Annotated in this window: 216 protein-coding genes, 1 tRNA gene and 2 pseudogenes (2 of these 219 cut by a window edge); 126 read left to right on the top strand and 93 right to left on the bottom strand. The window is 50.8% G+C overall.

Annotated elements, in window-relative coordinates; all coding sequences use genetic code 11:
* From imuA to BQ6873_RS01905, 4 genes are all read right to left on the bottom strand, one after another.
* On the bottom strand, positions 1–111 hold the 5' end (the start) of the coding sequence (gene imuA, locus BQ6873_RS01890; protein ID WP_076591146.1) for a translesion DNA synthesis-associated protein ImuA. Its footprint begins 669 nt before the window's first position; the window shows 111 of its 780 coding nt (coding positions 1–111); it begins with the start codon at positions 109–111; the stop codon falls past the left edge of the window.
* Between the two features lie 131 nt (positions 112–242).
* On the bottom strand, positions 243–914 hold the full coding sequence (locus BQ6873_RS01895) for a hypothetical protein (protein ID WP_076591147.1): 672 nt from the start codon (positions 912–914) through the stop codon (positions 243–245).
* Positions 911–1,891 carry an MlaD family protein gene (locus tag BQ6873_RS01900; RefSeq protein ID WP_076591148.1) on the bottom strand — a complete coding sequence of 327 codons (981 nt, stop codon included), beginning with the start codon at positions 1,889–1,891 and terminating at the stop codon, positions 911–913. Before BQ6873_RS01900 ends, BQ6873_RS01895 begins: the two co-directional genes overlap by 4 nt.
* Positions 1,892–1,918: 27 nt before the next feature.
* Positions 1,919–2,734 carry an MlaE family ABC transporter permease gene (locus BQ6873_RS01905; protein ID WP_076591149.1) on the bottom strand — a complete coding sequence of 272 codons (816 nt, stop codon included), beginning with the start codon at positions 2,732–2,734 and terminating at the stop codon, positions 1,919–1,921.
* Positions 2,735–2,869: 135 nt separating this feature from the next.
* Here BQ6873_RS01905 and BQ6873_RS01910 point away from each other — a divergent pair, with 135 nt between their 5' ends.
* The 4 genes from BQ6873_RS01910 (at position 2,870) to BQ6873_RS01920 (ending at position 14,116) form a co-directional block, all read left to right on the top strand.
* Positions 2,870–3,685 (top strand): fused MFS/spermidine synthase, encoded by an 816-nt coding sequence (locus BQ6873_RS01910; protein ID WP_231949203.1) that lies wholly within the window; start codon positions 2,870–2,872, stop codon positions 3,683–3,685.
* Between the two features lie 338 nt (positions 3,686–4,023).
* The gene (locus BQ6873_RS18195) at positions 4,024–4,188 is read left to right on the top strand and encodes a hypothetical protein (RefSeq protein WP_231949204.1); all 165 of its coding nucleotides are present in this window, start codon (positions 4,024–4,026) and stop codon (positions 4,186–4,188) included.
* Complete coding sequence (locus BQ6873_RS01915; RefSeq protein WP_076593893.1) at positions 4,181–12,964, top strand: GH36-type glycosyl hydrolase domain-containing protein; 8,784 nt, start codon at positions 4,181–4,183, stop codon at positions 12,962–12,964. Before BQ6873_RS18195 ends, BQ6873_RS01915 begins: the two co-directional genes overlap by 8 nt.
* 219 nt (positions 12,965–13,183) lie before the next feature.
* Entirely contained in the window at positions 13,184–14,116 is a 933-nt protein-coding gene (locus BQ6873_RS01920; RefSeq protein WP_076591150.1) for a methyltransferase domain-containing protein, read from the top strand.
* A 72-nt stretch (positions 14,117–14,188) separates the two neighbouring features.
* Here BQ6873_RS01920 and BQ6873_RS01925 read toward each other — a convergent pair.
* A pseudogene (locus BQ6873_RS01925) lies at positions 14,189–14,870 on the bottom strand (response regulator).
* 251 nt (positions 14,871–15,121) lie between these two features.
* Here BQ6873_RS01925 and BQ6873_RS01930 point away from each other — a divergent pair.
* The gene (locus BQ6873_RS01930; protein ID WP_076591151.1) at positions 15,122–18,130 is read left to right on the top strand and encodes a hybrid sensor histidine kinase/response regulator; all 3,009 of its coding nucleotides are present in this window, start codon (positions 15,122–15,124) and stop codon (positions 18,128–18,130) included.
* A 124-nt stretch (positions 18,131–18,254) separates the two neighbouring features.
* Positions 18,255–18,791 (top strand): GlcG/HbpS family heme-binding protein, encoded by a 537-nt coding sequence (locus BQ6873_RS01935; protein ID WP_197685165.1) that lies wholly within the window; start codon positions 18,255–18,257, stop codon positions 18,789–18,791.
* A gap of 79 nt (positions 18,792–18,870) precedes the next feature.
* Here BQ6873_RS01935 and BQ6873_RS01940 read toward each other — a convergent pair whose 3' ends face one another.
* From BQ6873_RS01940 to hisC, 3 genes are all read right to left on the bottom strand, one after another.
* Positions 18,871–21,789: an autotransporter outer membrane beta-barrel domain-containing protein gene (locus BQ6873_RS01940; RefSeq protein WP_076591152.1), complete on the bottom strand. Its 2,919-nt coding sequence runs from the start codon at positions 21,787–21,789 to the stop codon at positions 18,871–18,873.
* Positions 21,790–22,129: 340 nt separating this feature from the next.
* On the bottom strand, positions 22,130–22,342 hold the full coding sequence (locus BQ6873_RS01945; protein ID WP_076591153.1) for a DUF2970 domain-containing protein: 213 nt from the start codon (positions 22,340–22,342) through the stop codon (positions 22,130–22,132).
* 111 nt (positions 22,343–22,453) lie between these two features.
* Complete coding sequence (gene hisC, locus BQ6873_RS01950) at positions 22,454–23,521, bottom strand: histidinol-phosphate transaminase (protein ID WP_076591154.1); 1,068 nt, start codon at positions 23,519–23,521, stop codon at positions 22,454–22,456.
* Between the two features lie 189 nt (positions 23,522–23,710).
* Between hisC and BQ6873_RS01955 the strand changes: the two genes are divergently transcribed.
* Positions 23,711–24,430 carry a pseudouridine synthase gene (locus BQ6873_RS01955; protein ID WP_076591155.1) on the top strand — a complete coding sequence of 240 codons (720 nt, stop codon included), beginning with the start codon at positions 23,711–23,713 and terminating at the stop codon, positions 24,428–24,430.
* A 359-nt stretch (positions 24,431–24,789) separates the two neighbouring features.
* A complete protein-coding gene (locus BQ6873_RS01960) occupies positions 24,790–27,165 on the top strand; it encodes a DUF1631 family protein (protein WP_076591156.1) in 2,376 nt (791 codons plus the stop codon).
* A gap of 8 nt (positions 27,166–27,173) precedes the next feature.
* On the opposite strand, the gene ppnN is transcribed toward BQ6873_RS01960, so the two are convergent.
* Positions 27,174–28,544, bottom strand: coding sequence for a nucleotide 5'-monophosphate nucleosidase PpnN (gene ppnN / locus BQ6873_RS01965; protein ID WP_076591157.1), 1,371 nt, complete (start codon positions 28,542–28,544; stop codon positions 27,174–27,176).
* 282 nt (positions 28,545–28,826) lie between these two features.
* Here ppnN and BQ6873_RS01970 point away from each other — a divergent pair, with 282 nt between their 5' ends.
* Positions 28,827–30,350, top strand: coding sequence for an ArnT family glycosyltransferase (locus tag BQ6873_RS01970; protein ID WP_083664356.1), 1,524 nt, complete (start codon positions 28,827–28,829; stop codon positions 30,348–30,350).
* Positions 30,351–30,408: 58 nt separating this feature from the next.
* Here the strand turns inward: BQ6873_RS01970 and BQ6873_RS01975 are convergent, their stop codons facing one another.
* Entirely contained in the window at positions 30,409–31,359 is a 951-nt protein-coding gene (locus BQ6873_RS01975) for a DnaJ C-terminal domain-containing protein (protein ID WP_076591159.1), read from the bottom strand.
* A 310-nt stretch (positions 31,360–31,669) separates the two neighbouring features.
* Between BQ6873_RS01975 and BQ6873_RS01980 the strand changes: the two genes are divergently transcribed.
* The 3 genes from BQ6873_RS01980 (at position 31,670) to BQ6873_RS01990 (ending at position 33,473) form a co-directional block, all read left to right on the top strand.
* Positions 31,670–31,894 carry a hypothetical protein gene (locus tag BQ6873_RS01980; RefSeq protein WP_076591160.1) on the top strand — a complete coding sequence of 75 codons (225 nt, stop codon included), beginning with the start codon at positions 31,670–31,672 and terminating at the stop codon, positions 31,892–31,894.
* A 165-nt stretch (positions 31,895–32,059) separates the two neighbouring features.
* Positions 32,060–33,184 carry a methyltransferase gene (locus tag BQ6873_RS01985; RefSeq protein WP_076593895.1) on the top strand — a complete coding sequence of 375 codons (1,125 nt, stop codon included), beginning with the start codon at positions 32,060–32,062 and terminating at the stop codon, positions 33,182–33,184.
* Positions 33,185–33,254: 70 nt separating this feature from the next.
* Positions 33,255–33,473 carry a hypothetical protein gene (locus BQ6873_RS01990; RefSeq protein WP_041296516.1) on the top strand — a complete coding sequence of 73 codons (219 nt, stop codon included), beginning with the start codon at positions 33,255–33,257 and terminating at the stop codon, positions 33,471–33,473.
* 24 nt (positions 33,474–33,497) lie between these two features.
* On the opposite strand, the gene dbpA is transcribed toward BQ6873_RS01990, so the two are convergent.
* Positions 33,498–34,892, bottom strand: a complete 1,395-nt coding sequence (gene dbpA / locus BQ6873_RS01995; RefSeq protein ID WP_076591161.1) for an ATP-dependent RNA helicase DbpA — start codon at positions 34,890–34,892, stop codon at positions 33,498–33,500.
* A 507-nt stretch (positions 34,893–35,399) separates the two neighbouring features.
* Here dbpA and aceA point away from each other — a divergent pair.
* The 6 genes from aceA (at position 35,400) to BQ6873_RS02025 (ending at position 41,081) form a co-directional block, all read left to right on the top strand.
* A complete protein-coding gene (gene aceA / locus BQ6873_RS02000) occupies positions 35,400–36,728 on the top strand; it encodes an isocitrate lyase (RefSeq protein ID WP_076591162.1) in 1,329 nt (442 codons plus the stop codon).
* A gap of 95 nt (positions 36,729–36,823) precedes the next feature.
* Positions 36,824–38,422: a malate synthase A gene (aceB, locus tag BQ6873_RS02005; protein ID WP_076591163.1), complete on the top strand. Its 1,599-nt coding sequence runs from the start codon at positions 36,824–36,826 to the stop codon at positions 38,420–38,422.
* 211 nt (positions 38,423–38,633) lie between these two features.
* Positions 38,634–39,050, top strand: coding sequence for a MarR family winged helix-turn-helix transcriptional regulator (locus BQ6873_RS02010; protein WP_076591164.1), 417 nt, complete (start codon positions 38,634–38,636; stop codon positions 39,048–39,050).
* Positions 39,051–39,098: 48 nt separating this feature from the next.
* A complete protein-coding gene (locus BQ6873_RS02015) occupies positions 39,099–39,488 on the top strand; it encodes a tautomerase family protein (RefSeq protein WP_076591165.1) in 390 nt (129 codons plus the stop codon).
* 100 nt (positions 39,489–39,588) lie between these two features.
* Positions 39,589–39,975, top strand: a complete 387-nt coding sequence (locus tag BQ6873_RS02020; protein ID WP_076591166.1) for a VOC family protein — start codon at positions 39,589–39,591, stop codon at positions 39,973–39,975.
* 200 nt (positions 39,976–40,175) lie between these two features.
* The gene (locus tag BQ6873_RS02025; RefSeq protein ID WP_076591167.1) at positions 40,176–41,081 is read left to right on the top strand and encodes a DMT family transporter; all 906 of its coding nucleotides are present in this window, start codon (positions 40,176–40,178) and stop codon (positions 41,079–41,081) included.
* A 9-nt stretch (positions 41,082–41,090) separates the two neighbouring features.
* Here the strand turns inward: BQ6873_RS02025 and BQ6873_RS02030 are convergent, their stop codons facing one another.
* Positions 41,091–41,957, bottom strand: coding sequence for a LysR family transcriptional regulator (locus BQ6873_RS02030; protein ID WP_076591168.1), 867 nt, complete (start codon positions 41,955–41,957; stop codon positions 41,091–41,093).
* A 127-nt stretch (positions 41,958–42,084) separates the two neighbouring features.
* On the opposite strand from BQ6873_RS02030, the gene BQ6873_RS02035 reads away from it, so the two are divergent.
* The 6 genes from BQ6873_RS02035 (at position 42,085) to BQ6873_RS02060 (ending at position 49,035) form a co-directional block, all read left to right on the top strand.
* Positions 42,085–43,482, top strand: a complete 1,398-nt coding sequence (locus BQ6873_RS02035; protein WP_076593896.1) for an MFS transporter — start codon at positions 42,085–42,087, stop codon at positions 43,480–43,482.
* Positions 43,483–43,751: 269 nt separating this feature from the next.
* Positions 43,752–45,242, top strand: a complete 1,491-nt coding sequence (locus BQ6873_RS02040) for an efflux transporter outer membrane subunit (RefSeq protein WP_331712974.1) — start codon at positions 43,752–43,754, stop codon at positions 45,240–45,242.
* A complete protein-coding gene (locus BQ6873_RS02045; RefSeq protein ID WP_076591169.1) occupies positions 45,239–45,742 on the top strand; it encodes a MarR family winged helix-turn-helix transcriptional regulator in 504 nt (167 codons plus the stop codon). The genes BQ6873_RS02040 and BQ6873_RS02045 overlap by 4 nt, the downstream gene beginning before the upstream one ends.
* On the top strand, positions 45,739–47,961 hold the full coding sequence (locus BQ6873_RS02050; RefSeq protein ID WP_076591170.1) for an FUSC family protein: 2,223 nt from the start codon (positions 45,739–45,741) through the stop codon (positions 47,959–47,961). Before BQ6873_RS02045 ends, BQ6873_RS02050 begins: the two co-directional genes overlap by 4 nt.
* On the top strand, positions 47,951–48,148 hold the full coding sequence (locus tag BQ6873_RS02055) for a DUF1656 domain-containing protein (protein WP_076591171.1): 198 nt from the start codon (positions 47,951–47,953) through the stop codon (positions 48,146–48,148). Before BQ6873_RS02050 ends, BQ6873_RS02055 begins: the two co-directional genes overlap by 11 nt.
* 17 nt (positions 48,149–48,165) lie before the next feature.
* Positions 48,166–49,035: an efflux RND transporter periplasmic adaptor subunit gene (locus tag BQ6873_RS02060; RefSeq protein ID WP_076591172.1), complete on the top strand. Its 870-nt coding sequence runs from the start codon at positions 48,166–48,168 to the stop codon at positions 49,033–49,035.
* 43 nt (positions 49,036–49,078) lie between these two features.
* Here BQ6873_RS02060 and BQ6873_RS02065 read toward each other — a convergent pair whose 3' ends face one another.
* Entirely contained in the window at positions 49,079–49,702 is a 624-nt protein-coding gene (locus BQ6873_RS02065) for an NADPH-dependent FMN reductase (RefSeq protein WP_197685166.1), read from the bottom strand.
* A gap of 188 nt (positions 49,703–49,890) precedes the next feature.
* On the opposite strand from BQ6873_RS02065, the gene soxR reads away from it, so the two are divergent.
* Together soxR and BQ6873_RS02075 are read left to right on the top strand one after the other, a co-directional pair.
* Positions 49,891–50,352: a redox-sensitive transcriptional activator SoxR gene (gene soxR / locus BQ6873_RS02070; RefSeq protein WP_076591174.1), complete on the top strand. Its 462-nt coding sequence runs from the start codon at positions 49,891–49,893 to the stop codon at positions 50,350–50,352.
* Between the two features lie 371 nt (positions 50,353–50,723).
* On the top strand, positions 50,724–51,323 hold the full coding sequence (locus BQ6873_RS02075) for a GNAT family N-acetyltransferase (RefSeq protein WP_076591175.1): 600 nt from the start codon (positions 50,724–50,726) through the stop codon (positions 51,321–51,323).
* Positions 51,324–51,328: 5 nt separating this feature from the next.
* On the opposite strand, the gene BQ6873_RS02080 is transcribed toward BQ6873_RS02075, so the two are convergent.
* Entirely contained in the window at positions 51,329–52,075 is a 747-nt protein-coding gene (locus tag BQ6873_RS02080; protein ID WP_076591176.1) for a sulfite exporter TauE/SafE family protein, read from the bottom strand.
* Between the two features lie 292 nt (positions 52,076–52,367).
* Between BQ6873_RS02080 and BQ6873_RS02085 the strand changes: the two genes are divergently transcribed.
* The 5 genes from BQ6873_RS02085 to BQ6873_RS02105 all read left to right on the top strand — a co-directional run bounded on the left by BQ6873_RS02085 (position 52,368) and on the right by BQ6873_RS02105 (position 60,513).
* Positions 52,368–53,354, top strand: coding sequence for a formylglycine-generating enzyme family protein (locus BQ6873_RS02085; protein WP_076591177.1), 987 nt, complete (start codon positions 52,368–52,370; stop codon positions 53,352–53,354).
* Positions 53,355–53,610: 256 nt separating this feature from the next.
* The gene (locus BQ6873_RS02090) at positions 53,611–54,315 is read left to right on the top strand and encodes a PAS domain S-box protein (protein WP_076591178.1); all 705 of its coding nucleotides are present in this window, start codon (positions 53,611–53,613) and stop codon (positions 54,313–54,315) included.
* A 236-nt stretch (positions 54,316–54,551) separates the two neighbouring features.
* Complete coding sequence (locus BQ6873_RS02095; RefSeq protein ID WP_231949205.1) at positions 54,552–57,404, top strand: jacalin-like lectin; 2,853 nt, start codon at positions 54,552–54,554, stop codon at positions 57,402–57,404.
* 89 nt (positions 57,405–57,493) lie between these two features.
* The gene (locus BQ6873_RS02100; protein WP_076591179.1) at positions 57,494–59,467 is read left to right on the top strand and encodes a secretion protein; all 1,974 of its coding nucleotides are present in this window, start codon (positions 57,494–57,496) and stop codon (positions 59,465–59,467) included.
* 92 nt (positions 59,468–59,559) lie between these two features.
* A complete protein-coding gene (locus tag BQ6873_RS02105) occupies positions 59,560–60,513 on the top strand; it encodes a TAXI family TRAP transporter solute-binding subunit (RefSeq protein WP_076591180.1) in 954 nt (317 codons plus the stop codon).
* Between the two features lie 54 nt (positions 60,514–60,567).
* Here BQ6873_RS02105 and BQ6873_RS17940 read toward each other — a convergent pair whose 3' ends face one another.
* From BQ6873_RS17940 to BQ6873_RS02120, 4 genes are read right to left on the bottom strand one after another with little or no spacing between them, the layout of a single operon-like run.
* On the bottom strand, positions 60,568–60,768 hold the full coding sequence (locus BQ6873_RS17940; RefSeq protein ID WP_157889093.1) for a hypothetical protein: 201 nt from the start codon (positions 60,766–60,768) through the stop codon (positions 60,568–60,570).
* Between the two features lie 23 nt (positions 60,769–60,791).
* The gene (locus tag BQ6873_RS02110; protein WP_076591181.1) at positions 60,792–61,100 is read right to left on the bottom strand and encodes a chaperone modulator CbpM; all 309 of its coding nucleotides are present in this window, start codon (positions 61,098–61,100) and stop codon (positions 60,792–60,794) included.
* Positions 61,101–61,112: 12 nt separating this feature from the next.
* Complete coding sequence (locus BQ6873_RS02115) at positions 61,113–62,057, bottom strand: DnaJ C-terminal domain-containing protein (RefSeq protein ID WP_076591182.1); 945 nt, start codon at positions 62,055–62,057, stop codon at positions 61,113–61,115.
* Between the two features lie 43 nt (positions 62,058–62,100).
* Positions 62,101–62,796, bottom strand: a complete 696-nt coding sequence (locus tag BQ6873_RS02120; RefSeq protein WP_076591183.1) for a VIT1/CCC1 transporter family protein — start codon at positions 62,794–62,796, stop codon at positions 62,101–62,103.
* Between the two features lie 196 nt (positions 62,797–62,992).
* Here BQ6873_RS02120 and BQ6873_RS02125 point away from each other — a divergent pair, with 196 nt between their 5' ends.
* The 4 genes from BQ6873_RS02125 to asd all read left to right on the top strand — a co-directional run bounded on the left by BQ6873_RS02125 (position 62,993) and on the right by asd (position 67,464).
* Positions 62,993–64,159, top strand: coding sequence for an NAD(P)H-dependent flavin oxidoreductase (locus tag BQ6873_RS02125; protein ID WP_076591184.1), 1,167 nt, complete (start codon positions 62,993–62,995; stop codon positions 64,157–64,159).
* A 136-nt stretch (positions 64,160–64,295) separates the two neighbouring features.
* Positions 64,296–66,224: an AsmA family protein gene (locus tag BQ6873_RS02130; RefSeq protein ID WP_076591185.1), complete on the top strand. Its 1,929-nt coding sequence runs from the start codon at positions 64,296–64,298 to the stop codon at positions 66,222–66,224.
* 44 nt (positions 66,225–66,268) lie between these two features.
* The gene (locus BQ6873_RS02135; RefSeq protein WP_331712975.1) at positions 66,269–66,562 is read left to right on the top strand and encodes a hypothetical protein; all 294 of its coding nucleotides are present in this window, start codon (positions 66,269–66,271) and stop codon (positions 66,560–66,562) included.
* A 50-nt stretch (positions 66,563–66,612) separates the two neighbouring features.
* Positions 66,613–67,464: an archaetidylserine decarboxylase gene (gene asd / locus BQ6873_RS02140; protein ID WP_076591186.1), complete on the top strand. Its 852-nt coding sequence runs from the start codon at positions 66,613–66,615 to the stop codon at positions 67,462–67,464.
* A 31-nt stretch (positions 67,465–67,495) separates the two neighbouring features.
* Here the strand turns inward: asd and BQ6873_RS02145 are convergent, their stop codons facing one another.
* Positions 67,496–67,693, bottom strand: coding sequence for a hypothetical protein (locus BQ6873_RS02145; protein ID WP_076591187.1), 198 nt, complete (start codon positions 67,691–67,693; stop codon positions 67,496–67,498).
* Positions 67,694–67,841: 148 nt separating this feature from the next.
* On the opposite strand from BQ6873_RS02145, the gene BQ6873_RS02150 reads away from it, so the two are divergent.
* Positions 67,842–68,774: a DedA family protein/thiosulfate sulfurtransferase GlpE gene (locus BQ6873_RS02150; protein ID WP_076591188.1), complete on the top strand. Its 933-nt coding sequence runs from the start codon at positions 67,842–67,844 to the stop codon at positions 68,772–68,774.
* 20 nt (positions 68,775–68,794) lie between these two features.
* A complete protein-coding gene (locus BQ6873_RS02155) occupies positions 68,795–69,475 on the top strand; it encodes a MarC family protein (protein WP_076591189.1) in 681 nt (226 codons plus the stop codon).
* Between the two features lie 68 nt (positions 69,476–69,543).
* Here the strand turns inward: BQ6873_RS02155 and BQ6873_RS02160 are convergent, their stop codons facing one another.
* From BQ6873_RS02160 to fmdA, 5 genes are all read right to left on the bottom strand, one after another.
* Positions 69,544–70,080 (bottom strand): SRPBCC family protein, encoded by a 537-nt coding sequence (locus tag BQ6873_RS02160; RefSeq protein WP_076591190.1) that lies wholly within the window; start codon positions 70,078–70,080, stop codon positions 69,544–69,546.
* Positions 70,080–70,424 carry an ArsR/SmtB family transcription factor gene (locus BQ6873_RS02165; RefSeq protein WP_076591191.1) on the bottom strand — a complete coding sequence of 115 codons (345 nt, stop codon included), beginning with the start codon at positions 70,422–70,424 and terminating at the stop codon, positions 70,080–70,082. Before BQ6873_RS02165 ends, BQ6873_RS02160 begins: the two co-directional genes overlap by 1 nt.
* Before the next feature lie 137 nt (positions 70,425–70,561).
* Complete coding sequence (locus tag BQ6873_RS02170; RefSeq protein ID WP_076591192.1) at positions 70,562–71,077, bottom strand: AmiS/UreI family transporter; 516 nt, start codon at positions 71,075–71,077, stop codon at positions 70,562–70,564.
* Between the two features lie 166 nt (positions 71,078–71,243).
* The gene (locus BQ6873_RS02175) at positions 71,244–71,591 is read right to left on the bottom strand and encodes a zinc ribbon domain-containing protein (protein WP_076591193.1); all 348 of its coding nucleotides are present in this window, start codon (positions 71,589–71,591) and stop codon (positions 71,244–71,246) included.
* Between the two features lie 12 nt (positions 71,592–71,603).
* Positions 71,604–72,836, bottom strand: coding sequence for a formamidase (gene fmdA / locus BQ6873_RS02180; protein ID WP_076591194.1), 1,233 nt, complete (start codon positions 72,834–72,836; stop codon positions 71,604–71,606).
* A 357-nt stretch (positions 72,837–73,193) separates the two neighbouring features.
* Between fmdA and BQ6873_RS02185 the strand changes: the two genes are divergently transcribed.
* Together BQ6873_RS02185 and BQ6873_RS02190 are read left to right on the top strand one after the other, a co-directional pair.
* Positions 73,194–76,568 carry a hybrid sensor histidine kinase/response regulator gene (locus BQ6873_RS02185; protein WP_076591195.1) on the top strand — a complete coding sequence of 1,125 codons (3,375 nt, stop codon included), beginning with the start codon at positions 73,194–73,196 and terminating at the stop codon, positions 76,566–76,568.
* Complete coding sequence (locus tag BQ6873_RS02190) at positions 76,543–77,490, top strand: response regulator transcription factor (protein ID WP_076591196.1); 948 nt, start codon at positions 76,543–76,545, stop codon at positions 77,488–77,490. The genes BQ6873_RS02185 and BQ6873_RS02190 overlap by 26 nt, the downstream gene beginning before the upstream one ends.
* An 85-nt stretch (positions 77,491–77,575) precedes the next feature.
* Here BQ6873_RS02190 and BQ6873_RS17945 read toward each other — a convergent pair whose 3' ends face one another.
* The 3 genes from BQ6873_RS17945 to BQ6873_RS02200 form a co-directional block, all read right to left on the bottom strand.
* Complete coding sequence (locus BQ6873_RS17945) at positions 77,576–77,716, bottom strand: hypothetical protein (protein ID WP_157889094.1); 141 nt, start codon at positions 77,714–77,716, stop codon at positions 77,576–77,578.
* Positions 77,713–78,135 (bottom strand): GreA/GreB family elongation factor, encoded by a 423-nt coding sequence (locus tag BQ6873_RS02195; RefSeq protein ID WP_076591197.1) that lies wholly within the window; start codon positions 78,133–78,135, stop codon positions 77,713–77,715. Before BQ6873_RS02195 ends, BQ6873_RS17945 begins: the two co-directional genes overlap by 4 nt.
* A 450-nt stretch (positions 78,136–78,585) precedes the next feature.
* Positions 78,586–79,311, bottom strand: coding sequence for a sulfite exporter TauE/SafE family protein (locus BQ6873_RS02200; RefSeq protein WP_076591198.1), 726 nt, complete (start codon positions 79,309–79,311; stop codon positions 78,586–78,588).
* Between the two features lie 150 nt (positions 79,312–79,461).
* Here BQ6873_RS02200 and smpB point away from each other — a divergent pair, with 150 nt between their 5' ends.
* A complete protein-coding gene (gene smpB, locus BQ6873_RS02205) occupies positions 79,462–79,911 on the top strand; it encodes an SsrA-binding protein SmpB (RefSeq protein WP_076591199.1) in 450 nt (149 codons plus the stop codon).
* 93 nt (positions 79,912–80,004) lie between these two features.
* Here smpB and BQ6873_RS17850 read toward each other — a convergent pair whose 3' ends face one another.
* Positions 80,005–83,628, bottom strand: a complete 3,624-nt coding sequence (locus BQ6873_RS17850; RefSeq protein ID WP_197685167.1) for an autotransporter outer membrane beta-barrel domain-containing protein — start codon at positions 83,626–83,628, stop codon at positions 80,005–80,007.
* A 341-nt stretch (positions 83,629–83,969) separates the two neighbouring features.
* On the opposite strand from BQ6873_RS17850, the gene BQ6873_RS02260 reads away from it, so the two are divergent.
* Together BQ6873_RS02260 and BQ6873_RS02265 are read left to right on the top strand one after the other, a co-directional pair.
* Positions 83,970–84,524 (top strand): YdeI/OmpD-associated family protein, encoded by a 555-nt coding sequence (locus BQ6873_RS02260; RefSeq protein WP_076591200.1) that lies wholly within the window; start codon positions 83,970–83,972, stop codon positions 84,522–84,524.
* A 56-nt stretch (positions 84,525–84,580) separates the two neighbouring features.
* Positions 84,581–85,213, top strand: coding sequence for a class I SAM-dependent methyltransferase (locus BQ6873_RS02265; RefSeq protein WP_076591201.1), 633 nt, complete (start codon positions 84,581–84,583; stop codon positions 85,211–85,213).
* Positions 85,214–85,224: 11 nt separating this feature from the next.
* Here BQ6873_RS02265 and BQ6873_RS02270 read toward each other — a convergent pair whose 3' ends face one another.
* The 6 genes from BQ6873_RS02270 to BQ6873_RS02295 form a co-directional block, all read right to left on the bottom strand.
* Positions 85,225–86,502, bottom strand: coding sequence for an MFS transporter (locus BQ6873_RS02270; protein ID WP_076591202.1), 1,278 nt, complete (start codon positions 86,500–86,502; stop codon positions 85,225–85,227).
* Between the two features lie 42 nt (positions 86,503–86,544).
* Positions 86,545–87,138, bottom strand: a complete 594-nt coding sequence (locus BQ6873_RS02275) for a TetR/AcrR family transcriptional regulator (RefSeq protein WP_076591203.1) — start codon at positions 87,136–87,138, stop codon at positions 86,545–86,547.
* Between the two features lie 362 nt (positions 87,139–87,500).
* Positions 87,501–87,746 (bottom strand): hypothetical protein, encoded by a 246-nt coding sequence (locus BQ6873_RS02280; protein WP_076591204.1) that lies wholly within the window; start codon positions 87,744–87,746, stop codon positions 87,501–87,503.
* Positions 87,747–88,000: 254 nt separating this feature from the next.
* Positions 88,001–88,510, bottom strand: a complete 510-nt coding sequence (locus tag BQ6873_RS02285) for a DUF1993 domain-containing protein (protein WP_076591205.1) — start codon at positions 88,508–88,510, stop codon at positions 88,001–88,003.
* A 57-nt stretch (positions 88,511–88,567) separates the two neighbouring features.
* On the bottom strand, positions 88,568–89,233 hold the full coding sequence (locus BQ6873_RS02290; protein ID WP_076591206.1) for a tRNA-uridine aminocarboxypropyltransferase: 666 nt from the start codon (positions 89,231–89,233) through the stop codon (positions 88,568–88,570).
* A gap of 1 nt (position 89,234) precedes the next feature.
* Positions 89,235–90,158: a LysR family transcriptional regulator gene (locus BQ6873_RS02295; RefSeq protein WP_076591207.1), complete on the bottom strand. Its 924-nt coding sequence runs from the start codon at positions 90,156–90,158 to the stop codon at positions 89,235–89,237.
* 123 nt (positions 90,159–90,281) lie between these two features.
* On the opposite strand from BQ6873_RS02295, the gene BQ6873_RS02300 reads away from it, so the two are divergent.
* Entirely contained in the window at positions 90,282–91,037 is a 756-nt protein-coding gene (locus BQ6873_RS02300; RefSeq protein WP_076591208.1) for a 3-oxoacyl-ACP reductase family protein, read from the top strand.
* A gap of 84 nt (positions 91,038–91,121) precedes the next feature.
* On the opposite strand, the gene BQ6873_RS02305 is transcribed toward BQ6873_RS02300, so the two are convergent.
* From BQ6873_RS02305 to folE, 3 genes are all read right to left on the bottom strand, one after another.
* Positions 91,122–91,703 carry a phospholipase D family nuclease gene (locus BQ6873_RS02305; RefSeq protein WP_076591209.1) on the bottom strand — a complete coding sequence of 194 codons (582 nt, stop codon included), beginning with the start codon at positions 91,701–91,703 and terminating at the stop codon, positions 91,122–91,124.
* 165 nt (positions 91,704–91,868) lie between these two features.
* Positions 91,869–94,046: a TonB-dependent siderophore receptor gene (locus BQ6873_RS02310; protein ID WP_076591210.1), complete on the bottom strand. Its 2,178-nt coding sequence runs from the start codon at positions 94,044–94,046 to the stop codon at positions 91,869–91,871.
* Positions 94,047–94,290: 244 nt separating this feature from the next.
* Entirely contained in the window at positions 94,291–94,860 is a 570-nt protein-coding gene (gene folE, locus BQ6873_RS02315; RefSeq protein WP_076593900.1) for a GTP cyclohydrolase I FolE, read from the bottom strand.
* A 358-nt stretch (positions 94,861–95,218) separates the two neighbouring features.
* On the opposite strand from folE, the gene BQ6873_RS02320 reads away from it, so the two are divergent.
* Positions 95,219–95,719 carry a DUF1269 domain-containing protein gene (locus BQ6873_RS02320; protein ID WP_076591211.1) on the top strand — a complete coding sequence of 167 codons (501 nt, stop codon included), beginning with the start codon at positions 95,219–95,221 and terminating at the stop codon, positions 95,717–95,719.
* Positions 95,720–95,872: 153 nt separating this feature from the next.
* Positions 95,873–96,370 (top strand): hypothetical protein, encoded by a 498-nt coding sequence (locus BQ6873_RS02325; RefSeq protein ID WP_076591212.1) that lies wholly within the window; start codon positions 95,873–95,875, stop codon positions 96,368–96,370.
* Positions 96,371–96,469: 99 nt separating this feature from the next.
* Here the strand turns inward: BQ6873_RS02325 and BQ6873_RS02330 are convergent, their stop codons facing one another.
* Positions 96,470–97,084, bottom strand: a complete 615-nt coding sequence (locus tag BQ6873_RS02330) for an NAD(P)-dependent oxidoreductase (protein WP_076591213.1) — start codon at positions 97,082–97,084, stop codon at positions 96,470–96,472.
* Between the two features lie 103 nt (positions 97,085–97,187).
* Between BQ6873_RS02330 and BQ6873_RS02335 the strand changes: the two genes are divergently transcribed.
* Both BQ6873_RS02335 and BQ6873_RS02340 read left to right on the top strand, forming a co-directional pair.
* Positions 97,188–98,090: a LysR family transcriptional regulator gene (locus BQ6873_RS02335; protein ID WP_076591214.1), complete on the top strand. Its 903-nt coding sequence runs from the start codon at positions 97,188–97,190 to the stop codon at positions 98,088–98,090.
* Positions 98,091–98,419: 329 nt separating this feature from the next.
* Entirely contained in the window at positions 98,420–99,730 is a 1,311-nt protein-coding gene (locus BQ6873_RS02340; protein WP_076591215.1) for an MFS transporter, read from the top strand.
* A 246-nt stretch (positions 99,731–99,976) separates the two neighbouring features.
* On the opposite strand, the gene BQ6873_RS02345 is transcribed toward BQ6873_RS02340, so the two are convergent.
* Genes BQ6873_RS02345 through BQ6873_RS02370 form a run of 6 tightly spaced genes read right to left on the bottom strand, consistent with a single transcriptional unit; the run spans position 99,977 to position 106,328 of the window.
* Complete coding sequence (locus BQ6873_RS02345; protein WP_076591216.1) at positions 99,977–100,588, bottom strand: hypothetical protein; 612 nt, start codon at positions 100,586–100,588, stop codon at positions 99,977–99,979.
* A 26-nt stretch (positions 100,589–100,614) separates the two neighbouring features.
* A complete protein-coding gene (locus tag BQ6873_RS02350) occupies positions 100,615–101,235 on the bottom strand; it encodes a hypothetical protein (RefSeq protein ID WP_157889096.1) in 621 nt (206 codons plus the stop codon).
* Between the two features lie 47 nt (positions 101,236–101,282).
* Positions 101,283–103,688: a hypothetical protein gene (locus BQ6873_RS02355; protein WP_076591218.1), complete on the bottom strand. Its 2,406-nt coding sequence runs from the start codon at positions 103,686–103,688 to the stop codon at positions 101,283–101,285.
* Positions 103,689–103,735: 47 nt separating this feature from the next.
* Complete coding sequence (locus BQ6873_RS02360; RefSeq protein ID WP_076591219.1) at positions 103,736–104,491, bottom strand: ABC transporter permease; 756 nt, start codon at positions 104,489–104,491, stop codon at positions 103,736–103,738.
* A gap of 8 nt (positions 104,492–104,499) precedes the next feature.
* Entirely contained in the window at positions 104,500–105,513 is a 1,014-nt protein-coding gene (locus tag BQ6873_RS02365) for an ABC transporter substrate-binding protein (protein WP_076591220.1), read from the bottom strand.
* Positions 105,510–106,328, bottom strand: coding sequence for an ABC transporter ATP-binding protein (locus BQ6873_RS02370; protein ID WP_231949206.1), 819 nt, complete (start codon positions 106,326–106,328; stop codon positions 105,510–105,512). Before BQ6873_RS02370 ends, BQ6873_RS02365 begins: the two co-directional genes overlap by 4 nt.
* Before the next feature lie 230 nt (positions 106,329–106,558).
* Here BQ6873_RS02370 and BQ6873_RS02375 point away from each other — a divergent pair, with 230 nt between their 5' ends.
* Positions 106,559–107,305, top strand: coding sequence for a GntR family transcriptional regulator (locus BQ6873_RS02375; RefSeq protein WP_076591222.1), 747 nt, complete (start codon positions 106,559–106,561; stop codon positions 107,303–107,305).
* A gap of 62 nt (positions 107,306–107,367) precedes the next feature.
* Here BQ6873_RS02375 and BQ6873_RS02380 read toward each other — a convergent pair whose 3' ends face one another.
* Complete coding sequence (locus BQ6873_RS02380) at positions 107,368–107,910, bottom strand: DinB family protein (protein WP_231949207.1); 543 nt, start codon at positions 107,908–107,910, stop codon at positions 107,368–107,370.
* Between the two features lie 150 nt (positions 107,911–108,060).
* Here BQ6873_RS02380 and alkB point away from each other — a divergent pair, with 150 nt between their 5' ends.
* Positions 108,061–108,726 (top strand): DNA oxidative demethylase AlkB, encoded by a 666-nt coding sequence (alkB, locus tag BQ6873_RS02385; RefSeq protein WP_083664361.1) that lies wholly within the window; start codon positions 108,061–108,063, stop codon positions 108,724–108,726.
* 187 nt (positions 108,727–108,913) lie between these two features.
* A complete protein-coding gene (locus BQ6873_RS02390; protein WP_076591225.1) occupies positions 108,914–110,134 on the top strand; it encodes a serine hydrolase domain-containing protein in 1,221 nt (406 codons plus the stop codon).
* 109 nt (positions 110,135–110,243) lie between these two features.
* Here the strand turns inward: BQ6873_RS02390 and BQ6873_RS02395 are convergent, their stop codons facing one another.
* From BQ6873_RS02395 to BQ6873_RS02415, 5 genes are read right to left on the bottom strand one after another with little or no spacing between them, the layout of a single operon-like run.
* Positions 110,244–110,771 carry an SRPBCC family protein gene (locus BQ6873_RS02395; protein ID WP_076591226.1) on the bottom strand — a complete coding sequence of 176 codons (528 nt, stop codon included), beginning with the start codon at positions 110,769–110,771 and terminating at the stop codon, positions 110,244–110,246.
* A 40-nt stretch (positions 110,772–110,811) separates the two neighbouring features.
* Complete coding sequence (locus tag BQ6873_RS02400) at positions 110,812–111,240, bottom strand: YciI family protein (RefSeq protein WP_076591227.1); 429 nt, start codon at positions 111,238–111,240, stop codon at positions 110,812–110,814.
* A gap of 44 nt (positions 111,241–111,284) precedes the next feature.
* Positions 111,285–111,758 (bottom strand): VOC family protein, encoded by a 474-nt coding sequence (locus BQ6873_RS02405; protein ID WP_076591228.1) that lies wholly within the window; start codon positions 111,756–111,758, stop codon positions 111,285–111,287.
* A gap of 38 nt (positions 111,759–111,796) precedes the next feature.
* Entirely contained in the window at positions 111,797–112,048 is a 252-nt protein-coding gene (locus tag BQ6873_RS02410) for a hypothetical protein (protein ID WP_157889097.1), read from the bottom strand.
* Between the two features lie 34 nt (positions 112,049–112,082).
* A complete protein-coding gene (locus BQ6873_RS02415) occupies positions 112,083–112,526 on the bottom strand; it encodes a YybH family protein (RefSeq protein WP_076591230.1) in 444 nt (147 codons plus the stop codon).
* Positions 112,527–112,612: 86 nt separating this feature from the next.
* Here BQ6873_RS02415 and BQ6873_RS02420 point away from each other — a divergent pair, with 86 nt between their 5' ends.
* Complete coding sequence (locus BQ6873_RS02420) at positions 112,613–113,275, top strand: TetR/AcrR family transcriptional regulator (RefSeq protein ID WP_076591231.1); 663 nt, start codon at positions 112,613–112,615, stop codon at positions 113,273–113,275.
* Between the two features lie 34 nt (positions 113,276–113,309).
* Here the strand turns inward: BQ6873_RS02420 and BQ6873_RS02425 are convergent, their stop codons facing one another.
* Positions 113,310–113,528 carry a DUF3820 family protein gene (locus BQ6873_RS02425; protein WP_076591232.1) on the bottom strand — a complete coding sequence of 73 codons (219 nt, stop codon included), beginning with the start codon at positions 113,526–113,528 and terminating at the stop codon, positions 113,310–113,312.
* A gap of 249 nt (positions 113,529–113,777) precedes the next feature.
* Between BQ6873_RS02425 and BQ6873_RS02435 the strand changes: the two genes are divergently transcribed.
* From BQ6873_RS02435 to BQ6873_RS02445, 3 genes are read left to right on the top strand one after another with little or no spacing between them, the layout of a single operon-like run.
* Positions 113,778–114,017, top strand: a complete 240-nt coding sequence (locus tag BQ6873_RS02435; RefSeq protein ID WP_076591234.1) for a FeoA family protein — start codon at positions 113,778–113,780, stop codon at positions 114,015–114,017.
* A gap of 12 nt (positions 114,018–114,029) precedes the next feature.
* Positions 114,030–115,865 (top strand): ferrous iron transport protein B, encoded by a 1,836-nt coding sequence (gene feoB, locus BQ6873_RS02440; protein WP_076591235.1) that lies wholly within the window; start codon positions 114,030–114,032, stop codon positions 115,863–115,865.
* The gene (locus BQ6873_RS02445) at positions 115,862–116,158 is read left to right on the top strand and encodes a DUF6587 family protein (protein WP_076591236.1); all 297 of its coding nucleotides are present in this window, start codon (positions 115,862–115,864) and stop codon (positions 116,156–116,158) included. Before feoB ends, BQ6873_RS02445 begins: the two co-directional genes overlap by 4 nt.
* Positions 116,159–116,204: 46 nt before the next feature.
* Here BQ6873_RS02445 and BQ6873_RS02450 read toward each other — a convergent pair whose 3' ends face one another.
* Both BQ6873_RS02450 and BQ6873_RS02455 read right to left on the bottom strand, forming a co-directional pair.
* Complete coding sequence (locus BQ6873_RS02450; protein WP_076591237.1) at positions 116,205–117,029, bottom strand: D-alanyl-D-alanine carboxypeptidase family protein; 825 nt, start codon at positions 117,027–117,029, stop codon at positions 116,205–116,207.
* Positions 117,030–117,250: 221 nt separating this feature from the next.
* Positions 117,251–117,490 carry a hypothetical protein gene (locus BQ6873_RS02455; RefSeq protein ID WP_076591238.1) on the bottom strand — a complete coding sequence of 80 codons (240 nt, stop codon included), beginning with the start codon at positions 117,488–117,490 and terminating at the stop codon, positions 117,251–117,253.
* Positions 117,491–117,905: 415 nt separating this feature from the next.
* On the opposite strand from BQ6873_RS02455, the gene BQ6873_RS02460 reads away from it, so the two are divergent.
* From BQ6873_RS02460 to BQ6873_RS02475, 4 genes are all read left to right on the top strand, one after another.
* Entirely contained in the window at positions 117,906–119,489 is a 1,584-nt protein-coding gene (locus tag BQ6873_RS02460) for a glucan biosynthesis protein (RefSeq protein WP_076591239.1), read from the top strand.
* Positions 119,490–119,612: 123 nt separating this feature from the next.
* Complete coding sequence (locus BQ6873_RS02465; RefSeq protein ID WP_076591240.1) at positions 119,613–120,794, top strand: GGDEF domain-containing protein; 1,182 nt, start codon at positions 119,613–119,615, stop codon at positions 120,792–120,794.
* Positions 120,795–120,848: 54 nt separating this feature from the next.
* The gene (locus BQ6873_RS02470) at positions 120,849–121,526 is read left to right on the top strand and encodes an alpha/beta hydrolase (RefSeq protein WP_076591241.1); all 678 of its coding nucleotides are present in this window, start codon (positions 120,849–120,851) and stop codon (positions 121,524–121,526) included.
* A gap of 300 nt (positions 121,527–121,826) precedes the next feature.
* Positions 121,827–122,300 (top strand): Dps family protein, encoded by a 474-nt coding sequence (locus BQ6873_RS02475; RefSeq protein ID WP_231949413.1) that lies wholly within the window; start codon positions 121,827–121,829, stop codon positions 122,298–122,300.
* A 69-nt stretch (positions 122,301–122,369) separates the two neighbouring features.
* Here BQ6873_RS02475 and dmeF read toward each other — a convergent pair whose 3' ends face one another.
* Positions 122,370–123,305, bottom strand: coding sequence for a CDF family Co(II)/Ni(II) efflux transporter DmeF (dmeF, locus tag BQ6873_RS02480; protein ID WP_076591242.1), 936 nt, complete (start codon positions 123,303–123,305; stop codon positions 122,370–122,372).
* 72 nt (positions 123,306–123,377) lie between these two features.
* Here dmeF and BQ6873_RS02485 point away from each other — a divergent pair, with 72 nt between their 5' ends.
* The 7 genes from BQ6873_RS02485 to BQ6873_RS02515 all read left to right on the top strand — a co-directional run bounded on the left by BQ6873_RS02485 (position 123,378) and on the right by BQ6873_RS02515 (position 128,200).
* Positions 123,378–123,650 (top strand): metal/formaldehyde-sensitive transcriptional repressor, encoded by a 273-nt coding sequence (locus tag BQ6873_RS02485; RefSeq protein ID WP_076591243.1) that lies wholly within the window; start codon positions 123,378–123,380, stop codon positions 123,648–123,650.
* A 67-nt stretch (positions 123,651–123,717) separates the two neighbouring features.
* Positions 123,718–124,128, top strand: a complete 411-nt coding sequence (locus BQ6873_RS02490) for a hypothetical protein (protein ID WP_076591244.1) — start codon at positions 123,718–123,720, stop codon at positions 124,126–124,128.
* A gap of 101 nt (positions 124,129–124,229) precedes the next feature.
* Positions 124,230–124,562, top strand: coding sequence for a hypothetical protein (locus BQ6873_RS02495; RefSeq protein WP_076591245.1), 333 nt, complete (start codon positions 124,230–124,232; stop codon positions 124,560–124,562).
* The gene (locus tag BQ6873_RS02500; RefSeq protein ID WP_231949208.1) at positions 124,559–125,980 is read left to right on the top strand and encodes a TolC family protein; all 1,422 of its coding nucleotides are present in this window, start codon (positions 124,559–124,561) and stop codon (positions 125,978–125,980) included. Before BQ6873_RS02495 ends, BQ6873_RS02500 begins: the two co-directional genes overlap by 4 nt.
* A gap of 12 nt (positions 125,981–125,992) precedes the next feature.
* Positions 125,993–127,270, top strand: coding sequence for a multicopper oxidase family protein (locus BQ6873_RS02505; RefSeq protein WP_083664363.1), 1,278 nt, complete (start codon positions 125,993–125,995; stop codon positions 127,268–127,270).
* A 28-nt stretch (positions 127,271–127,298) separates the two neighbouring features.
* On the top strand, positions 127,299–127,805 hold the full coding sequence (locus BQ6873_RS02510) for a cupredoxin domain-containing protein (protein ID WP_076591246.1): 507 nt from the start codon (positions 127,299–127,301) through the stop codon (positions 127,803–127,805).
* 35 nt (positions 127,806–127,840) lie between these two features.
* Positions 127,841–128,200, top strand: a complete 360-nt coding sequence (locus tag BQ6873_RS02515) for a copper-binding protein (RefSeq protein ID WP_076591247.1) — start codon at positions 127,841–127,843, stop codon at positions 128,198–128,200.
* 121 nt (positions 128,201–128,321) lie between these two features.
* On the opposite strand, the gene BQ6873_RS02520 is transcribed toward BQ6873_RS02515, so the two are convergent.
* A complete protein-coding gene (locus BQ6873_RS02520) occupies positions 128,322–128,780 on the bottom strand; it encodes a nucleoside deaminase (protein WP_076591248.1) in 459 nt (152 codons plus the stop codon).
* A 336-nt stretch (positions 128,781–129,116) separates the two neighbouring features.
* Between BQ6873_RS02520 and kdpF the strand changes: the two genes are divergently transcribed.
* The 6 genes from kdpF (at position 129,117) to kdpE (ending at position 137,349) form a co-directional block, all read left to right on the top strand.
* Positions 129,117–129,206 carry a K(+)-transporting ATPase subunit F gene (kdpF, locus tag BQ6873_RS17950; RefSeq protein ID WP_076591249.1) on the top strand — a complete coding sequence of 30 codons (90 nt, stop codon included), beginning with the start codon at positions 129,117–129,119 and terminating at the stop codon, positions 129,204–129,206.
* Positions 129,207–131,009, top strand: coding sequence for a potassium-transporting ATPase subunit KdpA (gene kdpA / locus BQ6873_RS02530; protein ID WP_076591250.1), 1,803 nt, complete (start codon positions 129,207–129,209; stop codon positions 131,007–131,009).
* Between the two features lie 58 nt (positions 131,010–131,067).
* Positions 131,068–133,164, top strand: a complete 2,097-nt coding sequence (gene kdpB, locus BQ6873_RS02535) for a potassium-transporting ATPase subunit KdpB (RefSeq protein WP_407928003.1) — start codon at positions 131,068–131,070, stop codon at positions 133,162–133,164.
* A gap of 65 nt (positions 133,165–133,229) precedes the next feature.
* Positions 133,230–133,802, top strand: coding sequence for a potassium-transporting ATPase subunit KdpC (kdpC, locus tag BQ6873_RS02540; protein WP_076591251.1), 573 nt, complete (start codon positions 133,230–133,232; stop codon positions 133,800–133,802).
* A 104-nt stretch (positions 133,803–133,906) separates the two neighbouring features.
* Positions 133,907–136,654: a two-component system sensor histidine kinase KdpD gene (gene kdpD / locus BQ6873_RS02545; protein ID WP_076591252.1), complete on the top strand. Its 2,748-nt coding sequence runs from the start codon at positions 133,907–133,909 to the stop codon at positions 136,652–136,654.
* On the top strand, positions 136,651–137,349 hold the full coding sequence (gene kdpE, locus BQ6873_RS02550; protein ID WP_076591253.1) for a two-component system response regulator KdpE: 699 nt from the start codon (positions 136,651–136,653) through the stop codon (positions 137,347–137,349). The genes kdpD and kdpE overlap by 4 nt, the downstream gene beginning before the upstream one ends.
* Positions 137,350–137,421: 72 nt before the next feature.
* On the opposite strand, the gene BQ6873_RS02555 is transcribed toward kdpE, so the two are convergent.
* From BQ6873_RS02555 to BQ6873_RS18200, 17 genes are all read right to left on the bottom strand, one after another.
* Complete coding sequence (locus BQ6873_RS02555) at positions 137,422–138,036, bottom strand: HupE/UreJ family protein (protein WP_076591254.1); 615 nt, start codon at positions 138,034–138,036, stop codon at positions 137,422–137,424.
* Between the two features lie 63 nt (positions 138,037–138,099).
* Positions 138,100–138,735: an urease accessory protein UreG gene (gene ureG, locus BQ6873_RS02560; protein ID WP_076591255.1), complete on the bottom strand. Its 636-nt coding sequence runs from the start codon at positions 138,733–138,735 to the stop codon at positions 138,100–138,102.
* A 48-nt stretch (positions 138,736–138,783) separates the two neighbouring features.
* On the bottom strand, positions 138,784–139,464 hold the full coding sequence (locus BQ6873_RS02565; protein ID WP_076591256.1) for an urease accessory protein UreF: 681 nt from the start codon (positions 139,462–139,464) through the stop codon (positions 138,784–138,786).
* Positions 139,465–139,467: 3 nt separating this feature from the next.
* Positions 139,468–139,992, bottom strand: a complete 525-nt coding sequence (ureE, locus tag BQ6873_RS02570; protein ID WP_076591257.1) for an urease accessory protein UreE — start codon at positions 139,990–139,992, stop codon at positions 139,468–139,470.
* A gap of 8 nt (positions 139,993–140,000) precedes the next feature.
* Positions 140,001–141,701, bottom strand: a complete 1,701-nt coding sequence (gene ureC / locus BQ6873_RS02575; protein WP_076591258.1) for an urease subunit alpha — start codon at positions 141,699–141,701, stop codon at positions 140,001–140,003.
* Entirely contained in the window at positions 141,701–142,024 is a 324-nt protein-coding gene (locus tag BQ6873_RS02580; RefSeq protein WP_076591259.1) for an urease subunit beta, read from the bottom strand. The genes ureC and BQ6873_RS02580 overlap by 1 nt, the downstream gene beginning before the upstream one ends.
* Positions 142,025–142,034: 10 nt before the next feature.
* Positions 142,035–142,337, bottom strand: a complete 303-nt coding sequence (locus BQ6873_RS02585; protein WP_076591260.1) for an urease subunit gamma — start codon at positions 142,335–142,337, stop codon at positions 142,035–142,037.
* Positions 142,338–142,355: 18 nt separating this feature from the next.
* A complete protein-coding gene (locus tag BQ6873_RS02590) occupies positions 142,356–143,243 on the bottom strand; it encodes an urease accessory protein UreD (protein ID WP_076591261.1) in 888 nt (295 codons plus the stop codon).
* A 109-nt stretch (positions 143,244–143,352) separates the two neighbouring features.
* Positions 143,353–144,051: an urea ABC transporter ATP-binding subunit UrtE gene (gene urtE / locus BQ6873_RS02595; RefSeq protein WP_076591262.1), complete on the bottom strand. Its 699-nt coding sequence runs from the start codon at positions 144,049–144,051 to the stop codon at positions 143,353–143,355.
* 4 nt (positions 144,052–144,055) lie between these two features.
* Entirely contained in the window at positions 144,056–144,910 is an 855-nt protein-coding gene (gene urtD / locus BQ6873_RS02600) for an urea ABC transporter ATP-binding protein UrtD (protein WP_076591263.1), read from the bottom strand.
* Positions 144,907–146,013, bottom strand: a complete 1,107-nt coding sequence (urtC, locus tag BQ6873_RS02605; protein ID WP_076591264.1) for an urea ABC transporter permease subunit UrtC — start codon at positions 146,011–146,013, stop codon at positions 144,907–144,909. The genes urtD and urtC overlap by 4 nt, the downstream gene beginning before the upstream one ends.
* Positions 146,010–147,626, bottom strand: a complete 1,617-nt coding sequence (gene urtB / locus BQ6873_RS02610) for an urea ABC transporter permease subunit UrtB (RefSeq protein WP_076591265.1) — start codon at positions 147,624–147,626, stop codon at positions 146,010–146,012. The genes urtC and urtB overlap by 4 nt, the downstream gene beginning before the upstream one ends.
* A 159-nt stretch (positions 147,627–147,785) precedes the next feature.
* Entirely contained in the window at positions 147,786–149,039 is a 1,254-nt protein-coding gene (urtA, locus tag BQ6873_RS02615) for an urea ABC transporter substrate-binding protein (RefSeq protein ID WP_076591266.1), read from the bottom strand.
* A gap of 409 nt (positions 149,040–149,448) precedes the next feature.
* Positions 149,449–150,102 carry an HD domain-containing protein gene (locus BQ6873_RS02620; protein ID WP_076591267.1) on the bottom strand — a complete coding sequence of 218 codons (654 nt, stop codon included), beginning with the start codon at positions 150,100–150,102 and terminating at the stop codon, positions 149,449–149,451.
* Positions 150,103–150,345: 243 nt separating this feature from the next.
* Positions 150,346–152,046, bottom strand: a complete 1,701-nt coding sequence (locus BQ6873_RS02625) for a DUF3300 domain-containing protein (protein ID WP_076591268.1) — start codon at positions 152,044–152,046, stop codon at positions 150,346–150,348.
* Positions 152,047–152,296: 250 nt separating this feature from the next.
* A complete protein-coding gene (dapA, locus tag BQ6873_RS02630; RefSeq protein WP_076591269.1) occupies positions 152,297–153,175 on the bottom strand; it encodes a 4-hydroxy-tetrahydrodipicolinate synthase in 879 nt (292 codons plus the stop codon).
* A gap of 36 nt (positions 153,176–153,211) precedes the next feature.
* Entirely contained in the window at positions 153,212–153,559 is a 348-nt protein-coding gene (locus tag BQ6873_RS18200) for a hypothetical protein (protein ID WP_231949209.1), read from the bottom strand.
* On the opposite strand from BQ6873_RS18200, the gene BQ6873_RS18205 reads away from it, so the two are divergent.
* Complete coding sequence (locus BQ6873_RS18205; RefSeq protein ID WP_076591270.1) at positions 153,558–153,779, top strand: hypothetical protein; 222 nt, start codon at positions 153,558–153,560, stop codon at positions 153,777–153,779. The two genes, BQ6873_RS18200 and BQ6873_RS18205, sit on opposite strands and share 2 nt — an antisense overlap.
* Before the next feature lie 146 nt (positions 153,780–153,925).
* Here the strand turns inward: BQ6873_RS18205 and mctP are convergent, their stop codons facing one another.
* The 3 genes from mctP to BQ6873_RS02655 all read right to left on the bottom strand — a co-directional run bounded on the left by mctP (position 153,926) and on the right by BQ6873_RS02655 (position 156,793).
* Positions 153,926–155,431 carry a monocarboxylate uptake permease MctP gene (gene mctP, locus BQ6873_RS02645; protein ID WP_076591271.1) on the bottom strand — a complete coding sequence of 502 codons (1,506 nt, stop codon included), beginning with the start codon at positions 155,429–155,431 and terminating at the stop codon, positions 153,926–153,928.
* Positions 155,431–155,610 (bottom strand): DUF3311 domain-containing protein, encoded by a 180-nt coding sequence (locus tag BQ6873_RS02650; RefSeq protein ID WP_076591272.1) that lies wholly within the window; start codon positions 155,608–155,610, stop codon positions 155,431–155,433. The genes mctP and BQ6873_RS02650 overlap by 1 nt, the downstream gene beginning before the upstream one ends.
* A gap of 292 nt (positions 155,611–155,902) precedes the next feature.
* Positions 155,903–156,793: an AraC family transcriptional regulator gene (locus BQ6873_RS02655; protein ID WP_157889099.1), complete on the bottom strand. Its 891-nt coding sequence runs from the start codon at positions 156,791–156,793 to the stop codon at positions 155,903–155,905.
* 221 nt (positions 156,794–157,014) lie between these two features.
* Here BQ6873_RS02655 and BQ6873_RS02660 point away from each other — a divergent pair, with 221 nt between their 5' ends.
* The 4 genes from BQ6873_RS02660 (at position 157,015) to BQ6873_RS02675 (ending at position 161,525) form a co-directional block, all read left to right on the top strand.
* Positions 157,015–157,665 carry an NAD(P)H-dependent oxidoreductase gene (locus tag BQ6873_RS02660; RefSeq protein ID WP_076593905.1) on the top strand — a complete coding sequence of 217 codons (651 nt, stop codon included), beginning with the start codon at positions 157,015–157,017 and terminating at the stop codon, positions 157,663–157,665.
* Positions 157,666–157,746: 81 nt separating this feature from the next.
* Positions 157,747–158,220, top strand: coding sequence for a (2Fe-2S)-binding protein (locus BQ6873_RS02665; protein WP_076591274.1), 474 nt, complete (start codon positions 157,747–157,749; stop codon positions 158,218–158,220).
* A gap of 17 nt (positions 158,221–158,237) precedes the next feature.
* Positions 158,238–160,469 (top strand): xanthine dehydrogenase family protein molybdopterin-binding subunit, encoded by a 2,232-nt coding sequence (locus tag BQ6873_RS02670; RefSeq protein ID WP_076591275.1) that lies wholly within the window; start codon positions 158,238–158,240, stop codon positions 160,467–160,469.
* A 9-nt stretch (positions 160,470–160,478) separates the two neighbouring features.
* Positions 160,479–161,525, top strand: coding sequence for an XdhC family protein (locus BQ6873_RS02675; RefSeq protein WP_076591276.1), 1,047 nt, complete (start codon positions 160,479–160,481; stop codon positions 161,523–161,525).
* 56 nt (positions 161,526–161,581) lie between these two features.
* On the opposite strand, the gene BQ6873_RS02680 is transcribed toward BQ6873_RS02675, so the two are convergent.
* Complete coding sequence (locus BQ6873_RS02680) at positions 161,582–162,334, bottom strand: TorF family putative porin (RefSeq protein WP_076591277.1); 753 nt, start codon at positions 162,332–162,334, stop codon at positions 161,582–161,584.
* Positions 162,335–162,679: 345 nt separating this feature from the next.
* Positions 162,680–163,135, bottom strand: coding sequence for a Cd(II)/Pb(II)-responsive transcriptional regulator (gene cadR, locus BQ6873_RS02685; protein WP_076591278.1), 456 nt, complete (start codon positions 163,133–163,135; stop codon positions 162,680–162,682).
* Between the two features lie 108 nt (positions 163,136–163,243).
* Here cadR and BQ6873_RS02690 point away from each other — a divergent pair, with 108 nt between their 5' ends.
* The 17 genes from BQ6873_RS02690 to BQ6873_RS02775 all read left to right on the top strand — a co-directional run bounded on the left by BQ6873_RS02690 (position 163,244) and on the right by BQ6873_RS02775 (position 184,107).
* Positions 163,244–165,463 carry a heavy metal translocating P-type ATPase gene (locus BQ6873_RS02690; RefSeq protein WP_076591279.1) on the top strand — a complete coding sequence of 740 codons (2,220 nt, stop codon included), beginning with the start codon at positions 163,244–163,246 and terminating at the stop codon, positions 165,461–165,463.
* Positions 165,464–165,512: 49 nt separating this feature from the next.
* The gene (gene czcI, locus BQ6873_RS02695) at positions 165,513–165,860 is read left to right on the top strand and encodes a cation efflux protein, CzcI family (protein ID WP_076593906.1); all 348 of its coding nucleotides are present in this window, start codon (positions 165,513–165,515) and stop codon (positions 165,858–165,860) included.
* 82 nt (positions 165,861–165,942) lie between these two features.
* The gene (locus BQ6873_RS02700; protein WP_076591280.1) at positions 165,943–167,226 is read left to right on the top strand and encodes a TolC family protein; all 1,284 of its coding nucleotides are present in this window, start codon (positions 165,943–165,945) and stop codon (positions 167,224–167,226) included.
* A gap of 9 nt (positions 167,227–167,235) precedes the next feature.
* Positions 167,236–168,525 (top strand): efflux RND transporter periplasmic adaptor subunit, encoded by a 1,290-nt coding sequence (locus BQ6873_RS02705; protein WP_076591281.1) that lies wholly within the window; start codon positions 167,236–167,238, stop codon positions 168,523–168,525.
* A gap of 18 nt (positions 168,526–168,543) precedes the next feature.
* Entirely contained in the window at positions 168,544–171,699 is a 3,156-nt protein-coding gene (locus BQ6873_RS02710; protein WP_076591282.1) for a CusA/CzcA family heavy metal efflux RND transporter, read from the top strand.
* Between the two features lie 143 nt (positions 171,700–171,842).
* Entirely contained in the window at positions 171,843–172,418 is a 576-nt protein-coding gene (locus BQ6873_RS18135) for an SEC-C metal-binding domain-containing protein (protein WP_197685169.1), read from the top strand.
* 418 nt (positions 172,419–172,836) lie between these two features.
* Positions 172,837–173,520 (top strand): phosphatase PAP2 family protein, encoded by a 684-nt coding sequence (locus BQ6873_RS02725; RefSeq protein ID WP_076591283.1) that lies wholly within the window; start codon positions 172,837–172,839, stop codon positions 173,518–173,520.
* Between the two features lie 134 nt (positions 173,521–173,654).
* Positions 173,655–174,272 (top strand): hypothetical protein, encoded by a 618-nt coding sequence (locus BQ6873_RS02730; protein WP_076591284.1) that lies wholly within the window; start codon positions 173,655–173,657, stop codon positions 174,270–174,272.
* A gap of 211 nt (positions 174,273–174,483) precedes the next feature.
* Entirely contained in the window at positions 174,484–174,798 is a 315-nt protein-coding gene (locus BQ6873_RS17955) for a hypothetical protein (RefSeq protein ID WP_157889100.1), read from the top strand.
* Between the two features lie 123 nt (positions 174,799–174,921).
* Complete coding sequence (gene fdnG / locus BQ6873_RS02745; protein ID WP_157889101.1) at positions 174,922–177,993, top strand: formate dehydrogenase-N subunit alpha; 3,072 nt, start codon at positions 174,922–174,924, stop codon at positions 177,991–177,993.
* Between the two features lie 10 nt (positions 177,994–178,003).
* A complete protein-coding gene (gene fdxH, locus BQ6873_RS02750; RefSeq protein ID WP_076591288.1) occupies positions 178,004–178,957 on the top strand; it encodes a formate dehydrogenase subunit beta in 954 nt (317 codons plus the stop codon).
* An 11-nt stretch (positions 178,958–178,968) separates the two neighbouring features.
* A complete protein-coding gene (locus BQ6873_RS02755) occupies positions 178,969–179,589 on the top strand; it encodes a formate dehydrogenase subunit gamma (protein WP_076591289.1) in 621 nt (206 codons plus the stop codon).
* A gap of 22 nt (positions 179,590–179,611) precedes the next feature.
* Positions 179,612–180,625: a formate dehydrogenase accessory protein FdhE gene (gene fdhE / locus BQ6873_RS02760; RefSeq protein ID WP_076591290.1), complete on the top strand. Its 1,014-nt coding sequence runs from the start codon at positions 179,612–179,614 to the stop codon at positions 180,623–180,625.
* Positions 180,625–182,073, top strand: a complete 1,449-nt coding sequence (gene selA / locus BQ6873_RS02765; protein ID WP_076591291.1) for an L-seryl-tRNA(Sec) selenium transferase — start codon at positions 180,625–180,627, stop codon at positions 182,071–182,073. Before fdhE ends, selA begins: the two co-directional genes overlap by 1 nt.
* Before the next feature lie 19 nt (positions 182,074–182,092).
* Entirely contained in the window at positions 182,093–182,335 is a 243-nt protein-coding gene (locus BQ6873_RS18315) for a GTP-binding protein (protein ID WP_269457219.1), read from the top strand.
* Entirely contained in the window at positions 182,293–184,002 is a 1,710-nt protein-coding gene (gene selB, locus BQ6873_RS02770) for a selenocysteine-specific translation elongation factor (protein ID WP_269457220.1), read from the top strand. Before BQ6873_RS18315 ends, selB begins: the two co-directional genes overlap by 43 nt.
* A gap of 9 nt (positions 184,003–184,011) precedes the next feature.
* A tRNA-Sec gene (locus BQ6873_RS02775) sits at positions 184,012–184,107 on the top strand.
* Between the two features lie 44 nt (positions 184,108–184,151).
* Here the strand turns inward: BQ6873_RS02775 and phnE are convergent.
* The 6 genes from phnE to BQ6873_RS02810 all read right to left on the bottom strand — a co-directional run bounded on the left by phnE (position 184,152) and on the right by BQ6873_RS02810 (position 189,929).
* The gene (gene phnE, locus BQ6873_RS02780; RefSeq protein WP_076591292.1) at positions 184,152–184,955 is read right to left on the bottom strand and encodes a phosphonate ABC transporter, permease protein PhnE; all 804 of its coding nucleotides are present in this window, start codon (positions 184,953–184,955) and stop codon (positions 184,152–184,154) included.
* Positions 184,952–185,791 carry a PhnE/PtxC family ABC transporter permease gene (locus BQ6873_RS02785; RefSeq protein ID WP_076591293.1) on the bottom strand — a complete coding sequence of 280 codons (840 nt, stop codon included), beginning with the start codon at positions 185,789–185,791 and terminating at the stop codon, positions 184,952–184,954. The genes phnE and BQ6873_RS02785 overlap by 4 nt, the downstream gene beginning before the upstream one ends.
* Positions 185,792–185,825: 34 nt before the next feature.
* Positions 185,826–186,638 (bottom strand): phosphonate ABC transporter ATP-binding protein, encoded by an 813-nt coding sequence (locus BQ6873_RS02790; protein ID WP_076591294.1) that lies wholly within the window; start codon positions 186,636–186,638, stop codon positions 185,826–185,828.
* A gap of 68 nt (positions 186,639–186,706) precedes the next feature.
* Positions 186,707–187,582: a putative selenate ABC transporter substrate-binding protein gene (locus BQ6873_RS02795; RefSeq protein WP_083664365.1), complete on the bottom strand. Its 876-nt coding sequence runs from the start codon at positions 187,580–187,582 to the stop codon at positions 186,707–186,709.
* 376 nt (positions 187,583–187,958) lie between these two features.
* Positions 187,959–188,780 carry a hypothetical protein gene (locus tag BQ6873_RS02800; RefSeq protein WP_076591296.1) on the bottom strand — a complete coding sequence of 274 codons (822 nt, stop codon included), beginning with the start codon at positions 188,778–188,780 and terminating at the stop codon, positions 187,959–187,961.
* A 255-nt stretch (positions 188,781–189,035) separates the two neighbouring features.
* A complete protein-coding gene (locus BQ6873_RS02810) occupies positions 189,036–189,929 on the bottom strand; it encodes an oxidoreductase (RefSeq protein ID WP_076591297.1) in 894 nt (297 codons plus the stop codon).
* A gap of 518 nt (positions 189,930–190,447) precedes the next feature.
* Between BQ6873_RS02810 and BQ6873_RS02815 the strand changes: the two genes are divergently transcribed.
* The 15 genes from BQ6873_RS02815 to flgB all read left to right on the top strand — a co-directional run bounded on the left by BQ6873_RS02815 (position 190,448) and on the right by flgB (position 208,627).
* Positions 190,448–191,047, top strand: coding sequence for a CRISPR-associated protein Cas4 (locus BQ6873_RS02815; protein ID WP_231949210.1), 600 nt, complete (start codon positions 190,448–190,450; stop codon positions 191,045–191,047).
* Complete coding sequence (locus BQ6873_RS02820; protein WP_076591299.1) at positions 191,034–193,016, top strand: hypothetical protein; 1,983 nt, start codon at positions 191,034–191,036, stop codon at positions 193,014–193,016. The genes BQ6873_RS02815 and BQ6873_RS02820 overlap by 14 nt, the downstream gene beginning before the upstream one ends.
* Positions 193,017–193,024: 8 nt before the next feature.
* Entirely contained in the window at positions 193,025–194,065 is a 1,041-nt protein-coding gene (locus tag BQ6873_RS02825) for an ATP-binding protein (RefSeq protein ID WP_076591300.1), read from the top strand.
* Positions 194,053–195,582 carry a hypothetical protein gene (locus BQ6873_RS02830; protein ID WP_076591301.1) on the top strand — a complete coding sequence of 510 codons (1,530 nt, stop codon included), beginning with the start codon at positions 194,053–194,055 and terminating at the stop codon, positions 195,580–195,582. The genes BQ6873_RS02825 and BQ6873_RS02830 overlap by 13 nt, the downstream gene beginning before the upstream one ends.
* Positions 195,583–195,780: 198 nt before the next feature.
* Entirely contained in the window at positions 195,781–196,116 is a 336-nt protein-coding gene (locus BQ6873_RS02835; RefSeq protein ID WP_231949211.1) for a cobalt-zinc-cadmium resistance protein, read from the top strand.
* A 93-nt stretch (positions 196,117–196,209) separates the two neighbouring features.
* Positions 196,210–197,499 (top strand): TolC family protein, encoded by a 1,290-nt coding sequence (locus BQ6873_RS02840; protein WP_012079625.1) that lies wholly within the window; start codon positions 196,210–196,212, stop codon positions 197,497–197,499.
* A gap of 8 nt (positions 197,500–197,507) precedes the next feature.
* Positions 197,508–199,088 carry an efflux RND transporter periplasmic adaptor subunit gene (locus BQ6873_RS02845; protein ID WP_012079624.1) on the top strand — a complete coding sequence of 527 codons (1,581 nt, stop codon included), beginning with the start codon at positions 197,508–197,510 and terminating at the stop codon, positions 199,086–199,088.
* 10 nt (positions 199,089–199,098) lie between these two features.
* Positions 199,099–199,440, top strand: coding sequence for a P-II family nitrogen regulator (locus BQ6873_RS02850; protein WP_076591302.1), 342 nt, complete (start codon positions 199,099–199,101; stop codon positions 199,438–199,440).
* Positions 199,441–199,454: 14 nt separating this feature from the next.
* Positions 199,455–202,679: an efflux RND transporter permease subunit gene (locus tag BQ6873_RS02855; protein WP_076591303.1), complete on the top strand. Its 3,225-nt coding sequence runs from the start codon at positions 199,455–199,457 to the stop codon at positions 202,677–202,679.
* Positions 202,680–202,774: 95 nt separating this feature from the next.
* Positions 202,775–203,221 (top strand): MgtC/SapB family protein, encoded by a 447-nt coding sequence (locus BQ6873_RS02860; RefSeq protein WP_012079621.1) that lies wholly within the window; start codon positions 202,775–202,777, stop codon positions 203,219–203,221.
* Positions 203,222–203,282: 61 nt separating this feature from the next.
* Positions 203,283–203,573: a double zinc ribbon domain-containing protein gene (locus tag BQ6873_RS18415; RefSeq protein WP_083664366.1), complete on the top strand. Its 291-nt coding sequence runs from the start codon at positions 203,283–203,285 to the stop codon at positions 203,571–203,573.
* Between the two features lie 70 nt (positions 203,574–203,643).
* Positions 203,644–204,594 (top strand): cation diffusion facilitator family transporter, encoded by a 951-nt coding sequence (locus BQ6873_RS02870; protein WP_076591305.1) that lies wholly within the window; start codon positions 203,644–203,646, stop codon positions 204,592–204,594.
* Positions 204,595–205,502: 908 nt separating this feature from the next.
* Positions 205,503–206,549 carry a glycosyltransferase family 2 protein gene (locus BQ6873_RS02885; RefSeq protein WP_012079618.1) on the top strand — a complete coding sequence of 349 codons (1,047 nt, stop codon included), beginning with the start codon at positions 205,503–205,505 and terminating at the stop codon, positions 206,547–206,549.
* A gap of 15 nt (positions 206,550–206,564) precedes the next feature.
* On the top strand, positions 206,565–208,190 hold the full coding sequence (locus BQ6873_RS02890; protein ID WP_041296492.1) for a phosphoethanolamine transferase: 1,626 nt from the start codon (positions 206,565–206,567) through the stop codon (positions 208,188–208,190).
* Between the two features lie 11 nt (positions 208,191–208,201).
* Positions 208,202–208,627 (top strand): flagellar basal body rod protein FlgB, encoded by a 426-nt coding sequence (gene flgB, locus BQ6873_RS02895; protein WP_012079616.1) that lies wholly within the window; start codon positions 208,202–208,204, stop codon positions 208,625–208,627.
* Positions 208,628–208,722: 95 nt separating this feature from the next.
* On the opposite strand, the gene BQ6873_RS02900 is transcribed toward flgB, so the two are convergent.
* Positions 208,723–209,037 (bottom strand): DUF4148 domain-containing protein, encoded by a 315-nt coding sequence (locus BQ6873_RS02900; protein ID WP_012079615.1) that lies wholly within the window; start codon positions 209,035–209,037, stop codon positions 208,723–208,725.
* Between the two features lie 201 nt (positions 209,038–209,238).
* On the opposite strand from BQ6873_RS02900, the gene BQ6873_RS02905 reads away from it, so the two are divergent.
* Positions 209,239–209,910, top strand: a complete 672-nt coding sequence (locus BQ6873_RS02905; protein WP_076591306.1) for a winged helix-turn-helix domain-containing protein — start codon at positions 209,239–209,241, stop codon at positions 209,908–209,910.
* Entirely contained in the window at positions 209,907–210,521 is a 615-nt protein-coding gene (locus BQ6873_RS02910) for a hypothetical protein (protein ID WP_012079613.1), read from the top strand. The genes BQ6873_RS02905 and BQ6873_RS02910 overlap by 4 nt, the downstream gene beginning before the upstream one ends.
* Before the next feature lies 1 nt (position 210,522).
* Here the strand turns inward: BQ6873_RS02910 and BQ6873_RS02915 are convergent, their stop codons facing one another.
* Positions 210,523–211,536 (bottom strand): DNA-binding protein, encoded by a 1,014-nt coding sequence (locus BQ6873_RS02915; RefSeq protein ID WP_076591307.1) that lies wholly within the window; start codon positions 211,534–211,536, stop codon positions 210,523–210,525.
* A gap of 246 nt (positions 211,537–211,782) precedes the next feature.
* On the opposite strand from BQ6873_RS02915, the gene BQ6873_RS02920 reads away from it, so the two are divergent.
* From BQ6873_RS02920 to BQ6873_RS02965, 10 genes are all read left to right on the top strand, one after another.
* On the top strand, positions 211,783–212,895 hold the full coding sequence (locus tag BQ6873_RS02920; RefSeq protein WP_076591308.1) for a hypothetical protein: 1,113 nt from the start codon (positions 211,783–211,785) through the stop codon (positions 212,893–212,895).
* A gap of 73 nt (positions 212,896–212,968) precedes the next feature.
* Positions 212,969–213,901: a site-specific integrase gene (locus BQ6873_RS02925; RefSeq protein ID WP_076591309.1), complete on the top strand. Its 933-nt coding sequence runs from the start codon at positions 212,969–212,971 to the stop codon at positions 213,899–213,901.
* Positions 213,902–214,658: 757 nt separating this feature from the next.
* A complete protein-coding gene (locus BQ6873_RS02930; RefSeq protein WP_157889102.1) occupies positions 214,659–216,269 on the top strand; it encodes an SAVED domain-containing protein in 1,611 nt (536 codons plus the stop codon).
* A gap of 15 nt (positions 216,270–216,284) precedes the next feature.
* Entirely contained in the window at positions 216,285–216,839 is a 555-nt protein-coding gene (locus BQ6873_RS02935; protein ID WP_076591311.1) for a 3'-5' exonuclease, read from the top strand.
* Positions 216,840–216,912: 73 nt separating this feature from the next.
* A complete protein-coding gene (locus tag BQ6873_RS02940; protein WP_076591312.1) occupies positions 216,913–218,184 on the top strand; it encodes a nucleotidyltransferase domain-containing protein in 1,272 nt (423 codons plus the stop codon).
* Complete coding sequence (locus BQ6873_RS02945; protein ID WP_076591313.1) at positions 218,177–219,961, top strand: ThiF family adenylyltransferase; 1,785 nt, start codon at positions 218,177–218,179, stop codon at positions 219,959–219,961. The genes BQ6873_RS02940 and BQ6873_RS02945 overlap by 8 nt, the downstream gene beginning before the upstream one ends.
* Complete coding sequence (locus BQ6873_RS02950) at positions 219,958–220,467, top strand: Mov34/MPN/PAD-1 family protein (protein ID WP_076591314.1); 510 nt, start codon at positions 219,958–219,960, stop codon at positions 220,465–220,467. Before BQ6873_RS02945 ends, BQ6873_RS02950 begins: the two co-directional genes overlap by 4 nt.
* Positions 220,468–220,523: 56 nt before the next feature.
* The gene (locus BQ6873_RS02955; protein WP_076591315.1) at positions 220,524–220,853 is read left to right on the top strand and encodes a hypothetical protein; all 330 of its coding nucleotides are present in this window, start codon (positions 220,524–220,526) and stop codon (positions 220,851–220,853) included.
* Between the two features lie 17 nt (positions 220,854–220,870).
* Positions 220,871–221,092 carry a TA system antitoxin ParD family protein gene (locus BQ6873_RS02960; protein ID WP_076591316.1) on the top strand — a complete coding sequence of 74 codons (222 nt, stop codon included), beginning with the start codon at positions 220,871–220,873 and terminating at the stop codon, positions 221,090–221,092.
* 423 nt (positions 221,093–221,515) lie between these two features.
* Complete coding sequence (locus BQ6873_RS02965) at positions 221,516–221,992, top strand: 3'-5' exonuclease family protein (protein WP_076591317.1); 477 nt, start codon at positions 221,516–221,518, stop codon at positions 221,990–221,992.
* Positions 221,993–222,169: 177 nt separating this feature from the next.
* Here BQ6873_RS02965 and BQ6873_RS02970 read toward each other — a convergent pair whose 3' ends face one another.
* On the bottom strand, positions 222,170–222,499 hold the full coding sequence (locus BQ6873_RS02970) for a hypothetical protein (RefSeq protein ID WP_076591318.1): 330 nt from the start codon (positions 222,497–222,499) through the stop codon (positions 222,170–222,172).
* A 470-nt stretch (positions 222,500–222,969) separates the two neighbouring features.
* On the opposite strand from BQ6873_RS02970, the gene BQ6873_RS02975 reads away from it, so the two are divergent.
* The 3 genes from BQ6873_RS02975 to BQ6873_RS02980 all read left to right on the top strand — a co-directional run bounded on the left by BQ6873_RS02975 (position 222,970) and on the right by BQ6873_RS02980 (position 224,130).
* Positions 222,970–223,215, top strand: coding sequence for a hypothetical protein (locus BQ6873_RS02975; RefSeq protein WP_076591319.1), 246 nt, complete (start codon positions 222,970–222,972; stop codon positions 223,213–223,215).
* Between the two features lie 67 nt (positions 223,216–223,282).
* Positions 223,283–223,444, top strand: coding sequence for a hypothetical protein (locus BQ6873_RS17960; RefSeq protein ID WP_157889103.1), 162 nt, complete (start codon positions 223,283–223,285; stop codon positions 223,442–223,444).
* Positions 223,445–223,452: 8 nt separating this feature from the next.
* On the top strand, positions 223,453–224,130 hold the full coding sequence (locus tag BQ6873_RS02980) for a hypothetical protein (protein ID WP_076591320.1): 678 nt from the start codon (positions 223,453–223,455) through the stop codon (positions 224,128–224,130).
* A gap of 8 nt (positions 224,131–224,138) precedes the next feature.
* Here the strand turns inward: BQ6873_RS02980 and BQ6873_RS02985 are convergent, their stop codons facing one another.
* Positions 224,139–225,071: a tyrosine-type recombinase/integrase gene (locus BQ6873_RS02985; protein WP_076591321.1), complete on the bottom strand. Its 933-nt coding sequence runs from the start codon at positions 225,069–225,071 to the stop codon at positions 224,139–224,141.
* Between the two features lie 192 nt (positions 225,072–225,263).
* Here BQ6873_RS02985 and BQ6873_RS02990 point away from each other — a divergent pair, with 192 nt between their 5' ends.
* A complete protein-coding gene (locus BQ6873_RS02990; RefSeq protein ID WP_076591322.1) occupies positions 225,264–226,265 on the top strand; it encodes a DNA-binding protein in 1,002 nt (333 codons plus the stop codon).
* A gap of 245 nt (positions 226,266–226,510) precedes the next feature.
* On the opposite strand, the pseudogene BQ6873_RS02995 reads toward BQ6873_RS02990, so the two are convergent.
* A pseudogene (locus tag BQ6873_RS02995) lies at positions 226,511–226,831 on the bottom strand (SMR family transporter); the annotation flags it as partial.
* A 1-nt stretch (position 226,832) separates the two neighbouring features.
* Complete coding sequence (locus tag BQ6873_RS03000; RefSeq protein ID WP_076591324.1) at positions 226,833–227,378, bottom strand: TetR/AcrR family transcriptional regulator; 546 nt, start codon at positions 227,376–227,378, stop codon at positions 226,833–226,835.
* A 374-nt stretch (positions 227,379–227,752) separates the two neighbouring features.
* On the opposite strand from BQ6873_RS03000, the gene BQ6873_RS18395 reads away from it, so the two are divergent.
* Positions 227,753–227,923 carry an SDR family oxidoreductase gene (locus tag BQ6873_RS18395; protein WP_331712976.1) on the top strand — a complete coding sequence of 57 codons (171 nt, stop codon included), beginning with the start codon at positions 227,753–227,755 and terminating at the stop codon, positions 227,921–227,923.
* The gene (locus BQ6873_RS18400; RefSeq protein WP_076591325.1) at positions 227,868–228,122 is read left to right on the top strand and encodes a Rossmann-fold NAD(P)-binding domain-containing protein; all 255 of its coding nucleotides are present in this window, start codon (positions 227,868–227,870) and stop codon (positions 228,120–228,122) included. The genes BQ6873_RS18395 and BQ6873_RS18400 overlap by 56 nt, the downstream gene beginning before the upstream one ends.
* 249 nt (positions 228,123–228,371) lie before the next feature.
* Here BQ6873_RS18400 and BQ6873_RS03010 read toward each other — a convergent pair whose 3' ends face one another.
* From BQ6873_RS03010 to BQ6873_RS03025, 4 genes are all read right to left on the bottom strand, one after another.
* Positions 228,372–228,692: a Rossmann-fold NAD(P)-binding domain-containing protein gene (locus tag BQ6873_RS03010; RefSeq protein ID WP_162274194.1), complete on the bottom strand. Its 321-nt coding sequence runs from the start codon at positions 228,690–228,692 to the stop codon at positions 228,372–228,374.
* A complete protein-coding gene (locus tag BQ6873_RS03015; RefSeq protein WP_076591327.1) occupies positions 228,673–228,903 on the bottom strand; it encodes a Rossmann-fold NAD(P)-binding domain-containing protein in 231 nt (76 codons plus the stop codon). The genes BQ6873_RS03010 and BQ6873_RS03015 overlap by 20 nt, the downstream gene beginning before the upstream one ends.
* Before the next feature lie 126 nt (positions 228,904–229,029).
* Positions 229,030–230,430, bottom strand: a complete 1,401-nt coding sequence (locus BQ6873_RS03020) for a heavy metal sensor histidine kinase (RefSeq protein WP_076591328.1) — start codon at positions 230,428–230,430, stop codon at positions 229,030–229,032.
* Positions 230,427–230,686, bottom strand: the end of a protein-coding gene (locus BQ6873_RS03025) for a heavy metal response regulator transcription factor (protein WP_076591329.1). 412 nt of this gene lie beyond the right edge of the window; 260 of the gene's 672 nt are visible here — the last part of the coding sequence; its start codon lies beyond the right edge, outside the window; it ends in the stop codon at positions 230,427–230,429. Before BQ6873_RS03025 ends, BQ6873_RS03020 begins: the two co-directional genes overlap by 4 nt.

Consider the following 230,686-nt stretch of genomic DNA (forward strand, 5'->3'; position numbering starts at 1 on the left):
GATAGGTTTGGCGCGACGCGTTTCATTGCGGTCGTCGTGCCAGAGTGCCTCGGGCAATGAAGCGAAAATGGACTGTGCTGAAGCGGGAAGAGCGGATGCCAGTGCGACCATAAAACCTCCAAATACTGATTGGGATAAGGCGTCAGCGAGTCGACGCATTACCAATATACTGTATATGCATACAGTATAAAAGGTTTTTTTGAGAATTCAGCTATTTGTAGCCAGATTGAAACTGGCTGGGATTATTTGTCCGTTCCTTGAACTAGTGCCATACGCCTGCGCAGCCGTTCCGCTTCAACACTATCTCCAGCTTGCTGCGCACGCATGGCTTGTATGCCCAGCCAAGCCAGCAAAGGACGACGCCATCCCTGAGCGGATGCGGTATCTACTGCCAGTGTCAGTACGGCCGGTGTGGCACGGTTGGTGCGGAACAATACGCCGGCCGCGACCAGACGGGAAAGTGGGTCATCTATGCTTTGCAAAGCAACTGCAGCGGCTGTATCTGATGTTGCGCCGGCTACTGCGCGATGCTGCGATGGCAGTGATGCGACATCCTGAGGTTGTATGCGTCCGGTCAGATAATCGGCATAGGCACGTTCCGATACTGGGGCATCCTGCCGCAATTTTTCGAAGCCGCTGCATTCTTCCAGCACCAGGCTGGCTACGCGACTGGCGCAACGCGTGAGTTCTACGCGCGCGAGTAGATCGATGCGGCCGGTGCGTGCTACTTCATTGCGGGCGTAAGCAAATTCCTGCTCTTCAGCGCGTGTATTGCCTGCCAGATAGGCGTTGGTAGCCAGATCGGTCGCGCTCTTGGCATTCATTTGCCAGTCAGGTAGAGGTGTTCCGGCGCAGGCTGCCAACAGTCCGACGAGACTGGCAGCTAGCAGCGTATTTAAAAGGCGAGATGTCATGGCAGGGTCAACTCCGTGTCGCGTGCAAATGGCCATTTGCGATTGATCTCGTTGACCAGTTGTTCAACCTTGCGCAAGCTGCGATCAACTTCTGCGCGCAGCGAGCCGAGGTCGTTGGTTGCCGATTTGGCGTTGCCGCTGATGACTTGCGCGTCGTTTAATACTGCATCGACCTTTTTCAAGCTGGCTCTGGCTTCACCCAACATGGCATTGAGCTGGACGATGGTGGCCTGGCTGTTGCCGTCTTTGCCGAATACCTGATTGTCGGTCTTGAGCAGCAAGCCATCGACCTTGGCCAAGACAGCGTTGGCGCGATCCAGCGTCGCCACCATTTTTTGAGCATCTTTTTCGTTGCCGAACAGTGCGCCCAAGGCACCGTTAGGGCCGTTGAGTTTTGCTGTCATGCCTTGCAAATTCGTCAGGCTGGCATTGAGTGCCGAGTCGGCTGAAGTGAGATTGTTGATGTTTTCAATCAATTGCTTGGCAGAGGAAACCAGGATCGGGATTTCCGCCGAAACATCGCCGACCAGCAAGGTGCGTTCGGCTCCGGCTTCCAGCGGTGGATCGGTTGGAACGCCGGTGTAAGCACGTATGCGTGTGCTGCCGACGATGGCGCGCTCCATCGTAAAGACGCTGGATGTACGTAACCAGTGCGCGTCTTTCTTGGCGACAGCGACTATCATGCGTGCCTTGCCATCTTTACCTAATTCAATACGGCTGACACGTCCTACAGGGAAGCCGGAAAACGTCAGGTCCATGCCCACCGACACGCCTTCAGAATCGTCCGCCAGCAGCACCAGTTCTTGCGTGGCTTCGAATGCGCCTCTGGCATACATCAAGTAAGCCGCTGAGCTGCAAATCAACACAATCAGGAAGATGAGCAGGATGGCTGCCTTGAACTCCAGATTGCTGGGCGCGAGGCCGGGCAGCTGCGTTTTTGGCGGTGGCGGAATGGATGAGTCTGGTTGTTCTTGCATGGCAATCAGGCGCAGTCGCTATAAGAGTTAATAATAATTGCCCATCAGGGAAGCAATCTCAATCAGCAAAATGACGAAGAACAGGCGAACCATGGCAGCCAGCTCATTGGCCGCCTTCGAACGGCTGTGTAGCGATGTTTGGGATGTATCGTAAAGCGAGGAAGCCATCGGGATCAAGGACACGGCCAGACTGAAGAACAAGGTCTTGAGCATGAAAATCATCGACACCGCAGGATTGAAAATCTGGCCAACGACGCGCGTATAACCGGCCAGTGCCCATTGCGTGAAGCCATAAACGGAAAGATAAGCCAGGATCAAGGTCAGCACGCAGCTTACTGCTGCCAGCATCCAGACGGAAAATATGCCTGCTACGGCACGGGGGAAGAATTCTCTGCGTATCGGATCGATACCTTGACGTTGCAACGCGTGCAAATCGCCGCGTGCGCGCATTTCTGCCAGCTCTACGCCATCCGGCAATGTGCGTCGCAGTGCGATAAACAAGGCCGCTGACAGTGGAATGAGTTCCAGCACTAATACGCGGACGACCATCTCCAACGCATATTTTGACAGGCCATAACTCAGTGCGGTAACGACTACGATGCGTATCAGGATGACGCTGGCCAGCGCAGACAAGACGGAAAACCAGATCAGATTTGCCGTGGTGCCCAATACGATTTGATAGGCGATGGCATGACGATTCTCACGTTTGTACGTGGTGGGGGACAAGGCCAGAGACAGCACTACGACGCCAAACAGTACTATGCGCCAGCCACCCAGCAGCCAGCGCAAGGTGGCACCGCCCATCTGTAGCAGTGTATCTGGAAGGGATACTTTTGCAGTCATGCGAGCATGGTAGCAGTGAATCGGCCTGTCATTTCATTGTCCGGAAGGAAAGTTGCAGTTCAGATGTAGAGGAAATTGCAGATATAAAGTGAGCGAACTGATTTGAATAAGACCGTTTGCACGGCATAGCGTACTTTGACTTCATTGCAGGATCGCTCCACACTGGAGCTCTTGTACTTTACCGCATTGCCTATGAACTTCTTTACGCCGGATCGCCTGGAAAAAATCAAGGCGCTTGTCCATGGAGATAAGCCTTTCATCTTCGACGATGGCGATATCCGCACTTTGCATTTTGATGAACGTGTCGTGCAAAGCGCCATGCGACTATCGGCTCCGGATGAATTGGTGATTCCCTATACGCAAGCGATGACGGGATTTTTACTATTCAATCCTGCTCCTATACATATTCTGGTTATCGGTTTGGGTGGTGGCTCATTGGTCAAATATTGCTACCGACATTTACCATCGGCACGGATGACTGTGCTGGAGTCGAACGCAGATGTGATTGCCTTGCGTGACAAGTTCATGATTCCAGCAGACGACGAGCGCTTGCAAGTACTGCACAAGGATGCGGCTTTGTATTTGAAGGAGATGGCGGCAGATTCAGTCGATGTGATTTTGCTGGATGGCTTTGATGCAAATGGCGCATCGACAGAATTATGTTCTTTCACCTTTCTTCAAGATTGCCAACGCGTTCTGCACAATCAAGGTGCGTTGGTGATGAATATGGCTGATGACGGTGACACGATCACGTCCATGTTGACGCAAGGGCAGATATTGTTTGGTGGTCGTCATATATGGTGGCTTAAGACCAAGGACGGTAACAGTCATATCGCAGTAGCCGTCAAAACAGGTGAAGATAATTCTAATGATGCACTGTTGCGAGAGCAGGCTGTAAGCATGTGCGAGAAATTTGCACTTGATCTGGTTTATCCAAAAAGTATCGAATAAAGAATAAGACCGCCATCGATTGCAAATAATGCCGGCATTTTTTACATGCCACGCACTATGCCAGGTATTTCATGGCTTTTTATGGTGCAACACCGATTAGTTCTTTTGTGCGTGGTAATCTCTTCTACAAGATATTCTTCATAGTCTTTCATTAAGTCTATTGTTTTCCTGCGGTGAGAGGATCAACATATAGCGAGGCGTGCTGCAGTACTCGTTTGCCTCTTCAATCTTGCTGCATGTCATAAAGTTGGGAACTCTTGTTCGTTCTGCATCTCCAACTGAGCAAAATATGGACCACCATGTCAATCTAAAAACCGCACTAGCGGGGAGGAAGAAATATGGTCAGTACTACTTATGCGCATGCAGATTTCCCATGCGGGATTCGTTTTTCTTTTATCAATAAAGTCCAGTTTGCTCAAGACAATACACACGGCCATCGTGTGAATCTGTCTGTTATCTCGGAGAATTTTTCCCGTGAGCAAAGTGAGGCCGATCTTGTTTAAGAAATTTTTCCGTCAAGATCAGCATTTTTCATTTACAGAAGATGCATCAAGTTCTTCTGATGAACCTATACGCGTAGAAATATTCAGCGCCGAGCGTTTAGAGGCGCATGCAGCGCATCTTGCTTCAATTCAAAAAATAGGTGCGGCGCCGAGTCGCGTCAATCTCTCCATCGCTGCACGTGAAAATGGCAAGGTGCTGGTTGCTGCGCATGCGGCTATAGAGCAGGCTACTGCTGAGCGTAGAGCGATTACTTCTGCCGCCGAGTGGTTACTCGATAACTTGCACGTGGTGGAAGAGAGCGTAGTCGGTGTAGAAGAGAATTTGCCGCGTCGTCTGTACAAGGCACTACCCAAATTATCCAGCGGTGATCATGCTGGCCATCCAAGAATTTATGGTTTGTGTTGGGAGTTCGCGGCACATACGGATAATCATTTCGACGTTGATGTGTTCTTGCGCTTTGTGCGTGCTTATCAAAGTGTGCAACAGTTGACGATGGCAGAGCTATGGGCCTTGCCTATTATCATGCGCGCTGTCTTGCTGGAACATTTGCGTCGTGTTGCAGTACGCGTCGTGAAGGCACAGGCTGCACGTCAGGCTGCGGATGACTTTGCAAATGAGCTGATTGCGATTGCGCAGAAAATGCCGGAGAACGAACAGCCGGGTATCGTCTTACCACCGGGACGTTTGTTACAACCGTTTGTCGTGCAGCTAGTGCAACGCTTGCGCTATCAGCAACCTGGATTTACACCGCTGCTTGATGCTTTGGGTGCTCGTCTTGTTGATCAAGGTCCGACGATAGACGATATTGTGTTGAGTGAGCATACAACGCAAGTCGCATCCAATCAGACGATACGCAACATCATCACTAGCATGCGCACGATTTCTGCCTACGATTGGCGCGTCTTTTTTGAATCGGTGAGTCTGGTCGAACAGAAATTACTGACCCTACCGAATTATGCTGAACTGGATTTTTTGACGCGAGATCGCTATCGCAAGATCATTCAGCAAATCGCATTGAATGCGCGCTATTCAGAACAACAGATCGCTGATGCGTTGGTACGAAAAATAGAATTCCATCGCAGCCAAATGTCACACGATGACATTGTTGCTGATGAGCGTGCGCTTGATCCTGGGCATTATCTGCTGGGCGGTGGCAGAACCGATCTGGAAGCAGAGCTGGGTTATCAGCCACATTTTTCACAAAAACTCAGACGACATTACATCGCCCATGCCAGCTTGTATTACCCACTGACGATACTGCCGGTAGCGCTGATTATTCTGGCATTCCCTTTATGGACTACGCATGGAAAAGGGATACATACGCTTGCATTAACGATCCTGATTGTTGCAGGCCTTTTCCCCGCGATTGATATTGCAATCACGCTCGTTAATAAAATATTGATGCGCCTATTCTGGCCGCGCCATTTACCGCGGCTGGAGTTGGTCGATATCTCGGAGAACGTACGCACTTTCGTCGCTGTGCCTGTGATGTTGACCAACGAAGAAGGCATAGAGGAAGAGCTGCAGCAGCTGGAGACGCATTATCTTGCCAATCCGGATGGCGAAGTTTATTTCACCTTGTTGTCCGATTGGGCCGATGCCAAGCATGAGCACATGCCACAGGATTTGCCTTTGCTGGAAAAGGCACGACGTGGCATTGCAGAGCTGAATGCGCGTTATGGACCGAGCAAGACTGATCAAGTACGTTTCTATATCCTGCATCGCCGTCGTTTGTGGAATGAGGCGGAAGGCAAGTGGATGGGTTGGGAACGCAAGCGCGGCAAGCTGCATGAATTCAACCGATTACTACGCAATGCGCTCGATACCTCGTTCTTACTGGATGAGATTCCTGTGCCGCATAACGTGCGTTATGTGATTACGCTGGATGCCGATACCCGTTTGCCGATAGGTGCTTTACGCGCGCTGGTTGGTGTCGCTGCGCATCCTTTGAATCAGCCGCGCCACGATCCAGAAACACTACAAGTGGTCGAAGGCTACGGCATCTTGCAGCCGCGCATCACGCCGACCTTGCCCATGCAGCAGGAACGCACTTTATATAGACGTTTCTTTTCTGCTCGCGGCGGTATCGATCCCTACGGCGGTGCAGTATCGGATGTGTATCAGGATGTGTTTGGCTGGGGCAGTTATTCCGGCAAAGGTTTATACGACGTTGATGCATTCGAATTAGCTCTCTCCGGCAAGGTGCCGGAAAACACCATGCTCAGCCACGATTTATTTGAAGGTGCGCTGGCACGTTGCGCACTCGTGAACGACGTGGAGTTGTTTGAAGACTTTCCTTCCCATGTTGAAGAAGCGGCTGCGCGTCAGCATCGCTGGACGCGTGGCGATTGGCAATTGCTGCCGTGGCTGTTGCATAGCGGGCGTGTGTCTATGTCGATGATCGATCGGATGAAAATTGCCGATAACATGCGACGTTCGTTGACTGCGCCTGCGATTCTGATCACGCTGGTGACGGCGTTTTGTCTCGGGCATATACAAGCCTGGCCGTGGTTGTTGCTAGCCTTGATTGGTTTAGCACCGCCGGCGGTATTCCGCTTTCTCTCCGATTTGTTACCGCACCGAGATGATCTCAGTTTCAAGGCGCACTGGCGGCGCGGCCTTGCGGTATTGCCGGATGCGCTGGCGGTGATCTTCATTTCGCTGGCAGTGTTGGTGCAGTATTCGTGGCTGATGCTCGATGCAATAGCGCGGACGCTGGTGCGTTTGATATTCACACGTAAAAAATTACTGGAATGGGTGACCTCGGCACAAGTCCGGCGTGCGAAAAAATATTCGATCTCCAGCTTCTTGTGGCGTGGCCGCATGGGCATGTTGATCACATTAGTGATAGCCGTGATGGTGTATTTCTTCAATCCGGGCGGCTGGTGGCTGGCTTTGCCGTTTTGCCTGTTGTGGCTGCTTAGTCCTTTCATCGCACGTGCGATCAGTTTGCCGCCAGTCGATACCAATGTGGAAGAGCTGGATGTTGATGAGGAAACAGAACTGCGCTTGATTGCGCGACGTACCTGGCGTTTCTTTACGACCTTTGTGGTGGCGCAAGACCATCATTTGCCACCAGATAATTTCCAGGAAGATCCGCAACCGGTGATTGCACATCGTACTTCGCCGACCAATTTTGGCTTGTATCTGTTGTCGGTGGTGACGGCACGCGATTTTGGCTGGATCGGTTTGAACGAGATGATGCGTCGGTTGGAAGCGACGATGGAAACGCTGCAAAAACTGCCGCGTTATCACGGTCACTTTTATAACTGGTATGAGACCGAGCGGCTGGAAATATTATCTCCTCGTTATATTTCAACTGTCGATAGCGGCAATCTCGCCGGCCATTTGTTTGCCTTGGCGCAGGCGTGCAAAGATGCGCGCGAACAGAATGTGCTGCGGCCGACGACTGTGGCAGGTATGCGTGATTCGGTCTTGCTACTTCGCTTGGCGATTGACGGTATCGGACGCGAACTGCGTACGCAAACAGTCACTATCAATGAATTGCGCAAGAGTGCCGAACAGTTCAGCGACTTCTTGTTGGCAACAAGTACAGCGCCACCAGCTTATGCATTCTGGAAAAGAATGGCTGAACGTTCAGAGAACCTGTTCGATTTGGCGCAGGCATTTTCGGCAGAGATTCAGACTCCTGATAATGAAGTGCTGACCTGGGCCAATGAGTTGCGGGAAGCCGTGCATACACACTGCAACGATTTCATCGTCATCATTCCGTGGGCACATCTGGAAGCAGAGGATGCGGAAAACAAACAGAATGCCGAGTTGTGGCAGCTGGTCAATGATCAGGTGAACATGAATGTCGCGCTGGAGGATTTGCCGCAATGTTATCTGTCGGCGCGACGCGATATTGCACGTTTGTTTGCTTCACAGAATCGACTTGATCCAAATGTCATTCCGCAAGCGTTATTCGATATGCTGGATGGTGCGTTGATGCAGGCTGCGGTGCTTGCTGTGCAGTGGCTGGAGCGTTTGGACGCGATAGAAAAAGTTGCGCGTCAGATGGCGATTGATATGGATTTCCGCTTCCTGATGTCGCCGGAGCGCAAACTGTTTTCCATCGGCTATAACGTCGATGAAGCTCGTCTTGATGATAGCTATTACGACTTGTTGGCATCCGAAGCACGTCTTGCCAGTATGGTGGCGATTGCCGAGCGGCAGGCACCGCCATCGCATTGGTTCCGCCTTGGTCGACGCATGTTGCCGGGCTTGCACGGTCCAGTATTGGCTTCATGGTCAGGATCGATGTTTGAATACTTGATGCCGTCGCTGGTGATTTCGATGCCACGCGGCAGCATGCTGGATCAAACCTGTCGCAATATCGTGGCGCGCCAGATTGAATATGGCAAGGAACGCAAGGTGCCATGGGGCATATCCGAATCGGCGCTTAATTTGCGTGATCGTGCCTTCACTTATCAATATTCAGCCTTTGGTGTCCCTGGGCTGGGATTGAAGCGTGGCTTGGAAAAAGACATAGTCATCGCACCGTATGCAACCGGTTTGGCGGCGATGTATATGCCTAAGAGTGCGGTTGCCAATTTCCGGCGCTTGGCAGAAATGGGCGCACTTGGGCGTTACGGTTTTTATGAAGCGCTAGATTTCACACCCGGCCGCCGTACGGAAAACCAGACCATGGCCATCGTGCGTGCCTACATGGCGCATCACCAGGGCATGTTGCTGGTCTCACTTGGCAACGTGATTAATCGCAATGTGATGCGACATCGTTTTCATCATGAACCGATTATTCGTTCTGCCGAATTGCTGTTGCATGAATCGCAGCCGCGCTGGGTGCAACCTGCATCGTTGACGCTACGTGAAGAGCGAGAGCGCCCAACTGTCGTCATGCCTGAGTCTGGTGTGGCGCGGGAATTTAATAGCGCGATGACGGCAACGCCGGAAACGCAATTGCTTTCCAACGGACATTACGCCGTCATGATGACGGCGGCAGGTTCCGGTTACAGTTTGTGGAACAAGCTCGGCATTACACGTTGGCGTGAAGATGCAACGCGTGATCATTGGGGCAGTCATCTGTATCTGCGCGATTCGGAAAGTAGTGTCTTCTGGTCGGCCGGTTATCAACCAACTGCAGTCGAGCCGGATTTCTATCAAGTCAAATTTGCCGAAGACCGCGTGCGTATTGCACGTGCTGATGGTTCGATTTCCAGCATGCTGGAAGTGATCGTATCGCCGGAAGATGATGCTGAATTGCGTCGTCTGACACTGACCAATACGGGGTCACGTGCACGTTATATTGAAGTGACTTCCTATATGGAGGTGTTGCTGGCACCAGTGAATGCCGATATTGCGCATCCGGCTTTCTCCAATCTGTTTGTCGAAACTGAATACTTGCATGAAGTACGCGGGCTGCTGGCATCACGTCGTCCACGTAAAGATGGCGAACCACGTCCATGGGCGGCACATGTGGTGGCACGTGGCGAGGGTAGTGATAGCGCCCTTGGTATTGAATATGAAACTGACCGTGCACGCTTTATCGGACGTGGTCAGGGAGTGAGTAATCCGATCTCCATCAGTGATGGTCGTCCTTTGTCGAATACGGTGGGCGCGGTGCTTGATCCGATTTTCAGTCTGCGGGTTCGGGTACGAATAGAACCGGATGAAGTTGTTCATTTGGTGTTTACCACGATGGCGGCTAATTCTCGCGAAGAGATACTCAGTCTGGCGGATAAATACCATGATGGTTCGGCGTTCTCGCGGATTTCCGCATTGGTGTGGACACATGCGCAAGTGCAATTACATTACCTGCGCATAGAACATTACGAGGCGGAGCTGTTCCAGCATCTGGCAAGCCGGATTCTGTTCTCCGATTTGTCGTCGCGCGCCAGTGGGCGTGTGATACGTGCAATGCGTTTGAGTCATGCCGGATTATGGGGACAGGGCATTTCCGGCGACAGGCCGATATTGTTGTTGCGTATGGCGAAGCAGGAAGATTTGCGCTTGGTGTCGCAACTCCTCCGTGCGCATGAATACTGGCGCATGAAGCAGTTGCCGGTTGATCTGGTGATCCTGAATGAAAAAGGCGCATCGTATGCGCAAGAGTTGCAGGCCTCGATGGAAGGCATGGTACGTGCAGCACAGGCATTCTCTGCTCAGCAGGAGCAGGCGGAGCGTGGTGGTGCTTTTATCGTGCGTGCCGACTTGATCACTGATGATGAGCGTACCTTGTTGCTGGCTTCGGCCCGTGTTGTACTGGAAGGTGGACAAGGCAGCTTGGCCGAGCAGATGCAAGTACAGCCGGATGTGGAAGAGAGTGCGCCATTCTCGTGGTTGAAACGCGAGACGCATGCGCCCATCGGTGCGCCACCGGGTGTACCGCCGCAACTGGCTTTGTTTAACGGGCTTGGCGGATTCGATAAGGATGGCCGTGAGTATGTGATCGTGCTGGGACCAGATCAAATTCCACCTGCACCGTGGATCAATGTGATTGCCAATCCGGTTTTCGGTTTTACCGTATCGGAACGCGGAGCTGGTTACTCGTGGAGTTTGAACAGTCGAGAGAACAAATTGACGCCGTGGTCTAACGATCCAGTATCGGATCCTTCCGGCGAGGCTTTCTACATTCGTGATGAAGAAAGCGGCGCACTGTGGAGCCCAACTATCTCGCCTATACGCGTGCCGGATGCGACCTACATGACACGGCACGGGCAGGGCTACAGTCGCTTCGAATTGAATTGCAGTGGCATTGTCAGCGACTTGTTGCAGTTTGTGAGTTGGGACGATCCCGTCAAGATTTGTCGCTTGCGCCTGAAAAACATTACACGCAGTACGCGTCGCTTATCGCTTACTTCCTACGTGGAATGGGTATTGGGCGCAACACGCGCGGACAATGTGCCCTTCATCGCGACAGAAAGGGATGCAGAAACTGGCGCACTCTTTGCGCGTAATCCGTGGAATATCGAATTCGGCCATCGCGTTGCCTTCATCGATTTATGCGGCAAGCAAACCGCTTGGACAGGTGATCGCAAGGAATTCATCGGCCGTAATGGTAATTTCCAAAAACCGTCTGGTCTGGCTGCGGGCAATATTTTGTCTAATCGTGTGGGCGCTGGTTTCGATCCTTGTGGCGTGTTGCAGACAGTAGTTGAAATCCCTGCCGATACAGAAGTGGAAATAGTGTTCTTGATGGGACAGGCAGACAGTGCCGAAGCCGCACGCGAGTTGGTCCAGCGTTACCGCGCGTCGGATATCACCGCCGTATTCGATGCCAGCCAACGTAACTGGCACAACATCCTGCACAAGATACAGGTCGAGACGCCAGATCGTTCTATGGATTATCTGCTCAATGGTTGGCTCTTGTATCAAACGCTGAGTTGCCGTTTCTGGGCGCGCACCGCGTTTTATCAGGCAGGTGGTGCTTACGGTTTCCGCGATCAATTGCAGGATACGCAAGCCTTGGTGATGGCCGCGCCGGCTTTGGCACGCGAGCAAATATTGCGAGCATCGTCGCGTCAGTTCAAGGAAGGCGATGTGCAACATTGGTGGCATCCACCAAGTGGACGTGGTGTGCGCACGCATATTTCGGATGATCTGATCTGGTTGCCGTATTGCGTCGCGCATTATGTGGACGTCAGCGGCGACGCGCAGATTTACGATGAGATGGTGCCTTTCCTCGAGGGCGATCCGCTACCGCTGGAAAAAGAAGATGCCTATTTTGAAGCGCATATCTCGGACGAGCATGTCAGCGTCTACGAGCATTGCGCGCGTGCGCTGGATCACAGCATGACTGCAGGACCACACGGCTTGCCGTTGATGGGCGGCGGCGATTGGAACGACGGCATGAATCGCGTCGGCCATGAAGGTAAGGGTGAAAGCGTCTGGCTGGCCTGGTTCCTGTATGCGACCTTATTGCGTTTTGCGCCAGTGGCGGAAGCACGCAAGGACAAGGCGCGTGCCACGCGCTGGCGCAAACATGCAGAGAAGCTGAAAAAAGCGACCGAACAGCATGCCTGGGATGGTGCATGGTATCGCCGCGCTTACTTTGACGATGGCACGCCGCTGGGTTCTGCCAGTAATGCGGAATGTCGTATCGATTCGATTGCACAAAGCTGGTCGGTTATTTCTGGCGCGGGTGAGCCGGAACGTTCACAACGTGCAATGGACTCCGTCGATCAATATCTGATTCGCCCGGGCGACGATTTGATTCTGTTATTCACACCGCCATTCGACAAGACGCCGCTTGATCCAGGTTACATCAAGGGATATTTACCCGGTGTACGTGAAAACGGCGGGCAATACACGCATGCCGCGGTGTGGTGTCTGATTGCCTATTCGATGATGGGCAAAGGCGGACAGGCGCACGATCTGTTCAAGATGATCAATCCGGCCAATCGCACCAGTTCACGCACCGGTATGGCTGCGTACAAGGTAGAACCGTATGCGGTGGCGGCTGATATCTATGCCGAATCACCACATGTACGACGTGGCGGCTGGACCTGGTACACCGGTGCGGCTGGCTGGTTGTATCGCGCGGGCGTGGAATCGATACTGGGCTTGCGCATACAGGCTGATCGTCTCAGCTTTGATCCCTGTCTGCCGGCAGAATGGCGTAGTACCAAGCTGCATTATCGCTACGGCGGTGCCATCTATAACATCACGATTCAGAATCCGCATGGCGTCTGCAAAGGCGTAGTACGCGTAGAACTTGATGGTCTTGCTGTGCCGGAGCAGGTCATTGTGATGCTGGATGACGGTGCCACGCATATGGTGACTGTAGTGATGGGCAACGTTAGTCCGACGAAGTGAAGTCATGCGATATGCGTTGGGTGACCAACCATATCGCATTTCATCTGTACTCCACCTGAAATTCTTTAGGAACAACTGATTTTTCAATCAGCGAACAGTCGCGTAAAACCTTAGCATATCAAGGCTTTGCTTTATCCCGTCGGTCACCATAATGGCGAATCACGTTACCAGTTTCATGATGAAAATGGTGCGCCATCGACACTCCACAAGGATGAACACATGCTGACCGAACGCGAACTTGAAAGCTGTTATCTGGGCCAATTCATCCCTGTGCATTACCACCACAATATGTTGATGGATAACCGACGCATGTCGGGCTTCAAGGCAGCGATCGATCATTTGGTCGCGCCGGGTGCCAAGGTGCTGGAACTAGGTGGTGGTACCGGCGTGTTGTCGTGGTTTGCGGCTGCCAAGGCAGAAAAAGTCTGGTGCGTTGAATACAACCCAGATCTGGTCGTCGAAGCAAAACGCTTCCTTGCGCACAATGTGAACGGCGACAAAGTCGAAGTCATACAAGGCGATGCATTTGAATACCTGCCGCCGGAGCCGGTCGATGTTGTCATCTGCGAAATGATTCATGTCGCAATGCTGCGCGAGAAGCAAGTGCAGGTGATTGAATCCTTCAAGCAGCGTTATCTGGAAAAATTCGGTGGCCCGCTGCCTATCTTCATTCCTGAAGCAATGATCATGGCAGTACAGCCTTTACAACAGGATTACTGCTTTGAAGGCTATAACGCACCTATCGTGCAGTTCCAGGAGCCAACCTTCATTCAACAAAACAGCGTTGAGCTGGCGCAGCCTTCTGTTTATTCAATCCTGGATTTTACGCAGCCTGTAAATGCGCAGATTGCCTGGGAAGGCGTGTTCGCGATTGAGCATGCAGGTACCGTGAATGCCTTGCGTTTCGTGACGAAAAACATACTGGCCGTTGTCATGCAGCAGTCGACCACTGTCGATTGGTTGAATCATTATCTGGTCTTGCCATTGGCCGAGCCAGTTGCCGTCAAGGCTGGTGATCAGTTGTATGTGAGCTTTGTTTACAACGCGGGCGGATCGATTCCATCCTTGCAGGCATCTATCCGTGCGAATCACCTGCATGTGGTGGAAGCCGAGTGGGCGATGCAAACACAGCATGCAGCAGCGTATGCGTAAAACTTGTTAGGGATGTAATCCCTGTGGTGAACGGAATAATTGAATAGCGAGCGCCATGCGTCTCGCTATTTTTTATTGAGCCTGGACGGGAGGTATTGATGCGGACAACAGGCCGGTTTCCATCGCGTACTTGATTAAATCTGCATCGCGTTCCAGATTCAGTTTTCTCATGGCGCTGTTTTTTTTGCGTGCTCACGGTTTGCTTGCTGCGATGTAGTCGCTCCGCAATTTCATTGACCGTCAATCCTGATACATACAAGCGCACGACTTCCAGTTCGCGTGTGGAGAGTTCTTTGCCGACAGTAGAGCCGGGTTCATCTACACCTAACGCAGGCATTATTTCCAAGATGCTGGGAGAAAAATATGTCCCGCCTGAGTATGCGACATGCACAGCCGGGATCAGGTGTGAGGCATCGTCGGATTTGCTGATGATGCAGCTAACGCCATGCGATGTCAGTGTGCGTAGCAGGGCAGGATTATCCATCATCGTCATGACTATGATTTTCAGTTTGGGATAACGTCGATTGATGAATTCAAACAAGGTAATTCCATCGCCATGTTCGCCGCCTGGCATTGCATAGTCAGTCACCAATACATCGCAAGGCTGACTATCCAGCAAGCGGATCAATTCGGTAGAGTTCCTCACTGAACCGAGGATGGACACGGTGCTGACGGTTTCGAGCACATGCTTGCTACCAACCAGTACCGCAGGATGGTCATCAGCGATGATCAGACGTATTGAAAATTCCTTCATGCTTACCCCCGTTATTTGTCCATCATCAAGCCGGCTAGTAATTTTCTTGTACTAGTAGTTGTTTTATCGTCTGGCAATATGCTCTCAACTATATCGTTTGTTCACCTGTCAGGTAATAATACAAGTACGAAAACGATCAAGATACTATGGTACTAGTACGAATTTGAGGGTATTTCTCTCAGACTCAGGATGAGATGGATGAAGATGCTCATCTCCGTTCGCAGCGATCAATTCTGCCTAAAGCATAGCGTATGACATCTTTCGATCAAGGTTCAGCTTCGCCAGCAAGAAAAAACAAGGTCGTCGCCACGCTGAAGAAATTCAGTGAAATCACGCTATTGGGCCGTTACCAACGCAGCGTCCTGTGGGGCGGCGGCGTTGTACTGACGCTGGCCTTGCTGGCCGCCAGCGCTTTGGCGGTCTGGACCAATATCCAGAACTATATTGCCGATGGACGTTCTGTCTATCTGACCAACAAGACCTTGTTATTGCTGGAAATAGAAACCAAGCAGGCCGCGATGCGGCGTGGCGTTATCAATGCCGAAATGATTTGGCGTACACCCTTCATGCCGGCCAGCAAACTGATCGATGAATTTGAAAAGAATCATGGTCGCCTCGTTGTGCAAGCCAGTGACAAGGTGAATGCACAATTGGTTTTCGGCGCCATTTCACCTAGTCATCCGGCACAGTCTTTTGCGGAAATGCTGTCCTTCACCGAGGCGCAAGCTTATACAGTGACGGCCAGCGCACAGCAAAGGGGGCGCCCGTTCTCCGGTTATTTTCTCGATGTGGAACATAATTTCCTATCCATCATGCCGCCGCCGAAAACCGGCGATCCGTTTGCCACGATGAAGGTGAGCGATACACGCGAGCTGATAGACAAGGTCGCACCGAATATCGGCAATCTGCAGGATACGGAGCGTCTCAATTTTCTGCGTACTACACGTGCCATCACCTGGCTGCCTGCAGCGTATGATCCATTCACAGGAGAAGAAGTCTACAAGCTGGTACAGCCGGCTTTTGATGGCGAGAAGCCCTTCGTCATCTTTGTCAGCGATCTGCCATCCCGCATCTTGCTGAAAAGATTGCATGAAGACCCCTATGACGGCAATTTCATGATCATCGATCGTCAAGGCAATCTGGTCCTGAATACCTGGTACAAGAAACCGACTGATCCCGGGCTCACGCAAAAAGTGCTTGAGAGCAGAGCGTGGGAAGCGAATCTGGATTCTTCCGATTATAGCTATCGCGATGGCACGTTTACCATCAGCGAGCCATTGTCTGATACCGGCTGGATACTGGCGTATGCCTATTCATGGCGCACCATTCTTGCTGCGCAAGGACCTTTTATCATGGCGTATGCTGGCGGCACCTTGCTGTTGCTGGCGCTGTTATGGTTCTTGATCTTTTTCTTTGATCGGAAAATTTTCACGCCTATTCTGCAACGCTCGGAACGTGTGTTTGAAAGTGAAAAGGCCGCACGCGCAGCCGCTGATGCTGCCAATCATGCCAAGTCCGCATTCCTGGCTGTCATGAGCCATGAAATCCGCACGCCGCTTAACGGCATACTCGGCAATCTGGAATTGCTCGCACGCACGTCCTTGACCGAGCGTCAGCAAGATCGTCTGAACATCGTCAATAGTTCTTCGCATGCCTTGCTGGAAATCATCAACGACATACTTGATTTCTCCAAGGTGGAAGCAGGGCAGATGACGCTGGAGACGATACGCTTCGATCTGCTTGATGTGGTTGAGCAAACTCTTGCCATCTTCATTCCGCTTGCCGATGCCAAGGATATTCATCTGTTTTATGTAATCCCGCCGACGCTGCCGCGTTACTACGATGGCGATCCGACCCGCATACGACAGATACTAGTCAATCTGCTCAGCAATGCGATCAAGTTTACCGAGCAGGGGCAGATCAAGATTGAAGTCAGTGCGCAAGATGGCATGCTGCATATTGCTGTCAGCGATACCGGCATAGGCATTTCCACTGCAAGGCAGACTGAGTTATTCCAGCCATTTACGCAGGCGGAAGTATCGACTACGCGTCTATTCGGCGGCACCGGCCTTGGTCTGGCCTTGTGCAAGCGCTTGACGGATTTGATGCAGGGGACGATCACCATTGATAGTCGTCCAGGTTCCGGCAGTCGCTTCACCGTCAGCTTGCCGCTGGCGGTGAATCAGGATTTGTCAGTACAAGATATCGTCTTGCCACAGACAGAAGTGGTGCTGCTTTGCCCGAGGCCGGAGTGGCAGTCATTGATCGTTCCGCACTTGCAGGCCTGGGGCATCAAGACCAGGCTGATTACCGATCCGAAAGAATTTCCTGCGGCGACGATGCCATTGATACTGTTTGGCAGTCCGCGGATGTGGGGCCTGGCCGATGAAGACAGAATACGCGCGCAGGCCAGCTGGGTGATCGATGCGCTGGAAGATGGTCCGCGTTCACCGGTGATAGAAGAGCATCGCACGATCGTCTCCTGCTATGCGCTCGACAGTTTGCGCAAGGCACTTGAACTGGCGCTGCTACCGCAAGAGTTTACCAGCAAGGAGGAGCCGACAATATTGAGCCAGCAGCAAGCGCAAGAAAACGTGCGCGTGCTGGTGGTAGAGGATCATCCTGTTAATCTGGCCTTGATACGCGACCAACTGGAAATGCTCGGTTACAGCATGAGCCTGGCGCAGCAGGCGAGCGACGGTTTGAAGCTCTTTGCAGAAAATACCTACGACATCGTATTGACCGATCTGGGTATGCCGGGCATGGATGGTTATACTTTTGCGATGGCGTTGCGCAGCCAGGGTGCGACACTGCCCATCATTGCGATTACTGCACATGCCTCACGCGATGAATATCAGCGTTGTAAGGATGCCGGTATCAACGATATTTTGCTCAAGCCCATGTCGCTGGATGAAATAGAACGAACAGTGCGCAAGTATCTATTCTTGCAGTCGGCAACAGCGGAGCCACGTAACGTAGACGCCAAGCCTTTGTCGGAAGAATTGCGCAAAGCCTTGCAAGACAGTAGCCAGGCATCGTTGGCCATGATGCAAGACGCGATTGCCAGTCATGACGCCGTTACCGTGTCGGAGCAATTGCATTCCATCAAAGGTGCGTTTGCGATGCAGCGGCAACAGCACATAGTCGATGCGTGTGCAGAGTTGGAAGCCAAGGCTAAAGCGGATGATCTTGCATCCATACACACCGCGCTGCCATTGTTGGAGAAGCTGATTCGACAAGCTTTGCAAAAGATCGCCTGAGGATTATATGGTTGCTTAATCAGGAAGATAAACAGCGAGTGTAGATGGTGTTGAAGCGGGTTTAATATAATAGAGACGTTCTTGGTTGGTAGGTCATCGCGTTATTTACTTCACAGGAGATTGCATGAAATACCTTTTTTCTTTGATAGGACTGGGGCTTGTTTTTAACATTGCAGCAGCAGCGGACGGTAACGCTACATCCAACATACCGACGAAGCCGTCTGACAAATCACCTCATGTACAGCGTGTGAATCACGGAAAAAATACCATCACCATAGACATGGCTGAAAAAATGGCTGATGCAGCAGAGGCAGCGGCACGCAGCAAGAATTTTTCAATAGTCATCAGCATCTTTGATCAGCATGGAAACTTGAAATATTTTCGACGCATGGACAATACAAGTGTCGGCAGTATTCAGGTATCTCAGCTTAAAGCTTCGACGGCAGCACAATTTCCTGTGTCAACCAAGGTTTTGGCTGAAAGAAACGTCAAGCTTCCAGGCCAGCCCTACAGCTCCATCCCGGGATTCCTATTGCTTGAAGGTGGATTGCCGGTTATGACCAAGGATGGCGTCCATGTTGGTGGCATCGGCATCAGCGGAGCTACACCGGAGTTGGACGCCGTGTTTGCACAGGCTGGGCTGGATGCTTTCCTGAACTAGCGCTGTTGCGGGCAGGCGTTAAAGCGGAAGTTATAGCCTTGAACACCTGCGCGATATTGAAGAAACCTTAGATGATTTCTTACCAGCTTGCACGCAAACCAACCAACAATCCGAGGTTGGTTTGACGTGAATTGAATTCACCCTGTACATCTGCAAACAGCGACAAGCGTTTGCTTGCTTTGCCAGAGACGGTCAAACCGGTCACCAGAGAGTCGCGCGGCAGATCGACACCACGCACCGTGAATACAGTAGCGGAACCTTGCATTTGCGCTGACAGCGGTACATTGGCATTGCCGTATTCATGCGCCCAGATCAGGCGTGGTTGCCATTGAATCTTGCCGGTATCTATCGTCGCCTTTGCACCTAGCAATGACTTGAAGGAGTTGACGGTTTCGCTGGCGACTTGCAGATTCAGCGCGTCAGCCCCCGTTTCCGTAAAGCCATCGGTCTTGTTATTGCTGGCCGAGAATCCTGCCAACGGTTGCAAGGTCCAGGTCGCCATCGGCATGTCGTAGCTGACTTCGCCATACAGCGATGCCGTACGGCTGTCGAATTTGGACTGTGCCGTGCGGTCTATGCTGCCGAAGTTGATACCGCGGCGCATGCTGTTGTTGTTATATGCGAGAACCGCAGAACCGGTGGCATTCCACGGGCCGTTGGCGTAGCTTGCATACACAGCAACTGCATTACCGTTCGACTTGCCGCGTTCATTATTGGTGGTCGAGATGTCGGAACGGCCATGCGTCAACGCGCCACCAAGCACCAGACCTTCTGCTACTTGCGTATCAAAACCGACACTCATACCGGCTTCTTTGTTGTGCGTGCTCGCGGCATTGCCATCGCTATCTGTCGATTGATCATTACCATAAGCGCGCAACCAGAAGCCGCGGCCATCTGTCGATGCAGCCGCCGGCATGCCGCCGTCCAATGAGTACTTGTGCGGTGCCAGTGCCGGCAGCAAATCTGCTACCTGATCGTTGGCTGCGAGCATGACAGGTGTATTGAGTACAGCCTGCTGATCGGACGATGCGCCGACGGCAGCCATACGCGCACGTAACTGATTATTGAAGTTGGACGCAAAGGTTGGACCGGCACGACGCAGCGCGACCAGACCGGCACCGCCGATGGCATCGTAGGCTGCACGTGCTTGTTCTTCAGACAGCGCAGTCACAGCATTGATGACGGTAGCGGTATCGCCAGTCGCATCAACTGCGACGTCCTGCAACATCGTCGCGGCTGAAATCTGGTTGTACGTGCCGGCAACATCGCTATAGCTGGTGGCATTGCGCGCAAGATTAAGCACAACTTCATTTGCGCTGTAATCCAGCGTTGATGTCAGGAAGGCGAGGTTGCTGGTGACGCCAGCGAAGGTGCCAGTCTGAGTACCGTTGTTGGTGAGAATAACGACGCTTCTTTCTGTCTCGTAGTTACCGGCAGCAGCGCGTACATCCACGGTGCCATCCAGCGTGAGATTGCCATTGACGTTCACACGATTCGCATTGCCATCTTCATCGGTATGCACGCGATAGATAGAGCCGGCACTGAAATCGAGATTGCCGACGACAGCCAAATTGCCGAGTGAATTGGACAGCACGCCGCCATTGGCAACGGTCACACTATTAACCATGCCGCTACCACCGAGGATGCCACCATTGTTGATAGTGACTGCCGAATTGATGATGGAGCCGTTGACCGCCAGCGTACCGTTATTAACTGTCGTTGCACCGCTATAGGAATTGTTGGCGGCGAGTACGAGGGTGCCGTTGCCTTCCTTGGTTAGTGTTCCGGCCGCGCCGGCAGCATTGCTCATGACGGCATTGACTGTGGCAACTGCATCGACGCCATTGACTTGAAATGCGTGCGTACCGGTACCAGCCAATCTGATTTGAACGCCGGATATGGTCATGTCCTGGCCATCGGCGTAGTTGCCGATGATGCCATCGTTCCAGTTGATGATGCGTGTAGCCGTGCCTGCGCCAGCCTGGATTTCTTGCGCGAGTAGCGCGCCACCGTTCAAATTGACGGTACCAGTTGCCGAGCCGGTAGTGCCGATGCGGTCGCCAACAATCAGGTTTTGTGTCAACACCGTACCGCCGTTGACGGTTAGTGTGCCGTTTGCACCGCCACCACCAGTCGTGCTGTTACGCTGGCCGAGAGTAATCGTGTTGGCATCCAGCACGCCATCAGCCAGGATCAAGGTGCCAGAGCCTGTCTGCGTACCAAAAATTGCCGAGCCAATCAGCAAGTTATCGATCTTCGCATCCAGCGTGCCACCAGTGAGATTCACAGTGCTGCTAGCGCTGCCGTAATTGCTGTTTGTTCCGGTACCGATGTTCCAGTTGCTGACTCGGCTGCTGCCATCCAGGCCGCGCAGAACCAGAGTGCCGTCAGTGATGCCACTCTGGAATGCCAGCGTGCCATTTGCTTGGCTGGCGCCGATCGTGATTTGGTTGGTGTTGATCGTGTTGTTTTGTCCGAGCAGCACGGTGCCAGAGTTGGTCGCACCGCCAGATAGCGCGCGGCTGACATCGGCAACGCCGAACGAGGACGTGGTGATGACATTGTTTTGCGCCAGGCTCAAGGTGCCGTTGGTGACACCGGTTACCACGGCACCAGCGGACATTTGTCCACCGACACTGAATACTTGCGTGGCATTGTCGAACACGAAGTTGTCGAGGCCGGACATATCCAGGGTCTTTTGCGTGCCGTTCGCCGTGCCACCAAGACGGAAAGCGCCCGTCGCGTCGCTATAGACGAGCGTGCCGCCAGCACCTGTAATGGTGCCGCTGACGTTGTTGGTAACAGTCAAGTTATCTATCGTCACCGTCGTATTGCCGATATCGACAGGCGTGGCGTTTGGAATATTCATGCCGGCAGCTTGTGCCGCGTTGATCGCGAACATGCACAAAACAGACAGCGTTAACGGACGGATATACCAAGACGCAGGTAAGGTGGATAGCACAGCAAGCGTCACAGATTTTTTTGGAATCGAGTTCATGCGTCACTCCTTTGAAGTGATGGTCCAATGGGTTAGGGCCACATGATTTCAAAGTTTCCACAGAGAAAATATGGGAGCAGTACTAAATGCCGACGCGTGAAGATAGGACGAGTACTAAATACGAGATGAGCAGCTGATCCGACGGTATTCTTGTGACGGATTCGTCAAGAACGCTATGGAATGAGAGATATGTTTATCCACATTTTCTGTGGATAAGTCTGTGGGGAAACATCTTTGATGGCGCTGCAGGCTATACGTACATTGGGCCGGGAATAAATTGATGATATTCCGCGCTTGATGCGGGATATGTTTGCACAAACCCGCTTTTATAGATGGTTACTTACTTCAAAACCAGCGACACGACCGTCAACAAGATAGCGATAAAGATGGCGACGCCGATAAGAGCGGCTATGACGACGTAAAAAGGATTGAGGCCGGTCACGTCTTTTTCATAATCAGAACGGCGACGCAATCCGATGAACGACCAGAAAATAGCGCCCATGGTTGCGAAGAAAGACATTTTTTCAGGTTCTTGCTTGATCGGTTCTGACATGATTACTCCTTCAGGTTCTGTCCAAGCATACACCTTGCATACGATTGCTCACAGCATCAGATGCGGGGATATTTCCCGTACCAGATGTGCCGGTACGGGAAAATTTATGACTTAATGTTTTGACGTCAGCAAGGTCAAGGTCTGGATCAGCGCTTTGCATTCATCAGGATTGCCGATGCTGATGCGCAGATACTGATTGATACGCGGATGGTTGAAGTGACGCACAATGATTGCCCGTTCACGCAAACCGGCAGCAAGCTGGCTGGCTGCATACGATTCATGGCGCGCGAAGATGAAGTTGGCGCTGGATGGCAACACGGAGAAACCAAGTTTTTCCAAGGCTTGCGTCATTTGCTCGCGACTATCGATGATCGCTTTGCGCGTTTGCTGGAAGTACGCTTCGTCGCCGTAACTGGCAACCGCACCCGCCAAAGCCATGCGATCCATAGGATAGGAGTTGAAGCTGTTCTTGACGCGTTCCAGCGCTTCGATCAACTTAGGATGGCCGACGGCAAAGCCGACGCGCAAGCCTGCCAGTGAGCGCGACTTGGAGAAGGTGCGGATCACCAGCAGATTCGGATATTTATGTATCAGTGGCAGCGCGCTTTCGCCACCGAAGTCGATATAGGCTTCATCGACAGCAACGACTGCGTTCGGCTGCTTGATCAGCAATTCTTCGATCTTCGCCAACGATAATGCGATGCCGGTTGGTGCATTCGGATTCGGGAAGATGATGCCGCCGCAAGACTGATTGACGTAATCGGCAGTGTCTATCTCCATGGCTGGCGTCAGCGGGACTTCCTGATAGTCGATGCCGAACAGCTTGCAGTAAACCGGATAGAAGCTGTAAGTGATGTCAGGGAACAGCAGCGGTGCTTCATGTTTGAGCAAAGCCATGAAGACGAAAGCCAGCACTTCATCCGAGCCGTTGCCGACGAAAATCTGATTCGGCTGTACATCGTGATAAGTCGACAATGCTTCTTTCAGCGCGCTGGAGTCCGGATCTGGATACAGACGCAGCGTATCGGCAGGCACGGCCTGCAATGCAGTTGCGACGGCAGGTGATGGCGGGTAAGGGTTTTCGTTGGTGTTCAGCTTGATCAAGCCCGGCAATTTCGGTTGCTCACCCGGTACGTATGGCGTGAGTGTTTGCACAATAGGGCTCCAGAACTGGCTCATGACTGCTTTCCTTTTTGAATAGATACACGCATTTTATCGTGAGCGGCCTGTGAATAGAAAATCGCTGCATGCTGAAACAGACGGTAAGTCGCTTATTGTTCTGACAAGGCGAGCCGCCAGTTGCTTGTGTTTTACGCATTTTCTCGTCTCGCGGCTGATAATTTCCGCCTGTTCTGGTACAGTGCCGCCATGAGTAAATTGACCCTAGACCGCATCCTGCAATCGCAGGGATACGGCACCAGAAAATACTGCCGCGGCTTGATTGAAGACGGTGAAGTCAGCATCAACGGCGAAGTCGTGGACGATTACCGCGCTGCTTTTGATACCGCCGATCTGGAATTCACGATTTTTGAAGAAGTGTGGCGCTATCGCGAGCACGTTTATATCGTGTTGAACAAGCCAGCCAATTTTGAATGTTCACGTAAGCCTAGCCATCATCCGGGCGTGCTGACCTTGTTGCCGGAGCAATTCACCTGGCGCGACTTGCAGCCGGTTGGGCGACTCGATCACGATACGACCGGCATGTTGTTGATGTCAGATGATGGTCCCTTCATCCATGCACAATCGTCGCCTAAGCGTCATATCCCTAAGGTGTATGTCGCCACCACGCACGATCCGGTCACGCCAGAATTGATAGAGCAGTTGCTGGGCGGCGTGCAATTGCACGACGAACCTGCTCCTTTGGCTGCGCAAACTTGCCGCATGCTCAGTGACAACGAGCTTGAGATCGTGCTGGAGCAAGGTAAATATCATCAAGTCAAACGCATGCTGGCTGCCGCCGGCAATCACTGCTCGGCTTTGCGTCGTGTAGCGATAGGTTCATTGACGCTGGAGTCACTGGGCTTGGAAGAGGGCGAATGGGCGTATCTGTCAGAAGCGCAATTGGCCTTGCTGAAGCCAACAAGCTGATAACTCTATCCTGCGTTTGAATTGCTAGCGGTTCCATCGCTGGCTGTCTATTTGAAACAAGGCGCAATTGACATGCTTGCGCCTTGTTCTCTTCTCGCTTTATCTCTGATTACTTCCCGTCGTACTAGCAAGCTGCATTTTGTTGAGGCGGGAATGGAATTTGCTGAATCAAACGAGTTTGTTACTTTGTTCGTTGGATTTGTTAATTTGAGTTAAATGTGTGCGAAGAGAGACAAATGTCGTGTTAAATCATACATTTAGAGCGCACGACCTACTGTAATCTCGTTATCTAACTAGCCTTGCGTTATGATCGAAAAATTCTTGTTGCTAGAAAATCATCGTCGGAGACGGCCACTGTAATGCATGCGATTAAACCTGTAATTCAGCTGGCCAAGGAACGTGCCTTATTCCGCTTCTCCGCTCTTGCTGCGCGCATGCTGCAAGACGCCAATAGCAGCATTACGCAATTGATTCCCACCGCCAGTTCTGCGTCCGAACAAAAAACGATCTCTTTGTCGAAAGAATTTCTGCTGATACATGGGCAGGAATTCCTTAAGCGTTTGAACGTCAGTTACTTTGGCTATGTCGAGCGTGCGATGCAGACGATGTATCGCGATCTGCGCCAGGGCTTGCACGGTGTCTCTGCCGATACTTTATCGCTGGTGGATGACGATACGATCACGCGTCAGATCGAAGTGGAGCGCCGCGTCTTGCGCCTGCGTGATGCAGATCAGCAAAGTCTGGGTCGCTTGAATTTGATGATTGCGCAGTTGCACGACGAACATGATGTGCGTGAGCGTGAGAATCCATTTCGTCCCTATTTGATGGCGCGTGCTTTGCATGATGTGTTGTGCGAGATGACGACTAACAGCAATGTCTGCGCGATGTTGTTCGATCACATGTCAGGTGCGCTGGCGGAACAGTTACCGGAATACTTTGCGGCGATTCGCGACGTGTTTGAATCGAATGGTGTGAATGCACGTTTGCTGGCGCGACCAAGCACATTGACGAAGCGTGATCGGGAAGTATTGGCGGCATCGAATCAAAGTCAATATCGGATGACGCATGCTGTGGCTAATTCTCAGAACATTGCTCAGCACTCCGACAGAGTGCACGCATCGCCGGCATTGGAGCGTGTGTTGGCGCAGTTGCAGAAGAAGGATAGCGATATCAATGTCGGCAATGTCATGCCGGCAACGCCTTCGGATGGGCAAACTGTCTTGCAGGACTTCGTCTGGAAAATATTCAATCAATCTGCTCCGGGAAGAATTCCACCTAATCCGCGTTATCCGGATGGTGCTGCAAATACACGCCATAGAAAAAATATCGAAGATGAACTGAAGGCAAGTTCGCATCCATTGGTCGGTCAATTACAGCAGTTGCAGCAGGAGGCGGCAGTTGGCGCTGGTGAGGGTGATGTCGCTGTAGAGGCAGAAGCTGACTTGAATGACGTTCTCGATTTGGAGCAAGTCAGTGACATGGACAAGATGGCGATGGATGTCGTTGCCATGTTATTCGACTACATTGCGAGTGAAGAGGCGATTGCCCCTGCATTCCGTAGCGTAATTGCGCAATTGCATATCCCTTTCCTGAAGGCGACGATGCTGGATCCGGATGTATTGCAGCAGCCGGATCATTCAGCTCGACGATTTTTGAATCGCACCACGTCGATGGCGAGCGGATTGAATGTAGAGACTAGGCCGGGAAAAGAAATTCATGCAGGAATGGCGCTGGCTGTAGAGCGCGTACTCAAGGATTTTAAAGAAAATACAAACGTCTTCGATGAGGCTTTGGCGCAATTCAATGCGGTTGTGGAAGAGGTTTTGTCTGCGTCAGATGCGGATGTCTCGCACGCAATCGACGCGTTGGAGAATGCGCAAAAGAATCCGCAGCAGCACGACGTCCTTGTGGTGCAAACCGTCAATGCCTTGCGCGAACGTTTGGCTACGATAGAGACGGATCAGCGCGCAGTTGATTTCCTTATCAAGGTATGGAGTCGCGTGCTGGTTTGCGTCAGTGAAAATGATGCCATCGATATCCAGCCGTATCGCGATGTTATTCCCGATCTGATCTGGAGTGTGCAGGCAGAGCTGGATGCGAGTGAGCGCAGCACCTTGATGCGATTGCTGCCTAAGCTGGTGCAGAGAGTCAAGACAGGTTTGCAATTGCTGCTGATGTCGGAGATCGAAGTCAAACAGGTGATGGATGAATTGGTCGCGATGCACGCCGAGGTGTTGCGCACGATACAGACTAATCCGATGAAACGATCAATCGGGCTGGCCAGCTTGCAACAGCATTTTGCTAGTTTGCATATCGGTAGTGTACCGGTGGCGGTAATGGAAATTCATGCGCCAACCGTGCCGCATGAACGTTTGCAAGCAGCTTTGCTGCAATTCCATGTATTGGCACATCTGCATCTTGATAGTGATCTGGGTACTTTACTCAGTTCAGATGCCAAGTGGCTGGGTGGGATGCAAGTGGGAACAGCTGTGGAATGGTGGACGAATGGGACCTATCTGCCAGCCACCTTGATGTGGGTAGATGCGCAGCAATCGTTCTATCTATTCAAATTGAACGAGGGTGAAGAAGCGCCTCGCTTGTTGATCTATTCATCGATCGCGTTGATCAAGGCTTTGCGCGAAGGATCGGTTGGCATGATGGAGTTTGCTCCGATATTCGATAGAGCGATGGAGTCGCTGCTGAACGCCAATGACGTCCAGCAGCTTGCGACTTAAACGCAGTCTTACTTGATGACGCGATAGCAGGGCGTATAAGCTTTACCCGGCAATTTCATTCGGCCTTGCGCAACGAATGCAGCGAGCAAGGCATCCATCGGTTCCATGATGCTGAGGTCACCGCTGATTTCAAAATGACCGTATTTTTCAATCGCACGTATCCCCGTGTCCTTGACGTTGCCGGCGACTACACCGGAAAACGCGCGACGCAGATTCGCCGCCAGCAAATGACGCTCCTGATTCTGATGCAGTGACAGATTGCGCATGTTTTCATGCGTAGGTGCAAATGGTTGCTGGAAGGCGTGATCGATTTTCAAGCCCCAGTTGAAGTAATACGCATCACCTTTGCTCTTGCGGAATTCGCGCACTTCCTTGATACCTTCCTGCATTTCCTGCGCGACCAAGGCAGGATTATCGACGATGATTTTATAAAGCTTCTGCGCTTCTGCACCGAGTGTCACTTCGATGAAGTGGTCGATCTGCTTGAAGTAGTCGGCAGAGTTGGCCGGGCCGGTAAAGATCAACGGGAAGGGCAGCCCTGCATTATCCGGATGCAGCAGGATGCCGAGGATGTACAGAATCTCTTCCGCAGTCCCAGCGCCGCCAGGGAATACCACGATGCCATGACCGGTACGCACGAATGCTTCCAGACGCTTCTCGATGTCAGGCAGGATGACTAGATCGTTGACGATAGGATTAGGCGCTTCGGCTGCGATGATGCCCGGTTCGGAGACGCCGAGATAACGTCCTGTCGTAATACGTTGTTTTGCGTGACCGATGGTGGCACCTTTCATCGGTCCCTTCATCGCACCTGGACCGCAGCCGGTACAGATATCCATGTCGCGCAGGCCAATTTCGTAGCCTACCTTTTTCGTGTAATCGTATTCGTCGCGCGAGATCGAGTGACCACCCCAGCACACCACCATCTTTGGATTGAGTAATGGGTGCAGCACGTTGGCATTGCGCAGGATATGGAAGACAGAGTCGGTGATGCCGCTTGACGATTCCAGATCGAAGGTCGGGTTCGAGATCACTTCATCGTGGGTGAACAGAATGTCGCGCAAGACGGAAAACAAATGCTCGTGTATGCCCTTGATCATCTTGCCATCGACGAAGGCGCTGGCCGGCGCGCTCTTGATGTCGAGTTTGATACCGCGCTCGCGCTGGATGATGCTGATTTCGAAATCGCGATAGCGATCCAGCAATTCTTTGGCGTCATCGGTGTCATTACCGCAATTGAGTACCGCAAGGGCGCAATTACGGAACAGTTGGTACAAGCCGCCATTGCGGGTATCGAGCAGTCTGTGTACTTCGGCTTTGGACAAGATATCCAGGCGACCTTCTGGGGAGAGCTGTGTATCGACTACTTCGTATGTCATAAGTACTTAACTTCCGAATGGTGAGGGTGGGCTTGCGTGTTCTTTAATTGATTGGCAAGTATAACGCGCGCGCTGGGATGGAGAAAGATTACATGCTCAGCATAGATATACAGCATGTATGCATTTGGTTGCGTGCTGTGACGGCGGTCAGGTATATCGATCATTCAAGCTTGCATATCAAACTTAAGCGTATTTTAAGTATTTCTTAAGAACCACTAGGCATAGTCGGCACCATTGAAAACGAACGGGCGTGAAAACCGGTTCAGCTTAATAGGGTGCGATATGCAAGGATCAATGTCGAACGAGAGTTTGCAAACCAAAATAGTGGTTGATGGCAGTACGACGCTTTCCGCTGAGGCTGTGCTGGGATTTGACTCTGGCCTCAGATCATCGTTACGTGCATATATGCAGTCAACGACATTTTGGCTGGTAGTCGGTCTGACGGTATTGTTTGCATTCCGAGTTGCTCTGATGATGTTTCTGCCATTGGCTGATACGACGGAAGCACGTTATGGAGAAATTGCACGGCAGATGGTGAGCAACGGTTTATGGCTGATGGATCACATGGACCCGGCCACGCCTTTTTTTGCCAAGCCACCTTTATCGACTTGGGTCAGCGCAGTGTCCATGACGCTATTCGGCATCAGTGAATTTACTGCACGTTTGCCGGCACTGTTGGTATCTATTGCTTCGTTGGCGATCGGTGTGCAATTTGCCCAAGCCTTGGGCGTGCGGAATAAACTGCTGCCGATTGCGGTTGCTGCGGTATGCCCACTTTTCTTCATCAGTGCAGGCGCAGTCATGACGGATGCGGTGCAGATGACGGTTGTATTGGCTGCGCAATTTGCTGCCTGGAAAACATGGAATGCAATCGCGCAGGGACAGTCTGCGCGTCGCTGGCGTATTGTTTTTTGGGTTTTGATCGGTGTCGGTGCGCTCAGTAAAGGCTTGGCTACCTGGGCACTGATAGGCATGCCTTTGATTGCTTATGGCGTCGTGCAACGTCGTCCTGTGCAAATTTTGTGGCAACTGTTTGATGGCGTGGGTGTTTTGTTATGCATACTGATCTTCCTGCCTTGGTATGTGGCGGCAGAGTACTACTATCCGGGCTTTATTAATTACTTCATTGTGGGCGAGCACTTCTCACGCTTTCTGGTCCCAGGTTGGACCGGGGACAGATACGGTAATGCGCATCGCGAGGCAATCGGGATGATCTGGGCGTACTGGATGGCAGCAGTACTTCCGTGGATAGGTGTGTTTGTCGCAGAGGGATTGCGCTATCTGCGCAAGCCGCGCGAACAAGTTGCACCCGTGGAATCGTTTCTATGGTGTGCGACGCTGGTGCCGCTGGTGTTCTTTACGTTCAGCAGAAATATTATCTGGACGTACGGCTTGACTGCAGTGATTCCATTTTCTGTGCTGGTGGCGCGATGGATAGAGAGTAAATCCGAGTTGTTTCAGCGCCGTATCAGTATTGCCTTCGCTGGTCTGGCATGTGTGCTGGCATGTATTGCGCCTGTGATTTATTCCAATGTGAATGGCAATTCGGATAGAGATCTGGTCGCTGCCTTTGAAAAAACAGCAGATCACAATGCAGTCTTGCTGTATGCGATCAAGCCGTCATTCTCAACTAGCTTTTATGCGCATGAGAGATTGCACTACGATCCTCAGGCAGCATTGGCTGTCGAGGGCGGTATGCGTTATATCGTGGTTGGGAATGACAGTGTTGCGCATGAGCTTGCGCTGGCGCCGAAGAATGAAGTGTTATTTGCAGGTACGCGTCATACCTTGCTGAGGATCGTTTAATCAAATGAAGCGATGGCAGTGCCTAGGACCAGGCTGCTGCCCATCGTTTTAAGATAATTTATCGATCAGAATTAACGCGCGGGGAAAAGTCGAAAGCGGCTTTCAGTGCGCGATATGCTTTTTGCGCAACCACGGTATGCACTGGTGGTGCGACTTTGGTGATAACGGCGTACAGATCGCCTGCGGGATCACCAGGGATGCCACGTCCTTTAAGACGCAATTTACGCCCCGCAGTTGATCCAGCCGGAATGGCCAACTGGATAGAGCCATCCGGTGTCGGTACATTGACGACCGTGCCGTGCTCCGCCAGATGCGCGGTTAAAGGAACATCGAAATAGATGTCGCGGCCATCGACCCGATAGCGGCGATGCGGACGGATGACGACTTCCAAATATAAATCACCAGCCTTGCCTTCACCCGTACCGGGGAAACCTTGTCCTGCCAAACGCAAAGTCTGACCTGCGCGCATACCTTTAGGGATGCTGACCTTTAACGTGCGTTTGGAGACGATAGGCATGCCGTAGTCGTCAGTTGTATAGGTAGGCATCGATACATTGCATGCGGTCCCGTGATACGTGTCTTCCAGATCAATTTGTACCTTGGCATGCTGATCGCTGCCATGTATATGGATGCCACGATTTTTAGGCGGCGCAGCGTTGGGGCGGCCCATCATTTCATCCAGAATATTGCTGAAATGCTCTTCTGTGCGTTTGGCCGCCGGCGGCGCTTCCCTGGAGTCGAAGCCGTAATCACGATTTGCCTGCGGTGGTGGCGGTGCTTCGCGACGGGTGAACGGCGGGCGATACTCGTGATCGTAAGCCTGACGTTTTGAAGAATCTTTCAAGATGGCATAAGCCTCGCCGACTTCCTTGAAGCGGATTTCGGCGTACATCTCCCTGCTCACATCGGGGTGATATTTACGCGCGAGCTTGCGATACGCATTTTTAATCGCTTCTTGCGTGGCATTGCGCGGTACGCCTAGCGTCTCGTAATGATCCTTGAATTTCATTGTCAGTTTCGTTGCTCGCAATCGTGGTGCTTCAATTTTTCCGAAAATTTAGCCTGTTACGCATAAAGGCGGTTTTTTACAGAGTCATTCTGACATGATCGCCATCCGGCTTAATGGACGAATAGGGCGATTATTGTTTGTCAATTTGCCATAACGGTATAAAAGCCTCCAATTCTTTCAATATAGTCACTATTTGCCATTTGTGTTGCCTAAATTGAAACGAATGAAAGTCGATTCAGCTATGTAGAGAGCCGTTTGAAGGGCATACTCTCTACTTCGTTCAATAAACAGCATTTTTAAGATGAAAAGCATGACCTACGAAGAATATCTCGACGAAGTGACGACGCTCATGACGGAAAGATTTGATGTAACCGAAGCCGCCGCGATCAAGTATGTGATGCGCGCGCAAGCGAGTGATTTCTTTACCTTGCATGACGATGATCCTGCGATGCGTACGCAAGAGCGTGCCGAGAAGGATGCGAAAACGATTTTCGAGCAGCGTAACAAGTCCAAGCCTGAGCTATACAAGAAGTAATTCACGCTATCACCGGCTGCGGCCATCTTTTACAACCATGCAAAGGCGAGTTGACGCACAATTCCGTCTTTGAAAAATCGGAATCAGCATGCCTTTGAATGTCCTCGCCATATCGGCCGTTATACCTATGCCCATCATGTTTTCGCAGCTAGCGGTGCAATTGTCGTGAGCGACCATCCCGTAATTACATGGAATGAAGCGGGCGAAGATCGCTCTGCGCGCTGGCAGTCGGAGAGTGGCGTTACTGCACCTAAACGTGTCGTTGTTGCCGATGACAAGATGACGGCTGATTCGGCATTTCGTCTGGCGAGTGAAGGTACGGCTTTGTTGTGGCACGGCGATTATCAGAATGCGCGTCAGCTGTTGCAGGCTTTGGCGCGTCGTATCGAACGCAAGCCACGCAAAGCGGCAACCACGCCCATCGATGCTTTCAACTTCCATAGACAGGCGCAATCACAACGCGCCCGCACGCTAGGCATGGTGCTGATCGCAGTGGATGCCGATTACACGATTCCTCTGCGTCGTGCGCCCGATATCAAGCTCGCCTGTAATGAGGCTTATGGTGCAAGTGCAGGCCCGTTTGTCGTTTCTCTGCGGGAAATACTGGGTTTGATCGGTGCGCATGAATGGCGCAAGAATGGTGTGGAGATCGAGGCGCTGGATGGTGCGCGTATTCATCCTTACTACGGCGTGTTTTCACCTGTGCGTGGTGAATATCTGAACCTGATTGCAGAAGCGCCGCTGCCATCCAAAAAGCTGGCTTTCGATATCGGTACTGGTACGGGTGTGATTGCAGCCTTGTTGGCGCAGCGTGGCGTAGCGAAGATAGTGGCGACCGATCAGGATGCGCGTGCTTTGGCGTGCGCCAAAGAGAATCTGGCTCGGTTGGATGTAAGCGATAAAGTGAAGGTGCTGGAGGCGGATTTATTCCCGGAAGGCAAGGCTCCTTTGATCGTTTGTAATCCGCCGTGGATTCCGGCGCGTCCAAGTTCTGCTATTGAATATGCAATCTACGATCCGGACAGCCGCATGTTGCGTGGCTTTCTCAACGGTTTGGCGGAGCATCTGGAAGCCAAGGGCGAGGGGTGGCTGATCCTGTCGGATCTGGCTGAGCATCTGGGCTTGCGTACGCGTGAAGAATTGCTGCAGATGATAGAAGCGGCAGGGCTGAAAGTGATCGCACGCATGGACACCAAGCCTACTCATCCGCGCGCAACGGATGAAACCGATCCCTTGCACAAGGCACGCTCGGCGGAAACGACATCGCTGTGGCGCCTCGCTGCACGCTGATCTTTTATAATCACGGGTTTGCTAGATTTGCTTTCTTGCAGACCCGCATTCAATTTATTCAGGAATAAACATGGCTAACAAACCAGCCCGCATACTGACCTTCAAGTGCAAAAAATGCACAAAATCAGTCCAGGTGTTTTTGCAGAAAGTCTCTGCCTGCTCGCACATTCAACCGTATCAGGGGATTTGCACCTGCGGTGAAATCACGCGTTACGCGACTGGCCAGAAAGATGCAGTCGAGTCGTTCATGAATTCGGAAGATGGCAACTGGTCGCACCATCATCATTGATGCGCCATGGTCGATACCGCTGGCTTAGTTGCTATCGGTATTGATAAAACGCATCTTGAAGTTGCGTCCCTTGATATTGCCTTCGCTTAAACGCGCATACGCCTTGTCCGCAACCTTGCGATCCAGCGCGACATAGGTCATGAATTCAAAGACATTGATTTTGCCGACCTGATCCTTGGTCAAGCCAGCATCGCCAGTCAACGCGCCCAGCAAATCGCCTGGGCGCAATTTATCCCTCTTGCCGCCCATGATGCACAGCGTCACCATAGGCGCGTGCAAGTCGCCGCCTTCGGCTACTTCCAGCTCATTCAAGTTGAACCATTGCACAGGCTTGTGCTGATACTCCTCAATCAGCTTGACCCATTTTTTCTCATTCGGTGCACACAAACTTAGCGCCAGACCTTTTTCCTGACCGCGGCCGGTGCGACCGATGCGGTGGATATGCACTTCAGTGTCTTTCGATACATCGACGTTGATGACTGCACCCAAGGATTGAATGTCCAATCCACGTGCGGCGACATCGGTTGCGACCAGTACGGAACAACTTTGATTGGCAAACAGCACCAGAATTTCATCGCGTTCGCGTTGTTCCAGTTCGCCGTATAAGGCGAGGGCGCTGAAACTTTGCGCGCGCAATTCGGCGGCTAGTTCGCGGCAATGGATTTTGGTATTGCAGAATGCCAGCGTTGACACTGGTCGGTAGTGCTTTAACAGTGTTGCGACTGCCGCATTGCGTTCGTCGTAGCCAACTTCGTAAAAACGCTGCTCGATCTGACTGTCGTCGTGTTGCGCTTCAACTTTGACTTCGACTGGATCGCGCAGGAATTCTGCGCTGGCACGGCGGATATCGTCCGGGTAAGTCGCAGAAAACAGCAAAGTCTGGCGGCGTGTCGGGCAGGCACTGACGATGCCGGCAATCTCTTCATAAAAACCCATGTCGACCATGCGATCAGCTTCATCCAGCACCAGTGTCTGTACTTTGGATAGATTGATGGTTTCGCGCGAGATGTGATCGCGGATACGGCCAGGTGTACCAACCACAATGTGCGCGCCGTGTTCGAGCGATGCGATTTGCGGACGCATCGGTGCGCCACCACACAAGGTTAATACCTTGATGTTGTCGGTGAAGCGCGCCAGACGGCGCAACTCATTCGATACCTGATCGGCCAGCTCGCGCGTAGGGCAGATCACTAACGCTTGCACTGCAAACCAGGTTGGATTCAGCTTCTGCAGCAAGCCGATGCCGAAGGCTGCTGTCTTGCCGCTGCCAGTCTTCGCCTGCGCAATCAAATCACGCTGCTCCAGTATCACCGGCAGGCTTTGCGCCTGGATGGGCGTCATCTCGTGATAGCCGAGCGTATCGAGATTGCTCAGCATGGCAGGTGAGAGGGCGAGATTGGAGAAGGAACTAGTGGTCATGAGCGGCTTGCGTGATGCGGAAAAGGACTCGCAGTCTAACAGGCATGGACTGATAGATGAAAAATCCGGTACCTGCAAAGCATAAATAATTCGCTCTTACGCGTAAGTCTTCTTCATAAATTGTCAGATTGGCTGCGCATACACCGTCACAACCATGCTTGTTACGTGATTTGTTTTACCGATGCGGTGACAGGTCGATCATTGTTACAAGCCTGGATTGCATCAAGGCAACAAAAAACAGGCGGAAAAGAACACATTTTTCACGACCAAATATATCGTTTCATAATATGGAATATTAATATCGCACTGCATCAATAAAAAATTCCAAAGGGTAGAATATCGTTTCACATACAGAAAAATACAATATAACTTATTGATAAATAAGGTAAAAAAATAATTAAAATATCTTATATAAGACATTGTTGCTATGCGCAATATCGCCTATGATTAATCCAATGTTTTTTCCAGTTTCGGTTTTTTATAAGCACTTAACTAAGGAGATTCATCATGGCAACTCGCGAACAGCAAATTCAGGCATTAAACAAGGATTGGACTGACAATCCACGCTGGACAGGTATCAAGCGTAACTACTCTGTGGAAGATGTTGTTCGTCTACGCGGCTCCGTGCAGATAGAGCACACGCTGGCTCAGCGTGGCGCCGAGAAGCTGTGGGAGATGTGTAATAACGAGCCTTTCGTGAATGCGCTCGGTGCATTGACTGGCAATCAGGCGATGCAGCAGGTCAAGGCTGGCTTGAAGGCGATCTACCTGTCGGGTTGGCAGGTTGCCGGTGATGCCAATGTGGCCGGCGAGATGTATCCGGATCAATCGTTGTATCCGGCCAATTCGGTACCGCTGGTGGTCAAGCGCATCAACAACACCTTCCAGCGCGCCGATCAGATTCAATGGTCGGAAGGCTCGGGCGATATCGATTTCTTTGCGCCTATCGTGGCCGATGCAGAAGCCGGTTTTGGCGGCGTCTTAAATGCCTATGAGTTGATGAAATCCATGATCGAGGCTGGCGCTGCTGGTGTGCACTTCGAAGATCAACTGGCATCGGTCAAGAAATGCGGCCACATGGGCGGCAAGGTTCTGGTGCCGACGCGTGAAGCAGTCGAGAAGTTGAATGCTGCACGCTTGGCTGCCGATGTATCCGGTACAACGACCTTGGTCATTGCACGTACCGATGCAGAAGCCGCTGACTTGTTGACCTCTGATGTCGATGAAAATGACCAGCCGTTCCTTACTGGCGAACGCACGGTCGAGGGTTTCTATAAAACCCGTTCCGGTTTCGATCAGGCGGTATCACGCGGTCTGGCGTATGCGCCGTATGTCGATATGTTGTGGTGTGAAACCGGCAAGCCGGATCTGCAATTTGCCAAGCAATTCGCAGAGGCTATCCACGCCAAATTCCCCGGCAAGATGCTGTCTTATAACTGCTCGCCATCCTTCAACTGGAGAAAGAATCTGGACGATGCAACCATCGCCAAATTCCAGAAAGAGTTGGGCGCGATGGGCTACAAATTCCAGTTCATCACATTGGCCGGTTTCCATTCACTGAACTATTCGATGTTTAACCTGGCGCACGGTTACGCACGTAACCAGATGTCGGCCTTCGTCGAGTTGCAGGAAGCCGAATTCGCTGCTGCGGATAAAGGCTTCACTGCGGTCAAGCATCAGCGTGAAGTAGGCACCGGTTATTTCGATGCCATCACTCAGGTCATCCAGCAAGGCAAGTCATCCACTACGGCGCTGCATGGCTCGACTGAGGATGAGCAATTTTTTGACAGCAAGGTAGCAAAGGTTTGTATCGCAGGACACAAGAACGCTGCATAAAAAGCGTCTTGTTAGGAGGAGGCCGCACCCATTCGGGTGCGGTTTAAACAGAAGGGTAGTAATTACATTACTGATTCACTTATACGGAGACAAGCATGACAACGAGCACGATAGAGTTCCCAGCAGGTATCGAGATTGAAGGCGAATTCAAAGCAGATTATGACCAGATATTGACGCCGGAGGCATTGGCCTTGGTCGCCAAATTAAGCCGTAGCTTTGAGGCACGCCGTCAGGAACTGCTGGCAATTCGAGTCCAACGTGCCCAGCGTATTGATGCCGGCGAACGTCCTGATTTTTTGCCGGAGACTGCAGCGATACGCGCTGCTGATTGGCGTATTGCACCGATTCCGGCAGATCTGCAATGTCGTCGTGTTGAAATCACAGGTCCAGTCGATCGCAAGATGGTGATCAATGCACTCAATTCAGGTGCCGATATTTACATGGCAGACTTTGAGGATGCGAATACGCCTAACTGGGATAACCAGATCAGTGGCCAGATCAATTTGATTGATGCAATACGGAAAACCATTTCGTTCGAGACGACGGCCAAGAGCTACAAACTGAACGACAAGCTCGCTACCTTGCTGGTACGTCCACGTGGCTGGCATCTGGATGAGAAGCACATGCTGGTGGACGGCAAGCGTGTGTCAGGCGGCATCTTCGACTTTGCGCTATTCATGTTCCATAACGCGCATGAATTGCTGAAGCGCGGTTCCGGTCCTTACTTTTATTTGCCAAAGCTGGAATCGCATCTGGAAGCGCGCTTGTGGAACGATATTTTCGTCATGACGCAACGTGAGCTTGGCCTGCCGCAAGGCACGATCAAGGCAACTGTCTTGATCGAAACCATACTTGCCGCATTCGAGATGGATGAAATTCTGTATGAACTGAAAGACCATAGCGCTGGCTTGAATGCAGGGCGCTGGGATTACATTTTCTCGTGCATCAAGAAGTTCAAGCTGGACAAGGATTTTTGCCTGGCTGATCGCGCCAAGGTGACGATGACGGTGCCTTTCATGCGCTCCTATGCTTTGTTGCTGCTGAAAACTTGCCATCATCGCGGTGCACATGCGATGGGCGGTATGGCAGCGCTGATTCCTATCAAAAACGACCCAGTCAAGAATGAGCTGGCGATGAATGCCGTGCGTATCGACAAAGAGCGCGATGCGATCGACGGTTACGACGGCGGTTGGGTCGCGCATCCGGGATTGGTTGATTTAGCGATGACGGAGTTCAAGAAGGTTCTGGGCGACAAGCCTAACCAGATAGGCAAGTTGCGCGATGATGTGCATGCGACGGCTGCAGATCTGCTGAACTTCCAGCCAGAGACACCGATCACGGAAGCTGGTTTGCGCTACAACATCAATGTCGGGATTCATTATCTGGGTAGCTGGCTGGACGGCAACGGTTGTGTGCCGATTCATAACTTGATGGAAGACGCAGCTACCGCCGAGATCAGCCGCTCGCAAGTGTGGCAATGGATACGCTCGAACAAAGGCGTGCTGGATGATGGTCGCAAAATTACAGCGGCGATGGTGCGTCCCATGATTCAGGAAGAATTGTTGAAAGTGAAGCAGGATGCTCCAAACGGGAGCAGTCCTAGCTATATACGTGCGGCGAAAATTTTTGAAGAAATGTCGACGGCCGCAACGTTTGCGGAATTCTTGACCTTGCCGCTATACGAAGAAATTTAAGTTGCAGGGTAGTGTGGCGATCTGCTGCACTACTCAATTCCATCAAGCTTGAATTCAATTACAAGCAAGTGCGATAGTCACGGCGCTTGCTTATTCTTTGCCTTGGCGACAGATAGATCGCTATTCCAGATTAAGCTGAGGTAATCATATTTTTTAAGGTGTTTGTAAAAATATAGTTGCATAGCGAATTAAATTATCCTAATATTCAGTCATGTTTGATCATTGCCTCTACTTCAATACGACTGCTTTGGCACGCGTTCTCGAGCGTGAATGGGCCAAGGCATTCAAGCCGTTCGGAATGACGCCATCGCAAGCGTTCATGCTCCGCGCGGTGTTGGCTAATCCTGGCATGTTGCAGAGTGAGTTGGCGGCGACATTGGCTATCTCTCGTTCTACAGCGACGCGCACTTTGGATGGTTTGCAGCAGATGCAATTGCTGGTGCGCACGGCGACGGAGCGTGACGGTCGAGAATCAGCGATAGCGCCAACCGAATTGGCTATCGCAATGAAGGAGCAGTTAGATGCTGCCAGTGGAGAGGTAACGAAGCGTCTGAAAAAGGAATTGGGCGCTGTGCAGTTTGATGAAACCGTAAACAAAGTAAAAAAAGTTCGCTCAGTCATCGCCTGAATTTTTTTGATTAAGTAGTTGTATAGCAAACTAAAAAAGGAGTTTCAAATGCCTATCCTGAATGTGAAAGTAAGCGCAGAAAAATCACCAGAACTGACGAAGCAGATTGCCGAGCTTCTACTGGATTTAACAACGTGCATCCTGAAAAAGAAACGCGAAGTCACGGCCATTGCCATCGATTTTGTGGCACACGATAGCTGGGTCGTTGGCGGGCATCTTTTGAGCGAGCAAAAGAAGAACAGCTTCTACTTCGACATCAAGATCACAGACGAAACCAATACCAAGGATGAGAAGGCGCTTTACATCAAGGAAGCTTTCGCAGGATTTGAGCGCATATTGGGCAATCTGCACGAGGAGAGTTATATCTATGTGCAGGATGTCAGGGCGGCTTCGTATGGTTACGGTGGTTATACGCAAGAGTATCGCTATCACCATTGATTGAACTTGGTGATGAAGGACCTAGGCAAGATGTTCAATTTTTCCATTGTGCTGTTTTGGCACATAATGGAGACCCATCAACCATAGTTCGACTATCGCTATGAAACTGGATCACCTTGATCATCTTGTTCTGACTGTAAAAGACATCGAACTGGCTTCTGCCTTTTATCAGCGTGTGCTGGGCATGGAAGTTGTGACTTTCGGAGCAGGGCGGAAAGCACTTTCGTTCGGCTTCCAGAAAATCAACTTGCATGAACATGGCAAAGAGTTCGAGCCGAAAGCGGAGCATCCAACTCCCGGTTCGGCTGATCTTTGCTTCATCACTTCCGTTCCTTTGGATGAGGTGCTGGAACATTTCAATGCCTGCGACGTCACGGTGCTGGAAGGGCCGATTCGACGTACTGGTGCAACTGGCCCGATCCTGTCGCTTTATCTGCGCGATCCGGATTTCAATTTGATTGAAGTATCGAATCAGCTTGAAAGCTGAGAAGCTGGTTCAATCGAACGATCCTTAAATAATCAGCAAAAATCATTCGCACGTTGTTCGTGCGTTTGATTGCGCGTATGGCTCTTCTGCGCATTGTCAGACGGATGTCAGACATATCAAGTATCCTCTCGGATCGCCTTGCCCATTTTTCCGCAATTGCATACTTCTGGTTTGCAATTGCTTAATCCATTTGTTTGCTCATGACTCAGAAAATAACGCCATCTACTGCATTGCTGCTTACGATCGCTCCCTTGATGTGGGCGGGGAATGCGATTGTTGGTCGCTCAGTCAATGGTTTGGTGCCGCCGGTCACGCTGAATTTTTTTCGCTGGTCTATAGCTATGTTGATTCTGTTGCCGTTGGCGAGCTGGATATTCCGTCGTGACAGTGGGTTCTGGCAGCATTGGAAGCGTTTTTCCTTGCTGGGCTTGTTGGGTGTTGGTCTCTACAACACCTTGCAATATCTGGCTCTGCAAACGTCTTCGCCTATCAATGTGACCTTGGTTGCTGCCAGCATGCCGGTCTGGATGCTGTTGATCGGTACACTGTTCTTTGGTGTCAAGGTGTCGCACAAGCAGACGCTGGGTGCGGTCATGTCTATCGTTGGTGTGTTGATAGTGTTGAGCCGCGGCGAATTGCGTCAATTGCTGGCTTTGCGTTTGGTGGCTGGTGATATCTTCATGATCATCGCGGCGATCGTCTGGTCTTTTTATAGTTGGTTGTTGACCCTGCCGAAAGATCCGCAAGAAATTCGCAGTAACTGGGCGGCATTTCTGTTGGCGCAAGTTGCGTTCGGCGTTGCCTGGTCAGGATTGTTTGTCGCTGGCGAATGGGCGGTAAGTGATCTACAGATCACTTGGGGCTGGCCTTTGGCAGCGGCATTGTTGTTCGTGGCGATCGGGCCTGCGATTATTGCGCTGCGCTGCTGGGGTGTAGGCGTGCAGCGGGTAGGGCCGACGATAGCGGGATTTTTCAGTAATTTGACTCCGCTTTTTGCGGCAGTAATGTCCTCAGCATTTCTGGGTGAAATGCCGCATTTTTATCACGGCATTGCATTCGTCCTGATTGTGGGTGGGATCGTGGTCTCATCTCGCCACTCTAAATAAGAAACTTCTTCAAGATTCTTCGTAGGTTTCTACTATGGCATCGGCTACCGCACGTACGCGTGCGGTGCGATTCAAGTCGCTATGCAGCACCAGCCAGAGATCGTAAGGCTCAAAGCGCTCCGGCCATAAGCGTACGAGTTGCGCACCTGCATCGCCGATATGTGTTGGCAATTCTCCAATTCCCAAACCGGCATTAACCGCTTCGAATAGCATCATGCCGGAGCTGACCTCCATGGTGACGCGGGCATTGGCGATGGATTCGCCACATAGTGCTTCGCTTTGGCTGGGATAAATCGCTCGTTGATAGATGACGACATCATGTCCAGCCAGCGCGGTGCCTGGTTGCGGCATTCCTAGTTTTTTCAGATAAGCCTTGGATGCGTACAAGCCAACGGCCAAGCGCTTCAAATGGCGAGAAATCAGGTCCGGGCTGGTTGGTCGCACACTACGCACGGCAAGATCAGCTTCGCGTCGGGTGATGTTGGAAACCTGATTGGACGTAGTCAGGACGACGCGGATGTCTGGATGCTTTACATGAAGCTTCTGCATGGCGGGCATCAAAACATGTTTGGCCATCGTATCGGTTGCTGCCACGCGCACGACACCACACAAGCGCTCATCTGTACCTTGCATTTGCCGCTGCAATTGATCTGCCGCCTGTTCCATTTTCTCTATCGTGGTGACTGCCAGCTCGCCAGCTGGCGTGGCGACATAGCCGGCTGGTGTACGCAAGAACAGCCGTGTACCCAAGGATTTTTCCATCGCTGCCAGGCGGCGTCCGACGGTGGCTTGATCGATCTGCAATTGTTCGGCCGCTCCGCGCAGTGTGCCTACGCGCTGAATGGCAAGAAAAATTCTGGCGTTATCCCAATCCATGATCATTTCCTGTTTGTTTTGTGATGCAAATTTGCATCATAGTAATGAGATTATGCTTATTTATTGCATCGCACAAGAGGTCTAAAATGCTGCTCTGATCACGCAGTACAGAAAGCACATCATGACGATGCAAGCCCCCAAACTCAGTCCTTCCACGCTGGCTGCTCCAACGCACGCTGGTTATTTGCCGCTGGTCGCGCTGGCGATCGGATTTGTGATGGCGATGCTGGATGTCACGGTAGTCAACGTCGGTTTATCTTCGATAGAAGAGAGCTTGTCAGCGCCGCTGTCCATGCTGGTCTGGATCGTCGATGGTTATACGCTGACCTTTGCTGCGATGCTGATGGTGGGCGGTGCCTTGGCAGATCGTTATGGCGCCAAGAAAATCTATATGTTCGGCTTGACGATTTTTGTCGTGGCGTCCTTGCTGTGCGGTATCGCGCCCAATGGCGTGACGCTGGTGGCTGCGCGTTTGTTGCAGGGCGTGGGTGCCGCGTTCTTTATGCCTAGTTCTTTAAGCTTGATGACGCATGTATATGAAGACGACCATACGCGCGCCAAGATGCTGGGCATCTGGTCTGCAGCGGTTGGCGCAGCAGGTGCGATCGGTCCTTTGGTCGGTGGTGTATTGATTCACTGGTTTGGCTGGCGCAGTATTTTTCTGATCAATGTGCCGGTGGGTTTGTTGGGTTTAATGTTGGCGAACAAAGTGATTCCCAATGTTGCACGCCATTGGCGTCCCTTGACTATTCTTAGTCATTTAACCGGCGTTTTGATGCTGGCAGCATTAAGTTTTGTGCTGATTGAAGGTCCGGTTTTCGGCTGGGGTTCAGCTCCGATTATGGCTGGAATTGTTATTACCTTGATAGCCGGTTTCTTCCTGGTACGGCATGAGCGTCGTGGTGCTGCGCCTTTGATTCCACGCGAATTGTTTGCGACCTCGCATTTTGCCGCGGCGAATGGGATTGGTTTCCTGATTAATTTTGGTGTGTATGGATTACTGTTTTTCCTGAGTCTGTTCTTGCAGCAGGCTCGGGGTGCAGATGCTTTGCAAACAGGTTTGCAGTTGCTGCCGACGATGGCGGTAATTTTTATCGGTAACTTTATGTCTGGCCGTATCACGGCGCAGTGGGGGCCACGCTTGCCGATGTTGCTTGGTCTAGGCTTGGCGGCTGTGTTGGCAGGATTGTTGACTGGTTTGACGCCGCAAACGTCGTACTGGGTGTTTGCGTTAGCGGTTGGCACTTGCAACTTCGGTGTGAGTATTGCCATTCCTGCGATGACGACGGCCGTGTTGCAAATGGCAGGGCGTTTGCACGCGAATAGCGCTGCCGCAGCGCTGAATGCGAATCGTCAGATTGGCGCTTTGGTCGGGGTGGCGATCATGGGGACGATATTGCATATGGCGCCGGATTGGCACTGGCGCGTGATCTTTGCGCTTGCTGCGGTTGGTGTGGCGTATGGCGGGGCTTGGTTGTTGGTGCTGCGTTTTATACGTTTGAATGCGCCCGTAAGGAAGCATTGATCATAGTTGTAGCTGGATCCATTTCGTGAATCTGTAGGTGTTCCATACGCTTGATTAATAATTAACTCTATTGATCAAGCGTATCGGCATGGTCGCTCTGGCCGAATTATTTCCCGACAACTTCTTAATGCTTTGTCTATATTGATAAGGTAGTTCATATCTTTGATGCAAGAACGCTTGTGATATTTCGTAAAAATATACTTCATTAGTAAAATATATTGGAGTAAAATAAAAAATCCATCACTATCTTGATTGGCTTTTGCATCATGATGAAAAAAATTACTTATCTGAGTCTGGTCTGCTTGACGGCGTTGCTTGGCGCTTGCGCCGACATGGGCAATATCAAGCCGCAGGCGAAACAGATGGATGCGAATAGTCTGGATGGTGGTTCCAATATTGCTCTTTCAGCAAAAAATGCCGCTGCACAATGGCCGCAGGTTCAATGGTGGCAGGCTTATGGCGATACGCAACTGAATGGTTTGATAGCTGCAGCACTGAGCGACAATCCAAACATGCATATTGCCGAGGCGCGCGTACGTCAGGCGCAGGCTTATGCCGGCTTGGCGAAGTCGGCGACCTTGCCGAATGTGGAAGCATCGACTTCCATGACGCGCCAGTTATTTTCCGCACATGATTTCATTCCGCCGCCAGAAGCGGGTAATTACGCCTGGTACAACCGTGTTGCCGTGGAAGCGACTTACGATCTGGATTTGTGGGGTAAACAGCGTCAGGCTTTGGCTGCCGCAGTAGATGAAGTCAAGGTCGCCGCTGCCGAATCGCAGATCGCTCAGCTTGCGCTGGAAAACAATATCGTACGCAGCTATGTGCAACTGTCATTGCAGTTCGCCTTGAAAGATATCGCTGAAGATACCTTGGCGCATCGCGAGAAAGCCTTGCATGTGATGCGTCAGCGATTGGCAGCAGGATTGGCTACTGAAATGGATGTCACGCAACTGGAAGCCGCTGTACCACCGCTGCATATACAAATAGAGCAATACGAAGAATCCATCACGCTGTTACGCAATCAGCTCGCCGCTTTCAGTGGTAAAGGCCCAGCCGCTGGTGAAAAAATTACGCGTCCTACCTTGTCTCTCGATAATAGTGCCTGGCTGCAATTGCCTTCGGCCTTGCCTGCTGATTTGGTCGGTCGCCGTCCGGATGTGGCTGCGCGTCGTTGGGAAGTAGAAGCTGCGGCCAAACAGATAGACGTGGCCAAGGCTGCCTTCTATCCGAATATCAATTTGATGGCGTTCATTGGTTTTCAGGGCATAGGTTTTAGTAATTTCCTCACTGGTTCGTCAGCGATACGCGGAATTGGCCCGGCTATTTCATTGCCGATTTTCGACGGTGGTCGTCTGCGCAGCAACCTGGGCGCGCATACAGCAGCGTATGACATCGCGGTAGAAACTTATAACGGCACGATCATTCATGCGCTGGAAAGCGTAGCCAATAGTTTGGTTGCAGCACAATCATTGCAGCAACAGAAAACTCTCAATGACGGAGCACTGGCAACAGCGACCAAGGCGCGCGTTCTGGCTAGCAAGGGATTTGCGGCCGGTATGACGGACTTCCTGGTTCTGCTTAATAGCGAAGTGACTTTGCTGGCACAACAACAACAGCGTGTGCAAATCAATGCACGCATGCTGGAGAGCCATGCGGCCTTGATGCTGGCATTGGGCGGTGGTTATGTACCTGAACAAGTCGATTCTAAAGCCACCGATGTGAAACAGAATACGATCAGCAGCAAGGACAAGCCATGAGTAACTTTGACAGTACGGTACGTCGTATCGCCCGTTGCGGTGAACGCATGCCGGAACATCCGCAGCAGTTGGTGACGTTGAGCCGATTGGCGTATCACATCCAGAAGCGAACGCAGGATCAACTCAATGCCGTGATGAAAAAACACGGCCTGACCAACGTCGGCTACACCGCATTAATGGTGCTTTATGGTTCGGATGATGAGACACAACGTGCGTCCGATTTAGGCGATGCCTGCTCGGAGAAGCCAGCGAATCTGACGCGCATCTGTAATGATCTGGAAAAGCAGGGCTTGATCAAACGTCGCTTCAGTCTGGAAGATAGACGTAGCGTCGATATCTCGTTGACCATTGCCGGTAGAAAACGCGTCGAGCATGTATCACCTGATTATTGGGCGATTTTGAACAAGACGTACGAAGGAATCAATGACAAGAATCTGGCACTGCAAGAAACCATGCTCAGACAGCAACTCGCCAATCTGGAAGAAGTGCAAGAAGTATGAACATCGCGGCCGAATCCGAATCAACACCTGCGACACCAGCACCGCCTGCCGCGTGGTATCGCCGCGCACGCGTCGTTGCGCAGGATTGGATAGATACGGAAGGGCAGCGCTGGATATTCGTACTTAAAACCTTGCTGGCAGCTTTCCTCGCTTTGTGGATTGCTTTTCGTTTGGGATTTGATTCGCCACGCAGTGCCATGATGACGGTCTTCATCGTCGCCTTGCCCAGTAGCGGGATGGCGCTGGAAAAAAGTATCTATCGTTTGTTCGGTACCTTGGTTGGTTGTGCTGCTGCACTGACGCTCATAGCCTTGTTTCCGCAGCAGAGTGTGCCCTTGTTTATCGCACTCGCAGCATGGGTGGGTTTGTGTACCGCCGGTTCTGCCTTGATGCGCAATGCGCGTTCCTATGGATTTGTGTTGGCGGGTTATACGGCTTGCATGATTGCAGTGCCCGCGATTGATGCACCGTTGACGGTGTTTAATCTGGCTGTCTCGCGCGTGACGGAAATTTCATTAGGTATCTTGTGTGCGGCCTTGGTGAATGACGCCTTGTTTCCCAAACATCAGAGCGAGCAATTGGTACAAGCTGTGCGCAAGTTGTATCGCAATTTTGCGCAGCTTTGTATCGATGCAATGCAAGGGCGTTTAAGTCCGGAGCAAATGGAGCGTTTGCATCTGCAGTTCGCAACGGAAGTCGCAGCACTGGAATCAGGGCGTGCGGCTGCTTTCTTTGAAGCCGGTGATGTGCGTGTGCGTAATCAGCAATTGCATGCATTCAATGCTGCAGCGATGGTGAGTCTGACGACATTCCATACGCTGCATCAACTGATGCAACGTCTGCGTGATCGGGGCGACATGCTGGTTCCGGATTTGATGATGCCGCTTTATACGGCTTTTTCTGAGGCTTTGTTGGTGAGCAATATTCCGGCGCGGACCGGCATAGAGGCGGGCATTACACATGACAAGCTGATTGAATTGCGACTTGCCTTGCCGCAGATGATTGCCGATGCGCGTCGTAACTTTTCACAACTACCGCACAATGACAAGCAACGCTTGAATCTTGATACCGGCTTGGAGTTGCTGCAGCGCTTTAGTGATGATCTGTATAGGCTGGTTGCGATTTATCACGACTTGCCCAAACGCTTGTCTGATATGCCGGTGAAGAATCAGGAAAAGATCCTCGCATACAGCGCCAAAACGCCGCCTGTGATTGCGATGGCTGCGGGTTTACGCAGTGCTGCTGCCTTGTTATTGCTGTCATTGGCCTGGTACGGTTTGAATTGGCCTAGCGCAGGTGGTGCAGTCATCATCATGGTTGTTTTTTGCGGCTTGGCTGCATCTTCACCTGATCCCAGCGGTCTGATTCGTCAAACGACATTAGGCTTTGCAATTGCGACACCGTTTGCATTCTTCTGCGCCTTCTTCATGCTCAATCACGTAGAAGGCTATGGCATGTTGGTATTGGCGATGCTGCCGTTCTTGATCGTGGCGACATACCTTAGTACCTGGCGCAAGGTGGCCGGTATCGGTATTGGTTTCAATCTGATGTTCGCTCAGATGATCGCGCCGGAAAACATGATGCGCTTCAATGTCTCCAACTTCATCAATGACAGCATGGCGCAGATCATAGGTCTGGTTCTTGCCGCATTGATGTTTGCTCTGATTCTGCCTGAGCATAAGCAAGGCTCACGTCGTCATATCGCAGAGTCCCTGTGGGGCGAAGCTTTGCGTCTTTGTCTCAGCGATGCGGTACATCTGCGTCATCACTTCGAAAGCCGCGTTCGCGATTTGCTCAATCAATTGAGTATGGGTGTGCGTGGCACTCCGGATGCAGCGACGCGTCGTATCTTGAATCAGGCGATAGTTTTGCTGGAGCTGGGGCACGCGATTCTGGATTTGCGTGAACTGAGTGCGCGTCTGCGTGCCGACCATCCGGCGCGTATTGCAAAAGAAAAATGTATCGCCAGCCTGGCTGATTATTTCCGACGCCCTGAAATGGAACAGCATGCGCAGGCGCTCATAGCAACGCAAGATGCCGGAAAAATGCTGCGCACTTTGCTGTTGGATAAAGACCGACTGAAGGCCGGCGAGGCTGCACAATTGCAGCGTGCCTTGACCGACTTGCACATGATCAATGCATCGTTACTCGACTCATCATTGAGCGATTTTTCCATCGAATCAGAATTGCAAAATGGAGCAAACATTCATGCCGCGTGAAATTTCCATCTTTGGCATATTGGCGCCATCGCTGCTATTAGTTTTTTTGTTGAGCGTGTTGATACATATTGGCGTTGACTGGCTGTGTGGCCATTTCGGCGTTTATAAATATGTCTGGCATCGCTCACTGTTCCGGCTTTGTTTGCTGGTTTGTATATTCGGTGCGCTGGCACTACTACTTTACTAAAAAGAGGGATCACTCTCATGCGTACGTCCGCTTATTTGCGTTACATCATTACCGCTGTCTTGCTGCTGGTTGCCATCTTGTTCGGCAAATATCTATGGGACGACAATATGGATTCGCCGTGGACGCGCGATGGTCGTGTCAAGGCCAACATCATTCATATTGCGCCGGACGTTTCCGGCATTGTGACCAGCGTTGCCGTGCACGATAATCAATTCGTGCATAAAGGCGATGTGCTGTTCAGCATAGACAAGAGCCGCTATAGCCAGACACTGATACAAGCTGAAGCAGCGCTGGCTGCACAGCAAGCGGAGAAAAGGGTGCGTAGCAAGGAGGCGGCACGACGCGCCGGACTGGATGCATCTATCGTGACGAGTGAGAGTCGCGAAGCAGCGGATTCGCTGTCATCTATCGCTGGCGCAAAATATGAGGCGGCGGCAGCGGCACGCGATATCGCACAACTCAATCTGGAACGTACCGAGGTACGTTCACCAGTTGATGGTTATGTGACTAACTTGCATGTGTATGCGGGCGATTTTGCCACTGCAGGTGTGGCTCAATTGGCTGTGATTGATAGCAACTCATACTATGTGAGCGGCTATTTTGAAGAAACAAAATTGCAATATCTGAAGGTGAATGACAAGGTTGAGATCCATTTGATGAGCGGTGGCCCAACCTTGCAAGGTCACATCGAAAGCATTTCACGCGGCATCACCGATCGCGATGCCGCGACCGGCAGAGAACTGCTGGCTGACGTTAATCCAACTTTTAACTGGGTACGCTTGGCACAACGGATTCCAGTGCGGATCAAGATCGATGATCTGGATAAAGCGCACAATCTGGTCGCAGGAATGACGTGTACGGTGATAGTCAAACCTGAGAAGAAGTAAGTGAACCAGAGATCAGACTTTCTCTTGCTGGAGAGATCTGATCTCAGGTTGCAACTATGCTGTACGGGATGCTGTTACGCGCATCTTTCAAGGCGCTGGCCCACCAGCTCAATTGCGCCAACATCATTTCCATCGATTTCTCAGCGCGCACAGGTGCGTACAGATTGCCGCGTTCATCGAACTGCTCCCATGCATTGGCAAAGCTGACGCTATTGCGCATAGTCGTCGCATGCACTTCTACAAATACCTGACGCAGTTGTTCGACTGCACGCAGGCCGCCAGACACTCCACCGTAAGACACAAACGCAACCGGCTTTGCTTGCCATTCCTTGTTAACGGAATCGATCAAGTGCTTTAACGGTGCAGGGTAACCGTGGTTGTATTCAGGCGTGACGATGATAAATGCATCGGCTTGCTCCAGACGTTCTCTCAAATCTTCCAGATCCGGATTCACACCACGTTCCAGTGGAGGGGATAAAGACAGTGTTGCCGGATCGACGATATCAAGTGTGTATCCATCTCGTGCGCGTATCTGCGAGCAAGTCCATTTCGCCACGATGTCGCAATAGCGTCCTTCACGGATGCTGCCGTAGATCAAAGCGACCTTGATCTTTTCATTCATTGTCGTCATTTCCCGTATGGAAAGGGCGGGTAGTTGTGCGCTCATGGAATCTCCAAATACTGTTTTGAGACAAAACGCTGCTGTATCAGCGTGCCAATAATATACTGTATATATATACAGCTAAAAAGAGTTAATTAAATTATGTGAGGTTTTTATTACGTCAGTTCCTGTGTGTTGCGTATAAACGAAAGGCAGTGTAAAACCTCAACTTAACTTAAGGTCAAGAGAAAGCTATGGGAAAAATCAATGCCGATCAGCTACACAAGGAATTGACGGTTGGTGAGGTGGCGGAACGCAGTGGTATCGCTGTCTCGGCCATACATTTTTATGAAGCTAAGGGCTTGATTACCAGTCGGCGCAATCCTGGCAATCAGCGTCGCTATACGCGCGATGTGCTGCGTCGCGTTGCGATCATCAAGGTAGCGCAACGTGTCGGCATTCCACTCGCATCAATAGGCGAGGCGCTAGCGACATTGCCGGAAGGTCGAACGCCAACGGCCAAGGATTGGGAAAAGTTATCAGTGCGCTGGAAGGCGGAGTTGGATGAGCGCATCGCGAAGATGGTGCAACTGCGTGATCAGCTCAACCTCTGCATAGGTTGCGGCTGCCTCTCGCTTGATCATTGCAAGTTACGCAATCCGCAGGATGTGCTTTCGGAACAAGGAGCTGGGCCGCGTTTGCTGGATCCGGATTGAGTTAAATGTTCATCGATAAATTTATTTTCTAGCTGGATTTAAAAGTACTTAGTGTTAAGTAAAGAGATGCGGAGCATCTGAATAAGTAGGTGTTTTGCACTGATACGCCCGAATTTGAGCGCAATCCAATTTTCCTTATTGATCAATGACATAAGTCAGTTGTGCCGGAGTTATGCACAAGCCTGTGCACAAAATGTGGGGATAACTTTTGGGGATAACTGTGAAGAGGCAAGCAATGGAAGAAGTTGTTTGCTCGATGTTATTTCTGTAGATATGGAGCATGTTGTATCCAAATGCCTATTCGAAAATCGCTGTGAAAAATATTCTGTGACGCTTTATGATGAAAGTCTTTTGACGCACATAGATCACAAATGAACGCTAACACCACGCCATTAATCCAGCCGACCTTGATAGGGCCAACTGTTGAACTTCGACCTTTACAAGCAGAAGATGCGGCCAGTCTCGTAGCTGCGGCCGCAGACGGCGAGTTGTGGAATATGAAGGTGACGATCATTCCGGGTCCTGACACCGTGGGCAATTACATTGCTACCGCATTAGAGGGACGTCAGGCAGGAACGGTGATGCCTTTTGTTATTGTCAGACGAGATACTGGCCAGATTGTTGGCAGCACACGTTTCTGGAAGATCGATTTGGCGAACCGAAAAATGGAAATCGGTCATACCTGGTTGGGCAGTTCAACTCAGCGCTCAGGCATCAATACGGAAGCTAAATACCTGTTGTTAACGCATGCCTTTGAAGCTATGCAGGCGATACGCGTGCAATTCACGACGGATGAATTGAATGAAAAATCACGCGCCGCGATTTTACGTATAGGGGCAAAACAGGAAGGCATCGTCAGACACGAGCGGATCATGCCGGATGGACGCAAACGTAACTCGGTACGTTTCAGCATCATCGATTCAGAATGGGCCGATGTGAAAGCCTTGCTAGAACAGAAGATGGCGCGTTAAAGCAATCAATGCAGCAAGAGCCAGGCAAACCAGCTGCCAACTGCCAGCAGCAGAATCGCTACCATGCGCTGCAACTGAGCGACATTCCAACCTGCAGCAACACGTTGCCCAGCAAACGATCCTATCAACATGAGCAAACCGCAGATGGCGGCCAGTTTGATATCCAGCCGTCCTTCCAGCGCGTGGACGGTACTGCTGGCAAGCGCGATCGGGAACTGTATCGCTTGCGACGCGATGACTGCGAAGAGCAGAGGCTGACGCATTAGCATCAAGAGCGGCAGGATCAGGACTGGACCACCCGTACCAGTCAATGCTGAACCGAAGCCCACCACAGCACCCAATACGAACAATGTATTTCTGCCGAGTATGTCAGCCGGGGTGGCCGCGATATGTGCTGATCGCAAGCCGCGCCAGCCTGCGAACAAAACCAGCAGCATGACGCCAAACATCAAACTCTTGGCAGATAGCCAGTGTACGGTCAGCGCTCCGCCTGCCGCACCCAGCAATGCTCCTCCCAACAACGGCAGACAACGTGTTAACAGTTCAGGTTGGTGCCGCATAGGGCGCAAGGCAACGAGTGCGGGCAAGGCAAAGCTGAGGGATGCAGCGGCAATTGCCTGAGGTAAGGGGATGTCACCCAGATGGGTGAGTATCGGAACCAGCAGCACGCCACCGATACCGCAAGCACCTATCAAGGCACCGGTCAGCAGTATTGCTGGCAGCATGATGGCTGCACTTGCCATCGTCAGCATGAGGTGACGACTTTCATTCGAATTGGATGCCGATCACGCTTGCCTGACTGGGAAATAAAGCTGGGATAGTACTGCTGGATAGGCTGATTATCATCTGTTGAATTATGCCAGAGATACCCCTTATCAATCTGCGTTATACGCCTTGGGATGAGGCTTTTGTCTGCGATTGAAACACGTTCAAATCTTCTGTCTGCACGATATTGCACTGCCGATTTTTTCGTGTCAGCATGCAGCGATGGTCCCTCACAGTGGAGTCCGAGGGTTTTGCATTTTTTCTTACTTTTAAGTTGCTATGCACATACGGACGATACTTTTTCTTTGCCTTACTCTAACAGCTTCAGGCGCGTGGTCGTCGGAGCCCAGCATTCAGAATTCGCTGGGTATGAAGTTTGTGCTGATTCCGGCGGGGGAGTTTGTCATGGGCAGCGATGAGTCGCCCGATTCCCTTGCCAAGTCTTATCCGCAATATGACCATAAGCGCTTTGTGGAGTTGATCGATGAAGGACCAGCGCATAAGGTACGCATCACGCGTGCGTTCTACTTTGGTCAATATGAGGTGACGGTAGGCGAGTTTCGACGCTTTCTCGATGCATCGGGCTATAAACCGGAATCGGAAGCAGACGGTACCGGTGGCTATGGTTACAACCCCGATTACAATCCAGCCAAATCTGCGCGTGGCGATGCTTTCGACGGACGCAATCCAAAATATTCATGGCGCAATCCAGGCTTTCCACAAGGTGATGATCATCCGGTAGTGAACATTACCTGGAACGATGCGGTGGCCATGTGCAAATGGCTGAGCAAGACAGAAGGGCGCACCTATCGCTTGCCATCTGAAGCAGAGTGGGAGTATGCGGGACGCGCTGGTACTAAAACACACTATTACACCGGCGACGATCCGCAGTCGTTGCTCAGTGCAGCGAATGTATTCGATGCTGATACGGCGAAGAACTGGCAGCAGTGGGCAAAGTTTGCACTCGCTGGACGTGACGGTTTTGCCTTTACGGCACCAGTAGGCAGTTTCGCGCCGAATGCCTTTGGTCTTTACGATATACACGGCAATGCGTGGGAATGGACTGCCGATTGGCATGACGATAAGTACTATGCCAACTCACCGTTGGATGATCCCAAAGGGCCGGTAGAAGGCACAGTGCGTGTACGCCGCGGTGGTTCATGGCACACGTGGTCGTTCTACGCGCGCTCCTCCTATCGCAACTGGAATTCGCAAGATACGCGCTACACACTTGTGGGCATGCGTTTATTACGTGAAGCCGATTAAAAAGCGTTTACAAGAAAATCATCCACTATTCGCAATACATACTGCAAGGGCGCATGCGATTCCGTAAAATGCGTAATCAGCCATGTTCAATAATGTCAAAAATGAATGAGTGCAGATACCTATAGAGCTGGTCACTATCTTGCTTATCTTGACGAGTCGCTGGCTAAATGCCGGTGATCGAAACCCGATTAACGCTTTAAATTGATTGCTCTGACATGCAGAGCGACGATAGACATAATTGTTGAAAGAGTAGCAGATGGAAAAAGAAGGCAGCGTCCCAAAAAGTGACTACGGGGACTTTGTGCTCGATGCGATTTGTGCTGTTAGTGCAGAAGGCCAATGCCTGTCCGTTAAAGGAGCGTGCGAGCGCATCTTTGGTTATACGCCGGCAGAGATGGTCGGTAAGTACATGCTGGATCTGGTGCATCCGGATGATCGTGAAAGAACGCAGCAATCTATCGATCGCGTCATGGGCGGTTACTTGCAACGGTATTTTGAGAATCGCTATATACGCAAGGACGGTCAGGTCGTGTATATCAGCTGGTCTGCTTCGTGGTCGGAAGATCATCAGGTCAGGATAGGCGTGGCACGGGATATCACCGATCGCAAATTCGATCACGGTGAAGTGGTCGCACCGCAGCTCATACCTGAATACACAAAATACTGGCAGTTGTCCGCCTCACCGCGTCGTCTGATTTCGCCGAATGGTATCAACATCACGCTTTCCGAACAGGATCACATTGTTTTACTGACGCTCATGAGCGGCGGAGAATGTGTGACCCGCAGGAGCATCGTCGATGCTCTCGGCGAAGATTTTATCGAATATGACCAGCGTCGCCTGGATACGCAGATGAATCGTTTGCGCCGCAAGGTCGAAGAGGCTTCCGGCCAACAGCTCCCTGTCAGCACTCTGCGTGCTATTGGTTATCGCTTTCACGAGCAAAGCAAAATCTGTCCCTGAGTACGCGCAATTTTTCTTGCATGAACAAGTCGTTCCGACGGCTTGATCTCATCGCTTCCCCATCTTAAAAGAACAAACATAAATTGCATCATCGGTCCATAAACTGGTCCGAAATGGTGCAGCCTCTGCACGCTTCGCAGAACGCGCGAGTTAACTCGGAATTGCTCAGAGTTGCTCATGAAGTTTCCATCTGGAAATCCCTATACTCGCAATTTTCCTTTTCGCGGAGTATGGCTTTGAATCTGATTTCTTCACGACCGGTGGCTGAGTTTCCACTGAAGAGCGCCATCAAAAAAGTACTATTCAAGGCCAGCCTCACATTATTCGGTGCACTCTTGTTCCAGCTGCCGGCACAAGCCAGCGATGCTCCTGATATCAAACCGGCACTGAAGAAAATGCTCGGTGGCCTGTCGCTGGACGTTAAGGACCAGTTGCAAAAGATGGTTGGTGATTTGAAAAAGACCAGCTGCGGTGGCGGTTTGAGCGGCTGCTATCAGACCAAGTCGGGACCTGTACACCTGTACTTCTTTACCAGTAATAGCGCACAGCAAACATTCATCATCGTCGTCGACAAGAAAATTTCGATGCCGAAATTGTTCGGTAACAAGGTACAGAACGTGATGGGACAAACCTCACTGCGTTCGCTGATGATCTCGATTTCGACCGCTGAGTTTGACCTGACTAGTGACCGTATGCCGCCCGACCTGAAGAAGGTCGTCAACGACAGCTATTTTGGCGTGAGTTCGCTTAACTTTGCCAGCGGCGCACAGATGGCGGCCCGCGCAGATTTGGGTGGCCCGATCAAACTGACGATGGAATCGCTGGGCGTGCGCGCTGATCAGCTGACCATGCGTGCGGCGATCGTGATGCCTATACCTATGGATATTTCCAGCGGCGCAGGTGCCGGTATTGACGTCGCCAGTGATCTAGCAGATGGCGCGACCATGAAAAAAGCCGGCACCAATGCGGCCAAGCCGGAAGCTTTTGTCGAGTTCCAGTTCGCACCTGGCTCCAGGCTGCCGATGATGTTGCCGCCGGTTACGTTGACGGATGCAACCTTCTTCATCAACAACAACCTCACTTTCGGTTATAAGGGCAATGCCCAGTTCCAGGGTGTAGGCGACAAGAAGATATTGTTGCAGTTCCAGACGCCATTGACGCCGGAAGGTGCGATGGATTTTCTCGATTTCTCATTCTTAATGGCGACACCTGCCTCGTTCACGATGGAAGATGCGGCGCGTGTCATCGTTGCAATGGCGTCGCCTGATCCGCGCTTGGCTAAATACGGTGGTGGTTTCATCCGCGGCGTCGGTTCGTTCAAGGGGCCCTTGCTGGCGATGGCGAAACCATTGTCGATGTTCAAGTTGAAAAATCCGAATCCGCCGCCTGAATATCGTTTTGGCGATGCGACGAAACCATGGCCTGAAGACGTTAAGTACTTCAACATTGCGGTGCTGGGACCATTGGCACAAGGCGGTCCATATTATGCGCAAAGCGGCCAGGTCGCTGCCTTTGGTCAGACATTGGGCTGGACAGATGTCTCTGCTGGTACCAATGGTTATTACAACGGCGTAGGTGCCGATATGGTTCTGAAGCTGGGCCCGTTGGGCAAAGTTCCGTTCCGCTTGTCGCAGGAAACCCGCATCGACATGAAACGGCAGGACATTACTTACAAGGGCAATTTGGCCGGGCAAAAGATCGCGATCACGCTGGGTACTTCCAAAATGAGCATTGAGGTCAACGCCAGCTGCATCAACCCGTTTGAAATCAAGACCTCGGTCGACATCACACCGACGACCGACATGGCTCAGATCTTCGACGGCCAAGGCGGCGTCAACGTTGATCCGGGTGCCATTACTGGTTGTATCGGCAAGGAGCTGGAAGCTGCGTATCGCAAGATTGCCGGCGAATACAAGAATCTCTCCGGCTACACGGCCGATATGGCCAACAAGGAATTGAAAAAAATCTCTGATGCAGCGCTGGTAGCGACTAAAGCCGCAGAAGATGCCGCGAACAAGGCTGCAGCTGAATCGAAAAAGGCCGCAGAAGACGCTGCCAAGGCATCGCAAAAGGCAGCGGAAGATGCAGCCAAGGCCGCACAGAAAGCAGCCGATGACGCGCGCAAGCAATACGAGCAAACGAAGAATGCAGCACGTGATGTGGCCAACAAAGCGACCAATGCAGCAGCCAATGCTTTCAAGGATGCAGGCAATGCCTTCAAGCGTATCGGCAAGAAAAAGAAACACAAGAAGGGTCCTGATCCTATATTCGCGGCGTCCGTGTTTGACTGGGATTACTACTACGACACTGCAACCGATGTGGTGAATGCAAAGGTCGACTTGTCTACGCACTGGAAAGACAACGGTTTCAACGAAGGCCGCCAAGGCAGTCCTGAGTTCAGTGCGGTGTTTTACCGTAATCGTTATCTCGACGTCCAGCGACTGTGCGGCCAGGGCGACTGGCGCTGTGTAGTACAGCATTGGTTGGACACGGGTATCCAGCAAGGTCGCCAGGGCAGTGCCGGCGTCAGCATCGAAAGCTACCTCAAGCGTTATCCAGATTTGCAGAATGCTTTTGGCAAACGGAACTTTGACGATGCGATGGATCATTGGCTCAACAGCGGCGAGGACGAAGGCCGTGATCCACGTCCGGCGTCGCAAGTCACCGTGCCGCTGGCCGGTGTGCAGACTGCTGGTGGTGATGGCGGCAATGCCTGGAACGATCAAGACATTTGCGATGATATGCCGCTGACTGGCTGGAGACTGTCTTATAACAAGACGGTCGATCGTGCCCAGTTCCTCTACGCCAACGGTCGATGGAGCGGAGTACAAGGTGGTAAGGATGCATTCAAGGCCGATGTGGCTCTGCCTAGTGGTGAGTACGTCGTGCGGATCGACTATCGTAGTGGTGGCATCATCGACAACATTGCTTTTATTACCAACCGTGGGCGCACCTTCGGCCCATACGGCGGCAACGGTGGCAGTCCCGGTAGCTACAGTGCGACGTCCGGTGAAAAGGTCAGTTGTCTATCAGGCCGCGCCGGCGGCTCGATCAATCAGCTGAATTTCACTTCGACGGGGCCGCGTTAATATCTGACATGAATGGCCCCGAAATTTCGGGGCCATCATTCGTTTACGTCACATGAAAATACTGCTGCCTTTGGGATGTCTGATCAATTATGAAGAAACTTGGTAATAAATTCCGCTTGCGCGCTGTCTGTACAGCTGCAGCACTTGCAATCTGTGTGATGCCAGCCGCTGCTGCGAATGGCACAGCGAAATCTTTCGTGGACATGGTGCGGGAATTGCCACTGGTGCCGGCCGGCATGCAGGACACCGAAGTATTGGCCAAGGTCTCGGCCACCGTTGATGCGATCAAGCAGATGGAGCTGGGCAAGGCCAATCAAACCATCAATGAAGCCTTGCAGCTGGACCCGCGTAATTCCTATTTGCATTTCCTGAATGGTTTCGTCTATCACCTGCAAGCGCGGCAGGGCGATACGCAAAAAGGTGAGATGGCCTTGGAAGGCTACCAGCAAGCGCTGCGCATAGATCCGAGCAATTGGATTGCGCAAGAGTTCCTGGGTTTGGCCTACATGGACCTCAAGCAATTCGATCGCGCCAAGCTGGCGTTTTCCGATGTCTTGCTGATGACGCCGGAGAGTTCAGTCTCGATTTACGGTTTGATGGTGGCTTCCTATCTGACAGGTGATGCTAAGACGGCTTGTGCGATGGCAGACCAGTTCCAGAAAGTATCTACCGAGAACAATCGCTTATTCGTGCGTTCAGGTATTTCCGTCTATGCATCTTGCGGGAATTTTTCGCAGGCTGAGAAAATGCGGGATGCCCTGGTCAAGATGAATGGTGACCCTCTTGAAGCAGAACGGGCAGGTCGTCGTCTGGCGCAGTGGAAGGCCTTCTACCTGAAACAAGAACAGGATGTTACGCTCGCAAAAAATCAGCCGCCTGCAGGCATGATGAAGGCAGCCTGGTCGGGATCGGCGGCCAAAGAAGGGCCAATACAATTAGCGCAGGCATTCAATATGCCGAGCCGACCACCACCACCTGCTGCCAGCGCGGATGCTGCGGGTAATGGTCTGGATACCGCAGTACGAGATGCGGCAGCTACGGCATCTGTTGCTGGCGCTGACGGACGTGCAGTAGCTGGTGCCGCCGCCAGTGGCCCTCGCATGCTTTTGATCGACGTGGTGCTCTTATCCACGCAAGAGTTGATCACGACATCCAAGGGTGTCAATCTGCTGAGTGCTCTGACACTGCAACTAGGTTCTGCCACCAACAATGCGCCGGCGTATTCACGTGTCATCACTTCGAATAGTTCAAACGGAGGCGCTCCAAATGTCAGTACCGCCATCACGCGGGCAGTCAGTATACCGGCGCTGACTTATTCGCTGAATATAGCCAATGCAAATAGCTCGGTCAACGAAGTGCTGGCACGTCCTACCTTGGCTGCAATCGAAGGTTTGCCGTCGGAATTTTTCTCCGGTACCAATTTGAGTGCGGGCGTAGTCTCAACCAGCTTCAACGGCGGTACCACCATCGTGCCACTGGATAAACGCTTTGGCATCAAGCTGGCGATTACGCCTGTGTTCCTGCAACAGGGGCGCGTGCAAATGAAGGTTGAGGCGCAACGCACAGCTTTGAATGCCAGCTCGGACAATCCGCGGGTGGCGTATCAGATCGAAATCGGCGAGATCACCGCCAATGCCAATGTCGTAATGAATATGGGCGATACCCTGATACTGAGTGGGCTGAGCGAGAAGTCGAGTTCAAATACACGGGACGGTGTGCCGGGACTGCAGGACATACCTGGCGTGCAGTACCTATTCTCGAATAAGAAGACCAATGACTTAATGCGCTCGGCGCTCATATTGGTGACGCCGAGAGCACCGGTACAAATTTCTGAGGCCGCACCGGATGCGCGCGATTCGATAGAGAGTCGGATGAAGGCCTTGCGCGAGCGTTTTGGTTTTGCCAACAGCATCTCTCCCAACGTTGATGCGATCATGAACCAATTGCAATCGAATGATTATTTCCGCGAGTTTCGTCAGGGAGATGTTTCGATAGAGCGCTGGGATCGCATGCGTAGCACCGGCGATCGTCTGCGTGAGGCTTTGGGATTTCTCTACTATTGAGTAATCCCAACAAAATCCTATGCAATGCATGCATTGAGCTATGATTGCCTAAATAGAAACATGGCTTAAAAATCAACGTCAAGGAGATGGCAATGCTTGGATACGTTCGATCGGCCTTATTCATTAGTGCATTCATCGTGGCTTGCGTACCGGCCATGGCAGCAGACACTATCCACCTAATCATGGGAACAGCCACACCGGGTGGAGGTTTCCCTCTCTTTGGCGATGCAGTCGTTCGTACCGTGGCGCAAACCGATCCGAGTCTGGTGATAGAAGCGCGAAATACCAAAGGTAGCGCCGAAAATATTCCATCGCTGGAGGCTGGCACGTTCGACATTGCACTGGTGCAAGGCGAGGCCGCATACGAAGCTTTGGAAGGATTGGGGCGGCTGCCGTCCGATCTCAAAATCATCGCGGCAATGTTTTCCACACCAGGCATGTTTGTTGTGCGTGCAGATACACCTTATCGCAGCATTGATGACTTGCGTGGCAAACCGGTGGCCTTCGGTACGCGTGGCTCGGGGCTAGTGATTCTTGCTCGTTACATGCTGAATGGCTTGGGACTCGATATGGAGAAAGATTTTCAGGCGGTGTACCTGGAACGAGCGAGCGATGGGCCTGCGATGATTGCTGATGGCCGAGTGGCTGCTTTGTGGGGTGGGAGTAGTAATTGGCCCAACTTTGTTGCCGTGACGAATGCACCTGTTGGCGGACGCTTCATCGTGCCTAACGAAAAAGAGATAGCAACAATACGTAGACGACACTCTTTCCTCAAACCTTTAGTCGTGCCGCCAAATAGTTTCAACGGGCAAACGACAGCGTTGTCTTCCTTGGGGTCATGGAGCTTCATCATGGCACGCCCGACTCTGCCGGATGACACAGCTTATCGTTTGACGCGAGCGCTGCACAAAGGAGAGCCGGTGATTGCAAAGTTATTACGGCAGGGGCGGGAAACGACAGCGTCGAATACTGTTTTGGCTGTGCCGGAGACACGCATGTTGCATCCCGGAACATTGAAGTATTTGCGTGAAATTGGCTTGAAGTAAGCAACCGATCAAGCCCGCGTCGGTTGCTTCAAGATAGATGAGCAGTTGCTCTTGTTACGGGTTCATATATAAAGAAATTGCGCTTACACCAATTACAAAAATCGTAATTATTATTCTCCACTTCGTATTCATACATTCTCCATAAGTATTTTGGCGTGCTGCATTGCCTTGAGTAATTGATCCGACAGTATACCAAGCAATATGCGAAGGAGAAATTTCATCTTGTGGCAAGGCATCGGGATGTTCTTTAAACATCAAGCCAACCTATGCTGAGTGATTTAATAGCTACTTTTTCGTTTGAGCTGTGCTTTCAACGACTCAATCTGATCCAGCAGATCAAGTGCCAGCGCAACACCAGGTGTGTTGACTTCCAGATCCTGCGTTAAATGTTGCGCTATGCGGGCACGCTGCAACGACGCTCCGCTAAATTGCCATTCTTGTGCTTGCTGTCCGGCCGGTTGCAACACACCTTCGAAGACCCATGCGGTAATCAATTCTTCCGACGCATTGGATGCCTGCGACAGTTCGATCAAGCTTAGATGTATTTCTTCATCAAGCACTTGGTAATGAATTGTTGTCTGGCTCATGTTGATGACTCCTTACAGAGACGCGCGTGGATTGAAATCGAAGGCTTCCTGCAGCGTGCGATAAGCCTCTTTTGCTTGGTCTGTATCTGCGGGCGGTAATGTGATCGTCAGCACGACGTACAGGTCGCCGGCTTCTTTGCCGGGTATACCTTTTCCTCTGAGTCTCAGCTTGCGTCCCGAAGCAGAGTTAGGCGGAATCGTTAATTCGACCGAGCCTTCAGGTGTTGGCACTTTGACGCTGGCTCCCAGCGCAGCTTCCCATGGTGCCAATGGCAAATCGAAATACACATCGCGCCCATCGACCCGATAGCGTGGGTGCGGACGGAAGGCGATTTCCAGATAAAGGTCGCCAGCTTTGCCTTCGCCTATGCCGGGGCCACCTTGTCCTGCCAGGCGCAAGGTTTGTCCAGCGCGTATGCCTTTGGGTATGGTGACGTTGAGCGTACGGTCTTTGGTGACGACGTGGCCGTTTTCATCGACTACCGGCATGCGTAGTGAAATGGTGCGTTCGGCACCACGATAAGCATCTTCCAGATCGATCTGCACTTTGGCGTGATGATCTTCGCCTTGTGCATGCACGGAGCGTCGATGACCGCGTCCTCGACCGGTTTGCTGGCCAAATATTTGTTCGAAATAATCGCCGAAGTCTGTCCCTTCGCCAAAGCCGGCATGTCCGCCGCGGCCACTGAATTCGAAGCCGGCATCGCCATTTGGCGGTGGTTGGAAATCCTGTCCATTTTGCCAGTTTGCACCAAGTTGATCGTAGGATGCGCGCTTCTCAGGATCTTTCAATACCTTATAGGCTTCGCCCATTTCCTTGAAGCGTGCTTCGGCATCCGATTCCTTGCTGACATCGGGATGATATTTGCGCGCCAGTTTGCGATATGCGCTTTTGATTTCATCCTGCGTGGCATCGCGTTTGACGCCTAGCGTTTCGTAATAGTCCTTGAATTTCATGGTTACGACCTCGTAAATGAATCAGGAGAAACTCTATGAGTGCTTAAACAAAGGTACCGAATATTTTTCCTATGATGGAGGTGACTATCATTGCCAGTGCACCCCAGAAGCCGACGCGTAAAGCTGCTGGTAGTAAAGGTGCACCGCCAGCCTTGGCAGCCAGTATGCCCAGACCCACCAGAAAAAACATGGAGGTCAAGCCTAGCGTCGGTACCAGCAAGGTTGTTGGCGTAATCAGTGCTGTCAGCAATGGCAGTGCAGCACCAACCGAGAATGTGATGGCAGACGTGATCGCGGCTTCTACCGGGCGCGCTGCCGATGCTTCATGTATGCCTAGCTCGTCGCGTGCATGTGCGCTCAAGGCATCGTGTGCCATCAATTGTTGTGCCACTTGCCTGGCGACATCCGGGGCCACACCGCGTGCGACATAGATGGATGCCAATTCACGATGTTCGGCATCGGGTTGTTCTTCCAGTTCTTTGCGTTCGCGATCGAGCTCGGCTTTTTCGGTATCGGCTTGCGAACTGACGGAGACATATTCGCCAGCCGCCATCGACATGGCACCTGCAACCAGTGCGGCAACGCCGGTAATCAATAGTTCATGACGTGCGACATTGGCTGACGCCACACCGAGCAACAGGCAAGCGGTGGAGATAATGCCGTCATTTGCGCCGAGTACTGCTGCACGTAACCAGCCTATACGGCCGTTAAAGTGTTTCTCGGAACGATGATGCGGCATAAGCATGCTCCCTGATGAGATGTCTATTGAATGGTAATGGGCACGACAGCAATCTACAAGGGAAATGATGGTGACGACTTGTCGCTGCTTCAAGACCCGCATCGCAGCTCAGTTTGCATCATTTTTGATCCACATCAATTCGTTCTCATTTCCCTTTGCTACAGTCAGTCATCTCAATGGCAACTGAAGGCTAATAGTGTCGGATACTGCGTTTCCAAAATTGAAACTGAAGAATAAATTGTTATTGCCCATCGTGCAGGGTGGCATGGGCGTGGGTGTTTCTGCGCATCGTCTGGCCGGGAATGTCGCCAAACTGGGAGCTGTTGGCACAATTTCCAGTGTTGATTTGCGCAGGCATCATGCCGACTTGATGGCGCAGACAGATAAGTCGCGCGACAAGGCATTGATCAATAAAGCCAATCTGATTGCGCTCGACCGCGAGATACACGCAGCGAAAACAATCGCCGAAGGAAACGGCATGATCGCCGCCAATGTCATGCGCGCAGTAGCGGAATACGCCGCTTATGTTCAGCAATCCTGCGAAAGCGGCGCCGATGCCATCGTTGTAGGCGCCGGTTTGCCGATGGATTTACCGGAGCTGACGAGCGACTATCCGAACGTGGCATTGATTCCGATTTTGTCCGATGTACGCGGCATTGCCTTGATATTGAAAAAATGGATGCGCAAGAATCGCTTGCCGAATGCCATCGTGATCGAGAATCCGCAATACGCAGCAGGTCATCTCGGTGCTGCAGGTCTGGAGAGTGTGAATGATCCACATTTTGCATTTTCTGTCGTGCTGGAAGGAACGCTGGAGCTTTTCAAACAATTAGGAATTGAGCGAGAGAATATTCCTTTGATTACAGCTGGCGGCATACATAGTCCAGAACAGGTGCGTGAATTGTTTGCACTTGGTGCCAGCGCAGTGCAGCTTGGTACACCTTTCGCCGTTACGGAAGAAGGCGATGCGCATATCAACTTCAAACAAGTACTGACGCAAGCCAAGCCGGAAGATATTGTTACCTTCATGAGTTGCGCTGGTTTGCCTGCGCGTGCGGTCAAAACGCAATGGCTGGCCAATTATTTGGATAAAGAAGAAAAGCTGCAACGCAAAGCAGGGCTGAAAGAATGCACGGTTGGTTTCGATTGCCTGCATCAATGCGGCTTGCGTGATGGCATAGGCAAGGCAGGGCAGTTCTGCATCGATACGCAACTCGCTTTTGCGCTGGAGGGCGATGTGAAGCGCGGCTTGTTCTTTCGTGGATCGGAGCGCTTGCCGTTTGGCGCAGCAATTCGTCCAGTACGCGAATTAATCGACTATCTGTTGAATGGCATACAGCCCACGTTGCTACAGCCTGCATAAATCCACGCGCAATCCATAGTGTATGCAAGGGCGCGCCCAAGTTTGGGTGACGCCTTTGCGCATCTGATATATCCTCGACCACAGGCTATCGCAGTAATCCGTAGCGAAACGTTAGTTCGATACAAGGATATATCGCATGCGCAAGTGGCAAAAAGGAGTGCTGTGGAGCGTTGCAGGTTTGGCGCTTGTGCTGGCAATCGCTGCATTCACCTTGAATCGTCTGACCGATAGCGCGCATTTGAAAGATCTTGCGCGCGATACCGTCAAACAAACCTGGGCGCGCGATCTGACTGTCGGCGGTTTGACATTGGATGTCTTCCCTTATCCGCGTTTGCACGCGACCAACGTCACCATTTCCAATCCTGCCTGGGCACAAGACAAGTCTTTACTCGAAGCGGCTGATATCAAAGTGCGGCTCGATCTATTTCCTTTACTGACAGGAAATATTGTCCTCAAGGGCGTGCGCGTTACTGGCTTGAAGATTAATCTTGAAGTGGCAAAGGATGGACAACGCAGTTGGGACTTGCCGCAAACGCAGCAGTCATCCTTATCGCAACTCTCTCTAACAGGCTTACGGATAGATAACAGTACGATCAGTGTGCGCAAGTCCGACGCTGATGCAAAAATATGGCAAGTAGAAAGCTTGCAAGCTAGTGGTGATACAGGTTTGCGCAATATAGTCTTCAGTACGCGTGTCATGCGCGACAAGTACGCCTTACAGCTGGATGGAAAGCTGGATGACTTGTCTGCAATTGGCGTATCGAATGCAGTCACAAACGGAACTATCACTGCTAAATCCGGCCAGGCGCTCGCCACGATCAAAGGAAAAATTCCACTAGATAGTACGTTTCAACATCTCGATATTGCAGCAACGATAGATGCTGCATCCATGCAGGAAGTATTTGGTTTTCTGAGCATCGACCGCGCTACGCCTGCCGCACTAAAGGCCAGCGTTGCCGTACAAACGTCGGATAAAAAAATCGATGTCAAAGACCTCAAGCTGCAACTAGGCAAGCTCAATCTTGCCGGAGAAGGGCAGTGGAACGGCGCAGGTAGCAAGCCCGTTATCAATGCACGCGTGCAAGCCGATCATATTGATATGGTGCAGACCTTGCTCGATCTGGGGCAAGCACCTGCACCATCAAAATCCGATGAAGAGTTGTTTAGCAAAGAACCACTCGCATGGCCCTTACTCGTCGCGTTGAATGGCATCGACGGAAAATTTGACGCAACAATCGCTTCCTTGAAATTACGTTCAGGCATCGAAGTGACAAATGCTGCGGCTGCAATGACATTCAATGACGATAAGCTGACTATCAATACCGTCTCGGGAAAGTTGTTGGGTGGTTCTGTATCCGGTGATGCAGTGTTAGAGGGAAAGAAAAAGGCAGTGCGCCTGAATCTGCAACTGAACGACACGTCCCTAGGTTTGTGGTTTAAAGAGACAGGCAAACATATCGCCATTACTGGCGGCGCAATGAAGGTCGATGCGAAGATCTCCACCACTGGCGCATCGATGAAAGAGTTGGCGGCTGCTTTAACTGGCCCGGTCAATATTCGTATTGGCGATGCAAAAATCCTATCTCCCAAGGCTGGTCAGGCAGAGTTCTGGTTGACGGGTCTTTTCTCAACGAAAAGTTCAAACCGTATCGATCTCTCTTGTATGAGTGCACGCTTGCCATTTCAATCCGGCGTGGCACAAGGTGGCGGGATAGTTGGCGCGCGTAGTGATGCGAGTCAGTTACTGACCAGTGGCAAGATCGATTTACGCACGCAGACGCTGGATTTGCGTGGTCGTGTGCGGGCGAGGTCGGGCATTAATCTGGGGATTAGCACTTTTTCAGATGAAGTGAGAATTACCGGTGCCATCAGCAAACCTCAACTAAATCTGGATGAATCAGGGGTGGTCGGCGCGATTGCAAGGATCGGTGCGGCGATAGTCACTGGCGGCGTCAGTATCGTTGCCACCTCGATTTGGGATGGTGCAAATCCGAAATCTGACCCTTGTCAGGTCGTGTTTTCACCAAAAATGAAGGCTGCACAGAGTAAAGGGAGGCGTAAGTAGCCAAAGGCTGTTTTAAGGAAAACAGTGGATATGGGACGCAATTAATGGAATTGCAGCGCAACAAAAGCTATGATGACGGCAGTTTTTGTTTCGTAATGAGGATGGCGATGGCCACGATAGAAGATATTGTCAAAAAGCAGAAGGATGGCGCGCAGTTCGTTGTCTCTGCGCAAATGCTGCGCCTGGAGCCTGAAGAGTTCGATACCTTGGTGCACGTTTGGATGGAAGACGGCTATCCCGGCTTTCAACTTGCCGGTGTGCCGCACCGCTGCTGCAGGGATGGTGAGTTTTACATCGACTGGATCAAGGTCGTCAAAACGGTATCTTCATCTACATAGAGCGGAACACCCGCTACAATCTCGCCACTTACTTTTTCCAGCCATCCATCGTGTCCAATCGCCTGCCTGTTCTGCTGCAATATCTACTCCCGAAAAAGGCGCTTACCGCGTTCGGAGGCAAAATCGCCGGTGCCAAGGCAGGGCCGTTGACGACCTCCTTGATACGCTGGTTTGTCGGCAAGTACAACGTCAATATGACGGAAGCGGCGAATCCGAATATCGCCAGCTATGCCAGCTTCAATGAATTCTTCACGCGTGCCTTGCGCGCAGGTGCACGGCCGATTGCAGATGCTGCTTTCATTTGCCCGGTCGATGGTGCGATCAGCCAGTTCGGTGCGATTGAGAAAGATCAGATTTTTCAGGCCAAAGGCCATAACTACTCAACTACTGCGCTGGTCGGTGGTGATCAGGATTTGGCTGCGCAATTTGAGAATGGCAGCTTCGCTACTCTGTATTTAAGTCCACGCGACTATCACCGCATCCACATGCCTTGCGATGGCCGCTTGCTGCGCATGATCTATGTACCGGGTGATTTGTTCTCGGTCAATCCGACGACGGCGCGTGGCGTACCTGGTTTGTTTGCCCGCAATGAGCGTGTGGTTTGTGTCTTTGAAGGCGAGACTGGGCCGTTTGTCTTGACGCTGGTGGGTGCAACCATTGTCGGCAGCATGCAAACGGTATGGCATGGCGTAGTCAATCCACCGCGTTTAGGCGAGATGCGCGAATGGCGTTACGACAAACAGCATCTGGTGCTGAAAAAAGGTGAAGAGATGGGACGCTTCCTGCTCGGCTCCACCGTAGTGATGTTGTTCCCAAAAGGTGCCTTAGCCTTCAACCAAAAATGGCAGCCCGCTGGCGCAGTGCAGTTGGGCGAAGTGATGGGCAATCGCGTACAAGAATAAGCAGGTTCAGTTCTCGTACGCGGTATTCGGCTCAATTGCCTTTCGATGGAAACGGATGATCTTCGTCGACCAAGCCCTTTAGTTTTTCTTCCTCTTTGATATCGAGCAACAAGCGGTCTTTATCAAGACGCTTGATCTTCCTTATTTCTTCCTCCGTATCGTGGTCGCCGGAATGCTTTTCTCCGCTGCCGATATCGGCTTCATCCATCATGTGCTTGGGCTGTGGCATAAGGTTCTCCTTGCCGGGTTGAGTTCTTTTGACCGCCGGCATAGAGAAAGATTCGCCATATTGCCCTTCTGAAATCTTGCATGGTGGGCGTCATGGCCTGCTATGCTTCGATGACGATGGATTCAATAATTAACCACGCTGAAACGACATGAGCTTCCTGTTAAATCTGATTGAACAATACGGCTTGATCTTTGTTTTCGGCAACGTGTTGTTGGAGCAATTAGGCGCGCCGATACCGGCTTACCCAACCCTGGTGATTACTGGTGCTTTGTTGGGACGAGGTGAATATTCAGCGCCGATGCTCTTATTGATTGCTGTGGTGGCCGCTTTGATTGCCGACTTTGCCTGGTATATGGCTGGGCGCCGTTACGGCGGACGTGTGATGGCTCGTTTGTGCAAAATTTCCCTGTCGCCTGATTCCTGCGTACGTCAGACCGAAGCGATGTATGTGCGCTATGGCCCTGCATCTTTGTTAGTGGCGAAATTCATTCCCGGCTTCGCATCAGTTGCCAGTGCTTTGGCTGGTGCGATTGGTACGCGTCCTGCCAAGTTTATTTTCTTTGATGCCTTGGGCGCTGCTTTGTGGGCAGGCTCGGCCATTTTCCTCGGCTCTTTATTTAGCTCTGCCGTTGCAGACTTGCTTGATATCTTGGCGAATCTGGGTAAGTGGGGCATCGTATTGGTGGCGCTTGCATTTGGCGTGTATCTTGCGAAGAAGTGGTGGCAGCGGCATAGCTTCCTGAAAGATTTGCGCATGGCGCGCATTACGGTCGATGAGCTTGATCAGTTGCTGAAAGAGGGCAATCCACCGACGATCATCGATGTACGATCTGCACTTGCACAGCAAGGCGGAAAAATTCCTGGTGCGATGGTATTGTCGGATGACGATATCAGTGCACTCGTGATTGATACTGAACTTGATTCAGAAGTGATTGTGTATTGCGCCTGTCCCAATGAGGCGTCTGCTGCCCGCGTTGCCAAGAAGTTGATGGCACGCGGTTACCGTCGTGTGCGGCCATTGACCGGCGGTATCGATGCGTGGGTGGCGGCCGGCCATTCGATTGATGACGATATAGTCTGATTCACGATAGGAATATCTCCATGCTCATCCTCTTCCTCAAAGCTGCGATTCTGGTGCCGGTTACTTTGATACCGATACTCAATCCGTTTGGTAATGCTCCGGTATTTGCCAGCTTGCTGGGCAATGTCAGTCGCGATGTGGAGAAGAAGCTTGCGCGTCAGGTGGCGCTCAATTGCTTCTTCCTGTTACTGGGTGCGATGTTTATCGGTTCGCATGTGTTGATGTTCTTTGGCATCTCGTTGCCGATAGTGCGTATCAGCGGCGGCATACTAGTAGCAGTGACCGGCTGGAAGCTATTGAACGATAACGGTCAGGATGCGATACGCACGCAAGTGGCGACTAATTCGGCAGATGCCTGGTCGGATGAAGAATTCAAGGTACGCAGTTTTTACCCTATCAGTTTTCCTCTCACGGTTGGTCCTGGTGCGATTGCCGCATCCATCACCCTGGGCGCGAGTACGCCGCCACGATTATTGGATCAAGTGTTTTCGCTGGGTAGTGCTGCTTTAGGAGCGGCGATGACGGCCTTGGTGATTCTTATCTGCTATCGCTATGCGAACAAGATAGTGAATATGTTTGGCCGCTTGGGCACGATGGTTTTATTGCGACTCTCTGCATTCATCCTGCTATGCATCGGGGTAGAGATTTTCTGGAATGGCGTGGTCGGTTTGTTATCTGAATCTGGTATCGATATTCATTGAAAATGTTCCGGCGCTGTTGATACAGCGCCGGAATTGCATTGGAGCTCAGTATTTCGTATTGATCGCGATTAAGAGAAATCGGGAATGCGTTTTTGATACTCGGACTCCAGTTTGAGGAAGCTAGCCCAGAACAATCGCGGCGTCTGTTGGTTGAGGCGATCTTCCAGTATGCCCAAATGTGTATGCCATCCGCCGGAGACGCTGATCATTTCTGTACGGTTCGGCAAGCGGCTATGCGTCACTATCAGTAGCGTTTTTGCACCTTGTGATTTGAGTTCAAAACACACTTCTGATGAACGCCCATTCTTTTCATTCCAGGTAAAGCTCAACAGATGCGGTGGATTGCATGCTGTAATGTGACCGCTTTGCTGATGGCCGGTTTCGTAAGGCAGGAAGCGATCCGGCGTTGTTTCGCTGGTGAGTCGCTTGAAATTGAAAGTGAGATCGGCTTTGCCGCCGACTCGCAAGTCCATAGTTCCGGAAGCCAGCCAGGTGCTGCGCTTGTCGGAGTCTGTCAGGTATTCCCACACATCGTCGATGGTGCCGGGCAGTACGCGTTCCATGCGCACAGTTGTTGTGTCCTTCATTACACCGTATTCGCTCATCACTTTCTCCTTTTCTTGTTTGCAGATTCCAGTTCACGTTCCAGTGCATCCAGACGCTCGGTCCAGAAGCCTTGATAAAAGCGCAGCCAATCTTCAGCCGCGGCCAGCGGTGCCGCTTCCAATGTGCATAGGTGCGTGCGGCCTTGCACGATGCGAGAGATCAGGCCAGCATTCTCCAGCGTCTTGACGTGCTTGGAGGCACCGGCAAATGACATGTCGAAAGGCGCAGCAAGCTCGCCTATCGTGCGTTCTCCATCGGCTAGTAATCGCAGCATTTGGCGTCGTGTGGGATCGCCAAGCGCATTGAAGACGGCATCGAGTCTTTCTGTATTTAATTCAACCATGTGGTTGAATATAGCATCTCAAAAATTAAAGTCAACCATTTGGTTGAATTATTTATGCGGATGACTTGAAGGGGAAAAGTTGGAGGAATGAGCGGAAAGCCTGCTTGCGTGCATGGCACACGCAAGCAGATGTTGGCTTACTTCAGTACACCGCTAAGCAGCAGATAACCTGGCAGCCAACCGGTGAAAATACCGCAGAGTAAGGCGACTACGCCGGTGATCTTGGCGATTTCTTTCTGTGCTGTGAGCAGCAGGAAAAACATAAACCACAATATTGCCCACGCTATCCAGTTCAGACCGAACCAGACACCCCAGGTGCTGCTAGCGGTTTGCAGGGTTTCGATTGCGACAGGAATGGCGGTAATGGTAACGAACAGGCTGAACCAGCCGAGGCCGCGGCCATCAGCACCGTTATAGCGATTGAAGGCAACCCAAAAGTAGGTGAAAGAAAATAACAGGGTGAGTGCGGCAGCTTTGATGGAGCCTGCATCCGCATTGGCACCGAAGGCCAGTTGCATAGAAATCAGGAAGGTGACGGTGCCTGAGAAAACATTGATGACCCATATCTCTTTGTCACCGATGCGACCGAGCAGCCATAGGCCGTTGAGGCATAGAACTGCGCCTACATAGAGTAGTGAAAAACCTAATAGCATGACATCTCCTTGCTGAATGAGGCAGCGATTGTAGTTTTTTGACGTTCAAAAAGACATCAGGCAATCCCTATATGCCTCATATCGTTTGAAGCATGCGGGACAGCAGGGATTGCGCCGGCGAGATCCTTGCGAGCTCGCCGGCGTTCTACTCATGCCAGATATGATTTCAGTGGCTGATCATCCACGGTCGTTTGCCAACGAAGGTTTTATTTCCGTTGGGTGCGACGATTGTGGATTTGCTCTTCTTGCCGGATGAGGAGCAGCAACTGCATCCTGAAGGATGTGCTTTCGATGCGTAGTTCTTGGAGCTCATCGGTTCATGCGATGCTTTTTCATTGGTGCTCATCGCATGTCGACGTGCTTCCGGCATCAGTGCCAGGCTTGGAGCGGAAGACCAGGTGCGGTCTGCCGCTGCCGCGCAATGCGGACAGCTGATGGGGTCGTTGCGCGCCGAGATACTGCGCACAGCTTCGAAGAAACCGCAGTCCTTGCAGACGTAATCGTATGTGGGCATGACAAGCTCCCTTTACTTGAGATCTTTAGACAAAGGCATGCCCATGCTTTTGAATTTCTGCACTACAGGGCCGGCAGCATTTGGATTGATGTCAAAGTCGAAGATCTGCGTCGGCAGCCACAGCGTGGCGCAGGAGTTCGGAATATCCACCACGCCGCTGATGTGACCTTGGACTGGAGCAGTACCAAGGATGGAATACGCCTGCGCACGGCTGTAGCCGAACTTGGTCATGTATTCGATCGCATTCAGACAGGCTTGACGATAAGCGACGTTGACGTCGAGGTAATGTTGCTTGCCATGTTCATCGACAGAGATGCCTTCGAAGATCAGGTAGTCGTTGTAATGCGGTGTGATAGGACTAGGTTTGAAGATAGGATTCTTGACGCCGTAGGTAGCCATGCCACCTTTGAGCACCGATACCTTCATGTGCACCCAGCCGGCCATTTCAATCGCGCCGCAGAAGGTGATTTCTCCATCGCCTTGGCTAAAGTGCAAATCGCCGACCGACAAGCCTGCGCCTTTGACGTAGACCGGGAAGAATATTTTCGAGCCACGTGACAAGTCCTTGATGTCGCAATTGCCGCCGTGTTCGCGTGGTGGAACGGTACGTGCGCCTTCGGCTGCTGCCTTGTCGCGTGCTGCACCTTTCATTTTGCCCATGTGCGCAGTCGGCGCAAACGGTGCATTAGCCAATGGCGGTACGCGATCAGGTTCGGTTGCGATCAGGCCGGTTTCACGTCTGTTCCATTCGGCCAGCAATTTTGGATCAGGCAGACAGCCGATCAGACCAGGATGGATCAGGCCGGCATAATTCACACCAGGGACATGGCGTGAAGAGGTGAACATACCTTTGATGTCCCAGATCGATTTTTGCGCTTCCGGGAAGTGATCGGTCAGGAAGCCGCCGCCGTTCTTCTTCGAGAAGAAGCCGTTGAAGCCCCACATGGATTCTTGTTTTGCGCCGATGTCGAGCAGTTCGACTACCAGCAAATCGCCAGGTTCTGCGCCATGTACGCCGACTGGTCCTGTCAGGAAGTGGACGGTGGTCAGATCAACGTCGCGCACGTCATCGGCGCTGTCATTGTTCTTGATGTAGCCACCGGTCCAGTCGTAGGTTTCGAGTATGAAGTCTTCGCCGGGATTGACCCAGGTTGCCATCGGAATGTCAGAGTGCCAGCGATTGTGTATGTTTTCGTTTTCGTAGGGGGATTGATTCAGATCTACTTTGATCAGAGTTTCAGCCATGGTGTCTACCTCTCGATTTATGTTTATATGGATGGAACTCGGAGATCCCCGATACTGATGAGCACCGCAATTGCAGGCTTGGAGATTGCGACACCGAGCATTCCGGACTCGATAATGTATGGACAACGCTGAACACCCAATACGTCAATTGGCGTACATGCAAAATTGATCACACTTCTTGTCTTATGGGAAACTCGCCTTGTTAAATATTTTCAACTCATGTAATTTAAATAAGCAGCATTCGTTTGAATGGCTGGTCATACAGATTCCAATAAAACGAATGATCGCCATGAGCCTTGAAAATCAGATTCCATTGCCTAGCGGTCAATAGAGTCCATCCATATTCCATACGCATCTATGGCTCAACAAAAAATCTTCCGCATCCGACGTGAATACAATCGTTGGGTCGCCAATGAATCGATCGAAGATTATGCGTTGCGCTATACGCCGCACGGTTTCCGTAAATGGTCGGAATGGCGCTTGGGTAACGCAGCTTTTGGTGCTGCTTCATTTTTGGCGCTGGAGGCAATCGGTGGCGCGATTGCCTTGAACTATGGTTTTTCGAACGCGGTCTGGGCCATCCTGGCGGTGGCGATCATTACCTTCCTGACCGGTTTGCCTATTAGTTATTACGCGGCGCGTTACGGCATTGATATGGATTTGCTGACGCGCGGTGCCGGCTTCGGCTATATGGGATCGACGATCAGCTCGCTGATCTATGCCAGCTTTACCATCATCTTCTTTGCCTTAGAAGCGGCGATACTTGCGGTCGCCCTGCAGATGTGGATACCGTGGCCGCTCTGGATTTGGTATGCGATTAGTGCGCTATTCATCATACCTTTCGTGGCACGCGGCATTACTCTGATCTCTCGCTTGCAACTCTGGACGCAACCGCTCTGGTTGCTGCTGCTGATTACTCCTTATGTCGCGATCTTCTGGAAAAAACCAGAGGCGTATACCGAGTTCACGCAATTCGTTGGTGGCATTTCTAAAAGCAGTGACTTCGATCCTGTCATGTTTGGCGTAGCCGCGACGGTGGCTTTTTCTTTGGTGGCGCAGATCGGTGAGCAGGTCGACTTCTTGCGTTTTCTACCTGAGAAAACTGCAGCCAATCGCAAGCGCTGGTGGACTGCAGTCGTGGTTGCTGGTGCCGGTTGGATAGTGCCGGGTGCGCTCAAGATGTTGGGTGGTGCTTTCCTCGCTTATCTGGTTTTCCAGACAGGCGTACCGGCAGCCAATGCGATGGAGCCGACGCAGATGTATTTGCTCGGCTTCTCACATCTCTTTAGCGATCCAGCCTGGGTGTTGGCGATTACGCTGGTATTTGTTGTTGTCTCTCAAGTCAAAATTAATCTGACCAATGCGTATGCAGGATCGCTGGCGTGGTCGAATTTCTTTGCGCGCTTGACGCACAGTCATCCAGGTCGCGTGGTCTGGCTGGTTTTTAATTGCCTGCTTGCTTTGCTGTTGATGAACCTCGGGGTCTTTGCCGCGTTGGAAAACGTGCTCGGTTTGTATAGCAATGTTGCCGTTGCATGGGTGGGCGCATTAGTCGCCGATCTTGTCATCAACAAGCCCATGGGATGGAGCCCGAAAGGGATTGAATTCAAGCGTGCGCATTTGTACGACATCAATCCGGTAGGACTGGGAACCATGGTGTTGGCAGCAAGTGTGGGGATTGCCGCTTTCTCTGGCGTATGGGGGCATCAGGTCGCTGCCTTTTCACCGTTCATCACTTTGGCTACCGCCTTTATCGTCTCGCCATTTTTGGCGTGGGCCACGGGTGGACGTTATTACCTGGCGCGTCAACCAACAGCTGTTGGTTTGCCCGGACAAATAGTGAAGTGCGGCGTGTGCGACAACAGTTTTGAATCTGAAGATATGGCGCATTGCCCAGCCTATGGTGCGCCTATCTGTTCCTTGTGCTGCACGCTGGAATCGCGTTGTCATGATTTGTGTAAAAAGGAGTCGCGCACTGCAGAACAGGCGCAGCAGCTGTTGTCAGCATTGTTGCCGAATGCCTTTTCACATTTAGTCAGTCGGCGCGTGGGCAATTACATGGTCGTGGTGTTGTCCTTGTGCGCCGTGGGTGCAGCCGCGCTTGGTCTGGTTTATGCACAGGAAATTTCTGCCATTACATCACTGGACCATCGGATTCTGGTTGATGGCGTCTTTATCAAGATATCGGCAGTGCTGTTAATCATCGTTGCAGTATCGAGCTGGTGGGTCGTGTTGGGTAGTGAAGGGCGGCATCTGGCACAAGACGATTTGAATCGACAGAATGAATTGCTGACACAGGAAATCGACGCACATCAACGTACCGATGCGGCATTGCAAAGTGCCAAGGAAGCTGCAGAGTCGGCGAATCAGGCAAAGACGCGTTACGTTGCCGGTATCTCACACGAGTTGCGCTCGCCGCTCAATAGCATACTGGGTTACTCGCAAATTCTGCTCAAGAATGAACACCTTGATGCAACACCGCGTACGGCGATACAAACCATACATCGCAGTGGTGAACATTTATTGGGTTTGGTGGATGAGCTGCTTGATCTGGCACGCATTGAAGCGGATCGCATGCGACTGGAACCTGCGCCGATTCTGCTGAGTGCTTTTCTAGACGACTTGCTGAGCATGGTGCGTCCGCAAGCTGAAGCAAAAGGTCTCAAATTACTGTACACACACAATGGCGAGATACCGCATTACGTCTTGGCGGATGGCAAGCGATTGCGTCAAATCCTCATCAACTTGCTGACCAATGCAGTACGTTTTACCGATGCCGGTTCGGTTACTTTGCATGTGGAATTTAATCAAGCCATCATTCGTTTTGATGTGATTGATACCGGCATCGGCATTGCAGTGCAAGACAGGCAACGTATATTCCAGCCGTTTGAACGTGGCGCAGCAGGGCGTTTGCGCGGTGAACCTGGTGCAGGTTTGGGATTGGCTATCACCGAAAAATTGATCCTGCTGATGAATGGCAGCTTGAATCTGGTGAGCATGCAGGGTAAGGGTAGTACCTTTGTTGTGCGGTTGCCGCTGACGGAAATCAATGCATTCGAGGCTTTGCCACAACGCGACGTGATCGGTCATGCGGGTGCTGTACGTACTTTGCTCGTGGTGGATGATCAACCTGTGCAACGACACATGCTAACCGGCATGTTAATTCCTTTAGGCTTTAATGTGCGTGAAGCAGCTAGCGGGCATGAGTGTTTGGATTTGCTGCAGGATTTTGCTCCCGATGCAATTCTGCTCGATATCGGTATGGATGGCATGGATGGTTGGGAAACCGCCAGACGTGTACGTGTCAGTGCTCAGGCTAGCGTGCCTATTATTTTTGTTTCTGCCGATTTGTTTGAAAACGATCCGGAAAAATTACGTTTGGCAGGATGTCAGGATTTTGTTGGCAAACCAGTGCTGGAATCGGAACTGATGCTGGCATTGCAGCGTCAACTAGGATTGGAGTGGGTATATGCCAGCATTCCTGAGCAGCATCCAGTTATCGAAACCTTGCCTGATCAATTACAGTTTCCGCAAGCTGCGATAACGCAATTGTTGCAATTGACGCGCATGGGGCATGTCGCCGGCTTGCGCCGAGCGCTGGATCGCTTGAGCTTGGCAGATCCTTCCCTCGCCGGTTCCTGCATAGTAGTAAGATCATTGCTTGATCGCTTCGAGCTGGGCGCATTGGAGAACGCATTAATGGAGAATGAACGTGCCACATCCCTTGATTGATAATCCGGACGATCGTCCTGTCGTGCTGGTTGTCGATGACGCGCCTAGCAGTTTGGGCGTGCTGTGCGAAACGCTGGAGAGTTCCGGCTATACCGTGCTGGTCGCTTGCGATGGCGATACTGCTTTGCGTCGCTTGGCCTTGGTCACGCCGGACATTATCTTGATGGATGCAGTGATGCCGGGCATTTCAGGCTTCGATGCTTGCCGTCGCATCAAGTCCGATCTGGCAACCAAACATATCCCTGTGATTTTCATGACTGGTTTATCTGATACTTCGCACGTACTGGAAGGCTTTGCCTGCGGTGGTGTGGACTATGTGGTGAAGCCGGTGCGCGCGCCGGAAGTGCTGGCGCGTTTGCACACACATTTGGGTAATGCACGCGTTGCCCGATTTGCGCTGGATGCGATTGATGTATCGGGTCTGGGTGTCGTTATGCTGGATCAGCAAGGTACGATTTCATGGTGTTCGCCATGTGCCACGCAATTGTTGAAGCAGTTCGGCATCAAGTCGGATTCGGTCACCTTGCCTAAATCCTGGTGGGATGGTGGCAGCAATATGGAATTGGTTGCTTCCATTACTGAACCGGCCAGTGCCAGCCTATTGGTACGTAATATGGGCGCGGCCGGTATGGATGAAATTATGTTGTTGCTAGAGTTGAGTAGCAATCACATGTTGCCAGCGGGGCGTCTTGCCAGTGCTGCATTGACACCACGTGAAACGGAAGTGCTTTCCTGGCTGGCCAAGGGAAAAACCAATCGTGATATCGGCGATATCCTGCAATTAAGCCCACGTACGGTGAGTAAGCATCTGGAACACATTTTCGAAAAACTCGGAGTAGAGACGCGCTCGGCAGCTGCTGCCATGGCGAGCGCTCAAGAGAATGTAGATCCTCGTCTCACTTCAGGAAAATGGTCGCATTGAAGCAAGACCGTCGTATGTTTTTCAGAATGTAATTTCAGACACGAGAAAGTTTTGGATGCCACGCCTCAAGGGGATGGCATCCAGACTAATCAATCGTGATGGCAAGCGTCAGCAATGCCATGCCAACAGCGATACAGGCGCACAGCCGCTTCTTCAAACGCTCACCTCTTTCTATCAATCGTATGGCGCGCATGCGTTTCGCCATAGGTGATTTCATGCGCTTCATGACAATACAGGCTCGTCCGAAATCGAGTCAGCAAGTGTGACGTCAAGAACCTTGATCTTCTCGACACGGTTAGATGGCAAGGCAACTTCAATCGTGTTCAATACTTTTCTTCCGATCAGCGCCAGGCCGATAGGTGTCAATACCGAAATACGTGCCAATTGCGGATCTGCATCGCGCGGGCAGACGATGCTCACAGTGCGCCTGTCTTCTTCGTTATTAACCGGCGCATACGAAACGCTGGCATGTAGCGAGATATGGCCTTTGCGTTGCACATTGCTGGACAAGATAGTGGACGTTGCAATGATGTCGACCAATTGTTCGCCGGCGTTGATTTCTACTTCGCCCAGGCGCATCAAATGTTCGGCCAAGTGGCTCAAGGCAGCTGCATCGTTTTGTGTAAGGTAACGTTCGTTTTTCATGATAAAGAGTCTCCACGGTCGAGCATGTAGATCGACCAAAAAATGGCAATACAGTGCAGATGCAAAAAGCATCGACACATCGTGAGGATTTACAGTTGGGTGGCTCGGGAGTGATAAGGAAGGAACGAAGTTTCGTTCCTGTGGACACTCACCGAGCCTAAGGGAGGCAGGCGAGGTCTCTTACGAAAGATGACTGCGAGTACATCTCCGAGATAGCAAACGAAACAGGCGCGCGCAACTCTTCCTTGTTCGGCGCAGAACTGATGCGTTTCGACAGGAAGAGTGGCGAGTTCATTGCAAGTTGTTTATGCAAGTGGGGATAGGGTGAGTATAGCCATTTAGAATATTCCGTCAACCCGATGCGCTTTTGTTAATGCTTGCCGTTGAATTATTTTGCCAATTGCTAGCTCGGCTATAAGCAGAATAGTGTCGTGACTAGCGGCTTCTGTATCAGGAAAATGCGGCCCACAACAGAGACAAGCCGGAGCAAAGCAATAACCCATCGAGTATGTGCTGGAAGGCCTGATTACTCAATTTCAACACCACGATTTTCCCGACAAAGGTACCGGCCATTAACGATGCGCCAACCAGCAAGCCTTTGACGAAAATTTCCAGCGGCATCGCACCGAATTCTCTGAATGTAATGACCTTGGCGACATACAGCACCAGCGAACTGGCTGCCTCTGTCGAGAGAAATGCACCTTTGACCAAACCGTAGGATGTGAAAGCGGGAACGCTGAGCGGACCAGTTGATAACACGACGCCGGTGAGAAAACCGATGATGCCGCCGATGATAGACAATTGCCAGAGCTTGATGCGGAAGTTGCGCGCCATCAGCCAATGTCTGGTCGGCACCATGATGATGAAAAATATGCCGAGGCAGATGTCGATCAAATGTGCCGGCAAAGCCAGCAGCGTGCGTGCGCCGATTGCTGCAGCCGGTACACCAGTAATTGAGTAGGCTGCAAATGCACGCCAGTCGACCAGCTTCCACCAAGCCATGACACGCGCCAGATTTGCCATGACGGCAGCGACAGCCATGATGGGAACGGCCTGTTTAGGACCGAAGGTGAATACCAATACCGGCAACAGCATGATGGATGAGCCGGTGCCGATGACGCCGCTGATAGCGCCAGCAACCAGTCCAACCATCAGGACGAATATGTAGGAGGTCATGTTTTATGTGGGTGACATTCGCTGTCGCTGCACGCTTCTTGTCGAATGTGTTCGTTATAGTAATGCAAGACGAAATTTTTGGCTTGATGGTGTTACGGATGCAGAAGCAGGCGCAGAAGGTTAAACTCTCGCTACATTACCGAGATAGTTATGAGCATAGTAGATAACAGAAAAGCATTTCACGATTACTTCATCGAAGATCGCTACGAGGCCGGCGTCATGTTGCATGGCTGGGAAGTCAAGGCGATACGCGCTGGTCGTGTGCAATTGAAAGAGGCGTACGTCATCGCACGTGACAATGAAATTTTCCTGTTCGGTGCACATGTCAGTGCACTGAACAGTGCCTCGACGCATGTACATCCAGAAGCAGTGCGGACGCGCAAGCTCTTGCTGCATGCTGCAGAAATCAAGAAGTTACTAAGCAAGGTTGATCAATCCGGCTTTACGATGGTGCCACTTAATCTGCATTGGGTACGTGGTCGGGTGAAGTGCGATATTGCGTTGGCAAAAGGCAAGAAAGAATACGACAAGCGCAATACGGAAAAAGATCGCGACTGGATGCGTGAGCATCAAAAGATCATGAAGATACATCGTCGTTAAAACTACCTTTGTGAATGTCCGCAATCGGCCAATAGCGGACATCTGGAGAGGTAAAAAGCGACCATCAGGTCGCCTTTTTTTATGCACCTTGCGTCAGAACGCCCACTTTGCCCGAACCGAAGCTGTGTGATTCAGATAGTCTGACCGACCTTCAGCGTCGTAACGGAAGGCGACTTCCGTACCACTCGAGGCCAGCATGCTGTAGCCGATACCGCCACGCACCAGCCATGGCGAATGGTCTATGCCAGTCGTCACGAACGATAGTCCCGGTGCACCAGCATACGCAGCAACGATGTTGCCTTGCTTATTAATCGTGTCGTAACCAACGCCAAAGTTGACATCTAGACGTGAGGTTTTTGAGAAGCGATGCTGCAGATAAGTATCGGCACCAATCACAAATGCATCTGTTTTATTTGAGCCAACATTCAGATTCAATGCATCGGCACCGCTCTCGCTATAACTCTGCGACTTTAACCATGTGTAATCGGCACGTAGTGCAGGTGTCAGCGTCGTCTTCTCGTTTAACTCAAACGCTTGCGCAATGGCAGCGCCTACATGCGCACTGTAGGTGCGGTAGTCAGCACGCGCAGTACGGCTCAAGCCACCAAAGTCGATATAGCGTGTGGATTTACTGTCGTTCAGACCGATATCACCCTGGAACGAGAAAGTACGATTGCCGCCAATGTCTTTGCTGCCGTAGGCAGAAATTACATGAGAGTCGATGTTGGCACGTTGTGAGGTTCCGCTTAGGTCCGTGTTGCCCTCGACTGATGTCTTGGCGTAACCATAGGCCATACCAAAGCGGGCACCAGGTGCGACTTCTGCATCGGAGCCCAGCGCCAGACCCCAGGTATCAGCAGTGAAGCCAGCCACACCACTGCGATTATCCTGTTCGGCGCGCGAACCAAATACCTTGCCCCAGGCGTTCTTGTTGGTGAATGCATCACCGCCCGACAAGCCAGTCACACCTGAACTACTGCTATTGCGATTCTGAACCAGACCTTGGAAGGTCGACAAGCCCCCCTGGACGGCTTGATTGCCAGAGATGATCGGAAGCGACTGAGCAGTCGCACGTGCCACATCACGATTGTTCGAGAGCTGGCCGAATGCATTGACGACAGTCGCCATGTCGCCGCTGGCACCACCATTCAACAATCCATCAAGAACTTTGGCAGCACCTGCGGCAGACCCTGTACTCTGTTCTCTCACCGCGTCTGCAATGCCCGTGGTACTGGCTGAAAGCACGCGTAGGTCAACACTGTGGCTATTCAAAATAGCTTCGAAATTGAAGAGTGCCGAGTTATCGGTAACGGCAAAGGTGGTGGCATTCAATGTGCCTGCCTTGATGATGTTACTCAACACATTATTGTTTGCCAGCGTATTGCCGCCTTTCACATCCACATCAATTTTGGCGTTTGCGGTAAAGTTTGCGATACCTGAGACGTCCAGTTTGCCGTACTGCGCGGTACTGATCGCATCGATGCGCAACAGGCCGTTCGCACTTTGCTGATAGTCACCATTGATAGCGAGTGTGCCAGTTTCTGCATGAACGATGGCACCGTTCGCCACCGTCGTGCTGCCGACCGAGCCGGTACCCATCAAAGTGCCACCGTTGTTGACAGTCACCGCGCTGCTATTGGTATTGCTTACGCGCAGTGCACCAGCGTTAATAATCGTGCCGCCGGTATAGGTGTTGAGGCCATTCAAGGTCAGCGTACCGCCACCTTCTTTAGTCAAGATGCCAGCACCTGAGAGCGCGCCGTTCAGGTTCAGATTGTTGCTGCCAGATACTGTCAAGTTGGCATTGAGTGCCACGTCATTTGTGAGCGTCACCTGACTGCTGGCTTCCAGAGTAGATGCACCGTCGACCGTGAGTGCACCGGTACCGAGTGCGGCGTTATTGCCTACACTCAGTCCGCCCGCGTTCAATATCACGCCACCGCCGAAGGTACTCGCGCCGCCCAGCGTCTGCATACCCGCGCCATTTTTAACCAGGCCGCCACTGCCGACTATGCTGCCATTAAAAACGCTGTCGTTAGCGCTGCCGAAGCTTAAGGCATTGCCACCTAACGCGACCGAGCTGCCAGCAACGCCAGCCAGCCTACCGATTGTCTGATTGCCACTGGCGCTGATATCCAGCGTGCCAGTGCCGGTCAGATTCACCCCGCCAGTTGAGGCCAGGTTACCGCCCGCACCGATCGCCAGCGTACCCGCGTTGATGGTCGTACCACCAGTGTATGAGTTAGCACCTGTCAGTGTTAAGGTTCCTGCGCCACTTTTGAGAATGCCACCGAGACCGTAAATTGGGCCGCCCAGCGTCAGTGCATTGCTACCCAACAGATTCAAAACTGTTCCGGAAGCGAGGCTGATGTTGTTGCCTACGTTAAGCGCAGTGGAGGCGTCGATGGATGCGCTGCGTTCAACTGTAAGCGCGCCCGTGCCGAGGGCGCCGTTGTTGCCAAGCTCCAGGCCACCAGCGTTGAGCGTTACGCCGCCGCTGAAGGTGTTGGCACCAGAGAGTGTCTGAATGCCGTTACCGTTTTTCACCAGACGGCCGGTGCCTGCGATCATACCGTCGTAGTTGCCGTCACCGGCACCGCCCAGCGTAAGCGTGTTACCACCCAGATTAACGGTAGCTCCGGCGACACCGTTTAACTGTCCGATCGCTTGATTACCACCCGCCGAAATATCGAAACCGGTGCCTGTAGCTGTGAGATTGATAGCACTGCTGGCCGCCAGACTGCCGCCAGCGGCGATGGCGAGCGTGCCACCATTGATCAGCGTGCCTCCGCTATAGGTGTTGCTGCCGGTCAGGCTTGTCGTACCGGTACTCTCCTTGATCAGGCCACCAGTGCCGCCGATGCTACCAGAGAAGGTGCCGTTGGTCGGATCGCCTATGCTCAGAGAATTCGCACCGAGATAGATACTGCCGTTACCGGAAAGGGTGCCGAAGCTTTGCGTACCGTTACCAGCTGAGAGGTCGAAGGTAGCACCCGTCGCCAGATTCACAATACCGCTGGTATTCAGACTAGCGCCGGCACCGAGCGCCAGCGTGCCTGCATTGATGTTGGTACCACCGGTATAGGTATTGCTGCCGTTTAAGGTGAGTGTTGCGGCGCCGTTCTTGGTCAGGCCGCCAGTGCCCGAGATGTTGCCGTTGACAGTCAGATCATTGCTGCCGAGGACAGTGAGGCCGGCGTTAAGCACGATGTTATTTGCAAGCGCAACCGCGCCGTTCGCATCCAGCGTGGTCGCACCACCTATGCTCAACGCACCAGTACCGAGTGCGGCATTGTTTCCAACGACCAGCCCGCCAGCGTTAAGGGTCACACCACCGCTGAAAGTGTTGACACCGCCTAGCGTTTGCACGCCAGCACCAGTCTTGACCAGCGCGCCGTTACCGCTGATGACACCTGCATAGCTCTGATTGCTATTGTCGCCCAGAGTCAGTGCATTGCTACCCAACGATACGGTCGTGTCGCTGACACCACTAAGCGTATTGATCGTCTGATTGCCTAGGCCAGAGATATCGTAACTGTCACCTGCAGTGGGTAAATCTATCGCGCCTGCCACCATACTGTTAGCGCTGATGAACACACCAAAAACAACAACTGCTACTGCCTTATTCGACGTTTTTCCTGCAACAGTTGTTAACTCCGAAGTGGTTTGCCACACGCCCAAAGCACGATTGAAGACAGTTTTAAAGCAGCGATTCATGTATGGGCCTTTCCGTGGGCGCATGAGTTTTATTGAAAGATGCGGGAATATAGCGAATTTTGACAAATTTGTATGTACTACAAATGCATTAGAAGGTGATGCGTGATTATCAAAACTGGGTGTGCAAGGTTTTGGCGACAGACGCGATTAGATAGCCATCTTCCAATTTTGAACATCACTGAAACTTGGTATTTGGTACGTTTTTCGGGATACAGCTGTTGATTTGTTTGGTGTGCGATGTCCGCTTCGGGTCGATAGTAGGCATTGACTTGCGCCGTGTTACATTGGAATTTCGCAAGGACATATAAAAAATGAGACACACTTATTGGAGTGATCATTGAATGAGACAAGACGATACAAAATCGCAGTTCAGTGCACGATTGCTTTGCCCTAAAGAACCGGGGCACGGTAAGTCATGGGCTTTTGTAATTCTGCCCAAAGAGGTCAGCGTAAAGCTGCCGAGGCGTGGTCGAACAACAGTAGATGGGACAATAAACGGCCAAGAGTTCAGAGCTTTACTTGAGCCTGATGGTCAAAAAAGTCATTGGCTGTGCATTGATTCTGAGCTACTAGAAGCTTCAGGCACAGCTTATGGTGACATCGCACAATTTGAAATCATGCCTTTGGAGCTAGAGCCTGAGCCGGACGTCCCCTCTGACTTACTTGAAGCTTTAGCGGCCAATCCCGAGGCTCGGACTACTTGGGATGTGACAACGACTATTGCTCGTCTCGACTGGATACATTGGATTACTTCCGCCAAGCAGGCAAATACGCGCAAGAAACGGATTAACGATGCATGTGACATGCTGGCATCAGGAGAGAAGAGAGTTTGCTGTTTTGATCCGTCGGGTTACTACAGCAAAGCTTTCAGCGCACCGCAAACTTTAGATCAGTAGATGGTCATATTTAGAAATGCGGCCAAGGGCAGTGTTTCCACTTCAGGGGCGATAAAATTTCAGACCATAAATTAAGCGCCGAAGAACTGGCGCGTATCAGTGACACCACGCTGGATCATTACAACCAGCGTGCAGAAGCTTTCTGGGAAGGCACGCGCACGCATGATGTCAGCCAGAACATTCAATCGCTGTTGAAACACATTGAAGTTGCTGCGCCGTTCAAGATTTTGGATTTTGGATGTGGTCCGGGGCGTGATCTGAAAACCTTCAGCGATCTTGGTCATGTCGCGATTGGACTGGATGGTTCTGCAGAGTTCGCACAGATGGCGCGTGACTATGCAAAATGCGAGGTATGGCAGCAGGATTTTTTGCAGTTGGATTTGCCTGAGCAATATTTCGACGGCGTGTTTGCCAATGCATCTTTATTCCATGTGCCGAGTCAGGAATTGCCGCGCGTATTGCAGCAGCTATATGCAACGTTGAAGCAGGGCGGCGTGCTCTTCGCATCCAATCCGCGCGACGAAAATCAGGAAGGCTGGAGTGGCGGTCGTTATGGCAGCTATCACGAGTTATCTGCATGGCGTCAATTCATGACGGATGATGGTTTTACTGAGCTTGAACATTACTATCGCCCTGCAGGATTGCCGCTTGAGCAGCAACCCTGGTTGGCAACAATCTGGCGCAAGTAGTAAGTGAATCGCTAACTAGTCGTTGGTGCTGGTTTTCGTATCAGGAAGACGATGACTGCAGCGAACAGACATGCGATGCCGGCAGCAAACAAGGCCGGTGTGTAAGTCATCAGAATAGTGCGCGACAAACCGGCACCGTAGGCTGCGATCGCACCGCCAATTTGATGTGCGGTAAAAATCCAGCCGAAAATCATGCCCGCACGTTCTTTACCAAATTCGGCACTTGCCATCTTGACGGTGACCGGCACAGTGGCAAACCAGTCCAAGCCATAAAACATCGCAAACATCGACAAGCCATAGAGCGTGAAATCAGAATACGGCAACCACAGCAAGGACAAGCCGCGCAAGCCGTAATACCAGAACAGCAGCTTGCGGTTGTCGTAGCGGTCGGATAGCCAGCCGGAGACAATGGTGCCGATAAAATCGAATGCACCTATGATCGCCAGCACGCTCGCAGCTGGAACAGCAGCCATTCCATAATCACCGCACAAGGATACGAAGTGCGTCTGTATCAAGCCGCTGGTGCTTAAGCCGCAAATGAAAAATGTGCCGGCAAGTACCCAAAAAGTGCGATTACGTGAAGCTGTGCGCAATACACGGAAAGGTTCCATCATCGTCATGTGTGCTTGTGACGGTGGCGGTAACACGATGCTAGGATCCGCGCCGTAAGGAGCAATGCCCACATCGTAAGGGCGATTGCGTACGAACATGAACGCAAGGACGGCAACGATGGCGCAGCAGAAAAACACCGGCAATACCGCCATGCGCCAACCGTAGTGCTGAATCAGCCATGCACCAAGGGGGAGGAATATCAATTGCCCGGTAGCAGAACTGGCTGTCAATAATCCCAAGATCAAACCACGCCGTTTTTCAAACCAACGATTGGCCACCACTGCACCCAGCACCAACGCGGTCAGACCAGTACCAGTGCCCAGGACCAAGCCCCACAGGAAAAACATCTGCCAGAGTTCTGTCATCTGCGTGGACAAGAGCAGGCAAGCGGCTACCAGTGTCAATGCGATCGAAATGACTTTGCGTAAGCCGAAGCGTTCCATGAAGATCGCTGCGAACGGCCCGATAAAGCCGAAAAGGATATAACGCACGGCGACTGCGGATGAAATCTGATCGTTGCTCCAGCCGAACTCCTTGCTCAGTGGTTGCAGCAATACACCGGGCAAGCCCAGCGCGGCGGACGATATCAGCATCGTCAGAAAGGTAATCGCAACGATTACCCATGAAAAATGTATACCTTTGCGATCCAGCCAGGTCGACAGCGATTGAGCGAGCATAAGAATCCTATAGTCGGATCAGTTAAAAAGTCAGGGAAGCGTTCAGGGTGCGGTATTGCCGATCAATTGCTCACGTGCGACAGCCAGGAGTTCATTGGAAATCGGATAACCTTCGGTGGCGCGTGCGACAGCCATAGCACCGACCAGCATGCTCCATTGCGCCAATGCAGTTTTGCGTCGTACTGCAGCATCGGGCGAAGTGCACAAGGATGCGAGGATCTCGATCAATTCTTCCGTACCCGCGACATAAGCAGCACGCACCGGTTTATCGAGTGGTTCGCGTGCTACGTCGGTGGTGAGCGCAGCGCCAGGGCAACCGCTGCCAACATCCCGCACTTTTTGCGAAGACAGGTAGCCGTCGATGATGGCGTAGAGCGCTTGCTGCTCGTTCGTCGTGGGCTTCATGCGTTCTTCCCAGCGCGCAGACGCCTCGCTGAAAGCAGTGGCGCAGGCGACGGCCGCCAATTCATCCTTGGATGCAAAGTGACCGTAAAAGCCACCATGCGTCAGCCCGGCGGCGGCCATCAAATCCGCGACGCTGACGCCGTTAAAACCTTTTTCACGGAACAGCTTGGAAGAGGCTTGTTCAATCGCTGTGCGATTGAGATCGGTTTGTTCTTTGGAGACGCGAGGCATGATTCAACCTTGAAGGAATTGATTGAATTGGATAATAGATGATACTCATCATAAATTCAATAGATGTTGGTCATCATCTAAAAATGGTGGGGTTTTTACGACAGAGTCTAGTGGTCAGGGTGTGTCTGTGCACCAGTTTGATCGGTGGAGGCGCATTGCCATTCACGCAAGAAGATGTGCCGCTCGTAGTGATCGCGGTACATCGATATGTATTACTGATACTGCTATTGGATGTCTGCTAGATGGTCGCCGGCAAGAAGGCATTACACCGGCGATGGCATGGTCAAAATGTTCGGAAAAACGATAAGCCGTCGCGCCAAATTTCTGCCGCAAAACCTTTAATTGATATTACGTAGAACTGATCAAAAATCAGTCCACGTGCAATCGTCGCCGGCATCAGCATCGCTTCTACGTTGAATCGCTTCCATGATCAGAGGCTCGGCCGCTAGCCATTTTTCCATGATCAAAGGGTCATCGGATTCGCAGAAAATCGCGCTGAATAGTTTGTTTTCGACAGCGTAGATATTGAATATCGCGGTATTCACGATTTTTGAGTAAAAGCGCCGCGTTTCCATATCCATGTCGGCAAACATTTTTCTGTCGCTCATAGCTATACCTCGCAGAGAGATAATCGGATGGTTACGCCATTTCATTATATGCGGCTTATGAAAAATGAAAGGCTGTTTTATCCATTCTTTTATCTCAACGCGGGCAAGGCTAAATCGGAATACAAATATTTGAAATATTCATTGCAGACAAAAAAAGAGCAAACACGAATGTTTGCTCTTTTTTAATGGCGAATAATCAGAATGTTGACAAGGACTTCATTAAACCTCGTCTATGTCGCTGATTACCGTATGAATCAATACGCGCCCATGTAATCACGTTTGCCGATTTCGATGCCGTTGTGGCGCAAAATGGCATACGTTGTCGTGATGTGGAAGAAGAACTGCGGCAGGCCAAAAGTCAGCAAATAAGCCTGGCCGTTGAATTTTTTCTCTTTCGGTGTGCCTGCGCGGAGCACGATTTCGCGCTCTTCCTGGCCATCGATCTGCGCTGGTGTCAGAGCATTGAGAACTGCCAATGTCTTAGTGATCAGCACTTGCAAGTCAGCAAAGCTTTTTTCGCTATCGTCAAATTTTGGTACTTCTACGCCAGCTAAACGTGAAGAGATGCCGCGTGAAAAATCGCAGGCAACTTGTACCTGGCGTATCAAAGGGAACATGTCCGGGAACAAACGAGCTTGCAGATAGGCATCAGGAGAAATGCTTTTCGCGGTTGCATATTCTTCGGTTTTCTTGAGGATATCGCTGACGCTATTGAGCATTTGCTTGAAAACAGGAACAGAGGCGGCGTAGAGAGAAATGGTCATGTGACTTCCTTGGGTGAATGTGACGTGATTATAGGCAGGAATGCAAAGTAGCGTCGGCTACTGCTTTAACTTGCCTGGCGTGTCGCTATAGGCCTGTTGTTGCGCAACGAATCCATCGAATGCCGCGAGTAGAGGCAGATATCTTTCCGCATTTTTTTCCAACTGCATCAAAGCATAACAACTTGCTTCAAAGGAAGAGAGTTGATCCGGCTTGTGCGCTTTGCGTATCGTGTAGTGCGATGCAGGTAGATTGGCCAAAGGCAGGCGTGGCAGTTGCTGCAGCAATGGATTCTGATAGAGCATCTTGCGACTTTTGCGCCATGTGCCATCCAATACGACTAGGCGATATTGAACGGTTGCGTCTTGTTTTGCATACTCGAATGGCGGTGTAGTCGTGATGTTTTGATCTTCTGGCGTGTCGGGATACAGAAGAATAGGGCGGATATTCTTATTGGCTGGAGTCATAGAGTCGGTGCCGGGAAAAGTTTCGTATAGCCATGTATGCAATTCATCTGCGTCAAAGTTTTCTCCAACAATCAAGCGACTGTGCGGCAAACTCAGATGTAGCAGGCGTGCGCTACCTTTGGCATTGTTGACTTCCAATGGATGCTGCAGGAAAAGGACTTCGACTTCATGCACGACTGGTGTAATCCAATGACAAATACAGGTGCTTTGCGGACGTAGACAACGGATGCAGCTAGGACGTTTGGTGATGGATGTCATGCTAAAAAGCGGAAAAACGTTGGGCTAGTTTTTGGGCGCGGAAGCGCTCTAGAACAAAGTCGACAAAGACGCGTGTTTTCGCCGGTAGTAATTTTTGTGCCGGGAAATATAGTGAGAGCGTGCCGATATCGACATACCAATCGGGCAAGACGCGTATCAGTTTTCCGCTTTCCAGATAGGCGAGCGCATTCGGCATGGAAATCAAGGCTATGCCCAAACCGGCTTGTGCTGCTTCGCACGCCGCATCCGGATCGCTCATGGTCATGCGTACACGCAGAGAAATGGGAGCTTGCTCGTTGGCGCGATTACGCAGCGACCACGGGCGGATGCGCCCAGTTTGCGGCGAACGGATGAAGATGCCGTCGTATAAAGCTAATTCGGCAGGTGAAGTCAGCGGCGCTTTATCGGAAAAATAATCTGGTGCGGCAACCAGCACGCTATGGCCTGGCCCCAAAGTGCGTGCCACAACGCCGGGCGGTAGTTCGAAACCGCCGCCAATCGCTGCATCGTAGCCTTCTGCAATCATGTCTACGCGACGATTGTCGAAATGCCAGTCAGGCGTGATCGCTGGATAACGTGCGAGGAAATCGCCTAGCATCGGCACAATGTAAGTGCGACCGAATCCGGTTCCCATACTTATTTTTAAAGTGCCGGCCGGTTGGCCATCGGCGCTGGCTAGATTGGCGACGGCGGATTGGATCACAGCGAGGCCATCGCTGACTTCGGCTAAAAAGCGTTCACCAGCTTCCGTTAAGGTGAGACTGCGCGTGCTGCGCTGGAATAGGCGAACGCCTAGATTGGACTCGAGTCGTGCGACATTTTTCCCCACAGCTGCAGAGGTTAAACCTAAGCGCCGTGCGGCTTCGGAGAAGCTTCCAGCTTCTGCGCTACGGACAAAACACTCAATGCTGCTCATCGTTTCCATACGCTCACCTTAAACCATTGGTTTCAATAGATTATAGTGATTACTATCTAGTCACAACATAATCCTTGTTCGATACTGATTTCCGTGGCTTCGCTACTTCAACAAACTTACGGAGAAATCATCATGTCGAACACAACATTAAAAAATTTAGCTGGCAAAGTTGCTTTCATTCAAGGTGGCTCTCGCGGTATCGGCGCTGCCATCGCCAAACGTCTGGCCCGCGAAGGCGCTGTGGTTGCACTGACGTATGCCAGTTCTGCCGATAAGGCGAAGGAAGTTGTCAAGTCGATAGAGGCAGCTGGCGGTCGCGCATTGGCCATTCATGCGGATAGTGCTGATGCCAATGCTGTGAAGAAAGCAATTCAGACTGCTGCCACAACCTTGGGCGGCATCGATATCCTCGTCAACAATGCGGGTGTGTTGGCGATGGCACCGTTGGAGGACTTCAAGTTGGAAGATTTCGATCACACAGTTGCGGTGAATGTGCGCAGCGTTTTTGTTGCGGCACAAGAGGCTGCGCGTCACATGGGTGAGGGTGGTCGCATCATTACTATCGGCAGCACCAATGCCGAGCGTATGCCGTTTGTTGGTGGTGCTGTGTATGCGATGAGTAAATCGGCGATAGTCGGTTTAACCAAAGGTTTGGCACGTGATCTGGGGCCGCGCGGCATTACGGTCAATAACGTACAACCAGGACCAGTGGATACAGAAATGAATCCTGATAGCGGTGATTTCGCAGAAACCTTAAAAGGCATGATGGCAATCAGCCGTTACGGCAAGGATGAAGAAATTGCCAGTTTCGTCGCTTATCTGGCGGGACCGGAAGCGGCTTATATAACAGGTGCGAACTTGACTATCGATGGTGGTTTTTCAGCGTAAATGTTTAAACGGGCTTGCTGATACAAGCTCGTTTTTACGCTGAATTTTAAAATTGAAGGCGGTGCTGCGATATAACGAGTACAGCTAAGGCATTTGCTGGTGGGTGTCATGATGATATGTGCTTACTTGTGCCTGAGTGCCCTGATCCCAGCGCGACTCCCAATGATCTGTATATTTAGCCGCGAGGTCAGGGTTGTTCCACACGACTAAAACATTTTCACTGTTGGATGTGGCGGCTGTTGGACTGTAGTTGTATGAGCCGGTTTGTACGTTCGTGGAATCAGAAATGATGTACTTGTCATGGTGCATGGCATAGGCTGAGATCGTTCGCGTTGGAATATCGGCCTTTACGAGTAAATTCAACGCCGCAATACTCGACTTCCCTTGATTACGTTTATCGTCAACCAGAACCTTGACATCGACACCGCGTCGCTTCGCTGCAATCAACGCTTTGGCAATTGTTGGTGATGTGAACGAGTAGGCAGCAACACGCAGAGTGCGTTCAGCGGATGCGATGTTTTTCAACACGAGCTGTTCAGCACCTTGATCGGGGGAAAAAGCGCTTTCGATAACAGGAGGCGAAATTGCATTATTCGCTCCAGTTGCAAATACTGGTAGAGCGGATAAAGCCGCAAAGAGTACAGCAGCTAGAAAGTCACTTCTCATGCAGCTCACCTTTCTTTTAACAGCATTGTCAGTTCAAAATCGTTTTAGAAGTATAGCGATTCGTAGCTTGGCTACCTAGGTCTTACTCGAACCTTTCTTTAAAAAGAAAAAAGGCGTGAATAACACGCCTTTTTCCGGAACAAGAACTGTGCAAAGAATCGATATTTAGAAATCGAATACGGTCTTCAACATCACCGTTCGTGGATTACCAACGGGGACCCAATTGGCACTTGAAGCACCCGCAAAATATTCCTTATCGAAGAGATTTTTGATGTTCAACTGTACGCGATAGCCTTGTCCTTGGTAGGAAACGTTGGCATCAGCCACCGTATAAGACGGGACAGTATATGCATTATTGGTAGCCGTCTTTGCACCGACATATCGGACACCAAATCCTGCTCCCCAACCTTCAAGCGCGCCAGTAAAGCGATAGTTCGCCAGGAAATTGGCTGTTTTACGCGCTACGTTCGGGAGGCGTTGCCCAACGGTTCCAAATTGTCCCGCTGAGGCCTCGGTAATAACCGCATCTAAAACTGATAATGCGCCCGATAATTGCCAGCCATTCTTGAGGTCTGCTGCAATTTCTGCTTCGTACCCTTTGGTTGTTTGTTCACCAATTGCGATTTTATATAAAGGATTGGCATCGTCAGTCTGGGATACATTCCTACGCTTCAAATCATAGTAAGCAAGGCTGGCACTGAGTCGCTTGTCGTCAGACAGAAACTTCACACCTATCTCTGCTTGTTTGCCTTCTTCGGGCTTGATTGGATTACCGCCGAAAGTGGTCTCAGTTTGCGGCAGGAAGGAAGTGGCATAGCTGATGTAGGGAGCGACGTTTTGTGTGGCTTTGTACACAAAACCGACATGGCCGGTATTTGCACTATTCTCCGTATTTGTATTCGTATTCGCAGTTGCTGTGACTGTGGGTACAGACTTAAGTGGATACACCGTACTCAATCTGGCTTTATCGTGGCGTAGCGACATACTCATGCTCAACTGCTCATTGAACTCAATGTAATCACGTAGATATAGCCCGTTCTGGGCAAGAGTAATGTCAGCGATTCCTATATCGTTCTGATAGCCGCATGCTGTAACAGCACGGCCGTAAACAGGGTTATAAATATTCTGGGCAGCGATAGAGCAACGTTTGCTGTCTTTGTAAAGCTTGTCGTACATCACATCAACGCCGACCATTACATTGTGTTTGAGTCCGCCCCAATTGAATGTCTTCGCGATATTCGTGTCGAGGCCGTCAGAGCGTCCCGAAAAATTTTGACTTAGAACATTTCGACTGAAATTCCCGGCTGCATTCGGAGCGCTGGTTATGTTCGCGAGTTGACCCGTCATGTCCATATCCAGATGACGGTAGGTTTGATTCAGCGTCCATCCATTGTCAAAGCGATGAGTCAGCACATAGCCTATGGATTTTTGCTCTGCATCATATGGTGCGACGGTGTAATCGCCGGTAAAGAAGCTCTGTGGCACGGATATGCCATTGTTCACCAATGACGTGGCGGCAACGGGAAGTCCCTGTTGACGTACGTAATTACGCTGATTGATCGCTGCCAGAATGGTGAAGTCTGTTCTTGCACCGAGGTCCAGGGAAATAGACGGCGCGATGTAGCGATTCCTGTACCACACGCCATCGGTCGGATCATCGGAGTTCATTGCCATGCCATTGACACGGAATGCGGCTTTTCCATTTTCGGAATTCAGCGGCCGTCCAAAATCAAAAGTACCTTGCAGGTATCCATAATTGCCCACTGTGAATCCGACTTGATTAAACGCTTCAGCGCGCGGGCGCTTGCTAATCACATTGACGGTCCCACCTGGTGTGACTTGTCCGAAGTAAATGGACGCAGGGCCTTTGACGACCTCGATACGTTCTGCTCCATATATTTCCTGTGCCACCCAGTTGGCTTGCCCGATTCTGAGTCCATCGAGATACATCGTATCGGAAGCACTTTGACCCCGGATCATGAAGTCATCCCAGCCACGACGACCAAGTGTTGAGGAAGTCACGCCAGCGACAGTTTCAATTGCCTCGTCCAAGGTTGTGGCCTGCCTGGCATCCATGAGTTCGCGCGTGACGACGGAAATTGATTGCGGTGTTTCAAACAAAGGCTTGTCAGATTTAGTCGTTGAAACAGTCTGAGTAGAAAACCCATCCTGATTGACACCTATAACTTGAATCTGAGGCAGAACAGAGTGTTCTGCTGCAGTTTGCTGAGAATCACTCTCCTGAGCATTTGCCGAAGAAATGACGCCAGTAGTAGAAAGAAGGAAAAGTGCGAGTCGAATTGCTGTGATAGAAGGGCGAAGTTGCAAGTTGGAAACGTACATTCAAAAACTCAATTAATTAATAATGATTCTCATTATCGTTTATTTGAGGTTGGACGGAAAGCAATTTAATGTCATTTGTTGCAAGTGCCACGCATGACAGGCTACTCGCTGCTAGCTATTGCGTGAATGACATCTAGTGCTGGGAAGGTATACATCAGATCAGAAGCACGGACACCAGAGGTGTCCGCGTCTGTTTTAGTACTGAGGGTTATTGCGTCAAATATTAATTACTTGTGCTGCAGCATCAATCTTTTTCTCTAGCCAGCATCAGGAACTCATTTCTGAGTCCGAGGTTGGTGCGCATTTCACCCAATAGTGCCGATGTGATGGTTTCTTCACCCGGTGTGCGGATGCCGCGGCTTTCCATACACATGTGGCGGCAGCGGATGACGACGCCAACGGATAACGGCTGTACGTGTTCCATCAATGTATCTGCAATCTGGATGGTCAGACGTTCCTGTACTTGCAGGCGCTTGGCAAAGCAGTCGACCAGTCGTGTCAGTTTAGAGAGTCCGACAATTTTGCCGTTCGGTGTGTAGCCGATAGTGGCAGTACCGAAGAAGGGGGCAAGGTGATGTTCGCAATGGCTGTACACAGGAATGCCGCGCACAACGATCAATTCGTTGTACTGCTCGGCACCATCTTCAAAGACTTTGAGGATTTCTGCAGGATCTTGATCGTAGCCTGAGGTCCAGTGCTTCCATGCTTTCTCTACGCGTTTAGGCGTTTCGAGCAAGCCTTGGCGATCTGGGTTTTCACCAAGATGGCTTAACAGTCGACGCCAATCGTGTGTTGAAAAATTTTCGTGTTCCATATCCGTTGCGCTGTGCACCAGTGATGCTTCATTCGATAGATGTTCGTCGGGGAAAGGTGTTTTTTTCATTTTATGCATTCAGGCGATGTGTTCGCCGGTATTGGATAGGTAATCATATTGCAGCGCTTTTTTCACATACTAGTTGAAATTGGCACATTGCATCGTCCACCGTATTGTCGCTCAGAATGCTGTAACGGTTCTTGCGCTAGATGAAACCCTCTATTTCAGGCTACGAAATCATTGCTGAAATGGCTGCGGTATACGTTGCAATGCAGTAAGGCGGTGGCAGTGTTTATACATTGTAAGTCTAGACAAACTGCCTATACTGAAAGCGGAGCAGGTCAGTAAAGGAGACATCATGAGACATAGACTTTATTACTTTCTTCCAGATGTAAACAGTGCACATCGTGCACTTGATGACATGTTGCTCAATCGTATTGAGATAAGACATATCAGTTTTATTTCTGGTGGCGCATCTCTTCCACACGATATGCCGGAAGCCAATTTTCTGCTTAAAACGGATGTCTTGCATGGCGCAGCTGCCGGCATGATTATCGGTGCTTTGCTTGGTATGGCATTTGGTGGCTTATTGATTGGCTATTACGATCTGGGACCGGCAACGGTGCTGGTGACGACGATTATGGGTGTCTTGTTTGGTGGTTGGGCATCGAGTATGGCCGCAGCGGCTATGCCAAATTCTCAACTGAGAAAGTTTTATCCCGAACTGGAAAAAGGCAAGATCTTGATGATTGCAGATGTACCTTCTCGTCGTGTAGGGGAGATTGAAAAAATGCTCGCAGAACGTCATCCAGAGATGCACTTTAGAGGTGAAGAACCACATATTCCGGTTTTCCCTTGATGAGGTTTTAGGAACAGATTATTTGCAATAAAAATGTGATGGAAAGACTGGACTGTCTGTGGTGCGGACGTTAAGACGGCTGGTCGCTTGTGCGGGTAGTTACCGAGTCCGCAAGTATGACGATCGGTGACTGTTTTCTTTACGGAGGTTGCTATGGAACTTCACATGCATTCGCATCGGTGGGAGCAACGCATGCCAGATTGGACTGTGGCAGCGGTTTCCGGATTTGCCGCAGGCGCGGTGTTGATGGTGCTGGAATTACTTTGGGCGACGATCATTATGGGTGATAGTCCTTGGGCTACATCACACATGGTGGCCGCAATTGTCATGGGACGTGATGTACTACAATCCACTGATTTCAGCGTGAGCGTCGTAGTGGCAGCACTGGTTACCCACTATGTATTAGGTATCGTCCTGACCTTGATTCTGGCTGCGATCATCGTGCCATTTCATTTGGATTCAAGCATAGGCATGGTGATGCTGACTGGTGCGGTATTCGGTCTAGCAGTTTATTTGTTTAACTTTTTTGGTATGGTGCATTTCTTCTCGTGGTTTGCCGAGATGCGTGGCTTCACCACAATGTTGGCTCATATAATTTTCGGTATTGTTGCCGCTGCTATGTACTGGAAATTGGAACAAACACACAAATAACGCACTTCGCTACTGCATGATCAGTTGATCATGTCGCGCTTGTAAAAAACGGTGGCAGACCAATCACGGTCTGCCACCGTTTCTTTATGTTCGCTTGCTTCAATAGCCAATGGTAAAGCGCTGACGCGTATGTGCAGGTTTTTCCAGTTCATCGATAAAGGCGATAGCAAAATCCTTGAACGAAATCCAGCTTCTGCCTTTGGCATCGATCAGCAAGTCGTCTTTACCCAAACGGAATGTGCCGGTGCGTGCTTCTTCGACGAATTCTGCTGATGGCGACAGGAAGGTCCAATCCAGCTCTTTTTCCTTCAACAGTGCATTGAGGAAAACACCACCTGCGGTGGCTTCTGCTTTGTAAGCTTCTGGGAAGTCAGGCGTCTCGATCACTCGTACACCAGGGGCGACAAACAAACTGCCGGCACCACCAACAACCAACAAGCGTTTCACGCCAGCTTTCTTTACCGGATTGATGATGGCATCAGCCGGAATGGTGGAGAAGTGTGCTGCACTGAACACTGCATCATGTCCGACCACGGCTTGCTCCAACGCTGCTGCATCAAGTACGTCTACATTCTTTGTGGTGAGACCAGAGCGCGCTGCGAGCTTGGATGTATCACGTGCGATGGCAGTAACGGTATGACCGCGACGCAGTGCTTCTTCCAGTAATTGACTGCCGGCACGACCGGTTGCACCGATGATTGCGATGTTGCTCATGTGTTTCTCCTAAAAGGTTGAATAACACTCGTAGCTTAGTTGCTTAAATCAGATGTAAAAAGCGTATTATTTGACATAGTTTGTTTCTAAAAACGGTCAAATCATGGATCGCATCACCGCAATGCAAGTGTTTGTCACGGTCGTTGATAGCGGCAGTCAGTCGGCTGCCGCGGATCAACTCGATTTGTCGCGCCCTGTCGTTTCGCGCTATCTGGCCGAACTGGAGGAGTGGGCCGGTGCACGCCTGCTGCATAGAACGACGCGCAAGCTTAGTTTGACCGCAGCCGGAGCGGAAATGTTGCCGCGCTGTCGCCAGATGCTGGAGTTGGCTACGGATATGAAAACAGTAGTGGCGTTGCCGGCAGATGCGCCACAAGGTTTGCTTCGGATTACCGTCAGTACTTCTTTCGGGCAGACGCATCTGGCCGAGGCCGTAGCAGAGTACGTGCAGCGTTATCCAGGCGTGACCGTTGACATGCTCTTGCTTGATCGCGTGGTTAATCTGGTCGAGGAACGTATTGACCTAGCCATACGCATCAGTAAAGAGCTGGATCCTAATCTGATCGCACGTAGATTGACCGTCTGTCGTTCAGTGGTGTGTGCCTCGCCGGGCTATCTGCGTGAGCATGGCACACCGACGCAAGCTGAGCAGTTGACTCTGCATAACTGCCTGACGCATTCGCACTACGGCAGTGTGTGGTTGCTGGAGCGAGATAGTTTGCCTGTGAATGTCGCCGTAAAAGGCAATATCAGTGCAAATGATGCAAGTTCTTTATTGCAAGCTGCTTTGGCTGGAGCCGGAATTGCATTGCTGCCGACATTCCTCGCCGCACCTTTTATCCGCTCAGGACAGTTACTTCCTTTGTTATCTGAATATCATCCACAGGAATTTGGCATGTTCGGAGTCTATGCATCACGCAAGCACATGCCGGCAACTTTGCGCACGATGCTGGATTTTTTGGTCGAGCGTTTTACGGATGAGCCCGCTTGGGATAAATCAATCTGATCAGCGGACGAAATAGCGCGCTTTTTTATCCGGGAACCGGTAAGATTTGACATTGCTGCTTCGCAGCATTATTTTCATCTGAGGATGAATTATTTGCATGTGTGGCGTTAAATCTCGAATGCTATGATCCCGGAGCCAGCAAAACTGGCTCTTATTTGACCGGTATTTATCCTGCACCGGCTGTCGCAAACGTCTGCCAATCCAGCACATGTAGCAATTTAGTATGCGTATTGCCTTTTTATGAGGCACTGCACCATCCGGCATGAGCAGAAGGCGAAATTTCGCTTTCTGTGCTTTCGGCCTGACAATTCTGAATTAACACATTAAATATGAGCTCCATTCCTCTTAGCAGTACCTCCAGCGTTCGCGAAAAGCTGGAAGATAGTATTTATGCCAAGGTAACCTTACGGTTGCTGCCTTTCTTGTTCCTTTGTTACGTTGCGGCTTATCTCGATCGCGTCAACGTGGGCTTTGCCAAGCTCAGCATGTTGAACGATTTGCAATTCAGCGAAACGGTTTACGGCCTCGGCGCCGGTATCTTCTTTATCGGTTACTTCCTGTTTGAAGTACCAAGCAACATCATCATGCACAAGGTCGGCGCACGTCGCTGGATCGCCCGCATCATGATCACATGGTCCATCCTGTCTGCTGCGACTATGTTCGTGACGACGCCGACCATGTTCTATGTCATCCGCTTCCTGCTCGGCGTAGCAGAGGCTGGTTTCTTCCCAGGCATCGTGTTGTACCTGACTTACTGGTTCCCGACCTCGCGTCGCGGCCGCATGAACGCCTTGTTCATGATCGGTATCCCAGTTGCTGGTGTGGTCGGTGGCCCATTGTCCGGCTGGATCATGAATGCCTTCGCTGGTGTGCACGGTTGGCACGGCTGGCAATGGCTGTTCCTGCTGGAAGCCATTCCTTCGCTGATCCTCGGTGTCATGACTTTGTTCTATCTGCCTAACAGCATCCGTGCATCGTCATGGTTGTCGGACGATGAGAAAAAAGTACTGGAAGAAAATATCGCCAAAGACAATGCTGGCGATACCAAATCGCACTCGGTAGCGGGCGTCTTCACCAATCCAAAAGTTTGGCTGATGGCTGCAATCTACTTCTGCTGCATGATGGGTCTGTACGGCATCAGCTTCTACCTGCCAACTTTGGTTAAAGCTTCGGGCGTTAAAGATGCATTGAACGTTGGCCTGTTGACCGCGATTCCATACACCTGCGGCGTGATCGCCACCTTGCTGGTTGCACGCAGCGCTGACCGTATGCGTGAGCGTCGTTGGCACTTTGCGATTGCAAGTGCATTGGGCGGCATTGGTTTGTTCCTGAGCACCATCTATGGTGACAACGTCGTGTTGGCGTTGATGGCATTGTCTTTGGGTACTGCCGGTATGCTGTCGACCATGCCTGTGTTCTGGACCTACCCAAGCGCAATCTTGGGTGGTGCTGCCGCAGCTGCTGGTATCGGCTTGATCAATTCGGTGGGTAACCTCGCAGGCTTCGTCAGCCCAACGATCGTTGGCTGGTTGAAAGACGTCACTGGCAGCACCAACGCCGGTATGTACTTTGTGGCTGGCGCTTTGATACTGGGCGCATGCCTGGCATTGTTGCAACCACGTTCACTGGTGAACAAGTAAGCATCGCTGCTTGTTACTGGTTGAAAAAAAGCCCGCGTAAGCGGGCTTTTTTATTGTCGAATTCGCTTGAGTAGATATTTAATCGTGTCAGGAGGGATGCCAAACAAATGTTTCCACACGTGACTGTAAAAACAGTTAGTGCATTGCCGGCCGATCACCCACTTGACCGAGGCATATGGAAATCGTCAAGCTAAGCAAGCGTTTCTAGGACTAATTGCGTCCCAGAAATTGATTTTAGACTGTAATTCACTTTTCAATCTCTTGTTCCTTACACGGTGGTTTTGCATTCGTTTTCACGTTTACATAGGAACCGTCGGTTTTCAGATTCGCTACTGATACATAGCATTGTCCACCCAGCGGTAGACGCCCCCCGCGGTCGGTGCGAATTAAGTTAACTTTGACGATGTAATTTGCGTTTGCCTCTGGCGTAAAAAACACCGGTTTAGGAAAGCAGCTTGAACGATAGGTCGGATCGTCGAAATAGTGACTTGCGCTAATGCCGACGACCTTATTCGATGGCACCTCGATTTTAATTTCGTAATTCGCTTTGTCATAAAGCAGGATGGAGTCACGCTTCAACAGATAGCCGGCACGCTCGAACTTTCCACAAGATTGTGGCGTGTTATCAGTATTGACATAGAAGTGTGTATGCAGCTCAAAGTCTGATTCAAAGCTGACCTTAGCATTGTCGGGAGCAATTGGATTTTTGTAGTTTGGGGGAGGGGTTGTGTTGCAGGCTGCGCATAGGAAAATTAGCGCGCTTGTTAGGGCGATTCTGTGAAACATTTCGTCTACCTTATTTGCGATTGGTTTCTTTATGGAAACATAAAGGTACAGATTAATGGCAGGCGATTGCATCCCATGAATATGGGATTTTGTTGTCGCTATACCGCCAACAAAGAAGCGGCAGCAATTTGCTGATCCTGAGTCAAATCCTGATCGCGCATTGTTTTTTCCAATTGACCGTAGGCTGAGGTAAGTGCGCCGCTCAGCGAGCTGATCGTGGCTTGCACCTGAAGTAGTTGTTTCTGCTTTTCTTCCGGGCTCAGTTTTTGATTCGCCATAATGGTATTCAGCTTTTGCTGCTGTTCTTGTATTTGTTCTTTGATCTGTCGAATTCGCTTGAGCAGATCTTTGATGGTGTCAGGAAGGCTGCTGCTATCAATGTCTTGATTTTTTGTCGCTGCTTTTCCCTTTGCGGAGAGTATCTGTCCTAAGTCGGATATGGTGACTCTGGTACTGGCTGGTTTTTCATCCGCGTTGGCATCCGTCTCTGTTTCAACTTGTATCGGAGTGAGTTCTTGAGCTTGGGCAGCCGTGGACAATGTAATTGCAGTGTTATTAACGGATGTAACGTTCATCGGCGAACCTTTTAGGCTAAGAGCTGGTAAATCATTAACGGCAGGATCAAAATTAAGTTGAGAGCAGAAGGTGTTTGCTACGGTTTTCGACTTGCTTTGTCGGTTCTCATCATTTGCTTGTTGTATGAAAAAAAGCCCGCGCATGCGGGCTTTTTAATTGGATTTGAAGGTTGGACTTAAGACATTTCTCGTCAATCAATAGGCGTAACAAACATTGCAGATGACCATACCTTGCTGTCGTCTTGCTGGCGGCCGGTGAAGTAGACCGGGTGATGTCCGAAGGAAGTCTTTTTCAATTCGACTTCCAGTTCACCTTGTACCGTGACGGGTAGGGCTTGCTCGGTCAAACGTTCCAATGCGAGGAACAGTTCTGTTCCACCCAGCTCTTGCCTGAGAGCACCTTCCTGTAGTAAGGACGCGCCGCTGATCTCCCATTGGAAGGTCGGTACATGCTTGAATGGATTCGGCTGCAATGGATCACCGACCTTGATGTAGCTGTCTATCGTTCCTTCTATGCGTATCGTGCAGTTCTGCAGATTGGTGATGTCGATATCTATACTGTCGGCATCGCCATACGTGTCGCTACGGAATACGATGTCAGTCGTGCCTTCGCGCCAGCAGTTTTCTTCACCATGTTCAAAGCCATGTGACTGGAAGCGATTGATGGTGCCATTCAGTATCGTGATGCGACCACGCCATGAAGCCCAGCGATAACGATCAGGTACGCGTGCGCCACCCCAGCGCAAACGTATCAGTCGATCCGAGTAGCCCAGCTCTTCATGCAGATTACGTTTCCAGATCAGCCCCGTGTGATCATAAGCAGCAATTTCATCCCAGCCTGCGCTACCGAGGAAGTTGTAGTTGAGCTTTAGCGGACCAGAGTGCGTAAACTCATCGCCCTGAATATGTTGGCCGGCGTTAACTAGCAAAGCAGTATGTTCGCCGGTGGTGGCCCAGGTATGACGTGCGCGCAGTGCGCGTCCTATGCTGCGTCTGTCCAGTGATTCGGCGATGACGCCTGTCAATCCGCCGTGTACGCCGAATACTTGTGTGCCTGGAGGTCCGCCACCCGGGCGACCGCGATGTTCGTCACCGCTGGCGGCAACGCCGATGCGGTAACCGCGTGTGATGACATCTTGATAGAGCCAGCCGAAGTGACCCCAGCTTGATGCGATCTCGACCAGGCGTTCCAGTTCCGGATGATGCCAGTCAGGAATGTAGCGACGGCCACCGACGTGCGGCATGATCAGATGTTGCTCGGGATCGTCGATGTAGGCCGCCCACAGTTCTTCCACCGGCCAGCGTCCGGTTTCGACTGCGGAACCCTTCATGTCTTCATTCCACAGGAAGGTGCGATTGTGTTCGCCGCGTGCGTTGTACGGGAAGTCAGGGGCAGCATCGCCGAGGAAGACTACATTGTGGTCGCCACCTGCAGTCGAGCTGCCGCACCATTCCTGCACTGGATAGCAAACAAAATGTCCGGGCTTGTTGAATTCTTCTACGGTATCTACACCGAGTTGCCAGTTTTCATCAGTAATCTGGAAGTCGTTGGCGGTGTAGCCGAGCACATCGATGCCGCCGATGTCACGCGCATAAGCAGCGTTATAGGCTGGGCTATTGGTACCAACGGTGTCGCTGGCGTGTACGTGCAGGTCGGCATAGAAGGAACGTGGTGCCGGGAAGCGGTCGTCTATGCTCAAGTGTGCGATTGCTGGACGCATATACAAGTGTTCAGGTAATTCTGCGACCAGCCGCAGGTCGCCGCGATCACTCGGCAGGTCGTCGATACCTATGCTGGCCCAGCCTGTGTCTGGTAAAGCGTGTGTTTTTTCATAGACCACTGCATCGCCGGAATAGGCGCGCAGCAAAAGACTACCTGCTTGTGCATGGCAAGCGTTGCCCCAACGATCTTGCAGTGAAAAGCGGAAAGGTGCAGCCTGTCCGCTGCGTACAAAGCGCGGACCAGCGATCAGCAAGCGTGCCGCTGCACCGGGTGCCATGTCGATCACGATGTCACCCGGGACAGCAGCGAAGCGCGAAGTGCCGAGTGGATCGACGTAGCAACGGAAACGGAAACGGTCTTCAGTAAAAGTCTGTACACGCGTGCCCGGACCGCCACCGCGTCTGTCGCCTATGCGCAGGATGATGTGGTCGCCGGCATTCAGATAGCCATCGACGACGTCGACGATGATGGCTTTCTGAAATGGGCGCTCATGGCCCTTTTGATCGAAGCGTACCGATAAGGATTGTACGGTCGCCGGACTTTGCCCCGGCACCAGTTTGCCGGACTGATATTCGGCGCTGATGTAATTGGCGGCGGTCGGATCGCTGGTCTGGAACAAGGCCCAGTCCGAATAAAACTTGAAGGTAGCCTTGAACCAGCCGCCATCGGCGAGACCTGCTGCACCGACTTCATAGTCGATGACGATTTCATTCCAGCTACCGGTTTCCAGTCGATTGACGTTGCAGCTGACACTGCCGACGAAAGGTAGTTTTTTGTTTTGTACATACAAGCCTTCAGGCGCAAAGTGCGGTCCCAGCTTGCTACGCAAGGTTTGATATTGCTGCGAGAGATCGAGTGGATTACTTTTGCTCATGATATTTCCTGATTTCTATTAATTGCTATTCGGAGATCCAGTGCCGCTTAGTGACTGCGCCAGCGTTGATAGCGGCGTTCTATGCGTCGGAAGACCAGACTTTCGGCCAGCCATGCGATGAGGCCGATCAGTACGATGCCGAGCAATACCTGGCTGGCATTGCCGATCTGTCCGCCGGTGGAAACCATCCAACCTATGCCGTGTGATGCGCCTATCATTTCCGCCGCTACCAGTGCGCGCCAGGCCTGACTGAAGCCGACGCGTAGCGCGGTAGTGAAGGCGGGCAGGGTGGCGGGGAAATAGACGTGCACCAGCAACTGGATACGATTTGCGCCGAGAATGCGTGCGGCGCGTACTTCACCACCGCGTATCGCCTGCACACCATCCTGTATCGCCAGCGTCATCGGGCATACGGCGGCGATGAAGATGACGACGATGATGGATAGATAACCGATGCCGAAGATGATCATGGTCAGCGGTGCCCACGCAATCGGCGGGATCGCCATGAACAGGCCATTCAACGGCGTGATGAAATCGCGCACATTGCGTGAGATGCCGGCCGCAGTACCGACGATGACGGCGACCACGATGGCCGCACCGAAGCCGCCCAGCTCTTCCAGCAAACTCGCGCCGAGGTGTGCCCACAGCTTGCCGCTTTCCAGCCAGCGCCATCCTTCCTGTGCCACTTCCCATGGTTGCGGCAAGATGTAGGACGGGAAGCGGCTGGCTGCTAGACTCCACGCTAGGATGAGTGCAGGTAAGGCAGCCCAGCCCCACGACGGTTTTAAACCCAATATACGCATGCGCGTCCTTAGCGTTTGGCTGGCGCTTTTTCAGCGCGCTGTTGCCATGTGGTGTCGATGATTTCCGTTGCGCGCAAATCCTTGTTCAGGAAGCCGAGCGCACGCGAGTAGTTCATCAATTGCTGGATGAACTGCACATCGTTTTGCTGGATGCGATCGGACCAGCCTATGCGTTTACGCGCTTCTTTGACGACTTCGATCGGTTTGATTTCACGACCATCGACAGTTTTGACGGTTGGGATTTCGAAGGCTTCGGCGATGATCTGGTTCGCTTCATCAGGATGCTTGTTCAGGAAGTCGATGGCACGACGATGCGCGCGCAGGACTTTGACGATGTCATCAGGACGTTGCGCCAGCGTACGCGGCATTGCCATCACGATGTACCAAGGGTATTGCGGGATAGCCTTGTTAATGTCGAGAACCAGGCGAGTGTTACCACGCAGCAGTGCAGTGGCGATGAATGGTTCCCACGTGAAGGCGGCATCGACCAGGTTGCGATCAAGTGCCGCAGGCATATTCCCGGCGGGCATATTAACGATGGTAGTGTCACGGTCAGGTTCGAGGCCTGCCGCTTCCTTCAAAACGTAGCCGCGCAACAAGACATCCATACCGCTGCCTTTGGCGACACCGGCTATCTTCTTGCCCTTGAGGTCGGCGACTGTGCGGATAGAACTGTTTGCCTGTGTAATCACTGCAGCCTGGCCGTAATTGACTTTGGCCAGGATGCGGCTGTTGAGGCCGCGTGCATACCATTGGAATACTGGCGGCGCGCCTATGTATGCCATATCTAGGTCGCCGGCTGACAAAGCTTGTTGCAGGATGGGGCCGTCGCCGAAGGATTTGATTTCGACATTGACGCCTTCTTCCTTGAAGTAGCCTTTGCGATCTGCAATCACTGCGGGTGCATTGGCCATCGCGTAGACCCAGCCGATGCGGATAGGTTTTTCCTGCGCTTGCGCGGTAGCGGCGCTGACCGATGCCAGCGCTAGTGAGAGTGTTATCAGCAGCTTTACAGGTTTCATAGCGTACTTTCAGAAAGAAGTGGGAAGGAGTGCGCGTCTTCAACTGCAACGGCGTTCGGGAAATCTGCAGTGGAAATGGTGTCCATCAGGCTGCTGCTGTATTCATGGAATTGCGGCAGGCGTCGCGTCTCGCGATGGATGCGTGGGCGTGGCAAGTCGATAGAGAAGCTGTGCCTCACGCCTTGCGGTGCCTTGCCAAGCACGACTACGCGATCAGCGAGGAAGACTGCTTCGTCGATGTCATGCGTAATGAAGACCACGGTTTGTTTGAGCGAAGACCAGAGCCGCAGCAATTCTTCGTTCATGCTTTGGCGCGAGATGGCATCCAAGGCGGCGAAGGGTTCATCCATCAACAGCAATGTCGGTTCCATCGCTAAGGTGCGCGCCAGCGAGATGCGTTGCTGCATGCCGCCTGACAGCTGATGCGGCAGGCGCTGTGCGGCATCTGCCAGGCCAACCAGTGCCAGCGCTTCACGCGCTTTCTGTTCACGTTCGATACGGGTGACGTCGGCTCGCATACGCAAACCAAAAGCTACATTGTCGAGAGCATTCAGCCATGGGAAGAGTTGCGGCGACTGGAATACATAGCCGAGTTCCTGCATCTCTGGCCGAGCCTTGTGTTCATTGACCTGGATGCTGCCTCTCTGCGGCTGCAGGAAACCCGACAGCAGGTTGAGCAAGGTGCTTTTACCGCAACCAGACGGGCCGAGCAGGGCGAGGAATTCGCCGGGCTTTGCTTCTATCGAGAAGTCGCGGAATACCGTCTGCCCGTTTTCATAGGCAAAGTTGATATGGTCGACTCGAAGATGAGCCATCTGTTTCTCGTACATGACTGGTATCCGTTGAACAATGAGGAATAGCCCGGTGTAAAAAATGCATCACAAGCATGCTGCTTGTCAGGATTTTTGTCATAATACGTATTAATACAAGTTAGGCGAACGAAGACTTTTGCATATCCTTATTCGTTTTCTTTTTTGTCAGGCAGCGATCTATCGTGAATAATCGCTATTCCTTTACTACTAACAATGAATATTGAGTCAACCGCATGCATGCCAGTGATACTTTGATCCGTAAGAACGTCACCTCGATGTATGAGCAAATCGCTGCGCAATTGCGTGAAGAGGTGCTGGGAGGTGCGTTTGAGCCATCCGGCAAGCTGCCATCGGAAGCAGCGCTGGTAGAACGCTTCGGCGTCAGCCGCGTCACCGTGCGCTTGGCATTGGGACGACTGGAAGAAGAGAGTGTTGTCGAGCGTAAGCAGGGCAAAGGTACGTATGCGGCTGGCAAGCAGGTGCGGCATGCACTGGATGCCTTGCGCAGCTTTCATGATTCGCTATTGATGCAAGGCTTGAAGCCAAAGATGAAATTGCTGGCGCTGGACCTGGTGCCGGTGCCGGAACAATTAACGGAGCGCTTTGGCAAGAAGGTGAAGGAATGTACCTTTCTGCAGCGCCTGCATCTGGTCGACGATGAGCCGATTGCCGTTGGCGCCAGTTATTTGCCGGCACCAGTTGCTGCGATGGATTGGAATGAGGCAGAGCGTCAGCCTAACTACGCGATCCTCAAGAGTCTCGATGGGCGCGGTGTAGCGCGCGCAGACGTGTCGATAGGTGCGCAATTGGCGGATCGCGAACTGGGCAAGCTCTTGAAAGTGAAGACCGGCAGCGCCGTGTTGGTGATGACACGGACATCCACATCGGTCAGCGGCGCATGCTGTGATTACTCGGTCTTCTATATACGGCCTGAACGTTACGAATTCGTCGCGAGTTGTAGCTTTTCTTCTGCAGTCTGATCGGGCTGTGTTTCTGCGTCAGGGCATCGGTCAAATAGATTTCACGGTGTCTGAACGCTTTTTCACAATGTCGGCGGATCCTCTCTCAGGAAGACCGGAAAATCCATTACCGGAGGGCGGGAACCAACTTGGTACAGGAGATCAGCGACATATCCCCGATGATAGGTTTTGTGGTTAACAACATGAAGCAACATATCACCCCGTGTCATGATTCCCGATCCACCATCTACGAAATTGAACGCAACAGCTTCATCATGCATTTGCTCAGAAAGAGTATCTGCATAATTCACGTACCACACATCGATTTCGGTTTGAGCACTGCATAATTCCGGGAAGGTAGGTACAAGCTCTGTAATTCGTGATGTGAATCCATGAAGTTTGCTCTCCAAATGCGCCTTCCAGATGAGATCGACGACATAAGAATGGTTCAAAGTATTGAGTATGCTGCCGAATCCAGTTTTTCGTATGGCATTAACTTCCGCAGCTGGCAGGGTCTTGAGTAAATCGAATAGGCGCAAATTTGCCCATGCGCTGTAACGTGTGAGTACTCGAATATTTCTAGTAACGGACATAAGCACCTGCATTAAAAATTGCGTATAAAACAATACCTCATCACTCCTAAAAAGTGCGAGAAGTTACAGTCAGAACCGTGAATATATACCGGTGTCTATGACTGATGGTTGCTTTGCGGTACATCGGCAAGAGTTCTTGTGCAGAGTCATAATGTTGTGTGACTTCGCAGGTGTGGCGGATGAATGGATAGGTGTTTGGATTTGGACTTATTTGACGAAATAGAGCGGGGGCGAACTTGGCGTGAAGAGCTATGTGTCGGCGCGGTGGTGCTGCGCGGCTACGCTTTGTCGGCTGAGAATGAGCTGTTAAAAGCTGTTGAAGACGTGATCATGCAAGCGCCGTTACGGCACATGAACACACCCGGCGGTTTTCGCATGTCGGTAGCGATGACGAACTGTGGTCACTATGGTTGGGTCACCGATAGAAGTGGCTATCGTTACGATGCGCTTGATCCGGAGAGTGGCAAGAAGTGGCCGTCCATTCCGGATGTCTTTCTTGCATTGGCACAAAGTGCTGCGCTGCAAGCCGGATTTGAGAATTTCGAGCCGGATGCATGTTTGATCAATCGCTATGATCCTGGTGCGCGCATGTCGCTGCATCAGGATAAAGATGAGCGGGATTTCAGTCAGCCCATTGTTTCTGTTTCACTTGGCATCCCAGCCGTATTTTTGTTTGGCGGGATGAGGCGCGAAGATAAAGCCATGCGGATTCCTTTAACGCATGGCGACGTGGTGGTGTGGGGAGGAGCAGGCAGACTTCGTTATCACGGCGTTCTGCCATTGAAGATGGCAAGCCATCCCTTGCTTGGTGAACATCGCATCAATCTGACCTTGCGCAAAGCACGTTGATCAATTTAAACATACGCTAAAAAGCGTATGAAGTTAGTCGTCTGAAATTGTTTTATGAGATGTTTTTTAGAGTACAGTCGGTTGCGGTGATTGGTTTTTCTTGTCTACTGCAAGAGCTTCTCTACAGCAATTGTTTGAATTTTTGCTGCACCCTAAAAGTTAAAAAAACAATGACAGGAGACGTATCATGAAAAAGTTAATTGGTTTAATCCCGCTACTTGTCGCTTCGACGACCTTCACTCCAAGCAGCTTTGCCAACCCGCCCACCAAGCTTGATATTGGTACGGCTCGCGAAATTTACGATGGCTCTCTTTATCCAGACAAAGCTGTTCGAACCTATCAAAACACCAATAAAATTTTCCCGACACGCGTGATTAAGGCGGGAGGCAAGCCATCTCCGCTGCCTTTGAGTGACAAGCAATTAACTTCTTTGACTTTCACCTCAGAGGGGAAGAAATATGATTTGCCAGATTATGTAGCTTTAAACCGAGTGGTTGGCTTACTCGTGCTGAAGGATGGCAAGATCGCCTATGAACACTACGATTACGGTTTAAAACCAGATACAAGATGGATGTCCATGTCGGTAGCAAAATCCTTCGTGTCTACGTTGGTTGGTGCTGCAATTAAAGATGGCTATATCAGCAGTGTGGACGATCCGGTAGTGAAGTACTTGCCGCAACTTGCTGGCAGCGCTTATCAAGATGTGTCCATCAAGGATGTGCTCATGATGGCTTCTGGAGTGAAGTGGAATGAAACCTATACTGACCCAAGCTCGGACCGCAGGAAATTGCTGGAGCTGCAAATTGCAAGCAATCAGAAGGGCGGTATTTTTGATATTCTGAAAACCTTGCCCAAAGCTTCTGAGCCGGGGAAAAACTTTAATTACAGTACTGGTGAAACGGTATTGATTGGTGAAATTGTGCAGGCCGCAACTAAGATGCACCTGGCAGACTATCTTTCTAAGAAGGTGTGGGTTCCAGTAGGAATGCAGGCGGATGCTTATTGGTGGCTGGACTCTCCAAATGGTCATGAGGTTGGTGGTAGCGGCATTCTCGCTGTGATGCGTGACTTTGCACGCTTCGGACAATTCATTCTCAACGGTGCAGAAGTGAATGGTAAAAAAATTGTTCCGGATAATTGGCTAGCCGAAGCAACGACTGCAAAGCCAATTAGCGGTGTCACCGGCAAGAATGGATATGGCTATCAATGGTGGACGATGAAACCTGACGCCGGGAAGGTGCATGAACAGGCATTCATGGGTAGAGGCATTCATGGACAATATCTGTATATCAATCAGGAGGAGAAGGTCGTGGTTGTTGCGTTAAGTGCTCGTTCCAAGCCTACGGGTAGAAATACGATAGAGGATCTTGATTTCTTGGCCGCGGTAGTTGAAAAGCTGAGAAATTAAGATAAAGAATTGATGGCCGATCAGTAAAAAAAGCCCTCCATTAGAAATAATGGTGGGCTTTTTTGCAGATACTCAGCTCGCTTCATCGATAGGATAAAACGAATAGTTTTTATTTCTCGGCAGCTGCCTTCAGATTGGCAAGGCCGATGGCAAAATCATCGCCGACCATTTTATCCATGCTGAAAAATACGCTCATCAGTTTCGACATATAGTTGGCCGGGCCATACATTGCCCACGTCACTTGCGTGGAATCGCCTTGCGGCTGCAAAGTAAATTCCGCCGTGTTGTGCGCTTCGAATGGTGACAGGAAATCGAGTTTGATCACGATCCGCGATGGTGGCGATGATTCAGTGATTTCCATTCGTCCCTTGCCGACATTCTTATTGCCATCCCATTCATAAATCGCGCCTTTGCCGCTGGCTGCGCCGCTATGCGTACGTTTCATGTCTGGATCTTTTTTCTCATACGGCGACCATGTGGTCCAGCTATGCAAATCGTTGATGAGTGCGAACACTTTTTCCGGAGCTGCTTTGATGGTGGTCGTACGCTCGACGCGGAAAGTATCCGGCTTGGTTGCGGCAAAGATAAGGATAGCGGCGAGTATGACTACGACGACAATGGCGAGGATTTTGAACATATAAGGCTCCGGCTTGGTGGGAGGTGTGGGTTATTGGGATTCAGACTTGGCCAGCTTCTAGTTTGGTGCGCAGGCGCTCTTCTTGTTCGCGCAATTCCGGAGTGAGTTCTGCGCCGAAATCTTCCATTTCGAATATCTGGCGGATTTCAATTTCCGATTCGGCACCGGTTGGGTTCGGGCAGCGTTTGACCCACTCGATGGCTTCTTCTTTCGATTTCACTTTCCAGATCCAGAAGCCGGCAACGAGTTCTTTGGTTTCAGGGAAGGGGCCGTTAACAACTGTGCGTTTGTCTCCGGAAAATTTGACGCGCGCTCCTTTTGAACTTGGCTGCAAGCCATCGCCGGATAGCATGATGCCGGCGTTCACCAGCTCTTCATTAAACTTGCCCATTTCAGTCAAGAGTTGCTCATCCGGCATGGCGCCAGTTTCAGAATTTTTGTCTGCTTTAATAATGATCATGAATCGCATGCTTGTGCTCCTGTTTAGTGATGATTGTTATTTGTGTTTTCGTCTTATTCTTGCGGACACATTTTCTTGGCCGCTTGCTGCAGTTCTTCCGGGCTCACATCGCGTATATGTGTGGCGATGGACCATGAATGGCCGAACGGATCTTCCAGCACGCCATAACGGTCGCCCCAGAAAGTATCTTCCATAGGATGTTTCGCTTTTGCTCCTGCTGCAATCGCGCGTGTGAAGACGGCATCGGCATTCTCCACATACAGATGTATGGTGACTGGGCTGCCTTTAAGCGACTTTGGCCCGAGCGCGCTGAACTCAGGGTACTCATCCATCAGCATGATTGATGAGTCGCCTATGCGCAGATGCGCATGCATGATCTTGCCGCCTGGGCCGGGCAAAATGGCGGCGTCTGTCGCATGAAAGGCTTTTTTATAAAACTCGATGGCATCAGCGGCATTAGCGCAAACCAGATGCGGAGTGATGCTATGCATTCCTTCCGGAATCGGTTTGACTGGTGGCTTGTTCATGGTTGTTCTCCTCGTATATCAAGCGAATGATCCCTTGTTCATGCAGTCTGGATTCTCGGTTCAGGCAGTTTGTTGACTGGTTCTGCTGGAATCTCTCGTTTCTTTTCGTGTTGCTCTATCAAGATGATCAATCTTTGCATTTCCTCTTGATCTTGCTCGGATGTTGCGGATGCCCACAATTGATCGAAGCGCTCGATCATCTGTAAATACTCGATTTCGCGCATCTGCTCTGCTTGCGCGCTACGCGCATTTGTTTCGTTTAGTGTCTTTGCGTCAGATGAAAGTGTCATGACTATGTTTGTAGTCGCGTAAGCAGGAGCTGTCTTATGGTTGCAGATCGAAGAGTGCCTTGCCGCTTTCCATATCGAACGGTGCGGAAAAGTGTTCATGTACGATTTTCCACTTGCCGTTGATCTTGCGATATCCGGTCGTCATGCGCATCCATGAAGTGTTTTCCTTGCCGTCCTTGTCTTTACCACCGCAGAGATTAAGGCAATGGCTGAATGCCACATCATCGCCAGCCGAAATATGTATGTCATGAAATTTGAAGCTCATCTCGGAACACATAGTCATACACATCTGCCAATGCTTTCTGTATACATCCGAACCCTTGAATTGCAAGGCAAGAACGGCATCGTAGGCGATGACATCGGGGGCATAGTGCGCCATGGTTGCGTCGAGATCACCGGTGGTGACGGCCTTCAACCAGCTATCAAGAAGTGCGCGGATTTCTGCTTCTGCTGAGGTAGTTTTAGTCTCCTGGCTCATACTGTTTCTCCTATGGAAGGTAGTTATTGTGTACAGTGTCCATAAATAATAGTACAACTAGTGTACGGCGTACACATTTATTCAAGATGACGAAAAAAATAGTAGTTCCGCAACGCAAGACTTACCGCCATGGGGATTTGTACCGGGCTTTACTGGAGGCGGGAACGCAGCTGGCGCAGGTCGGTGGGCCGACCGCAGTCGTATTACGTGAAGCCACGCGGCAGGCCGGAGTAGCACCGAATGCAGCGTACCGGCATTTCGCCGATCGCAATGCCCTGTTGCAGGCGGTGTGCTATGTCGCACAATCGCAACTGGCACTGGCAATAGAGACAGAGATGAAGGCTTGTGTGGATACAGGCAACGCCGTCGATATGGCACGGGCGCATGTACGTGCAGTCGGTACCGGCTACCTGCGTTTTGCGCGGGCTGAGCCGGGCCTGTTCCGTACCGCGTTTTCGGTGCATGAAGATTTGCAGCAGGCGAAGACGCCAGCGATGGCGGGTGAAAGTGGACTTACACCGTTTCAATTACTGGGTTCTGCGCTGGATGAATTGGTGGCGGCCGGTGCGATGGCTCATGAGCGACGAGCAGGGGCAGAATTTCTTGCGTGGTCCGCTGTTCATGGCCTGGCGATGTTATCGATAGACGGACCTTTGCGCAGCCTGAACAACGAGCAGGCGGAAGCGGTAGGGCAGCGTCTGATCGACATGGTGGAACACGGGATGCCGCTAGCGCGTGGATGGGGCTAAGTAAAGATAGGCGCGTGCAGATAGAAGAGTAATTCTAAAATTTAGGCGTGCGCAAAGGATCAAGCAAATGTCTGAGTGCATTGTGATCAAGCTCATACATCAACGCGATCAAACTACCCAACTCGCCGGATGGAAATCCTTCGCGCGCAAACCAGCCGAGATAATGCCCCGGTAAATCGGCCAGCAAGCGATCTTTGTATTTGCCGTAAGGCATGGTACGAGTGACTAAGAGCTGTAAGTGTTCTGCTTGCATCGACTGTGTTCAAGATTCGTTGAGATATTGATCGCGCATGATAGACGGCATGCGTATTTTTTGCTGCAGCGAATTTATTTTAGATGGCAATAAGAGACCGTTCGATGCCTTCCTGAAATGTGTATGAGCTTTCTCGTTGTCGAACAGGCAAGCAGAATAGTAAACATGTATTTGAAAATCACGGCATAGCCCATCCTCTCTGAGAAATTGGAATATAATGAGAATCATTGTTATTTGTATTGGCTTTGTGTGAATCTTTCAGAACTCCTTCCCTTTACTCCCGCAGTGGTCGATGACGTCGTGAATATCGCGGGCGATGACCCGATTGCCAAGCGTTTGCGCGAACTCGGTTTTGTCTCAGGCGAACCAGTACGCATCGTGGCGCGTGGTCCGATCGGCGCTGATCCTTTATTAGTGCAAATTGGCTTCACACGTTTTGCCCTGCGTCGCTCCGAAGCACAACGCGTGCACATTCATCTCGCCAGTTAATTTTTAAATCTCATGCCTATTTCCCGTATCGCGCTTGTCGGTAATCCGAACTGTGGCAAGACTGCCTTATTCAATCAACTGACGGGTAGCCGTCAGAAGGTTGCGAACTATGCCGGCGTAACGGTAGAGCGCAAAGAAGGGCGCTTTACTGCGCCATCCGGTCGTGTCTTCACCTTGCTGGATTTGCCCGGCGCTTACAGCCTGGACGCAACCAGTCCGGATGAAGTCATCACACGCGATATCTGTTTGGGTCGCAGGGCTGGCGAATCCGTGCCGGAACTGATCGTTTGCGTGGTGGATGCGACCAATCTGCGTTTGCATCTGCGCTTCGTACTTGAAGTCAAACGACTCGGACGCCCGATGGTGTTGGCATTGAACATGATGGATGCGGCACGCAAGCGCGGTGTCAGCATTGATCGTGAAGAGCTGCAGCGTCAGCTCGGCATGGATGTGATTGAAACCGTTGCGATTCATAGCGGCGGCGCGAAAGATCTGGTGGCGCATCTGGACACGATAGTCGTGTCGGAAGCCGTTCCTCCAACGGAAGGTACTGCCGCTGAATTGCACGCACAAGTGCGCACCATCCTTGCTGCTGCAGTGACGATGCCGACTGCAACGTCGAAAATCGATGATGTAATTGATCGTTGGGTCTTGCATCCAGTCTTTGGCTTGGCGATTTTGGCTGTTGTGATGTTCTTTATTTTCCAGGCTGTGTTTTCCTGGGCTGAGCCTTTGATGGATGGCATTACCGAAGGCGTGACTTTTGTCGGACAGTGGTTTGCCACGACCTTGCCGGATGGTTTGTTACGCAGCTTGGTTGTCGATGGCTTGTTTGCGGGGCTGGGTGCGGTGCTGGTGTTCTTGCCGCAAATTCTGATTCTCTTCCTCTTCATTCTGGTGCTGGAAGAATCGGGTTATCTGCCGCGCGCAGCCTTCTTGCTCGATCGTTTAATGTTCAAGGCTGGTTTGACCGGACGTTCTTTCATTCCTTTGCTGTCTAGTTTTGCCTGCGCGATTCCCGGCATCATGGCGACACGTAGTATTCAAGATCCGCGTGATCGCCTGACAACGATATTGGTTGCGCCTTTGATGACTTGCTCGGCGCGCTTGCCGGTGTACACCTTGTTGATCGCTGCATTCATCCCAAGCACGACGGTTTGGAGCGTCTTTAATTTGCAGGGCATAGTTTTGTTCATTCTGTATATCGCGGGCATCGTTAGCGCGATGGCGGTGGCATGGTTCATCAAACGCATGCGCAAAGACAAGAGCGAACATGCCTTGCTGATGGAGTTGCCGTCTTATCGCATGCCTGGCGTACGCAACGTTGCTATCGGTTTGTGGGAGCGCGCGCTTATCTTCTTGCGCCGTGTGACGACCATCATCTTGTCGCTGACGGTTTTGCTGTGGTTCCTGTCGACTTTCCCTGGCCCACCAGAAGGCGCAACGCTGCCGGCTATTGATTACAGCTTGGCAGGTCAGATCGGACGTTTGATGGAACCTGTGTTTGCACCTATTGGTTTCAACTGGCAAATCTGTATTGCGCTGATTCCAGGTCTGGCAGCGCGTGAAGTTGCTGTGGCTGCTTTGGGTACTGTGTATGCGATGTCAGGTAGCGAAGACGCTGTCGCAGCGCAATTGGGCCCAGTGATTGCTGCGCAATGGTCGTTGGCTACCGCGCTCGCTTTGCTGGCCTGGTATGTGTTTGCACCACAGTGCATGTCTACACTGGCTGTGATCCGACGCGAAACGAATTCCTGGCGTACAGTGGCGGTTTCCGCTGGCTACATGTTTGGTTTGGCGTATCTGGCTTCATTCTTGACTTACCAAATTGCAAAGGCACTGACATGAATATTTATGGCTTTGTGCAAGAAGTGATTATCGGCGCGATCGTACTGTTCAGTGCGCTTTACGTTCTGCGTAAGCTGATGCCGAAGTGGATGCGCGCGCGTCAATTGGCACTGGCGACGATGCTGAGCAAGCCGTCGCGTTCTTTTTTGCTGCGTAGTTTGGGTGGTTTTTTGATGCCGGGCGAAAGCGCGGGCGGTGGTTGCGGCAGTGGATGCAGCACTTGTTCAACTTGCGCTTCCAACCCTGAAGCAGAGCCGGAAGTAAAACCGCTGGAATTCCAGCGGCATATTTAAGAAGTTTGATCTAACAAAGACGTTTCTGTTTGACCCTAGGCAAGACTTACTTGATGGTTAGTTTTGCCATTACTTCCTGACGATGTTCTTTCGTCAGAAAACGATGCAAGTTATTTGCATCAGCCGTCCGATTTGCGCTTCCACTAGCATTTAACAAGACCATGATCGCATCGCGTCCCGCGGTGCGTACGCGCATGATGATGCAGCGACCAGCTTCCTGTGTATAACCAGTTTTGGACAAATAGATGGTCCAGTTCTTGTCGCCTACCAGTTTATTGGTGTTGTGATAGTGGCGCATGGAGCCGTTTACGTCGATCAAGTCATTACTGACGGTCGTGATTCTTTCGATGTCTGGATACTTGGATGCGGCAAGGGCTAATTTGGCCAGATCGCTTGCCGTTGATGTGTTGTACGGTGACAGACCGGTTGGCTCTTCTATATTCGTGCGACGCAAATTCAGCAAATGCGCTTTGTTGCGTACTGCCAGCTTGAAATGTTCTAGGCCACCCGGATAAGTGCGCGCCAACGCATGGGCAGCGCGGTTATCGGAGGACATCAGTGCTAGCTCCAGCAAAGCGTGACGCGACAATACTGCACCAACTGGAACCCGTGAGGAGCTGAACTTGAGTGTATCGACATCTTCTTCGCTGACCACAATGCGCTCATGCATATCGAGGCGTGCATCGAGGATCACCATTGCGGTCATCAATTTGGTCAGGGAAGCAATCGGTACGATGTCTGTTGCATTCTTCTCGAACAGGACCTTGCCGGAACTTTCGTCTATCACGATGGCATGTTTGGAACCAACTGACATTGCGGATGCAGATGCTGCTGCGGTGATGGTGATAGCGAGAAGCAGAGACTTGATCATATACGCTCGAGTGAATTTCTTTGAGCGAGAATAATAGCGTCGTTTGTGTGTGGAAGGTTGTGGTTATCTTGCACTGGCAAGACTATTTTTTGTAACGGATATCAATTTGCTCAGACTTTATTCAGAGGATGAATAAGCTTCTTCAAATTGTTGATCGCCATAGCGGCACATTTTGAGTGAACACTGTGCAGCACAGGCGATCATTTATAAGGGAGTAGAACTTATTTCTTAGGCAGATTTGGATCAACTGTGTGAGCCACTGCTGCAAACATATCGGCAACAGTTTCGAACTTGTTTTTTCCAAGGTACTCGGCTTCACGCATCAGATGCATGGCGAGCGCCGTATTACTTTCATCCGATGATCCCTTCAAGGTGCGTCCCAGGTGACGGCAAAAAGACAGAATTTCACTTCTGCTATAGGTTTCTTCGGTCGGTGCAGTTTCTGTCTGCTGATCGCTCATGGATACTCCTGTTGATTGAATATAGGTAAGAGGCAAATAGTATCGAATCAAGGCGGGGTTTGTCTCTATATGAGGCAAATATTCATTTCTTGATTTGATTCTTACATTCGTTTTAAATTAATGTTTAACATTTAATATGAATTATAACTATTTGATTTATTAGTAATTAATTTAATTAAATTTGCCATGCTGAAGGCTTTGAATATTGCTGGAGTGAAAAACGATGTTGGTGCATGAATTGCTTTGTATAGATCCATCATGGCTAGCAAAATCGCTGCGATCAGCAAAAAAGAGCGCTGCACCATGCAAGAAATGACGTGAAAAATCTGTTTGTAATGACAAGAAAGTGAACGTTCTTGTCTTAGCTATGCCCAACCGTGCTGGACAAGTATTTATATAGAGAAAAAGGGGCCTAATGCATCGTCGTGATTTACTCAAAGCTTCCGCTGCACTCACACTGGCCGGATTTTATGCGCCATCGCTGTATGCAGCGGCAAATACATCTTCCAAACTGAAAACCTTAGGCAAGCCAGTCGCATTCGATTACGCATGGTTGAAAGGCCAAGCCCGTGATCTGGCTAGCAAGCCTTATCACTTGCCACCGAATCCTGTACCTGCTGCGGTGACGTCGCTCGATTGGGATCAGTATCAGGCCATCAGTTATCGCGATGATCATGCATTGTGGGCTGGAGATAAATTACGTTTTCAAGCCAAGTTTTTTCACCTCGGCATGTATGCCAATCAGTCGGTCAAAATTCATGAAGTAAGCGACGGCAAAGCGGTCGAGCTGGCTTACGATCCTGAGATGTTCAATTACGGCAAGAGCGGTCTGAAGGGCAAAGACATGCCTAAGGATCTCGGCTTTGCCGGCTTCCGCGTCAATTTTCATACCGATCTGGTACGTGACATCACAGCATTCTTAGGTGCGAGTTATTTCAGAGCCGTTGGCAGCGATTGGCAATACGGTTTGTCGGCACGTGGCTTGGCGATTGATTGCGGCATGGAGCGGCCGGAAGAATTTCCGCGCTTTAGCGAGTTCTGGCTGGAGCGTCCAGCCAAGCAATCGAACTCTCTAGTCGTCTACGCATTACTCGATTCTCCTAGTATTTCCGGTGCTTATCGTTTCGAGATCGCGCCGGGCGCGACGACGTTGATGGATGTCGATGTCGCCTTGTATCCGCGTAAAACGATAGAACGCATGGGTATCGCACCACTGACCAGCATGTTCCTGATGGGTGAGAACGACAGACGCATCAGCAATGACTGGCGACCTGAGATACACGATTCCGACGGTTTGGAAATGTGGACTGGCAGTGGAGAATGGATTTGGCGGCCTTTGCTCAACCCTGAACATTTACGCTTCAATGCGTACGCTGACGAGAATCCTCGCGGCTTCGGCTTGGTACAGCGTGATCGCAACTTCGATCATTATCAGGACGATGGCGTGTTTTACGAAAGACGTCCGAGCTTGTGGGTGGAGCCGAAATCTGGTTGGGGCAAGGGTTCGATTCAACTGGTCGAGATCCCAACTGTCGATGAAACCTTCGATAACATCGTCGCCTTCTGGAATCCGGAAGCCAAGCCACAGCCAGGACAAGAACTGTTGTTCGGCTACAAATTACATTGGGGCGCAAAAACACCGGTCGCGCCGAAAGCGGCTACCGTCGTGGCGACACGCACCGGCATAGGTGGTGTGATTGGTAAAAAGCGTACGTATTTCTCGTGGCGTTTCGCGATTGATTTTGCCGGTGGTGATCTTGCTTTGCTCGGCAAAGACGTCAAGGTGGTGCCAATCATTTCAACGACGCATGGCACGATTGAAATCACATCTGCACGTCCGCTGCACGAGATCAAAGGCTATCGCGCCATGTTTGATTTGAAAGTGCCTGATGATGTCAAAGGTCCTATCGATCTGCGGCTTTATCTTGCTGCGGATGGTCAGCCTTTATCGGAAACATGGCTATATCAGTGGACGCCACCGGAGCATCGCAGCTTCTGATCCAGGCTCCTGACGTGACACAACATTTGCCAATTCGATCAGGCAAATGTTGCAATGAATCAAGTTTTCGCTGGCGGTGCAGATTACAATAGGTATTCCACCTCATAATCTGGTCACCAGCCTATGCTGACACTTGCTTCGATCCTGATTACCACAGCGTTGCTCAGTCTCGTCATGGCGATCGTGTTGGGATCGCTGCTGCGCTCTAATGTGCCTGGAGTACGGGAGTGGTTTGCGTCAAACTTGATGGTGGTCATTTCGCTGCCTTTGCTGGCATTACGCGATCTGATCCCTGATTTCATCTCCATTGTCATTGCCAATTCCGTACTGGCTCTGGCGGCTGCCTATTATTACGTGGGCTGCGCGCGGTTTGTAAGGCAGCCGTCGCGCTGGAGCCTGCTGTTAGGCAGCATTGCCTTGATTGCACTGAGTTTGATCATCTGGCGCTATGCCATTAACAGTATCCCGGCAAGGGTGCTGATCATGACGATCTTCTTCGCTGTGGTCTGTATTTCTGCCAGCGTGTTACTGCTGCGTTACAAGCCTCCGCATCGCAATCCGTACAATTATTGGTTCGCCGCCATCCTCCCTTTGGTCTTTGCGGTGTGCCAACTGATACGTGGTATTTATTTCATCACGCTGAACGAACCATCGACCACGATGATGTTCAATAGCTTTTGGAATATCGTATTGATGGTAGTCGGCGCGGTGACCTTGCCGACCATGACGATGGCGGCGGTGATGTTGACGCATGATGCGATGCTGGCCAATCTGGAGGATGCCGCCAATCATGACCATCTGACTGAAGCTTTGTCACGCAAGCGGCTGGAGGAGGTGGCACGTGAGCACATCATGCGAGCGACTAATTTTGGTCGACCATTGTCGCTATTGATCATTGATCTCGACCATTTCAAACGCATTAACGATACCTACGGCCATGCTGGTGGCGATGAAGTATTGCGTGAATTCACTCGCATTACGCGCGCATCTTTGCGCGATGGCGATGCCTTGGGTCGTCTGGGTGGAGAAGAATTCGGCGTGTTGCTGCCTAATACTGATACAGCAGGTGCATTTGCCATTGCAAAACGCTTGCGCGAACAATCGGAGGTGCATCTTGTTACCGGCACGTTTGGCGAATGCCATTACAGCGTGAGTATCGGCATCGCGACTTGGCAAGAGGGCGAAACTTTCGATCGTTTGAGTGCGCGTGCAGACAGAGCTTTGTATAGCGCTAAAAATTCCGGGCGCAATCGCGTGCTGGCAGATGAGCAGTCTATGGATGAGAGTGTCGCCGCTGCAGCTTAGCAAGTGCTGATGCGGCAGGTTTTCAATTGGCAAGCTACAAGGTAAGATTACGCCATGATCGATCTCTCTCTGATGGGGCGCCTTGCATTTACGCATGCGACGCCTACTAAATCCCCGTTGCAACCTGGTCGCAATTTTCTCGGTATTGCCGAGGAGCGCGATGCTGTGTTGTATGTTCCAACTGGTCTGGAGCCAAATGTTGCCGTTCCCTTGCTGGTCATGTTTCATGGTGCAGGTGGTAGTGCGGAAAAGGTTTTACCTTTTCTTGAAGAACATGCGGAGCGTAATAAATTCCTTTTACTAACGCCGCAATCCTTGTATCCGACATGGGATATTGTGATTGGCGGTAATGGGCCGGATATTCAGCGCTTGGGACTGGCATTGGCCGAAGTCGCATCGCGTTATCTGATCGACCCAGAGCATTTTGGTTTTGCCGGCTTCTCCGATGGTGGCAGTTATTCGCTGTCGACTGGCATTACGAATGGCGATATCGTCAGTCATGTCATTGTGTTCTCTGGTGGGTTCATGTCTGTCTTCATGCAAGAAGGCGCCCCCAAGGTATTTATCTCGCATGGACTGGTTGATGAACAATTACCGATAGAAACCAGCGCGCGGCCACATGTGGCTAAGTTGAAAGCCGCCGGTTATGAAGTCGAATTCGTCGAATTTAACGGTAATCACTCGATTCAGCCGCCTATCGTTGCATTGGCTGTCGATTTCTTTTTGAAGTAAGGCAGACTAATCGCGTTAATAATGGAACCGATGATGCGATGCGCCATCCAATCATTTTTCGCTATCTGAATAATCAATTTATTGAACTTGCCGCTTGTTGGGGCTTGGTTCAAAATGCAAGAGCGTACTTTCAAGCATGCCGAAATAATTCGGATGTGGTCCGTCAATAACTGAGCAATAACCGAGGAGTGATTTATGAAGAAACCCGTTAAAGCTGCTAAAGCACCGAAAGCCACCAAGGCAAGTACAGTGGCCGAGATCAAACGCAGACAGCGTGCACCACTGATCACACCTAGCGATATGGGCGTTAAAGCGACCAAGGATATTTCTGCTGCGATGAATGGCGTGCTGGCCGATGTGTTCGCGCTCTATCTGAAAACGAAAAACTTTCATTGGCACATGAGCGGTCCGCATTTCCGCGACTACCATCTACTGCTGGACGAACAAGCTGTGCAGATTTACGCGATGACGGATCTGATTGCAGAACGTATTCGTAAAGTGGGTGGCATGACTTTGCGCTCTATCGGTCATATTGCTCGTACCCAACGCATCAAGGATAACGATGCGGATTACGTCGAACCTAACGACATGCTGGCTGAATTGCGTGAAGATAACAAACTGCTGACTTCGCGTTTGCGTGAAGCACATGGCGTGTGCGATGAGCATCACGATATCGGTACCACCAGCTTGATCGAAGTCTGGATCGACGAAACTGAACAACGTACATGGTTCTTGTTCGAAGCAGGTCGTAGCGCTGATTCGACTGGTCACTAATTTGTTTCGTTAGTCGTAGCTATCCAAAAATACCTCCGTGCGCGGAGGTATTTTTTTTGCCTGAATAAATCAGATGCGCGTGATTTCGACAGTGATGTGCGCCAGCTCTTCGTGGATAGCGAGTTGCTTGCGAAAGTACTCAGGACTGGCATCTTCAGTAACAGCAAGGGCGAGTATGCAAGCATATTTTTGTTTGCCCACACGCCATACGTGCAAGTCGCTGATGCGCGCAGGAATAGGGCTGGCAGCGATGACTTCCTTGATTTCTGCGACAACCGGCGCATTCATTTCTGCATCGAGAAGAACGCGGCTGCTATCTTTAATCAAGCCGTAAGCCCACACAGAAACCAGTGCCGCACCAAATATTCCCATTGCCGGATCCAGCCAGCTCGCGCCCCACAGCTTTCCACCAAACAAGGCGATGATCGCCAATACAGATGTCGCGGCATCCGCAATCACGTGCATATAAGCCGAGCGCAGATTTAAGTCGTGATGGTGATGTCCCTCATGAGGATGCGCATGTTCGTGACTGTGATCATGATGGTGATGATCATCTTTCAGTAGATAAGCACAAGCAAGATTGACCAGCAAACCAATCATGGCAATCGCGATGGCTTGATCGTAATGCACGGCAGATGGGTACATTAGACGTTCTATCGATTGATAGAGCATCAAGGCAGCAACTAGGAGCAGCAATATCGCACTGGTATAGCCGCCGAGTATTTCTATCTTCCAAGTGCCGAAGGCAAATCGCGAGTCGTGTGCGTAGCGCCGCGCCAGAACGTAAGCGAGAACAGACAAGCCTAGCGCCAGCGAATGCGAGCTCATGTGCCAGCCATCCGCCAACAAAGCCATGGAATTGAAGGCGTAGCCGCTGATGATTTCCGCCACCATCATGATGGTCGTGAGTACCAAAGCCCACGCTGTTTTCTTTTCCGCGATTGGATTGCCACGGTCGAAGATGTGGTCGTGTGCCAGATCGTCGGATGTATTTAATGCACTCATGAACGGATATCCTGAAAATTTCATATACTATACCCCAGTATATATTAAACAGACTTGCAGGAGAATTCGTCCATGTCACACGTTAAGGAAAACAAAAAATTGTTGGCCCGCATACGCCGCATGAAAGGGCAGGTCATTGCCCTGGAAAAAGCGTTGGAAGGTGATAGTGATTGCGGCGCGGTGTTACAGCAAATTGCTGCGATTCGTGGCGCTGCAAATGGATTGATGGGCGAAGTACTGGAAAGCCACATCAGGGAACACCTGGGCGAAAATGCAGCATCGGCACAGGAACGGCAAGACGACATTGAACAAGTTGTCAGTGTTTTACGTTCTTATTTGAAATAAAGACTAGCCGAGAAATTGTGCAAGAAACACATAACGCGGCGCGAAAATGTCGTGCTAAACTTCCGCGATGAATCGCATTTTCAAAACATTTATGTTGTGGCTGCTTGTACTGGCACTGCCAGTGCAAGGTTTTGCTGCGACTATGCAAATGTCTTGTGCGCCGGAGATGCATCATAGTGTTGTGACACCTGCGTCCGATACGCACGCTCATCATGGCAACATGGATGCGCATGTCGATATGGATATGACGTCTTCCCACACAGCGCAAAGTGATTCCAAAACACCATTCGATCAACCGTCGAATATGAAGTGCAGTGCTTGTGCCGCATGTTGCATGGGTATTGCGGCACTTCCGGCCACGCTGGATTTGCCTATCGCAGCCAGCGGCTCTGCAGTTATTTTTTCATCTCCAGCCACATTCTTCCTTGGCCATATCCCTGACGGGATCAAGCGGCCGCCCAAATCTATTCTCGTTTAATTTGCTGCGCTGAACCTGTTTGACAGGTTTTGCCTGCCGATGCGCACGCGTAATCATTACGCGCGCTCTGTTCGCATCCATTCCATTAAAACGAGAATGTTATGAACCTTCCATATTGCGTGCCCTTGATCGTGCTCGCATCCTTTACCGCTGTCAGCCATGCTCAGTCATTGCCGCCAGAGATGAACCCGGCTGCTCCGTCCTTGAGCGGAGCGCAGCCCGCATATCAATCTGCTTTTGAACAATACCGATTTGCACCAGAACAAAAACAGCCTCCGGACAAGGTATGGCGCGCAGTCAACGATGAACTTGGTGGCCTGAAAGGGCATGTCGATCACATCAAAGACACGCCAGCGAATGCACCAGCCATGCCATCCTCATCGATGTCGCATGGCGGACATGGCATGCATCACTCCGCAGGAGATAAGCCATGAGCACACTATTTTTACCTATGCGTACTATGGCGATCGTCGTTTCCGCTGTTGTACTGACTGGTTGCGCCAGTTTCTCAAAAGATGGCGGCATGGACAGCGTTGCAGCCATGACCAAGGAACGTACCGGCCAAGCTCCACAACGCATCAAAACTGAGAGCGAACGTGCGGAGTCAGAACAAGCCGTGCGTGAACTGCTTGCCCAACCTCTGACAGCGGAGAATGCAGTCAGAATCGCGCTGCTTAACAACAAAGGTTTGCAGGCTTCGCTGGCCGAACTGGGTGTGGCTGAATCGGATCTGGTGCAGGCTGGACGCATGCGCAATCCCGGTTTTTCATTCGGGCGCTTACGTAATGACGCAGGTAATGAACAAGAAACTGAACGCAGCATCATGTTCGATCTGATCGGTTTGTTGACCATGCCTATGCGCAGCAAGATAGAAGGGCAACGCTTTGAGCAGGTAAAACTGCAAGTGTCAAACGATGCAGTCAAGCTGGCTGCCGATACGCGTCGTGCCTATTTCTATGCAGTCGCGGCACAGCAAACGGCGCGCTTCATGGAGCAAGCGAAGGATGCAGCAGAAGCTGGAGCCGAACTCGGGCAGCGCATGCAAAAGGTCGGTAACTGGAACAAGCTCGATGCCGCACGCGAGCAAATGTTCTATGCAGATACAACAGCACAGCTTGCTCGTAGCCGACAAGAGGTGAACAGTACGCGCGAGCAACTCACGCGCATGCTGGGCTTGTGGCAGGCCGGCGCTACATTCGTTCTGCCGGAACAATTGCCGGCATTGCCGAAAGCACCGCAAGAGGTAGGTAATCTTGAGGTGCAAGCTATGGAGCAGCGTCTGGATGTGCAAATAGCCAAGAGCAATACTGAAGCCACTGCAACTGCACTCGGTCTGACCAAGGCAACGCGTTTCGTCAATGTGCTGGATGTCGGCTACATGAACAAGAGTGAAACTGGCAAGTCGCGCAGCAACGGCTATGAAATCAGTCTGGAATTGCCTTTGTTCGATTGGGGCACAGCCAGATCGACCAAAGCGGAAGCCTTCTACATGCAAGCAGTCAATCGCACTGCAGATACCGCCATCCGTGCCCGCTCGGAAGTGCGTGAAGCTTATACGTCTTATCGCACTGCTTACGATCTCTCCAAACATTATCGTGATGAGATCGTGCCGCTGCGCAAAAAGATTTCAGATGAAATGCTGCTGCGCTACAACGGCATGCTGGCCAGCGTATTCGAGTTGTTAGTCGATGCGCGTCTGCAAATTGGTGCCGTCAACGCCGCCATCGAAGCACAACGCAACTATTGGCTGGCTGATACCGATTTGCAAATGGCGATCAATGGTAGCGGCGGCAATCGCAGCGCGCAGGCAGGCAATGCCGCGGCAGCTCCATCTGCGCAAGCAGAACACTGATAAGGAATGTATATGGTTACTCGTAGAAATTTTCTGGCGAGCGCAACGACGATGCTCGGCGCCGGTTTTGTCAGCAAGGCAGGAGCAGCATCGATACCTGAAGCGCAAATTATTCAACATGCCAAGACTATGCCGCCGCCAGCACCAACTAGCGGACGTCCTTACAATCCGGTCGTGACTTTAAATGGCTGGAGTGCGCCGTGGCGCATGAAAAACGGCTGGAAGGAATTCCATCTGATTGCCGAGCCTGTGATTCGTGAACTGGCTCCCGGCATGAAGGCGACTTTGTGGGGTTATAACGGCTCCAGTCCAGGGCCGACGATAGAAGTAGTGGAGGGCGATAAGGTCCGCATCTTCGTCACCAATAAATTACCTGAACATACGACGATACATTGGCATGGCCAACGTTTGCCGAACGGCATGGATGGTGTGGGCGGCATGACGCAACCGCACATTCCGGTAGGGAAAACGTATGTCTACGAGTTCGAAGCAAAACGTCCCGGCACCTTCATGTATCATCCTCACGCCGACGAAGTGACGCAAATGGCGATGGGCATGATGGGCTTCTGGGTCACGCATCCAAAGAATTCTGAAATGTACAAAGTAGACCGCGACTTTGTCTTTTTACTGAACGCGTACGACATAGAACCTGGCAGCAGCACGCCACGGATCAACACCATGCTGGACTTCAATCTGTGGACTTGGAACAGTCGTGTATTCCCTGGCATCGATCCTTTGGTTTGCCGGCAGGGTGACCGTGTACGTATTCGTTTTGGTAATTTGACGATGACGAATCATCCTATACACATCCACGGCCATGAATTTGAAGTGACAGGCACTGATGGTGGTTGGGTGCCGCCATCGGCGCGTTGGCCGGAAGTGACTACCGATGTCGCTGTTGGGCAGATGCGTGCGATCGAGTTCGATGCAACCGATCTTGGCGACTGGGCCTTCCATTGTCACAAAGGGCATCACACGATGAATGCCATGGGTCACAGTGTGCCAACGATGATAGGTGTGGATCAGCGCAATATCGCCAGCAAGATTATCCGCATCATTCCTGATTACATGGTGATGGGCGAGCGCGGTATGGCCGATATGGCGGAGATGGAAATGCCTATCCCGGATAACACGCTACCGATGATGACTGGCACCGGACCGTTTGGCCCGATCGAGATGGGCGGCATGTTCTCTATGGTCAAAATACGCAAGGACCAAAAGCCCGGCGATTATAAAGATCCCGGTTGGTACAAGCATCCCAAGGGTAGCGTTGCTTACGAATTGAAATGAATCATTGAACTAAAAGTTTGGAGAAAAAATGAAAAAATTTATTCTGACTGCATTGTTGTTTGCCTCTTCACTGGCGCTGGCACATGGTGATGGTATGCATGAGAAAAAGGCTTTTGATCTATCCAAGGCCGAGCAAAAAGAATTCGGCATTGCCGGCGATCCAGAGAAAGCGCATAGAACCATCAAGCTTGTGATGAGTGATGATATGCGCTTCACACCAAGCAAGATCAAGGTCAAGGAAGGCGAGACCATCAAGTTTATTGTGAAGAACAAAGGCAAGCTCATGCATGAAGTGGTCATTGGCACGATGGAGCAACTGAAAGAACACGCTGCCATGATGCGTAAATTCCCGACGATGGAGCATGAAGCGCCGTATATGGCCCATGTCAAACCGGGAGCTTATGCGGAAATCGTATGGACCTTTAACCGGCCGGGCGAATTCGACTTCGCCTGCCTGATCGCTGGTCATTTTGAAGCGGGCATGGTTGGAAAGATCCATGTCGGCGAGAAAAACAGACGTAATTTCTTCAACTGATAGCGACTATTTATTTAATTTTCGGGAATGAAATCATGAAAAATTTGACTGGAATGGTCGTTGCGATAGCCTTCGCATGGACTGGTTTATCGTCGGCGCATGCTCAAGATGAACACGCACATGCAGGTCATGCCGCGATGGCAGAGAAGGGCAGCGCATCTGATAGCGCAATGAGCGAAGGCGAAGTAAGAAAAATCAATAAGGAAACCGGGAAAATCACGATCAAGCACGGCCCGCTCGCCAACCTGGATATGCCGGGAATGACGATGTTGTTCCGCGTACAAGATCCTGTGATGCTTGATCAAGTCAAAGAAGGCGACAAAATCCGCTTTGTCGCTAACAAGATAGACGGTGTATTTACCGTGACCAAGATCGAGCTTAAAGAGGCGCAATGATCTTGTAAGGCCATATCATCACGCTCTATTCAGATGCTTGTGATGATGTCTTGATTAGATAGCTGTACATTTTTACGGGCTTAGTCATTGATCAGTGACTAAGCCCATTTCTTTTGAGCATTTACAAAGCGTCTGATGCGTTGTCGTACAACTGCGCGGCAGTCAATCCAAGATCAAGTCGCGTCAGTGGCAAGGGCGGTGGAGCCAATGGCAATTGCAGCTTTTGATAAACCACTTCGCTCGACAAACCATAAGGCGCAGCATCGTCGTTATCAAATGCGTAGTAAACCTCATCGACGCCGGTTAATACCATGGCCGCGAGACACATAGGGCAAGGATGGCCGCTGGCATATACGACAGCTCCCTTCATGCTAGGACGCGCCAGAACACGACTGGCGACACGTATCGCTTCCATTTCGGCATGTGTGGTTGGATCGTGACTATGCACAATATCATTAACGCCAGTGGAGATGATTTCTCCATCCATCACCAGCACTGCGCCAAATGGGCGAGCGCCGCGTATGCGATTCTGCGAGGCTAGGTGTACTGCTTCGCGCAAGAATTGTTTGTGTTTTTGCATGTCGAATCCTGTTCTAAAGTTCTGCGAATAGCCGATCTTATCTTGCACACGGGCAGTGTGTACAGCCACTGTCAGGAAAACGTTTTCTGCATCGTTTTCATCAGCTTAAGCGCGCTTTATCCCTTCTTTACCGGCTCTACGCCTCTATTTTTACACTTTGTTTACAGCCCGCATTCAAGTCTTTACTAAATTTTTAGACCGTTTTGACTACGCTTCTAATCATCACAAACCTGTATGGGGAAGATGGATGGACATAGTGTATTTAGCTGCAATCGTGGTGTTTTTTCTGGTGACTTTCGCATTCGCGATTGGGTGCAGCAAGTTGGGAGAACGGCCATGAACATGTTTTATGTCGTCGGCGCGGTCGTTGCTATCGGCCTGCTGATTTATTTGGTCGCAGCATTATTGAATGCGGAGGATTTGTAAATGACTACGCAATCAATCATGTTGCTTGCCGTTTTTCTCGTTGTCTTGTTGGCGCTGTCTTATCCGCTCGGGATTTATCTGGCCAAGGTCGGGGGCAATGAAGATATACGCGGCTTGGGCTGGCTGGCAAAAGTAGAGAACTTCCTTTACCGCCTGGCTGGCACCAGCAAGCACGCCGAAATGGGCTGGAAGGGCTATGCGATCGCTTTGCTGGTATTCAATGCAGTAGGTACGCTCTTCGTCTATGGCGTACAGCGTTTGCAGGCATGGTTGCCGCTCAATCCACAGGCTTTCGGCAACGTCAGTCCGGACTCTTCATTCAATACGGCAGTCAGTTTTGTCGCCAATACCAACTGGCAAGGCTACGGTGGCGAATCGACGATGAGCTACCTGACGCAGATGCTGGCGTTGACTGGACAGAATTTTTTCTCGGCAGCGACTGGTATCGCCGTCATTTATGCATTGATCCGTGGTTTTACCAATCGCTCGGTTAAGTCGATAGGCAACTTCTGGGTTGATCTGACGCGTTCGACCTTGTACGTGCTTTTGCCGTTGTCCGTCATCGTCGCTGTGGTGTTGATGGGCCAGGGCGTGATTCAGAATTTTTCTGCATATAAAGATGTGTCGCTGATTGATCCGATTACGTATCAGCAGCCTAAGGTAGGCGCTGATGGTCAGGCCATGCAAGATGAAAAAGGCGCACCAATACTGGAAACCTTGACTGCTAAAACGCAAACCTTGGCTATGGGCCCGGTTGCTTCGCAAGAAGCGATCAAGATGCTCGGCACCAATGGCGGTGGCTTCTTCAATGCGAACTCGGCACATCCTTACGAGAACCCGACTGCGTTCAGCAACCTGATTGAAATGTTGGCGATCTTCCTGATTCCGGCAGCTTTGTGTTTTGCCTTTGGTCGCATGGTGGGTGATATGCGACAAGGTTGGGCAATATTGGGCGCAATGACCTTGATGTTTGTCGTACTGACATCGGTCGTGATGAGTGCCGAGCAGCAGGCGTATCCAAGTTTTGCCGCGATGAATATCGATCAGACGGCCAGCCCATTGCAATCGGGCGGCAATATGGAAGGCAAGGAAGCGCGCTTCGGCATTAGCGCCTCGACCTTGTTTGCTGCAGTGACGACAGCGGCTTCATGTGGTGCGGTCAACTCCATGCATGACTCGTTCACGCCATTGGGCGGCATGGTGCCTACCGTATTGATGCAGTTGGGTGAAGTCGTGTTTGGCGGCGTTGGTACCGGTTTGTACGGCATGCTGATTTTCGCGATTCTGGCAGTGTTTATTGCTGGCTTGATGATAGGCCGCACGCCGGAATATCTGGGCAAGAAAATCCAGGCGTATGAAATGAAGATGGCATCGCTGGTGATACTGGTCACACCTACCTTGGTACTGGTCGGTACAGCGATTGCAGTGATGGTGGATCCCGGCAAGGCAGGCATCTTGAATCCTGGTGCGCATGGTTTCTCGGAAATCCTGTACGCCTTCACTTCGGCTGCCAATAACAACGGCAGCGCGTTTGCAGGGCTTTCTGCCAATACGCCTTTCTATAACGTGATGCTCGCCATTGCGATGTGGTTTGGACGCTTTGCGGTCATCGTGCCTGTGCTGGCGATTGCCGGTTCACTGGCAGCGAAGAAACGTCTCGAAGTTAATGCCGGCACGATGCCTACACATGGCCCCTTGTTCATCGTATTGCTGGTCGGCACGGTGGTGCTGGTCGGCGTGCTGAACTATGTTCCTGCGCTCGCTCTTGGTCCGGTCGTCGAGCATCTGCAACTTTTCAAATAACTATTACGGGACAGCACTGAATACGGCGCTGTCCCCGACAAATTAAAGAGAATCCATTATGCGTATGTCAGAACCAAAGACAGCCAACATGACGCGCAAGAACCTGTCGCTGTTCGATTCGAAATTGATAGGCCCAGCCATCATCGATTCGTTCAAGAAACTGAATCCGCGCGCGCAGTGGCGTAGCCCTGTCATGTTTGTCGTTTATGTCGGTAGCATCATTACGACGCTGCTGTTTATCCAATCCATCACCGGCCAGGGCGAAGCCAGTCCAGGCTTTATTCTGGCAACATCGGTGTGGTTGTGGTTCACCGTCTTGTTTGCAAACTTTGCAGAATCGCTGGCTGAAGGACGCAGCAAGGCACAAGCGGCATCGCTGCGCGCCTTGAAACAAACCGCTCTTGCGAAAAAACTGGCGATACCTAAACACGGTACTTCCTGGTTGCCTGCTTCACCTTCCGATTTACGCAAAGGCGATACCGTCTTAGTGGAAGCCGGCGATGTGATTCCGGTAGATGGTGAAGTGATCGAAGGCGTAGCGTCAGTAGACGAGAGCGCCATTACGGGTGAATCGGCTCCTGTGATCCGCGAATCTGGTGGTGACTTTTCTGCTGTTACTGGTGGCACACGTGTGCTGTCCGATTGGCTGGTGGTGCGTATCTCCGTTAATCCGGGTGAAGCTTTTATCGACCGTATGATCGCCATGGTCGAAGGTGCCAAACGTCAAAAAACACCGAATGAAATCGCGCTGACGATTTTATTGGTGGCATTGAGCATCGTGTTCCTTATCGTGACGGTTACCTTGTTGCCCATGTCCTTGTTCTCGGTCGAAGCTGCCAAGGCTGGCACGCCGATCACCATTACAGTTCTGATCGCCTTGCTGGTCTGCCTGATTCCTACCACTATCGGCGGCCTGTTATCAGCCATCGGTGTGGCAGGCATGAGCCGCATGATGCAGGCGAATGTGATTGCAACATCTGGTCGTGCGGTAGAAGCAGCCGGCGACGTCGATGTGTTGTTGCTGGATAAAACCGGCACCATCACATTGGGTAATCGCCAGGCATCCGAATTTTATCCAGCGCCAGGCGTGACACAGATACAACTGGCTGATGTCGCGCAACTGGCATCACTGGCCGATGAAACGCCGGAAGGCCGTAGCATCGTGATTCTGGCCAAACAGAAATTCAATATCCGCGAACGCGATATCGCAGCCTTGCATGCCAGCTTTGTTCACTTCAGTGCGCAGACACGCATGAGTGGTGTCGATCTGGGCGATCGCGCGATCCGTAAAGGTTCGGTCGATGCGGTGAAAAAACACGTAGAAGCCTTGGGTCGCAGCTTCCCTGAAGAAGTGTCGCATCTGGTAGATGACATCTCGCGTCGTGGTAGTACACCTCTAGTGGTGATTGATGATGGTCGCGTCATGGGTGCGATTGAACTGAAGGACATCGTCAAGGGTGGCATCAAGGAACGTTTTGCGGAACTGCGTCGCATGGGTATCAAAACCGTGATGATCACCGGCGATAACAAGCTGACTGCGGCAGCGATTGCGGCAGAAGCTGGCGTGGACGACTTTCTGGCAGAGGCAACACCGGAAGATAAACTCAAACTGATACGCGATTACCAAGCGCAAGGCAGGTTGGTTGCGATGACCGGCGACGGTACCAACGATGCGCCAGCATTGGCGCAGGCTGACGTTGCGGTGGCGATGAATTCCGGTACGCAAGCGGCGAAAGAGGCCGGCAATATGGTTGATCTGGATTCCAATCCGACCAAATTGCTGGAGATCGTCGAAATTGGCAAGCAGATGTTGATGACACGCGGCTCTTTGACCACGTTCTCGATTGCCAATGACGTGGCCAAGTATTTCGCGATTATTCCGGCGGCTTTCGTGACAACGTATCCGCAATTGAAGGCGCTGGATGTAATGCAGTTGAGCAGCCCATCGTCGGCCATCATGTCTGCGGTCATCTTCAATGCCTTGATTATCGTAGTGCTGATTCCATTGGCATTGAAAGGTGTGAAGTACCGTGCAGTTGGTGCAGCTACGCTGTTACGTCGCAATATGCTGATTTATGGTCTGGGTGGGATTCTGGTCCCGTTTGTCGGGATCAAGCTGATCGATATGATTTTAAGCATCCTCAATCTGGTTTAAAAACAGTATGAAGCAGAGCACGGATTTCTCATGCTCTGCTTCACATTACTTAGGAAGCAATTGATATGAAATCCACTTTTCGTCCCGCATTGGTTTTATTCGCCATGCTGACACTTATCTGCGGTGTGCTGTATCCGTATGCAGTTACCGGCATAGGCAAGGTCGCTTTTTCCAGTCAGGCTGATGGCAGCTTGGTAACGCGTGATGGCCAAGTTGTTGGTTCTTCGCTGATCGGGCAGGCATTTACTTCGCCACAATATTTCTGGAGCCGTCCTTCGGCAACTGGTCCTATGCCAAATAATGCAAGTGCATCGGGTGGCTCGAATCTTGGCCCAACCAATCCAGCTTTGGCTGATGCAGTTAAAAGCCGTGTCGATGCCTTGAAAGCGGCTGATCCGACTAATACGGCAGCGATTCCAGTTGATCTGGTCACAGCATCAAGCAGTGGACTGGATCCAGACATCAGTATCGCCGCTGCCTATTACCAGATCGGCCGTATTGCACGTGAGCGCAAGATGGCCACGGAAGAAGTAAAAGCCTTGATCGACAAGAATAGCCAAACGCCGTACCTCGGTTTCTTTGGCGAACCGCGTGTGAATGTACTCGCTCTGAATCTGGCGCTGGATCAGCGGCACTAAGCCTGGGTCCTTAGTGTCAAACTAAGGCAATATGTATGTTCAGGTACGTCGATGGGCGTGCCTGGATGTGTCACAATCGATCTCCGTTAATCGGACTCTTTTACATGCCATCAAGCGAATACCAACGTCCCGATCCCGATGCCTTGCTGGCACACATGCAGGCGCAGGAGCGGCGCGCGTCCCGGGGCAAGCTTCGCATCTACTTCGGCGCCTCGGCCGGTGTCGGAAAAACCTACGCGATGTTGAATGCCGCCCGCAAGATGCAGGCGGAGCATCACGATGTCGTCGTCGGCCTGATAGAAACGCATGGCCGCAAGGAAACCGCTGCCTTGCTGGACGGGCTGGAAATCCTGCCGCGCAAGTCCGTCGATTACCGCGATAAAACCATTACAGAATTTGACATCGATGCAGCTCTGGCGCGCAAACCTGCGTTGATACTGGTCGATGAACTGGCGCACTCGAACGCTCCCGGCTCACGTCATCCCAAGCGTTGGCAAGATGTCGATGAGTTGCTGAGCGCTGGCATCGATGTATACACCGCAGTCAATGTGCAGCATCTGGAGAGCTTGAACGATGTCATCGGCGGCATCACCGGCATCCGCGTGGCGGAAACCTTGCCTGATACCGTATTCGATCAAGCGGATGAAATCGTGCTGGTTGATATTCCAGCCGATGATTTACTCACGCGTCTGAAAGAAGGCAAAGTCTATCAAGCGCAGCAAGCAGAGCGCGCCTCGCGTAACTTCTTCCGCAAAGGCAATTTGATCGCACTGCGCGAACTGGCTTTGCGCCGTACTGCTGATCGTGTCGAAGATGACGTGCAAGCGTACAGAATAGAAAAATCCATCAACGCGATATGGAAGACAGATTCCGATCTGTTGGCCTGCATCGGGCCGCGTGGTGCCGAGCATGTGATCCGCAGCACGGCGCAATTGGCAAGCCAGTTGAATGCGAAATGGCATGCCGTTTATGTGGAAACACCGCAGTTGCAACGCCTGTCGCCCGCACGACGCGAAGGCATACTGAAAACTTTAAAGTTGGCGCAGGACTTGGGTGCAACTACAGCCGTCTTGCCCGGCAACGATATCGCGCAAGAAATCGTCAATTACGCGCGCAGCCATAATTTCTCCCGCATCATCCTCGGACGCAATCATTCCAATTTACCGTGGCGTGCGCCGCATTCCAAGCGAATAGCCGCTTATGCGCCGGATATCGACCTGATCGAAACCGGCGAGCGCAATGGCAAAGAAGCATCCGTAGCACAGACATCGCGCGATGGCGATAGAGCGATACAAGAAGACGAAGTTGTCGCGCCAGGGAAGTCGAAGTATTTGCCTTACGTCTGGACGGTAGCAGCCTGTATTTTTACGGCGGTGGTGACTACGCCGATGATGCCGCATTTCGATTTGGCGAATATCGTGATGCTGTTCCTGTTGATGGAAGTGCTGATCGCGATACGCTTTGGCCGTGGTCCTGCGGTTTTGGCTGCCTTCCTCAGCGTTGCGGTATTCGACTTCTTCTTTGTGACGCCTCGTTTTTCATTTGCGATCAGCGATGTGCAGTATCTGGTGACTTTTTCCGTATTGCTGGTGGTTGGTTTGATCGTTGGTCAACTGACTTCAGGTTTGCGCTTTCAAGCGAAAATTGCCTCGCATCGTGAAGGACGCGCACGTGCCTTGTATGAATTCGCACGCGAACTGTCGGGTGCCTTGCAAGCCGAACAAGTGTTCGAAACGACACAATCGTTTATCCAGCGTACGTTCCGAGCTAAAGCAATATTGTTGCTACCGGATGATGTCGCACGTTTGCAGACGCCTAGACATGGTGATGTCGATAAGAACGATGAGCTGGATATAGGCATTGCGCAATGGGCGTTTGATCGCGCAACACCAGCCGGGATGGGAACGGATACGTTGCCGGGTAGTAGCTATTTTTATCTGCCTCTGGTTGCACCTATGCGCACACGTGGCGTACTGGCGATCAAGCCGGAAAATCGGCGCTGGATACTGATACCGGAACAACGACAGCAACTTGATACCTTCGCAGCACTGGCCGCGATTGCGCTGGAACGTGTGCATTACATTGAAGTAGCACAAGATGCCTTGCTGAAGATGGAGTCGGAACGTTTACGCAATTCCTTGCTGGCGGCGATTTCACACGATCTACGCACGCCGTTGACGGCATTGGTTGGTTTGTCCGAGTCGCTCACGATGTCCAAGCCGCCATTGGCTGCGACGCAGAAAGAGCTGGCAGATGCCTTGCACGAAGAAGCTTTACGTATGGGCAATCTGGTTTCCAACTTGCTGGATATGGCGCGCATCCAGAGTGGTGAAGTCAAACTCAATTTGCAATGGCTGCAGTTTGAAGAAGTGGTTGGCAGCGCATTGCGTGCCAGCCAGTCTGTCCTGACCAAACATGAAGTGCAAACCAAACTGGCGCGTGACTTGCCGCTGGTTCTGTTCGATGCGGTATTGATAGAGCGTGTGCTGTGCAATCTGGTGGAAAATGCGAGCAAGTACACGCCGCCCGGTTCGCGCATCGTGATTGCAGCAGAAGTCGGCGGCCAGTATCTTGATGTCGCAGTCTACGATAATGGGCCAGGATTGCCAGCTGGCCAGGAAGAAAGTATCTTTGAAAAATTTACTCGTGGTGAGCGTGAATCAGCGACGCCGGGAGTCGGCCTGGGGTTGGCAATTTGCCGCGCCATTATTGAGGCGCATCATGGAGCTATCCGGGCAGGGCGTTCACCGGAAGGTGGCGCATCTATCATCTTCACATTGCCTTTAGGCACGCCTCCAGCCATGCCGGACATGGATGAAAGCGAAATGAATATTCAAGATCCAACACCATGAGCGAATCCGCACCAATAGCATTGCTGGTTGAAGATGAGCCACAGATCCGGCGCTTCGTACGCGCCGCGATGGAAGAAGAGGGCTGGCAAGTTTTTGAGACCGAGACAATCAAGCGTGGCTTGATTGACGCCGGTACGCGTAAGCCGAATCTGATCATTCTCGATCTCGGCCTGCCGGATGGCGATGGCATAGACTTCATACTGGATATCCGCAAATGGTCACCAGTGCCGATTATCGTGCTCTCGGCGCGTACCAGTGAAACCGACAAGATCAAGGCACTCGATGCAGGCGCTGACGATTACCTGGTCAAGCCTTTTGGCGTAGGGGAATTGCTGGCGCGCGTACGTTCGACGGTTAGACGGCATCGTCGTTTGGATACCGACGTACAAGGAGCGATACAGTTTGGTGACGTCAAGGTAGACCTGAACGCAAGGCTGGTAACCAAGGCCAATCAGATGGTGCATCTGACACCAACTGAATATCGTCTGCTGACTGTACTGGTCGCGAACGCGGGACGCGTCGTGACGAATCCGCAATTGCTGCGCGAAGTGTGGGGGCCATCGCATTCAGAAAGCGGCCATTACCTACGCATCTATATGGGACATTTACGGCAGAAGCTGGAAGATGATCCTGCCCAGCCACGCTATTTGTTAACCGAAACTGCGGTTGGCTATCGCTTGCTGCTGCCTATCTAAGGTGGCATCGTTTCAATGCAGTCGTATTCGATCTGCATTGAAACACTACACAGCTAGACAATAATTACGTTCTCAAGCCGCGGTCAGTAGGTAAGTCCCGACTGCAGCAATCCCAACACCACCGATACGCACAACCTTGTCCGCCATTTGCTTGCCGGCAAACAAACCGATCAGCAAACCAGTTGCGTGCAATATTGCGGTGGCGAGTATAAAGCCAGCGCCGTACAGTGCAGCCGACGAACCATGCGGCAACTCCGTACCATGCGCATAACCGTGAAACAGTGCGAACACGGAAACGATTACAGTGCTGGCCCACAGCGGCATCTTGATCGCGAACGCAATCAACAGACCGAGTACGGCAACGGAAGCGGCAATGCCGGTTTCAATCGCAGGAATTTGCACGCCGCCGATTGCCAGCAAGGCACCAGCTACCATCATCAAGGGAAATGCCAGCGGCAATACCCACAAGGCGGAACGCTTGTTTTGAGCAGCCCACAAACCAACCGCCAGCATCGCCAGCAAATGATCGATGCCGGAGAACGGATGCGAGAAGCCCGAGCTAAAGCTCATGGTGCTGCTCATCATCGCTTCAGGATGATCTGGATGGGCCAGTGCGCTGCCGACGGCGAGCAAGGTGATGGCAAACGTGGCTGCACGTGCAGCGGTTTTGTTAGAGATGCGGAACATGTGTTTTTCCTTCAGATAAATCGGTCTAGTTGCTATGCGGATAGCAAGCACGGAATATAAAAATCAAACTTTCTGCTTCTCATCCAGCAAGCCTTGCTTGCGTATGTATTCGATGACTGTTTCCACACCGTCGCCACTACGCAAATTGGTGAAGACGAAAGGACGGTCGCCGCGCATCCGTTTTGCATCCTGCGCCATGATGTCCAGATTGGCGCCGACGTAGGGTGCGAGGTCAGTCTTGTTGATGATCAGTAAATCGGAACGCGTGATGCCGGGGCCGCCTTTGCGCGGGATTTTTTCGCCGCCGGCAACGTCGATTACGTAGATCGTCAAATCGGATAATTCTGGACTGAAGGTTGCTGCCAGATTATCGCCACCGGATTCCACCAGGATCAAATCGAGATCAGGGAAGTCGGCGCTCATGCGTGCAATCGCTTCCAGATTGATCGAGGCATCTTCACGGATCGCAGTGTGCGGGCAGCCGCCGGTTTCTACGCCCATCAGACGTTCTGCCGGCAGCGCATCGGCGCGCAGCAGGATTTCCATGTCTTCCTTGGTGTAGATGTCATTGGTGATGACGGCCATGTCGTAACGGTCACGCATGCGCTTGCACAGCATTTCGCACAGCGCGGTCTTGCCGGAGCCAACCGGGCCGCCGATGCCGACACGTAATGGATTGGATGTGGAGGAGTTGCTCATAGTTTTATCAATCAAAAATTTAAATCAGAAACGAAATCAGGAGCGAGGTTAGGAACGATACAGACGACTGTATTGCACTTCATGTTGCATAGACAGCAGCGATAATCCGGGTGACCAATTCGATAATTCTTCATCTGGTAATTGCTGTGCCAGTTGCGCAGCACCTTCCAGTTCTGCTTGTAGTGACAAGAGCAAGCGTTGTCCGGCAACTTGTCCTAGCGGTACAGATTTGACGCATACCAGTACTTGATTCTCGGCCCAGGAAAACAGCATGCCGAGCAAGGCAGCTTCAGGCGGCACCTTCAAGGTAACTGCCGCATAAGCCAATGCAGTTGGCAATGGCACCTCGGTTTGCGCTTGTAGCAGCGCCAGCAATTCGGCATCGCCTAGTTGCAGGTCGCTGCACAGTTTTCCTAGTGAGTAGCCCATCTGTATGGTTTCGGCACGAAATTCTGCGGTGTCGCGTGCGGCAATAAAGCGTTCTGTCCATAGGCTCACAGCAACTGCATCGCGATCTGAAAACGCCTGCAGCAAACGCCACAGCACAGGCGCCTCAAAACGAGCGACCACTTCATGCAGTACATCGACAATCCAGCGTTTGGCGCTGGCTTCGTCCTTGACGGTGCCGTTTTCTATTGCCGCTTCCAACCCTTGCGAATAGCTGTACGCGCCTATCGGCAGCGATGGGCTACTCAGTTGCAAGAGATGGAGCAGGGCTTGCGCTTGCATGTCTTATTCCGATTTGTCGCTGGGACGATGTATCTTTTGGCGCAGAGGAATCGGCGCCAGTGGATGATGGCCATCGTCGCCGTGATGGTGATGACCGCCGCCGTAGGCGCCGGATTCCGGTTCGAAGGCTGCCAGTTCTTCCTGCACTTTCGCGCCCAGGCCTTCCAGCATTTCCTTCAAGACAGCGTCTTTGCGTATGCGCAAAAAGCCGTTGCCGTTTTCATTGCCGATTTGTGCTTGCGTATGGCGATTGCCGAGATGGAAGGCGCAACGCAATAGATGGTGTGGCGTCTGGCCTTCGACACGATACGTCGGTTCTTTGGCAGCAGTGATTTTCACGACACGGCCATCGTCGCCGCGCAGAATATCGCCGTCGCGCAGGATGGTGCCGCGTACGGTGAAAACAGCAACTTCTTCGCCGGAGCTCATGGTGGCGCGCAAGCGACTTTTTTCGCGCTGGTCGTAGGGCAGTATCAGCTCGCCATCTATGCGTTCGGCTTGGTCTATTTTGGTGTTTAGGGTCAGCATGGTTGTTCTTAAAATAAAAAGTAACGTTGTGCCAGCGGCAAAATCTTGGCCGGTTCACATATCAGCAACTCGCCATCGGCGCGCACTTCATAGGTTTCTGGATCGACTTCCATCTTCGGCGTAGCACCGTTGTGGATCATGTCGCGCTTGCGCAGATTGCGCATATTCTTGACTGCAACCACAGGTTTGTTCAGCTTCAGCATGTCGCCGATGCCAGCATCAAAGGCTGATTGCGAGACAAAGGTCATCGACGTTTTCAAGCCGCCGCCGTAAGCGCCGAACATCATGCGGTAATGCACAGGTTGCGGTGTCGGGATAGATGCATTCGGATCGCCCATCTGCGCTGCTGCGATCATGCCGCTTTTCAAAATCATCGATGGTTTGACGCCGAAAAAGGCTGGCTTCCACAACACGATGTCGGCGACTTTACCGACTTCCAACGAACCGACCACGTGCGAAATGCCGTGCGTGATCGCCGGATTGATCGTGTACTTGGCGATATAGCGCTTGACGCGGAAATTGTCGTTGCGCGATGGATCTTCCGACAGCGAGCCACGCTGCACCTTCATCTTGTGTGCAGTTTGCCAGGTGCGCATGATGACTTCACCTACACGTCCCATTGCCTGCGAATCGGATGACATCATCGAGATTGCACCTATGTCATGCAGGATGTCTTCGGCAGCGATCGTTTCGCGTCGTATCCGCGATTCTGCAAAGGCAACGTCTTCTGCAATCGCCGAATCGAGATGGTGGCAGACCATCAACATGTCCAGATGTTCATCCAGCGTGTTGATGGTGAAAGGACGAGTCGGGTTGGTCGAAGACGGCAAGACATTGTCCTGGCCGACGGCCGCGATGATGTCTGGCGCATGCCCGCCGCCTGCTCCTTCGGTATGGAAGGTATGGATGGTGCGGTCCTTGAATGCTGCCAGTGTGTGTTCGAGGAAGCCACCTTCGTTCAGCGTGTCGCTATGGATGGCAACCTGCACATCGAGACGATCGGCCACTGATAGGCAATTGTCGATAGCGGCTGGCGTCGAACCCCAGTCTTCATGCAACTTGAGACCGATGGCACCAGCATGTACCTGTTCTTCCAGCGGCGTCGGCAAACTGACATTGCCCTTGCCCAGAAAGCCCAGATTCATAGGGAAGGCATCCGCTGCCGAGAGCATTGAATGAATGTGCCATGGTCCTGGTGTACAAGTCGTTGCCGCGGTGCCGACTGCAGGGCCGGTGCCGCCACCCAACATGGTGGTAACGCCGCTCATCAGCGCTTCTTCGATTTGCTGCGGGCAGATGAAATGGATATGCGAATCGATGCCGCCAGCAGTGACGATCATGCCTTCACCGGCGATGATCTCGGTTGCACCGCCGATGGCCATCGTGACATCCGGCTGTATATCGGGATTGCCGGCTTTGCCGATGCCGGCGATCTTGCCACCCTTGAGGCCGATGTCGGCCTTGACGATGCCCCAATGATCGACGATCAAGGCATTGGTGATGACGGTATCCATCACGTCTTTATAGTTGCGCTGCGATTGGCCCATGCCGTCACGGATTACCTTGCCACCGCCGAACTTTACTTCTTCACCATAGGTGGTGAAATCTTTCTCGACTTCGATGAACAATTCGGTATCTGCCAGACGCAGACGATCGCCTGTAGTCGGTCCGAATATTTCAGCGTAAGCCTGACGCGATATCTTGCTCATTATTTGCTTTCCTTCTTGTCCAGCGTGCCCATGACTTTGGCATTGAAGCCGTAAACCTTGCGGTCACCGGCAAGTGCAACCAGTTCTACCGTGCGTTGCTGACCGGGCTCGAAACGGACTGCCGTGCCAGCTGTGATATTCAGGCGCATGCCGTAAGCGATTTCGCGCTCGAATTGCAATGCGGGATTGGTTTCGTAAAAGTGAAAATGCGAACCGACCTGGATAGGACGGTCGCCGCTGTTGGCAACGCGGACGGTGGCAGTAGCACGCCCGACATTGAGTTCGATATCGCCGGGTTCAACCAGCATTTCTCCTGGGATCATGTCTGGCTCCTTAAGGAATAGGGTGGTGAACGGTCACCAGCTTGCTGCCGTCAGGGAAGGTCGCTTCGACCTGAATGTCGGGAATCATTTCAGCCACGCCTTCCATTACATCGGCGCGCGTCAGTATCTTGGCACCGTCAGACATCAATTCCGCCACGGTCTTGCCATCACGTGCGCCTTCCATGATGGCGGCCGTAATCAGCGCAATCGCTTCCGGATAATTCAATTTCAGGCCGCGTGCCATGCGTCGTTCCGCCAGTAGTGCGGCGGTAAAGATCAGCAATTTGTCTTTTTCTCTTGGTGTCAGTTGCATAAATTCTCCAAAGCTTACTTAGGTGTTCCAGATGCGCGGTACTACCGCATCGCGTTGCATTAATTCAGGACGTATACGTTGCCATGCACGCGTCATCCACAGTCTGGCCGTTTCACTGGAGTGACCGAGGTAGCGCGCTACCAGTACCTGTTTGATTTGTGTCGCGCCGCTGCGGCCGTCTTGCGCAATCTCGGCTGATTCTTCTCGCAGTGCATTGAGGAAAGCGCCATTCATGGTTTTTCCGACGGCAATCAAGGTGGCACAGACGGTATAGCCGGCTAGTGATAAAGGGCTGGTCATCGATGTGCTCTTGGCCTGCAGAGCGCCTTGTTCAAACCACAGTAATTTGCCATCGCGCCGTATGCTGGTGCGTTGCGCGATGCGGCCGTTGTCGAAGGATTCGCCCGAGGCTGTGCGGCCAAAGCAGAGAATTTCACCGCCTATGTACAGTGCGTCGGCAGCCAGGGATACATTGTGTTCCAGCCTGACGTCGGCATCGTTGAAGAAAATGGTTTCTTGCGGTAGCCACTCCAACTTTGCCTGCGTGCCGACTTCCAGTGTGACTTGCTGTTGTGACAGATGGCCGTTGGAGCGATACCACTTGCCTGCACCGGGTGTCGTCAGCAGCGCATGCGCGCAGTCGCCGACACGGGCGTTGATCGTTAATTGATCGCCACCGACGATGCCGCCGGGCGGATGCACGATAATGGCGTGACAAACGGCAGGGTGTTCCGGATACAGCGGTTTTTGCACACGCAAAGGGCCGTAGTGACTGCGTTCGGTCATGCGTGTGGTACCTGCATCGTCGGTAAATCCGAGTGACAGCCGCGCCTGATTGTGACGAGCAGACGCAGGATGCGCGTTGCTCGTATCAGCGGGAGTGACTGGATCATTGATGCGTTTCATGAAAAATGTTGATCTCTAGTGAAGTGCAAAGTCGGCCGAATGAAGTACTTTTATAGCAAACTTATTATAAAAAGGTAGGCACCATCACGGGAACAGGCTGATGTAATTTTTATACAGCCAGGTGTTTTTTAACGTTTTCATCATCCATTTGATCCTGGGTGCCGGAGGCAACCACTTCACCGCGTGACATGACGATAAAAGTATCGGCCAGCTCACGGGCAAAATCGAAATATTGCTCGCACAGCAAGATGCCGATGTCGCCGCGTTCACGCAGCAGCTTGATGACGCGGCCTATGTCCTTGATGATGGATGGCTGTATGCCTTCGGTCGGTTCATCCAGAATGATGAGCTTGGGTTCGGCCAGCAGAGCGCGGGCAATCGCCAGTTGCTGCTGTTGCCCGCCGGATAGATCGCCGCCGCGTCTATGTAACATTTCCTTCAGTACCGGAAACAGTTCGTAGACTTCGCCCTTGATCACCGAGACTTTCTTGCCGGATTTGGTCGCCATACCCATCAACAGGTTTTCTTCTACGGTCAGACGGGCAAAGATTTCACGACCTTGTGGTACGTAGGCGATGCCAAGTGCGGCGCGTTGATGCGGCTTCATTTTGGTGATGTCACGACCTTCGAGACTGACATTGCCAGCGGCAACCGGCAGCACACCCATCAGACATTTCAGTAGCGTGGTTTTGCCGACGCCGTTGCGACCGAGCAGGGACAGGCATTTGCCTTTTTCGACATTGAGCGACACGCCGCGCAAGGTGTGGGCGGCGCCGTAATATTGATTGAGTTGATTAACTTGCAGCATGTTCTTATCTTCCCAAATACACTTCGATGACGCGTTCATCTGATTGCACCTGCTGCATCGTGCCTTCAGCCAGCACCGAACCTTCATGCAGCACGGTGACCTTGCCGCCTTGCGCAATTTCTTCGACAAAGCCCATGTCATGCTCAACCACCATAATGGAATGCTTGCCGCGTAGCTCGTTCAGCAACTCGGCTGTTCGTGCGGTTTCTGCATCGGACATGCCAGCTACCGGTTCATCCAGCAGCAGCAATTGCGGTTCCTGCATTAGCAACATACCGATTTCCAGCCATTGCTTTTGGCCGTGCGAAAGCAGGCCAGCGATGCGATGCTCCTGGCCGTTCAGACGTATCAGCGTAAGAATTTCTTCTATCTTGCCTATCTGCTCCGAATTCAGACGGGCGAATAAGGTCGTTTTCACACGCTTGTCCATCTTCATCGCCAGTTCCAGATTCTCGAAGACGGTATGCTGCTCGAACACTGTCGGTCGCTGGAACTTGCGACCTATGCCAGCGTGCGCGATTTCATATTCGGTCATCTTGGTCAAATCGATGCTTTGGCCGAAGAATGCAGTGCCAGCCGTTGGTCGCGTTTTGCCGGTGATCACATCCATCATCGTGGTCTTGCCCGCACCATTGGGTCCGATAATGCAGCGTAGTTCACCGACCGAGATATCCAGATTCAGATTGTTGATGGCCTTGAAGCCGTCGAAAGAGACGGTGATATTTTCCAGATACAGGATGACGCCGTGCGCGGTGTCCAGACCTTCTGGCTTCAGGCGCGAGTAGGTGACGCCGTGATCGGCGTGTTCATTGTTGTCGACGCGGTCGGATGGTTCGGCCGGATTATAGAGTTCGCTCATACTGCGGCCTCTTCATTCTTTTGTTTCTTGAGTTTTTTGACCAGACCGAGGATGCCTTGTGGCATGAACAGCGTGACCAGGATGAAGATCAATCCCAGCGCGTACAGCCACAGATCAGGGAAGGCAGCGGTAAACCAGCTCTTCAAGCCGTTGACGGTAAATGCACCGATAATGGGGCCGAGCAAGGAGCCGCGCCCACCGACTGCCGCCCAGATCACCATTTCTATCGAATTGGCGGGCGACATTTCTGACGGATTGATGATGCCGACTTGCGGTACGTACAGCGCACCCGCAATGCCGCACAACACGGCGGACAAGGTCCACACGAACAGCTTGAACCACAGGGGGTTGTAGCCGATGAACATCAAGCGCGATTCCGAATCACGCACGCCTTGCAGAACGCGTCCCAACTTGGAAGTGACAATTGCACGGCACAGCAGCAGGGCACCGAGCAGGAAAGCCAGCGTGACCAGATACAGCACAGCCTTGGTTGAAGGGGCAGTAATCGTAAAGCCGAGTATGCGTTTGAAGTCGGTGAAGCCGTTGTTGCCGCCGAAGCCGGTATCGTTGCGGAAGAACAGCAACATGAAGGCGAAGGTCATCGCTTGCGTGATGATGGAAAAGTACACGCCCTTGATGCGCGAGCGGAAGGCGAAGTAGCCAAAGATAAATGCAAGCAGACCCGGCACCAATACCACCAGCAACATCGCGAACCAAAAGTGTTCCGTCATCCACCAGTACCATGGATATTCCTTCCAGTTCAGGAAGACCATGAAGTCAGGCAGATTGCTCTGATATACGCCGTCACGACCGATGGCACGCATCAGATACATGCCGTGTGCGTAACCACCGAGTGCGAAGAACACGCCGTGACCCAGTGAGAGGATGCCGGTGTAACCCCACACCAGATCCAGCGCTAAAGCTGCCATCGCGTAGCACATGAACTTGCCGACCAGTGCGATGGTGTAGCTGGAAATATGCAGCACATGACCAGCCGGAAAGCACAGATTCAAAATAGGCAGCAAAGCCAGCACGATGGCGCAGAAGACGATGCCTATCCAGGCCGGACGTGAAAAGAGGGAAGGTTTCAAGATAGGACTCATTCCACGCTCCTGCCTTTGAGTGCAAACAGGCCTTGAGGGCGTTTTTGGATAAAGACAATGATGAAGACCAGAATCGAGATCTTTGCCAGCACTGCGCCGGCGACCGGTTCGAGGAATTTATTGACCTCACCCAGACCGAATGCGGCAATCACGGTGCCGGCCAACTGACCGACGCCACCCAGCACCACCACCATAAAGGAATCAACGATATAACCTTGACCAAGATCGGGGCCGACATTGCCGAGCTGCGACAACGCGACACCGCCGAGTCCGGCGATGCCGCAACCGAGGCCAAAGGTCATCATGTCTATCTTGCCGGTGGAGACGCCGACGCAAGCTGCCATGCGACGGTTCTGCATCACGGCACGCACGAACAGACCGAGGCGGGTCTTGTTCAGGATCAGCCACACTGCCAGCACCACGAATAGCGCGAAGAAGATGATGACTATACGGTTATACGACAGCACCAGAGAACCGAGCACCGTGATGCCGCCGGACATCCAGCTGGGGTTCGCAACTTCTACGTTTTGTGCGCCGAAGATGGAACGCACCGTTTGCATCAATATCAGGCTGATGCCCCAGGTACAGAGCAGCGTTTCCAAAGGGCGGCCATATAGCCAGCGTATGACCAGACGTTCTAATGCGATACCGACTGCGCCGGCTACGATGAAGGCGGCGGGCAGGGCGACCAGCAGATAGGCGTCGATGGCTTCAGGAAAATATTTGCGAAAGACGAGTTGGCAAACGTAAGTGGTGTACGCACCTATCATCAGCAATTCGCCGTGCGCCATATTGATGATGCCCATCAGGCCGAAGGTGATTGCGAGTCCCAGCGCAGCCAGCAACAAGACGCTGCCTAGCGAAACGCCGTAAAACAGTTTGCCGACGAATTCGGTAATGGTCAGATGACGATTCAATGCAGAGAGTGTGCGCGTTGCTTCACTGCGTACAGCTTCATCAGGTTCGACGTAACTGCCGTCGGGATTCTTCACCAGCATTTGTTCCAGCAGTGGCTTCAGGCTGGCATTGGTCGTGCTGGCGAGCGTCTTGACTGCTGCCTGGCGCGTAGCGGCATCAGGCGCATGCAGATTGGCAGTAGCGACGACTTGTTGCAGCAGTTCCTTGATGGCTGGATCGCTTTCTTTTTCCAGCGCTTTATTGATCAGCGGAATTTGCTCGGGATCGGCTGTTTTCAGCAAGTCGGTAGCGGCAGTCAGACGCGCCTTTCTATCCTGAGAAAACAATTGCAGACCAGAGAGTGCGCTCTCGACCACACCACGCAGACGATTGTTGACGGTGATGCCTTCTGCATCATCCGGTGCAGGGCCGGTTTTGTCGGTAGCGGGATTGAAGGCTTCGGTATCTTCAATGATATATACGTCGCCAGCAGGCGTTGCGTACAGCGCGTCGTTGTTGATCGCGTTCAGTATCTTGCGCGCATCTTCATTTGCGAGTGCGGCGATTTGCGTGACCGCAGCGATACGCGCGTCAGGATCATCACCTGCCAGCGGCTTGAGCAAGGCTGGATCGATGGCTGCATACGCGCTGATCGCTTGCATGCATAACCAGGCACTGAGCAAGCCGGTAGCGAGAATTCTGGAGAACAGTCTCATGGTTTTTTCATGGTGTAGCAAGACGGAATGTCCTGGCCGCGGATCGTGAGATCAGTGCGGAATGCGTCAGGTATGAGATGTATTGCACCGGATGGATAACAATCATCCGGCGCAATACCTACTTGCTAGACACGGTTGCTCTGCAACCGTTGGCGTCGATTACAACTTTTGCTTGGACTCGTTACCTGGAATGTATGGGCTCCAAGGTTGCGCACGGATGGTGGTTTTGGTTTTATTCACTACGTTGAACTGACCATCAGCCTTGATCTCGCCGATCATCACTGGTTTGTGCAAGTGGTGATTGGTTTTGTCCATTTCCAGTGTGTAGCCGGATGGTGCCTTGAAGGTTTGGCCAGCCATTGCTGCGATCACTTTGTCGGTATCGGTGGACTTGGCTTTTTCTACTGCTTGCTTCCACATATAGAGGCCGACGTAGGTTGCTTCCATCGGATCGTTGGTCACTACCGTGTTTGCGTTAGGCAGTTTTTTCGCTACTGCATAGGCTTTCCATTTTTTGATGAAGGCTGCATTGACTGGATTCTTCACCGATTCAAAGTAGTTCCATGCTGCCAGATGGCCGACCAGTGGTTTGGTATCGACGCCGCGCAATTCTTCTTCACCGACCGAGAATGCAACGACAGGAACGTCGGTCGCTTTCAAGCCTGCATTACCCAATTCCTTGTAGAAAGGCACGTTGGAGTCGCCATTGATGGTGGAGATGACCGCTGTCTTGCCGCCTGCTGCGAACTTCTTGATGTTGGCGACGATGGTTTGGTAATCGGAGTGGCCGAACGGTGTGTAGACCTCATCGATATCGGCATCCTTCACACCTTTGCTATGCAGGAAGGAACGTAGAATCTTGTTGGTAGTGCGTGGGTAGACATAGTCAGTACCGAGCAGGACGAAGCGCTTGGCGCCGCCGCCTTCTTTCGACATCAGGTATTCGGTAGCGGGGATGGCTTGCTGATTAGGTGCTGCGCCGGTGTAGAAGACGTTTTTCTCGAGTTCTTCACCTTCGTATTGAACTGGGTAGAACAGCAGGCTGTTGAGTTCCTTGAAGACTGGCAGTACAGATTTGCGTGAAACCGAAGTCCAGCAACCGAAGACGACGGATACCTTGTCTTGCGAGATCAACTGTCGTGCTTTTTCCGCGAACAAAGGCCAGTTGGATGCTGGATCAACGATGACAGCTTCCAGCTTCTTGCCCATGACGCCGCCATTGGCATTGATTTCATCGATCGTCATCAGCGCCACGTCTTTCAACGAGGTTTCGGAGATGGCCATGGTGCCGGAGAGCGAATGCAGGATGCCGACCTTGATAGTGTCAGCGGCAAAAGCGGTGGGAAGCCAGGAAGAAGCTGCTAGTGTGAACGCGCCAAGTGCTGTTGCTTTTAGGATAGTGCGACGTGACATGAAGTGCTCCTACAGTGAAAGGAAGAATCAATGAGAGTAACGAACCGCCTTGTTGCTTTAGCAGAATGCATGCCAATTGCCGGGAGCAGCAAAGATGCCGGTTAGCCCTGATTTACAAGATTTGGAGCAAGCGACATGCATTGCACGCACCGTTTAGGTGATGATCAATGTGGCAATGGTGCGGGTAAAATAAATGCGCCCTTAAATGGGGCGCATATTTGGGCGTACGTATGCAGGGGTGCTTTTTAGAGAGGGAAATTGATGTGCGTTAACTTTTTGTGAAATTTTGGACAAGAATTTGCACCGTTGCAGATAGACACAGCAACCGCATAATCAATGCCAGCAACGCATCAGGCGTCAAAGTGGTGCGTGTAATAAAGCCTTATCTATCTGCCATATCGATGCTGGATCACGTATTCTGCGTGCCCCATTCGGCAATGAAGGTATCGCGGAAGTCATATATCCATTCCAATCGTTGTTCACCCAATTTGCGACCGGCATCGGTTTGCATGCTGGCAGGAAGTTTGGCCAGCTTGACTTCGATGTGATCCAGCGCATAACGCCTGTCATCCAGTTCGCGTCGAGATCCAATCGGATCATCAGAATGCGCAAGCTCGCTACCCATGCGACCAGCGATGTAAAACAGTCGCGCCAATCCAACTGCACCCAAGGCATCGAGCCTGTCGGCATCCTGCACGATGCGCGCTTCTATCGTGAGTGGTGTGATGTTGGCAGAAAAACTGTGCGCTTCAATGGCGTGCGCAAGAGGTGCCAATTTATCCGATGGGAAATTCATCGCCTCCAATTGACGGCAGGCGAGTTGCGCGGCTTGTCGTGATGCCAGATGGCGATCAGGATCATTCTTGGCCAGATTAACTAAATCATGCAGATAGCACGCCGCTTGTACGACGAGCGCATCTGCTTCCGGATGGTCGGTCAGCAGCGTTTGTGCGGTTTGCCAGACTCTGTGCAAATGATTGATGTCATGCGCGCCGTCGTTCCCGGCGGCTTCTGTGGCTAGCGTAATAAAACGCTGCTGCCATGTATGGGATGCGAGATTCATATTGTGTAGTTGTCGTGATGGCTGAGTGCGGATACGAGAGGCTTCTTTTGTATCGACTCTGAAAGCTGATGGCTAAGCATGATACCAGCAGCATCACACTGTATTGGAGAGTATTGGCCAGCTTGCGATACGCAAGTGTTAGCGGCATTTACTTGCGGAGAAATTGACTGTTGAGTGCAAGACTGAATTGGAAACGAACTAAAAAATCAGACGGCGGGTGCCGTCTGATTTGGTCCAAGTACTTTAGCGTTCTTTTCGCTCTTCTTGTTTAGCAGGATGCGGGCGTTCTTGCGCATGCTGTTGAGTCTGTGGATGGGGCTGTTGAGCTTGTGGATGTGGTGCCTGCATATGCTGCGGCTGCGGTTGTGGACGTGATTGTTCTGGACGTGGTTGTTGCTGTGCAGAGTGTTGCTGCACTTGTGGATGAAATTGTTGCTGCTGTTGCTGTTGCTGTTGCATTTGCGGTCTGACCTGCGGTTCAGGGTTAGAGCGCACAGCTCTGTTTTCTCTCTCCATATGTTGCTGTTGGTGCATCTCGTTTTGTTGACCACCAGTCGAACGCAGCGTATTTGGCGAAGGCGCCGTATGCACAGGATTTTGCTGTCTGTTCTCTGTACTCAAGGTATGTTGCTGTCCGTTTGAATGCTGGAACCCAGTGGAATTCAGGCGTTGTCCGGTTTCGGACTGAGGACGTTCAACGCCGCGATTATTGGCATGCGGTGGCACATCTCGCGTTTGTGCTGAATGTAGCGTGTTTGTATTGTGCTGCGGGCCAGGTCCAGTCTGTGCTGGACGTGCACCTTGATGTGTATCAGCAGCATTGAAGTGCGGCATGGTCATGGGGCCGTTTTGCGGTTGCGTATGCGTGCCAAAGTTTTGCGGATGAACATTCTGTGCACCACCGCTGAAGTTAGGACGACTTGCATTATTGTTGACTGCAGGAACATTGTTGTTCGGTCCACCAAAGTTGTTGGTGATGTGTGAAGAATTATTGTTGCGGTTAATGATGGTCGTCGATTTCGTTATATAGGTCGAATTGTTATAGGTCACAGCGGGGCGATTCCAGCCATTGCCACCACCATAATCCGGACCGGAACCAGGGCCGCGACCGCCCCAGTTCATGCCCCAGGAATGCCAGCCCCAGCCATCATGATGGCTGATGGCATTGCCAACCAGGATGCCAATGCCGAAGGAGATGATGCCGGTCGTGATCAAGTTGCCGGAGCTGTAGCCAGGGTTGTACGCGTAACTTGGATAAACAGGAATCGGCGCGCCATAGACAACCGCAGGATTGTAATGAGGCACATAGACCATATCCGGTTGCGCTGATTCAATCACGATGGTTTGCGATGGTGGCGCTATGACCGAATAGCCTGATTCATCCGCGTAGCCAGGCGGTGGTGCTGGACGCGGGTTGGATGTCACGCGCATTTGCTGAGAATTTTTAAGATTACCGGCTTGTTGCGCACGCAAGCGCATAGTCTGTATGGCGTTCATCACATCGTTAGGATCGTTGGCATAGGCTTCGCCAAGCGCTGTCGTCCATTGGATGTTATTTGCCATCTGCGCGAGTACGGCAGGGAAGGCGGTCAATGATTTGACGCTGACGTCCCAAGGTTGCAGATTTGCCGCATTTTGCAATGCGTCACCTTTCAATGTTGGGTTTTGCCCTAGCCATTGATTGGCTGCGGTAATTTGATCAGGATAGGTCGCGCCGGCCAAAACTTGTGCAACCAGTTTGTCAGGAAACAATGCTATCGGTGCGACCATCTGCGATAACTGATCAGCAGTTGGTGGTGTGTAAGGCGCTGGTGTGGGTGTCGGCGTAGTAGCAACGGGAGGTGTTGCCGGAGTTTCTGCTTTGTTGCAGCCTGCAAGAGCAAGCAGACTAATAACCAGTGATGAGGCTACCAAAGTGGAGAAGTTGTTGTTATTCGCTTTCATGTTGCGCACCTGTCAGCTTGTATGATGGCGGGCCGCACATGCGGTCCTGTCCCGATGTATGTTCAACGCCTGGAATTGCTGCAGAGTTGACCCTGATCTTGTTACGGACTGTAACAGCGATGTAGAGGTTGCTACCGTGCAATCAAGTACAAATGTTGATGAGTCTTTATTAAGACTCTATCGATGACAAGACAGTTCCTAGAAGCATATTACGAATAGGTAATGTAGGCTGATCACCTTGCCTTAAAAGCTATACCCGCAAATCTGCAACTTCCTGCAATATCCCTGCAAGTTTGTCCTTGCCTGCAGATGACATAGGCGTCATAGGCAGACGCAAGTTATCGTTCATTTTTCCTTGTATTGCCAATGCGGCTTTGATCGGGCCTGGATTTGGTTCTGAAAACAGTAGTCGTATGAGCGGCAACAGCGCATGGAAGATGATGGATGCCTGCTCGGTTTGTCCTGCACGCATCAAATCAACGATGCGTACAAAAAGATCGGGGCGTATATGCGCACCTGCCGAGATCGCGCCATGTCCACCTAGCTCAAGTGTAGTTAGGAGCAGGGCATCATCGCCTGATAGTACTTTCAATGAAGTATTGTTGATAATCTTCATTAACTGTGAAACATCGCCGCTACTTTCTTTGATAGCGATAAAGTGCGGATCCATCGCCAATGTGGCGACAGTCGATGCGTCGATATTGACGCCGGTACGCGCAGGGATGTTGTAGATGATGATGGGTAGATCAGTCTGCGATGCGACCGCTTGAAAGTGCCACAGTATGCCTTCTTGCGATGGACGTACATAGGATGGCGCAGAGAGTAAATAAGCTGCGGGCGCATAGTGGTTGTAGCTTTTTACTTTTTCAGCGACTACGCGTGTATTGCTGCCGCTGACTCCCATCGCGACAGGGCAACGCGCGCCTACGGCTTCGATAATTGCACATAGCAATGTTGCCTGTTCGTGCTCACTTAATGCGGCTGCTTCACCCGTTGTACCGCAGACGACTATCCCATGAATACCCTTGTCAACCAGATCAGCCGCGAGGCGCTGCGCTGCATCGAGTGCGACTTCGCCATTATGGAATGGCGTCACGATAGGAACCCAAATGCCTTCAAAAGCTGTCATTACTTTTCTTTCTGATGCTGAAAATAGATTTACGCATTAGCCGTGCGTGATTTGACCAAACTCTGCGCTGGGTAAGGCGCGCATCACGGCATCCATGACCATATCGCTTGCCGGATTGCTCATGCATAGCCATACCTTGATCTTTGTCGCGTGTGCGATAGGCTGTGTGCGTATGAAGACTATCCATTCGCCGCAGGTACGCATGACGAGATGCCGTAGTTCTGCAACACAATCAGCGCTGATCGTCAGCAGCATCAGACATTCATTGTTCTTTGCCTGTATTGGATGCCCGGCAGCATCTGTCGATTGAGTATTTTTTGTTGCTGCAGAATCGTAGATAGATGAGACAGAGTTCGATGATGGCTTCAATGCAAGCTCATTCATGCGATCAAGTTTTGATGATGTATGCGATGCAGTGGAGGGCGTAAAAGAGGGCGCAGCGATGGACTTGCCGGTTTCAGAATGGGTGATGCTTAAAGAGTTTGTTGTCGACTGGTTTGCTAGCGAGCTGAAATGTCGTATTGCTGATTGCGTGTGCATCAAGGTCAAGCGATTCATGAGAACCTGCTTCGTCGTTATGATGACAAGCAGATTAGCAGCCTGAATATAAAAATTTTCTAAAAGATTAGGGCTAATGTGTAAACGAAATATATAAACGCGTACTTGTGGCCTGATTCTCTATCTGCTTGTTAAACGGGCTTGAGTCGTGATGACCCAAGCCCGTTCATCAATGATGACAACGATAGCAATTTAGCGTGTCAGCGTCTCCAGTGCTGGTTTGTTTGCACCGCGTTCGCCCAGCACCAATTGCACCACTACAGCGACGGCAATATTCAGTGCCAATGCCAGCAAGCCTGTATAGATCGTATAGCCGGAACCACCTAGCATCAATGTATGTACAGGTTTGATGCCATCCGAGAAGGCCAGCCAACTACCGCCTGCCATACCAATCGCCCAACCAGCCAACAGAGCTGGAGCGCGGAACCAGCAGAAGAACAGGCCGAATACGACGGCAGGGAATGTTTGCAATATCCATACACCGCCCAGCAATTGCAGATCGAGAGCGAACTGGGTAGGCAGGAACAGGATGAAAACCAGGGCACCGACTTTGACCACCAACGATACGATTTTTGCCACTTGCTGCTCACCGGCTGGCGTGATGGCTGGATTGACATAAGGTTTCCAGAAGTTACGTGTGAACAAATTAGATGCACCGATAGACATCACCGCTGCTGGCACCAATGCACCGATCGCAATGGCTGCGAAGGCGAAACCAGTGAACCAGCTTGGGAACAATGCGTTGAACAATGCAGGCACCACATCATTGTTGCTTGTGATCTTGATGCCAGCAGCGTGTCCCATGAAGCCCAGCAGTGCGATCAAGCCAAGCAGCACGGTATAGGCTGGCAGGAAGACTGCATTTTTCCTGATCGTGTCAGCACTTTTTGCTGCAAAAATACCGGTCAGCGTATGCGGATACATGAACGCCGCCATCGCAGAACCGAGTGCCAGCGTGGCAAACGGCAGGATCTGTTGCGGCTGCAGGAAAAGTCCGGTGGCACCACCTTTGGCAGCGAAGGCTGCGCCGGCGGAAGAGAACACTGCGCCGTAGCCACCGAGTCTCATCGGTACCAACACAATGGCAACCAGCACCACGATGTAAATCATCAAATCCTTCACGAACGCAATCAGGGCTGGTGCGCGCAAGCCTGCTGAATAAGTGTAGAGCGCGAGAATGATGAACGCTGCGGCCAAAGGTAATTCACCTGTCAGACCGAGCGCCTTGATAACCACTTCCATACCGACCAACTGCAACGCGATGTACGGCATGGTGGCGATGACGCCAGTGATTGCTACTGCAAATTCCAGCGTGCGTGAACTATAGCGTCCGTACACGACGTCAGCAGCAGTAACATGCCCAGCACGATGCGCCGCATTCCACAGTTTCGGCATGATGGCGAACACGATAGGGTAGACGATGATCGTATAGGGAAGAGCGAAGAAACCATACGCGCCGACTGCATAAACCAGTGCTGGTACGGCGATGACGGTGTATGCGGTATAGAAATCACCGCCGACGAGGAACCACGTAATCCAGGTACCGAAGTTACGCCCACCCAGACCCCATTCATCCAGATGCGCACCCTTATTCGCTTTACCACTTTGCCAGCGTGAAGCGGCAAAGCCCATCGCGGTGACCAATATGAAGAAAAAGACAAAGACGGCCAGTGCCGTCCAGTTAATTTTGCTGTCCATCATTCATCTCCTCTGCTTTTGCCGTGGCGATACACGATCCAGATCAGCAGCGAAGTGATCGGTACCCATGCCAGTTGGTACCAGTAGAAAAATGGAAAGCCGAAGAGAGTAGGGAATTCGTGGTTATAGAACGGCAGCCACAATAAGCCGATAAACGGCAGTAATAGCAGGGCCCACATGTTGATCTCCTTTGGTGGTTAAACCCGAGCATCTTCTTTATGGTTACGCCGGTGCGATGAGAGCTTGCAGGAGGTAACGTGTATGGATTGGACAGCAAGTAATAGTCCGAATTCCATTCCGCTTTGCTTGTATGCAAATTAAATTTTGGTAATGTTTTCCCTGCGGAGATGTAGATTGTTTGCGAGAAAACTTTCTACTATTTTCTTAACGCTTTGCGATCACAATCTTTGCAAAAGTATTGTGATGAGTAATTTGTTTTACGAGATTGGATGTGGATAACAACTATATTAATCAGGAAGCCAATCGCATCCGTTTAATGTCTCGTACTGGTGGCGCACCAAACAAGCGCGTGTATTCGCGACTGAACTGAGATGCACTCTCATATCCCACACGCACCGCTGCGCTGCTCGCATCAATGTCTTCGTTGAGCATCAATTGTCGAGCATCCTGCAAACGCAGATTTTTTAAATATTGCAGTGGGCTCATGCCTGTTACCACACGAAAATGCTGGCGAAAAGTTGAAGGACTCATGTGTGCTTTGGTCGCCAGATCATCCATGGTGACTTCTTCCTTATAGTTCTGCTTCAGCCATGAAAGCACCTTGGCAACCTGATGGCTAGGGGAGCCAACTGCAACCATGTGCCGTAACGAAGGGCCGTGTTCGCCTTTCAACAATCGAACAACAATCTCTTGTTGAATGAGCGGAGCAACGAGTGGAATGAGCTGAGGTTCATCCAAAAGTTGAATCAGCCGTATCAACGCATCAAGCAGACTGTCATCCAAAGTCACGATGGACAGCGCGCGCGAAGTCGCGACCTTAAGCGGCGCCGTGAAATCCATTTCTGCAGCCAACTGGGCGATGAGACGTGCATCCAGCTCCAGACGCAAACCTAAATAAGGCTCGTCCAGATTGGCGCGTGTGACATAGGACACTACAGGCAGGTCAACCGAGGTGACGAGTGATTGTCCAGGGCCATATTCAAAAATTTCATCGCCCAAGGTGACACGCTTATTACCTTGCACGGTGATTCCCAGTCCCAGTCCATAGATACAAGGCACAGGATCGGTAGCCGCACTGCGTCGGTACAGCATCAGTGTGGGAATTTGTACGGTGTGCTCACCATCGGTTCGGGCAATATCACCGACTAGTTTGGCAAGTACATGGCTACTCGCTGTTTGCATTTTGTCGTCCATTTTCATAGCACTGTGAAAGAAATAATCTCAAGGCGTAGCCTAGCACTAGCAACGCTCTTGTTATTCAGTTCCGCCGCCAATTCATCAAATTGGGCAATAAGCACATCGAATCAGGCAATCGACTATCTCAACTCTGAGGGCACAATGCATCTCAAGCAAGCAGCAACTGAAAAACCGTATGTATCCCGGTAAATCACAGAGGGCCCATGATGAAAAATGTACTAATTATCAACGCACACCAGTTCTATGAAGGTATTTCCACTGGCAGACTGAACGAGACCATGATCGAAGTCATTCAGAATGAAATGGAGAAGCAAGGTTACGAAGTCAGACACACCGAGATCGAGCAAGGCTATGACCTCGATACCGAGGTGCAAAAGCATGTCTGGGCCGACCTCATCATTTTGCAATCACCGGTTTACTGGTTCGGCATGCCATGGATATACAAAAAATACGTCGATGAAGTATTCACGGCTGGTATGTTCCTGCAAAGCTTTCTGACAGGTGATGGCCGGACGCGTGACGATCCGAACAAGCAGTACGGTACCGGCGGCAAGATGCAGGGCAAGAAGTACATGCTGTCCCTGACATGGAATGCGCCGCAGGAAGCATTTGGCAACAAGGAACAAGTCTTGTTTGCAGGCAAAACTGTCGATGATGTATTCATCAGCAATACCGCCAATTACAAATTCTGCGGTGTCGATATCCTGCCATCATTTTCCAGCCACGACGTCATGAAAGCGCCTAATATTGAGGGCGATATTCGGAGGCTGCGTGAACATCTGGCAACTGTTGTCGGATACGGATCGACAGACAAGTCCCTGAGTACCAGGGAGCTTGCTTGTGAGTTAGTTGCTTGAACTTGACGTTGGAAGTGCGCGGAAACATTCCGCAAAGCGTATCAACATTGAACATCTTTCTCTCTACCATCGGAGGCTCTCATGGTCACACTCAATCTTAACGGCAAGAACGTCCAGGTGGACGTTGCAGCTGACACTCCATTACTGTGGGTACTGCGCGACAACCTGCAAATGACAGGAACCAAATTCGGTTGCGGCGCTGCCTTGTGCGGTGCCTGTACCGTGCACATGGATGGTGCTGCCATCCGCTCGTGTATCACGCCAGTCTCTTCCATAGAAGGCAAGAAGATCACCACCATCGAAGCTGCGACCGATGGCAGCGACAAGGTCGGTGCTGCCGTGCATGCGGCATGGGTCAAGCACGACGTGGCGCAATGTGGCTACTGTCAGAGCGGTCAGATCATGAGCGCTACAGGTTTCCTCAAGTCATTGCCACGCGGCAAGCAACCAACAGTTGCAGAAATCGACTCCGCCATGGCTGGCAACATCTGCCGCTGCGGTACCTATGTCCGTATTCGCGCTGCGGTGGCTGATGCCGCCAAAGCTCTCGCTTAATCCAATAAGGAGCTGCCATGTTGCCCAATATCGATTACAGCGAAATGCCCCGTGCTCTGCAACATCTGCTGAGCCGCGAACAACCTAAAGAAGCAGGCACATTTTCTCGCCGCCAATTTCTCAAAGTGAGCGGTGCTGCCGGCTTGGCGCTAGGTGCTTTTCCGCACCTGGCTATGGGACAAGCCGCCAGCAACGCCCTGAAACCAACGCAACAACCTTCAGCCTTCGTGCATATCGCTCCCAATGGCGAAGTCACGGTTGCGATCAATCGACTGGAATTTGGTCAAGGCGTGCAGACAGCATTGCCGATGATATTGGCGGAAGAACTGGATGCTGACTGGAGTCTGGTGCGCAGCAAGCATGGCTCCAACGATCCTGCTTACATTGATCCGCAATTCGGTATACACATCACCGGTGGTTCCAATTCGGTCAAGAACAGCTTCACGCAATACCGCGAACTGGGCGCACGTGCCCGCGCCATGTTGCTGAGTGCCGCTGCAGCGCGCTGGAACGTCGACGTGTCTACCTTGCGTACGCAATCTGGTTCAGTAATAGGGCCGGGTGGACGCAAGCTGAGTTACGGCCAACTGGCGGAAGCGGCGATGAACGTTCCCGTCCCTGAAAAAGTCACGCTGAAGAATCCAAAAGATTTTCGCATCATCGGTAAGCCGACCACGCGTCTGGATGCGAAAGCCAAGAGCAGCGGCAAACAATCATTCGGCATCGACGTCCATTTGCCTGGCCAGTTGACAGCTGTGGTAGCACGCCCACCAGTGTTCGGCGCTCGTCTGGCATCGGTAGACGATAGCGCTGCACGCGCGGTGAAAGGCGTGAAGGCTGTATTCCGCATACCAGTAGATCGTGGCGGCGAAGGCGTAGCTGTGATCGCTGATGGTTACTGGCCGGCCAAGCAGGCACGCGATGCACTGAAACTGGAGTGGAACACTGCCGCCGTCGAAAAAGTGGATAGCGAAAAACAACTCGCTCAGTACCGCGCGTTAGTCGCTCAGCCCGGCCCGCGCAAGTTCGACGCCGACATGGCGCCGTTGTCAAACGCGCCTAAACAGATAGATGCCGAGTACATATTTCCCTATCTGGCGCATGCAGCGATGGAGCCGCTTAACTGCACCGTCAAGCTCGGCGATGGACGTGCTGAAATATGGACTGGCTCGCAATGCCCAGGTCTGGATGGCGCAGCAGTCGCACGCGTGCTGGGTCTCAAACCTGAGCAAGTTGAAGTGCATGTACAAATGGCGGGTGGCGGTTTCGGCCGGCGTTTTGCCAGCAGCAGTGACTTCGTGGTCGAAGCGTGCGAAATCGCCAAAGCTGCACGCTCTGCCGGCTTGAATGTGCCGGTGCGTACGCTGTGGAGTCGTGAAGATGATATGCACGGCGGCTACTATCGTCCTATGCACTTGCACCACGCACGCATAGGTTTCGACGAACGCGGCAAAGTGCTGGCCTGGGATCATGTCCTCGTTGGCCAGTCCATCACAGCCGGCTCGGTGTTTGAACAGTTTCAGGTCAAAAACGGCATCGATGGCACAGCCACGGAAGGCATGCGCGATCCTTATGACGTGCCTATGCGTTTGACCGTACATCATCCCAAACTGAATGTGCCGGTACTGTGGTGGCGCAGCGTAGGTTCCACGCACACGGCCTTCGTGATGGAAACCTTGATCGATGAGATCGCTCGCAGTACGAAGCAGGATCCAGTGGCTTACCGCATGCAACTCTTCGGCGACAAAAATGCGCGCCATCGTGCTGCGCTGCAATTAGCGGTGGACAAGAGCGGTTATGGCAAGCGGAAGCTGGCAGCCGGACGTGCCTGGGGCGTGGCGGTACACGAGTCTTTCAGCACCGTCGTGGCTTATGTGGTGGAAGCTTCGGTACAAGACGGCAGGCCGGTACTGCATCATGTCACCGGCGGTATACATTGCAACCTCGCGGTCAATCCACGCACCATAGAAGCACAAGCACAAGGTGCAGCGATCATGGGTATGTCGATGTGCTTGCCGGGTTCGGCCATCACACTCAAGGATGGCGTGGTTGAACAGAGCAATTTCGGCGACTTCACGGTAGCGCGTATCACCGACGTGCCGACCTTTGCTATCCACATAGTGCCTAGTGCAGAACCACCGACAGGTATGGGCGAACCGGGGCTGCCACCGTTGGCACCAGCTTTCGCTAATGCCATCGCAAGCCTGACCGGCAAGCCGCTGCGCCAGTTACCGTTCAATCTGACATAGGCGAACATCATGGAAGATCTCGATACCATCGTCTTGCGTACAGCCTTGAAGTGGCAGATGGCGAGTCTGCCCGTAGTACTCGTCACCGTTGCACGCACCTGGGGTTCTTCACCGCGACCACCGGGATCGCTCATGGCCATTAATGGCCGTGGCGAAACCGTAGGCTCGGTGTCGGGCGGTTGCATAGAAGATGACTTGATACGCCGCATACAGGAAGAAGGGGCGCAAGCTCTTTGTTCAAACGAACTGCCTGTAGTACTGCGCTATGGCATCTCGGCTGACGAAGCGCATCGTTTCGGTCTACCTTGCGGCGGTACCGTGGAACTGGTGCTGGAACCAGTATCTGCGCGTAGTCGGCTGGATGAGTTGCTGCTGGCTTGCCAGCAAAGACGCAGCACGCAACGCATATTAAACCTCGATACTGGTCAGGTCGCATTGCACGAAGGTCGTCGTGACGGTGTACCCAGATTAGATGACAAGCAATTGACTACCTATCTGGGGCCGCAAGCTCGTCTCATCGTGATCGGAGCAGGAGATATGTCGCGCTTCCTGTGTCAGATGGCGCTGAGTTTGGGCTTCGAAGTCATCGTTTGCGATCCGCGAGAAGAACATCGCGCCAGTTGGCAGGTGGATGGCGTAGTGCTCAGTCATGAAATGCCCGATGATCTGATTCTGCGATTGAAACCTGATGCAAGGACTGCAGTCGTCGCTCTGACGCACGATCCCAAACTGGACGACCTGGCATTGATCGATGCACTACAGACCAAGGCTTTCTATGTAGGTGCCATCGGCTCACGTCGTAACAGCGCACAACGTCGCGAACGCTTGCATACTTACTTCGACATCGCCGAACACGTGCTGCAGGATTTGCATGGACCGGCCGGCTTGTACATCGGTAGCAAGACACCTGCCGAGATCGCCTTATCCATCATGGCTGAGATTGTGGCTGTGAAGAATGGGATACACCGGCCGGCACCTACGCCGGTCGTGGCTGGCAAGTCATCGTATGAAAACTTAGAGCATCAGGATTTAGAACCATCAAGTTGTATGGTTTAGTTCTTTGACAGAAAAACGCCTGCGGAAGCAGGCGTTTTTTATTGCAGAATGTCGGCTTAGAACGTTTTGCTGATGGAAACGACGACGGTACTTTTTCCCATGAATTTGCCGTTGACCGGCGAAGCATAAGCAGACTTGTCAGCATCAGTTCCTATGACGGCCAGCGCGCCGGTAACGATCCCAAAGTCTTTGGTGACGCCCACTTTCCAGTCGGTGTAACTAAAACGGCTATTGCTGACGCCAGCATTTGTTCCAGATACTTTTTGATGGCCTGCATGCAAATTGAGGATATAGCCATCGACCATATCCAGATTCGCACCGATATCCAGATAGCCGCTGTTTTTGCTATCAACGAAACCGAATAGATTCGTTACCGCATGCGAGTACTTGATATAAGCAGGGCCATAGCCCAGTTGTCCGTAGACTTCAGTTGTATTGACGCTAGGCTTCAAGTTATTGGATGGGTAGACATAAGTCAGCACACCCACATCGTATGAAACATCCTTGGTGATGGCACCTCGCTTACCGCCGTAAAGATCGATTTCGACATTGCCGCTACCGCCCGCATCATTGATGAACTTGATCGTGGAAAGCCAGGTACCCGCATAGAAACCACTCGGATTGTGCACATAATCAGCGCCACCTTGCAGAGCTGGTTGCAGACGTGTTTGTGAAATGCCGCGGTAACGGTAATCGGATGTGATCGCCGCGTTGAAGCTGACTTCGTTATCCGGTTTGTTGTCTTCTGCATGCGCCATGCTGCCGGTGAATGCAGCCGTCACGGCGACGGCAAGAATCAATTTTTTCATGCTGCGTTTGTCCTCTTTGGATGTGGTCTACAGAAAATGCCTAGCTATACAGGCTCCGCGCAATCGTCATGCAAGTGATGATGATTGCGGGAAAGAAAACTCAAGTATGAGTAAGCTGCATCAGTTCTTATGGCGAGATGCAGGTTAACAGGAGGGGTATAAAGATTTTCTAAAAAGAAACAGGCATTGCGTAAAGAGGGCGTATAAATTAATACTGTGCGACCGAGATTAAAAGCACAGAATTGTAAATTTAATTTGTTATTTATCAAATAGTTAAAATGTATTTATATAATTTACTTTAATCAAAAATCGCATCCTGGATATTAAACGTAATCGGTATTTTGTTTAATGACAGCCGCCACTATGCGAGCCAAGATTCTTTGGATCAGTATCTTCCGCACTCGCCAGATTTTGCAGAATGCCGCAAGCCTCGACCGACTGTATGGTCAGGCAACTATTGCGCAATTCTTTTAACTCTATCTGCAATGCCTTCAATTCCTTGATGCGATTAGCGACGTGTTCTATGTGTCTATCGAGCAAGGTATTCACGCCGGCACAGTTACCTTCAGGTGTGTCCTGAAACGCAAGCAGGGTACGTATCTCATCCAGCGTCATATCCAGCGAGCGACAATGCCGGATGAACTGTAATCTTTTGACATGTTCCTCGCCATACAAGCGGTAATTGCTGGCCGAGCGCGATGCCTGCGGCAGCAGATTCTGCTGCTCGTAATAGCGTATGGTTTCTACCGAGGAACCGGTTTGCGTCGCCAATTCGCCGATTTTCAGTGCTTGTTGCGTCATTTGATAGCCTCTAGGCAAGATAATCTAAAAAAGCGCTTGACCCTGTAGTGACTACAGGGTCTCTAATGACAATAGTGACGCAATCATTGATTTGCAAGGAGAATATTTATGCACTGTTGTGACCACGATCATAGCCACACAGAAAACCAGCCATCCGCAGCGCCAGAGATGGTGGCGAGCGGTGCTGCGCAAGCAGTTCTGTTGATCCAGAAAATGGATTGCCCGACAGAAGAGAAGCTGATCCGCGATCGCTTCCAAAAGATGCAGGGCATCGTCGGTATGCAGTTCAATCTGATGCAGCGTGAGTTAACCGTGCATCACAATTTGCCGTCGGTCGAATCCATAGTGACCGCACTGAAGAAGCTCGATCTCGACCCTGTCGTAAAGTCCGACACACAGAATCTGGAGCGCGAAGGGCTGGCCGATCACGGTGAATTGTCTGGCGACTATCGCATCTCGCCGTTGAAATGGACCTTGATGGCGATTTCTGGTGCGACTGCAATCGGTTCTGAAGTCGTGGCCTGGACTAGCGGCGTGGAAACGTCGTGGATAGTCATCTCACTGGCATTGATCGCGATTCTGACTGGCGGTTTGGATACCCTTAAAAAGGGTTGGATCGCCTTGCGCCATTTTTCCCTGAACATGAACTTCCTGATGTCGCTCGCCGTCATCGGTGCGATCTTGATCGGGCAGTGGCCGGAAGCGGCGGTCGTGATCTTCCTCTTCGCAGCAGCCGAAATGATAGAAGCCTTGTCACTGGATCGCGCCCGCAATGCGATCAAAGGCTTGATGGCGATGGCACCGGAAATGGCAACCGTCCGTAACGACAACAATGAATGGCTGCCCGTCGCTGCGACGGAAGTGCAACTGGATGCCATCGTACGGGTCAAGCCGGGCGAACGCGTACCGCTGGACGGCATCATCGTCGAGGGGCAAAGCACGATCAATCAAGCGCCGATTACTGGCGAAAGCATGCCAGTTGCCAAGCAAAGCGGTGATACCGTTTTTGCCGGCACCATCAATGAACGCGGCACTTTTGATTATCGCGTGACGGCTTTGCAATCGAACTCCACTCTGGCGCGCATCATCAAGAGCGTGCAGCAAGTGCAGGGCGAACGCGCTCCTACGCAGCGCTTTGTCGATCAATTCGCGCGTTATTACATTCCTATCGTGGTCTTGATGGCAGTGCTGGTCGCGATCTTGCCGCCGCTGCTGATGGCACAACCGTTTCAGCCCTGGTTGTATAAAGCGCTGGTCTTGCTGGTGATTGCCTGCCCATGTGCGCTGGTTATTTCCACGCCAGTCACAGTAGTGAGCGGCTTGGCTGCAGCAGCGCGACACGGCATCTTGATCAAAGGTGGCGTATATCTGGAGCTGGGTCGTAAGTTGAAAGCGCTGGCGCTGGATAAAACCGGCACGATCACCGTAGGCAAACCAGTTGTCACCGACACCTTGCAGATACACGATGGCGATATCAAGGCGATGTTGCGTCTGGCGGCGAGCCTTGCACATCGCTCGGATCATCCTGTCTCATCCGCCGTGGTCGCTTACTGGGAGGCGCAGCAATTGTCGGATACGCTGTTTGAAGTCAGCGACTTTGAAGCACTGACCGGTCGTGGTGTACGCGGCACGATAAATGGCAAAGCCTATTATCTGGGCAATCATCGTTTGATACATGAGCTGGGGATTTGCGGCCCTGAATTAGAAGCGAAGCTGGATGCCTACGAGCAAACCGGCAAGACTGCAGTCATTCTCGGTTCCGATGAATCTCCTTTGTTGATCCTGGCAGCGGCTGACACCATACGTGACACCAGTACCGCTGCCGTCGCCAAGCTGCAAAACCTGGGTGTGAAGGTCGTCATGCTGACCGGTGACAATCCGCATACGGCAGAGGCGATAGGCAGCAAAGTTGGCATTGCCGATGTGCGTGGCAACCAGCTGCCCGAGGATAAATTGACCGCAATTAATGAGCTGATCAATCAATACGGCCACGTCGGTATGGTAGGTGACGGCATTAATGATGCGCCTGCGCTGGCCAAAGCGAACATCGGCTTTGCGATGGGTGCAGCTGGCACCGATACTGCGTTGGAAACCGCCGACGTTGCCTTGATGGACGATAACCTGGGCAAGCTGGCAGACTTCATCGGTTTGAGCAAGAAGACGCATACCGTGCTGATGCAAAACATCGCGCTCGCTCTTGGTATCAAAGCAGTCTTTCTGGTGTTGGCGCTGACAGGTGAGGCGACATTGTGGATGGCGGTGTTTGCCGATATGGGCGCGAGCCTGATCGTGGTCTTTAACGGTTTGCGTCTGCTGCGAGCAGTTTGAGAAAACTACACTTCATCTACTGAAATAAAACGATGCTATGATTCAGCCCGTGAAAAGACTGCTGATAATTCTGATGCTGCTGGCTTTGCCGCTCCAGTTCTCCTGGGCGGCAGCGGCTGTCTATTGTCAGCACGAAGAAGCATCGACGACTCAGCATTTTGGTCATCACGAGCACAAACACGACGCTGAAGCTGATCAGCAAATCGAGAAGAGTTCCTTGTCGAAGTTGCACAAGGATTGCGGTTACTGCCATGCAGTCAGCCAGGCATCGTTTCTGATGCAGACAGCACTGCTTGTGATTCCTACCGGTTCGGTTCATGCTGAACTACAGCCACCATCTTTTTCTTCCCATATACCGGACGGCCCCAGACGGCCTGATCGGCAACCCGTCGCTTGACTCGACGGGACGATCTTTTCATCCGCACTTAACTGCATCCTGACGTCTCGTCGAATTCTTTCCCCATCAACAGGAGAATTCGATGTACAGGTATTTCTTGCCGCTAGGCTTGGCGGCGCTTGCGCTGATGCCAGCGTCTGCACAAAACACTACTTACGCACCCGTTGCGAGCGGCGTAACGGCGAACCGTGTCGTAGAACCAGCTGAGAGCATTACTCTGGAGTCCGCGCTGAAGCTAGCGCTGGATGGCAATGCAGATCTGTCTGCTGCGCGTAATGAAGCTGCTGCCGTTGACGCGACGATACAACAAGCAGGACTGATACCGAATCCGGAAGTGTCGGTGCAGGTCGAAGACGCACGCCGCGATACGCGTACCACCACCTGGCTGTTGAATCAGCCGATAGAGTTGGGCGGCAAGCGTAGCGCGCGTATAGGCGCGGCCAGCCGTGCCTACGACACCGCTTATGCCGAGCTCAACACCAAACGTGCCGAGATACGTGCCGCTGTCATTACTGCTTTCTTCAATGTCTTGAATGCGCAGGAGCGTCTGCGTCTGGCTGATGCTTCGCTGTTGCTGGCACAACGTGGCAGTCTGGTTGCATCGCGCCGTGTCGCAGCTGGCAAGGTGTCACCGGTAGAAGAAACCAAGGCGCGCGTAGCGGAAGCTAATGTGCGACTGGAACTCAGTCAGGCCAAAAGCGAACTCGTGATTGCACGCAAACGTCTGGCCGCAACCTGGGGCAATCCACTGCCGCGCTTCCAGCAGGCACAAGGCAATGTAGAGAGTTTGCCCGTCTTGCCACAGTGGCCGGAGTTGAATATGCGTCTGGCGCAGTCACCGGCACTGACACGCGCACGTCATGAATTGGAACGGAGGCAGGCAGTCACGGAAGTGGAAAAGAGCCGCCGTATTCCTGATGTGACGGTCAGCATGGGCGTCAAAAAGAATGGTGAGACAGGATCCAATCAGGCGGTCGTCGGTTTATCGATTCCATTCCCGATGTTCGATCGCAATCAGGGCAATATCCTGGAAGCCTTGCGTCGTACCGACAAGGCGCGCGATGAATTGGCTGCAACCGAAATTCGTCTCGATGGCGAATTGGCGCAAGCCTACGAGCGTTTGAGTACGGCGCGGCAAGAAGCGGAAGCATTGCAACGCGATATCTTGCCGGGAGCGCAAAGCGCCTATGACGCAGCCACTACCGGCTTCGAGTTCGGCAAATTCAACTTCCTCGATGTACTGGATGCGCAACGCACCTTGTTGCAAGCCAGATCGCAATATCTGCGCACCTTGTCCGAAGCACACAACGCCGCCGCCGAGATCGATCGCATCCTCGGCGAAGCTCCCCTTGCTAACAAGCCATAAGAATTCATCATGAAAATCAACTTGAATAAAAAGCAAACCATTGCCATTGCGGCAATCGTCATCATCGGCTTCCTGCTGGGTGGGCTGATCCTGCTATCAGGAAAAAACTCTTCATCGAGCGGAGATGCTCACGGCCATTCTGCAGAACATGCCGATACCGAACATCACGAAGGAACAAAAAAAGATAAACATGCGCATGACGATTCCGCTAAGCATGCAGATGGAGAACATCATGAGAAAAAGGCGGAAGGCGAAGCGCACGATGCTGAAAACAAGATTGTTTTAAGCGATGCGCAGATCAAGACGGCCGGCGTAACGCTATTGACTGCCAATGCTGCACACATCAAGACAGCACTGATACTGCCGGGTGAAATCCAATTCAACGAAGACCGTACCGCGCACGTAGTGCCGCGTTTGGCTGGCGTGGTGCAAAGCGTGCCAGCCAATCTTGGGCAGCAGGTGAAGAAAGGACAAGTTCTGGCCGTGATTGCCAGCACCGGCTTGTCTGAACAACGCAGTGAATTGTTCGCTGCGCAAAAACGTCTGACGCTGGCCAAGCTGACCTTCGACCGTGAAAAGAAATTATGGCAAGAGAAGATTTCTGCCGAACAGGATTACCTGCAAGCGCAACAAACTTTGCATGAAACCGAAATCGCCGTACAAAACGCACGCCAGAAGCTGGCTGCGCTCGGTGCCGATGCCGGTTCTTCCGGCGCCTTCAATCGCTATGAAATCCGCGCACCATTCGATGGCATCGTCGTCGAGAAGCACATCGCACTAGGTGAAGCGGTCAAGGAAGATGCCAACATCTTCACGCTGTCCGATCTGTCGTCGGTCTGGGCTGAGATTGCAGTGCCAGCCAAGGATTTGAATGCAGTGCGCGTAGGAGAAAAAGTAAAAGTGACGGCCAGTGCATTTGATTCTAGTGCGAGCGGCACGATTGCTTATGTCGGTTCTTTATTGGGTATACAAACACGTACTGCCAAGGCGCGCGTCACCTTGGCTAATCCGCAGGGCACCTGGCGTCCAGGTCTGTTCGTCAACGTCGAGATTGTTGCCAACGAGGTCGAAGTACCGGTTGCTGTTGCGACCGATGCGATTCAAAGCATCAATGACAAGCCTGTCGTTTTCGTCAAAGTGGCGGATGGCTTTATCGCGCAAGAAGTGACCACAGGTCGCAGTGACGGCAAGTTGGTTGAGATCGTCAAGGGATTGAAGGCTGGCATGGAATACGCGGCGGCCGGCAGCTTCGTCATCAAATCGGAACTGGGTAAAGCCAGCGCCGAACATACTCATTGATGCGAAGGGATAACGATCATGTTTGAACGTCTCATACGCTTTGCCATCGAGCAGCGTTGGCTGGTGATGCTGGCTGTGGCCGGCATGGCTGCGCTTGGTATCTACAACTATCAACAGTTGCCGATTGATGCAGTGCCAGACATTACCAATGTCCAAGTGCAGATCAATACCTCGGCGCCTGGTTATTCACCGCTGGAAACTGAACAACGCATTACCTATCCGATAGAAACCGTGATGGCTGGTCTGCCGCATCTGGAGCAAACGCGTTCGCTTTCGCGCTATGGCCTGTCGCAGATCACTGTTATTTTCAAAGACGGCACCGATATTTACTTTGCGCGTCAGATGATCAGCGAACGGATACAGGAAGCACGTCAGAGTTTGCCGGCTGGTATTACGCCTTCCATGGGGCCGATTTCGACTGGTCTCGGAGAGATTTACCTTTGGACGGTGGAAGCGAAGGAGGGCGCCAAGAAACCGGATGGCTCGTTCTATACACTGACCGACTTGCGTGAGATACAGGATTGGATCATCAAGCCGCAATTGCGCAATGTGCCGGGCGTGACCGAGATCAATTCGATAGGTGGTTTCGCCAAGGAATATCAGATTGCACCTGTGGCCGAACGGCTGGCTTCTTACGGCCTGACCTTGCAAGATATCGTGACCGCGCTGGAACGCAATAATGGCAATGTAGGTGCAGGCTATATCGAAAAGCGTGGCGAGCAGTTATTGATACGCGCACCGGGCCAAGTGCAATCGATGGAAGATATCGGCAACATCATCCTCGGCAATGTGCAAGGCGTGCCTATACGCATACGCGATGTGGGCGAAGTTGAAATTGGTCGTGAATTGCGTACCGGCGCAGCAACCGAGAATGGTCGTGAAGTCGTACTCGGCACCGTCTTCATGCTGATAGGACAGAACAGCCGCACCGTATCGCAAGCCGTCGACAAGAAGATGGTTGAAATCAACAAGACCTTGCCTGCAGGTGTGCATGCGGTCACGGTCTACGACCGCACAGTCTTGGTCGATAAAGCCATCAATACGGTGAAGAAAAATCTGCTTGAAGGCGCGGTACTGGTCATCGTGGTGCTCTTCCTCTTCCTCGGCAATTTCCGCGCAGCCTTGATTACTGCGATGGTGATTCCCTTGTCGATGTTGTTTACCTTCACCGGCATGGTTACGTATCAGGTCAGCGCTAACTTGATGAGTCTGGGCGCGCTTGATTTCGGCATCATCGTCGATGGTGCTGTCGTCATAGTCGAGAACTGCGTACGTAGATTGGCGCATGCGCAAGCACATCACGGCAGGCCACTGACTAGAAAAGAACGTTTCCATGAAGTCTTTGCAGCAGCCAAGGAAGCGCGTCGCCCATTGATCTTCGGCCAATTGATCATCATGGTGGTGTACCTGCCTATCTTCGCGCTAACCGGTGTGGAAGGACGGATGTTCCATCCTATGGCCTTCACGGTCGTGATTGCTTTGGTCGGTGCGATGATCTTGTCGATCACTTTCATCCCGGCAGCGGTTGCTTTGTTCATTGGCGATAAAGTCTCTGAAAAAGAGAACGCGTTAATGCTGACTGCCAAGCGTTGGTACGGGCCAGCGCTGGATAGCGTCATGCTCAATAAACCGGTGGTGCTGACCTTTGCTGCTGTGCTGGTTGTGTTGTCCGGCTTGCTGGCGACGCGCATGGGCAGTGAATTCGTTCCCAGCTTGAACGAAGGCGATATTGCCATCCAGTCTTTGCGCATACCCGGCACCAGCCTGACGCAATCCGTCGCCATGCAACAACAATTGGAGATCGCCTTGAAAAAGGCTCATCCTGAAATTGAACGCGTGGTTTCCAGAACCGGTACAGCCGAAATTGCATCCGATCCTATGCCACCAAATATTTCAGATGGCTTGGTCATGTTGAAGCCGGAGAAGAATTGGCCGGAGCCAAAGAAATCGCGTGAGGAATTACTGGCTGCGATACAGAAAACGGTAGCGCAACTACCGGGCAATAATTACGAATTTTCACAACCTATCCAATTACGTTTCAATGAATTGATTTCCGGCGTACGCAGCGATGTCGCCGTCAAATTATTCGGCGACGATATGGAAGTGCTCAACGATACGGCCGCCAAGATTGCGACTGTGATGGGAAAAATTCCTGGTGCGGCCGAGGTGAAGGTAGAGCAAACCACAGGCTTGCCTATGCTGACCGTCAATATCGATAGAGACAAGACGGCACGCTACGGCTTAAATGTCGCCGATGTGCAGGATACGGTAGCGATTGCAATAGGTGGGAAGGAAGCCGGCACCTTGTTTAAAGGTGATAGACGCTTCGACATTCTGGTGCGTTTGCCGGAAAACGTGCGTAACGATCTGGAAGCGCTCAAGCGCTTGCCTTTGCCATTGCCACGTGGACAGAGCGGTGAGAACAGAGCCAGCTACATTCCACTCGGAGAAGTGGCGACGCTGGATCTGGCACCAGGACCAAATCAGGTCAGCCGTGAAAACGGCAAGCGTCGCATCGTCATCAGTTCCAATGTACGTGGCCGCGATATTGGCTCCTTTGTCGCCGATGCAGAACAGCAAATCGAGCAACAGGTAAAAATCCCATCCGGCTACTGGATGACTTGGGGCGGACAATTCGAGCAGCTGCAATCCGCAACCAAACGTCTGCAAATCGTGATTCCGGTCGCCTTGCTGATGGTGTTTACCTTGCTATTTGTCATGTTCGGCAATATGAAGGATGGCTTGCTGGTATTCAGTGGCATCCCGTTTGCGCTGACCGGCGGGATTATTGCGCTTTGGCTGCGTGATATACCGATATCGATTTCGGCAGCGATTGGCTTTATCGCCTTGTCGGGGGTGGCGGTGTTGAATGGATTGGTCATGATTTCATTCATACGCAGCTTGCGCGAAGAAGGGCGCTCACTGGCAGATGCTGTGCATGAAGGTGCGTTGACACGTTTGCGTCCGGTATTGATGACGGCACTGGTTGCTTCGCTCGGTTTTGTTCCTATGGCAATTGCGACTGGAACCGGCGCGGAAGTGCAGCGACCACTGGCGACGGTCGTCATAGGCGGGATTCTGTCTTCGACCTTCCTGACGCTGATGGTCCTGCCTTTGTTGTACCGGATGGCTTACCGCAAGGAAGATGAGGAGCAAACTGCCGCGGATGCCTGAGCGCGCACATGAAAATGGCCGGGTGGTGCATAATCTAGGGCTTGTCAGCAATTAGTTTGCGAGACAGATAACGCCGTGGATGCATGCAGGCAAGTTGAGTACCCCGCAGCATCCGGTCCATCGCATGAAAGGCAGTTCCAGCAGTGAAACCGAGCAGAAACGATCCTTGCCCTTGCGGCAGCGGCAACAAATACAAAAAGTGCTGCGGCAAGGTTATCCAGATTGAACCCGTGCGTCCGGCACGCGCCAGCGAAGTTGCACGTGAGTGCGGCGATTGCACGGCATGTTGTGACGGCTGGTTGAAATCAACCATATACGGACATGAAATGCGTCCGGGCGTGCGTTGTCACTTCGTGCGCGACGGCGGTTGCAGTATTTATGAAACGCGGCCGGATTCGCCTTGTCGTCAATTCGAATGCGGTTGGGTTGATCCAGAAAGTCCTTTCCCGGATGCCTTCAAACCGACCAAGTTGGGCGTGATCATCGTCAAGACGACTTGGCAGGGCAAGCCGGCATATCGCCTGGCGTATGGCGGCCGCGATCTGCACAAGGACGAGCTAGAATGGATGATGAACTTCAGCCAGCAAACCAATCGTCCGTTTTTCTACGAGCAGAATGGTCAAACCTTGGGTTATGGACCAGCCGCGTTCCTGGAAGATATGCAAAACAGGATTAAGCGCGGTATTCCACTGTTTGAATCGCATGCATCGGCGCGCTGATTAGGGCTGGTGATGCGGCAAAACTGAGCGACGGTTTTCAGCTAATTATTCAAAGTTCGGCTTGTTTCGTTTTTAAACGAGATAAGCCGTTTTTTATAAGTAAAGAGATTGAAAGATTTGGGGTCGCAAGACATTAGCTGCAATTTTCGCAAGATCAGTTGATGTTGTGGGCGTGTTTGATGTCACTAATGCAAGACTTTAACTGCGGCCCTGGAAAATATTTACTGTCCACAACGCCGAGGCGATACCTGTATGCATTTGCTTGATATATGATCGCCGCATTGAAATTTTATTTAAAGCAACAGGAATTTCCTGGGCGGTATTTCCGGTGTGTTGTACGGTCGTTCATTCGTGAAAATTTTCTTTTAGCGAAACCCGGCGCAGTGTCTCTCTTTACCTGATCACAATTAGGCAGTACATGAAACATTTCGTACAACAGTATTTCGGCAAGCAGGGCGACACAACGCTTTTTGGCGTAGAGAGACATATACAGCGCTTCAGAGGCGCTTTATTTTTATTGGGCATAGTCCTGCCATTAATTCTGTTTCTGGCCTTAGTCGACAACATCAACAATGTTTCATTTCTCACCGCCGAAAGAGCTTTCTTGTGGTCACTGCGCGAATATGCAGAGCCTCTGATCGGACAAATAGCAAAAGAAGTCTCGACCTTAGTGACGGTCATCAGCATTTCCATATTGGCTTATTGGATGTACCTACGTTTGTGGCGCGTAGCGTTCTTTTGGCTGGTCGCAATAGGCGGCGCAGCTATTCTTGGTTCCCTCATCAAAACAGTCATTCAACGCACGCGTCCGGATTTGTGGCTAGCAGTTTTTCCACATACTTCTTTTGGTTTTCCTAGCGGACACGCGACACAGTCGATGGCCATCGCGCTGGCTTCGGTGATTTTATTGCGCGGCAAGAATTGGGCCCCTATGGTCGTTGCCGCTGGAGTTGGATTCGTCATGCTGGTTGGCGCATCCCGCATGTACCTTGGCTACCATTACCCAACAGATATTCTGGCTGGCTGGATGCTGTCATTTGCCTGGGTTACTGCAGTTGCCATGTTGTTCAATACGCGCTATCTGACGATACAATCAAGATAAGCATCTTCGACTTCATCTTTACATCCGTAACAAATTAAGCTCACAATCAAAGCGCGATGTGTACTAACGTACATTTCGATTGCGCTACATTGTCTACAATGAATTTCCTGCCTAGGATTCATAAAGGAGCTTATATGAGTAACGCAGTTAGAAATAAAACCTCCCTGTTAGCCATAGACCTGATCGAAGAGCAGTTGCGGGTATTGCCTATATCGATAGCCATGATCTTGCGCCCAGTGAAAGCAAGCGACGCAGCATCAAATGCAGGACCTATTCTGGTTTTGCCAAGAAAGAATAAGACAGCCAAAACCGGATCAGCCGGGAATATCGTAGTCGGCAATGCGCATGCAGCGACAGTACTGGACTTCGAGGCATCGAATCATGTGCTGTCGGATAATCCACAGCAACAAGCAACGTATCTGCGCGTTGTTATCAGCAATGCCTTATTGGCGATTGGGATGTTCCTGAAAGAACATGAACTGGCCTCCATGCGCACGCCGGAGATTCAATTTCTGGATCATGTTCTTGATGCGATTCTCAATGCGAACACTTTCCATATCGAGCCTGGCTACATCCCCATGGCGACGTTTGATGGCCTGGTCATCGACAGCAAGTTGAATGGCACGCCATTGTTTGGGGATGGTGTTACCGAAGGATTCATGGAGTTTGGTGATGCGGTCGCGCTGCTTCAGTGGCTAGTTCATTACCTGCACGGGGAAAGACATTTCGTGAGTGGTGGCGATGCCGGTTAATGCAAACCAATAAAAAACACCTCTTTATAGAGGTGTTTTTTATTAAGCTATCGGTTTTTGAAAACGATTAATTTCAACTATTAAAATAGTGCTATTTAAAGCCTATTTGAAAAAGCACTAAGGTGTTTGAAGCTTGCTGTTGTGGCTGTTATATTAAAAAAAGCCAACCCATATCGGGTCGAATTTGATGTCATCATCGTTCGGGATAGCCATGAAACTGCTGCAAACATCTGCCAGTCTCGTTGTTGCACTCATAGCCTTGTCAGGCTGCGATGGGAAATCTTCTTCATCGACATCTGCACCAGCTGCAAATCCTCCAGTTACTAGTACTCCCGCTCCCACAGTCACGCCTGCGCCACCAAACAATATGCCTAGCTCCGTTCCAGGATCAGGGCCAGCCGAAGGCGGCACTGCGATTGGCGGCATGGTCGGAAATCAAGGAAAAGACAGTGCAAAACCGAGCGATACGCCCGCGCCAACCGGCGGCGATGGCACGACGCCCAAACCTGCATCTTCAGCTTATTAGGAGTCAAGCATGACTCCATCCTTCTTAATTACTAGCCAGTACCGGAAAGCAAGCAAAGCACGTTTTTCATTTGTTTTTAATCCCATTAAAGCGTGCAGTTAAAGCGCGACAGGAGGTGATCCAATGGATATGAATCGAAGACAATTTTTCCGCGTGAGCGGTGCAGGGCTGATGGCATCCAGCCTGGTTGCACTTGGCTTCTCGCCGACGCTAGCGTTGGCAGAGACGCGCGCGTTCAAGCTGGCACGTGCAACCGAAACGCGTAATACATGTCCGTATTGCTCGGTGGGTTGCGGCCTCATCATGTACAGCCTGGGTGACAAAGCCAAGAATGTGACGTCAGAGATCATTCATATCGAAGGTGACCCGGATCATCCAGTTAATCGCGGCACTTTGTGTCCGAAGGGCGCTGGTCTGCTCGACTTTGTACACAGCTCAAATCGTCTGAAGTATCCAGAAATACGCGAGCCAGGCAGCACAGAATGGAAGCGCGTCTCCTGGGACACCGCGATGTCTCGACTGGCCAAGATGATGAAGGAAGATCGCGACGCGAACTTCCTCGCCAACAATGCTGATGGCAAGGTCGTCAATCGCTGGACCAGTACCGGCATGCTGGCAGCGTCCGCATCCTCCAATGAAACCGGCTACATCACGCACAAGGTGATGAGATCGATGGGGATGCTCGTCTTCGACAACCAGGCGAGGGTTTGACACGGTCCTACGGTAGCCAGTCTGGCTCCGACGTTTGGACGAGGTGCGATGACCAACCACTGGGTGGACATCAAAAACGCTGATCTTGTTTTAATCATGGGTGGCAATGCCGCCGAAGCACATCCGTGCGGCTTCAAGTGGGTAATCGAAGCCAAGCATCATAATAAAGCCAAGCTGATCGTTGTCGATCCGCGCTTTACGCGTTCGGCTGCCATGAGCGACTACTACGCACCTATCCGCGCCGGTAGTGATATCGCCTTCCTCGGTGGCGTGCTGAACTATCTGCTGAGCAACAACAAAATTCAGCAGGAATACGTCAAAAACTATACTAATGCCTCCTTCATCGTCGGAGAGGATTACGGCTTTGAAGATGGATTATTTACTGGTTACGACGAAGCGAAACGCCGCTACAACAACAAGAGCTGGGGTTACGAGTTAGACGACAAAGGCTTTGCCAAAGTCGATCCGACGATGGAGCATCAACGTTGCGTATTGCAAGTGATGAAGCGTCACTATGCGCGTTACACACCAGAAATGGTCAGCAAGATCACAGGCACGCCTAAGGATAAATTCCTGAAAGTGTGTGAAATGATTGCGACGACTGCAGTGCCTAACAAGGCCATGACAGTGATGTATGCGCTCGGCTGGACACAACATAGCCAAGGCTCGCAGATCATACGCACTGGCGCGATTATGCAACTCCTGCTCGGCAACATTGGTATTGCAGGCGGCGGCATGAATGCCTTGCGTGGTCACAGCAATATTCAGGGCTTGACTGATCTCGGACTGCTCTCGAATTCATTGCCTGGCTATCTGTCGCTGGCCAACGAAGCAGAGCAAGATCTCGACACCTATTACAAACCACGTGCGCTCAAGCCTTTGCGGCCGAATCAGATGAGCTACTGGCAGAACTATCCGAAGTTCTTCGTCAGTCTGCAAAAAGCATGGTGGGGCAATGCAGCCACGGCAGAAAATTCCTGGGCCTTCCACTATTTGCCCAAGCTCGACAAGGTCTACGACGTATTGCAGGCTTTCGAGTTGATGAACCAAGGCAAGATGAATGGCTATATTTGCCAAGGCTTCAATCCGGTCGGTTCCTTCCCTAACAAGAAGAAAATCATCGATGGTTTATCCAAGCTCAAATTCCTCGCCATCATTGATCCGCTGAATACGGAAACAGCCGAGTTCTGGAAAAACTATCCAGACCATAACGAGGTAAGCACCAAGGATATTCAAACGACGGTATTCCGTTTCCCGTCCACCTGCTTTGCTGAGGAAGATGGTTCGCTCACCAATTCCGGTCGCTGGCTGCAATGGCACTGGAAGGGCGCGGAACCTATCGCTGAAGCACGAGGCGATGCAGAAATCATTGCTGACTTGTTCCATCGGATGAAGACTGCGTATGTGAAAGACGGCGGTGCTTTCCCTGACCCAATCGTTAACCTGACCTGGCCGTACAAAATACCGCACAGCCCGTCAGCGCAAGAATTGGCGATGGAATACAACGGCAAGGCCTTGACCGATCTGCTTGATCCGAAAGACGCAACTAAAACCCTCGCCAAGGCTGGTGAGCAAGTATCCGGCTTCGGCTTGTTACGCGACGATGGCAGTACCGCATGTGGTTGCTGGATCTATGCAGGTGCATGGACGCAAGCCGGTAATCAAATGGCGCGCCGCGACAATGCCGATCCATGGGGCATAGGGCAAACGCTGAACTGGGCATGGGCATGGCCAGCTAACAGACGCATACTGTACAACGCAGCATCGAGTGCACCTAATGGCAAGCCTTGGGACCCTAAACGCAAGCTGGTTCAATGGAGCGGCACAAGCTGGGGTGGGTCAGACGTACCTGACATCCGGCCTGATGCCAACCCTGATGATCCGGATCGTGTGGAGCCTTTCATCATGACTGCGGAAGGTGTTGCTCGTTTGTTTGCGCCTACCGGCATGGCAGAAGGGCCATTGCCTGAGCATTACGAACCGTTCGAGTCACCATTGGATAACAATCCGATGCACCCGAACAATCCGAAGGCAAGAGCTAATCCAGCGGCGCGTGTTTTCAAAAGCGATATAGATACCTTTGGCACTGCCAAGGATTTCCCTTACGCAGCAACCAGCTATCGCTTGACCGAGCACTTCCACTACTGGACCAAGAACGTACTGACTTCGGCCATTATCCAGCCGCAACAGTTCGTGGAAATTGGCGAGGAACTAGCGAGGGCCAAAGGGATCGCAAATGGAGATTGGGTGAAGGTCTCGTCGAAACGAGGATTTATCAAGTGTGTGGCCTTGGTCAGCAAGCGCATTCCGCAGCTGGATTGCGATGGCAAGAAAGTGGACACGGTGGGCTTGCCAAATCACTGGGGATTTATTGGCGTCGCCAAGCCCGGTTATCTGGTCAATACACTGACCCCATTCGTCGGTGATGCCAACACACAAACGCCAGAATACAAGGCGTTCCTCGTCAACATCGAGAAGGCTTGAAGGAATAATTATGTCCTCACTACAATCTCTTGATATCGCCTTACGCTCGGCCACCACGACGCCAAGCCCGCAAGTCCGCAATCATGTGATCGAAGTAGCCAAGCTGATCGATGTCACAAGCTGTATCGGTTGCAAGGCTTGTCAGGTCGCATGTATGCAATGGAATGATTTGCGTGACACGGTTGGCGATACGATCGGCACTTACGACAATCCACGTGATCTGACGCCGGAGTCATGGACTGTCATGCGCTTTTCCGAAGTCGAGATGCCAACCAAAGACGAGGGCATGCGTCTTGAATGGCTGATACGCAAGGATGGCTGCATGCATTGCGACGAGCCAGGTTGCCTGAAAGCTTGTCCGGCACCGGGTGCCATCGTCAAGTACGAGAATGGCATCGTCGATTTCATCAGCGAAAACTGCATAGGTTGCGGTAATTGCGTGATCGGTTGTCCATTCGACGTTCCGCGTATCAGCAAGAAAGACGACAAAGCCTACAAGTGTTCGCTCTGTTCTGATCGCGTCGGTGTCGGTTTGGAGCCAGCTTGCGTCAAAGCTTGCCCGACCGGTGCGATACGCTTCGGCAGCAAGGAAGACATGCATCACTTCGCTGCGGAACGCGTGGTCGATCTGAAGGAGCGCGGCTACGACAAGGCTGGCGTTTACGATCCGCAAGGCGTAGGTGGTACGCATGTCATGTACGTTCTTCAACATGCCGACAAGCCTGGCTTGTATCACGGTCTGCCAGACAATCCTAGCATCAGCCCATTGGTATCGCTATGGAAGGGCGCAGCCAAACCACTCGCAGTCGCCGCGATGATAGGTGCCGCAGTCGCCGGCTTCTTCCATTACATCAAGGTCGGTCCACTTGATGCAGATGCCGAAGAAGATGACGTCGTTGATCCCGCATCACCTAAGCCACCAAGTCAGGATGAGCGGGATAAACACAACGCGGATATTGTCTGAGGAGAACCGACATGGCAAAAGTTATAGAACGTTATGCTGACCGCATGCGACTCAATCACTGGGCAGTCGCCTTGCTGTTTATCTGCGCGGGCTTATCAGGTCTCGCTATTTTCCATCCATCGATGTTCTTTTTCAGCGCACTGTTTGGCGGTGGTTCGTGGACGCGTATCTTGCATCCGTTCTTTGGCGTATTAATGGTGCTGGGATTTGTCTTCCTGTTCCTGCAGGTATGGCGCGACAACTTCTGGACGCGCGAAGATAGCGAGTGGGTAAAGAAAGCACCGGAACTGCTTAAAGGCAACGAAGAAGGCATGCCGCCAGTCGGCAAATACAATGCCGGGCAAAAGGTAGTATTCTGGCTTTTCGGCATCAGCCTGGTGTTGCTGCTGGTAACTGGATTCATGTTCTGGCGTCCATGGTTTGCAGATATTTTCCCTATCGGTTTGCGTCGCGTTGCGGTACTCGTTCATGCGATCGCAGCGACCGTGTTGATCTTGAGCGTCATCATTCACGTCTACGCTGCGATCTGGGTAAAAGGCTCGGTCCAGGCAATGACGCGTGGCACCGTCAGCGAAAAATGGGCACGCCGACACCATCTCCTTTGGTATCGGAAAATCAGTGGCGAAAAGTAATGTTTGAGGGCACAATCAATTCATGACGATCAGCCAAGTAAGCCCACTACTTAGCCCTGAAGAGATCGCTGTCCGCGCCGGACAGCAGGTGCAGCATCTGCGCTTTCCTGAACGCTTCGATGTGTTTTCTTCACGCGAAGCGCGATTGAGGCAACGTGCTGCATCGCACTCTATGCAGGATTTTCTTCTCTTCGCTGCCGAGCTGGTGCGTGCTCAGCACAGCATTCTGCAATCCTATCCTGATGTGGTTTTGCCCGATGCTGCGGCCCTGGATGCTGCAGCAAATTTAGGTCAGGCACCTATACCAGCTATATTGTGGCCACGCGATCCCAAATGGCGTATGGCGTTCCGCACGATGCTTGATGCTTTGAATTCACGACTCGCAGGCAATCCTGCACAAGCTGCCGTGCATGAAGTACAGCAGATGAGTGATCAAGAGCTGGAGCTACAAGCCGATCGTCTGCTCAATAACATCATGTTCGGTTTGAATCTGGCAACAGCATCGTTGATCGCTGCCGGCTTGCAGGCCTACTGGACGCACATGCTGTTGGCAACATTGAAAGCGCGTGGCAATGATCAATTGGCACCATTCGGACGCATAGCAGATTCGACCCGATGTCCTTGCTGCGGCAGCCGCCCAACGGCATCCATATCACGCATCGATGCCGATGGTAGTTATCGTTATTTGCATTGCTCGCTATGCTCATTGCAATGGCATATGGTGCGCATCAAATGCAGTCATTGCGAAAGTACCAAAGGCATACACTACCATTCCTTGCAGGCACTTGAAGATACGACTTCGATTGAGGCAAGGAAGGCAAGCATCGAAGTTGAAACTTGCGATGAATGCAATCACTATCTCAAGATAGTCCGCATGGAACGCGATATTGCAGTCGAGCCTATCGCAGATGATCTCGCATCAGTAACACTCGATCTCTTGGTGTCAGAAGCTGGCTATCAACGTCATGGCGTCAATCTGATGCTGTTGTTCGGCGATCCGGATGGTCCGGATATTAATGACGGCGGGGGCGGCTAATGGCAGAGACCGGAGAGTCCGTGGTTCACGGCTCGAAGGCCAGGCCCCAGGATCTGCCTTCGATAGATAAACTGCTGCGATTGACAGCAGTCCAGCCCTTGCTGGAAGCACATGGGCATACACTCGTTGCAACACAAGCGCGTGTTTTACTCGATAGCTTGCGTGTGCAAGCCTTGTCCGACAACCTGCAACAATCCGATATTCAGAACGATGCCTTGAGTGCTGCATTGGCCTTGAGTATCGAAGAGCGTTTGACTCCTCGTCTACGTCGCGTACTTAACCTCACTGGCACCGTCATTCATACCAATCTAGGTCGTTCCGTATTGCCCCAGGCAGCGATACGCCATCTCACGGCGATGATGGAAGGGCCGAATAATCTTGAGTACGATTTGATCGATGGTGGTCGTGGTGATCGCGACAGCATCGTTGAAGGATTGCTGTGTGATATTACCGGCGCGGAAGCGGCGACCGTCGTCAACAATAATGCAGCTGCGGTATTACTATCGATAGCCGCACTGGCTGGTGGACGCGAAGTTGTGGTTTCACGCGGTGAATTGGTAGAAATTGGCGGTGCCTTCCGCATGCCGGATGTAATGGCCAGCGCCGGTGCCATCATGGTTGAAGTTGGCACGACCAACCGTACGCACCTCGCTGACTATGAGCGCGCAATTACAGCGCGTACGGCGATATTGATGAAGGTGCATACCAGCAATTACGCAGTTGAAGGTTTCACTTCTTCGGTGCCCGAATCACAACTGGCCGTACTGGCGCGCGAACGCGGCGTCGCACTGGTAACCGATCTGGGAAGTGGTTCGCTGATCGATATGGGACAACTCGGCTTGCCACAGGAACCCACACCACAACAGATGTTGGCAGATGGCTGCGGTGTGGTTACTTTTTCTGGCGATAAATTACTCGGCGGTCCGCAAGCAGGGTTAATCGTCGGTGAACGTGATCTGATTACAAAGATACGCAAGTTCCCTATGAAGCGCGCCTTGCGTCTTTCCAAATTACCTTTGGCTGCACTGGAAGCTACGCTGACGCTATACCTTCAACCTGAATTATTAACACGTGATCTGCCTACCTTGCGTTGGCTGACGCGTACACCGGAACAGGCTGCTGAAACCGCGAATGTCTTGCTAGCACCGATGACTGCAGCATTGGCACCGCGTTATACGGTTGCTGTTCAAGCCATGTTGAGTCAAATTGGCTCTGGATCGCTGCCAGTAGATAGATTGCCGTCGGCTGGCTTGGTGATTTCGCCAGTGCTCGCGAGAAAACGCGGCACAGGCACAGCCTTGGAAAACCTCGCTACTGCGTTACGTAGTTTGCCATTGCCCATCATAGGTCGTGTCGCCGATGACAGCTTGCTGCTGGATTGTCGTTGTCTCGATGATGTGACAGATGTTTTAGCGCAGTTAACTACCTTGCGCGAAAGACTCGCATGATGTCTTCAGTTAATCATCCATGATAGTCGGCACAGCTGGGCACATCGATCATGGCAAGACTGCGCTGGTACGCGCATTGACCGGCATAGAGGCCGATCGTCTACCGGAAGAAAAACGCCGTGGCATCACGATCGAATTGGGTTATGCCTTCATGCCTGCTGCGAATGGCAGCTTGATCGGCTTCGTCGACATGCCAGGTCACGAAAAACTGGTGCGCCCATGGTCGCAGGTGCCAGCGGTATCGATTTTGCCTTGCTGTTGATTGCTGCAGATGACGGCATCATGCCGCAGACAATAGAACATTTAAGCATCTTGTCGCTATTGCATGTACGTCGTGGCGCAGCCGTGATTACCAAGATAGACCGCGTTGACGAGAGCGTCAAACATGAACGAATAACGCAAGTACAAGCCTTGTTGGCAGAAGCCGGCCTCAACGATTATCCCGTTTTGTGTGTCTCGGCTTTGCGCGGAGATGGTGTAGATGATCTGCGCAGCTTGTTGCAACACGAAGCGGAACAAGCGAAAACAGACGTGGTTGCCGAAACCGCTTTCCGCATGGGACTGGATAGGGCATTTACGCTGGATGGCGTTGGTACCGTGGTGGCAGGCAGCATAGCCACAGGCATAGTGCATGTCGGCGACTCTTTATGTCTGGCACATGCGCCGGATAAATCGTATCGAGTACGCAGTCTGCATGTACACAATAAAAATGTGGAAACAGCACACGCTGGCCAGCGTTGTGCAGTCGGTCTGGTTGGGCTTGAGCGTAACGTAGTCGAACGCGGACACATGTTATGTGACCCTGCGATTGCGCAGAGTTCCTTACGCATGGACGTGTTCCTGCAGGTGGCCGCTACGGAAGCATCATCTTTACGTTCCGGCACCTTGGTGCATCTGCATCTGGCAACACAGGAATGTATGGCTTCTGTTGCGATACTAGGATCGTCATCAATCGTCCCTGGCGAATCAGGTTTGGCGCAGTTGGTGGTGCAGCAGCCCATTAATGCATGGCACGGTGACAGATTCATTTTGCGCGATGCCTCAGCCAATCGCACCGTGGCCGGTGGCAGTGTGTTGGATACGAATGCGCCGGCGCGTTATCGTCAAACGCCACAACGCCTCAATTATCTGCAAACGCAACGCAGCGAAGATCCCGCGACACGTTTGCAAGGCGCGTTAGCACATGCACCTTTTGGCTTGAATAGTGCTGAATGGCTACGTAGCGCCGGTCTGCACGATTGGCCATTCACTCTTGATGCCTTGGACAATATTGTGTTCGGGCTGAGCAGGGAATGGGCGATTTCGCAGGAACGCCTGCAGGAAAACGAAGCAGCAGTGATCAATGCCTTGCAAGCTTTCCACACCAAGTACCCAGAAGATATCGGTCCGGATTTGCAGCGAGCACGACGACTGGCAGCGCCGCGTATGCCGGAAGCTTTATGGCAGCAGTTGATAGCTCGCATGGCAACAAACGCCGTGCTGGCGAAGCGTAATGGCTTCCTGCATCTGGCTGAGCATGGCGTGCAGTTACAGGCAGCAGAAAAGATAGTCGCCGAACGCGCCTTGCCTTTGCTGTTGGAAGGCAGTTTTGATCCGCCGTGGATACGTGATATTGCCGACGCGATCAAGCAACCAGAGACGCAAGTTCGCCATATCTTTATCCGTTTGGCTAAAGCGGGTGATGTGTTCCAGATCGTCAAGGATCTGTATTACCATCCATTGATAGTGCGAAAATTGGCCGCGTTGGTACGTAATATCAATCGACGCGATGGCGAAGTAACTGCAGCAAATTTTCGTGATGCGACCGGATTAGGCCGTAAGCGCGCGATTCAGATATTGGAATTTTTCGACAGAATCGGTTTCCTGAGGCGTGTCGATGACAAGCATCTGCTGCGACCAGGAACTGTGTTATTTCCCGAAGGGGAATGATGTTAGTACGGAAGGAAATCGTCCCTGGTGGGGCGGCTGGGCTTCAAACCCAGTTGGTGGCGCCATGCGTCGCTGGGTGGGTTCGACTCCCGCTTCCTTCCGCCATTATTTGCCATGCATGCAAATGAATGCGTGCATATCAAGAACGTTCAGCGTGTCATGATGCGTCTGAGTCCAAAGCTGATCGCATCGACGGCACACACCATCAACAGCATCGCAATAATCACACTGGCCGCTTGCTGCATTTGAAACAGCGACAAATGGTACTTCAGCATCTGGCCCAGGCCACCTGCGCCAACCACACCGAGAATAGCCGCCGCGCGGATATTGTTTTCCCAGCGATATAAAACGTAGGACATCATTTGCGGACTGCTTTGCGGCAGCGTTGCGTAGAAGAATGCTGCGATCGGATGTGTGCCATTGATACGTAACGTAGCTTCAGGCAAAGGCGGACAATTTTCCAGCGTATCGGCGAAGAGACGGCCAAGTACGCCTATCGTATGTATCGTGAGTGCCAAAGTGCCGGCAAATGGGCCTAGCCCGGCAGCGATCAGCAAGATGGAAGCCCAAACCAACTCTGGAATCGAGCGCAACACATTCAAGATCCCGCGCGTGACGAAACGAGCAGTCATGCCGAATCGTCCGCTGGCCGGCAAGCTTAATAACATCCCGAAAAATGCAGCAAGCAAGGTACCGATGACAGACATTGCCAATGTCTCCAAGGTAGCAATGCCGATTCTTTCGAGAAAAGTTGGTGCAAGTTCCGGCGGCGAAAATCCGCGCAGGAATTCCAGGCTAGTCCGAACTGCATCTTGACTAAAGAAGTCACACCATTTCAATGGCAATGAAATGAAGCTCGCAAATACCAGCAACAAGATGCCAACTAAAAGCGTAATAGTTGACCAGCTCGTTTTTGGTTGGACAGGCAACTCAGCGGTCATCGTCGATTTCATTCCAGCCTCCTGCGCAACATGGCCGACACGCCATCGGCACAAGCAACCAGAAGAATGAACACGATCAACATCGTCGATAACTCGTCGCCAGCCAGCATCTTCATCGACTCATCCATACGCTGCCCAAGACCGCCAGCACCGACAAAGCCCATGACAACCGAGCCGCGAATCGCGCATTCCCAACGATAAACGGTATAGGACACCAACTCTGATGCAGAGGATGGCAAGGCACCGAACAGAAACGCGCCTAAACGGCTGCTGCCATTCTGCAAGAGTGTGTCGCAAGCGGATGGATCGGAAGATTCAAGTATGTCTGCATACACTTTGCCCAGCATGCCGCAATAAGTCAGCGCAATCGCAATCACGCCAGCAGTCGGACCAAGGCCAACAATACGTACCAGTAACAAGGCCCAGACGAGTTCTGGCACGCTGCGCAGCAAGACCAGTAACCAGCGCACGAGTTGGCGAAATATCTTTGCCAGCGGTGAAGCGCGTCCTGTACCTAGACGAGAAATTGACAAACGTTCCGTCGCCAACAAGGTCAATGGAATCGCGCCGAGCAAGGCTAATGTCATACCGGCAGTCGCCATCGCAATCGTTTCCCAAGTCGAGATGGCGACCATTTGCAGGAATTCGAGCGAGTGTGCCGGTGGGAAGAAGCTGGCTAAAAACTTCCCGGTAGCCTGCAAGCTCTGCGCATCGAATAATATCCATGGCTTGAATTCCGCCATTACCAGCATCGGCCACAACACGATGATGACAACAGCCAATCCCATGATACGGCCGCGCCATGCAGGATCGCGGTCTGGCATGGCAAGAGAGGAGGGCGATGTCATGGATGTGCGTCTGATAAATGTATGTGGCGAGTCATCAGCAACGCGGCGGGATGGCAACAGGAATCAGACCGATATCGGCAGGTTCGCTGACATGGCTATCACTATTACGATACAAGGCTTCAATCATCGCATCGCTGATATTTTCATTTGCTGCATCAAATACGATACGACCATCACGCAAACCGATAATGCGCGGGAAATTGGCACGTGCCAATTCAACCTGATGCAGGCTGCAAATCAATGTAGCCTGTCGCTTAGCCGCTTCTTGCTGTAGTACGGCTAATGTTTGCAGAGCCAAAGTCGGATCGAGCGCCGATAAAGGTTCGTCCACCAGAAAAACTTCCGCGCTAGATACCAATGCGCGCGCCATGCCGCAACGTTGACGCTCACCGCCGGATAAGCGATCCACGCGGGCGTACAACTTGTCTTGCAGATTGAAGCGAGCCAAGGCATGAAACGCCGTCTCAGGTTTGATCGGTCTAACCAGCGAACGCATCGCTTGCCACACACTCCATTGCGGCAACAGACCTGCCAATACGGCATTCACTACGCGTTGGCGCGGCGGCAAGGGTGGTGTTTGCGGCGCGAGAAACAGGCGAGAGCGCATCGCATGCCGTGCGCTATTCGTCATTTGCCACGGATTTTGGCCAAAGATTTGAATGTCACCGGATTCCGGCGTCAATGCGCAGGCGAGCGTATGCAGCAAGCTGGTTTTGCCAGCGCCAGATGGGCCGATCAAGGCTATCTGTTCACCTTGTTGAATAGAGAGCGTCAATTCACGCAAAGCCAAAGAGGATTTGGCTGCGCCACTATGATGGACAGATATTTTTTGCAGATGGAATGTCATGCTGACCAATCAGATTTGGTGTGGTCAACGCCACCTTCAGACTGAAGGTGGCGTATCAGGCAACGCTATTATTTCAGCAAACCGGCGTTACGTGCAGCCGCTTCGATTGCTTTGTAATTCTCTGGCTTGGTTGGAATGAAACGCGTTGCGCGTTGCAGCTCCAGAATTTCCTTGCCTTCAGGTGTATTGCTGTTCAGTTCCAGGAATGCATCTGTCAGTTTTTTACGCACAACCGGATTCATGTCGGAACGTACACTCCAGTTGTAATCGTAATAGCCAGGCGTGGTGTAGAACACGCGCACGACTTTTGGATCAACCTTGCCGGAATCAACCAGCTTCTCCCATACCGAGATATTGAGTGTGCCAGCATCGACCTTGCCGCCAGCAACCGCCGCCACAGTCGCATCATGTGCGCCAGAGAAGGCTACGCGCTTCATATCCACATCCGGATTGATCTTGGCTGCCAACAAATACGAGCGTGGCATCAAGTGGCCGGAAGTCGAAGATTCCGAGCCGAAGCTGAATGTTTTACCCTTCAAGTCTTCCAGCTTGTGGATGGAGTTATTTGTTGTGATGAACACGGATTTGAATTTTTCGTCCTCTTCGCGCTGCACTAAAGGAACGATCTTGCCGCCGCTGCGTACGTTCGCCTGCACAAATGTAAATCCACCAAACCAGACCATATCCAGCTTGTTATTGATCAAGCCTTCAACCGATGCTGCGTAATCAGTGACGGGCGTAAATTCAACCTTCATCCCTAATTTTTTCTCTAAGTAGTTTCCAAGTGGCTTGAACTTGCGCTGCAACTCAGTTGGAGCTTCATCAGGAATGGCCGATACGCGTAATACTTGCTGAGCATGTACCAGACTGGTCGTGCCCAGCGTAAGCGTGGTGAGGAGGGCTGCGATCAACGCAGAACATTTAGGAAGAGATAAACGAATCATGTAACACCTCATATAGGGAAGGGCGTGGATGAAAATATCAACGTCAATGAAGCGAACTGCGTTTTGAAGCACTTGGGAAGAGTGAGGCAAGAGACTGAGAGCGACGACATCGTGATGTACTTTTTACAGGTCTCGATGTTGCAGCATAAGCCTTGGTTAAGGCAAGGTTAAATTGCAGTGTTTGTCAATCTTAGATATATGCAAAAAAATACCTATATCGCTTGACGCGGCTTTTGATCAGATTCATCGATCAATCGAAGTGCAGCTGATACAGCTTTTCGTTAGCGGCCCAAGTTCTAAATTGAGGCAACAAGGCAATCTGCTGCCATTGCCGGACACGCCAGCGTCAAGAGTGCCGACAAAGGAGTACAACCGATTAGAACGCGTAACCTATCCCTGCGTTGATCGTGGTGTTATTGGTCCGGCTGTCCGGCTCCCAGTGTATGCGATTGCCAACTTGGTAGTTGCCGCTAGAGCCATATTTGAAGGCAGAGTAATTGATACCGACATTCCCATGAAAATTTTGGGTGAATGCATAGTCGGCAGACAAGCCTAATTTATACAGATTGGAGTTACCCAGCGCACCTGAGAAGCCGCTCGGACCAGCGACGTCGATGTTCGCGCCGAAGGTTCTTCCGATCAAGGCATTAGCGCTTAGCACAAGGCGCGTAATTGGTGAGTATTGCGCGAGGGCGCCGATACCAAAAGAGTTATTGGTATAGGTTTCACCCTGATTCACAGCACGCTTCCATTCGTGGCGTCCAAGTTCTGCATACGGGGTAATCATGACTTCCCGATTCACGGAAAAGCCTTTACCCCAACGCAGACTGTAATCAGTCAGTGTCGCATCGTTCTGCTGAACCAGAGACCCGAAAGCGCCGCCAGTCGCAGGTGAGCCAACATAGTCCGTATATCCCTTGTTTCTGCTGTACTGAAATTGCAGATAATCATTCCCCAGAAGCCAATCCTTCATTACTGACACAGAAACCGCGAAACCCGGAACCCAACCATTTTCTGTATTGAACTTGCCAGCAGTCGTGCCCAATCGCCCGTCATTAGTTTCCGTATAGTTGACGTCGGTTGAAATGGCGTGAATACCAATCTGGTTATTCGAGTATTTGATGTCTTGCGTATCCGCGAAGGCAGTAGCACAGCATGCCAACGAGGCTGCAAAAATTATCGCTTTACTGATCTTCATTGGATCCTCCAGATGATCAAATGCTAAATCCCATTTTGCCTAGACATTGATGCCCACTATAGAGGTTCGTGGCGTTGCTCAGCATACGCTTTAAGTGACAACATTGTTCGAGGAAGCCCCTCCCGCAGCTGCTTGGCAACACCTGGCCCGAACAAAAAGGCAAGCGCGCCTGTAAACCTCTACGTTGCGGTGACGTTCATCGAGCCACAGCTCGTTCAATCAATAATGAATGAGCATTCGCTGCATGACACGGAATTAGCCGGGACCGTCGCTGGCGGCCGCCAAAAGCGGCACGACCAGATCGCTGATTGGCGTAGGGATGCCGTGAGATCGACCGTATCGCTGCACGACCCCGTTTCGACTGTCCCATTCGAGAGGGCGGCCAGCTTGCCGATCAGCGAGGATGGAAGTGCCCAAGTCGGGCGGGGAACGATGAAATTTATCTACGATCTCTTGCGGTACTTCGTCACCCAGTGTCGCACCCTCCGCACGAGCAACCTCAAGACATTCCCGCAGGTAGGCTAGAGACAGCTCGGTGATGTCGGTTCGGGAAAACATGCCAGCACGGCGACCTGTCAGAACCATTAAGCCCGCGACCGCGTTCTGTAGAAGCTTGCGCCACGCAACGGACGTAAAATCCGCGGCGACATCAACCGAGCACCGTGTGCCATTCAACGCCGCGAGCACCACGCCGGTCGCCGGCGTGTCTGGCAACGTGAGGCGCGGTTCGCCGCGTAGCCACACCGAAGCGTCCGGCTCGCGTTGAGCGGGAAACCACACCACCGAGGGCACTACTGGGCCGCCAGACAAGTAGGGCGCGAAGAGCGTTTTCTGCTCAACGCCATTTTGCAGCACGCAGACCACCGTCTTCTCGTTGCACAATGCAGAAAGCCACGGCGCAATCGCCGCCACCTGCGTCGACTTGACCGCGACGAAAACCAGATCGAACGTGTTCTTGATCCCGGCAGGATCAGTTTGCACCGACCCTGGCACAACGATACGACCACCATCGAAGCGCAGTTCCAGGCGCGCATGCGGCGAGCGGCCGCAAATCGTCGGCGTGCGCCCGACCTCATGAAGCGCCGCCGCGATCGTCGTGCCGATTGCTCCTGGACCAAGGAGCGCGATGCTTGGATTTTCAGTCATCATTATCATCCTGTCTTGATTGTATTTTGCTGCCCGTCAGCGATCATCATCGATGGCGCGTTCATGGCAGCATAAAATCTTGGAACCTTTATGGTAAATAAAAAACCATCGGCTCCAGTCGAAATAGCGCTCGGAACTAAAGTAACAACCTGCCAAAGTCAATTGAACTCTATAAAAATCAACAACTTACAAATTGATTTTGATGCTACCTCCTAACTCAGCCAGCAACTTTAGTTCCTTTTTGTGGAAGTAATTTTGTAAAAATAATGCTGCCGGAACTAAAGTTGTTAAAACTATGCGAGCTTTTTATCAAGGCCGGACACCGTTATCTTGACATCACATCGTTTTGAACTAATGTAAAAAGCCCGACCTAAAAACGCGCCTTTGGGACCGCGTTTCCTGAAGGTGCTTTGATGAAATCAAATCCTTCATTGAAGAGTACGCAGCGTTTGCATGTAATGGACGCATACCGCGCGCGCGGGCATAGAAATAATAATCTTTGGCTAATTTACAGTCCCAAGATGAACACCGACTGGTTGCTGCCTAGCGATCGGCAACTTGTTCATTGGATACATTTTTTAGAAATTAATCCTGAGGTCAAATCCTTTGACCTCCATCCCGAAAACATCATTTCTCACGACCAAAAAGAAGCTAGAGGAACGCAGCTCGATGCGATAGTTGAGTTGACCAATGGTAAAACAGAGTGGCATGAAGTAAAAAGTACGGAAAAGGATCTGGCCGAAGCCCGACCTCAACTTTTGGCTCAATCATCCGCTGCGGCCAAACAAGGAGTTTCGTATCGTGTTTTTAGCGACAACGAACTCATGCCGCATGTGCAGTCTGCTTGTAGGTGGCTGAAGGCTATTGCTTTCGCCGCAGCCATTCGGGATCAGCACCAAACACCCACTCTAATAGCGCTTATTAGTAGATTGCGAGATCAATCAGATGGGACAGTTGGAGAACTGCTTTCCGATTTGATTGATTATGACGAATCGGTGGTAATGGGGCTTCTTGTTCGTTACGCGCTTCAAAGTCATATCTCCTTAGATCTTACGAAGAAGCCATTCGGCAGATCTACAAGATGGTCATGGAATCAAAGGGCTCGATATGTGGAGTCGTAGAGAGGCCGTAGCTACGGCATTACCACTGGACCTTTGGCCGAAAGTGCAAAAAGCAGCCTTGAGGTCTGAAGATGTCGAGAAGTACGAGAGCAATGAATTGGCAATGCGTCTCTATTTCGAATACCAGTCCGTAAAATTTATTACCGAAAGAACCGGTATTGCAGCCGCGAGTCTCCCACGCATGGCGCGCAAATGCTTGGGAATTGCATCTGACGGAAAGATATTCGGCTTTCGGGCACTGGTACCACATGTTCGGATCGAACCATATAGGCGTCGCGCGCCATTAGGGAGGAAATTTGGCGAGCAGCAAGGTGGCCAAACCGGTGCGCTTGGCATGATGTTGGATCGCTTTCCTGAATTAGAAGAAAAACTTACTCGCTTCATCAGGCAAGATGCAAAGTACAAAGATGTTCCAGAATTTCGACTGCGATCTCGCGACCTGCATAAACTTTTTATTAAGGCTATCCAAGAGTACGGGGTGAGTGCTTCCGAGTGGCCTTTTACAACCAAACATCGCGGGATTAAATCCATCCGTAGTTTTATGCGTGATGTCTTAGACCGAAACTTTAAGCGCGCTGTAAATATCAGGGAGGGGGCAGCTGCGAAAGCACACCTTAATGTTGGTACAGGGCACGCGCCATTTTTGTATTTCAGTGAACCTTATGATGTGGTGGAAATAGACGCATATCGAATTGACTGTCATTCAACTGTAACTTTTCGCACTCCAGAAGGAACTGAGAGAGATCTACTTCTGGACAGACTGTGGTTGATTGCAGTGGTAGAGGGTGCTTCCGCAGCTATATTGTCCTACTTGGTCGTGTATAGGAGCGAAGTAACGAAAGAAGACGTGATTAAAGTTGTACGCGATGCCATCACAAAAAAATGGCATCCAATAGAGCTTACTGTTGACGGGCTGAATTACCCTCCCGATGCTGGACTGCCAAGCGGAATTATAGAGAGGGCTTATGGCGCGCTTTGGAGCGTCACTAAGCTTGATGGTGCATTGGCGCACTTGGCGCAACCGGTTCATGAGAATCTGCGGAAAGGCCTAGGATTCGTCATTAATTGGGGAGCAGTAGCTCATTTTGAGAGGCGAGATAGTGTTGAGCGCACGTTTGGTCAAATCGCCGACAAGCTGTTTAAACGACTGCCATCCACAACTGGAAGTAATCCGCATAGTGGTTGTGCGCCCGATGCGCAGAAAAAAGCGTTAAAGCATAAAATTAGGGCTGCAGAAGTGGCTGAATTATTGGATGTAACGATCGCTCAACATAATGCCACGCCGAATTCAGGCCTTTCAAGTTTATCTCCATTGCAGTACCTACAATATCACCTAGAAGGTGAAGTTCCGCTTTGCACAATCAGACACCTTCCTAAAGAGATGTCAAAGAATGGACGAACATTCTCTACTACGATCAGTGTCACCGTGCGTGGGGGGAGAGAGTCCGGACGTCGCCCCTACATACAACTCGACGGTGCGCGTTATACGAATCCAATTCTCGCTGAGGCTGGCTATTTAGTTGGAAAACGTTTGTTTATCGATATTGATAATGCCGATGACGACTTCCGCCAAGTGCGAGCCTACCTAGAAAATGGTGCGGATTTCGGCTATTTGTGTGTCCAGGGAAAATGGGCGCACACCAAACATAGCCGTAGAACACGTAAGGTCATAAATAGTTTGGTCTACCACAGGACTATTGTGGTGTCTGAGTTTGACGACCCAGTCCACATCTATATGGCATATCTCGGCAAGACCAACTCGAAAACTAAGAGAGGAATGCAACCTCTTTCTGCAAAACAAGTAACCAAGGCGACGCAGGTTTCTAGAGAGTCGGGCCTTGAACTTGTTATTGATGCCGAACCAAAACCTGATGAGTCCCATACTCGTACAACGAAAGTTGTTGCCAATCGTAGTTCGCTGTTGGATACCCCGGTTATAGGCTTGATGAAAGTAAGAAATCGGAGATAGGAGTCGGTATGCCTGAGTCGATCAATACAGGTGATCCTGCGGTCATAGGCAGGGCGGAACCATGCGAACTATCATCAAGACGCCGTGAGCAGCTGCTAGAGTTTCACCCTCTACTTGAACGGGGCTACACACTTCCCACACCCATGCTCGAACGCACTTACAGAATTGCTCGAGAAAAGGTATGGACCAGACGCACTGGCGTCGTCTTTTATGCGACTCCTAGAATGGGTAAAACTACCTGCGCTAAGGAGATTCAAAATCTGTTGAATAGCGAATTCCCGCGAACATATACGTTACTTCTAAGTGCTCGACGATCGAAGCAATCATCGGAATACCACATGTATTCCTTAATACTAGAAGCAAAAAAACATATTTTGTCGAGCCGTACAAAAGTAGGCTTTCTTCTGGAGAATATTAAGACCGACACAATTCTAAAGTTGAGCAAAATTGGGGGCTCCCAGTTTGTCTTAATTGTGGACGAAGCACAGTTATTGTCAGATACGGATCTGGAACAACTTTTTGTTTTGCACAATGCCCTAGATCTGATGAAAATAAAAATGACGACGATATTCTTTGCCCAACCTCAAATCATGCATCGCCGCGCTGCACTATTGGTCAGTGGGCAACATCAAATCATCGCTCGCTTTCTCAGCGAACCCATAGCTTTTGAAGGTTGTTCCAGCATGATTGAGTTGCAGCTTTTATTGAAAGCCTATGACGAGCAGTCTGAATATCCTGAAGGATCTGGCTGGAGTTACACACGTTTTTTTCTTCCGGAAGCATTTGCCAAGGGATTTAGGCTTCATCGTTACGCATCCAAGCTGTGGGAGGCACTAGCCGCAGCCGCTGGCCCACTAGGGCTTGGGATGGTTCCAATGGAGCATGTATGTTTGTCTATAGAGTATTTGCTACTCGCATCAAAAAAGGAAGACTGCAGTAATTTTTCAATCTCGGATAGCGATATTGCGATTGCAGTCGAATCCTCGAACTTAGCCAGTTTCAGTGCTCTCCTTCAGTCGCCCAGTAAGGAAGGTGGATGGGAACAATGAAAATTAATTGGAACGAAGAGAGTCGGCTAACCTGGCCTGACGGCGGTCTTGCCCCCTACGAATCCAGCAAGATGATCGTCAGAAAAATCCTCACTCTTAATCACGTCGATATTAATGAGTTAAAAAAGCTAATCGAAATAGATCCTAAGTTGACCTCGGCCTATGACATTGCGAATTTGTCCTGCAGCGGATGGATTAATTTCGATAAATTGGCACAGCTTTTGAACGCAAAAAAACATGAAGTATTGAACGGCTTTGTAGATCAAATCGTTCCTATCAATGGTCAACAGTTTTTAACTCGTTATTGCCCTCAATGCTGGAAGCATAAGTACCATTGTTCTTTGTTTGACTTGCCCATCCTACGGCAGTGCCCTTGGCATCGGTGTGACCTTACCAGTGGTTGTAATCGATGCGTTACCAGAGCATCGCTCAACGCGATATGTAAAAGCCAATCTCCTTCTAGTTGCTCAAGGTGTAGCAGGGAATTTCTTGGTTTCGAGGAAGTAATGTCATCTAAGCAGATGCCTCCGGACCTGTTGACGCAAATTAACGAATGTTGTGATTCCTTTGCTGCTTGGATTCGTGTGCTCAACGAGAAGCTTGGCGACAGCAGCATGTTGCTCAAAGAACTATTCGATGGAGCGGATCTAGATGCGAATGATGGAAAACGATGGCTTCTTGGACTGGCAATAGCTGTAGCTGGCCCCCCGCCCGAAGGATGGGAATTTTTCTTCGAGCCTATCGCTGCTGATCTAGTTCGTTTAGAAGGTGTCATCGATGAAACTCCTATCTACAATGAGTCTTGCAATAGGCAGCATTTACTTCAAAGTGATATAGGGCATTGTTACAGAAGTCTCAGGCGGCATATTGCCAATGCTTATGTCCACAGCCACAAAGACTGCTTAAAAGAGCTTTTAGGGTTGGATTGTTATGAGGCCAATGCGCTAAATGGCGTTTTGGTCTGTCCTGTTGCGCTTGCATTCCTTACATGGAGAATGTCGATTGAAAATGTAGTGCTCGATCAGCTGAAAGATAAAAGAGATGCAAATACCCAACTGAGTTTCATGGGGCCTTATCCGGCGTTTAGACTTTCAAACAGAGATCTTCTGCGATGGTGTTATTTTTCATTTTTCTGTATCTGGCATCAGATTAATGAACGATGCGGCCGCAACAGATTCAGAATAGAAAGAATTAATTTAAATAGGGATGGGCATGTTCTTTGGAAATGCAATTTTCCTAGCAAAAAACAAGACGCAATTCAGAATAAGTCCAGGCAGAGAGTAGGGCAGTGCCACGCAGTTTTTCCATCTTCCGATAGGCTCGTTAAAGCTGCTGCTGGCAAATGTGATGAGAGAAGAAGAGCAGGAGAACTAATGCTAGATTACCAGACTTACAATAACTACGCGATGTTCGCTTCCTGGACGGGCAAGAACCGTAAATTGGGTGAACGACGATTTACTATTTCGAAAACCAAATTCTTTCGGAATCAGGGCCATTATGATTATCTCTATGTCTAAACGCCTGGAGATACGAGAGTTTTAAACGACACTCCCCATAATTGCCAGAATGCATCAAATCAACTGCATAGTGCGTCTTAATATCTCACCATATTGGTGAAATCATCTGTTTTCCATTTCAAAATTAAATACTTTGCGAGAATTTTTTAAAACTGCTATAAAATAAGCCCAATTATGCGACGCTTACTAGTTATCCTTATGCTTTTGATCGTTCCGCTCCAGATAAGCTGGGCAGCGGCAGCGGTTTATTGTCAGCATGAAAGTAACCCGGTAACCGTGCATTTCGGTCACCATGAGCATAAGCATATTGCATCGTTGAGTGATCAAAAAAGTGATGTGCCGAAGTCTAGTTCGGCATCTGATATAGATTGCGCATTTTGTCATCTTGGTGGCATTGCTATTGCAGAAATTCCTGCAGCTATTCTGATTTCTGACATCGTCAGCGTAACACCACGTATACCTGACACTTCTATACTTGCTTCAATTCTCCCTCCGCGTCCAGAACGTCCAAAGTGGGTCTACGCCGCTTCCTAATCCGGCACCCGCTCGTTCTATTTTTTCCTCGTTCTTGATGTAGTTCATAGCGTTGGCTGCTGGATTCCCTTTGTCTATTACTAAGGAAATTCGATGCAAAAGCCGTTATTGCCGCTTCTATTTGCGGCATCTCTAACATTACAAATTCCTGCTTACGCGCAGGTAATATCGTCATATGGTGGCGAAACCACTCAGAGTGGACAGATGAAGGCAGCAAATATCTCGCTGCTCACACTTGCTGCCGCTCTAGACCTGGCATATGGTGCCAACTCCGAAATTTCTGCTGCTCGTCGTGAAGTAGAAGCTACGGAAGGGATGATTCAACAAGCTGGAATCATTCCTAATCCTGAGCTTTCTACTACGATAGAAGACCTCAAACGTGACACGCGTACGACGACGGTTCAGATCAGCCAGCCCATTGAACTTGGGGGCAAACGGAGTGCACGTATCGCAGCCGCCGAACGTGCCCGAGATCTTGCGTTAGCAGATCTTTCAGCCAAACAAGCCGACATACGAGCGCTCGTAGTCGCTGCATTCTATGACGTAGTTATCGGTCAAGAGCGTTATCGGCTGGCCTTAAGCACAGTTGAACTAGCACAGCGAGCAACGACCATTGCCTCGAAACGTGTATTGGCAGGGAAGATTTCTCCCGTTGAAGAAACAAGAGCACGTGTCGCCGAAGCCGGCGTACGTATCGAACTTGCCCAAGCCTTAAATGATTTGGGGACAGCACGACGCGAGCTGGCCGCTACCTGGGGAGCTCGTACTCCAGACTTCGACAAGGTACAAGAACCTGCTGAAGATCTGCCTCCTCTTATTCCTCTGCCTGCTTTGATGCAGCGCCTCGAGCAATCTCCGCTTTTGGCACGTGCCAGGATAGAAGTTGAGCGAAGAAAAGCTATGACTGCGGTAGAGCGCTCACGCAGAATCCCTAATGTCACGCTCACTCTAGGTTCTAAGCGAGATGAGCAAGTGGGGCGTAATACAGCAGTAGTTGGTCTATCTATCCCGTTGCCTCTATTCGATCGCAATCAAGGGAATATTCTCGAAGCCCTACGTAGGACTGACAAAGCACGTGACGATTTGACCACCACCGAAGTGAGTTTGAATCGTGAACTTGGGCAAACGCACGGACGTTTAAGTACTTCAATTACTGAAGCAGAAATGTTGAAGTCGGAAGTCGTGCCTGCCGCGCAACGCGCGTATGAAGCAACGACCAAAGGTTTTGAACTAGGTAAATTTAGTTTCCTAGAGGTCCTTGATGCTCAACGTACTTTCTTCCAAGCCAAGTCGCAGTACTTGCGCTCATTAGCTGACACACACAGAGCCGCAGCCGCAATTGACCGTCTGCTTGGCGAACAATTTTCTGCCACAAAGAACTAGAGGCCACGATGAAAAACATTCCCCGTAACAAACAAACCACCTTCATCATAATCGTAATAGCTATCGGCCTTCTTTTAGGAGGCTTGATCTTAGTCTCGGATCCGAAAGGCGCGCAAAATGAAGAGTCCGGCAAAGGACATGCGGAAACTAAGGAGCACGCTGACACTGAGCATCATGGGAAAAAAAGTGCGACAAAACATGATGATGCGGGTGGGCATGAAGACAATGAGCATCACGCCGAATCAACACCTCAAAGTGGTCCTAAGGGCGGAAAATTATTCACTAAAGATGGATACGGCCTTGAGCTGACTATTTCTGAAAATGAGGGCAAGCCTCAATTTCGTGTTTATACCTACCAAGATGGAAAACCAGTCGATCCAGCCGGGACTAAGGTCGTCGTAACTCTGGAGCGGCTTGGTCGAAGCCCTCAAAGTATTTCATTCTCAAAGGAGAATGACTATTTAAAAAGTAACTCAATCATCGAAGAACCTCACTCATTTAAGGTTCAGATCAAGGCCACCAAAGGCGACCAATCATATGAGTTCTCATATGCGCAAGAAGAAGGCCAAGTTGCTATGAGCGACGAGCAATTAACAAAAAACGGCGTAAAAATCCTCAAGGCAGGGCCTGTCCGCATCAAAACAGAGTTGCAACTAATCGGAGAAATTCGTCTTAATGAAGACCGCACCGTCCAAGTGGTACCTAGACTAGCGGGCATTGTTGAGTCGGTCCGTGCAAACGCTGGGGATCGTGTACGTAAAGGCCAGATACTTGCAGTGATATCTAGCCAAGCGCTTTCCGATCAACGTAGCGAACTTCTTGCAGCTCAAAAACGTCTTGCGTTAGCTCGTACTACCTATGAGCGCGAAAAAACACTGTGGGAAGAAAAAATATCTGCTGAACAGGATTATTTGCAGGCTCGCACCACAATGCAGGAAGCACAAATCATTGCACAAAGTGCGCAACAGAAGCTCGCTGCTTTAGGCGCGTCACCATCCTCGACAAATCTGACTCAATACGAAATTCGATCACCAATTGATGGCGTCATCACTGAGAAGCGTATTTCTGCCGGAACAGTTGCGAAAGAAGACGCAAATATCTTTGATATTTCGGACTTGTCCACAGTGTGGGTTGATCTGACCGTCCGCGCTCAAGATATCAATGCCGTAAAAACCGGTCAAAAAGCGACTGTGAAGGCGACAGCATTTGATGCCGAAGGCACTGGAACGGTTTCCTATATAGGTTCCCTCGTAGGCGAACAAACGCGCGCTGCTAAAGCACGGATAGTGATGGCGAACCCTAAAGGTACTTGGCGTCCGGGTTTAGCAGTTAACGTTGCGTTGGTGTCTGATGAAGTCGACGTTCCTGTGGCAGTGACGACAGATTCTATCCAAACGTTAGGCAATGCAACCGTTGTTTTCGGTCGCTATGGTGAACTCTTTGAGGCACGACCGCTTGAGCTTGGCCGTCGTGGCGCGAAGTACGTTGAGGTTCTGAAAGGGCTAGAGACTGGAGAGGACTATGCAGGGACAAACAGCTTCCTTATCAAAGCTGAATTAGGCAAAGCGTCCGCTAGCCACGCCCATTAAGGATATCGATATGAAACAGATCATCGCGATTATTCAGCCGCATAGGCTTGACGCTGTCGAACATGCCCTGCAAAGCCTTAGTCATTTGCCTGGTTTTACCTTGTTTCAAGTACGGGGTCACGCAAGAGGTCGTGGAGTAGGGCATCTATTCGCAGCGGATGAATGGAATCCAGATATGCATGAGCACACTGCGTTGCTGATGTTTTGTTCTGACGACATCGCCCAAGAAGTTGTTGAAGCTATACGAAGCGCGTCGCGCACCGGCAATACAGGAGACGGTCTAATTGCCGTTTCCACGGTTGATGACATTGTGCGCATACAAAGTGGCGAACGCGGTAACGCAGCCCTCTAGCTCAAGGAAAATTCATGTTTGAGAAAATCATTCGCTTTGCCATCGACCAGCGATGGCTGGTCATGTTAATGACATTAGGTATTGCAGCATTTGGTATCTATAGTTACCAGAAACTGCCTATCGATGCTGTACCAGACATCACCAATGTCCAGGTTCAGATTAACACCAGCGCTCCAGGCTATTCCCCATTGGAGTCTGAACAACGGATTACCTATCCAATCGAAACCGTTATGGCAGGTCTGCCTAAATTGGAGCAAACGCGCTCCATTTCGCGGTATGGCCTGTCCCAAGTAACGGTCATCTTTAAGGAAGGGACCGACATCTATTTTGCTCGACAACTGGTCAACGAACGAATTCAAGAAGCAAAAGATAAGTTGCCTCCAGGTGTTGTCCCTGCGCTAGGCCCAATTTCGACTGGCCTCGGTGAAATCTATATGTGGACAGTCGAGGCTGAAGAAGGTGCATTGAAACCGGATGGAAAGCCCTACACGCCGACCGATCTGAAAGAGATCCAGGACTGGATTATCAAACCGCAATTACGTAATGTCCCTGGCGTCACAGAAATTAATACTATTGGCGGCAACGCAAAGGAATTTCAAGTCGCACCATACCCCGGGAAATTGATGTCTTACGGGCTCTCCTTAGCGGATTTAGTTACAGCCCTGGAGCGCAATAACAACAACGTCGGTGCCGGTTACATTGAGAAACGTGGCGAACAGTACTTGATTAGAGCTCCAGGACAGGTAACTGACTTGAACGATATTTCAAATATTGTCATCGGTACTAAACAGAGTATTCCTGTGCGAATCAAGGATGTCGCTGAAGTTATGCTCGGTTCTCAATTGAGAACAGGTGCTGCCATAGAAAATTCTCGTGAAATAGTCTTAGGTACAGTGTTCATGCTGATTGGTGAAAATAGCCGTTCGGTGGCTGAAGCCGTAGACAAAAAAATGGAAGAAATTCGCCGCACATTACCGGAAGGTGTGGTGGCGGCTACTGTCTATGACCGCACGGTTTTAGTTGATAAGGCAATTGCAACAGTTAAAAAGAATTTGATGGAGGGGGCATTACTTGTCATCGCGATTCTCTTTCTTTTCTTAGGCAACATTCGCGCTGCAATTATTACCGCGATGGTAATTCCATTGGCCATGCTTTTTACATTCACCGGCATGGTCAATAACAAGGTAAGCGCCAATCTTATGAGTCTGGGGGCGCTAGATTTCGGAATCATCATTGATGGTGCCGTTGTTATCGTAGAAAACTGTATTAGGCGGCTATCACACGCCCAAGCGCACGCTGGAAGGTCTTTGACACGAAACGAACGCTTCCACGAAGTCTTTGAAGCTTCAAAAGAAGCGCGTCGTCCACTGATTTTCGGGCAACTGATCATCATGGTTGTGTATCTCCCGATCTTTGCCCTATCAGGGGTCGAGGGGAAAATGTTCCATCCGATGGCATTTACGGTGGTGGTGGCCTTATTTGGCGCGATGATTCTTTCGCTTACCTTTATCCCCGCGGCTGTGGCGCTTCTCATCGGTGACAAAGTTTCTGAAAAAGAGAATCGTCTGATTGGCTGGTCCAAACGTCGCTATGAACCGATGCTGGATTGGGTCATGGATAGGAAACCGCTCGTTCTTACAACTGTTGGCGTTGCGGTAGTGCTTTGTGGCTTGTTGTTGACACGTATGGGAAGTGAATTCATCCCGAGCCTCAATGAGGGCGATATTGCTCTGCAAGCGATGCGGATACCTGGGACCAGTTTGACGCAATCGATTGAAATGCAGAAGGAACTCGAGCGCAATCTTCGAACTTTCCCTGAAGTAAAACGCGTTTTCGCCAAGATTGGTACGGCAGAAATTGCGACAGATCCGATGCCGCCGAATGTCGCCGACACTTTCATTATTTTGAAACCTGAATCTGAATGGCCTTCTCCGAAACGCACCAAAGAAGAGTTAGTCACGGCTATGCAGAAGGTCGTAGCCGCTGTTCCGGGCAATAACTATGAGTTTACCCAGCCGATCCAAATGCGTTTCAATGAGCTGATTTCAGGTGTACGTGCCGATGTTGCCGTGAAAGTATTTGGTGACAACATGGACGTCATGAATGCCACTGCAGATCAGATTTCAGACGCACTATCTAGTGTGTCAGGTTCTGCTGACGTAAAAGTAGAACAAACTACTGGCTTGCCTATGCTCACAGTTCAGATCGATAGGGATAAGGCCGCAAGACTTGGAATTAACGTCTCAGATATTCAGGACGCTCTTTCTATTGCTGTGGGCGGTCGAGAGGCCGGGATCTTGTTTCAAGGTGATCGCCGATTCGACATCCTTGTTCGTTTGCCTGATGACTTACGTAACGATATTGACTCTATAAAGCGCATACCGATTCGTTTGCCTATTGCTGAAGGTGCTACGCCAGGTCAGGTTGGCTATACGCAGCTCGGCGAAGTTGCAGACCTCAACCTCGCACCAGGTCCTAATCAGGTAAGTCGCGAGAATGGGAAACGTCTCGTTATTGTGACAGCCAATGTGCGGGGACGTGATATCGGTTCGTTCGTAATGGACGCTCAGAAGAAAATTCAAGAGACCGTCAAAATACCTTCAGGCAACTGGATCAGTTGGGGCGGCACGTTTGAGCAACTGGAATCCGCCACAAAACGTCTGCAGATCGTTGTGCCAATTGCTCTATTGTTGGTATTCCTGCTGCTCTTCGTTATGTTTGGAAATGCCAAGGACGGGATGCTTGTCTTCACCGGCGTTCCTTTCGCACTAACCGGTGGCATCGCAGCGCTTTGGCTGCGAGACATTCCTCTTTCAATTTCGGCGGGGATCGGCTTTATCGCGCTTTCAGGTGTCGCCGTTCTTAACGGTCTGGTGATGATTTCATTTATCCGAAGTTTGCGAGAAGAGGGCAGAACGCTTGATGTCGCAATACACGAGGGCGCATTAACACGACTGCGGCCAGTATTGATGACGGCGTTGGTTGCGTCCCTAGGTTTTGTGCCGATGGCGCTGGCAACGGGTACTGGCGCAGAAGTTCAGCGACCACTCGCCACTGTCGTGATCGGCGGAATTATTTCTTCGACGATATTGACCTTATTGGTGTTGCCATTGCTGTACAAAATGGCGCATAGCCGAGACGAGGAAGGGCCTGCCGATTCGGAAAACGCACAACCAAGTTTCATGCAAAAACTCGCATTCTGGAAAAAATGGGGCAATTTAAGCTCTAAAAGTATCTAGGTGAGGGTGGGTGTCGGGGCTAAGTATGCTCCGACGCCCCTATTCAAGAAGGTATTGAATAGTACGAACGTATTAGTACTAAGAAGAGGACTAATGTGGACTGGAAAATGGAATTGCTATTTGCCGCCAGGATCGTGCTTTCAGGTCTGTTAGGCGCAATCATTGGCCTTGATCGAGAGCGTCAAGGAAGCGATGCAGGCGTGCGTACTTGTATGGCTATTTCGATCGGCTCTTGTGCATTTAGTCTTATCTCGCTTCATGTCGTTAATGGCGAGCCAACCAGGATTGCTGCACAAGTTGTGAGTGGAATCGGCTTCCTTGGCGCAGGCGTGATTCTCCAAGTTCGAGGAAGAATAGAAGGACTAACGACAGCAGCTACCTTATGGGCGACCGCATCTGTGGGTATGGCAAGTGCGTTCGGTATGTATGTGCTCGCAATACTAACTACTGCACTCATCTATGGCATGTTAGTGCTTCACCATTTCCCTGGATGGAAACGTTTTACGCGCAGTAAATGCAGGTCTAAAAATGAAACTGAGTAGTCTGGTAGTGGAAAGTTGATTTGTATCTTATGGCAGTTAACAAAGGAAAAAGGAAAACATCATGGGCATCTTTGAACGACTTTTAGGTGGCGGACATCATCGTCGGGATGGCGGTGGTCATCACGGTCGATATGACAATTCTTATCCGAGAAATCAGGACGAAAACTGGGGTAGATCACAGCCCACGGCAGCACCATCGACTCCGTGCAATGCGTGTGGCAGTTCAAATAGCAGTGCCGCCCGGTTTTGCCAACAATGCGGCACGTCGATGACTCCACATAAATGTACGGGATGTAATGCAGATATGGCTCAGGGAATGAAATTCTGCGGAAAGTGTGGCAAGGAACGTTGACAAGAGTTGGCTGGAAGGTTGCACGTTAAACGTATATTCAACGAGACAGATAATCTATTTGAGGAATCTCATGAGCGCCGGTCATAACCATGCACTACCAAAAGGGCAGAATCAGAAGTATCTGTTGATAGCGTTCGTATTAACGTCAACTTTTCTGGTCGCTGAAGTAATAGGCGGGTTGGTAACAGGAAGCCTGGCATTGCTGTCTGATGCCGCACACATGCTGACGGATGCCAGCGCACTAGCTATTGCGCTGATAGCGATTCAAATAGCCAAACGTGCTGCCGACTCACGACGCACGTTTGGCTATCATCGCTTCGAAATATTAGCTGCGTCATTCAACGCGATCATGCTGTTTTTCGTGGCCATGTACATTCTCTACGAAGCATATCGCCGCTTTAAGTCACCGATAGAAATCCAATCGATGGGGATGCTGATTATTGCGTCTCTGGGACTGATCATTAATCTGATCAGTATGAAATTGCTGAGCTCAGGCAAGGATGCAAGTCTCAATATTAAGGGAGCCTATCTTGAGGTCTGGAGCGATATGTTGGGCTCGGTGGGCGTTATTGCTGGTGCGTTGATCATCCGATTCACTGGATGGACATGGGTTGATTCAGTAATTGCGGTCGGAATCGGATTTTGGGTTCTTCCAAGAACATGGATTCTATTAAGGGAAGGTATAAATGTCCTGCTGGAGGGGGTGCCTGAACATATAGATCTAGAAAAATTGCGCAAATCGGTGTCCGATATTGCAGGCGTCCGAAGTATTCACGACTTGCACGTTTGGTCCATTACTAGCGGGAAAATTAGTTTGACCATGCATGTCGTTGGCGATCTCGAGGCCTTTAACAGAGACCGCTTGTTGACGGAAATTCAAACGACACTGGCCGAGCAATGGGAAATTCACCATACAACAATACAGATGGAAGCAGAAGCATGTGATCAAGCGACGAACGATCATACATTTGGGCCACCTGGTGATTCTGAAAAAGATCATCCCCCAGAAAAATCAAGCTGATCCATTAATGCATTGATTCAATTTGCATACAAATTATGTTTGTAGAAAATAAATGGGTGCCGATGGATTTGGCCAATACGCTTATTGGCGTATCGATAATCATCGCCGCGATCATTTTTGGTGCATTGATTTGGTTTGGTCGTTCGGGGACGAAATCTTCTAAACAACGAAATGAAAAACAACACAAAACTCCGAGGAAAAGGCGTAAATTGCGTAAGAAAAATTAGCATGTGCTAATTTATTGGACCTATATTTAAGTGTTATTCTTTCTTTCAGAACGCCTGTAGAGGCATTAGATTACGAAATCATGGGTATATCATTTTCGAAATACTTCGCATTGGCAACGTTGGTCATATTTGCATTTATGACCAACGTTGGCATATGGAGTAATCATTCGAACTGGCTTACTCATGATCTCGAACACAACGTAAATGTCATTCCCGATCGAGCGACGGCAGATTATGTTGCATTACATGATGTTGAGTCACCCAATGATATTAGTGCCACCAGCTCATTAGCAGTCGAGCACGAATTACTTCATGCAGCAAACCATTTACAGTTCTTTTTAGGAACAGAACAAAAAATTTCGTTTGTTCCTATCTCGACGATCATAAAGACATACCTCCACTTTACGGCCATTCCTCTTGCGTCATTTGACGCACCTTTTCGTCCCCCTCGATTCACTTCTCTCGCAATCTAACAGCTCGCCACTTTTCCGTAGCGAGCTGTCAGTTCACTTTTAATAAAAAATACATCTTGCTAAGAGGTTTCGCAGCCGCTTTAAGTCGCTGCGTTCGAACACTCTTGTTTAGGTTTTGCTAGACGAGTTTTCAAATGAATGAATGATCCATCATTTATTCACCGTCCGTGCATGCCTGCAATTTGTTGTTAACGCAAAGAGAAGTGCGATGGAAAAACTATATTCGATCTCTCGTTTTGATGAAGTCAAGACTTCTTCATACAAATTGTCCGTGATTGTTCCTCTGTTTAATGAAGAAAGTGTTTTGCCTATATTTCATGAACGCTTAAAAAATGCACTTTCAGGCCTTCATCAAGATTGCGAAATTATCTACGTAGATGATGGCAGTACAGACAAATCACATTTTCTATTGACGCAGCTGCGCTTAGCTAATCCAAAGATTGGGGTAGCTCGATTCACTAGAAATTTCGGGAAAGAAGAGGCCATGAGCGCCGGTTTGCGTTTGGCAACTGGCGATGCCGTGATCATTATCGATGCGGACCTTCAAGATCCTCCGGAGCTGATTCCAGAGATGCTCGCAGCATGGTTAGGCGGTGCGGACATTGTGAACATGCGCAGACGTTTCCGCAGTGGCGAGTCATGGCTCAAAAAGGCGACTGCTCACGCCTTCTATCGGGTTATCAATCGCTTAAGTGACGTGCCAGTTCCCGCAGATGTCGGCGATTTTCGCCTATTGAGCAGACGCGCCGTAGACGCTCTCAATCTCCTAGAAGAACGAAATCGCTTTATGAAAGGCCTGTTTGCCTGGGTCGGTTATAGACATGTGACACTTGATTACGACCGTGATGCACGTGCTGCCGGCACCACCAAATGGCGTTATTGGCGGCTTTGGAACTTTGCACTCGAGGGAATTACTGGCTTTTCGGTCGCCCCGTTAAAAATCGCAACCTATCTAGGTTTGCTGTTTTCTGGCATGGCATTTCTTTATGCCCTGTACTTTTTGATAAAGACACTGCTCATCGGTGAGTCGGTGAGGGGATTTCCAACGTTGATTGTCACCGTGATGATTTTAGGTGGACTGCAGTTGATGGCGATTGGAATTATCGGTGAGTACCTAGGGCGCCTATTTATAGAGAGTAAGCGACGTCCCCTCTATCTGCTGGAGCAATATGAGCCGCCATCTCAACCTGAAGATGGCACAAATCCTGTGATCGCTTCCTATAAAGAATCCGTCATGTCGGCGAATAAACATTGAGCACCACATACACCCGTGAACAAATTACTTAAGTCCTATCCAGACATTCTATTTGCATCGGCGACCGCTATTATCTTAGTCGGCCTTTGTAACTGGCAGTTTTGGACAACACTAGTCAAAAATATGTCGTTATCGGGATTTTCCGGGGTGGCCTTCATTTTTGCATTGTCTTTGCTTTTTACCTGGTTGTACGCTGTCTTGCTTTTGCTAATTCCAGGCCGTACTGCAATGAGATTACTAGGCGTAATCTTAATTATATTGGCTTCTTCCAGCGCTTATTTCGTCGATAATTTTGGCATTGGCATCGACTTGGACATGTTTCGCAATGTCGCGCAAACAGACTCCACAGAAGCATTTGGTTTGTTCAATGTGCGTCTTCTTGCGTACATTTTGGTATTCGGTTTTGCTCCATCCTGGATACTTTGGAAAATTAAATTCCAGCCCATTTCATTTCGAAGGTACGCCCTTCAACGGATCGTATTTATTTGGCTTGGAGCCATCTTTGTACTTCTGGCGATACTTCCTCAATCAGGGAAATTTGCCACATTTGTTAGAGAGCAAAAGTCAGTACGATACATGATGAATCCAGGCAATCTGATGTACGCCGCTTGGAATTATGCTCGCCATGAAGTCCGACCATTAGATACCGCTTTAACGGATATCGATGGAAATACACATCGTGTGATTACAACCTCCAGTTCGAAGCCATTGCTCATTTTCCTTGTTATTGGAGAGACGGCCAGAGCAGCCGATTTCCAGCTAATGGGGCATTCACGCCAAACGAACCCGCAACTTAGCGCGATCAACGATCTCTATCGCTTTACGGACATGAAGAGCTGCGGAACGTCTACAGCTGTTTCGTTGCCTTGTATTTTTTCCGGATCAGGAAGAGATGAATTCGATGTTGCTAAGGAACGTAGTAGGACAAACCTACTTGATACGTTGTCGAAAAACGGAGTCGCTGTAGAGTGGCGTGACAATAACAGCGGCTGTAAAGGAATTTGTGCCAGAGTTCAAACTGTGGCTATGCAACCTGCGATGGCACCATCATTGTGTGGACAGGATTACTGTCACGATGAAGTTTTACTTGCCGGATTGTCCGAGTCCATTACAAAAAAATCGACAGATCAACTGCTTGTCTTGCATAACATTGGAAGTCACGGACCAGCGTATTGGCGTCGCTATCCCGCATCTTTCGAGATATTCAAACCGACATGTCGAACCACTGATCTAGGCGCTTGTTCTTTAGACGAGATACATAACGCCTACGACAACACCATTCTTTATACGGATCACGTTCTCAGCCAAATGATCACCATGCTTCGTGATCTGTCAGACAGATACGACACTGCTTTTCTCTATGTATCCGACCACGGTGAGTCTCTTGGTGAAAATGGATTATTCCTGCACGGAGCACCGTATTTCTTTGCGCCAGATGTTCAGAAAAACATTCCACTGTTGTTGTGGATGTCGGAAGGGTATCGCAACAGGATGTCGGTTGATTCCGATTGCGTGAAGTCATTACAAACCAAGGCGTTTAGCCATGACAACATTTATCACACAGTTCTTGGCATGACAGAAATTGAAAATGCCGTCTACACACCAAAGCTGGACATGTTGAAACAATGCCGTCGTTTATAAGGAGCGATTGAATGGACAACGTTACAAACAAAGGTCACATACCTATTGGAAATCAGAGTTCTGATGATCGTTTCTGGGAGACATCGGTACGATTGTTCAGCAAGCGATTGGAGGTTGTCGCTTCGAATATAGCTAATGCGGATACGCCAAACTATAAAGCACGAGACATCGACTTTAAGACAGCCCTAAATCGAGCGCTGGCAGCACCAGACAAGATTGTGCCAAAAGGCACTTTGCCACAATCGTCTGCAGTGAATGATGTATTGCCCAAGCTTTTGTATCGCACTCCCTATCAGCAGAGTGTCGATGGCAATACCGTTGAGCTTGATACGGAAAGAGCGGTATTTACTACTACTGCAATCCGCTATGAGTTCGCAATGGAACAGGCAGTTAGTACATACAAAGAATTAAGTGATCTTTTCAAAAATCTAACATAGGGACATTTATTGGATTTTATTGAGGCATTGCTCAACGATGATCGACTAAAAAAATGGCCCTAAAGGGCCAGGTTTTGCATGTCAAACGGAGATGTCTAGCCACCGTATATTTGTTCGAATTTGCGCAGCTCTTCGCTAGTTCTAGCCTGTTTCAGCTCCGCCTTTACTTCGGATCGTGTTTTTGGAGCTTCTGCTGACTCCAGAATCGGGTAAGCGCTGTCTGAGGTCGATAGCTCGCCTGACTCTTTCGCTTTGCGGAGCTCTTCTTTCACTTGGGCAGTGGTCTTTTCAGATATTGATTGAAGCACAGGATAGCCAGATTCACCGGCGGTTGCCGTTTGCGAAAAGAATGCTGCCGAAGCAAGTGAAGTAGCAATGACAAAAATGGAATTTTTGATTTTTGATTTCATTTTTTTCTCCCAAAGTAAGTTAAGTAAATTCGTAAAACGTCTGCGATAAATTGTTTTTCCTAGGGAGTCATTCAACTTATCGATGTATAGATTTTAGAAAATGGTTGCGCACAGAAACATGACAGCGCCATTACAAATTTGTAATGACGTGCCAACAGTCAATCACCAGACGATCGCTATTCACTCGTATGGAAAGGGCCTATGAAAATTTTATTTGTAGAAGACGAAATAAAGCCAGGTGAAACCATGCACCATGGTTTGAAGGATGCAGGGTTTATTGTTGATTGCGTAAAAGCGGGAAGTAATGGTCTGACAAGAGCACTTCGTGGAGCATATGATCTGATCGTTTTAGACGTAAAGAAACCTCATCTCAACGGTTGGAAATTACTGTTGGAGCTGAGAGCGGCTCATGATGCCCCCTTGCTTTTTCTCACTGCACGTGAGGCGATGGATAATCAAGTAAGTGACGCAAAGCTTGGTGTTGATGATTATATGATTAAGTCATTTTCGTTCATGGAACTCATGGAGCGTGTAAGAATTTTATTGCGAAGAGAATGTGAGCAGGAGCCAAAGATAATCGAGATTTCCGACATACTGATTGATGTTTCTAAACGTTGTGTGTTGCGAAATGGGCGGTATATAGATCTGACCAGAAAACAATTTTCATTGCTCCATCTTTTGGCGAAGCGCTCCGGAGAAGCTCTTTCTCGATCACTCATTGCCGCGCAAGTGTGGGGTGCTGATTTTGATGGTGATACAAACGTCGTTGATGTTGCAGTGTGTCGTCTAAGGGCGAAGTTGGATGACCATTATCCTCAGCAATTGATCCGAACAGTCCGAGGTATGGGATATGTACTAGAGGACAAAAAATGAATGTCCTGCGAAGAATGTCTTTAACTACACGGTTTGGATTTCTATTCTTTATGGTGTCGATTCTCATTTTCGCCGGTGTTGGGACTTATTTGTACCTCACACTATCAAGTGAACTTGAATCACGTGATGACCAAGAATTGGTTGGGAAGATTGGATTGATGCGACACATTGCGGAAGAGGCGGAGACAATTGATTCAATTCGGAAAGATCCACATTACTTTTTGGATGTATCCACCAGCCATGAAAAACTGATTGTCTTACTAAAGGATTCTCGCGGAGATATTGTCCTTCATACAAATGCAGGACTCGGGAAATTCCCTCAGATTTATTCTCCTCCACTCAATGTGGATGCAGACCGAAGGTTCATCAAATCACTATTGACCTCAATCGGCTTAACTGCGCGCGCGATCGCCGTGAAAGCCAAACTGAAAAACGGTGAGCAACTCGACATTATCGTGGCGCGAACTATGTCCGATCGCATGGAGTTATTGAATTCGTATCGAGCAGACGTATGGAAGGCGGCCATTGCCGGAACGCTATTGGCAGCTTTGTTTGGATATCTGGTGGCATCGAGGATTGCCGCTTATACGTGCGATCGCAAGCTAGGCTAGCTCAATCACGGTGCACCGATTGGGTCCAGTGCTTCCTGATCTGTTCATGCGCTTTTTCTTGAGCTACGAGCGCCGCGTTGGATGCGGCCAGGGCTAATTCTAAGCGGTGCGCCTCTTTGCCTACTTCATTTGTCTGCAACAATGTATCGGATACTTGCGTCACTAGTTCCTGTATGCGCACGTCTTTTTCGCTAATTTGAAGTTCAAGCAACGCGTTTCGCTGCAGAGCCTCATGCAATTTTTCTACTTTTTGTTCGGTTTCTCTTTCGTGGTTTTTGAGCTCATAAATAGATTTTTGCGCGTGCGATAAGTCGGTTACTAGTCGCGCACCTTCTTGATTAAGCCGAGTGACCTCATCCTGTTTGACGATCAGACTTTGCTGCAACTGGCGCATTTCAGCCTGCAATTGTTGAACTTGGTGTTCATGACGGCGTTGATCCTGATCTCGCTGCTCCTTCATCGATTGGCGATAATGCTCCAACGCCTCGCGCGAGTGACGATGCTTTTCTTCTAAGGAAGCGCGATATGACTCGTTTTCTAGTAAGCGTTCCTTAAGATTTATAACCTGTTGATCCCCTGCGTGCCGAACAAGCTTCTCTTCCTGGTAGAGCTCTAGCACCCCAGATTTTGATGTTTGTTCCTGAAACAGATCAGCCTCAAGTTGGCCAACTTGGTTGCGCAGGGCAGCAACCGTGTTTTGAAGCTCAGAAATCGCGGTGATGTGTTCGCGATTTTTCTCGTCACTCTGCGTAAGAATCTCTTCAATTTTGGAGTCGGCTTCGGTCTGCAATTGAGCCGCCAAACGATTCACGATATCCAATAAAGATTCACTTATCGACGGAGCAGGGCGGTCAGCTGCATCATCTAACTCTTTGAGATATTTATGAATGGTTGTCTTAGATCCAGTATTGCCAAGAGCGACTCTTACCGCATCGACAGAGGGATTGATTTGCTGAGCCAATAATGAGTCTCGGGCTTTTTTTACATCCGATTTTAACAATCCTGAGCGCGCCATAATTTCCCCATTTGAAAATAAGATGATGTATTACGTAATACGTAATTACATACTAATTTAACCTCTATATTTCATCCATTCAAAATTAAATTAAGATTGGGTAATACTAGGTTATCCGATGTGATATTGATTTAAGTTGCTGCGTGGCAATAAAAGAAGTGTAATGGACCAGTTACCCCCCCCCGATTAACTAGTACCGGGATCTCATGTGAATTGGCGACCACCCGGCTTCCTTTAAGGCTGACAATGCAAGCTCCAAACTCGTTTTCTTTGCCTCAAGACCTGCCTCCAGAATTTGGCGCCATTGCGGATGGGCTCAATCAACTAACACCTTCCGAAACTGCACTAGGAGAGGGTGTGAAGCAACTGGTTAAAACTAAATCCCTACTGGATCTCCTTACCAAAGAGAGAGGAGGCTCCGCTGTAGTTAGTCAAGTCCTAGGGGCCCATTATTCTTATGGAACGATAGATGCATACTCTTATGCGCATGGCTTGCTGCCATTCTTTCGCTCACAACGGGAGCGCAGCAAAGAATCTACGGATTACAAGGCGTTGGTTTCTCCCGAAATAACAATTGGGGAAAGCTGGAAATGGACGCCAGAGAGCGAAACAAAAGAACACAACGATGCGGTGGTGAGGGCATCATTCAACGCACTCGTGGAAGAGAGAAGTTCGCACGCTGCCAGTTATACCTATATCCCGAAGCTGGGTCTGGTCTTGGCTGCAGAGGGCAAAAATCGGGTTGCATTATTTCGGAAACTCGACTTACCAATCCCTGCATTGGTGAGCGATCAAGACTACCCGGATGCAAAAAGAATTCGCCTTATTTATCTTGATCAAGTAGCTTTTGCCATTCTTGATGATCGTTACGCACAACGCCTGGTGAGTTCTGAGTTAACTCGAATAATTCTCGAGCCATATGGAGTCAAAGTAGAAAAAAATTGGCCAGAATCTTACCCATCTTTGGAGCGGGTATTGGACGCATTCGACCGTAAAGCGTACTCGGCCGACAGCAGATTTAACGACATTGATATGCAGCCAGTTCAGTATAGGCAGCTGGCCGAAGAGACGATCGTTCCTGCATCGATAATGGAGTTTGAAAAAGGTCTCAGGCCGTCGATGCTCACGATTGGCTATGGATTTACTATCGCTCTAATGTTGTCGGTGGTTACAGCCATGTTTTGGGAAGTACGATTGATATCGACAATAAGTCTTTCATTGGCCGTGACCTTTTATGCCGCACTAATGCTTGCATCCGCGCCACTATTTCGCTGCCAAGTCCAACAACTCGGAGAAGATGCGGCCCAGAGGCATCGGCTGGATTTAATTGAGAAATTTAGTCGAAACAATCCAAATTAATAACATTGCACTGACGACCACGCGATAGCCTATTCCGTGAGTATTGGCTTAGGTTTTCGGCTAAGCTATCGTGATGAACAACGTTGATCACTATCTCCATGCTGCCACCCGCGAGAACACGCGTAAAAGCTACCAGGCGGCCGTTCGGCACTTCGAAGTGGAGTGGGGCGGTTTTTTACCTGCAACTGCGAACAGTGTGGCGCGTTATCTTGCGGACCATGCCGAATTGCTATCGGCAAATACGCTGCGCCAGCGTTTGGCGGCACTAGGCCAGTGGCACATCGACCAGGGCTTCCCAGATCCAACGAAAGCGCCGATCGTGCGGAATGTGTTTCGCGGTATCCGTGCGTCGCATCCATCGCAGGAAAAACAAGCAAAGCCTCTTTTGCTGGCAGAGGTAGAGCAAGTGGCAACATCCCTGAGTGCTTTCGCCGCGCAGGCTCAAGAAAAGGGTGACCGATCATTATCTCTCCGCCTTAAGCGAAATAACGCGCTTTTACTCATCGGATTTTGGCGCGGATTTCGTGCTGATGAGCTGACCAGGCTCGCAGTTGAGAGCATTAGCGTGGTACCGGGAGAGGGCATGATTTGCTATCTTCCGCACACGAAAGGAGACCGACAATATCGAGGAACGCCATTTAAGGTGCCTGCGTTGGCTAAGTTATGCCCTGTGAGCGCCTACCAAGATTGGCAAAATTCGGCGCAACTGACAGACGGACCTGTTTTTCGGGCCATTGATCGGTGGGGGCATGTAGGTGAGCGGGGCATGCATGTCGATAGCATAGGACCGCTTCTGCGTTCAATCTTGTCTGAGAACGGCGTTGTATCAAGTGAGCTCTACAGCAGCCACTCTTTGCGTAGAGGATTTGCAAATTGGGCCATTTCCAGCGGATGGGATATCAAAACACTAATGTCGTACGTGGGATGGAAAGATGTGCAGTCTGCGGCTAGATACGTAGATGCAGCAGATCCCTTTGGAAATCATCTGCTTTCGAGTGCTTCGTAACGCTGTATCAGGGCACTATAGCGGGTAGCGACGCTCTTTCCGAATGCGAAAAACGCGACTCTCAGCTGGAGCAGAAATGCACACACCCTCAAAAAATCGACTATAACCACTCAAGGGGCGCATTTGCCAAAAAATAGCCACCACCCCCTCACTTACCCAAAAAACAGCTAAATTGTGTCTTTTATGGCGTTAGGAAGCGCATTTAATTTTTCACTGTAAAAAAAAACAGTGAAACCATTAGCAATCACATAAAGAGAGTGCTAATATTGCCGAGCTGAAAACAAAAAGTCGAAGACGCCTCTCGACGTCCTCGACTTTTGACTCAAAGCACCATGGCTCCCAAACAATGCTCCTGGAAAGAAATTTGTTTGGCAATTTAGTACTGAAAGCGGTCTGCATTATATGAGCGAGAAATCTGTGACGTAAAGCTTTTAAATGTAAATGTTTTTATCTTGCAACATTTACTGATCAAGATCAGCCAGCTCATTTTTGTAGTCGCTTTCGCACAGCGGAAGGGCTTCTATGCCTCAGCATTTGGCCGATTGCCGCCAAGACAATTTATTGTTTCATTCGCGTCACTTCTTCAGAGGTGACAAATGACACGAGATATTTCCCCGCCTTCAAAACACGGCTACTCTGGCCGTTCAAGTTCAGTTTTTTCTTCTGCTTCCGACGATTGCACCTTCAATTGTTGCTCTGCTCGTATTTTCAAAAAACAATGTAATACAAAATGGCCTGTCTTATTTGAGGTGCAAACGTGAGCGCATCTAATCCATTGCTTGGGGAGAGCAGTAACATTCTCGCAGATCCTGCGCTCTCTGATCACAAATTGGCGGCTTGGCTAACTCAACAAAGCCTTGCAGGTTGGTGCATCACACTTATCTATGCGAAGCATTTGTGTGCCTTTGCTACTAATAACCCCGCAGATTCAAAACTTGTTTTTGGCGACGTCGGTGATGAGTCGCTGCCTGTAATCAAGCAATGTGCCAAAAATAGGCTGTTGTTTGGTAGCGGTGTCGATTACGACACATTACTGACCGCGGCATTTGCGACCTCTGATTGGCTTACTCAGGGTGTCCGTATGACGGCTACAAGTGTTCAAAACTGGCACAAGGTTCGACAAGCGCTGTTTACTCAGGGCAGGGGAAAGTCGTTATCGTCGCGAGATGAAAGTAGGGTCTGGCATGAGGCAGCGGGGCGCTGTATGTACAGGGGTTGCGGAGAGGACTTAACCAATACTTCCTTGACGACTAAGTCCGCAGCAGCTGCTTACTTGGCTCATATTGTCGCTTCAGATGAAGATGGGCCACGTGGTGACCCTTATTGGTCTCACACGCTATCAGATGATCCGAACAATGTAATGTTGATGTGTGATGCCCATCATCGATTGGTCGATAGAATCGATGTAGTGGCGCATCCCAGTGAACACCTCAATGCTATGCGTGCTGAGCATGTGGCCAAAGTTCGTGCAGTCTTGGATTCATTACGTTTTCCGAATGCGCGTGGTATCGCCTTATTGGGCGACATTGGCAATATAAAAACGCCATTTCACCTGCGTGATATGCGTGATGCCATGCTAGCTCAGCGTTTGTCGCCCAATCCAGAAATTGATCAGTTAGTCCGCAATTTCAGTCGCGATGATCGTCTATCGTCTGACTACTGGCGTTGGGTATTAAAAGAGTATGAAGATGATTTTCGGAGCCTCATGCGCCGATTAGGTGCAACCCATCCATTAGGGGATCAAGTTGAAACGTTGTGCGTTTTTCCTTTGCACTACGTACCGATACTAATTCTATGCGGCAGGCTCATTGGTGAGGCGCGGCGGATCGAAGTATTTCAATACAGTCGTGGAAAATCGTGGCAATGGCCTACTGACACTGCGCCACAGAAAGAACAATTTTTCTATATCGACGATACAAAAGGCTCATCAACGACACGATCGACTGACGCCGTTGTTTCATTGGAACTGACTGCAGACATTGATTTCAACGCTTTTCCAGAGCCAATAAAGCGCAATATCGAGGCGGGTACTTTGCCTTGGCTAAGGATACGTGCAGAAAGCCCTAATCCAGCATGCATTACACACCCAGAGGATCTAGCTCAATTTACTAAGCTAGCCCGCCGGGTTGTCACGCAAGTACAAGACGTGCTGAGAGCTGAAAGAGTGCATCTTTTCGGCGTTTCACCGGCAAGCACATTATTCCGGTTCGGACAAATTCTGCAACCAGGCAACCACGCAGACTACATCATTTATGACAGGCCTGATCGTGCTCAGCCTTTTAATCCGGCAATTTCTATCTCAGGGAGGGCTGTGCAGGACGGAATTCCCGCCGCGTCAGCAACTGGGTTCTCGATCAATCTTCGCTGAGGATAAAGGAGTGATATGCCAGCTCAGGAAATTTTTATATCCGTTGACGTTGAAGCGTCCGGCCCTATACCTGGTGAGTACAGCCTTTTAAGCATAGGGGCCTGCAGTATTTTCGAAACGGAAAAAACATTCAGATGTGAACTTCAACCAAGTTCGCCGAAGCATGACCCAGAAGCATTAGCGGTCACTGGATTGTCGCTCGCGCATTTAGAGAAAAATGGCCTGCCTGTGACCAAAGCTATGCAGCAGTTTGAACACTGGCTCGAAAGCTGTCGAAGTAAGCAAGACGAGAAACTGATTTTTGTTGGCTTCAATGCGGCTTTTGATTGGTCGTTTATTAATTACTATTTTCACAAATATTTGGGTAGAAATCCTTTTGGATTTTCCGCCCTGGATATAAAAGCCTTATACATGGGAAGTACGCATGGCACCTGGGCCGACACCAAATCCAGCAATATGGACGTAGCTTTGAAACCGAAGCTCAAAGGAACTCATGATCCGCTAGAAGACGCGTTGTACCAAGCTGAGTTGTTTCGATTAATTCGCAAGAAAGAGGGAGAATCAAATTAGAGCAGATACGGATTCTCACTTAACCGGCATGACCGAATTTTTAATCAAACAACCTTGAATTAGAAAGAAAAAAATGGACACAACATTATTGAATAAGCCTCAAGTCGATAGTTGGGAAAGCCTATTGCTGCGTTCTGCGGCACAAATTTCATTGAGTGCCCCACAGTACGAAAAAATCAAAACTCGTTATGAAAATCTACAAAACATTCTTGATGCGACGACCGATCCATTGCTGCAAGGGGCGCATATTTTTATTCAAGGATCTATCGGACTTGGAACGACTCTCAAACCGGTTCCATATGCTGTAAATGAAATGGCTACGATTGATGCCGATGCGATCGTTCTTTTGCCGAATGCTGCAAATGCCTCTGCGGACCAAGTATTGGAGGCAATTGAGCAAAGATTTCGAGCTGGCAGTCGCGTAGGCCAACCGATTAAGCCGTTACGTCGTGGTGTACGGATTGTCTATGGCGATGAAAATCCAGGCTTTCATATTGATATTACGCCTGCAAGAGTAGTAGCCGGCAATACTGATCAGAAAGGTCTTGGCAAACTTCAAGTACCGGACAGAGAGACTGGTTGGAAGGCCAGCAGTCCACGTGAGTATTGCAACTGGCTTGGAGAGATAGCTGAGCTGAAAGTTATCACAGAAACACATTCGTTTGCTCTTGATTCTAGTTCTCGAGCAGACACAGCATTAGCTAAATCGACCCAGGATCCTGTACCGGACTACGGCGAGTATATGGATAGCAATCCCTTAAAGGCTGCAATCAAACTCTTGAAGCGGCATCGAGACGTATGGGCGATCGCCAATCGGAAAGAGAGCATTCGACCAATTTCGGCAATCATTACTACATTAGCCACTCATGCCTACGAAGAAATTGCACGAGAGTCAGCTCACCGTCCATTACGTCCCATCGAAGCAATGATCGAAATCGTCCGTCGAATGCCTGACTTTATTGATCCCATCCCAGCAGGGTATGCCGTATTTAATCCGAAGGACGACGGCGAAAATTTTGCGGAAAAATGGAATCGTCCCAACGGAGAAGGTAGTAAGTATCGAGACGCCTTTTATGTGTGGCATGCCAGAGCAGTCGTTGATATGAAATTAGGATTGGAGGATTTTGGCAAAGCCGAAACATTTGAGAATGCTATGAATGAACAGTTTGGCGTATCTAAAGCATTCGTCAACGACGCTATCAAAAAACTCCCAGCTGATTGGACTCTGCCCGGACGTAAAGCAGGTGTAACTCTCAACAGTATTAGTTATGCCATTTTTGCTGGCGCTGCCGCAGCCAGTAGTGCGTCACAAGCAGCCATCAAACCGGTAGATCGCCTTGGCTAATAATGGTGATGTAGTGTCGGAGGATGTTGAACGAGGAGTCGCAGCGCTTTGTAGGCACCTTGGCGAAGAGGGTAGTCGTTTATTGAGACGTTGTGAACCCAAGGGAGATGAGCTCGCCTCCTTTGATTTCCCTTTGCCGCCGGACTATTTGGGAGTCTCGCGCACGTTGCGGATCTCGTTCAACAATAATTTTCCGACGAGCGGACTAGTCTTTAAGATCAGTCCATCTGCATGGCTGAAATGGCCACATGTCATGAAAGATTGGCTGTGTCTATATGGGGCAGGAAATGCCCCTGTAATCGGAACAGCCGAACAAGTAGTGGCAGACAAATTTGCTCGTTTGACTGCTTTGCTGCAATTAGTACTTCCTGCTGAGGCTAAAGGCAAACGTGACGCCGAATTCAATCGAGAGATATCGACTTATTGGGATCAGCAAATTGACCAAGCTTACCGAACCTGGCAGCAGCTTATTTTACTTGGCCTTCCAAGTAACGCAGGTCCTCTCTATACAGTATCTGATCAACGGAAGCGCATAGGGAATGTTGATGAACGTATCTGGGTGGGTGAAGATGCGAAAGAGCTGTTCAAGCATATTGCAAAAATCTCAGGTGCATCGGATAGTGTCAAGGCCCCAGCGAAAGCGGCATTTTTCGCTCCATTACTGAGCATTCCTGGCGTTGAATTACCTAAAGCAGAAAATTTGATTGCATGGCTTGCGCCACATTTACAGGCGGCAGATGCTCGGTCTCTAACGAAATGGGAATCAGACTCAGAAAATTTTCCTGTGCGCTGGATTTTAGTCCGTTTACCGGATACCGAACCTGCTTTGGTCAAGGCATTTGTGCTACGCAGCACGGCTATGAAAAAGAATGGTCATTTTAATTATGGCCGTCGTGCTGGGCGTACATATGGGCGCTCAAAAACAAGATCGGGGCCTATCGTATTGCAGGCGGCGAATTTGCATCTAATCACCCCAACTACCTTACATTCACGAGATAAAAATACAGACCAAACTCAGCTAAAGCAAAAGCAAGTTGTTTTGATAGGTGCTGGTACATTGGGTGCTATGGTAGCAACCCAGTTGGCCCGCACGGGTATTACAAAAATGACGGTAATCGATCCCGATGAGTTAGAAGTCGCAAATATCGGCAGGCATGTATTGGGCGCAGATGACTTGGGACGATTTAAGGTGTATGCCCTGAAAGAAAGGATAGAGCGCGATTTACCGTTCGTAAATGTCCAAGCGATTTCTAACTATCTACACTTAGCATTGAAGGATAAACCTACCTTGCTTGATGAGGTAGATCTAGTAGTCATCACAACGGCGGATTGGTGGTCTGAGCAATACCTGTGGCATCTTAAGGCTAATGCGAACTGGTCATTAGTGCATGGGTGGGCAGAGCCTCATGCCTTAGTAGGACATGTATTGACAGCGCAGACAGGGCAAACAGGCGATGGGCGTCAATTATTTGATGTAAACGGCCACTTTAAACATCGCTTCACCGATTGGCCGCATAATGGTGTTGAGCCCTTGCCAGGTTGTGGTGCCAGCTTTATCCCGGGTGGGCCAATTTCGATTGCTGCCATAGCCACCATGATTTCTGACGCAGCAATTTCCACCCTGACGAGAAATCCGCCCCAACCATTTTGGTTCACCTATGTTTCCAATCCAGAAAGGGTCACAGAAGCAGGCGGAACTTACTTGGCGGAGCCATTACCCCCGAACTGCGGGAATCTTGTCATCAAAAGACCGTGGCCAGAAGAGGTCGCGCAATGACGGCTCTACATCGCTGGATGTGGCATTGGTCTGATTTAGACGTTACGTTATATGTTCATACCTCGGTTGCTTCTTTCTTTGAAAACCATCGACAAGAGCAGGGTGGACATGAGCGAGGGGGCCAACTTTTCGTTGACGTAACGCGTCCAAATGGACTCTGGCTAGTTGAAGCTACTGGCCCACATCTCAACGACAAGTCTGGTCCAACATGGTTGGAAATGGATTTGAAACGTTGCCGGGAAGAGATCGAAGAAGCAAATGCAAGAGGTTTGCGTTTAATTGGTTATTGGCACTCCCATCCCGAACATGTACCGGCATTATCTGGCCAAGATATTAAAAGCTTAACGAAATTCAGCCAACGAAACACTCATCAACTGCCTAACCCATTGGCAGTTATAGTAGGGCGCAGTCTTTCACCGGAAGGCATACGCGCTTGGATTTATCAGAAGCGCAAAGCTCTTCTTGCTGAACATATTGAACAAAATGATGGACAGAATAAGTTTTGAAATTCGAGACGTCGTATACGTATGGGATATTCACACATAATTTCTAAAGGAGATATATGGGTATAGGCCAAAAAGTGCGGTCGCTACATTGCGGATTCCAACAAGGCCTCGGATTCGAGGTAATTGCTGAAGAAAATGTCATCTTGCTCAAGAATGTGCCATTTGAGCTAGAAGATATAGTTACAAAATGGATCGCTGCATTACCAACAGAACTAATGAGTGGTCCTGACGCATTGGTAAAGCTCTACCCAACTGAAGGATTGGCACTAACTGAGTCCGGGTGGAGTGCGTTTGTAAGTTGGATGACCGAAACGTTAAACAGCGCACAGCACGAACCAAATTTTCCGCTAAAAGCACGACAATCAGCTAAAAACTCTGCTCAGTAAATCTATAGGTGAGAATTATGGCTGCGACGTTGAAATTATCGGATGAACTAATTTATCTTGCTGCCCCATACGCTGTTGCGGCGCATAGGTCAGTTTCGCAGCAGATTGAATATTGGGCTCGCCTGGGAAAGGCCGCTGAGGACAATCCTGAGTTACCGATTGAATTTATAAAAAACACATTACTTGCCGTTGCCGAATCGGACGCCAAACTACACACCGATTACTCGATACGTAACTAGGGGCAATGTTCGCTCTCGAAATCCCTAGATTAACGGCTCACTTCGAGTGGAGCCGAATCGGAAGTAAAGTTGTTAAAACTATGCGAACGGGTAGACTTTACATCTTTAGTTCCCAAAAATTTACAACTTTAGTTCCGCAGCCTGAAATTCTGCCGGTGGTTCCTGGTCTTGCCGTGCTCTCTGCTTAATCTATAAATTCGCATAATTTATATTATGTTAAACCGAGACCTAAGTTGAATTTGTCCATAGAACTGTCCCTCGTCCGTTGAAGTAAAAGTGAACGATTACAGGAAGTAAAAGTGTGATTTTAAAAAAGAGCACGCGAACTAATCGGAAGTAAATGAGTATTCGCATTAAAGTAACCACTTAGCCGCATTTGAAAATAGCCATCCATTTGCAAAGCACTGAAGGAGCAAGGGGCTTATGTCCTTTAAAATTTTTATTGATACCGAATTTACTGATTTTATCGATATTCACCTCATAAGCATCGGTATGGTCGCGCAGTCGGGTGAAGAATTCTATGCCGAGGTGCCGTACCCTGATGGTAGCTGTAACGCGTTCGTGCGCGAAACAGTAATTCCATTACTTGGACGCGTCCAAGATGCGTCCTGTGCGGTTGAGGATCTGTGCGTCAAAATGACAACTTGGCTCAGAATTGTCAGGCCCCTCGAAGAAGACGTTGAAATTTGCTTTGACTATCAGTCAGACTGGGATCTATTTTCCAGCGCATTGGACTATCGCGTGCCGCCATGGTGTCAAGCACGTATGATTAACCGCAGCATCAACGAATTGCTGCGCTATAAATTTCATAAGGATAATAATCTGCCTGAACATCACGCGCTATACGATGCACAGGCGAATCGATATGCTTTTCGAGAGCGTCCGTCCGTTTCAGCTTGAATAGTCTGTCGTGGTTACTTTGAAATTCGAATGACCGGCTACTTTCGTGCGCGGATGCCTGGTTACCTTAATGCGAATACTCAGTAAATGTGTAAAGTCGCCAGTTCGCATACTTGTATCAACTTTTTCCTCCCCCGCTTCCCTGCGTCCACATCGTTCCGCAACAGAGCCATAAACTTACCCAATAGAATTTATAACTGATTGTTGTACTTGTTGAGCAAAATCTGGTTCGTACTGTGCGTTGTTCAACGTTTCAGTCATCCAACTTACAAACGCACTCCACCCAGATTCAGTCAGTGCTAATCCTTCGTTTGGATATAACTTAACCAAGGCTGCTGGGCCGTCCATCAGATCAAGAGGCAATACGGCAATCCATTTCGCGATCACGTTTTCCAGCTCAAATGGCACACTTTTGAGCAAGATGACGTTTTCTTCAGCAATGACCTCGAATCCCAGGCCTTGTTGAAATCCACAATGTAGTGACCGTACTTTTTGGCCTATTCCCATATATCACCTGCAGAAATTTATTTGCAAAAGTGCCCTACTAAATATTTGCATCAATGTTGCCACATCCGTACGCAGATCATTGTTGGTGATCTTGCAAGGCGGATTACATACGGACTGTTGGGCATCTCCGATTGGAATAAGACGGCTTCGTTATAATTTCCCTTAGGAAATATATGTAATACATTGATTAATTGCAGTATTCACAGTTGCTTAACCGGATTTTAGATACTAGAATTAGTTTCAATTCAGCATTGCGCACTAAATGTAGTGCTTGAAGAGAGGGAGTTTGTCCGGAGATAATATTTATCTCCGGACGTAGAGACAGCTAAACGCCATACTCTAAGGTGGGGACCCAGAGTTTCGTTTATTGCTGCGGATGCGTCAATACTGGACATAAAGCCAGTGTTGTTTCGCATCTAAGGCTTGCTGTTTCGCTCCATTATTAAACGCCATCTATAGAGGAGTTCAAAATGGCAAATAGCAATCGCAGTGGTAGTAAAACGACCAGTCTGGCAGCAAGAACCCTGGCAAGTAGTAGTGCTTCAGGTGTTCAAAAAAGTTTGGCGGCCAGCGTCTTGTCTCAAGCGAGTACAAATCGCGTTACTGGCAAAGCAATGGAAGGAGTCGCTTCCTCTGCTCTTCGTAACCCGAACTCGAGTCCCGTGACCCAGAAGCTTGCTGGTTCTGTGGTTTCTCAGTCTAGTAAGAAGCGTTAAGCAGTAGCGGTACGTCAGCATCTTGCTGACGTACCGCTACATTTCTTTTTTCTTTTGCGGAGCAATCATGAAATCGATCAAGCTTATTTCAAATCCCACCACGCGTAATTTGCCAGGTTCCGTTGGAATTATTAAGAACGGGGTTACGGGGCAGCAAATGCAACCGATCACACGCGGGCAATCTGGCCAAGGAAGCAGCAATCCCAAGCCTGAAAATGGCTCCAAATAAAAGCCCAGATGACAGATGAAGAAAATTTGGCTAGAGAACTTGAGGAGCGAAAGCGACTATATGAACGTCATCGCGAAGAGCTCTCGAAGCGCCAAATTTCGAATGCCGAGAACTTAGACAAGTCGATCTTGACCTATTCTGCGGCTGGGCTGGCTCTATCTTTGGGGTTTTTAAAAGACTTTATCCCGATTTCACAAGCTAAGTACGCTTGGACACTATACGGTTCTTGGGCATGTTTTACATTTGCAATTCTCATAGTAATTGCGTCGTATGTTGTAAGTCTGAAAGTCTTAAGGCTGCAGCTTGATAGAGCGGAACGCTACTATCTGGGACGCGAGGAATCCGCATGTAACGAATCCCTTTGGTGGGATAAATGTGCTGACTTACTTAATCATTGGTTGTCTGCAGTCGCGTTTGGAGTTGCTCTTGTACTGACAATTTTTTTTGTATCAATAAACTTAAGAGGTGCAAACATGGCTGAGAATAAAGTGACTAGAAGTATCGCTCAAGATGGCACAACAGGTTTAAGTATGCAGAAGGTGGTGCCCAGAACACAAATCGTTGAAAGAGGCATTACTGGCATGCCAGTCCAAGCCGTCACCCCTCCGTCACCAGCAAATAATCAGAGCTCATCTCAGCAAGGTCAACGCGGTACAAGCACTTCTTCCGGCGGTGGGGGAAAATAATTTTGGAGCTATTCGCGACGCTCTAGCTGCTGTTGAATAAAGGGATTGTCAGCATCGATATAGCGTAATGCTGATTGCATATTCTTCCATCCAACATAGGTCATTAACGTTTTAATGTCCCAGCCATTGGCCATTGCCCAGGTTGCTAGCCCTCTTCTTAATGAGTGGCTACTATAGAGTTCGCTTGAAACAACGCCGCAATCATGCAGGATCGAACGTAGCAGAGGCGCAATGCTGTCTATATGTATGCCCTTCTCACTAACATGCCCCCACCGATCGATCGCTCGAAACGTGGGACCTTCAGTTAGTTGTGCTGCATTTTGCCAATTCAAATAAGCCTCTACAGGACATAGTTTCGATAATGCTGGCACCTTAAAGGAGGTGCCTTTATATTGCCGATCACCTTTTGTGCGTGAGAGATAGCAAATCATGCCTTCTCCTGGAGAAGCAGTGATATTTTCTATTGTGAGTCTGGTCAATTCGTCGCTACGAAAGCCGCGCCAGAAGCCGAGCAATAAGAGGGCTTTGTTTCGTTTGAGCCGCAACGCTTGAGGTCGATTGTTAGTGCCCTCAGCGTCGTTGATTGCCTTATCCAGAGAGATGGCGACTTGTTCTAATTGTCCCAGCAACAGCGGTTTCGCCTGTTTTTCCTGGGTTGGATGAGAGGCCAATATGCCGCGAAATACGCCGCGCACGACTGGTGCCTTGGTTGGATCTGGAAATCCTTGATCCGTATGCCATCGCGCTAGCGCTGCCAAACGCTGCCGCAACGTGTTCGCCGATAAGGATTCGGCATAATCGGCGAGGTAGCGCGCAACACTATTGGCCGTCGCTGGCAAAAAACCACCCCACTCCACCTCGAAATGTTGAACAGCTGCTTGATAGCTTTTCCGCGTGTTCTCACGCGTCGCAGCATGTAAGTATTGATCGACTTTATCCATATTCGTTGAGTGGTTAGCGAAAACGTTATTACAGTTCGCATCATCAATTTAGGTCATGATTATCGCCATCACACAGGATAATCATACATTATCCTGTTTTATATTAATGGAAAATAAATATGACATGAAATAATATATAGTATGTAATTACATATTACGTAATGCATTATCTTATTTATGGATGGAGTGATCATGGCCCGCTCTGGGTTGTTAAAGTCGGATGTAAAAAAAGCTAGGGATTCGTTGCTCGCGCAGCAGATCAACCCGTCAGTGGATGCTGTGCGGGTCGCTCTGGGGAATACGGGGTCTAAGACAACTATTCATAAATATCTCAAAGAGTTAGATGACGATACGACTAACCCCTCACCCACTATCAGTGAGTCGTTATTAGATTTGGTGGAGCGTCTGGCCGCGCAATTGCAGGCGGAAACAGATTCTCAAGTAGACGAAATCCGTTCGCGGTTTAATGAGAAGGATCTCGAGCATGTCGCGGCAATTTCCGAGCAGCAGAATGCGATCGCGGCATTGAGCAGTCAGGTCCTGCAACTTGAATCTGATCTATCTCGTGAAAGAAACTCTGCAGCCGCAGTACAGGAACTCCTGCAGCAAGAGATGCTGGCCAGACATGCAGCGGATCAGCAAGTTGTTCACCTAAAGGAGCGCTTGGCGGAAAATGAATCTCATCGCCAATCCATCGAAGAGAAACATCTGCATGCGCGTGAGGCACTAGAACATTACCGACAATCAGTGAAAGAACAACGCGACCAGGATCAACGTCGGCATGAGCAACAGATTCAGCAGGTGCAGGCAGAGATGCGCCAACTGCAACAAAGCCTGGTAATTAAACAGGATGAGGTAACACGCTTGAATCAGGAAGGCGTTAGGCTAATAACCGATTTGTCACATGCTCAAAAATCGGTTTATGAACAGCAGACTTATGGACGACAGCTAGAACAAAAACTGGAAGCATTGCCGGTGATCCAGCAGCAGCACTATGTTCTTGTGATTAAACTAGAGGAGAAAGATATGCAGCTCAAGGAGCTTACGACTCAGATATCCGATGCAATAAACCGAGCTGCGGAATTGAGCAAGGATATTCATCGACTGGAATTAGAGTTAGCTAGCGCTAACGCGACCATTGCGGTTCAAGAAGCGACTAATGAACACTTTCGTGCGCATTTAGAACGGCAATGAACATCAAAACCAGGGAGTTTGCATGGCAATCGCATTGAAATTATTCGATGAACTCATTGATCTCGCCAAACCATAGGCCGTGGTTGAAAATCGTCCAGCTCCAAAACAGATCGAATATTGGGCTGGCCTCAGAAAAGCGGAGGGCGATAGGTTTGACTAACGATGTGCGCCTCTAGCTGAACGCAGGCATCTGATTTCGACCCAAACCGTACATTCCACACGCTTCTGGAAATATCAATGAGCCGGCTCTTTGACATCAGGTTAATAACGAGCACGCCTGAAATAATCAGCCCAATTCCTATCAATGCGGGCATATCGAGGGCCTGTTTGTGAAACACCCATCCGGCTATAGAGATGAGAACGATGCCCGCACCAGCCCATATGGCATATGAAATGTTGGTTGGCAAAGTCTTCAAGGCTACAGATAAAAAGTAGAACGAGACTGCATATCCAATCACCACAATTACGCTGGGAAGCAGCTTGCTGAATCCGTTCGATGACTTCAGTGTTGTAGTTGCAACTACTTCTGCCGGGATGGTCACAGTCAAAGGAATATAAGGTGACATCTTAGTTTCTTTCGATTAAATCCAACATGAGTTTATAGGCTGCGTTTGCGGCTTTTCGCTCTATTGGTGGTCCGATAACGTGGCTGTACCACAGCCCATCTGAGAACATCCTGCAGGCTAAATGTATATCTTTATTGATTGAGTCCGCCTCGCTCATTGCGCTGGTGTAATCCGCCCATTCCGCTAAGTACTTCTCTTCGCTAATAGCGAGCAAGGTAATGGCACGGCCAATTATCTGCACTCGCTCGCCCCCTTGCATGGCCAATCGCATGTAAGTACGGATGTGTTGTGCAGGCCCAGCTGGCTCCTCTTTAAGCACTTCCTCGTAGTCGACCGCGAATGCCTCAAAAACCCGTTCAAACAAGCCATCTATTAGCTGCGCCTTGGTTCGGAAGTGATGCTGCAGACCTCCTTTCGAAATTCCAAGCCTTTGGAGAACGCGCTCTTGCGTCAATAAGGCAAAGCCGTCGGCAAGCAGCACCTCTTGAGTTGCATCGAGAATACGTTCACGTAGCAAATCAGGTTGTCGAGTTCGTGTAGATGTCATGTTACAATCCGTCTGGATGGATTGTTATTGTACATCGAACCAATCCATTCGGTAAGTATTAGCCGCCCTATCAGTAAAAAATCCTGCGTTCAGGGCGACATAGCAAGGAAGTAAGACTTTACCCCCCTTTTTTTAGAGGTACGAGATGCATGAAGCAAACAAACTGCTCCTGTTACTGACATGCGTAACAGTTCCACTAGTTTTATTGAGTCACCTGATAGCAATTTGGTACTTGGGCGTTATGCAACGACAACGCTCTCAAATCTCAGCGAAAGTGGATACAAAAGCCGATTTGTTCGATGCAATTTAAGTCCGACGTAGTTTGAGAAACTAAGTCTGTAGAGACATTAATAGCGAAATGAAGCGAGGAAAACATGATTTTGATTACCGGAGCGAATGGCCAATTAGGAAGATTGGTCATTGAGAAGTTACTGCAAGACATTCCTGCGAAGATGATAGTTGCAGCCGTTCGCCATCCAGAGAAAGCCCATGACCTTAGATTATGCAGAAACGGCCGCAGTTGTGTTGACCTTAAAATCCGTTAAGCCAATCTACGAACTGTCCGGGGATAATAGCTTCACACTGAAAGATGTGGCTTCTGAATTGTCCAATCAGTCCGGCAAAAAGGTCGACTACCTTGACCTGCCCGAACAAGAGTATCAATCACTATTGCTTAACTATGGCCTTCCCGAAGGTGTCGCCGCTACCATTGGCAATGGCAGACACTGGCGCTGCCAACGGTGATGTATATAGCGAGTCTAGGGATTTGGCAGAGCTAATAGGAAGAAGTACTACGCCACTATCAAAAGTTGTTTCTGAAGCTCTTGACGCTGCGCGAAGCTGATTACTCCTTCATGGTTCAGCAGCCGGACATTTTCAATGAAATAGAGATGTCCGCTTTTGGCCGATAGCAGCCGTCTGCGTCCGCCCCTAAGCGAACATTCCTTGTGGTGCCATGTGCACTAACGGTCTAGAATTTCAGATGTGATTAGGCTAACCCTCCCCGCCTCTCCAAGTCCCAGCTTTATCTACCCCTGAGACAAAAGTGGAAAAATCGCGGGATGGCTTGCCCAAAACAGTTGCTACATCACGCGATATTTTGTCCAGCTTTCCCTTGGAGATATCTTCGTAAGCGGAACTTAGCATATATGCCCAATCAGCCAACACGCCTTGCGCAATCTGCTCAGTGACATACGTCTCCGGAGAGAGAGAAATATATTTGAGTTCGCAGCCTGCGCCGCGGTTTATTTCATCGGCAATTTCGTCAAAGTTCATTAAGCGTGGACCGGTAAGTTCATAGTTTTTTTCCAACAAGCCGGTCGTCCGTCAAGACAGCGACGGCAACATCGGCGATATCGTCTGCATCCACAAATGCTTCCTTACCACTGCCCGCTGGTATTCGCAGCTCACCTGAAAGTACTGCGGGTAGAAGGAAATCTTCACTGAAATTTTGAAAGAGCCAACGCAGCCTTAGACTGACAAGGTTCAAACCTGCATTGACGATGTGCTGTTCGGCTGCACGCATGGATTGAGAGAATTCACTTCAACGTCGACGATCACAAATATCAATAACAGCAAAAAGCGATGCTGATAAATAACGCCGTCAGCAATACATAATATAAATTATCGTTGGAACTTCCAAATATCATTGTTAATCATTTGGAAAAGTTAGAGTAAAACAAGTCAGTTCGTTTATCTTACTTGTTGCATCAGCCTTTCCGCTGTGCAGCAGCATAATCGATTGCACTATCGCCAAGCCTAAACCAGTAGACGATGCAGAGTTTGAGCGCGCAGTATCAGCTCGGTAAAAACGATCAAATAGCCTAGGTATGTGTTCTTCATCAATTCCAACTCCTGGATTGGTAACGCTCACAATTGACCCAGAAAGTATTGGCTCAGCACGCAAGCTGATCGTGCCTCCAATAGGTGTGTAACGTATCGCATTTGCCATAAGGTTACTTATAGCCCGTCGCAATAGAACCGCATCTGCATAAATACTCCCGCTTCCACTGACCGTAATTAGCACACCCGCCTCCTCTGCTACACCTTCAAAATAATCAGCGATCCGTTGCAATTGCTCTACTGAATTAATTTCTTTTTTGTTGACAGTAACCTGAGTATGCTCTGCACGAGCAAGAAAAAGCATACTCTCGACCATATGGGCCAGCCGCTCATACTCTTCAATATTCGAAATCATTAAACTTTGGTAGTCATCCGTAGTTCGCGCTTTCGTCAACGCGACTTGCGTTTGAACCATCAGATTATTTAAAGGAGTACGCAAATCATGAGCTAAATCTGCAGAAAACTGATTTAATCTTTGAAAGCTACTGCTCAGTCTGTCCAGCATGGCATTAAATGCCTGTACTAACTCATGCAGTTCCTGTGGCGCTGAATCTATGTCCAGGTGTGTATCCAATCGATGAACAGTGATGGAGCGAGCTTTACTGGCGATGGTCCGTATCGGACGCAATCCTTGATGCACCAACAGATATCCTAGAAGCGCTGCTAAGAGCGTGCCGCTTATAGCTGCCCCCCATACCTCGACTCGATATGCATCCAATAATTCCATGCGATCGGAGGTCGTGCGCGCGACAATAATTTTCAATTGTTCACCGCTACGCAATTTTGCTTTAGCTGAAATCGCACGTGCAGTTAGACCTGTAGAGGTCAGTATCGATTTGATAGATGCTCTGGTTGCGGACTCATTAATCGGAAGTGCATAGATTTGAGGTAACGTACCTTGGTCAGTATTTGTATGTAAAACAATGCTGCCTTGACTATCCTTTAACAATACAATCAACTTGTCATGATTGGCAGATGCGTCCAAGAAAAAGTGTGGATCTTGTTGGATAGAAGCGACCGATTCTGTTTCTTCTGCAATGTGCTGCATTAACCCTATCTTTCCGATTAATTCTTGATCGTCACGCGATTCCAGTTCGCTAGATAGCGCGCGGTATAAATAGGTACCAACACCCGTGAAGATAAAAATCGACACAAGACAAAATAAAATACCAAATCGTGTTGTTAAAGACATTCTTCGCAAGAACTTCATTGTCGCTCCTCTAGTACATATCCAATACCTCGCACCGTTTGAATAAGCTTGCGTGAATATGGATCGTCTAGTTTCGCTCTCAAACGACGTACCGCGACATCAACAACATTCGTATCGCTATCGAAATTCATATCCCATACTTGAGATGCGATTAATGAGCGGGACAAAACCTCACCCTGACGTTTTGCTAAAAGATGAAGCAAGGAAAATTCCTTGCCTGTTAAATCGATGCGCTCGCCATTGCGAATGACGCGAC

The organism is Herminiimonas arsenitoxidans (assembly GCF_900130075.1).
In the GTDB taxonomy this organism is placed as follows: domain Bacteria; phylum Pseudomonadota; class Gammaproteobacteria; order Burkholderiales; family Burkholderiaceae_D; genus Oxalicibacterium; species Oxalicibacterium arsenitoxidans.

What these genes read in the sequence shown, in the direction of transcription:
- BQ6873_RS02900 (WP_012079615.1), bottom strand. Translation starts at nt 209,037, where the DNA reads ATGAAATCAAAAATCAAAAATTCCATTTTTGTCATTGCTACTTCACTT.
- kdpE (WP_076591253.1), top strand. Translation starts at nt 136,651, where the DNA reads ATGAGCGAATCCGCACCAATAGCATTGCTGGTTGAAGATGAGCCACAG.
- BQ6873_RS02650 (WP_076591272.1), bottom strand. Translation starts at nt 155,610, where the DNA reads ATGTGGGCCCTGCTATTACTGCCGTTTATCGGCTTATTGTGGCTGCCG.
- BQ6873_RS02970 (WP_076591318.1), bottom strand. Translation starts at nt 222,499, where the DNA reads ATGGGAATAGGCCAAAAAGTACGGTCACTACATTGTGGATTTCAACAA.
- BQ6873_RS02035 (WP_076593896.1), top strand. Translation starts at nt 42,085, where the DNA reads ATGCAAGCCCCCAAACTCAGTCCTTCCACGCTGGCTGCTCCAACGCAC.
- dbpA (WP_076591161.1), bottom strand. Translation starts at nt 34,892, where the DNA reads ATGACCACTAGTTCCTTCTCCAATCTCGCCCTCTCACCTGCCATGCTG.
- BQ6873_RS02445 (WP_076591236.1), top strand. Translation starts at nt 115,862, where the DNA reads ATGAATATTTATGGCTTTGTGCAAGAAGTGATTATCGGCGCGATCGTA.
- BQ6873_RS02855 (WP_076591303.1), top strand. Translation starts at nt 199,455, where the DNA reads ATGTTTGAGAAAATCATTCGCTTTGCCATCGACCAGCGATGGCTGGTC.
- BQ6873_RS02185 (WP_076591195.1), top strand. Translation starts at nt 73,194, where the DNA reads ATGGCTCAACAAAAAATCTTCCGCATCCGACGTGAATACAATCGTTGG.
- BQ6873_RS02085 (WP_076591177.1), top strand. Translation starts at nt 52,368, where the DNA reads ATGCACATACGGACGATACTTTTTCTTTGCCTTACTCTAACAGCTTCA.
- kdpC (WP_076591251.1), top strand. Translation starts at nt 133,230, where the DNA reads ATGAAATCCACTTTTCGTCCCGCATTGGTTTTATTCGCCATGCTGACA.
- BQ6873_RS02120 (WP_076591183.1), bottom strand. Translation starts at nt 62,796, where the DNA reads ATGCCGCATCATCGTTCCGAGAAACACTTTAACGGCCGTATAGGCTGG.
- BQ6873_RS18415 (WP_083664366.1), top strand. Translation starts at nt 203,283, where the DNA reads ATGGGCATCTTTGAACGACTTTTAGGTGGCGGACATCATCGTCGGGAT.
- BQ6873_RS02815 (WP_231949210.1), top strand. Translation starts at nt 190,448, where the DNA reads ATGAACACCGACTGGTTGCTGCCTAGCGATCGGCAACTTGTTCATTGG.
- BQ6873_RS02110 (WP_076591181.1), bottom strand. Translation starts at nt 61,100, where the DNA reads ATGAGCCAGACAACAATTCATTACCAAGTGCTTGATGAAGAAATACAT.
- BQ6873_RS02410 (WP_157889097.1), bottom strand. Translation starts at nt 112,048, where the DNA reads ATGACACTTTCATCTGACGCAAAGACACTAAACGAAACAAATGCGCGT.
- BQ6873_RS18195 (WP_231949204.1), top strand. Translation starts at nt 4,024, where the DNA reads ATGGTCAGTACTACTTATGCGCATGCAGATTTCCCATGCGGGATTCGT.
- BQ6873_RS01920 (WP_076591150.1), top strand. Translation starts at nt 13,184, where the DNA reads ATGCTGACCGAACGCGAACTTGAAAGCTGTTATCTGGGCCAATTCATC.
- BQ6873_RS02565 (WP_076591256.1), bottom strand. Translation starts at nt 139,464, where the DNA reads ATGCAAGCGCAAGCCCTGCTCCATCTCTTGCAACTGAGTAGCCCATCG.
- BQ6873_RS02165 (WP_076591191.1), bottom strand. Translation starts at nt 70,424, where the DNA reads ATGGTTGAATTAAATACAGAAAGACTCGATGCCGTCTTCAATGCGCTT.
- BQ6873_RS02325 (WP_076591212.1), top strand. Translation starts at nt 95,873, where the DNA reads ATGGAACTTCACATGCATTCGCATCGGTGGGAGCAACGCATGCCAGAT.
- BQ6873_RS02285 (WP_076591205.1), bottom strand. Translation starts at nt 88,510, where the DNA reads ATGACCATTTCTCTCTACGCCGCCTCTGTTCCTGTTTTCAAGCAAATG.
- BQ6873_RS02870 (WP_076591305.1), top strand. Translation starts at nt 203,644, where the DNA reads ATGAGCGCCGGTCATAACCATGCACTACCAAAAGGGCAGAATCAGAAG.
- BQ6873_RS02810 (WP_076591297.1), bottom strand. Translation starts at nt 189,929, where the DNA reads ATGATGACTGAAAATCCAAGCATCGCGCTCCTTGGTCCAGGAGCAATC.
- BQ6873_RS01970 (WP_083664356.1), top strand. Translation starts at nt 28,827, where the DNA reads ATGCAAGGATCAATGTCGAACGAGAGTTTGCAAACCAAAATAGTGGTT.
- BQ6873_RS02755 (WP_076591289.1), top strand. Translation starts at nt 178,969, where the DNA reads ATGGCAAAAGTTATAGAACGTTATGCTGACCGCATGCGACTCAATCAC.
- BQ6873_RS02060 (WP_076591172.1), top strand. Translation starts at nt 48,166, where the DNA reads ATGCGTACGTCCGCTTATTTGCGTTACATCATTACCGCTGTCTTGCTG.
- BQ6873_RS02460 (WP_076591239.1), top strand. Translation starts at nt 117,906, where the DNA reads ATGCATCGTCGTGATTTACTCAAAGCTTCCGCTGCACTCACACTGGCC.
- dapA (WP_076591269.1), bottom strand. Translation starts at nt 153,175, where the DNA reads ATGACAGCTTTTGAAGGCATTTGGGTTCCTATCGTGACGCCATTCCAT.
- BQ6873_RS02010 (WP_076591164.1), top strand. Translation starts at nt 38,634, where the DNA reads ATGTTTGATCATTGCCTCTACTTCAATACGACTGCTTTGGCACGCGTT.
- aceB (WP_076591163.1), top strand. Translation starts at nt 36,824, where the DNA reads ATGACAACGAGCACGATAGAGTTCCCAGCAGGTATCGAGATTGAAGGC.
- BQ6873_RS02355 (WP_076591218.1), bottom strand. Translation starts at nt 103,688, where the DNA reads ATGAGCAAAAGTAATCCACTCGATCTCTCGCAGCAATATCAAACCTTG.
- BQ6873_RS02030 (WP_076591168.1), bottom strand. Translation starts at nt 41,957, where the DNA reads ATGGATTGGGATAACGCCAGAATTTTTCTTGCCATTCAGCGCGTAGGC.
- BQ6873_RS02100 (WP_076591179.1), top strand. Translation starts at nt 57,494, where the DNA reads ATGAAGAAACTTGGTAATAAATTCCGCTTGCGCGCTGTCTGTACAGCT.
- kdpF (WP_076591249.1), top strand. Translation starts at nt 129,117, where the DNA reads ATGAACATGTTTTATGTCGTCGGCGCGGTCGTTGCTATCGGCCTGCTG.
- BQ6873_RS02655 (WP_157889099.1), bottom strand. Translation starts at nt 156,793, where the DNA reads ATGCAAACAGCGAGTAGCCATGTACTTGCCAAACTAGTCGGTGATATT.
- BQ6873_RS17945 (WP_157889094.1), bottom strand. Translation starts at nt 77,716, where the DNA reads ATGAAGCGCATGAAATCACCTATGGCGAAACGCATGCGCGCCATACGA.
- BQ6873_RS02150 (WP_076591188.1), top strand. Translation starts at nt 67,842, where the DNA reads ATGAGCTTCCTGTTAAATCTGATTGAACAATACGGCTTGATCTTTGTT.
- urtA (WP_076591266.1), bottom strand. Translation starts at nt 149,039, where the DNA reads ATGTCACGTCGCACTATCCTAAAAGCAACAGCACTTGGCGCGTTCACA.
- BQ6873_RS02400 (WP_076591227.1), bottom strand. Translation starts at nt 111,240, where the DNA reads ATGCGATTCATGATCATTATTAAAGCAGACAAAAATTCTGAAACTGGC.
- BQ6873_RS02835 (WP_231949211.1), top strand. Translation starts at nt 195,781, where the DNA reads ATGCTTTTGATCGTTCCGCTCCAGATAAGCTGGGCAGCGGCAGCGGTT.
- BQ6873_RS01905 (WP_076591149.1), bottom strand. Translation starts at nt 2,734, where the DNA reads ATGACTGCAAAAGTATCCCTTCCAGATACACTGCTACAGATGGGCGGT.
- dmeF (WP_076591242.1), bottom strand. Translation starts at nt 123,305, where the DNA reads ATGAGTGCATTAAATACATCCGACGATCTGGCACACGACCACATCTTC.
- BQ6873_RS02170 (WP_076591192.1), bottom strand. Translation starts at nt 71,077, where the DNA reads ATGCTATTAGGTTTTTCACTACTCTATGTAGGCGCAGTTCTATGCCTC.
- BQ6873_RS02555 (WP_076591254.1), bottom strand. Translation starts at nt 138,036, where the DNA reads ATGTTCCGCATCTCTAACAAAACCGCTGCACGTGCAGCCACGTTTGCC.
- selA (WP_076591291.1), top strand. Translation starts at nt 180,625, where the DNA reads ATGGCAGAGACCGGAGAGTCCGTGGTTCACGGCTCGAAGGCCAGGCCC.
- BQ6873_RS02280 (WP_076591204.1), bottom strand. Translation starts at nt 87,746, where the DNA reads ATGAGCGACAGAAAAATGTTTGCCGACATGGATATGGAAACGCGGCGC.
- BQ6873_RS02020 (WP_076591166.1), top strand. Translation starts at nt 39,589, where the DNA reads ATGAAACTGGATCACCTTGATCATCTTGTTCTGACTGTAAAAGACATC.
- BQ6873_RS17850 (WP_197685167.1), bottom strand. Translation starts at nt 83,628, where the DNA reads ATGAATCGCTGCTTTAAAACTGTCTTCAATCGTGCTTTGGGCGTGTGG.
- BQ6873_RS02365 (WP_076591220.1), bottom strand. Translation starts at nt 105,513, where the DNA reads ATGAAACCTGTAAAGCTGCTGATAACACTCTCACTAGCGCTGGCATCG.
- BQ6873_RS18205 (WP_076591270.1), top strand. Translation starts at nt 153,558, where the DNA reads ATGCGATCAAGTTTTGATGATGTATGCGATGCAGTGGAGGGCGTAAAA.
- BQ6873_RS02950 (WP_076591314.1), top strand. Translation starts at nt 219,958, where the DNA reads ATGACGGCTCTACATCGCTGGATGTGGCATTGGTCTGATTTAGACGTT.
- BQ6873_RS02065 (WP_197685166.1), bottom strand. Translation starts at nt 49,702, where the DNA reads ATGAGCGCACAACTACCCGCCCTTTCCATACGGGAAATGACGACAATG.
- BQ6873_RS02145 (WP_076591187.1), bottom strand. Translation starts at nt 67,693, where the DNA reads ATGCCACAGCCCAAGCACATGATGGATGAAGCCGATATCGGCAGCGGA.
- BQ6873_RS02730 (WP_076591284.1), top strand. Translation starts at nt 173,655, where the DNA reads ATGAGTAACGCAGTTAGAAATAAAACCTCCCTGTTAGCCATAGACCTG.
- BQ6873_RS02665 (WP_076591274.1), top strand. Translation starts at nt 157,747, where the DNA reads ATGGTCACACTCAATCTTAACGGCAAGAACGTCCAGGTGGACGTTGCA.
- urtB (WP_076591265.1), bottom strand. Translation starts at nt 147,626, where the DNA reads ATGAGACTGTTCTCCAGAATTCTCGCTACCGGCTTGCTCAGTGCCTGG.
- BQ6873_RS02075 (WP_076591175.1), top strand. Translation starts at nt 50,724, where the DNA reads ATGAACGCTAACACCACGCCATTAATCCAGCCGACCTTGATAGGGCCA.
- BQ6873_RS02840 (WP_012079625.1), top strand. Translation starts at nt 196,210, where the DNA reads ATGCAAAAGCCGTTATTGCCGCTTCTATTTGCGGCATCTCTAACATTA.
- BQ6873_RS02520 (WP_076591248.1), bottom strand. Translation starts at nt 128,780, where the DNA reads ATGCAAAAACACAAACAATTCTTGCGCGAAGCAGTACACCTAGCCTCG.
- BQ6873_RS01990 (WP_041296516.1), top strand. Translation starts at nt 33,255, where the DNA reads ATGGCTAACAAACCAGCCCGCATACTGACCTTCAAGTGCAAAAAATGC.
- BQ6873_RS02305 (WP_076591209.1), bottom strand. Translation starts at nt 91,703, where the DNA reads ATGAGAAGTGACTTTCTAGCTGCTGTACTCTTTGCGGCTTTATCCGCT.
- BQ6873_RS02115 (WP_076591182.1), bottom strand. Translation starts at nt 62,057, where the DNA reads ATGAAATTCAAGGACTATTACGAAACGCTAGGCGTCAAACGCGATGCC.
- mctP (WP_076591271.1), bottom strand. Translation starts at nt 155,431, where the DNA reads ATGGACAGCAAAATTAACTGGACGGCACTGGCCGTCTTTGTCTTTTTC.
- BQ6873_RS18395 (WP_331712976.1), top strand. Translation starts at nt 227,753, where the DNA reads ATGATTTTGATTACCGGAGCGAATGGCCAATTAGGAAGATTGGTCATT.
- BQ6873_RS02885 (WP_012079618.1), top strand. Translation starts at nt 205,503, where the DNA reads ATGGAAAAACTATATTCGATCTCTCGTTTTGATGAAGTCAAGACTTCT.
- BQ6873_RS03020 (WP_076591328.1), bottom strand. Translation starts at nt 230,430, where the DNA reads ATGAAGTTCTTGCGAAGAATGTCTTTAACAACACGATTTGGTATTTTA.
- BQ6873_RS02155 (WP_076591189.1), top strand. Translation starts at nt 68,795, where the DNA reads ATGCTCATCCTCTTCCTCAAAGCTGCGATTCTGGTGCCGGTTACTTTG.
- BQ6873_RS02800 (WP_076591296.1), bottom strand. Translation starts at nt 188,780, where the DNA reads ATGAAGATCAGTAAAGCGATAATTTTTGCAGCCTCGTTGGCATGCTGT.
- BQ6873_RS01930 (WP_076591151.1), top strand. Translation starts at nt 15,122, where the DNA reads ATGACATCTTTCGATCAAGGTTCAGCTTCGCCAGCAAGAAAAAACAAG.
- BQ6873_RS02465 (WP_076591240.1), top strand. Translation starts at nt 119,613, where the DNA reads ATGCTGACACTTGCTTCGATCCTGATTACCACAGCGTTGCTCAGTCTC.
- BQ6873_RS02335 (WP_076591214.1), top strand. Translation starts at nt 97,188, where the DNA reads ATGGATCGCATCACCGCAATGCAAGTGTTTGTCACGGTCGTTGATAGC.
- BQ6873_RS02040 (WP_331712974.1), top strand. Translation starts at nt 43,752, where the DNA reads ATGAAAAAAATTACTTATCTGAGTCTGGTCTGCTTGACGGCGTTGCTT.
- urtE (WP_076591262.1), bottom strand. Translation starts at nt 144,051, where the DNA reads ATGCTGCAAGTTAATCAACTCAATCAATATTACGGCGCCGCCCACACC.
- BQ6873_RS17955 (WP_157889100.1), top strand. Translation starts at nt 174,484, where the DNA reads ATGAAACTGCTGCAAACATCTGCCAGTCTCGTTGTTGCACTCATAGCC.
- BQ6873_RS02055 (WP_076591171.1), top strand. Translation starts at nt 47,951, where the DNA reads ATGCCGCGTGAAATTTCCATCTTTGGCATATTGGCGCCATCGCTGCTA.
- BQ6873_RS02275 (WP_076591203.1), bottom strand. Translation starts at nt 87,138, where the DNA reads ATGCCTCGCGTCTCCAAAGAACAAACCGATCTCAATCGCACAGCGATT.
- BQ6873_RS02710 (WP_076591282.1), top strand. Translation starts at nt 168,544, where the DNA reads ATGTTTGAACGTCTCATACGCTTTGCCATCGAGCAGCGTTGGCTGGTG.
- BQ6873_RS02680 (WP_076591277.1), bottom strand. Translation starts at nt 162,334, where the DNA reads ATGAAAAAATTGATTCTTGCCGTCGCCGTGACGGCTGCATTCACCGGC.
- ppnN (WP_076591157.1), bottom strand. Translation starts at nt 28,544, where the DNA reads ATGACATACGAAGTAGTCGATACACAGCTCTCCCCAGAAGGTCGCCTG.
- BQ6873_RS02105 (WP_076591180.1), top strand. Translation starts at nt 59,560, where the DNA reads ATGCTTGGATACGTTCGATCGGCCTTATTCATTAGTGCATTCATCGTG.
- BQ6873_RS02490 (WP_076591244.1), top strand. Translation starts at nt 123,718, where the DNA reads ATGAATCGCATTTTCAAAACATTTATGTTGTGGCTGCTTGTACTGGCA.
- BQ6873_RS02395 (WP_076591226.1), bottom strand. Translation starts at nt 110,771, where the DNA reads ATGTTCAAAATCCTCGCCATTGTCGTCGTAGTCATACTCGCCGCTATC.
- BQ6873_RS02790 (WP_076591294.1), bottom strand. Translation starts at nt 186,638, where the DNA reads ATGACATTCCATCTGCAAAAAATATCTGTCCATCATAGTGGCGCAGCC.
- phnE (WP_076591292.1), bottom strand. Translation starts at nt 184,955, where the DNA reads ATGAAATCGACGATGACCGCTGAGTTGCCTGTCCAACCAAAAACGAGC.
- BQ6873_RS02375 (WP_076591222.1), top strand. Translation starts at nt 106,559, where the DNA reads ATGCATGCCAGTGATACTTTGATCCGTAAGAACGTCACCTCGATGTAT.
- BQ6873_RS02985 (WP_076591321.1), bottom strand. Translation starts at nt 225,071, where the DNA reads ATGGATAAAGTCGATCAATACTTACATGCTGCGACGCGTGAGAACACG.
- BQ6873_RS02620 (WP_076591267.1), bottom strand. Translation starts at nt 150,102, where the DNA reads ATGAATCTCGCATCCCATACATGGCAGCAGCGTTTTATTACGCTAGCC.
- BQ6873_RS02300 (WP_076591208.1), top strand. Translation starts at nt 90,282, where the DNA reads ATGTCGAACACAACATTAAAAAATTTAGCTGGCAAAGTTGCTTTCATT.
- BQ6873_RS02795 (WP_083664365.1), bottom strand. Translation starts at nt 187,582, where the DNA reads ATGATTCGTTTATCTCTTCCTAAATGTTCTGCGTTGATCGCAGCCCTC.
- BQ6873_RS02955 (WP_076591315.1), top strand. Translation starts at nt 220,524, where the DNA reads ATGGGTATAGGCCAAAAAGTGCGGTCGCTACATTGCGGATTCCAACAA.
- BQ6873_RS02980 (WP_076591320.1), top strand. Translation starts at nt 223,453, where the DNA reads ATGACAGATGAAGAAAATTTGGCTAGAGAACTTGAGGAGCGAAAGCGA.
- BQ6873_RS02625 (WP_076591268.1), bottom strand. Translation starts at nt 152,046, where the DNA reads ATGAAAGCGAATAACAACAACTTCTCCACTTTGGTAGCCTCATCACTG.
- BQ6873_RS02785 (WP_076591293.1), bottom strand. Translation starts at nt 185,791, where the DNA reads ATGACATCGCCCTCCTCTCTTGCCATGCCAGACCGCGATCCTGCATGG.
- kdpB (WP_407928003.1), top strand. Translation starts at nt 131,068, where the DNA reads ATGCGTATGTCAGAACCAAAGACAGCCAACATGACGCGCAAGAACCTG.
- kdpD (WP_076591252.1), top strand. Translation starts at nt 133,907, where the DNA reads ATGCCATCAAGCGAATACCAACGTCCCGATCCCGATGCCTTGCTGGCA.
- BQ6873_RS02015 (WP_076591165.1), top strand. Translation starts at nt 39,099, where the DNA reads ATGCCTATCCTGAATGTGAAAGTAAGCGCAGAAAAATCACCAGAACTG.
- BQ6873_RS02330 (WP_076591213.1), bottom strand. Translation starts at nt 97,084, where the DNA reads ATGAGCAACATCGCAATCATCGGTGCAACCGGTCGTGCCGGCAGTCAA.
- BQ6873_RS02725 (WP_076591283.1), top strand. Translation starts at nt 172,837, where the DNA reads ATGAAACATTTCGTACAACAGTATTTCGGCAAGCAGGGCGACACAACG.
- BQ6873_RS02580 (WP_076591259.1), bottom strand. Translation starts at nt 142,024, where the DNA reads ATGATCCCAGGAGAAATGCTGGTTGAACCCGGCGATATCGAACTCAAT.
- BQ6873_RS02660 (WP_076593905.1), top strand. Translation starts at nt 157,015, where the DNA reads ATGAAAAATGTACTAATTATCAACGCACACCAGTTCTATGAAGGTATT.
- feoB (WP_076591235.1), top strand. Translation starts at nt 114,030, where the DNA reads ATGCCTATTTCCCGTATCGCGCTTGTCGGTAATCCGAACTGTGGCAAG.
- alkB (WP_083664361.1), top strand. Translation starts at nt 108,061, where the DNA reads ATGGATAGGTGTTTGGATTTGGACTTATTTGACGAAATAGAGCGGGGG.
- BQ6873_RS02690 (WP_076591279.1), top strand. Translation starts at nt 163,244, where the DNA reads ATGCACTGTTGTGACCACGATCATAGCCACACAGAAAACCAGCCATCC.
- fmdA (WP_076591194.1), bottom strand. Translation starts at nt 72,836, where the DNA reads ATGGCTGAAACTCTGATCAAAGTAGATCTGAATCAATCCCCCTACGAA.
- BQ6873_RS02405 (WP_076591228.1), bottom strand. Translation starts at nt 111,758, where the DNA reads ATGAACAAGCCACCAGTCAAACCGATTCCGGAAGGAATGCATAGCATC.
- BQ6873_RS02585 (WP_076591260.1), bottom strand. Translation starts at nt 142,337, where the DNA reads ATGCAACTGACACCAAGAGAAAAAGACAAATTGCTGATCTTTACCGCC.
- kdpA (WP_076591250.1), top strand. Translation starts at nt 129,207, where the DNA reads ATGACTACGCAATCAATCATGTTGCTTGCCGTTTTTCTCGTTGTCTTG.
- BQ6873_RS02485 (WP_076591243.1), top strand. Translation starts at nt 123,378, where the DNA reads ATGTCACACGTTAAGGAAAACAAAAAATTGTTGGCCCGCATACGCCGC.
- BQ6873_RS18400 (WP_076591325.1), top strand. Translation starts at nt 227,868, where the DNA reads ATGACCTTAGATTATGCAGAAACGGCCGCAGTTGTGTTGACCTTAAAA.
- BQ6873_RS01940 (WP_076591152.1), bottom strand. Translation starts at nt 21,789, where the DNA reads ATGAACTCGATTCCAAAAAAATCTGTGACGCTTGCTGTGCTATCCACC.
- BQ6873_RS02200 (WP_076591198.1), bottom strand. Translation starts at nt 79,311, where the DNA reads ATGACCTCCTACATATTCGTCCTGATGGTTGGACTGGTTGCTGGCGCT.
- BQ6873_RS02820 (WP_076591299.1), top strand. Translation starts at nt 191,034, where the DNA reads ATGTGGAGTCGTAGAGAGGCCGTAGCTACGGCATTACCACTGGACCTT.
- BQ6873_RS03000 (WP_076591324.1), bottom strand. Translation starts at nt 227,378, where the DNA reads ATGACATCTACACGAACTCGACAACCTGATTTGCTACGTGAACGTATT.
- BQ6873_RS02475 (WP_231949413.1), top strand. Translation starts at nt 121,827, where the DNA reads ATGGGCGTTAAAGCGACCAAGGATATTTCTGCTGCGATGAATGGCGTG.
- BQ6873_RS02500 (WP_231949208.1), top strand. Translation starts at nt 124,559, where the DNA reads ATGAGCACACTATTTTTACCTATGCGTACTATGGCGATCGTCGTTTCC.
- BQ6873_RS17940 (WP_157889093.1), bottom strand. Translation starts at nt 60,768, where the DNA reads ATGTTTAAAGAACATCCCGATGCCTTGCCACAAGATGAAATTTCTCCT.
- ureC (WP_076591258.1), bottom strand. Translation starts at nt 141,701, where the DNA reads ATGAGCAAGATATCGCGTCAGGCTTACGCTGAAATATTCGGACCGACT.
- BQ6873_RS02965 (WP_076591317.1), top strand. Translation starts at nt 221,516, where the DNA reads ATGTCCTTTAAAATTTTTATTGATACCGAATTTACTGATTTTATCGAT.
- BQ6873_RS02590 (WP_076591261.1), bottom strand. Translation starts at nt 143,243, where the DNA reads ATGAAACGCATCAATGATCCAGTCACTCCCGCTGATACGAGCAACGCG.
- BQ6873_RS02420 (WP_076591231.1), top strand. Translation starts at nt 112,613, where the DNA reads ATGACGAAAAAAATAGTAGTTCCGCAACGCAAGACTTACCGCCATGGG.
- BQ6873_RS03015 (WP_076591327.1), bottom strand. Translation starts at nt 228,903, where the DNA reads ATGCGTGCAGCCGAACAGCACATCGTCAATGCAGGTTTGAACCTTGTC.
- BQ6873_RS02415 (WP_076591230.1), bottom strand. Translation starts at nt 112,526, where the DNA reads ATGAGCCAGGAGACTAAAACTACCTCAGCAGAAGCAGAAATCCGCGCA.
- BQ6873_RS02470 (WP_076591241.1), top strand. Translation starts at nt 120,849, where the DNA reads ATGATCGATCTCTCTCTGATGGGGCGCCTTGCATTTACGCATGCGACG.
- ureE (WP_076591257.1), bottom strand. Translation starts at nt 139,992, where the DNA reads ATGCTGACCCTAAACACCAAAATAGACCAAGCCGAACGCATAGATGGC.
- BQ6873_RS18200 (WP_231949209.1), bottom strand. Translation starts at nt 153,559, where the DNA reads ATGAATGAGCTTGCATTGAAGCCATCATCGAACTCTGTCTCATCTATC.
- BQ6873_RS02310 (WP_076591210.1), bottom strand. Translation starts at nt 94,046, where the DNA reads ATGTACGTTTCCAACTTGCAACTTCGCCCTTCTATCACAGCAATTCGA.
- ureG (WP_076591255.1), bottom strand. Translation starts at nt 138,735, where the DNA reads ATGAGCAACTCCTCCACATCCAATCCATTACGTGTCGGCATCGGCGGC.
- BQ6873_RS02320 (WP_076591211.1), top strand. Translation starts at nt 95,219, where the DNA reads ATGAGACATAGACTTTATTACTTTCTTCCAGATGTAAACAGTGCACAT.
- BQ6873_RS01935 (WP_197685165.1), top strand. Translation starts at nt 18,255, where the DNA reads ATGAAATACCTTTTTTCTTTGATAGGACTGGGGCTTGTTTTTAACATT.
- cadR (WP_076591278.1), bottom strand. Translation starts at nt 163,135, where the DNA reads ATGACGCAACAAGCACTGAAAATCGGCGAATTGGCGACGCAAACCGGT.
- BQ6873_RS02390 (WP_076591225.1), top strand. Translation starts at nt 108,914, where the DNA reads ATGAAAAAGTTAATTGGTTTAATCCCGCTACTTGTCGCTTCGACGACC.
- flgB (WP_012079616.1), top strand. Translation starts at nt 208,202, where the DNA reads ATGGACAACGTTACAAACAAAGGTCACATACCTATTGGAAATCAGAGT.
- fdxH (WP_076591288.1), top strand. Translation starts at nt 178,004, where the DNA reads ATGTCCTCACTACAATCTCTTGATATCGCCTTACGCTCGGCCACCACG.
- BQ6873_RS02850 (WP_076591302.1), top strand. Translation starts at nt 199,099, where the DNA reads ATGAAACAGATCATCGCGATTATTCAGCCGCATAGGCTTGACGCTGTC.
- BQ6873_RS02045 (WP_076591169.1), top strand. Translation starts at nt 45,239, where the DNA reads ATGAGTAACTTTGACAGTACGGTACGTCGTATCGCCCGTTGCGGTGAA.
- BQ6873_RS01980 (WP_076591160.1), top strand. Translation starts at nt 31,670, where the DNA reads ATGACCTACGAAGAATATCTCGACGAAGTGACGACGCTCATGACGGAA.
- BQ6873_RS01960 (WP_076591156.1), top strand. Translation starts at nt 24,790, where the DNA reads ATGCATGCGATTAAACCTGTAATTCAGCTGGCCAAGGAACGTGCCTTA.
- BQ6873_RS02350 (WP_157889096.1), bottom strand. Translation starts at nt 101,235, where the DNA reads ATGCGCGGGCTTTTTTTCATACAACAAGCAAATGATGAGAACCGACAA.
- BQ6873_RS02295 (WP_076591207.1), bottom strand. Translation starts at nt 90,158, where the DNA reads ATGGAAACGATGAGCAGCATTGAGTGTTTTGTCCGTAGCGCAGAAGCT.
- urtD (WP_076591263.1), bottom strand. Translation starts at nt 144,910, where the DNA reads ATGAGCGAACTCTATAATCCGGCCGAACCATCCGACCGCGTCGACAAC.
- BQ6873_RS02505 (WP_083664363.1), top strand. Translation starts at nt 125,993, where the DNA reads ATGGTTACTCGTAGAAATTTTCTGGCGAGCGCAACGACGATGCTCGGC.
- BQ6873_RS02340 (WP_076591215.1), top strand. Translation starts at nt 98,420, where the DNA reads ATGAGCTCCATTCCTCTTAGCAGTACCTCCAGCGTTCGCGAAAAGCTG.
- smpB (WP_076591199.1), top strand. Translation starts at nt 79,462, where the DNA reads ATGAGCATAGTAGATAACAGAAAAGCATTTCACGATTACTTCATCGAA.
- BQ6873_RS02910 (WP_012079613.1), top strand. Translation starts at nt 209,907, where the DNA reads ATGAATGTCCTGCGAAGAATGTCTTTAACTACACGGTTTGGATTTCTA.
- aceA (WP_076591162.1), top strand. Translation starts at nt 35,400, where the DNA reads ATGGCAACTCGCGAACAGCAAATTCAGGCATTAAACAAGGATTGGACT.
- BQ6873_RS01975 (WP_076591159.1), bottom strand. Translation starts at nt 31,359, where the DNA reads ATGAAATTCAAGGATCATTACGAGACGCTAGGCGTACCGCGCAATGCC.
- soxR (WP_076591174.1), top strand. Translation starts at nt 49,891, where the DNA reads ATGGGAAAAATCAATGCCGATCAGCTACACAAGGAATTGACGGTTGGT.
- BQ6873_RS18315 (WP_269457219.1), top strand. Translation starts at nt 182,093, where the DNA reads ATGATAGTCGGCACAGCTGGGCACATCGATCATGGCAAGACTGCGCTG.
- BQ6873_RS02670 (WP_076591275.1), top strand. Translation starts at nt 158,238, where the DNA reads ATGTTGCCCAATATCGATTACAGCGAAATGCCCCGTGCTCTGCAACAT.
- BQ6873_RS02925 (WP_076591309.1), top strand. Translation starts at nt 212,969, where the DNA reads ATGAACAACGTTGATCACTATCTCCATGCTGCCACCCGCGAGAACACG.
- BQ6873_RS02510 (WP_076591246.1), top strand. Translation starts at nt 127,299, where the DNA reads ATGAAAAAATTTATTCTGACTGCATTGTTGTTTGCCTCTTCACTGGCG.
- BQ6873_RS02825 (WP_076591300.1), top strand. Translation starts at nt 193,025, where the DNA reads ATGCCTGAGTCGATCAATACAGGTGATCCTGCGGTCATAGGCAGGGCG.
- BQ6873_RS02050 (WP_076591170.1), top strand. Translation starts at nt 45,739, where the DNA reads ATGAACATCGCGGCCGAATCCGAATCAACACCTGCGACACCAGCACCG.
- BQ6873_RS02675 (WP_076591276.1), top strand. Translation starts at nt 160,479, where the DNA reads ATGGAAGATCTCGATACCATCGTCTTGCGTACAGCCTTGAAGTGGCAG.
- BQ6873_RS02175 (WP_076591193.1), bottom strand. Translation starts at nt 71,591, where the DNA reads ATGCCCACATACGATTACGTCTGCAAGGACTGCGGTTTCTTCGAAGCT.
- BQ6873_RS02450 (WP_076591237.1), bottom strand. Translation starts at nt 117,029, where the DNA reads ATGATCAAGTCTCTGCTTCTCGCTATCACCATCACCGCAGCAGCATCT.
- BQ6873_RS02705 (WP_076591281.1), top strand. Translation starts at nt 167,236, where the DNA reads ATGAAAATCAACTTGAATAAAAAGCAAACCATTGCCATTGCGGCAATC.
- BQ6873_RS02700 (WP_076591280.1), top strand. Translation starts at nt 165,943, where the DNA reads ATGTACAGGTATTTCTTGCCGCTAGGCTTGGCGGCGCTTGCGCTGATG.
- BQ6873_RS17960 (WP_157889103.1), top strand. Translation starts at nt 223,283, where the DNA reads ATGAAATCGATCAAGCTTATTTCAAATCCCACCACGCGTAATTTGCCA.
- BQ6873_RS01900 (WP_076591148.1), bottom strand. Translation starts at nt 1,891, where the DNA reads ATGCAAGAACAACCAGACTCATCCATTCCGCCACCGCCAAAAACGCAG.
- BQ6873_RS02345 (WP_076591216.1), bottom strand. Translation starts at nt 100,588, where the DNA reads ATGCAATCGCCTGCCATTAATCTGTACCTTTATGTTTCCATAAAGAAA.
- BQ6873_RS02990 (WP_076591322.1), top strand. Translation starts at nt 225,264, where the DNA reads ATGGCCCGCTCTGGGTTGTTAAAGTCGGATGTAAAAAAAGCTAGGGAT.
- BQ6873_RS02830 (WP_076591301.1), top strand. Translation starts at nt 194,053, where the DNA reads ATGGGAACAATGAAAATTAATTGGAACGAAGAGAGTCGGCTAACCTGG.
- BQ6873_RS02915 (WP_076591307.1), bottom strand. Translation starts at nt 211,536, where the DNA reads ATGGCGCGCTCAGGATTGTTAAAATCGGATGTAAAAAAAGCCCGAGAC.
- BQ6873_RS02425 (WP_076591232.1), bottom strand. Translation starts at nt 113,528, where the DNA reads ATGCAAGCAGAACACTTACAGCTCTTAGTCACTCGTACCATGCCTTAC.
- BQ6873_RS02290 (WP_076591206.1), bottom strand. Translation starts at nt 89,233, where the DNA reads ATGACATCCATCACCAAACGTCCTAGCTGCATCCGTTGTCTACGTCCG.
- BQ6873_RS02960 (WP_076591316.1), top strand. Translation starts at nt 220,871, where the DNA reads ATGGCTGCGACGTTGAAATTATCGGATGAACTAATTTATCTTGCTGCC.
- fdhE (WP_076591290.1), top strand. Translation starts at nt 179,612, where the DNA reads ATGACGATCAGCCAAGTAAGCCCACTACTTAGCCCTGAAGAGATCGCT.
- BQ6873_RS02935 (WP_076591311.1), top strand. Translation starts at nt 216,285, where the DNA reads ATGCCAGCTCAGGAAATTTTTATATCCGTTGACGTTGAAGCGTCCGGC.
- folE (WP_076593900.1), bottom strand. Translation starts at nt 94,860, where the DNA reads ATGGAACACGAAAATTTTTCAACACACGATTGGCGTCGACTGTTAAGC.
- BQ6873_RS02940 (WP_076591312.1), top strand. Translation starts at nt 216,913, where the DNA reads ATGGACACAACATTATTGAATAAGCCTCAAGTCGATAGTTGGGAAAGC.
- BQ6873_RS02090 (WP_076591178.1), top strand. Translation starts at nt 53,611, where the DNA reads ATGGAAAAAGAAGGCAGCGTCCCAAAAAGTGACTACGGGGACTTTGTG.
- selB (WP_269457220.1), top strand. Translation starts at nt 182,293, where the DNA reads ATGGTCGCAGGTGCCAGCGGTATCGATTTTGCCTTGCTGTTGATTGCT.
- urtC (WP_076591264.1), bottom strand. Translation starts at nt 146,013, where the DNA reads ATGAGTCCTATCTTGAAACCTTCCCTCTTTTCACGTCCGGCCTGGATA.
- BQ6873_RS02370 (WP_231949206.1), bottom strand. Translation starts at nt 106,328, where the DNA reads ATGGCTCATCTTCGAGTCGACCATATCAACTTTGCCTATGAAAACGGG.
- BQ6873_RS02135 (WP_331712975.1), top strand. Translation starts at nt 66,269, where the DNA reads ATGGAATTGCAGCGCAACAAAAGCTATGATGACGGCAGTTTTTGTTTC.
- BQ6873_RS02495 (WP_076591245.1), top strand. Translation starts at nt 124,230, where the DNA reads ATGAACCTTCCATATTGCGTGCCCTTGATCGTGCTCGCATCCTTTACC.
- BQ6873_RS02270 (WP_076591202.1), bottom strand. Translation starts at nt 86,502, where the DNA reads ATGCTCGCTCAATCGCTGTCGACCTGGCTGGATCGCAAAGGTATACAT.
- BQ6873_RS02845 (WP_012079624.1), top strand. Translation starts at nt 197,508, where the DNA reads ATGAAAAACATTCCCCGTAACAAACAAACCACCTTCATCATAATCGTA.
- BQ6873_RS02515 (WP_076591247.1), top strand. Translation starts at nt 127,841, where the DNA reads ATGAAAAATTTGACTGGAATGGTCGTTGCGATAGCCTTCGCATGGACT.
- BQ6873_RS02190 (WP_076591196.1), top strand. Translation starts at nt 76,543, where the DNA reads ATGAACGTGCCACATCCCTTGATTGATAATCCGGACGATCGTCCTGTC.
- BQ6873_RS02130 (WP_076591185.1), top strand. Translation starts at nt 64,296, where the DNA reads ATGCGCAAGTGGCAAAAAGGAGTGCTGTGGAGCGTTGCAGGTTTGGCG.
- BQ6873_RS02260 (WP_076591200.1), top strand. Translation starts at nt 83,970, where the DNA reads ATGAGACAAGACGATACAAAATCGCAGTTCAGTGCACGATTGCTTTGC.
- hisC (WP_076591154.1), bottom strand. Translation starts at nt 23,521, where the DNA reads ATGAGCCAGTTCTGGAGCCCTATTGTGCAAACACTCACGCCATACGTA.
- BQ6873_RS02905 (WP_076591306.1), top strand. Translation starts at nt 209,239, where the DNA reads ATGAAAATTTTATTTGTAGAAGACGAAATAAAGCCAGGTGAAACCATG.
- BQ6873_RS02920 (WP_076591308.1), top strand. Translation starts at nt 211,783, where the DNA reads ATGCAAGCTCCAAACTCGTTTTCTTTGCCTCAAGACCTGCCTCCAGAA.
- BQ6873_RS01945 (WP_076591153.1), bottom strand. Translation starts at nt 22,342, where the DNA reads ATGTCAGAACCGATCAAGCAAGAACCTGAAAAAATGTCTTTCTTCGCA.
- BQ6873_RS01955 (WP_076591155.1), top strand. Translation starts at nt 23,711, where the DNA reads ATGAGTAAATTGACCCTAGACCGCATCCTGCAATCGCAGGGATACGGC.
- BQ6873_RS02080 (WP_076591176.1), bottom strand. Translation starts at nt 52,075, where the DNA reads ATGCTGACGATGGCAAGTGCAGCCATCATGCTGCCAGCAATACTGCTG.
- BQ6873_RS02360 (WP_076591219.1), bottom strand. Translation starts at nt 104,491, where the DNA reads ATGCGTATATTGGGTTTAAAACCGTCGTGGGGCTGGGCTGCCTTACCT.
- BQ6873_RS02455 (WP_076591238.1), bottom strand. Translation starts at nt 117,490, where the DNA reads ATGAGCGATCAGCAGACAGAAACTGCACCGACCGAAGAAACCTATAGC.
- BQ6873_RS02160 (WP_076591190.1), bottom strand. Translation starts at nt 70,080, where the DNA reads ATGAGCGAATACGGTGTAATGAAGGACACAACAACTGTGCGCATGGAA.
- BQ6873_RS01895 (WP_076591147.1), bottom strand. Translation starts at nt 914, where the DNA reads ATGACATCTCGCCTTTTAAATACGCTGCTAGCTGCCAGTCTCGTCGGA.
- BQ6873_RS02975 (WP_076591319.1), top strand. Translation starts at nt 222,970, where the DNA reads ATGGCAAATAGCAATCGCAGTGGTAGTAAAACGACCAGTCTGGCAGCA.
- BQ6873_RS02195 (WP_076591197.1), bottom strand. Translation starts at nt 78,135, where the DNA reads ATGAAAAACGAACGTTACCTTACACAAAACGATGCAGCTGCCTTGAGC.
- BQ6873_RS02025 (WP_076591167.1), top strand. Translation starts at nt 40,176, where the DNA reads ATGACTCAGAAAATAACGCCATCTACTGCATTGCTGCTTACGATCGCT.